The sequence below is a fragment of the Rhodoglobus sp. GW821-FHT12B09 genome (assembly GCF_058809925.1).
In genome coordinates this window covers 1-224,784 of the sequence record NZ_JBXATB010000005.1, presented here as the reverse complement: position 1 = coordinate 224,784, position 224,784 = coordinate 1, and the positions used below count along the sequence as shown (strand labels likewise).

Genomic DNA, 224,784 nt, shown 5'->3' with positions numbered 1-224,784 from the left:
GCCATCGGGCGCCCGAGCAGGAAGCCCTGGGCGCGGTCGCACTCGAGCTCTCGCATCAGGTTGAGCTGCTCCTCGGTCTCGACGCCTTCGGCGACGACTCGCAGGCCTCGCCAGTGCGCGAGCTGCACCACGGCCGTCATGAGAGCGAGGGATTCCACGGACGCATCCTGCACGAGGCTCTGGTCGATCTTGAGCTCAGTGGCGGGCATCCGGTCGAGCTGCTTGAGCGAGGAGTGGCCGATGCCGTAGTCGTCGATCGAGATGCCGAGCCCGCGCCGGCGCAGCTCGTCGAGGCGGAGTGCGATCGAGGGGGTCTCGAGCACCGGCTGGCTCTCGGTGATCTCGATGGTGAGGGCGTTCGGCTCGAACTCGAGGGCGCCCAGGTCAGCGTCGAGGCGGTCGAAGAACTCAAGGGTGGTGAGCTGCGTGGCTGAGACGTTGACCGAGACCTCGAGGTCGATGCCGGCCGAGCGCCAGCCCGAGATGGTCTCGAGCACCTTGTCGATCATGAAGCGGCCGAGGGAGTGGATGAGCGCGGTCTCCTCCGCGATGGGGATGAAGATCGCCGGTGAGATGAGCCCGAGCTCGGGGTGGCGCCACCGCGCCAGGGCCTCGACGGCCACGATCCTGCCGCTCGCGAGATCGACCTGGGGTTGGTAGTGGGCGACGATCTCGCCGCGGGCCACCGCTCCGTGCAGGTCACTTGCCAGGCGCTCTTCACCGACCACCGGCGATCACCTGTCCTGTCTCGTGCATACGCATGTACCAATTTGACGTGCTTGGCAACCCCGAAATCTACCGCAACATTTTTCGGCCCCAGACACTTATACTCCGGCTAGGAGTTCGCGGCCCCCTTCGACTCCCCTTGTTCTGCAGCACAATTTCGAGACCCAGGAGACGCGCGTGACGACCACCCCTGCCGTGATCGACGTGCGGGTGAAGAACAACGTCAACGAGCTCGGAAACCCGGCGGGCAGGCCCATCGTGTTCGCCCACGGGTTCGGCTGCAGCCAGGTGGTGTGGCGCCGCGTCGTGGGCCCCTTCCTCGACGACTACCGCGTCATCCTGTTCGACCACGTGGGCGCGGGCGGCTCAGACCTCTCCGCCTACGACCGCGGCAGGTACGACTCGCTGCACGGCTACGCCGACGACATCCTCGAGCTGTTCGAAGCCCTCGACCTGCGCGACGCCGTGTACGTCGGGCACTCGGTCAGCACGATGATGGGCGTGCTCGCCGCCGGGAAGGACCCGTCCCGGTTCGGGCGGCTCGTGCTCGTCGGCCCCTCGCCGCGGTACGTGAACGAGGGCGACTACGTGGGCGGATTCAGCCAGGCCGACATCGACGCGCTCCTCGACTCGCTCGACACGAACTACCTGGGCTGGTCGGCGGCGACAGCCCCGGTCATCGCGGGCAACCCGGACCGGCCCGAGGTCGGCGAGGAGCTCACCGGCCTGTTCTGCGCGACCGACCCCGCGATCGGGCGGCACTTCGCGCGGGTCACCTTCCTCTCCGACAACCGCGCGGATCTCGGCGACGTCACGGTGCCGACGGTCGTGCTCCAGTGCAGCGACGACGCCATCGCCCCGGCGGTGGTCGGCGAGTACGTGCGCGCGAGCATCCCGGGCAGCACTCTCGTGCATCTCGGCGCGAGCGGGCACCTGCCGAACCTGTCGGCTCCGGATGAGCTCGCCGCGGTCATCCTGGCGAACCTGCAATGACGCTCCTCGCGCCGTTCGAGGACCTCTACCGCTCGGCGCCGTGCGGACTCATCGTCAGCACGGCGGACGGCGTCATCTCCGAGGCCAACGACACGATCCTCGCCTGGCTCGGGACCGACCGCGGCACCTTCGTCGGGTCGAAGCTCGCCGACCACCTCGACACCGGCAGCCGCCTGTTCTACGAGACGCGGCACGTCCCGGTGCTCGCGCTGCAGGGGGAGGTGCGCGAGGTCTCCCTCACGATGGTCCGCGCCGACGGCACGACCCTGGCGGCGCTGCTGAACTCCACGGTCCGCGGCGACGCGGGCGACGTGCACACGGCGATCTTCGACGCGAGCGAGCGCGCCGAGTACGAGAAGGAGCTGCTGGGCGCCCGCCGTATCGCCGAGGCGTCGGAGATCAGGGTGCGCGTGCTCCAGGCCTCCTCGAGCGCATTCGTCAGCAGCACCACGGAGGAGCAGATCTGCGGTGCCCTCCTCGCGAGCGCGACCGAGGCGTTCTCGGCGACGGCGACCGGTGTCTTCCTGCTCGACGACGAGGGCGAGTACATCCTCATGGCCGGAGCGCACCCGCTCGAGGGGCTCCTCCCGCGGAGCGCTCCGCGGGCCTCGGACGCTGCGCTGATCGAGGAGAAGACCATCACGGTCTCCGTGCGCGACGTCGATAGCCCGTACACGGCCCTGGTCGAGGGGCTGAAGCGCCGCCGGCTGGACTCCGTGAGCATCATCCCGCTGCTGCGCTCCGGCGAGCCCATCGGGGTGCTGGCGTGCTTCTTCGCGCGCGCCCAGGACTTCGGCAGCCAGTTCGCCGACCTGCAGGCCGCGCTCTCGCGCCAGGCCGCCCAGGCGATCGTCCGGGTGCGGCTGCAGCGCGAGCTCGAGCGTCTCGCTCTGCACGACCAGCTCACCGGCCTCGCCAACCGCAAGCTCCTGCTGGAGACGGTGGAGGTGGCCATCGAGCGCGCCGTGCTCACGCGGCGGCCGCTCTCGGTGGTGTTCCTGGACCTTGACGGGTTCAAGGGGATCAACGACCAGCTCGGCCACGCCGTCGGCGACGCGGTGCTCGAGCAGGTTGCCGCGCGGCTGCGCAGCGGGGTCCGCGCGGAGGACTCGGTGGGGCGGTACGGCGGCGACGAGTTCGTGGCCGTGTGCGAGGACGCGGACCGGGCCGCCGCGGCATCCGTCGCCGACCGCATTCGGGAGCTCGTGGCGGCGCCCCTCGACGGGATCCCGCCGGGGTACTCGGTGACCGCGAGCGTGGGCGTCGCCGTCTACGAGCCCTCGGAGGGCGAGCAGCCCACCAACGACGAGCTGCTGAGCCTCGCGGACAGCGCGATGTACCTCGCGAAGAGCGCAGGCAAAGACCGGGTGTCGTTCCTCGGGCGCTAGCCGTCCTATGCTCGACACGCACCACTACGAAGGGACGACACGGTGGGAACGCTGACCTACGACTCGAAGCTCACGGCCACCTTCGACGACCGTGTCCTCGCGCACCTGCAGATCGTGATCTGGGCGAAGATCCGCCGCGGCGAGCCATTCTCCTTCACCTGGACGGAGCCCTCGCGCAACGGCTACGGCCGTACGTCGATCTGGATCAGCCCGAACATCTCGCTCACCTTCGAGTACTTCGGCGGCAAGACGCCGCTCATCAACAAGAACTGGGTCAACGCGCTGAGCAAGTCCGCCAACTCGCCCGGGGGGCTGCAGCTCATCCCCGAGCCCGAGGACGTCGCTTCCTAGCTGTCACGTTCGGGCGGCCTGTGCCGTCCTAGCTGGCATGAACCTGACACTGCGCCGCGCCTTCCTCATCGTCACCTCCGCCATCGGCACCGTCGTGGGTGTCTGGGCGGCCTTCCTGCCCGCCGAGTTCTACGAGTCCTTCCCGGGGCTCGGCCTCGGACCCTGGGTGGCCGTCGACGGGCCGTTCAACGAGCATCTCGTTCGCGACGTCGGGGCCCTCTACCTCGGCCTTGCGATCGCGGGGGTCTACGCGGCGTGCACCTCCACGGTGCAGGCGGGGCGGGCGGTCGCCCTCGCGTGGATCGTGTTCTCGATCCCCCACCTCGCTTACCACCTGGGCCACCTCGAGGGCCTCGACGCCCTCAATGCCGCGGTCGAGATCGTGAGCCTGTCGAGCACCATCGTGCTCGCGGCGCCGCTGCTCCTGCCGGTGCGCGAGAGGCGGGAGTCGCGCAGGGAGCGCTGATTCTGTCAAACTCAGCCAACGAGACAGGAGCATCGATGGGCACACTGTTCTACGGGGCATCCCGGTTCGCGATCTTCTTCGACGAGCGGGTGCTCATGCACCTGCAGATCGTCATGAACGCCAAGCTGCGCCGCGGGGAGTCGTTCTCCCTCTCGTGGACCGATGCGCCGAAGCTGGGCGGCGGTCGCTCGATCGTCTGGATCTCGCCGAGCACCGACCTCCACTACAAGTTCAGCGGCAGCCGTCCCGCGCTCGTGAACCGCAAGTGGATCGACGAGCTCGCAATCCTCGCGAACACTCCGCAGGGCCTGCACGTCACGGAGGAGGGCGAGGTCACTCCGCTGCCGGCGCCGCTCGACTGATGGCCGCCGTTCGCCGATGATCCTCCGCTGGGCGCGCACCCTCGACGACCGGGCGGAGGCGCTGGCGGTGCTCTCGCCCGCGGAGCGCGCCCGCTACGACGGCGCCCCGAGTGACTCCTTCCTCCTGGGGCGGCTCCTCCTGCGCCGCCTCGCCGCCGAGCTCATCGGGGTCGGGCCGGCCGAGGTCGACCTCGTCGCGGTGTGCCCGGACTGCGGCGGCCCGCACGGCAAGCCGCAGCTCATCGGCTCGTCGCTGCACCTGAGCCTGTCGCACAGCGCAGTGGCGGTTGTCGCCGCAGCCTCGTGGGATGGGCCGGTGGGTGTCGACGTCGAGGCGCTCGACCCGTCCGCTGCCGCCCTCGCCGCGATCGGGACGGTGGCCGGGGAGGAGTCCCTCGAGCGCTGGACGCGGGTGGAGGCGGTGCTGAAGGCGGACGGGCGGGGCCTTCGCGTGGACCCGGCCAGCGTGTCGTTCGACGGCGGCACGGCCTCCATCGCGGGCTCGGGCGCGCGCTACAGCGTCTCCGAGGTGCAGCTCGCCCCCGATGTGCGCGTGAGCGTCGCGGTGGCGCTCTAGCTGAGGCGCGGCACTGCGGCGCCGAACAGCCACGCCTCGAAGAGCGCGTCGAGGGGGCGCGCCGTGAACGTCGCGGCGAGCGCGCGGAAGTCCTCCGTGCTCACTGTGCCGAACCTGTGCAGCGAGGTCCAGGCGCGCAGGAGGTCGAAGAAGCCCTCGTCGCCGAGCACGAGGCGCAGCGCGTGGAGGGTGAGCGCGCCCCGCTTGTAGACGCGGTCGTCGAACATGAGTGCGGGCCCGGGATCCCCCAGCACGAGGTCTGTCGGCTGCGAGACCAGGCTGCGGCGGAACTGGCGGGCGCAGGTGTCGGCGCTCGGCCCGCCCTTGCTCTCCGACCACAGCCACTCGGCGTAGCAGGCGAAGCCCTCGTTGAGCCAGATGTCCTTCCAGGACGCGAGGCCGACGCTGTTGCCGAACCACTGGTGGGCGAGCTCGTGGGCGACGAGCCGCTCGGAGCCGCCGTGGCCGTCCGCGTGGTTGGCGCCGAAGGTGGCGAGTGCCTGCGACTCGAGCGGTATCTCGAGGTCGTCGTGGGTGACGACGACCGTGTAGCCGCCGAACGGGTACGGCCCGAACATCCGCTCGAACGCCGTCATCATCGCGCCCACCGCGGCGAAGTCGGCGGTCACGCGCGCATCGAGAGCGGGAGGGAAGGCGAGCACCCCCGGCACGGTCCCGAACGTCGTCGCCCTGAGCGCGTAGCGGCCGATCTGGAGGGTGGCGAGGTAGGTCGCCGTCGGCTCCTCCTGCACGTAGTGCCAGTGCCCGCGCCCGGCGGCGACGCGGTGCTCGGCCAGCACGCCGTTGCAGACCACCGTGTACGCCTGCTCGGCGGCGACCCGGATGCTGTAGCTCGCCTTGTCCGCGACGTCGTCATTGCACGGGAACCAGGAGGGGGCGCCCGTGGGCTGGGCGGCGACGAGCACCCCGTCCTCCAGCTCCTCCCAGCCGACCGGTCCCCACGGGCTCGGCCGGGGAACGGGCGCGCCGGAGTACTCGACGGTCAGCACGAAGGTCGTGCCCGCCGCGATAGGGGAGGCCGGGATGACCGTGAGCTTGTTCGCCGTCTGCGAGAAGCGCACCGACCGCGCGCCCTGCAGCCTGACCTTCCCGACCTGCAGGCGGGAGAGGTCGAGCGTCAGCTTCGGCAGCGCGCGGGTGCTCGTCGCGGTGATGACCGCCGTGCCGTCCAGGCGGTTGGTGGCCACGCGGTAGCGCAGGTCGAGATCGTAGGCGTCGACCCCGTAGCCGGCATTGCCGCTTCCGGAGACGTACTTCGCCGGCATCAGGAGTTCTTCGCGTGGTAGTCCGCGAAGGTGACCTCGCGCCACGGGCCGATCGGGTTGCCGCTCCAGCGGCTGCCGACGGGCACGATCTCGCCGCGCATCACGAGTGAGGCGGGGCCGACGGTGCCGTGCTCTCCGATGCGCGCGGCGGGGAGGATGACGCTGTGCGGGCCGAGCGTCGCGCCCGCGTCGAGCGTCACCGTGTCCATGCTCATGATTCGATCATGGAACAGGTGGGTTTGCACAACGCAGCCGCGGTTCACAGTCGACCCGTCGCCGAGGTGGGCGAGGTCCGCCTCGGGCAGCCAGTACGTCTCGCACCACACTCCCTTGCCGATGGTCGCCCCGAGGCTCCGCAGCCAGATCACGAGCGCGGGCGTCCCGGCCGCGGCCTGGGCGAACCACGGCGCGGCGACCATCTCGACGAAGGTGTCCGCCACCTCGGTCCGCCACACGAACGACGACCACAGGGGATGGTCGCCGATCCGGATGCGGCCCGAGATCGCCCACTTCGCGGCCGTGCTCACTGCGGCCGCGACCGCACCGGCCGCCAGCATGACGACGCCGCTCAGAAGTGCGGCGGCGACCACGCCGAACTCGGCAACCAGTACTGCCAGCGCGAACAGCACTCCGAGCCCGATGCCGCAGGTGACGATGACCGGGATGACCCGGCCGAGCTCCCACAGGATCCGCGCCGCCCGCAGCCCGGGGTGCGGGCGGAAGGTCCGTCCCTCGTCGGCGGCCGCGACCGTGCGGCGCAGGCGCACCGCGGGGGAGCCGAGCCACGACGACCCCGCCTTCGACTTCGCGGGGGCGGCGGAGAGCACGGCCACGAGCCCGTCCTTCGGCACGGTGTGCCCGGCCGCCGCCATGCCCGAGTTGCCGAGGAATGCGCGCTTGCCGATGTCCGACCGGCCGAGCCTGAGCCAGCCGCCGCCGAGCTCGTAGGAGCCGATCATGGTGTCGTCGGCGAGGAACGCCCCGTCGCGGATCGTCGTCATCGAGGGTACGAGCAGCACGGTGGAGGCTTCGACGTCGCGGCCGACCTTCGCCCCGAGCATCCGGAGCCACACCGGGGTGAAGAGGCTCGCGTAGAGCGGGAAGAGCACGGTGCGGGCGAGGTCGAGCACGCGCTCGGTGCTCCACACCTGCCACCCGATGCGGCTGCGCACGGGGAACGTGCCCTCGCGCAGCCCGAGGCCCAGGAGGCGCACGGCGATCACGACGAGCCCGGCGAGCACGACTCCCGCCACGAGGGTCGCCGGGGCGAGGGCACCGAGGGCGCGCCACGCCACGTCCCACCCCGTCGCCGAGCCGCGCACGGCGATCGCGACGACGACTCCGCCGCTCACGAGCGCGACGACGGGCAGCAGTGAGAGGGCCACCGAGGAGGCGCCGAACGCCGCGAGCCAGCGCCGCGCCCGGGGAGGCCGCTGCTCGGGCCACCACGCCGTGCTGCGCCCGACCCGCTGCGCGGGGGACCCCGCCCACAGCTGGCCGGCCGGCACTCGGCCGAACACCGCGGAGCCCGCCGCGATCTCGGCGTGCTTGCCCACGCGCGTGCCCGGCAGGAGCGTGCTGCGCGCGCCGATCGAGCTGTGCGCGCCGATCCGGATCGCGCCGACCCGCAGGATGTCGCCGTCGATCCAGTAGCCCGACAGGTCGACCTCGGGCTCGATCGACGCTCCGAACCCGACAGTGAGCATGCCCGTGATCGGCGGGAGGGTGTGCAGGTCGACCTCGTGGTCGATCTTCGCGCCGAGCGCCCGGGCGTAGTACGTGATCCACGGCGCACCGGCGAGGCTCACTGCCCCGACCAGGTGGGCCGCCTGTTCCGCGAGCCACAGCCGCAGGTGCACGCTGCCGCCGCGCGGGTAGTCGCCAGCCCGGAGGCCCGCCAGCAGGAGCCGCGCGCACACCACCGCGATCGCCATCCGGCCCACGGGGGTCGCGAACACCACGATCGCCGGGACGAGCACCGCCGGCACCACGACAGGGATGAAGCCGAACCCGCCCAGCGGCACGAGGATCGCCCCCGCCACGAGCAGGTACACGAGCCAGCGGGCGCCGCTCAGCGCGTACAGCGGAATGCCGAGCAGCGTCTGCAGCCACTGCATGCGCCGCGGGGTCGGAGCGACCCGGTGGTACTCGCGCGGCTCGGCGGGGGACTCCGGCACGCGGGCGGCCAGGGCATCCGCCATCGCACCCAGCCGCGGGTGGGTGTAGATCTCGGCGACGGTGAACTCGGGGTCGTGCTCGCGGATGCGCGCGACGAGCTGAGCCGCCGCCAGCGAGCCGCCCCCGAGGTCGAAGAAGTTGGCGGAGAGGTCGCTGACCGGGATGCCCAGCACTGCCTGCCACTGCTGCGCGAGCCGCTCGGCCGCGGGGTCGAGCCCCGAGGAGCTGTCGAGCAGCCCCGGCAGCGGCCAGGGCAGCGCGGCGCGGTCGATCTTGCCGGAGGTGCGCACGGGCAGCTCGTCGACGAGGGCGAGCAGCGGGACGAGTGCGGCCGGCAGCTGCTCGCGCAGCTCCGCGATCGCGGCCGCCCTGTCGAAGTCATCCGGATGCGCCACCGCGAGGTAGCCGACGAGCACCTGGTTGCCGGCCTCCGTCTCGCGCACGGCGGCCGCGGCGCCGGAGACGCCCGGCAGCTCCTGCAGCGCGGCCTCGATCTCGCCCAGCTCGATGCGGCGCCCGCCGACCTTCACCTGGTCGTCCGCGCGCCCCTGGAACACGAGGCCCGCGGTCTCGAACCGCACGAGGTCGCCGCTGCGGTAGGCGCGGCTCCAGCCGAGCTGCTCGTGCGGCGCGTACTTCTCGGCGTCCTTGGCGGGGTCGAGGTAGCGCGCGAGTCCGACGCCGCCGATGATCAGCTCGCCGACCTCGCCCTCGGCCACGGGCATCCCGGCCGCATCGACGACCGCGAGGTCCCAGCCGTCGAGCGGCAGGCCGATGCGCACCGGGTCGGAGCCGTCGAGCAGTGCGGCGCACGCGACGACCGTCGCCTCGGTGGGGCCGTACGTGTTCCACACCTCGCGCCCGTCGACGGCCAGCCTCGCGGCGAGCTCTGGCGGGCAGGCCTCGCCGCCGAAGATGAGCAGGCGGACGTTCTCGAGCGACTCCGCGGGCCACAGCGAGGCCAGAGTCGGCACCGTCGAGACCACGGTGATGCCCCGGGCGGTGAGCCACGGGCCCAGGTCCATGCCGCTGCGCACGAGCGACCGCGGCGCGGGGACGAGGCACGCGCCGTGGCGCCACGCGAGCCACATCTCCTCGCACGAGGCGTCGAACGCCACCGAGAGCCCGGCGAGCACTCGGTCGTCGGGCCCGAGGGGCTCGGAGGCGAGGAACAGCCTCGCCTCCGCATCGACGAACGCCGCCGCCGACCGGTGGCTCACCGCGACGCCCTTCGGCGTGCCGGTCGAGCCCGAGGTGAAGATGACCCATGCGTCGTCGGCGGGGGCGGGCGGTTGCACGATCGAGAGAGACGAGGTGCTGGGATGCGGCGGGGCGCCGTCGAACAGCGCGTCGCTGAATACCACGCTGAGGTCCGGCGCGGAGAGCGCGAACACCCCGTCCGCTCCGATCACCCCGCGAACGCCGGCCTCGGCGAAGACCAGCTCGGCACGCTCATCCGGATCGTCGGCGTCGACCGGTACGTACGCAGCACCCGCCGCCATGATCCCGAGGATCGAGATGTAGAGCTCGCGCGAGCCGGAGGGCATCCGGATGCCGACGCGGTCGCCGCGCCGCACGCCCGCGGCGCCCAGGCGGGCGGCCGTGCGGATGACGCGCGCCGTGAGCTCGCGGTAGCTGAGTGCGCCGAACCCGTCGTCCAGGGCAGAGGCCTCGGGATGCCGCGCCGTCGTCTCGCGGAGGATGTCCAGCAGCGTGCGGGAGTCCGCCGCCCGGTCGAGCGCGCTCAGGACTCCGGCGATAGGCATCCGGCCATCCTGTCCCCTGCGGTGAAACGCGAGGTGAACAGATCAGGCCTTCGCGAGCTTCTTGAGCCGCTTCTTGGCCGCGCGCTCAGTGAGCACCGACAGGTAGTCGCGCACCGGACGCCCGGCGATCGCGAGGTACTCCTCGCGCACCATGTCGTCGATCACGGTCCGGGGCACGTCCGGGTTCTTCTCCGCGAGCTTCTCGGCGACCTGCGCCATGACCTCGTCGTCGCTCAGGTCCGTGGTCATGAGCGCAGAGCCTCCAGCAGCTCGGCCTTCGTCATGCGCGAGTAGCCGCTGACGCCGGCCTCCTTCGCGCGAGCGCGGAGGGCGGTGACGGTCTCGGCGGGGCCGGGGGCGGGGGCCTTGGCGGGCGCCTTGGCGGCGGCGGGCGCTTTGGTGGCCTGGGCTTTGGCGGGCGCCGCGGTCTTCGCGGCCGGGGCGGCGGTCTTCGGGCGCGCGGCCTCGGCGGGTGCCATGGCGGCGGCGGGTGCGGCCTCGGCGGGCGCGGCGGTCTTCGCGGCCGGGGCGGCGGCGGGCGCTGCGGGTGCGGCCTCTGTTACGGCGGCCGCGGCATCCCTCGCCTTCTCCTTGGTCTTCTTCGCGTCCTTCTTGGCGCGCTCCTTGGCCTTGCGGGCGGCCTTCTCGGCCTCCTCGCGAGCCTTCTTGGCCTGCTTCTTCGCCTTCTTGCGAGCCTTCTCGGCCTCAGCCTTGGCCTTCTCCTTGGCCTTCTTGGCGAGCTTCGCGGCCTTCTCTGCCGCCTTCTGCTCCGCCTTCTCGGCCTTCTTCGACTTCTTGGATGCCATGGTCCTGATCCCTGTTCGTCTCGCGAAGCCTCACGGCTCCGGTGAGCGCGATCCTAATCTCCCGAGGTGAACGGACCGCGAACTGCCGCCCGCCGAGGTCGCGGGCCAGCGATCCGCACCCTCCTCGCGTCGAGAGTGCAGTTTGACGGGGTCGCTCGCGCTTCGGACCCCGTCAAACTGCACTCTCAGCGGCCGGCTTCGGCCGGCGGGGCTTCGGCCGGGGGCCGGGGCCGGGGGCCGCGGGCCGCGGGCGGCGGGCCGCGGGCGGGCGGGGCAGGGGGCAGGCCGGCGACGCCCTAGCATGGTCTGACGATGCCCGACGCCCCCGTCTCCACTCTCACCGGGTGGAGCCGCGGGCCCTTCACGGGCGCGGGCCTCACCTACGACTGCTTCGAGAAGGGCAGCGGGCCGGGCGTGGTGCTCATCCCCGAGCTGCCGGGCATCACGCCCGAGGTGCTGGGGCTTGCCGACCACCTTGTCGACGAGGGCTTCACCGTGGTCGTCCCGTCGCCGTTCGGCGAGCCAGGGCGGCCCATGACAGCGGGATACACCGTCCGCACGCTCGCGCGCATCTGCGTCTCGGCGGAGTTCCGTGCGTTCGCCACCGACGCCCACCGCCCCATCACGGACTACCTCCGCGCCGTCGCCGTCGACGTCGCCGCCCGTACCCCCGGCAGCGGTGTCGGGGTCATCGGCATGTGCTTCACGGGAGGGTTCGCGCTCGCCGTGGCCGTGGAGGAGTCGGTGCTCGCGGCGGTCGCGAGCCAGCCCGCTGTGCCCTTCCCGCTCGGCGGTGCCCGGCGGCTCGACCCCGGCCTCTCCTCCGCCGAGCTCGACCGGGTTGCCGACCGCGCATCCGCCGGCGACGTGTGCGCGATCGGGCTCCGCTTCAGCGAGGACCGCAACTCCCCGCGGGAGCGGTTCGGCACCCTCAAGGCCCGGCTGGGCGACGCGTTCGAGGTCATCGAGCTCGACTCGTCCCCGGGGAATCCGGGCGGGTTCTCCTCCGGCGCGCACTCGGTGCTCACGAGCGAGGTGCGGGAGGTGCCGGGACACCCCGCGCTCGCCGCTCGCGAGCGGGTCGTGGGATTCCTGCGCGAGCGGCTGACCTAGGGCCGCGCCGCCTCGGCGGCACGCTCGTTCCCGCCACCGGCCGTCGAACACCTGCCGCTTCCGGGTGCTCCGTGCCCAAGGCCGGTGGCGAGGACCACAATGTGTAGGTGACTCGACGCGGAATACTGCTCTTCGCCGCCCTCGGCATCGCCTGGGGCATCCCGTACCTCTTCATCAAGATCGCCGTGGGCGAGCTGGAGCCGGGCATGGTGGTGCTGGCGCGGTCGGGCCTCGCCGCGATCCTGCTGCTGCCGCTCGCCTTCTTCCGCAAGGAGGTCGGGCCGGTGCTCCGCCGCTGGAAGCCGATGCTCGCGTACACCATCGTCGAGATCGTCATCCCCTGGTACTTCCTGAGCTCCGCCGAGCAGCACCTACCCAGCTCGACCGCCGGGCTGCTGCTCGCCGCGGTCCCGCTGGCGGGCGTGGGCGTGGCGTTCCTGCTCGGGCGCCCGGCGCGGCTGTCGGGAATCAACTGGCTGGGAATCGCGATCGGGATGCTCGGGGTCGCCGCCCTCGTCGGCCTCGACGTGGGCGGCTCCGACCTGTTCAGCGTCGCCGAGATGGCCGTGGTGGTGGTGGGCTACGCGCTCGGCCCCGCGATCCTCTCGCGGTGGATGCCGGACCTCCCCGGCGTCGGTGTCGTGGCCGTCTCCCTTGCCGGGGCCGCGATCGCGTACATCCCCGTCGTCATCGTCACGGGCAGCTGGCCGACGGCCTGGCCCTCCGCCTCGGTCACGATCGCGATCATCGTGCTGGCGGTCGTGTGCAGCGGGCTCGCCTTCCTCCTCATGATCGGCCTCGTCGCCGAGATCGGGCCGGTGAAGGCCACGACCATCACCTACGTCAACCCCGCGGTCGCGATCCTGGCCGGCGTCCTCGTGCTCGGCGAGCGCGTCACGGTGTGGACGATCGTCGGGTTCGCCGCGGTTCTGGCAGGTTCCTGGCTGGTCACGCGCCGCGGGAACGTTCCACACGACATCCCTGTTGTACCCACTGAGGGCCGCAGCCAGCTGCCCACAGAGGAGCACATCCCATGAGCACCACCGAGTACCGCAAGACGTCCACCGCGATCGACCAGCTCACGCCAGAGCAGTTCGCGGTCACCCAGGAGAGCGCCACCGAGCCGCCGTTCCGCAACGAGTTCTGGAACAACCACGATGACGGGATCTACGTCGACATCGTCTCGGGCGAGCCCCTCTTCTCCTCCACCGACAAGTTCGACAGCGGGTCGGGCTGGCCCAGTTTCACCCGGCCGATCGAGCCCGCGAACGTCGTCAAGAAGGACGACCGGACCCTGTGGATGAAGCGCACCGAGGTCCGCTCCGCGAACGGCGACAGCCACCTCGGGCACCTGTTCGACGACGGCCCCGTTGCCGACAGCGGTATGCGCTACCGCATCAACTCTGCGGCCCTGCGGTTCATCCCGGTGGATGACCTGGAGAGCCAGGGCTACGGTGACTACCGCAGCCTGTTCACCACGAAGGAGGCCTGACCATGGCAACTGAGACCGCGATCCTCGCCGGTGGATGCTTCTGGGGAGCGCAGCAGCTGCTGCGCCGCCGCCCCGGAGTCATCTCGACCCGCGTCGGCTACTCGGGCGGAGACACCCCGAACGCCACCTACCGCAACCACGGCGACCACGCCGAGGCCGTCGAGATCGTCTTCGACCCCTCGCTGATCTCGTACCGCGACCTGCTGGAGTTCTTCTTCCAGATCCACGACCCGTCGACCGTCGACCGCCAGGGCAACGACATCGGTCGCAGCTACCGCTCGGCGATCTTCTACACGAGCGAGTCGCAGCATCAAGTCGCCGTGGACACCATCGCGGATGTCGACGCCTCGGGCATCTGGCCCGGGAAGGTCGTCACCGAGGTCGAGCCCGCTGGCGCGTTCTGGGAGGCCGAGGAGGAGCACCAGGACTACCTGGAGAAGTACCCGGCCGGCTACACCTGCCACTACGTGCGGCCCGACTGGAAGCTCCCGCACCGCGAGGAGCAGCTCACCAACTAGTAAGTGGAGCGCCCCGGCCGGAAGGCCGGGGCGCTCTCTGCTTAGAATGGTCGATGAAGGGGAGTAGTTCCCAAAAGGCACGTCGACATACTGGTGGGCAATCCCACCCGGCGTGCCACCCACCAGCTGGGCGAACGAGACCTTCGGCAGTCATTGCCGAAGTCTCGTGATTTCGGTGCTCACCGAAAGGTCCGCCACCGTGGCCCTCTGGTCCGTCTTCCTCATCGCCCTCGGAGTCTCCGCCGACGCCTTCGCCGTCGCGCTCGGCAAAGGCCTCCACATGCGCCGGCTCGACTACCGGCAGGCGGTCATCATCGCCCTCACCTTCGGCCTCTTCCAGGCGCTCATGCCGCTCATCGGCTGGCTCCTGGGCACGCAGCTCGAGCAGTTCATCACCGAGATCGACCACTGGATCGCGTTCGGCCTCCTCGCCCTCATCGGCGGCAAGATGCTGTTCGACGCCTTCAGGAAGGACGACGACGGCGACGAGGATGACGGCCGCCTCCGTGTCCGACAGCTCCTGCTGCTCGGCCTCGCGACGAGCGTCGACGCCCTCGCCGTGGGCATCTCGTTCGCGTTCCTCTCCGTCTCGATCGTGGAGGCTGTCATCGTGATCGGCGTGACCACCGCGGTCCTGACCTTCGCGGGGGTGCTCGTCGGCCACCGCGCCGGGGTGCGGTTCCGGGGGCCGGCGGAGATCGTCGGCGGGGCCATCCTGATCCTGATCGGCACGAAGATCCTGCTCGACCACCTCGGGGTGTTCGGGTAGCTCGGGCAGTCAGCCCTTCCGGCGCAGCTTCAGGACTCCGTCGACCGCCGTGCCGAGCCGCGCGTCGGGGCGCTCGACGAGCTCGCTGGTGAGCACCTCCCAGTCGCCCTCGGCCAGCTGAAGGCCCGCGAGCACCTGCTCCGGAGTCGGAAGCTCCTCGGGAGCGTGGTGGTGGTGCCCCTCGGGGGCGTCCCAGTGCGGGGCGCCCGAGTGCCCGACGATGAGCAGCAGGCCGCCGGGGGCGACGGCGGCGGCGGCCCGGCGGTGGATCTCCTCGCGCGGCAGGTCGACTGTCGAGTGCAGGAAGCAGGAGGAGACGAGGTCGTAGCGGCCCGGCGGCGTCCACTCCGAGAGGTCAGCGGCGACCCAGGTGATGTCGTCGCCAGGCTGCTGCTCGGCGGCGCCGATCGCGAGTGCCGAGGGCGCGATATCCACGGCCGTCACCGACCAGCCCTGGTGTGCGAGCCAGAGGGCGTCGCCGCCTTCGCCGCAGCCGAGGTCAAGGGCGGTGCCCGGTGAAGTGCCCCCGACCTCCCGGATGAGCGCGGCGTTCGCGTTGCCGCTCCACGACTTGCCGTTCTCGCGGTAGCGGTTCTCCCAGTACTCGGCTGCGCTCTGCGTCTCGGTCATGGTCCGATCTTGGCTCGCGGGCTACGCTGATGGCAATTTCGCATGCCGAATCAGCAAGGAGCGTCCATGGCGGAGCATCGGCTGCAGCACATCGGCCCTCGGCTGAGGGCGTGGCGGCAGAAGCGCGGCCTGACGCTGGACGAGCTCTCGGCGGCGACCGGCATCTCGGCGAGCACGATCTCGCGGCTCGAGGCCGGCAAGCGCGCGCCGAACCTCGAGCTGGTCGTGCCCATCGCGAGGGCGCTGCGCCTGGAGCTCGACGACCTCGTCCCGCGCACGGTGCCCGATCCCCGGGTGCCGCGGGTCACCACGCGCATCGACGAGGTCAGCTTCGAGCAGCTGTCCCCGGACGACTCGCCCGCCCAGGCCACGCGCGTGACGTTCCCGGCGCCCCGTGGCGATGCGCCGCCGGACCCGCGGGTGCACGACGGGTACGAGTGGTTCTACGTGCTGTCCGGCCGGGTGCGGCTCGTGCTGGGGGAGCACGACATCGTGATGGGCCCGGGCGAGGCGGCGGAGTTCGACACCCGCACCCCGCACTGGCTGCGGTCTGCCGGGCCGGGCCAGGCGGAGATCCTCGCGATCTTCAGCAAGCAGGGCAAGCGGATCCATCTGCGGGCGCGCCCACTTAGTTGACCAATGTCATCTATCTGCATATAGTTGACCTACATCAACTTTTGTTAGGGACTCACTCTTGTCTACTTCACTTCCTCTGCCGGATCAGAAGCGCTCGCAGCGCGAGATCCTCATCGCCCTCTCCGGGCTCATCATGGGCATGTTCGTCGCGATCCTCTCGGGCACCGTCGTGTCGACGTCGCTGCCCCGCATCATCGCCGACCTGGGCGGCGACCAGGCCTCCTACACGTGGGTTATCACCGCGAGCCTGCTCGCGACCGCGGTCTCGACCCCGATCTGGGGCAAGCTGAGCGACCTGCTCGACCGGAAGCTGCTCCTGCAGCTCTCGCTCGGCCTCTTCGTGCTCGGCACGGTCATCGCCGGTTTCTCGACCAGCACCGCGATGCTCATCGCCCTCCGCGTGGTGCAGGGCATCGGCGCGGGCGGCCTCACGTCCCTGGTCTTCGTCGCCGTGGCGCTCATCATCAGCCCGCGCGAGCGCGGAAAGTACATGGGCATCGTCGGCGGCGTCATGGCGGTTGCGACGATCGGCGGCCCGCTCCTCGGCGGCATCATCACCGACGCCCTGGGCTGGCGCGCCAACTTCTTCATCGGCGTTCCCATCGCGGTCGCCGCGATCATCATCATCCAGCGCACGCTGCACCTGCCGCGCGCGAACCGCAAGGTGCGCATCGACTTCGTCGGCGCCGCGCTGCTCGCCCTCGGCGTCTCGCTCCTGCTCATCTGGGTCTCCATGGGCGGCAACCAGTTCGAGTGGAACTCGATGGCCAGCTACCTTCTGATCGGGGTATCCGTGCTCTCGCTCATCGGCTTCGTCGTCACCGAGTTCCGGGTAGCCGAGCCGATCGTGCCGATGACCCTGTTCACGAACCGCACGTTCACCCTCTCCGTCGTCGCGAGCATCGCCGTGGGTGTGGCGATGTTCTCCACGAGCGTGTTCCTCGCGCAGTACTTCCAGCTGGCGCGCGGCGCGAACCCGACCCAGTCGGGCCTCATGACGATCCCGCTCGTGCTGGGCCAGATGCTCGCCTCGATCGTCATCGGCCAGTTCATCAGCCGCTTCGGAAAGTGGAAGCGGTGGATGGTCGGCGGCTCCGTGCTGGTGCTGGTCGGCGTGACCCTCATGTCCACGCTGCGCTACAACACCGACTTCCTGTGGGTCTCGGTCTACATGGTGATCCTCGGCGCCGGCCTCGGCATGGTCATGCAGAACCTCAGCCTCGTCGTCCAGAACGACACCCCCGTCGCCCAGCTGGGCGCGGCGACCTCCAACATCGCGTTCTTCCGCTCGGTCGCCGGCGCCATCGGCGTCACGATCATGGGGTCGATCCTCGCGAGCCAGGTCACCAGCCACATCACCGCGTCGCTCGACGGCTTCGTACCGAGCTCGGCTGACGAGGTCGACGCCCTCAAGGCGCTCGGCACCGGCAACCTGCCGGACGTGAGCTCGCTCCCGCACGCGATCCGCGTGATCGTGGAGTCGGCCTACGGCAACGGCATCGCCGACGCGTTCATCGTCGCCATCCCGCTCGCCTTCCTGAGCCTGCTCGCGATCATCTTCCTGCCTAACAAGTCCCTGTCGACCAAGACTGCGGCCCAGACCCTGAGCGAGCAGGCCGAGGAGTCGGCCATCGACCTGGCGGAGGCCGAGATCGGTGCGACCCCCACCGGCTCGATCGCGGTCGTCACCGTGGGCGCGGCCCCGTCCACCCGCGAGGACGGCGGGAGGTAGCAGTGTCTGACATCGTGGCGCAGGGCGGCGTCGATGAGGCGATCGCCCAGGTCGAGCAGCAGCTGGCAGTGCTGTTCGGCCGCGCCCGACTGCTCTGGAAGGATGCGGCGGCGCAGGTGCATCCCGAGCTGAAGCCCGTCGGCTACAAGATCCTCAGTATGATCGTGCGACTCGAGGAGACCAACGCCTATGTGCTCGCCGAGTCCCTCGAGACGGACAAGAGCGTGGTCAGCCGCCAGGTGCGGATGCTCGAGGACGCCCTGCTCGTCGTGAGCCGCGCCGACGACAAGGACGGCCGGGCCCGGGTGCTCTCGGCCACGCCGTCGGCGGTCGCGCTGGTGCGGGCCGCGCAGGCCCGCCAGCAGGATCGCCTGCGCGACCTCCTCCGCAGCAAGCCCGCCGACGAGGTCCGCGCGTTCGCCGGGATGCTCGAGCTGATCAGCGCAGGCTGAGCGCTCGTCCGAGGTGCTCGGCGTCGAATGCCGCCGACATCGCCGAGACCTGCTCCTCGGCGATGCCCAGCCCGAGCGCAATAGCTGGCCACTCGGCGATCCTCGAGGCCACGGCACCGATGATCGCTGCGGCCTCGTCGGGCTTCAGCGTGTACGAGCCGGCGGTCAGCAACAGGTTCTCGATCGCACGGTGCGCGGGGTCGTCCTGGTCGCTGATGGCGCGCGACATTGTCGTCCCGCGCCGCGGACTCGGGTTCACATCGAAGGCGGGCGCCAGCCGCCAGCCGCGGTCCGATCGGAGGAACCCGTGGTTTCGCCAGTGGTCGTCGACGTTGTTGATCAGCACGGTGAGAGCGATTCGCCGGAACATCTCGTGCAAATCGTGGACAGGATCGGCGCTGAGCTCGGCGATCGTGTCCGCGAACTCCTCGTAGGTGACCCTGCGGTCGTCGTGCGCGCCAATGCCCAAGGCGGTCGCTGCCGAGATGTACCCGCGTCGCGCGCCGTTCTCGTCCCGGTCGAAGCGCTCGGAGATGAGGATCGACCTGTCGCTGGAGACCCGCCGCGCGGCGAAGTGCGCAGTGCGGATGCCCGCGCGCTGCGCCAGCGTGAGAGCGACTGCCTCCCACCCCTCAGTATCGAGGTTGCCGTCCTTCGAGTGCGGCAGCTTGGCGATGGCCAGTCTCCCGGAGGCCGTCATGACGTTCGCCTTCGGCCGCGCGCCGCCGGGAGAGGTCGCAATGCCGGAGAGGTACGCGACGTCCTCGTCAGTAGCGCGGTGCTCTTCGTAGCGGGATGTCACGGCGAGGACTTCGTCGAGGTCGTGCAGGCCGGCCACCGCAGTATCGCTCGTCAGCCACTCGCCGTCCGGCGCGCGCATCCTGAGGGCGCCCATCCGCGCGAAGTCCGAGACTCCGAGAAGGTAGTCGAACGCTCCGATGCGACGAGGCAGTGAAGGGTCGCTCTTCAGCCGGACAGCGTGGTTGGCCTCGATGATCTTCTGGCCCCACTCGTCGGGCGAGGCGTCGGCGAACGCGCCGAAGATCGTCGTGTTCTCCTGCGTGAACGTGCGTCCGGGGGCGAGCGGCAGGTCGGGCGAGACCGCGTAGGCCCTCGCGCTGTCGAGGTAGGCGCGCGAGTACTGGAACGATGCCGAGGCGAGGCTGCGGCCCCCCGTGTACGAGGGCCGCAGGTTCCCGACGAGCTCGGGCCCGCCCGGACCATCGAGATACACGTCCACTTCGTCGGGGAGAGTCACAGTGAGCCGCCGGACCTGAGGATGTCGTCGATCCGAGCGCGCGCCGCCACGGTGTTGTAGGGATTGGTGGCCTCGACTACCGCATCCGCGATGCCCAGGGCGGCGAGGATCGCGATCAGCGAGTCGACTCGGGGCGCGCTGCTGCCCTCCTCCAGGCCCCGCAGGGTCTCGCGGGTGACGAACGCCCGCGCGGCGAGCTCTGACGCTGACAGGCCGTTGACCTTGCGCCATCTGCGCACGTTGGCACCCAGCTCCCGCATCAGCCGTTCCTGGCGCACTGATCGCCGCTGCACCACGTATCTCACCCCCGTGCTAGCTAAACCTTCCAAAATAGTATCCTATGGAAGGTATTGCTGCCAGATCAGCCGTTCAGAGCAGTCCCGTGAGCACTCCGCCGTCCGCCCGCATCGCTGCGCCGTTCGTCGCCGACGACACCGGGCTCGCCAGGTAGACCGCGAGGGTCGCGATCTCCTCCGGCTCGATGAACCGCTCGATGAGACTCGTCGGGTTCCCGCCGATGATCGCGGCCTTGAGGGCGTCGGCAGCCAGACCCTGGGCCTGCGCGATCTGCGCCACGGCGTCGGCCACCCCGTCGGAGAAGGTGGGCCCGCCGAGGATTGAGTTCACTGTCACGCCGGTGCCGCGGGTGAGTTTGGCGAGGCCGTTGCCGAGGGCGAGCATCCCGGCCTTCGTCGTTCCGTAGTGCACCATGTCGGCCGGGACGTTCACGCCCGACTCGCTGCTGATGAAGATGACGCGGCCCCAGCCGCGCTCGATCATGCCGGGGAGCAGGCCGCGCGAGAGCCGCACGCCGCTCATGAGGTTGACGTCGAAGTAGCGCTGCCAGTCGTCGTCGGTGACGGCGTCGAACGGGGCCACCTCGAAGAGGCCCACGTTGTTGACGAGGATGTCGACGTCCCCGAGCCCGCTGAGAAGGCTCGCCACCTGCTCGGGGTCGCCGAAGTCCGCGGCGATCCCGGTCGCGCCCTCTCCCAGGCGCCGGACCGCCTCCCGCACCCTGCCCTCGTCGCGGCCGTTGATCGTCACGGCGACCCCCTCGGCGAGCAGGGCGCGTGCGATCGCGAAGCCGATCCCCTGCGTCGATCCGCTCACGAATGCGCTCTTGCCCGCCAGGTGTAACTCCATGCGATGCCTCCATTGCTTGCTCAGTCAAGTGAACTGTGCCATCAATGACTTTACCAAGCAAGTCAGCTACGCTTGAGGGATGCCCGATCCGACGGCCCTCAGCGGCGACGATCTCGACACCTGGGCGGCGCTGGCCACCGTTCTCGAGTGGCTGCCGCCCGCACTCGACGCCCAGCTGCTGCGCGACGCCGAACTCACCCACTTCGAGTACGGCATCCTCTTCGCCCTCGCGGACGCCGACGAGCACACCCTCCGCATGAGCGTGCTCGCCGGCTTCGCCAACAGCTCGCTCACGCGACTCTCGCGCGCCGTGACCCGGCTCGAGGGCAGAGGCTGGGTCCTGAGGAGGCCCGACCCCGCCGACGGGAGGTACACGCTCGCGGCGCTGACCGCCGACGGCGTCGAGAGGTTCCGCCTGGCTACCCCCGGCCATGTCGGGACCGTGCGCAGGCTCGTGCTCGATGCGCTCACGCAGGCCCAGACCCGGCAGCTGGCGGAGATCAGCCGTCGCATCGCGGGGGCGATCCGCGCCGAGGAGGGGTGGCGGCGCAGCTGACTACGCGGCCAGCACGCCCTCCAGCCGCGCGTAACTCGTCTCCATGCCGTCGGCCATGCCGGTCGCGAGGATCATCTCGCGCTGCTCGGGGCTCTCGTAGGTAGTCACGAGGGTGAGGAGGGTGCCGCCCTCGACGGCGGTCAGGGTCAGCTCGTTGACCGTGCCGCCCTCCATACCGATCATCGACTCGGTGGTGACGGCACGGTTCGGCGCCCGGAGCTCCAGGAGCTCGCCGGTGAATCCGAAGCGATCGGCGCCGCCCTCGCGCTCCCACTCGTACCGGTAGACGTCGCCGACCTTGGCGGCGACCTCGCAGACCGGCATGGTCCAGCCCTCCGGACCCAACTGCCACTTCCTCAGGAGCTCGGCCTCGTTGTGCGCGCGCCAGACCTGGTCCACGGTTCCGCGGATGACGCGCGTGAAGCGCGCCCGGGTGTCGCCCAGCAGCTGCGTCTCGACCGAGCGGCCGGCGGCGAAGGCGGCGAGGTCGGCGAGCACGGCGTCGATCTGGGACATCGCCTCCCTGGTGCCCTCGAGCACGTGCATGTCGAGCAGCTCCTGCATCTGCTCGAGCGAGTCGAAGCGCGTGGTCGTCGTGAGCCGCGAGCCGGTGTCCGTCGCCTCGAACACGAAGTCCACGCGGGTCGCGGGCAGGCTGGGGTTGGGGGCGCCGGTCTCGTCGGCGAACCAGTCGACCACCTCGAAGGAGTTCGGAGCCTCCGCGGCCGTCCAGTCCCAGCATCCGAAGTGCTCGTCGCCCTCGGGGCCGGTCATCTTGTAGATGCTGCGCCCGCCCACGGCCGCGTCGTGCCTGAGGAAGGTCGCGGGATAGGTCGGCGGACCCCAGAAGCGCTCGATCTGGCGCGGGTCGGCGTACGCGTCCCAGAGCCGGCGCAGGGGAGCGGTGAAGTCGGCGACGATCGTGATGGTGAGCTGGTCGAGGTCCTTCTCGACAGAGGTGATGGGCATGGTGCGCCTTTCGGTCAGTGTTCGGACGGGTCTTCGGCGAGCAGGGCTTCGAGGCGGTCGATCCGCGACCGCCAGAGGTGCTCGAACTGGTCGAGCAGGCGCTGCGCCTGGCGGATACGGTCGGCGCTGGCCCGCACCATCCGCTCGCGACCGCGTGGTTCCTTTGTCACGAGCCTCGCCTCCTCCAGCACCGCGACGTGCTTCTGGACGGCGGCGAACGACATGTCGTAGGCCTCCGCCAACTGGGACACGGAGATGTCGGCGGCGAGGGTCCGCCGCACAATGTCACGCCGCGTCGCGTCGGCGAGGGCCCGGAACATGCGGTCCACGTCGTCGTCAGTGAGTTCTAATACAACCATTTGGTTGTAGGTTACCTCGGGTTCAGAGGGAGCGCAAGAACCTTCGCGCGCACGGCCTGCGGTGCCGCGCCCGCCCCGCCGCCCGCCGCGACAGCCCCGCCGCCCCCGCACCGCAGCGCCGCCCCAACCGCAGCGCGCGAAATGCAGGATGCCCGAGCATCTCGGCCAGCAAATCCGGGTGCCCTGCCCCGCTGGGAGCGCTCACCTCCTGCATTTCGCACCGGGCGGTGCGCGACGGGCGGGGGCGACGGGCAGCGATGGGCGGGCGCGGCGGCGGGCGGTGGGGCGGGCGCGGCGGCGCGGTGCCTCAGGCTCCGCCACTGCGGCTGTCGCCCGCGTCGAGCGAGATCTCCTCCGAGTCGAGGGCGGCGCGGAGCACGTCGATCGCCTCGGTCGAGAACGCGCCCACCTCGTAGGCCTCGCGGAGCTCGGCGCGCTCCGCCTCCAGCTGCACCCGCCGCAGGCGCTGGAACTGCGCGACCGAGTTGTCCGGGTCGCTCAGGTCGGCCTGCGACCAGATCTCCAGGCGGCCGAGCCAGGTCTCGCCCTGCGCCTTCACCTCGTCGAGCACCTCCGGCTGCACCGGCGACCCGGATGCCTCGGCCGCTCCGACCGCGGCGAGTACCGCCGCGTCGCCCGCCTCCTTCATCAGCTTGCGGAGCTCGTACACCTCGCGCCGCTCATCGCCGGGGGTGTCCGCCGCCGGGCGCAGCCGTCGCACTACCGGGGGCAGCAGCAGTCCCTGCACGACGAGGGTGACGATCGCCACCGCGAACGCCACGAGCACGAGGGACTCGCGCATCGGCTGGCCCTCGGGGATGGTCTGCACCGCCGCGACCGTGACGACCCCGCGCATCCCCGAGAGTCCGAGGATCACGCCGTCGCGCCACCCGAGCGCCTGGTCGCGCTCGGCGGTGAGGTCGTTGCTCTGCTGGTCGAGCCGCTTCCGGAAGTTCCGGAACGCCTCGGAGAAGCGCCGCCGTGTTCTCTCGTCGGTCTCGATCGGGGCCGGCGGATTCTTCTCGAGCTCGGCGAGCTGCGCCACGATCCGGTCGCGCGCCTCCTTGTCGCGCTTCGTGACGATGCCGAGCCTGGCCCTGACGCCGCGGGTGAAGCTCCTGATCGGCGACTGCTTGATGCCCAGCTGCCGGAAGTTCGCGGCGCGCTGCTGGAAGTCCTCCTCGGTCACGTTCTCGAACCGGCTCATCGTCCGGTCCGCCCGGGCGGCGCGCCTGCGGTAGCGGCGGCGGATCGACCACAACAGGGGCGGCATCGCAGCGAACCGGATGCCGACGAGCAGGACGATCACGAGGCCGGCGACGCCGAGCGTGCCCACCAGCTCGCCGCCCTCGGCCACCTCGCCGACGATGGGCCAGAGCTGGAACCCCATGAACAGGAACACGGCGTTCTCCACCAGCAGCGTCACGATGCGCCAGGTGCCCGACTCGGCGAGGCGGAAGGTCGCGCGGATGCGGTACGCGCCCTGGTTGCCGACGAGGATGCCCGCGACGACGACGGCCACGACGCCGGAGGCGTGCACCGCCTCGCCCGCGAGATAGGCGACGAACGGCACGGCGAGGGAGAGTGCGGCGTCCAGCACCGGGTCGGTGAGCCGGCGGCGAAGGGCGACGGATGCCGCGCCCAGGACGGCCCCGACGAGCACCGCCCCGACTACCGCCCAGAGGAACGTGAGCCCGATCATCCACCCGTTGACGCCCTCGGTGGACGTGGTCACGATCCCGAGCACGGTGGAGAGGAGCACGAGCGCGGTGGCGTCGTTGACGAGGCCCTCGCCCTCGAGGATCGTGACGATGCGGGGAGGCAGCCCGAGCCGCTTGCCGAGGCTGGTCGCCGCGACGGCGTCGGGCGGCGCGACCACCGCGCCGAGCGCGATCGCGAGCGCGATCGGCACGGTGACCCAGATGAGGTGGACGGCGATGCCGACGAGCACGGCGGAGACCACCACGAGGACGATCGCGAGGAAGCCGATCACCCGGAGGTTGCGGCGGAAGTCGACCAGGGGGACCTGCCGCGCCGCCGCGTAGAGCAGCGGGGGGAGGATCACGGTCAGCACCAGCTCCGGCTCCACGTCGAAGTGGGGCACCGCCGGGATCGCGCCGACCGCGACACCGACGACGGTGAGCGCCAGCGGGGCCGCAACGCCGATGCGCCCGGCGAAGAAGGAGACGAGCCCGATGACGAGCACGACACCGACGACCACGAGCGTGAGGAGTTGAGTGCTGCCCATACCGCGAGGCTACCCGGAGCGTCAGCCCGGGGTGGGGAACTCGAAACTCGCGGGGTCCTGCAGCAGGCGCCCGAAGGCCAGCTCAGCGGGCCCGATGAGCATCAGCCGCGACCGCAGCCGGGCCCGCTCCAGCCGGATGCTCCGCGCCTCGCCGCCGAGGGGCCGCACCCGCACGGCCTCGGTGAGGCGCTCTCGGCTCACCGAGAGCAGCGCCCCGAGGTATCCGCCGAGGATCACCACCTCGGGGTTGAAGAGGTTCACGAAGTTGGTGAGTGCCTCCGAGAGGAGCTCCACCTGGCGCGCGACCTCCGCGAGCAGCCGCGGGTCGCGGGCGACGCCCAGCTCGATGTCGAGCTCGTCCTCGTCGATAGTCCCGGAGCGCAGGAACGGCATCAGGTTGGTGAGGCTGACCTCGGCCTCGAGGCATCCGGAGCGCCCGCAGTAGCAGCGCTTGCCGTTGGTGCGGACGAGCGTGTGCCCCATCTCGCCGGCGTACCCCTCGGTGCCGCTCAGGAGGGAGCCGCCGATGACGACCCCGCCGCCGATGCCGCTGGTGGTGCCGTTGACGAAGAGCAGGTCCCGCGCGCCCTCGCCGGCCCCGAACCGGTACTCCGCCAGCGCGCCGAGACTGGCGTCGTTCCCCGCGATGACGGGCAGCCCGAGCGCTCGGGCGAGGTCGTGGGCGACGTCCTCGTTCTTCCACTTCAGGTGGGGTGCGAGCAGGACCCGCCCGTCGGTCTCGCGCACGAGGCCCGGGACGCCGAGCCCGACGCCCACCAGGCGGTAGTGCCGGTCGATGTCGGCCCGCATGGTCTCGACCAGGGTGTCCACGGTCCTCACCATGCGCTTCGCGTCGAGGATCGAGGACGTGTTGTGGCGCAGACGCGCGAGCACCTCGCCGCCCAGCCCCACGAGCGCCACCGTCACGGCATCGGTGTCGGGGTGCACCGACAGCGCGGCGACCTCCGAGTTGGCCTCGATGTTGGAACTGGGACGCCCGGCCCGCCCCGTGGCGGACGGCGCTTCACCCTCGCGCACGAGGCCCAGGTCGGCGAGTTCCGCGACGATGCCCGTGATGGTCGAGCGCGTGAGCCCGGTGCCGCGCGAGACCTCAGCGCGCGACGCGGGGCCGCCGTGGTGCAGCAGCGTGAGTACCGCGGACAGGTTGCGCCGGCGGATGAACTCGTTGCTAGAGAGTGCTTCCCCGGAAAGGAGGACCGGCGATGCAGCAGTGTTCGTCACGCCTCGTCACCGCCGCCCTCCTCCGGTTCACGTCGTCGAATTCTACCGTCCCCCGGCGCGGCGCTTGTTGAAGATGTCGAAGGCGACGGCGAGCAGCAGCACGAGTCCCTTGATCGCCATCTGCCACGCGGCATCCACCGACAGGATCGACAACCCCATGTTCAGCACGCCCATGACGAGGCCGCCGATGACCGCGCCGCCGACCGTGCCGATGCCGCCCTGGACGGCGGCACCGCCGATGAAGACCGCCGCGATGGCGTCCAGCTCGTAGTTCTGGCCCGCGGATGCCACGGCGCTTCCCGCCCGTGCAGTGCTGACGACGCCGGCGAGCCCGGCGAGGGCGCCCATATTCACGAAGATGAAGAAGTTCACCCACTTGGTCTTGACGCCGCTCATGATCGCGGCGAACAGGTTGCCGCCCATGGCGTACACGTGGCGGCCGAAGACCGTCTGGCCCAGCACGAACGTGTACACGAGGATGAGCACCGCGAGGATGACGAGGATGATCGGCGTGCCGCTGTAGCCGCCGAGGGTCCACGCCACGGCCATGATCGCCGCCACCATGAGCAGCGTCTTCGCCCAGAAGGAGACCGCGGCCTCCATGGGCAGCTCGAGGCGGCGCAGGGTCGAGCGCGTGCGCAGCTGCGACGCGACGAGCGCGATCGAGGAGACCAGGCCGATGAGCACCGTCAGGAGGTCGCGGCCGGCGATCTCGCCGAGCGCGGGCGGCAGCCATCCGGCGCCGATCGCAGTGAACTCCGCGGGGAGCCCGCTGATCGTCCCGCCCGTGAGGAGGACGAGGGTGAGGCCTCGGAAGAGGAGCATGCCCGCGAGCGTCACGATGAACGCGGGTATGCCGACGAACGCCACCCAGAAGCCCTGCCACGCGCCGACGAGCGCGCCGACCACGATCGACAGGATGACCGCGAGCCACCATGGCAGCCCCCAGTTGTTCATGGAGATCGCGGCGACAGCCCCGACCATGGCGACCACCGAGCCGACGGAGAGGTCGATATGCCCGGCGATGATGACGATCACCATGCCCATCGCGAGGATCAGCACGTAGGCGTTCTGCTGGATCAGGTTGTTGACGTTGCCCGGCATGAGGAGCCGGCCCTTGGTGAGCACCTCGAACAGGATGATGATGATGACCAGCGCGGCGAGGATGCCGTACTGCCGCAGGTTGACCGAGAGCTTCGGGATGCCCGCCTTGCGAGTGGGGGTGTGTGCAGCGGTCATGAGACCTGGTTCCTTCCGGCAGTCATGTAGTGCATGAGAGTTTCTTGGTCCGCGTCCTTGCGGCTGACTTCTCCGCTGATGCGGCCGTCAGAGATGGTGTAGATGCGGTCGGACAGTCCGATCACCTCGGGGAGCTCTGAGGAGATGACGATCACGGCTTTGCCCTGGGCGGCGAGCTCGTTGATGATCCCGTAGATCTCGTACTTCGCGCCGACGTCGATTCCGCGGGTGGGCTCGTCGAGGATCAGGACGTCGGGGCCCGAGAAGATCCACTTGCTGAGCACGACCTTCTGCTGGTTGCCGCCCGAGAGCTTCCCGGTGATCGCCGTGACGCTGGGCGCCTTGATATTCATCTTGTAGCGGTAGGAGTCGGCGACCTTGTACTCGCGGAACCGGTCGACGACGCCGATCCTTGCCAGCCGCGCGAGGGCCGCCGCCGACACGTTGACGGTGATGTCGCCGATGAGGTTCAGGCCGTAGCGCTTGCGGTCCTCCGTGGCGTACGCGAGCCCGTTCCTAATGGCCTCGTCGACCGTGCGGAGCTGGATCTCCTCGCCGCGCTTGAACGCCCTGCCCGAGATCCTGGAGCCCCAGCTGCGGCCGAAGATGCTCATCGCGAGCTCGGTGCGCCCGGCGCCCATGAGCCCCGCGAACCCGACGATCTCGCCCGCGTTCACGTGGAAGCTCGCGTTCTCCACGATGGGCCGGTTGGTGTCGACGGGATGGAACACGCTCCAGTCCTCCACCCGGAAGAGCTCCGCGCCGATCTGCGGGTCGCGCGGGGGGAACATGCTGTTGAGGTCCCGCCCGACCATCGCGCGGATGATCGCGCTCTCGGTGGTCTCCGGGGACTTGGCGTCCATCGTGGCGATCGTCTTGCCGTCACGGATGACCGTCACGGTGTCGGCGATGCGCCGGACCTCGCGGAGCTTGTGGCTGATGATGATGCACGTGATGCCCTGCCCGCGGAGGTGGTCGATGAGGTCGAGCAGGTGGCTGGAGTCCTCGTCGTTGAGGGCCGCCGTCGGCTCGTCCAGGATCAGGAGCTTCACCCGCTTGGAGAGCGCCTTCGCGATCTCGACAAGCTGCTGCTTCCCCACGCCGAGCTCGAGCACCTTGGTCGCCGGGTTCTCGTCGAGGCCCACTCGGGCCAGGAGCTTCTGGGCCTCGAGGTTGGTCCGGTTCCAGTCGATGACGCCCCGCGACTGGATCTCGTTGCCGAGGAAGATGTTCTCGGCCACCGAGAGGTAGGGGCTCAGCGCGAGCTCCTGGTGGATGATGACGATGCCCTTCGCCTCGCTGTCGTTGATGTCCTTGAAGTGCACGGGCTCGCCGTCGAACGTGATCGTGCCCTCGTAGCTCCCGGTCGGGTAGACGCCGCTGAGCACCTTCATCAGCGTCGACTTGCCCGCGCCGTTCTCGCCGCAGATGGCGTGCACCTCGCCGCGCGCGACGTCGACGGTCACATTCTCGAGGGCCTTGATCCCGTTGAAGTCCTTGGAGATGTTCTCCATCCGGAGAATCGGTTGGTTCACGTCAGTCCTTCACTTGCTGTCGAGGAGTGTCCGCAGGAACAGGAGGAGCAGACACAGGAAAAGGGGTGGCTCCCCCGGTGGAGGAGCCACCCCGTTGTCGGTTAGAGCCCGACGTCCGACGCCTTGAGGAAGCCGGAGTCGATGAGCTTCGTCTGCACATCGTCCTTGACGACGACCTCAGGGTCCAGCAGGAACGACGGAACCACCTTCTTGCCGTTGTCGTACGTCTTGGTGTCGTTCACCTCGACGTCTTCTCCGGCATTGATGGACGTGATCATCTGGAACACGCGGTCACCCAGCGCGCGGGTGTCCTTCCAGACGGTCATCGCCTGCGTGCCGTCGAGCAGCGCCTTGACGTTGGCCTTGTCGGCATCCTGGCCCGTGATGATCGGGTAGCCGTCGCCCGGCGTGTAGCCGGCCGTCTTCAGGGATGCCTCGATGCCGATGGCCAGGCTGTCGTTCGGCGAGAGCACCACGTCGACCTTCTGGTCGCCCGTGTAGAACGACGAGAGGCGGTTGTCCATCTCGGCCTGGGCCTTGTCGGACGCCCAGCCCTGGATGCCGATACTCGCCCAGTCGTCGTCAGATCCGGGGGACTTGCCGCTGGGAACGACCAGCTGGCCCTTCTCGACATAGGGGAGCAGCACGTCCCACGCGCCGGCGAAGAAGAACTTCGCGTTGTTGTCGTCGGGGCTGCCCGCGAACGGCTCCAGGTTGAACGGCCCGGCGCCGTCGGCGAGGCCCAGCTTCTCCTCGATGAACTTGCCCTGGAGCGTGCCCACCTTGTAGTTGTCGAAGGTCGCGTAGTAGTCGACGTTCTCGCTGCCGTTGATGAGGCGGTCGTACGCGATGATCGTGGCGTCCTGCTTCTTGGCCTCATCGAGGACCGGGCCGAGCGCCGAGCCGTCGATCGCCGCGATGACGAGGATCTTCGCCCCGCCGGCGATCTGGTTCTGAATCTGGCTGATCTGCTGGTCGGTCTTGTTGTCGGCGTACTGGAGGTCGACCGTGCAGCCAGCCTCCTCGAGCTTCGCCTGCAGGCCCTCGCCGTCGTTGATCCAGCGCTCGAGGCTGCGCGTGGGCATCGAGATGCCGACGTTGCAGTCGCCTCCGGCGGCGGAGTCCGTGCCTCCGCCGTTACTCGAACAAGCGGCCATGCTCAGTGCGATTGTCGCTGCTGCGGCAAGTGCGATGACTTTCTTTACAGACATTGATTGCTTTCCTCTCTGAATGCTGCATCAATTTCGACCACGACGTCTCGCAGTCCAGAGGAGGGACAACCCGCGCGGCCGGCTAGGGCTCGCGCAGAGCACTTCGTCACTCCTATGTAACGGTGCACCGCTCGTCGGCAATTATGTCGACTCCCAGAACTTATCCGGTCCGGGTAATAGTTGTCTAGCCCAACGAAAAGAAGCACCTGTCTCGGGATGCCCGTGGGGGCGGGTAGCTAGCATGGGCGAATGGCCACCGAACCGATGCATCCCGAGAGCCGCACCGCCCAGGGACTCGGCTGGGTCGATGATGCGACCCGTGCCATCAGCCCTCCTGTCCACATGTCGAGCACGTACCTCCGCGACCCCGACAACGGCTACCGCTCGGGGCGCGTGTACATGCGCGACCAGAACCCGGCGTTCGACCAGCCCGAGGCTCTCATCACCGAGCTCGAGCACGGGCACAGCACGATGCTGTTCGCGAGCGGCATGGCGGCGGCGACCGCCGTGTTCCAGGGTCTGCGACCGGGCGACCACGTGCTCGCGCCGGAGGTCATGTACTGGAGCCTGCGCAACTGGCTGCTGGGCTTCGCGACCTCGTGGGGGCTCGACGTCGAGCTGATCGACATGACCGACCCGTCGGCCGTCGCGGCCGCCGTCCGTCCCGGGTTGACGAAGCTGGTCTGGATCGAGACGCCCGCCAACCCCCTCTGGACCATCACTGACATCGCCGCGACCGCCGAGATCGCGCACTCGGCGGGAGCGCTCCTGGCTGTCGACTCGACCACCGCGAGCCCGGTCCTGACGCAGCCGCTCGACCTGGGCGCCGACCTCGTCATGCACTCGGCGACCAAGTACCTGAACGGCCACTCGGACCTCACTGCCGGCAGCGTCACGACGCGGGCCGACAACGAGCACTGGCAGCGGGTCCGCGCCGTGCGCGCGCAGGGCGGCGGCACGCTGGGCTCAATGGAGTCGTGGCTGCTGCTGCGCGGGATGCGCACGCTCTTCCTCCGGGTCCGCGCGGCGAGCGCCTCGGCCCAGCGGATCGCGGAGCACTTCCACGGGCACGAGCTGATCGCGGAGGTGCTCTACCCGGGGCTTCCGAGCAGTGCCGGCCACGAGACGGCCGCGAGGCAGATGACCGGCGGTTTCGGCGGGATGCTCTCCCTGCGCGTCGCCGGCGGCGAGCAGTCCGCGATCGCCGTCGCGGCGAGCACGAGGCTGTGGAAGCGCGCCACCTCGCTCGGCGGCGTCGAGAGCCTCATCGAGCACCGCGCGAGCATCGAGGGGGCCGGCTCCCCGGTGCCCTCCGACATGCTGCGCCTCTCCGTCGGTATCGAGAACGCCGACGACCTGATCGCCGACCTCGAGCAGGCGCTGCTGGCCTAGAGCCGGGGCTCACACCGTCGAGGGCTCCGCCAGGGCGTGCCGGAAGCCGGGGGTGGCGACGAGCGCCCCCTCGCGGTCGACGGCGAGAACGTCGATGTCCCAGCGGTCGGTGAGATCGTCCAGCGCGGTGGGCCCGCCCGCGACGATCGCGGTCGCCAGCACGTCGGCAGTCACGATGTCGTCGGCGATCACGGTCACCTGCACGAAGCGGGCGGGTGCGCGACTGCCGCCGAGCCAGATGTGGTCGCCGCGCTCGGCGCTGCCCGAGGTGGCAAGAGCGCGGCGGCCGTCGCGCAGCACCACGGAGCACAGCAGGGATCTGGGGCGGTGCGGGTCGACGATCCCGATGGGCTCCGCGCTGCGGGCGAGGATGTCGCCGCCGACGTTGACCGTCCACTCCGGGCATCCCGACTCGTCAAGCAGCACGCCTGCCCGCTCGATGGCCTCAGCCTTGACGATGCCGTTGAGGTCGAGGACGCCGTCCGGCCGGTGCGGCGTGAAGGCCCCGTCGGTGCGCCCGCGCCAGGCGAGCGCCCGGGTGTACGTGGCGATCAGCTCGTCGCTCGCGTCGGGCAGCTTGACCGTGCCGCGCGCGATCGAGCTCAGTTCCGACTCCGGGCGGTAGAGGCTGTAGCGCGATTCGTAGCGCTCGAGGATGTCCTGGATGGACGGGATCAGCTCGTCGGGCCCGTCGATCGAGGCGACCGTGCCCATGGTCTCGAACACGTGCCGCATCAGAAGCCCGCCTGGTCGAGCGCCGACTGCACCGACGTGAGGTACCCCTCGGACGTGTAGGTCGCGCCGCCCACCATGGACACATTCGCCGACTGGGAGGCGATTACCTCGTCGTGGAGTATCGGGGCGGCGCGGTTGCTGATCTGCACGGAACGGCCGTCGGCGTCCGTGAGGTGCAGCGCCGTGACGTCGATGATGGCGCCGCCCGCGATCGTCACCGAGACCTGCACGCTGCCGAAGCGAGTGCCCACGCTCGAGCCCGTGTACGTGCCGTCGGCCGGACCGGTCGCGACGGGCGCCGCCGTGGCGGGTGCCGCGGTGGCGGTCTTGGCCGGTGTCGAGGCCTGGGGCGCCGCGGGTGCCGCGCCCGTCGTCGTGCCGGTCGTGGCGCCGCTCACGGCGGGCTGAGAGGTGCTCGTCGCGTGCGACGCGATCACCGCTCCACCGGCCTGCCAGCCGACGACGAGCACCGCGGTCGAGGCGAAGATGCTTCCGAGTACTGCGCGTGTTCTCACCAGTCGAACCTCTCTGCGTGGATCTGATGGGCGGGCACGCCCGCGGCACGGGCATCCGCCTCGATGGAGTCGAGCCAGGGGGTCGGCCCGCACAGGTACAGGTCGGAGCGGAGCAGGTCGGGGAACGTCGCGCGGAGGGTGACGCCGCGCCGGGCATCCGTCTCCGACATCCAGCTCGGGCCGGTGCGCGCGCGGTGGCCGACCATCACGAAGCACTGGGCGCCCTTCGCGGCGGCAAGGTCGCGGATCTCGTCCCACAGGTACGTCTCGTCCTGGCTTCCGGCTCGCAGCAGCACCGTCGCCTCTCCCGGGGCGAACTGCGCGTGCTCCAGCAGGGCGCGGATCGGCGTCACCCCGACCCCGGCCGCGACGATCGCGAGCTTGGGCGAGGTGCGGGCGGCGTCGGTGAACAGGCCGTAGGGCCCCTCGAAGCTCACGCGGGTTCCCACGGGAACAGCGCTGATGCGGGAGCTGCCCTTTCCGAGGTCGCGCACCGTGATCCGGGCCGAGGACCCGGTCGGCATCGACGAGAGGGAGATCGGGTGCGAGTGCCACCAGGTGCGGCCGGTCCAGAACCGCCAGATGAAGAACTGGCCGCCGGAGGTGCCCAGGGCGCGGAGGTTGCGCCCCTTGAGGTGGATCGAGGTCACGCCGGGCGCGATGGTGCTGACGCCCGAGACGGTGATGCGGTGCCGGATGCTCGACACCACCGGCTCGATGAACCGGAAGGTGAGGATGGCGCCGAACGCGATCACGTAGAGCGCGATCCAGTAGACCCGCTGCGCCGTGCCGTCCGCGAGGACCCCGCCCACGCTCAGCTGGTGGGGGAGCGCGAACGCGACGGAGACGTAGCTGAGCAGGTGCACGAGGTGCCAGCCCTCGTAGCTGAACTTGCGGCGCACGGCCACGAGCGATGTGACGACCACCGCGATCAGGAGCGCGGTGCCGATGAAGGCGATGGGCATGTCGGGCAGGGCGAGCATCGGGCCGATCTCCGCGATCGGGTTGTAGCCCTGGCTCATCCCGTAGCCGATGAGCAGCAGGGCGCCGTGGCCGAGGATGAGGTAGAGCGCCGGCTTGCCGAGCGACCGGTGCACAGCGATGGCGCGGTCGTGGCCGATGGTGCGGTCGATGAGCGGGATGCGGGCCGCGAGCACGAGCATGACGAGGATGAAGTCGGTGCCGATCAGGCCGGCGATGATGCCGAGGCTCGTGACGATCGCGGCGGGCGAGCCGAACTGCGCGGCGCCCCCCGATGCGAGGAACAGCGCGGCAGCGGCGGCCCCGGACGCCCACAGGGCCATGACGAGCAGGTCGGCGCGGCGCGCACGGCGGGCGTACGTGCGGCGGTGGTCCACGCGCGGGAGCGGCGGGAAGCCCTGCGGCAGTGCCGGTCGAACGGGCGTCTGGGTTGTCATGTGACCACCCTCCGGCCGCAACCTATGGAGGAGCTATACGGCCGGGGGTGTGGCCGTGTGAGTCCTCACATCTTCGGCAGGGCCACCGTCACCCGAAGGCCCGGGCGGGTGTTCTCGACCGAGGCCGTTCCGCCCGCCTCGTGGGCCAGAGCCTGCACGAGGGCGAGGCCGAGGCCGCTGCCGCCCGTGGATGTCGTGCGCGAGGCATCCGGCCGCGTGAATCGCTCGAAGGCGACGGGCAGGAAGTCGTCGGGCATGCCGGGCCCGTTGTCGCTCACGGTGAGCACCAGCGCCCCGGCCGACTGGGAGAGCGCCGCGGTCACCGCGCCGTCGCGCGGCACGGCGTTGAGCGCGTTGGAGAGGAGGTTGTCTGCGAGCCGCCCGAAGGCCTGGGCGTCGATCGCGTAGCGCGCCGACTCGTCCTCCACGCTCACGTCGAACTCCACCGCTACGCTGCTCGCGATGGCGAGCGTGCGCGCCCGGTCCACGCTGCCGGTGAACTCGTCTATCAGCGCGGCCGCCGCGGACTCCGCCGACGACTCGTGGGACTCCAGGCGGCTCAGCTCGAGCAGGTTGGCCGCGAGCGACGCGAGGCGGTCGACGGATGCCTCGGCGGCGCGCAACTGGCCGGCCAGAGCCGCGGCATCCCCTTCGTCCCGGTGCGCGAGTTCGAGCTGGGTCTTGAGCGCGGCCAGAGGGGTGCGCAGCTCGTGGGCGGCGTCGGAGACCATCTGCTTCTCGCGCAGGCTCGCGGCCTGCACCTGGCCGAGGAACCCGTTGAGGGTGGTCGCGAGGTCGGAGAGCTCGTCGTGCGTGCCGGGCACGGGCAGCTGGCCGTCAGTCTCGAGCAGCTCCGCCTGCCGGCGCATCACACCGACCGGGCGGAGGGCCGCCGTCGCGAGCAGCCACGACGCCACCGCGAAGCCGACCAGCAGCACGATGCCGCCCACGATGAGCACGCGGTCGAGGCCGTCGAGCGCGAGCTCGCTCGACGAGGTGCTGCGCGCGGACCACAGCACCCAGGTGCCCTCGGAGGTGTCCACGATCCTGCCCACCACGAGGAAGTCGCGCCCCTCGTCATCGGTGAAGGCGAACTGCTCGTCGGCGCCCTGGCGGCCCCCCACTGCCTCGACGAGGTCGTGGGGGAGTGTGTTCACCTCGACTGCGCCGCCCGGGCTCCTGACATAGACGAGCACCCCGGTGCCGGGGTCGTCGACGCTCTCGTCGGGGTTCGCGCGGATGTCCTGCTGGAAGGAGGCGAGGTCGCTCTGCGCGAGGCTCGAGTCGGCCGCGGTGAGGATCGACGCGAACTGGGCGCGGACGAGGATGAGGGCCGCGAGCAGGAGGACGGCGGCCACGGCGATGCTGCCGAGCGTGATGCGCGCCCGGATCGACAGGCGGCTCACGGCTGCACCTCGACGCGGTACCCCACCCCGCGGACGGTCACGATCGACACCCCCGCGTCGAGCGGCTCGAGCTTGCGCCGGAGGTAGCTCACGTACTGGTCCACGACCTGCGAGTCGATGAACTGGGTGGTGCCCCACACCTCCTGCAGGATCTCGGTGCGGCTCATCGGCTCGCCGGCCCGGGCGCCGAGCGTCCAGAGCAGCGCGAACTCCTTGGAGCTCAGGGGGAAGGTCCTGCCGTTCGCTGTCGCCCGCACCGACGCCGCGTCGAGCACGACCCCTCCGATGTGCAGCGTGGACCGGCTCGCGGCGGTGTCGCGCCGGACCAGTGCCCGGATGCGCGCACTGAACTCCGCGAAGGCGAAGGGCTTCGTGAGGTAGTCATCAGCGCCGGAGTCGAGGCCGAGCACGCGGTCCTCGACGGCATCGCGCGCGGTGAGCAGCAGGACCGGCAGCCCGTTGCCCTGCTTGCGCAGGTGGCGGCAGATCTCGAACCCGCTCATCTCCGGCAGCATCACGTCGATGGCCGCCGCGGAGAAGTCGTCCTGGGCGACCGCGATGAGGGCATCGATGCCGTTCGTCACCATCGTCACCTCATAGCCGTCCTCCTCGAGGCCGTGCTTGACGAGGGCGCCCATCGCCGGGTCGTCCTCGACCACGAGGATCTTGACCACTACACGATCCCGGTGGTGCCGAGCAGGGTGCCGATGAGGAAGGTCGCCGCGAGCGCGATGGCGCCCCCGACGACGACGCGCACGGTCGGCCGGATCCACGGGCTGCCGCCGATGCGCGCGCTGAGGGCCCCGGTGAGGGCGAGCGCGATCAGCACCGCCGCGAAGGTGACCGGCACTCGCACCGGGGCGGGAGGGAGAAGGATCGCCAGCATGGGCAGCAGTGCGCCGATGAAGAAGGCGAGGGCGGATGCCCCGGCCGCCTGCCACGGGCTGACCACGTCCTCCTCGTTGATGCCGAGCTCCGCCTCCAGGTGCGCGCTGAGCGCGTCGTGCGCGGTGAGCTCCTCGGCGACCTGTGCCGCCGTCGCGGCGGTCAGGCCCTTCGACTCGTACAGGGCCGTGAGCTCGAGCAGCTCCTCCTCCGGCATGGTCGCCAGCTCGTGGCGCTCCTTCGCGATGAGGGCGCGCTGGCTGTCCCGCTGGCTGCTCACAGACACGTACTCGCCGAGGGCCATGGAGATCGCACCGCCCACGAGCCCGGCAGCTCCGGCGGTCAGGATGGGCGCGAGCGAGGACGTGGCGCCGGCCACGCCGACGACGATGGCGGCGACCGAGACGATCCCGTCATTGGCGCCCAGCACCCCGGCGCGCAGCCAGTTGAGCCGGCCGGTGATCCCGGCGCCGTGGGGCTCGTTCGAGTGGGTATCTGGCGTGCTCATGGCCACAGCCAAGCACGAGCGCCCGCACTTCGCCACGTAGGGAAGGCTCGGCTTGGCGATTTATCTGAGAACCCTCATGGCGATCAGCCGATAGGCGATCCCCGCCGCGAGGACGATGAGGCCGCCGAGGATGGCGACGAGGGGCAGGGTGGCCACCAGGAGGAGGCACGCGGCGCCGCCGATGACGAACAGCGCGCGGGGGAGCATCCGGGCCTCGCGCTTCTGGCTGAAGGCCGACACGTTCGCCACGAAGTAGTAGAGCAGCACTCCGAACGACGAGAAGCCGATCGCGCCGCGCAGGTCGACAGTGAGCACGAGGGCCACCACGATGACGGCGAGCACGACCTCGGCGCGGTGCGGCACATGGAAGCGGGGATGCACGGCGGAGAGCCAGCGCGGCAGGTCGCCCTCGCGGGCCATGGCGAGGCTGGTGCGCCCGATCCCGGCGATGAGGGCGAGCAGCGCGCCGAGGGAGGCGAGGGCGGCGGCCACCGTGACGACCGGGCCGGTCCACGGCCACGCCGCCGCCGCAGCGCGAAGGGGGGCCGTTGTCTGGGCGAGGCCGCCCGCCCCGAGCGCTCCGAGGAGGCTCACCGCGACCGCCGCGTAGACGACGATCGTGATCGCAAGGGCGATGATGATCGCGCGCGGGATGGTGCGGGAGGGGTCGCGCACCTCCTCGCCCATCGTGGCGATGCGCGCGTAGCCGGCGAACGCGAAGAACAGGAGGCCGGCGGACTGCAGGATGCCGTACGGCCCGTGGGCGAGAATGCCCGACGTGTCCAGCTCGGCGAGGCGGGGCAGGCCCGTGCTCGCGCTCGCCGCCACCGCGATCGAGAGGCCCACGAGCACGAGCACCACGATGATGCGCGCGAGCTGGGCGGTGCGGGTGACCCCGCGGTAGTTGACGGCGGCGAGGGCCACCACGGCCAGGGCGGCGACCGGTCGCTCCCAGCCGGCCGGGGCCGCGTAGCTCGCGAAGGTCAGCGCCATCGCCGCGCAGCTCGCCGTCTTGCCGACGACGAAGCTCCAGCCGGCGAGGTAGCCCCACCACGGGCCCAGCTGTTCACGCCCGTAGACGTACGTGCCGCCCGAGGTCGGGTACGCCGCCGCGAGCTGCGCGGACGCCAGGGCGTTGCACGCCGCGACCAGCGCGGCGACGACCAGCCCCACGAGCAGGCCGGCCCCCGCGGCCTGGGCGGCGGGGGTGAACGCCGCGAAGACTCCCGCGCCGATCATGGAGCCGAGACCGATGAACACGGCGCTCGAGGTGCCGAGCCGTCGTTGGAGTGCGGGGGTGTTGGACACGAGGGCAGGATACGGCCACTCGGTGAACGGCGAGGGGGTAGTGTCAGCTTCTGCGCACCCGGCGCCCCACGAGAACAAGGGTCTGATGGCACAGCGAAAGCCCGCCCCGGTCATACCTGACCACATCACGCTCCACCAGCCGAGAGGACCCCGAGAGGGCCGTCTTGCCACCTGGCTGCTGGCGAACCGCGTAGCACCCGAGGGGCCCGAGGCGGGAGAGTCCACGGCGAGAACGCACTCCTGGTGGAAGGTCATGACGCTCACCGGCGTCGACTACTTCTCGTCGCTCTCCTACCTGCCGGGCATCGCCGCGCTCGCGGCCGGCGCGCTCTCTCCGCTGGCCACCCTGCTCATCGTGGCGCTCACCCTCCTGGGCATGCTCCCGATGTACCGGCGGGTGGCCAAGGAGAGCCCCCACGGCCAGGGCTCGGTGGCCATGCTCGAGCGCCTACTCCCGTTCTGGCGGGGAAAGATCTTCGTCCTCGTGCTCATCGGCTTCGTCGCCACCTCCTGGATCATCACGATCACGCTCTCCGCCGCCGACGCGTCCGTGCACCTGCTGGAGAACCCCTACGCGCCCCCGTTCCTCTCCGGGCAGGCCGTCGCGGTGACCATCGTGCTGCTGCTCATCCTCGGGTTCGTGTTCCTCCTCGGCTTCAGCGAGGCCGTGGTGGTCGCCATCCCCCTCGTCGCGCTGTTCCTGCTGGTCAACGCCGTCGTCGTGGTCGCCGGGATCGTGCAGGTCGTCAACGACCCCTCCGTCCTCACCGACTGGACGGCGCGCCTCGGCGAGTCGCACGGCACGGTGCTGGATGCGGTCCGCACCGCCGCGATCGCGTTCCCCCTGCTCGTGCTGGGGCTCTCCGGGTTCGAGACGGGCGTGAGCATGATGCCGCTCGTGGCCAGCAAGGGGACGACCCCGGCCGAGCTGCTGGCCTCGCGCATCCGGAACACGAAGCGGCTCCTCACCACGGCAGCACTGATCATGAGCGTGTACCTCATCGGTACGAGCTTCATCACGACCGTCCTCATCCCGCCCGCCCAGTTCCAGGCGGGCGGAGCGGCGAGCGGCCGGGCCCTCGCCTACCTCGCCCACGAGCTGCTGGGCAACGGCTTCGGCACCGTGTACGACGTCAGCAGCATCCTCATCCTGTGGTTCGCCGGCGCCTCGGCCATGGCCGGCCTCATCAACATCGTGCCCCGGTACCTCCCCGCCTACGGGATGGCGCCGGACTGGAGCCGCGCCGTCCGCCCGGTGGTGCTCGTCTACACGGCCGTGAGCATCATCATCACTATCGCGTTCCGCGCGGACGTCAACGCCCAGGCCGGCGCGTACGCGACGGGAATCCTCGCGATGATGGTCTCGGGGTCGGTCGCGGTGACGATCTCGGCCTTCGGCAAGAGACAGCGCGCCGCAGGGGCCGGATTCACGGTGCTCTCGCTGGTGCTCGCCTACGCCCTGGTCTCGAACGTGATCGCCAAGCCGGACGGCATCGCCATCTCCGGCCTGTTCATCGGCGGCATCATCGTGATCTCGCTCATCTCCCGCATCTCGCGCACCACCGAGCTGCGTGTCGACCGGATCGAGTTCGACGCGGAGGCGAAAGCACTCATCGACGATGTTCTCGACAACGGCCGGGGCCTCAACGTCATCGCCAACCAGCGCCAGGCCGGTGACGAGGCGGAGTACGAGGAGAAGGAGGCTGCCCAGCGCGGGATGAACCCCGTGCCGGGGGCGGCGAACGTGCTCTTCCTGGAGATCGACGTCGTCGACCCCTCGCAGTTCAACCGCGTGCTCGTCGTGCGCGGGACCACGATCGGCGGGTACAGCGTCCTCCGCGTCGAGAGCCCGGCGGTGCCCAACGCGATCGCCGCCGTGCTGATCGCCCTGAGGGACGCGACCGGCATCCGGCCCCACTGCTACTTCGAGTGGGCAGAGGGCAACCCCATCGGACACCTGTTCCGCTACCTCATCCTGGGCCGGGGCGACACCGCCCCCGTCGTTCGGGAGATCCTGCGAGAGGTCGAGAAGGATGTCTCGCGGCGCCCGGCCATCCACGTCGGCGGCTAGCCCGTAGGACTTAAGGCCCTCGACTGACGACCGCTCACCCGATTGGCTTCGGGTGGAGGCAGCCAGTGGATGAACGGAACGCAGTCGCGACGGGACCGCGCGAGGTGGCACTCGCCGTCACGCTCATCGTGACCGGCGTCATCGGCTGGTTCGCCGCGTTCCGGCTGACCCTCGACAAGCTCGAGATCCTCGTGCATCCGGCCGCCGACCTCGACTGCAACTTCACGGTGCTCGTGCAGTGCGGGCGCAACCTCGAGTCGTGGCAGGGCTCGCTGCTCGGGTTCCCCAACCCGATCCTCGGCCTGGCCGGCTTCGTCGCACCGATCGCCGTGGGCGTCGCCCTGCTCGCCGGCGCGCAGTTCGCGCGCTGGTTCTGGATCGCCTTCTCCGCGGGGGTGGCCGGCGCCATGGCGTTCGTCGTCTGGCTCATGGCGCAGAGCATTTTCGCGCTCGGCACCCTCTGCCCCTACTGCATGCTCACCTGGTCGGTCGTGATCCCGATGTTCCTCGTCCTCACCGGCAGGAACGCCGAGCGCGGCGTCTTCGGCCCCGCGCTCCGTCGCGCCGGGGCTGCGCTCTCCCGCTGGCTGGTCCTCGTCGACGTGCTCGTCTACCTGGCGGTCGCCCTCGTCGCGCAGTGGCGCCTCGAGTGGGTGCAGGCACTCATCCTCAGCTGAAGCCCACCACAGAATGAAAGGCACACCGTGACCGAACGCACACCCATCGCTCCGCTTGCGCCCCTTGCGCGGGCGTTCGCCCCGCTGGCGGGCGCCACCTCGCTGGCGATCCTCTGCCAGGCCGTCACCGCCGGCGAGTTCGTCTCGCAGGAGGGGCGGGACGGCTGGATCGAGGTCCACGACATGGTCGGGTACGTCACGCTCCTGCTCGCGGTTGCCACGGCCGTGGTCGGTCTCGTCGCCTACCGGCGGGCCTCCCGAGCGCTGGTGGGGGGGTCGGTGGCCCTGGCCGTGCTCGTCGCGGTGCAGACCGTGATCGGGCACCTCATCACCGACGCGGAGCAGGACGGCTGGATCGGCGTGCACGTGCCGCTGGCGCTCCTGGTCTTCGGTCTGACCATCTGGCTCACGGTGCGGTCGACGGCTGCTCGCCGATCGTCCGTACCCGCCCCATGACGACCGGTCGCTGCCCTTTGATCCGCCGAGGACAGCGACCGGTCAGCTCCCGCCGGACCCGCGGAGCGCGGGGCGCAGCGGTGCTCGCGGGAGCCAGCGGACCGCGCCCAGGAGCGCCAGCACGAGCACCAGCTGTGCTGCTCCGGTGGTGAAGTAGAGCACCTGCAGCCAGGAGCCGCCGCGGATCACGATGGTCTCGACGAAGATCCAGACGAGCATCCCGAAGCCCGCGACGGCCGTCCAGACCAGCGCAGCCTCCCTCCGCGCGAGGAGGAGCGCCGCGGCGAGGGCCTGCGTGCCGCCGACGACGACGATGAGGACGAGGGCGGGAACCGTGAACGAGTCGAAGGGGCTGCCCGCGAGCGCCTCGCGCGGCATTCCGAGACCGTCGGTGGCGAGCATCCCGATGCCGCCGCCGACGGCCGAGACGGTGTTGAACACGGTGATGACGAGCGCGCCCCAGAAGGCGGCGCTCCGCAGCCTCGCGGCAGGTGCCATCAGATCGCTGCCCAGCCGCCGTCGCTCGGCAGCACCGCGCCCGACACGTTCGTCGCGTCGTCGCTGAGCAGCCACGTGATGGCGGCCGCGAGCTCTTCGGCGCTGGCGATCGGCGGCACGTTCACCTGCATGTACGGTCCGAGGCGCTCGCCGGCGAACTGGGAGTTGAATGGGGCCTCGATGTTCGTGGCGACCCCGCCGGGCGCTACTGCGTTGCAGCGGATCCCGTTCGGAGTGTAGAAGAAGGCGGTGCTCCTGGTGAAGCCGATCACCGCATGCTTCGACGTCGTGTAGGCGGTGCCCGCTGCCGAGCCCCGCAGGCCCGCCTCAGACGCGACGTTCACGATCGAGCCGTGCCCGACGTTGATCATGGACGGCAGGACGGCCCGGGTCAGTCGCATGACCGCGGTGACGTTGACGTCCATGACCCGCTGCCAGGTGTCGTCGTCGATCTCGGCGGGCGGGAGGAAGCCGTCCATGATGCCGGCGACGTTCGCGAGGGCGTCCACGTGCCCCTCCGCGGCCTCGAGCACCGCGTCGACAGTCGGCTGCGCGCTCACGTCGCCGACGACGGTGGTGATGTCCAGGCCCTCCGCGTGGTCCATCAGGTCTTTCAGCCGCTCGGCGCTGATGTCGGTGGCGATGACGCGCGCGCCCTCCTTGGCGAGGCGCAGCGCGGTAGCCCGCCCGATGCCCGAGCCCGCGCCGGTGACGACGGCGGTCTTGTCGATGAAGCGCCCGGGGGTGGGTTCCATGGCCATGCGGTTCTCCTAGTGCTTGCGGTTGAAAAGACGACCGGTGACCTCGGTCGGCCTGATGCGGATGAAGACGTCCTTGGGCTCGGGCGCCCACGTCCACAGCGGGGCGTGGCGGGCGGCCTCCACGGCCGCGTCGTCCATCCGGGCGGCGGTGCCCTTCACGACGACGCTCCAGGCGCGCTCCGCCGTGACGTCGTCGGCTTCGAAGGCGACGTGGGAGTTCTCGTCGATCCGCTCGAGCTTGGTGCCCTCCTCGGTGCGGAAGATGATCGTCGTGCCGTCGGCGAGGAAGTTCACCGGGAAGATGTCAGGCTGGCCGTCGTGGCTCACGGCGAGCCGTCCGAAGCTCCTGCTGCGCAGCTGGCTCCAGGCCTCGCCCGGATCCAGGGGCATCGTGTACTCGGGCATGTCCGTCCTCCTAGAGGTCGAGCTCGTCGCGGACGGCGCGGTCCGGCAGGTCGGGGACGCTCCGGCTGCGGAGGAACTGCCAGCCCGTGACATCCGGGCTGTCCTCGCCGTTCTCGTAGGCGTAGGCGCGCAGGCGGGTGCGCTCGTCGGCGAGGTGCTCGACGAGGCCCCCGTGGCGCTGCTCGAGACCCGGCACGCGCCGGATGACGTCCATCGCGATGCGGTACCGGTCGAGGTCGTTCAGCATGAGCATGTCGAACGGGGTCGTCGTGGTGCCCTTCTCGCGGAAGCCGAGCACGTGGAAGTTCGCGTGGTTCGTGCGCCGGTAGGCGAGCTGGTGGATGAGCGCGGGGTAGCCGTGGAAGGCGAACACCACCGGCTTGTCCGTGGTGAACACCGCGTCGAAGTCGGCGTCCGGCAGTCCGTGGGGGTGCTGGTCGGCGGCCTGGAGGCGCATGAGGTCGACGACGTTCACGAAGCGGATCCGCAGGTCCGGGATGCTTGTGCGGAGCAGGTCCACGGCGGCGAGCGCCTCGAGCGTCGGCACGTCGCCCGCGCAGGCCACGACCACGTCGGGCTCCCAGCCCGCGCGCTCGGTGCCCGCCCAGTCCCAGATCCCGATTCCCCTCGCGCCGTGGCTCCGCGCCTCGTCGAGGCTGAGGAGCACCGGCGCCGGCTGCTTGCCCGCCACGATCACGTTGATGTAGTCGCGGCTGGCGAGGCAGTGCTCCGCGGTCACCAGGAGGCTGTTCGCGTCGACCGGCAGGTACACCCGGACGATGCCGGGGCTCTTCGTGACGACGTGGTTGAGGAAGCCCGGATCCTGGTGGGAGAACCCGTTGTGGTCCTGCCGCCACACGTGCGAGCTGAGTAGATAGGTGAGGGATGCCACGGGCCGCCGCCACGGGATCTCCGCCGATGCCTCCAACCACTTCGCGTGCTGGTTGAACATCGAGTCGACGACGTGGATGAACGCCTCGTAGGAGTTCATGAGCCCGTGGCGACCGGTGAGCAGGTAGCCCTCGAGGAGGCCCTCGACGAGGTTCTCACTCAGGATCTCGATCACGCGGCCCTCGCGGGCGAGGTGCTCGTCGGTCGGCTCGACCGTGCCGTACCACTGCTTGGCGGTGACCTCGTAGACGGCGTCGAGCCGGTTGGACGCGGTCTCGTCGGGGCCGAAGATGCGGAAGGTCTTGGGGTTGAGGCTGATGACATCGGCGAGCCAGCGGCCGAGCACCCTCGTCGCCTCCGCGGTGTTCCCGCGACTCCCGGCGCGGTCGATGGCGTGGAGCGCGAGGTCGGGGGTCACGAGGTTGACGAGGCTCTCCCCGCCGTTCGCCGCGGGCTGCGCGCTCATCCGGTGAGAGCCGCGGGGTCGGATCAGGGAGAGCTCGGCCCTGGGGCTGCCGTCCTCGTCGAACAGCTCCTCCGGACGGTAGCTGCGCAGCCACGCCTCGAGCTGCCGCAGGTGGTCGGGATTCTCGCGGACCTCGGCGAGCGGCACCTGGTGCGCGCGCCAGGTGCCCTCAACGGGAACGCCGTCCACTTCGCGCGGGCCGGTCCAGCCCTTCGGGGTGCGGAGGATGATCATGGGCCAGGCCGGTCGTGCGGCGGGCTCAGGGCTGCGTGCCGCGCGCCTGATGGCGGCGATCCGGTCGACCGCGCGCTCCAGGGCGGAGGCGAGCTGGGCGTGGACGACCATCGGGTCCTCCCCGTCGAACCCGCCCGACACGATGATCGGCGCGTACCCGTATCCCCGGAACAGGTCGAGCAGCTCGGCCTCGGGGATGCGCGCGAGCACCGACGGATTGGCGATCTTGTACCCGTTGAGGTTCAGGATCGGCAGCACCGCTCCGTCCGTGTCGGGGTTGATGAACTTGTTGAGGTGCCAGCTCGCGGCGAGTGTTCCGGTCTCGGCCTCGCCGTCGCCGATGACGCAGGCAACGAGGAGCTGCGGGTTGTCGAGGGCCGCGCCGTAGGCGTGCACGAGCGAGTAGCCGAGCTCGCCGCCCTCGTGGATGGACCCCGGAGTGTCGGGGGAGGCGTGCGACGGGATGCCGCCGGGCGCCGAGAACTGGCGGAAGAGTGCGCGCATCCCCGCCTCGTCCTGGCCCACACGGGGGTACAGCTCGGAGTAGGTGTGGTCGAGCCAGGCGTTGGCGACCATGGCGGGGCCGCCGTGCCCCGGGCCCGCGATGTAGAGGACCTCGCACCCGCGATGCACGATGAGCCGGTTCAGGTGGGCGTAGATGAGGTTGAGCGCCGGCGAGGTGCCCCAGTGCCCGAGGAGCCGTGGCTTGATGTCGGAGGCCTGCAGCGGTCGCCGCAGCAGCGCGTTCTCCCTCAAGTAGATCTCGCCCGCCGTGAGGTAGTTCGCGGCGCGCCACCAGGCGTCGACTGCGTGCAGGGGGAAGTCCTGGCGGAGGGCCACGTCGTGCTCGGCGATATCGGTCATGAGGCGACGGTAGGCGCGGCCGCTCGCGCACTACAGGGCCGAAGGTCCCGGGACGTTCGGCCCTGCCCCGCAGCGCCCGCGGGCCCGAAAGTTGCAGCATGACAACCTCACCGCGCGTTATCGTCGCCGTCGGCGGACCCAAGGCCGACTACCCCGCCATCGACTGGGCGCTCGAGTACGCGCCCGCAGTGCCCGCCGAGATCGAGCTCGTCCACGTGGTGGACCTCAGCTGGCGGACCAATCCCGAACCGTTCGCGGAGGCCGCGCTCCTGGCGGCCGAGGAGCAGGTCCGCGACGTCGCGGCGCGCGCCTCAGACCGCAGCGGCCTGGTCGTGCGCTCCAGCGTCGCCCTGGGCCGCGCGGTCGACCTTCTCGTGGAGCGCGGCGAGGGTGCGCACCTGATCGTGCTCGGCACCCATCACGCGAAGCACCCCGACCGTCCGCGGCCGAACACTCTGGCCGCTCGCATCGCGGGCCGCAGCTCGGTGTCGGCAGTGGTCGTGCCGCACCGCACAGCGCCCGGCCAGGGCATCGTCGTCGGCGTCGACGACTCCATCACCTCGGCGGCGCCGCTGGCGTTCGCCGCGAGCGAGGCCGACCGCCTCGGCGAGGATCTCACGGTGGTCCACTCCTGGAACGCGCCCCGGCCGTGGACGGACCAGGACATCCCGGCCTGGCCCGCCCAGGAGGAGGACGAGGAGCGGCGCATGCTGGCGGAGTGCGTCGCGGGCCTGGCGGGGAGCTATCCCGACCTGCAGGTCCACTCCGAGGTGGTGTTCGGCCGGGCGTCCGAGGTCCTCTACGACCTCGCCTTGGGCGCGCGGATGCTGGTGGTCGGCAGTCACGGCCGCCACGGCTTCGAGAAGGCCTGGCTCGGGTCGACCAGCGAGGACCTCGTGCTCTCCGCGCCGACCACGATCGCCGTCATCCGATGACGACCGGCGCCTGCGTCAGCGTGCGACCATCACGGCCGAGGTCAGGTTGAGCAGCACCTCGTGCGTGACGGAGCCGATGGATCCGGGCCGGTCAGTGCCGCCGCGGGAGGCGCCGAGCACGAGGAGGGCGGCGGACCGGCTCGCGTCGAGCAGCGTGTCAGAGCACGCGCGGTGAGACATCCGGCGCCTGACCACGATGCCGGGCGCTGTGGTGAGCGCGAGCTCGACCGCCGCCGCCAGGAGGGTCTTGCCCGCCTCGACGGCCTCGGGCCGGTCAGGCGCGCAGTGGATGAGGGTCAGCTCCTGGTGGAGGGCCTGAGCCTCGGACGCCCCGGCGACGATCGCCGCATGGCAGTCCGCGCCCGGGACCACGCCGACGACCACGCCCTGGCGGTGGGCGAGGTTGTCCTCGGGTATGACCACCACGCTCGAGCGTGACAGGGATGCCACCACCACGCTCCGCGTGCCCAGCACGCGGCCCCGGACGTAGCCGGTCTTGTGCGAGCCGATCACCAGGAGGTCACCGGGGCGCGCCGCGTCGGCCAGCTTCGAGGCCGGCGAGCCCAGCTCCAGCGCGACGCGGACGGAGGCCCCCGAGGCCTCTGCCGTTCCGTGCGCCTCCGCCAGAAGGGCGCGCCCGGCCCGCTCCAGCTCCGCCGTGTGCTCAGGGCCGAGCTCTCCCCACTCATCGTCGACGACGTGCACTAGGACGAGCTCGGGATGCGTGGTGCGGGAGCGCTTCACGGCCCAGACAAGTGCCGCGGCACTCGGGCCCGAGCCGTCGATGCCCACGACGATCCGCTCGACCATCTCGTCCCCTCTCGTCTCGTGTGTGCAAGACTCTCAACGACTCGGCGATCCCAGCAGGGTCGAAAGTCCCGCTGGTGCCAGACCACCGCCGAGGCGTGGAGACCGTAATGACCGAACAGCACACTCCTCTTGCCTTTCCGGATGCCCCGAGAGGCCGTCTTGACCGCGTCATCAACGACCTCGTGGCGTCGGCCCAGGAGGTGCTGGCCACTCAGGGCCGCCTCCGGAGCCTCCTCGAGGCAAGCCGCTCCGTCTCCAGCGAGCTCGAGCTCCCTGCCGTCCTGCGCACCATCGTCGCCGCCGCGGTGGAGCTCGTGGGCGCCCGGTACGGCGCGATCGGAGTGATCGCACCGGACGGCTCGCTCGCGCAGTTCATCCATGTCGGGGTCAGCGAGGAGCTCGCCCACGAGATCGGGCACCTGCCGGAGGGGCACGGGCTGCTCGGCGCCCTCATCCAGGACCAGGAGCCGATCCGCCTCGAGCACTTGCGGGACGATCCCCGCTCGAGCGGCTTCCCCGCGCACCATCCGCCGATGGAGAGCTTCCTGGGGGTTCCCGTGCGCGTCCGCGGGGAGGTGTTCGGCAACCTCTACCTGACCGAGCGGGCAGACGGCCCCTTCAGCGCCGAGGACCAGGAACTGCTCAGCGCCCTCGCCGCGAGTGCGGGAGCCGCCATCGACCACGCCCGCCTCTTCGACGAGAGCCAGCGGCGGCAGCGCTGGTCCGCCGCCTCGGCAGAGGTCACGGCCGCGCTGCTGTCGGAGGAGACGGACGACTCCCTCGGCATCCTCGCCGACCGGGTCGCCCAGCTCGCCGACGCCGAGCTGGTGTGCATCGCCCTCCCCGCCACGGGCACGGAGATGTCGGTCGTGGTGGCCCGGGGCGCGCTCGCCGAGCGCTACGCCGGTGTGGTGTTCGACACAGCGGGCACCCTCGCGGGCCAGGCGCACGAGAGCGGGCAGCCGACGATGTCCGACGCGGGGTCGCTGAGCAGCGTCGATCCGACGCTGCGACTGGGTCCCTCCCTGGCGATTCCGTTCGCCTCCGCCGGCGCTCCCCCCGGAGTGCTGACGGTGTCGCGCTCGAGCGGGCGAGCAGCGTTCACCCCGGCGGATCTCGAGATGGCCGCGGACTTCGCCGGGCAGGCCAGCGTCGCCCTGACCCTCGCGGCGGGTCGCGCCGACCGGGCGCGCCTCGCGATCCTCGAGGACCGCGGCCGCATTGCCCGCGACCTGCACGACCACGTCATCCAGCGCCTGTTCGGAGCGGGCCTCAGTCTTCAGGCCGTTGCCGGCTCCATCAGCGACCCGGCCCTCAGGGCGCGGGTCGGCCAGCAGGTCGACGCTCTGGATGCCGCCATCGCCGAGATCCGCACGGCGATCTTCACCCTCAACGTCGTCGACGACACGGATGCGCCCAAGCTCCGCCACCGGGTGCTCGACGTCATCACCGAGACGGCGGACCTCTTCGCGGAATCCCCCCACGTGACGTTCGGCGGCGCCGTCGACCTCATGATCGACGCGGGGCTCGCCGACGACGTCATCGCAGTCGTCCGCGAGGGGCTGACCAACATCGCCCGACACGCGGGCGCGACCCGCACGGAGGTCTCGGTAGTGGTCAGCGGCGACCTCGTCGTGGTGGAGATCGCGGACGACGGCCGGGGCGTCGGCGAGGGCTCGAGACGGTCGAGCGGCACGGCGAACCTCGAGCAGCGGGCCGTGGCGCGCGGCGGAGCGTTCGAGCTCGCCCGCCGGGAGTCGGGCGGCACAGTCCTAAGGTGGAGTGCCCCGGCAGCAGGAAAGGCTGAGCAGTGATCCGAGTGTTCCTCGTCGACGACCACGAGATCGTGCGCCGCGGCGTCGCCGATGTCATCAATGCCGAGAGCGACCTGGAGGTCGTGGGGGAGGCCGGCACCGCGCGGCAGGGGCTTGCGAGGATCGCGGCCACCCTGCCGGACGTGGCCGTGCTCGACGTGCGCCTTCCGGACGGGAGCGGCATTGACCTGTGCCGGGACATCCGGTCGGCGCATCCCGAGGTCCACTGCCTCATGCTCACCGCCTACGACGACGACGAGGCCAGCTACACCGCAGTCCTCGCCGGTGCCTCGGGCTACGTGCTCAAGGACATCAAGGGCCAGAGCCTGCTGGAGAGCATCCGGCAGGTGAGTGCGGGCCGCAGCCTCATCGACCGGACGGTGTCGCGGCGGGTCGTCGAGTCGGTGGCGACGCGAACGCCCGAGGTTGAGCTCAGCCTCCGCGAGCGGCAGGTGCTCGACCTCATTGCCGAGGGATGCACGAACCGCCAGATCGGGGAGCAGCTGGAGCTCGCCGAGAAGACGGTCAAGAACTACGTGTCCGGGCTGCTGGCGAAACTCGGCATGGAGCGCCGGACCCAGGCCGCGGTCTACGGCGCGCAGCACCGGGTGGAGAAGCCGCGGGACCAAAGACCCTGATAGTCGGGGCCCTTCGCGGGGGACCATTCGGTGGTGATCGAAGAGTTCGCGCGCAGCGCGCGCACCGTCCCCGAGCTGACCTGGCACGAGGACACGGTCGAGCACCTGACGCGCGGGGAGCGTGCGGCGGACCGGATGCGCAACGTGATGGGCAGCTGGCCCTTCGTCGGCGGGTTCGTGCTCTTCATGATCCTGTGGGCGGTGGTCAACACCGTGCTCCAGGGGTGGGACGTCTACCCGTTCATCCTGCTCAACCTGTTCCTCAGCATGCTGGCGGGCCTGCAGGGCGCGATCCTGCTGATCGCCGCGAAGCGCCAGGACTCGATCGCCGCAGCGCTGGCACGGCACGACTACGAGACCAACATCGCGGCCAAGACCGATATCGAGACGCTGCTCGAGATCAACCGCTCGCAGCTCGAGCTCATCCGGGAGCTCCACCTGCTCATCCGGAGCCGATGACCTAGGGCTTCGCGGGCTCCTCGGTGAGCACGAGCCCGGACACCGTGGAGGCCGAGGCGGCGAGCTCCTCCAGCCACTGGCGGTTCATCTCGTGCGGCTCGGAGCTGTCGAACTCGAAGGTCAACGGGATCTCCTTGGAGACCCAGATGCTGGCGCGGCCTCCGCCCTCGGATTCGGGCTTGTCCCAGGAGAAGGTGAAGGGCTCGCCCCTGCGGAGCTTGTTGACGACGACGAACTTGATGTGCGCGAGCTGTCGATCGGTCATGGTCACCGAGACATTGTCGGCATCCGCGTAGTTGAGCGTGCCCATGGGTCTCCTGAGGTGGGGGTGGTTCAGAAACTGGTCTGCCTTATGAGAGCACTCCCGAAGGGCTATCGCAAGTGCGGTCAGTGCGCGAGGTCGTGGAGGAGGGAGGAGAGGAGCGCGGCGAGGTCGCGCTTGTTGTCCTGGCTGGCGAACTTGTCCAGCGGGAGGCGGAGCGTGGCGTTGCGGTAGTGGCCGATCAGATTCAGCTCGCCGGGCCACTTCTGGTCGTCGTCCGACACCGGCGAGACGTCGAGAAGCTCGAGGCTCTCCAAGGACCTCCGCGGGAAGGCCGTCGACTCCAGGTGGGAGACGCCGGTGGAGGTCCGGACGAGGGTGATGGACACGACGGTGCTGTCGGTGAAGGCGACGATATCCCAGTCCCCGCTCTCCGGGGTCGCGACCGAGAGGTACTCGATCGACTGGTTGTAGGTGAGAGCCATGAGGCGCGCGACCGCGTCGTTGCGCCAGTCGGGCATCCCGGTCTCGTCCACCGATTCGAGCCAGGCGCGGCTCTGGGTGGACCGGGAGATGAGGGCGCCCAGTTGCTCCGCCGCTGCACGCTGATCCGCTGTGCTCATCCCCCATTGAAACCCGCCGGAGGGCCCGAGCCCAACGGCTAGACAACCGGCCGGAGTCGGTGTAGCCGTTGGGAACGGGCGTCGCCTACTTCTTGAAGACGTCCTTGACGGTGTCCTTGACCTCGGCCTTCGCCTGGTCGGCCTTCGCGGGCGAGCGCCGATTCCGGTGATCGGCGCGCAGGCGCTGCGCTAGGCGCCCGGAGGCCCCCAGAGCTCCTGCTGCACGCGGCGCGCGAGCGATCCGAGCAGGGAGTCGTCCTCGGCGGTGAACGTCCGTGGCCGGCTGTCGCTGATGCACAGAGCGCCGATCCGCTCGCCGTTGGCGGCCTCGATCGGGAACCCGGCGAAGAAGCGGATCGCCGAGCCTCCGACGACCCACGGGTGGCCGGCGAAACGCTGATCCGCGCTGACGTCCTCCACGACGAAGAGCTTGCCGTTCTGCACCGTCGCGTCCCCCAGCGCGCTCTGGCGAGGGGAGTCTGCCGCGCTCATCCCGATGGCGGACTTCGACCACTGCCGGTCGCGGTCGATGAAGGTGATCGAGGCGCCCCGCACGCCGAAGAGGTCTCGTGCGTCAGCGACGATCTGGTCGAATCGCGGTTCGGGATCGGTGTCGAGTACGTGCAGGTCGTCGAGGGCCGACTGCCGTCGGAGTTCCTGGATCGTCGCAGGGTCGCGGGGGTCAGCGATCTGGGCGTCGAGGACGCGGGCGATCGTCGGCGTCATGAGGGCCGCCCACGCGGCGTAGAAGTGCCGGTCGCCGTCACGCTCGAGATCCACCGGAGCGGGCGTGAACGGCAGGTACGTGACTCGGGCGTGCTCGCCGCTGATCCGCTTGAGCTCGGCGTCGAGCAGGACGCACGAGCGCTGGACCAGCCCCTCCCACGGGCGCGGGATCTTCATGATCGAGGTCACGTCCGGAATGCCGACGACCACAACCCCGAGCCGGGCGGGCGCGGCAGTATCGAGCCAGTCGAGGAACCGGGTCAGGTCCGACCGGAACGCCCGGGCCGTGAGCAGGTGCAGAGCCTCGTCCGTTCCCAGGGTCAGAACTACCGTGTCGTATCCCCCGAGGGCGGACCGGGCAAGAACATCCTCGCAGTCGCGGACCCGCAGGCCCATTCGCGCGACCGTGTCCACCGCAGTCCCGCGGCGGGTGACCGAGGTGAGCCCGCGTGCGAGGTAGCCGCCCAGGGCCAAGTCGCCGGTTGTCACCCCGTAGCCCATCGCGACCCCCGAGCCCACGAGGAGCACACGGTCGGCATTCGGCCCGGCAGCGTGGGCGCGGGGTCTTGCCTCGGGCGTCGGGAGGAGGCGCCACGAGTGCGTTGACGTGCGCAGCCAGGAGCTGACGAGCGGGGCGAACAGGATATGGCGTGCCGTGCGGAACATCCGGGCCTCATGTCCCATAGCGCTCGCGGGAAGCGGTACACGACTGTACGCCCGGGGTGCGGGGGTAAAGCGAGCCGTTGTCAAATGGGCGGTGAGGCTGTAGGGCGGTGCCCCGCCGGCTAGTTGCGCCGTGGCGTCGTGGACTCGCGAGTCACAAGCGTCGCGCGGGTCACCGGCGACGCGGCAGGAGCCGGGGTCCCCTCGACTGCGTTCAGAGCGAGCGCGGCAAAATATCGCCCGAGCCCCGCTGCATCGACATGGATGCTTGAGAGCGACGGCACGAGCCGCATTGCCAGCGGAGTGTCGTCGTGGCCGATGACGGCCAACTGTGCAGGCACCTCGAGACCCGCGCGCAGTGCGGTACTCACGACGAGGGCGGCGACGTCGTCGTTGTACGCCGCAACGGCGGACACCCCCGATGCCACCCACTCGTCCACGACGTGGCGCGCGTTGTCCTCGTCGACGTCGCCCCAGCGGAAGTCGAGCCCGAGCCGATCGGCCGTCGCGCGGGCGAGGTGGAGGCGCTCGGCCGCGAGGTAGGCCAAGCGCGGGTCGCCCGTCGCCGCGAAGGCGATCTGCCGGTGCCCTCGCGAGGCCAGGTGCTCGATCTGGAGCTCCGGCCCCAGCTGGAACTCCAGGTCGTCCCCCGTTCCCGCGGGAGCCTGGTCCGGAGAGATGACCCGAGTGCCTGAGGCTCGGATGCGCGCCGCTTCGTCCGCCGTGAACGGGATCATGCCCATCACGATGTCGGGCTGCAGGGTCTCCCACAGCGGTCGGGCACGCCCGCCGGAGTGCGGCGTCATGGTCACGAGCGAGTATCCGGCCTCATCCAGCGCGAGGGATGCCTCGTCCAGGTGAGCGCGCAGGGCGTAGTCCATCGGCCAGTCGGGGAGGACGAGCAGCACGATCTTGGTCTGGCCGCTCGCCAAGGCGCGTGCAGCAAGGTGCGGGCGATACCCCAGCCGAGCCGCTTCAGCGAGCACTCGCTCGCGGGTGGTGGGAGAGATGGTCTGGCCTTGCGTCTCGTTGAGCACGAAGCCGACGGTGGCTCGGGAGATGCCCAGAGAGCGCGCGATATCGGCAGCGGTGACCCGCTTCCTCACCTGCTGATCCGTCATCGTACCCTCCCAACTTGCGCGCGCTAGTTCCCTCACGCTAGCATCTCGGACAATCACTAGCACGCGCTAGTTCACGTCCTCACCCCCACGACAATGGAGTCATCATGCCCACACCCGACGCCGCGCCCGTCGATCCCGAGATCGCGCCCTCGCCCTCGCCCTTGCCCTCCCCGCCGGCCTCGGTCGTGATCGCGGAGCCCGGCGACGACCTTCCGAAGGTCAGCTCGCGCTACATCTGGTTCATGGTGCTGGCGCAGTTCGGCGTCTTCGTGGCGTTCATCACCCCCATCGCCATCTCGCTCGCCGTGCGCGTGGGCCAGCTCGCCCCGGGCCACGAGGAGTACCTCGGCTACATCACCGGTGCCGGTGCTCTTGTCGTCATGCTGACCTCGCCGTTGTTCGGGACCTTGAGCGACCGCACCCGCACTCGCCTCGGTCGTCGTCGTCCCTGGATGATCGGGGGAATGGTCCTCGGCGTCATCTCGCTGCTCGTCATGGCGCAGGCACCCAACGTGCTCCTTCTCGGAGCCGGCTGGATACTCGCGCAGCTCGGTTGGGGACAGGTCCTCAGCAACCTGCAGATCTCCACCGCTGACCGGCTTCCGGAAACGCAGCGAGGCAAGGTTGCCGGACTCACGGGATTCTCGACCCAGATCGCCCCCGTCTTCGGCGTCATCATCGCGAGCTCCTTCACCCGGGACAATCTGCTGCTGTTCCTCATCCCCGGTGCCGTCGGCGTGGTGCTCGTCACCCTGTTCGTCACGCTCGTCCACGAGGCGGACAGCCGCGACCGCGAATTCGAGGTGAGGCTCTCGGTCGCAACCCTCTTCAAGAAGTACGTCTACAACCCCAGGCAGTTCCCCGACTTCTCGTGGAACTGGCTCGGCCGCTTCCTCTTCTACTTCGGCCTCACCCTCAATACGACCTTCACCGCATTCTTCTTCGCCGCCCGCCTCGGCGTGGACATCGCGGACGTGGGCGGGATCATCGCCGCCCTCGGCGGTGTCGGCGTGCTCGCGACCACCGCGGGAGCGCTGGGCGGCGGGTTCCTGTCCGACCGCTTCCGCCGCCGCCGCGTGTTCGTCCTCATCGGCGCGGTGTTCTTCGGGGCGGGTGCTATCACCATGGCGCTCGCACCGTCCCTGCCGCTCATCATCACCGGCTCGCTGCTCGTCTCACTCGGCATCGGCACCTTCGCGGCCGTCGACCAGGCTCTGCTGCTCGACGTCCTCCCCGAGAAGGAGACGGATGCCGGGCGCTTCATGGGCATCACGGGCTTCGCCACGTCGATCCCGCAGGCCTTCGCCCCGTTGATCGCACCGGTGTTCCTCGCGGTGGGTGTGCTCGCCGATGGCGCGAAGAACTACACGCTGCTCTACATCGTCGCGGCGGCGTGCACCCTTGCGGGCGGACTCGTCGTCCTGAAGATCCGATCGGTGCGATAGCCCTCATGTCGACTCCCGGCTCCATCACCGCCGCCGACCTCGCGATCGAGGAGCAGGTGCTCCTCGTCGAGGGCGTCAACGCCTGGGAGACGAATGCCCTGCCCGAACGGGGTGTGCGCGGCCTGTTCCTGACCGACGGACCCCATGGCGTACGAAAAGTTCGGGCGGCGGCGGGAGGTTTCGCCATCGGTGAGAACGAGGAGTCGACCGCGTTCCCCCCGGCCGTGACCGTCGCGTCGAGCTGGAACCTCGGCAACGCGTTCGCGATGGGAGAGGCGATCGCCAAGGAGGCGCGGGCGGCGGGAGTCGACGTCATCCTGGGACCCGGCATCAACATCAAGCGCAGCCCGCTGTGCGGACGCAATTTCGAGTACTTCTCGGAGGACCCGCTCGTGTCCGGTGCCCTGGGGAGCGCCCTGGTCCGAGGGCTGCAGTCGCAGGGGGTCGGTGCGTCGGTGAAGCACTTCGCGGCGAACTCCAATGAGGACTTCCGTTTCGTCGGAGACAGCATCGTTGACGAGCGCGCCCTGCGCGAGATCTACCTGAGAGCGTTCGAGCGGGTCATCACCGAGGCCGAGCCCGAGACGGTGATGTGCTCGTACAACCGGCTGAACGGCACGTTCGCGTCGGAGAGCCACGCGCTGCTGACCGGCATCCTCCGCGATGAGTGGGGCTTCGACGGGCTCGTCATGACTGACTGGGGTGCGACGGATGACCGCGTGGCGGGCATCCTCGCCGGGTGCGACCTCGACATGCCGGGACAGGTTCCGCACAACCGTGGGGCTCTGGCCGAGGCTGCCCAAGGGGACCCGGCGGTGGCCGCTGCGCTGGAAGCCTCGGCTGCTCGCGTGCTGTCACTGGTGGCGAAGCATCCCGACGCCCCGTCTCTGCAGTTCGACGCCGCGGACCATGCACGGCTCTCCGGCCAGATCGCTCGAGAGGGTGCGGTACTGCTCGAGAACGACGGGATACTCCCGCTCGACCCGGCCGCCACCGGTCTCGTGGTCGTGGGCGAGCTGTTCGAGCACATGCGCTACCAGGGCGCCGGATCGTCGCTCATCACGCCGCCGGAGGTGGTCTCGCCCCGCCTCGGCTTCGACCGTCGCGGGGTTCAGTACACCTACGCCCCGGGCTATTCGGCCTTCGACGGGTCGTCGACGAGGGGGATGCACGACCGCGCGATCGCCGCAGCCCAGGGCGCCGCGGCAATCCTCTTCTTCGGCGGCCTTACCGACTTCGAGGAGAGCGAAGGGTTCGACCGCTCGCACATGCGCCTCGGCGATGCCCAGCTCGCGCTGCTCGACGACCTCATCGCCACGGGTGTGCCCGTGGTGCTCGTACTGTTTGCGGGATCGCCCGTCGAACTGCCGATGGCCGATCGGCTTGCGGCCGTGCTCACGATGAACCTTCCGGGCATGCACGGCGGGGACGCCACCGCCGCGCTGCTCTTCGGCGAGGCGAACCCGTCGGGCAAGCTCGCCGAGACCTGGGTGCGCCGCGTCGAGGACTCGAGCCCCTACGCCGACTACAACCGCGGCGCCATGGCGAAGTACTACGAGTCGGTCTACGTCGGCTACCGCTTCCACGACAAGGCGCGCACCGACGTCGCCTACCCCTTCGGGCACGGCCTCTCCTACACCTCCTACGAGTACGGGGGCCTGACAGTCGAGGTCGGCGAGGCGGTGACCGCGCGGCTGGCGGTGACCAACACGGGGGCGCTCGACGGCGACGAGGTCGTGCAGTTCTACGTGACCGCGCCCAGCGCTGCCGTCTTCATGCCCGACAAGGAGCTGCGAGGATTCGTCCGCGTGCACGTCCCGGCGGGGCAGACCCGCGAGATCGACGTCACCATCCCGCTCGGAGACCTCGCGTACTGGGACGTGCTTCGCCATGACTGGGTACTGCAGAACGGCGAGTACCAGCTGGTCGCGGCGGCGTCCGCTCTCGATATCCGCCAGCGCGCGGCCTTCACTCTGGCCGGTCACAGCGATCCGACACCGCCCTACCCGGTGGAGGTTGAGGCCGCGTACGCGATGCCGCCCCGCTCCGTGCCGCAGGCGTTCGCCGCGCTGGTGGGCCGCCCCCTTGTCGACCGGTACGAGCCGCGCCGGCTCACCATGAACACGCGACTGGTGGATGCTCGGCGCACCCTGCTCGGACGCCTTGTGGCCAACGCCATCACGGGCGCTGTCGAGAAGGACTACCGCGCGGCACTGGCCGAGGAGCCTTCGTTGAACCGGGAGTCGAAGGTGAAGAACTCCTACTTCGTGTTCCGCATGATGCCGAACTCGTCCCTGCGATCCCTTGCCATGTCCTCCGGCGGCACCTTCCCCTACGAGCTGGGCGCCGCTCTCGAACTCCTCGCGACGGGCCACCCGATCCGCGGCATCCGGGCACTGATCGCCTGGCGGAAAGGCAACCGATGAAGATCACCTCCCTCACCCTCGACGGCCTGGCGGCCGGGCTGGTCACCGACGCGGCACCCCGCATCGGCTTCGCCCTCTCCTCAGACATTCCGGGAGAGTCCCTCGCCACCGCAACGATCTCCGGCGCGGGCTGGTCTGTCGAGACCGCCGACCAGATCGGCACGATCTACGGCGGCGCGCTCGAGCCGTGGACCGAGTACGGCGTCACGGTAGCCGCCCGAGGCTCCAGCGGCGAATCCGCGGAAGCACAGGCTGCATTCCGCACCGGCCGTCTTGCCCAGCCCTGGGCCGCCCGCTGGATCACCGACTCGCGGATCACCGTCCCGGACAAGACCTCCCCCGTCCCCATGGTCTTCCGGCGCTCCTTCTCACTCCGCGACGACGTCACCCGCGCGTGGATCGAGGCGACTGCACTCGGCGTGTACGAGCTCGCCCTCAACGGTGAGAAGGTCGGAGACCGGTACTTCGCCCCCGGTCTCACGTCGTACGAGCACCACATCCAGTACCAGACCTATGACGTGACCGCCATGCTCCGCTCCGAGAACCAGATCGCCGCGGTAGTCGCGGGCGGGTGGGCCGTCGGCGCCTTCAACTACAAGCGCAAGAGCAAGATCAGCGCCGACCGGCAGGCGTTCCTCTGCGAGGTGCACGTGGAGTACGCCGACGGCAGCACAGAGGTCATCGGCACCGGCGAGGACTGGATGGTTGCCACCGGCGGCCGGTACCAGCTGGCGGAGTGGTACGACGGCGAGACCTACGACTCGCGGATCGACGAGGAGTCGCTGGCGTGGAAGAGCGCCGATCTCACGCGGCCCCGCAAGTCCCCAGCTCTGATCGCGGAGTACGGCGCCCCCGTGCGCGCCCAGCAGGTCATGACCCCGGTGTCGCGCTCGGTCGCCCCGAGCGGCGAAATCGTCTACGACTTCGGCCAGAATTTCGCCGGCGTCATCCGGGCGCGCATCCGGGGGAAGGATGGCGCCACCGTCGTGTTCCGGCATGCGGAGGTGCTGGTCGACGACGAGCTCTTCGTGACGTCGTTGCGCACGGCCAAGGCCACCGCCACGTACATCTGCCACGACGGCGACCAGGCGTACTCGCCCCGGCTCACCTACATGGGGTTCCGCTACGTCGGCATGACCGGAATCGACCCCGATGACCTCGAGCTGGAAGCGCTCGTGCTGCACTCCGACCTGCGCGAGACCGGTCAGTTCAGCTGCTCCGAGCCGTTGCTCAACCAGCTCAACGAGGCCATCCGCTGGGGCGCCCGCTCCAACTTCGTCGACATTCCCACCGACTGCCCGCAGCGCGACGAGCGGCAGGGGTGGACCGGCGACCTCGCGGTGTTCGCGTCGACAGCGTCGTACAACTTCGACACGAGCCGGTTCTACGACAAGTGGCTCAGGGATGTCACGGCCGAACAGGGGAGGGGCGGCGGCATCCCGATGGTCGTGCCTCAAGCCGGCGACAGCTGGCCCGTACTGGCCACCGCGTGCTGGGGAGACTCCGCGGTGCTCGTGCCGTGGGCGGAGTACCTGGCCCGCGGCGACCTCAACCTGCTGCGCCGCCAGTACGGCACGATGAAGCGGTTCCTCAAGGCCGCCACGTGGTGGGCCGGACTCTTCTCCGTACGCCCCGACCGGCGACTGATCTGGCGCTTCCCGTTCCAGTTCGGGGACTGGACCGCCCCCGGCCTCAACGTGCGGGAGTGGATGGGCCGGGGCAAGTGGATCGCCACCGCCTACTTCGCGAACTCCAGCGGAATCCTCGCGGCGATCGCCGACCTGCTGGGCGAGACTGCTGACGCGGAGAAGTACCGGGCATTGCGGAAACGGATCGTGACGGCCTACCGCAACGTGCTCACCGACGGCCAGGGCACCCTGAAGAAGGAGTTCCAGACCGCCTACGTGCTCCCCCTCCACTTCGGCATGACAGAGGGCCGGGAGACGGAGACGATGGCGTCGAACCTGTCGCGGCTCATCGACGAGGCTGGCGGGCACCTGGCCACGGGATTCCCGGGAACCCCCTACCTGCTCTTCGCGCTGTCCGACAACGGCAGGGTCGACGACGCCTACAGGTTGCTGATGAAGACCGACGCGCCCTCGTGGCTCTACATGGTCGTCGCGGGAGGGACCACCATCTGGGAGCGATGGGATGCCCTTCGGCCCGACGGTACCGTCAACACCGCCGACCTGACCGACGAGGCGAAGGAGTCGAACGGTGGCATGGTGTCGTTCAACCACTACGCAGCAGGTGCCGTGGGGGACTGGTTCTACCGGCGTATCGCGGGCCTTGAGGCCATCGAGGGCGGGTACCGGACGTTCCGCGTCGCGCCCGTCGTCGGCGGTGGGCTCACCTCCGCTCGGGGCAGTGTCGAGACGCCGTACGGGCGCGCCTCCTCGGAGTGGACCGTCTCCGGTGAGCGGATGACCATGAGGGTCGAGGTCCCGGTGTCGACGAGCTGTGAGGTCACGTTGCCGGACGGCGCGCATCACGTGGTCGGCAGCGGCACGCACGAGTTCAGCGCCGTAGGAGTTGTGGCCGGCTAAGCGCCGGAGGGCGGGGGCGCCGAACTCTCACGGATGATGAGGGTCGTCGGCACGTCGAGGTGCGGCGGCACCGGGCGCCCGTCGATCTCGGCCAGGAGTGCAGCCACCGTGTGCTCGCCCACGCGCGTGAAGTCCTGGTGCACGGTTGTCAGCGGCGGCCAGAAGCTCGCGGCCTCATCCATGTCGTCGAACCCGACGACGCTCACATCGCCGGGCACAGCTCGGCCGGATTCGTGGAGCGCTCTCAGCACCCCGAGCGCCATCTGGTCGTTCGCGGCGAAGATGGCCGTGACCTCAGGGTTCGCGGCGAGCATCCGACCCAGCGTGTAGCCCGACTCGGCAGACCAATCGCCGACCAGGTGGTCCGGCACGGGCGCCCCGTGCGCCTCCAGGGTCGCGCGCCAGGAGTCGAGACGCCGTCCTGCGGAGTACGAGTCCATCGGACCGGCGAGGTGCCAGACGGTCTTGTGGCCGAGGTCGAGGAGGTGCTGGGTGGCGAACCGCGCGCCCTCGGCCTGGGCAGTGTCGACGACGGGGAAGGGGTAGTCGGCGCTCGAGTCGATCACTACCGCGGGAACCCCCGGCGGAAGAACGATGTCGATCCGGTCGAGCATGTGGGCCTCGATGAGGATGACCACCCCGTCGACGGCCTGCTCGCTCAGCCGGCTCAGTGCGCCGGTGATGTCGCCCTGCGTCGGATGGGCCACCGGCAGGAGGGTGATGGCGTAGTCGGCCTCGGTGGCGGCCATGGCGATCGCGTCGAGAGTGCGCATGTTCCCGAACGACGACAGCGTGAACATGATGACGCCGATGGTCCGGAACCGGCCGGATCGCAATGCCCTGGCGGCGCGATTGGGGCGGTATCCCACCGCATCCATGGCGGCGAGCACTCGTCGTCTCGTCGCATCATCGACGTTGGTATGGCCGTTGACCACACGGGACACGGTCTGCCCTGACACGCCCGCGACTTTGGCCACGTCCCCCATCGACGCGCTCCGGTGCGCGGTTCGTGCGGTGCGATCGGTCGCGGTCATCGTTGAGCCCCTTGCGTGTTGACGTGAACATGCTACTCTGTCCGGCGGAGATGTTTACGTAAACATTTCGCCCACTGCACAGAGGAGCGCAGCGATGACGACGACGTCGGAGCCTATTGCGCGGCTACGATCCCGCCGCGATTGGAAGGGATGGACCTTCGTCGCACCCTTCATGATCGTGTTCCTCCTGGTCTTCATCACCCCGGTGGCGTACTCGATCTACCTCAGCCTCTTCCGCCAGCAGCTGGTGGGCGGCAACGCCTTCGTCGGTCTGGAGAACTACGCGGCGGTCTTCACTGACGGTCAGTTCTGGGAGGCATTCGGGCGGGTCGCCCTGTTCCTCATAGTGCAGGTGCCCGTCATGCTGGCCATCGCTCTCGTCGCGGCCCTCGCCATCGACAGTGCGCGACTCGTGGCATCCGGCTTCTTCCGGATCGTCCTGTTCCTGCCGTACGCGGTGCCCGCCGTGGTGGCGGTGCTCATGTGGGGCTTCATGTACGGCGACAACTTCGGGCTGGCCGCCAACCTGAACGACTTCGTCGGAGCCAAGGTCATCACGCCGTTCGCCCGCGACTGGATTCTCGCCTCGATCGGCAACATCGTCACCTGGGAGTTCGTCGGCTACAACATGCTGATCTTCTACTCCGCGCTGCGAACGATCCCGGCTGATCTCTACGAGGCGGCGGAGCTCGACGGCGCCGGTCCGATGCGGGTCGTCACGAGCATCAAGATCCCCGCCCTCCGCGGGGCCATCGTCATCGCGACGATCTTCTCGATCATCGGCAGCTTCCAGCTGTTCAACGAGCCGAACATCCTCAAGCCGCTGGCACCCAACATCATCACTACCTACTTCACACCGAACATGTACGCCTACAACCTCTCCTTCGCGGGGCAGCAGTACAACTACTCGGCGACGGTGGCCATCGTCATGGGCGTCATCACCGCGGTGATCGCCTACGTTGTGCAACTCCGCGGGTCACGGAAGGACGAGCTGTGAGCGCCGCACGCGAGAGCCGCCGTACCGGGCTCACCTCGATGAGGCCGCGGAAGTCGGTGCTGCTCACGCTCCTCATGGCGGTGCTCGCCGTCTACAGCCTCGTTCCCCTGGTCTGGCTCGTGATCAACGCGAGCAAGACGCAGGCGGGACTCTTCTCCAGCTTCGGCCTCTGGTTCGACAACGACTTCGTCCTGTTCCAGAACATCTACGAGACCTTCACCTACCGCGACGGGATCTTCCTGAGGTGGTTCGGGAACACCCTCCTCTACGTCGTCGTCGGCGCCGGGGGCGCGACGCTCCTGGCGACCCTCGCTGGATACGGGCTCGCGAAGTTCCGCTTCCCCGGCCGGCGGGCGGTCTTCGCCGTCGTCCTCGGGGCGATAGCCGTCCCGGGCACCGCGCTCGCCGTGCCGACCTTCCTGCTGTTCAGCCAGTTGGGGCTGACGAACACGGTCTGGGCGATCATCATCCCCTCGCTCATCAGCCCGTTCGGCCTCTACCTGATCTGGGTCTACGCGGTCGACTCCGTTCCGACAGAGCTCCTCGAGGCGGCGCGCATCGACGGGGCGGGCGAGCTGCGCACCTTCTTCACCATCTCCATCCGCCTGCTCTCACCGGGCATCGTGACGGTACTGCTGTTCACGGTCGTGGCGACCTGGAACAACTACTTCCTCCCGCTCATCATGCTCAGCGATCCGACCCTCTATCCGCTGACCGTAGGGCTCAACCAGTGGAACGCCCAGGCCATCGGCGTCGGTGCTCAGCCGATCTACAACCTCGTTCTCACCGGATCGCTCATCACGATCGTCCCCATCGTCGTCGCCTTCCTCGTCCTGCAGCGGTTCTGGCAGTCGGGACTGAGCGCCGGAAGCGTCAAGCAATGACGAGAGGCATTGCCCGACGGACCACCTCCCTCTCAACCGGGGCGTCCTGCACCGGAAACACCACAACGAAGTGAAAGGAAGCAGCATGAAATTCCTGCCAAAGAAGGCCGGCCTGCGCCGTGCCGCGACAACGGCCCTCGCGGCTGTGGCCCTAGGGGTCACCCTCGTGGCGTGCTCGACCACGGGCGGCACCTCCACGACCGGCAGCGCCGACGACCTGGATGCCGCGCTCAAGGCCGGCGGCTCGCTCACGTACTGGAGCTGGACCCCTTCGGCCGAGGCGCAGGTCGCCGCGTTCGAGAAGGCCTACCCGAATGTCGACGTGAACTACGTCAACGCGGGAACCAACACCGAGGAGTACACCAAGCTCCAGAACTCGATCAAGGCGGGCTCCGGCGCACCGGACGTCGTGCAGATCGAGTACTACGCCTTCCCGCAGTTCGCCCTGTCCGACTCGCTCGTCGACCTCTCGACGTACGGGCTCGACTCCCTCGAGTCCGACTACAGCGCCTCCACGTGGGGCTCGGTCAGCGTCGGCGGCACCCTCTACGGGCTGCCCCAGGACTCGGGCCCCATGGCCCTCTTCTACAACAAGACGGTGTTCGACCAGTACGGCATCGCCGTGCCCACGACCTGGGACGAGTACATTGCCGCAGCGAAGCAGCTCCACGCTGCCGACCCGACGAAGTACATCACCGCTGACACCGGCGACTCCGGATTCACCACCAGCATGATCTGGCAGGCGGGCGGGCATCCGTTCACCGTCGACGGCACCGATGTCTCGATCGACTTCACCGACAAGGGAACCGAGAAGTTCACCGGCGTATGGAACCAGCTCATCGACGGCGGCCTGCTGTCGTCGACTCCGAGCTGGAGCGACGAGTGGTTCAAGGGCCTCGGCGACGGCTCGATCGCCTCGCTGATCATCGGTGCGTGGATGCCCGGAGTGCTCGAGTCGTCGGTGCCCGACGCGTCCGGCGACTGGGCCGTCGCGCCCATGCCGAGCTACGACGGGACCCCGGTCACCGCGGAGAACGGCGGCGGCGGCCAGGCTGTCGTGAAGCAGTCGAAGAACCCCGCTCTCGCGGCGGCGTTCCTGCGCTGGCTCAACAACGACCCCGAAAGCCTGAAGATCTTCGCCGAGTCGGGCGGATTCCCGTCGACGACGGCGCAGCTCACCGACCCGGCGTTCGTCGACCAGGCGTCGGACTACTTCGGCGGCCAGAAGATCAACCAGGTGCTCACGCAGGCGTCGAAGGACGTCGTGCCCGGATGGTCGTACCTGCCGTTCCAGGTCTACGCGAACAGCATCTACGGCGACACCGTCGGCCAGTCGTACGCGAACAGCGGCGACCTCAACGAGGGCCTCGCCGACTGGCAGAAGAAGCTGGTCGACTACGGAAACCAGCAGGGCTTCACGGTCAAGTAGCACCACTCAGGTGCGGTGGGCCGGCCTCGCGTCGGCCCACCGCACCTCGGCATTGAAAGATCATCATGGCTAGTGCACGCATCCAACTGAACCTCGGCACACCCCATGCCGAGGTCCCGTCGCGCCTGTTCGGAACGTTCGTCGAGCACATGGGGCGCTGCGTGTACGAGGGCATCTTCGAGCCCGGGCATCCGAGCGCCGACGCCGACGGCTTCCGCGGCGATGTCCTCGAGCTCGTGCAAGAGCTCGGCGCCACCGTCGTGCGCTACCCGGGCGGGAACTTCGTCTCCGGATACGCGTGGGAGGACGGCATCGGGCCGGTCGGCGACCGGCCTGTCCGGCTCGACGCGGCGTGGCACAGCGTGGAGACGAACCGGGTCGGGCTCGACGAGTTCGCGGCGTGGGCCGAGCGCGCGGGGCTCGCTGTCATGGAGGCCGTGAACCTCGGAACCCGCGGTCCCGCCGAGGCGGCGCAGCTCCTCGAGTACGCCAATCATCCGTCGGGAACGGCGCTCAGCGACCTGCGGCGACGCAACGGCCGCGAGGAGCCATGGGGGATCGGGCTTTGGTGCCTGGGCAACGAGATGGACGGGCCGTGGCAGATCGGCCACAAGACCGCCGATGAGTACGGTCGGCTCGCGGCGGAGACCGCGCGGCTCATGAAGTTCATCGACCCGACCATCGAGCTCGTCGTCGCCGGAAGCTCGAACATGGACATGCCGACCTTCGGCGAGTGGGAGCGGACGGTGCTCGCCCACACGGCAGGACTCGTCGACCACATCTCCGTGCACGCCTACTACGAGGAGGTCGACGGCGACGTGCGCAGCTTCCTCGCCTCCGCCGTCGGTCTTGATCGGTACCTGGACGTGGTCGCGGGCATCATCGACGAGGTTCGAGCCGACGCCGGCCTGGAGAAGCAGATCGGGATCAGCGTCGACGAGTGGAACGTCTGGTACCAGAGCCGCTGGAACGACACCGTCAAAGACGACGTGATGTCCGGCGAGTGGTCGGTCGCACCGCGCCTCATCGAGGACGAGTACAGCGTGACCGACGCGGTGGTCGTCGGATCGCTGCTGATCTCGCTCCTGAGGCACAGCGACCGCGTCACCATGGCCAACCTCGCGCAGCTCGTGAACGTCATCGCCCCCATTCGGTGCGAACCGGGCGGCGCGGCCTGGCGGCAGACCACGTTCTTCCCCTTCCAGCTCACCGCGTCGCTTGCGCGGGGCCACGTGGTCGTTCCGACGATCTCGAGCTACGGCATCCCGACTGAGAAGTACGGTCTCGTCGATGCGGTTGACGCGGTCGCGACGGTCGACGCCGAGGGAACGGTGACGGTCTTCGTCGTCAACCGCGACACGGAGTCGGCCGTGGACCTCGAGCTCGACCTCGCGGACGGCGAGCTCGCACTGCGGGAGGCGCTGACCCTCACCGTGCCGCCGGGCGGAGATCGGTTCTCGACGAACACCGTGTCCGGCCAGCCGGTCGCGCCCGTCGCACTCGCGACGGAGGGCTCGACGGTCACCCTGCCCGCGCTGTCCTGGAGCGTGCTCACCCTCGGTAGGAACGGCACAGCATGAGCGAGCTCACCATCGGCAACGACGACTTCCTCCTCGACGGAGCGCCGCACCAGATCCTCTCCGGCGCGCTGCACTACTTCCGCGTGCATCCCGACCAGTGGGCCGATCGGATTCACAAGGCGCGTCTCATGGGGCTCAACACCATCGAGACCTATGTCGCATGGAATGCGCACGCGCCCACCCGCGGTGAGTGGCGGACCGACGGCGGCCTCGACCTTGCGCACTTTCTGGATCTCATCGCGGCCGAGGGCATGCACGCGATCGTCCGCCCCGGGCCGTACATCTGTGCGGAGTGGGACAATGGCGGGCTGCCGGCGTGGCTCTTCCAGGACACCGCGGTCGGCATTCGGCGGTACGAGCCGAGCTACCTCGCGTCGATGACCGAGTTCCTCGAGCGCGTCTACGAGATCGTCGCTCCGCGTCAGCTCCCGCTGGGCGGGCCCGTCATCCTCGTCCAGATCGAGAACGAGTACGGCGCATACGGGGCGGACAAGCAGTACCTGGAAGAGCTCGTGCGTATTACCCGGGCGAGCGGCATCACCGTTCCGCTGACCACCATCGACCAGCCCCAGCCCGAGATGCTCGCCAACGGCAGCCTGCCGGGCCTGCACATGACCGGGTCGTTCGGCTCGCGGGTGACGGAGCGCCTCGCGACCCTCCGCGAGTTCCAGCCCACCGGGCCCCTCATGTGCATGGAGTTCTGGGACGGCTGGTTCGACAGTTGGGGCGAGCACCACCACACGACCTCGGCTGCCGATGCCGCCGCCGAGCTCGACACCCTCTTGGCGGCGGGCGGCTCGGTCAACATCTACATGTTCCACGGCGGCACCAACTTCGGCCTCACCAACGGCGCGAACGACAAGGGGCGGTATCTCCCGATCGTCACGAGCTACGACTACGACGCCCCTCTCGATGAAGCCGGCAACCCCACGGAGAAGTTCTTCGCCTTCCGAGACGTCATAGCGAAGTACGCCGCGGTGCCGACGGACGTGCCTCCCATCACGACCCCGGCCCAGGTGCTCGAGTCCACGTTCACCACGGTGGCGCCGTTGCTCACCTCCCACGGGGCATTCACCCCCGGCAGCGAGCATGTGCAGCCGCCGACGTTCGACGAGCTCGGCCTCTATCGGGGCATCCTTCTCTACGAGACGGTCCTGAACGGAAGCGGCACCGGTGTGCTGTCGTTCACCGAGATCAGGGACCGTGCCTCGGTCTACCTCGATGGCGATCCCGTCGGCGTGCTGTCCCGTGAGAACCACGAGACCTCCATCTCCCTGCCCAGCTGCAGCGGGCGCCTGATGGTGCTCGTCGAGGATCAGGGGCGGGTCAACTACGGAGCTCGACTCGGAGAGCACAAGGGGATCATCGGCCCGGCACTCCTCGACGGAGAACCAGTGGAGGGATGGACCGTGCGCGCGCTCGATATCGACGCAGTCCCCACCCTCCCGCTGCAGCCGTCAGACCCGACGGCCGGACCGCACATCGCTCGCGGCGCGTTCGACCTCGAGGTGCAGAGCGACCTGTTCCTCGACACCTCGCGATGGGGCAAGGGCCTCGCGTGGGTGAACGGCTTCCTCCTGGGCCGCTACTGGCGACGAGGGCCGCAGCAGACCCTGTTCGTCCCCGCTCCGGTGACCCGCCCGGGACGCAACGACCTGGTGGTGCTGGAGCTTGAGGTGCTCGGCTCGTCGCTCGTCAGCTTCCGGGATGCCGCGTCCCTGGGCCCCACGGAGCTGTAGGCGTTCGGCCGCGCGCGGACTCAGTGCCCGCTGTCATCCCGGCTCTCAACAGCGTGGGTTCGCCCAGACAGCGCTTTCAGGCCTGCCGCGGCGCCGACGATGCCCGCGATGAAGATCAGCTTGGGTATCGAGACCGGCTCGTCTCCGACGGCCATCGCGTACACGACAGTCAGGGCGGCTCCCACCCCCACCCACACGGTGTAGGCGGTCCCGATGGGTATCGACTTCGCTGCCCACCCCAGGCCGAGCACGCTGGCGAGGAAGGCGACAGCAAAGACGATCGACGGCAAGGGCTCGCTGAATCCGTGGGAGTATCCCAGCGCAGTTGCCCACACCGCTTCGAGCAGTGCGCTGACGATCAGGACTATCCAGGCCATTAGCTGACCACCTTGAGACCGATGACGCACGCGATGAGGAGAACGAGAAGCCCCACCTTGGCGACGCTGACCGGCTCCTTGCGCCGGACCATTGCCCACACCACGGTGAGAGTTGCACCGATCGCCACCCACACCGCGTAGGCGGTGCTCGTGGCGATGGACGTCATTGCGTAGGCGAGCCCGCCGAGGCTCGCGACGATGGTGACCGCGAAGAGGATTGTCGGCTTGGGGCGGGCGAAGCCCTTGGAGGCGGCCAGCGCCGAGGCCCACACCGCCTCTGTAATGCCAGAGAGGACGAGGATCAACCATGCCATGACAGACTCAATCTGAGTCAGTCTTGTCAGGTGCGGGTACTGCTCCCTCGTCCGCAGATCCGTGTCGGACCTCTTCTACGATCTTACCTCTCCGGGTGATCGCCGGCGGAAGTTCGCGGATCCCGGACTCGATCCGGGCCCACATGATCACGGTGGTTCTGGTCGTTCGTGGGCAAGAAGTGGGCAGATGTCAACCCGCCCGGGTGACTGCACTCGAGGTGGCTCGAGCTCACTCAGGAGTTCCTCACGGGAGGCACTCGCAACCCCACGCTCCCGCCCAATGTTCATCAGGGTTGATCCAACGGATGCCCAGCCCGCTGTTGAGCGCATCGCCGGGAGCCGTCATCGGCTCGAGAGCGACAGCGGCGGCCTCCCCGTCGGGTGTGGGGAAGCTGTCGGTCGTGAAGAACTGCCAGTACCGGAAGGCCGGATCCGCCCAGACCCTCACCCCGGTGCCGGATGCGTCGGTGAGTGCACATCCCACGACTCCGTCCTCCGTGACGAAGTCGGTGTAGCACTGCGCCATCCGCAACTCGCCGAGGGACCGACGGACGCGGAGGTCGAGCTCTGGGTAGTCATCGACCGAGACATCCGCCGAGGGGATTCCCTGTGCGTCGTTCAGGAGGACCCTGCGGGCAGAGGCCGTCAACCACAGCTCGGTGGCCGGCACGGAACCGACGGTGAAGAACGGGTGGGCTCCGATCGCGAACGGGGCTGGCCTCGACCCGAGGTTGTGCGCTCCGTAGTCGACGCGGATCCCCGTTGCTGAGAGCGTGTAGTCGACAGTGAGTGCGATCTCGAACGGCCAGCCGCGGCTTGGCCGGATCGTCGTGGTGAGCCTCACGGAGTCCTCGCGCACTCGTTCAGCAGCGAACGGCGCCGAGTGCACGAGCCCGTGGATCGCATTGGGCAGGGCGACCTCGTTCTTGTCGAGCTGCCCGCCCGCTCCGGCAAGAGCCCAGCGGCCGTCTCGCACCCGGTTGGGCCACGGAGCCAGGGTCAGCCCCGCGTAGAAGGGCGGCTCGTCTCCGGCGAACTGCTGGATGTACTGGGTGCCGTCGACGATCAGCGAGCGGAGGCCCGCGCCGCGGGGGTGGATCGTGGCCGTTACCGCGCCGGACGGACCCGTTAGCTTGATCTGGCCGTCCACGGAGCTCAGTGGTCCGCGCGGAGGGAGCGCCAGTCGGGGGGCTCGACGGGGTCGAGCGGCTGCGCGTCCCGCGTCCGCACGGGCGGCGGGGGAAGCCGTACCGTCTCGATCGGGTCGTGGGTTGCGGTCAGGTATTCGTGGAGGAGGAGCGCGTAGCGATCGCGGATCGCCTGGTAGCTCTCGTCGCCGGCGACGTTGCGGAGTTCGTTGGGATCCACACGGCGGTCGTAGAACTCGACCTGGTCGCGGGCCTGCAGATGCTCGTCACCCATGCCCTGCCGTGTCAGGCTCTTCTCGAGGTCGATCGCGAGTTGCAGGCGCGGGCCCGGTTCGTAGTTCCGGATGTAGGCGAAGTCCACCGACCGGACCGCCCGCTTCGGGTCGTAGGTGTCGTGGTAGCTCTTGGCGGTGAAGACCACGCGCTCCGCGTCACCTTCGCCGCCGTCGATCAGCGGGAGCAGCGACACGCCTTCGAGCTCGTCGGGGATCGTGCCGCCCGCCGTTTCGAGCAGGGTGGGGACTATGTCGAGGTGAGAGCTGATCGCGCGAACCCGGCTCGGTTGCACGTTCCACCTGCGAGGGGGGCGGACGATGAGCGTCACGCCTGTGCCCGCGTCGTAGAGGGTGCTCTTGCTTCGCGGGAACGCGGCGCCATGGTCGGTCGTGAAGATCACCATGGTGTTCTCGGTGTCGAGGTACTTCTCAACCGAGGCGAGGATGTCGCCGAAGCCGCTGTCGAACTGCCGGATCGATCCATAGAAGTCGGCGATATCGCGACGGGTTAGCTCGTTGTCCGGGAGGAACCCCGGAACGTCGACGTGCTCCGGATTGCCCGGGACGTAGTCCTCGTCCGGCCAAGGGCGGTGTACCTCCCAGGTGCCGATCGTCAGGAAGACGGGGTCGCGTTCGGCGCGGGGGGCGAGCGAACTCAGCCAGTCCTCGGTGGCCTCGGCAACCTGGTATACGCGGGGGAGGAAGCCGAGGCCCGGGCACTCGTCGAAACCTAGTACGGTCGGATCGACGTCCTCATGCTGCAGGCCGATGAGCGCCGAGTGGTATCCATAGGGCCGAAGCTGCTCCGGGGCCGTGAGCACATCTCTCCGGTAGCGCCAAGCGCTGTGGGTAAGACCCTGCACGCCGTTCTGGTGCGGCGATCGTCCCGTGAAAAGTGCAGCTCGGGCGGGCGAGCACAGCGGTGCCGCGGAATGGGCGTTCTCGAACACCACCGACTCGTCGGCGAAGCCGTTGATGTTCGGGCTCGGCACCTGGGGCATTCCGTAGGTGCCCAGCCAACGACCGAGATCGTGGCAGTGGATAAGGACGATGTCCGGTCTCGTGGCCTCTGTGCGCACGGTCATTCACCCCTGTGTGTAGATCGGCGCACGTGGAATGGCTCCGATGACAATGTGCTAGATCGATCTAGCGAGTCGACGCTATTACGGATGGGCATTAGACCGCAACTCCGAATCCGCGGTAGCGGTAGCCTGCTCTCATGCGACGAGTCACCCTGCAGGACGTGGCGGCTCACGCGGGGGTCTCCCGGGCCGCGGCGTCGATGGTGGTGCGCAATACCGGCAGGCTCAGCGATCAGACCCGCGAGCGGGTCCGGGAATCCATGGACGCGCTTGGGTACGTGTACCACCGGGGAGCGGCGAACCTACGGACGCAGCGGAGCGGGCTGATCGGCCTGCTCATCACGGATGTCTCGAACCCCTTCTTCTCGGCCATGACCCTCGGATTCGAGGAGGCCGCGGCAGAGGGGGGCTATCTGACCATGGTGTCGGACACGTTCGACGACGCCGGTCGCCAAGAGCGCCTGGCACAGTCGATGCTCGAATACCCCATCGACGCGCTCGCCTACACCCCCGTCGTCTCGAGCGACCTGGCCGCCAAGCTGACGAGCTACCCTGTGCCCCTTCTCGCCGTAACCCGCCAGTCCGAAGGTGGCGCTCCTTACCTCGGCCCCGACGACTACGGCGGCGGTGTGCTAGCAGGAGAACACCTGGTCAATCACCACTCCTACCGCAGACTTGTCTATCTGGGTGGCCCGCAGGGCGCCGGCCCGCGCGAGGAGCGCATGCGGGGCGTCAGGGATGCCGCGGCCCGTCAGCCAGGCGCGGAGCTCGTTGCCGAACTGAGCGGTATCACCAGCGTTGCCGGCGGCATGCGGCTCGCCCAGGAGCTCATCGAGTCCCGGATCCAGTTCGACGCAGTGGTCTGCCACAGCGACGTCGTTGCCTACGCCCTCCTCCATGCGCTGCGGCAGATCGGTCGCGAGTCGATCGGTGTCATCGGGTTTGACGGGCTTCCCGAGTCGGAGCTGTTCTGGCCCTCCGTGACCTCCGTTGCCGTAGGTCCCCAGTTGCTGGGTACGCGCGCGGCCCAGTGGCTCCTCGGAGCGCTGGCCGGACATCCGGGTGATGCCTTCACTGCGATGCCCGCCCACCTCGAGATCCGCCAATCCTGCGGCTGCACGAACTAGGCACTTGATCTTCTCGGACTGCACGGCTATCGTTCTGACTTACCCCGCTAGATCGATCTACCTGCTAGATCGATCTAGCATCGCCAACGTCGTCGAAAGTGTTTCCATGAGATACCCACGCAAGCCCGAGGACCTCGTCCTCCCGACTGGACAGGTGCCTCAGTGACCACGACTCACTCAAGTCCTAGGAGGCGGAGGAAGCGGAGCCTCTTCGCCACGATCGGCCTGCTGCCCTTTCTGGTCTTCTCGCTCGTTCTCGCCGCGTATCCGCTCTCGCAGGTCGTGCGAATGGCGTTCTCCGAGATCGACCTCGGCGCCACCGGCTTCTCTTACTCGTGGAGCGGATTCGACAATCTCGCCCGCGTTCTCTCCGACGCGAGTGCCTGGCAGGCCATCGGCAACACCGTCTTCTTCGTGGTGATGACCGTGGTCGGCAGCCTGCTCATGGGCCTCGTCGCCGCGCTACTGGTGAATCGGGCTGTGCTCCTTCTTCCGCTCGCCCGGAATGTGATGATCTGGCCGGCGGTGATCGCCCCCGTTGTCGTCAGCCTCATGTGGCTGCTCATCTTCAGCCCAACGGTGGGCGGCATCAACAAGGTGGCGCTGAGTCTCGGTCTGCCCGCCCAGGAATGGCTGAACTCGGGGCCGGGCGCCATGTTCGTTGTCATCGTCGTTGATGTCTGGCACTGGACGCCCGTGGTGTTCCTCTTCCTCTACACGGCGCTCCAGTCCATCAATGAGGAGGTGCTCGAGGCCGGCCGGATGGACGGCGCCAACGAGGTGGGCCTCCTGCGCCACATCGTGCTTCCGCTTCTCGTACCGGCCATCGCGGCCGTCGGAGTCGTCCGGATCGTCATGGGCATCAAGGTCTTCGACGAGATGTACCTGCTCACGTCGGGCGGGCCCAACGGTGCGACAACGCTGGTCTCACAGCGCATCCAGCTCTGGTTCTTCCAAGACCTTCGGTTCGGGGATGCCTCGGCATTCAGCCTCGCTGTGGTTCTCATGACCGCGATCGTTCTCGCCGCGTTCCTGTTCGCCCGTCGACAGTTGGGAAAGAGAGCATGACCAGCACCGCATCTGCCCCCCGCAAGCGCAGCATTCTGGTGGAGATCGGGCTCGTCGTGGCCATCATCCTCGTCATACTCCCCGTGGCGTGGATGGTCCTGCTCGCCTTCCTCCCGAACGTCGCGATCGTGAGCACGAAGTGGATCTTCCCCTTCTGGCTAGGTAATTTCGCCCAGGTATTCGAAGGCGGCGTGTTCGGCGTCCAGATACTCAACAGCGTGGGAATCGTCGTTGGCACGGTAGTCCTGTGCCTGGTCATCGGCTCGATCAGCGGCTACTCGCTCGCAAAGCTCAACCCGCCTCGCTGGCTTGCGATTCCCGCCCTTGCTCTCGCGGGAATCATCCCATTGATCCCGCCGGCGACTCTGGTGCCGGGCCTGTACGTCATGCTCAACAGCTTCGGACTGCTCGGGACGGTTTGGGGGCTGATCCTGGTCAACACGGTGTTCAACCTCCCGTTCGCGACGCTGCTCATGAGCTCCTACTTCTCGGGCATCCCGGAGGAACTGCGAGAAGCAGCCCTCATGGACGGGGCCAGCGAGCCGAAGGTGTTCGCCTCGGTGATGCTGCCGCTGGTCCGTCCCGGACTCGCCGCGACGGGGGTTTTTGTCGGGATCATGGCGTGGAACGAGTTCCTCATGGGGCTGACCATGACCTCGGGTGGTCCGACCGCCCCCGTCACAGTCGGGATCGCGGGCTTCCTCCAGCAGTACTCCGTCACATGGGGGCAACTCTCAGCGGCCGGCACGGTCGCGGCGATCCCCATGATCGTCCTCGCGATCTTCGCGAACCGCCACATCGTCGCGGGACTCACGGCCGGCTCCGTCAAGGGCTAGAGCATCCCGCGCGGGGCCGCTCGATCGAGCTGCCCAGCTTGTAATCACATCCGAACAAAAGGAGAAAGACGATGATGAACCGAACTCGAGGTCGAGTCGCGACACGCGCTGCTTCGCTGGTCGGCGCGCTGGCCATTGGTGCCCTCGCGCTATCCGCATGCGCGAGCGGTGGCGGGAGCATCAAGCCTACGAGCGAGGCCAGCGACGACGCTGCCCCCGTTACGCTGGTCGTGCCCACCAGCCAGGCTCCGTGGAACCCGGCCTACGCCAAGCTCGTCGATGAGTACGAGAAGGAGACGGGCAACACCGTCGATCTCCGGCCGTTCCCCAACCCCGACGTCAAGACCCAGGAGGTCAACGACGTCCAGAGCCAGCAGCACACCTTCGATGTGTACCAGATCAACGAGGGCGACCTCGTTCAGTTCAACGAGAACGAGTGGATCCAGCCCCTCACTGATATCGACCCCGACTACGCGCCCGACAAGGAGACCTTCAGCTACTCCAACATCGCGCGCTGGGACGCGGACAACGACATCTTCTCAAGCGACGGCGCACTCACCAGCGCGCCCCTCCTGGGCAATGTCGATATCTTCATGTACCGCACCGACATCTACAAGGAGCTCGGCCTGAAGGTCCCCACCACCTGGGACCAAGTCATCTCCAACGGCAAGAAGATTCAGGAGTCGGGACTCGCCACGTACGGCGGCGCGTTCCGCACCCAGGGTGTCGCCGGTACCTACGCCATGACCTACGAGTTCCAGGCGCTGCTCAACGGTGCCGGAGCCTCTTGGTTCACCGAGCCCGGAACCGACTACACGCCCCAGGCTGATGACAAGAGCGCGGTGAAGGCCGCGCAGTGGCTTCGCGACCTCGCGATGCTGGGCCCGTCGGCAACGACCACGATGGGCCAGGCCCAGGTGATCGCAGCCATGCAGTCGGGCGATGCGGCCCAGACCTACGCGGTCGCGGCGGCAGCTCCGCAGCTCGAGGACCCGTCGAACTCCGCAGTCGCGGGCAAGATCGGCTACGCCCCGCTCCCGACCAGCCCTGATGGCACTTCATCGTCCGCGACCGGTCTCTGGGTTCTCGGGGTCCCCGCGGGCCTGCCGGACGACCGCGCCAAGGCCGCACTGTCGTACATCAAGTGGATGACCTCCGCCAAGGCGATGAAGATGTTCGCCGAGTTCGGCGGCATTCCGACGCGTTCTGACGCCTATGACAACGTGAGCGGGCTCTCGGACGCGGCATCCGCGACGCTCGACGCTGTGGCCGAGACTGCGGCAAACCTGCCGGAGAACCCGACGTCGCTGCGCTACTCCTTCTCGACCGACATGCTCAACCTCACCGAGCCCGCCCTGCAGGAGATCGCTGCCGGCAACGTCAGCGCCGCCGACGGCATGGGCAAGCTGCAGGACGACCTGTCGGCGCTCGTGAAGAAGCTCAAGCTGCCCCAGGGCTAGCACATCAGGGGCGGCGCCCTCGTCCATTGGCGCCGCCCCACCCTCCCCTCCCAAAGGCCGACTCAGATGAACGACAAACTCCCCGATTCCCGGCGCCCACATTGGGTGTACCGCGTCGGCAGCGAGCCCGACCCCCGCTTCAGTCTGGCCAACGAGCGGACCTTCCTCGCGTGGGTGCGGACTTCTTTGGCCCTCTTCGCGGGAGGCATAGCCCTCGAGGCCCTCAAGATTCCCGCCCATTCCGGGTTCCGGCTCAGCGCCGGTCTCGTCCTTATCGCCCTCGGTGTCCTCGCGATAGTCCAGGGCTGGGTGAGCTGGGCCCGCACCGAGCGCTCGCTCCGGCGAGGTGTCGCCCTGCCCGGCCTCACCGTGGGAACAACGATCGTGGGCGGTATCGCGGTCGCGGCGGTGCTGGTTCTGATCGGACTCCTCTGGTGACCGACGCGCCGTTCGACGCCGGGCTTCAACCGGAAAGGACGCTGCTGGCCTGGCGCCGAACCTGCCTCTCACTCGCGGTCGCGGCGCTGCTGGTGATCAAACTGGGCGCGGCGATCCTGGGCTTTGTTGCCGGCGTCGTGGGTATCGCGGTGCTCGCGCTCGCGGCGGTCGCCTACACCGTCTCGGCGGCGAGGTACCGCAGAGTGCACCGAGAGGTCTCGGCCGAGCGCGCCCTGCCCAGTGCCTCAGGGGCGGTAACGGCCATCGCCGCGTCCGTGCTCGCGATCGCCGTTGCCCTCGCCGCGTGGATGATCGGCAGCCTGGCATGACCGAGGGAATGGCCAGACTTCCCGGCGGCGCCTTCCGCATGGGGTCGACGGACTTCTACCGTGAGGAGGGCCCAGTCCATGAGGCCTGGGTGGCGCCGTTCGAGATCGATACCCACGCGGTGACCAACCGGCGGTTCCGCAGGTTCGTCGAGGCGACCGGATACGTCACCACGGCCGAGCGTCCCCTTCGTGGCGCTGAATACGAGCACCTGAGCGATGATGGGCGTCAGCCCGGATCGCTCGTGTTTCGGCCGACGAACGGTCCCGTCGACCTGGGGGACTGGCGCCAGTGGTGGCACTGGGTGCCGGGGGCACGGTGGGATCGGCCGTACGGACCCGACAGCGACGTGGCGGATCTGGACGATCATCCGGTGGTCCAAGTGAGCTTCGAAGACGCCCGGGCTTTCGCCAGCTGGGAGGGTAAGCGCCTGCCAACCGAGGCGGAGTGGGAGTATGCAGCCCGGGGCGGCCTCGAGTCGGCGACCTACGCGTGGGGCGAGGAGCCCAACACGGACGCCGTCCACGCCAATACTTGGCAAGGGCGCTTCCCGTACGACAACCGGGGAGCTCGAGGATGGCGAGGCACAGCGCCGGTCGAAACCTTCGCCCCCAACGGTTTCGGGCTGTACGAGATGACCGGGAACACCTGGGAATGGACAAGCACGGCCTGGACTGCCCACCACGTGGACCCGGCGACCACCTGCTCCTGCGGTCCTGCGAGCGACCCGGGCACCGCTCAGCGGGTGCTCAAGGGCGGCTCGCACTTGTGCGCCCCCGAATACTGCCTCCGCTACCGACCGGCGGCACGGAGTGCACAGACCGAGGACTCGGCGACGACGCACATCGGTTTCAGGTGCGTCGCCGACGCTTAGGAGGCCGCCCAGCAGGGCTCACGCACACGTGGACTCCGTGGGAAGAGTGAGCAAACCGTAGATCCATAGTGTTTTCCGCAGTGCAGGACGGGGCAAATGAGCCGCTGACCAGCACTAAAGATGGTGGCTCCGACGGGCGTCGATCCCGTGACCTCACGATTTTCAGTGACAATCGAGCGCCTATGGAGGCCAGCAAACAGGCTGGAGTTCCGCGGAACTTCGCGGATTTCCGAATCAAACTAGCACGACGTGATCAGGGTGATTCTGCTCATTCGTGGGCAAAATGTGGGCAGGACCCGAGACCGCTTTACACGCCTCTAGCGAGGTGCGGGAACCGGCTCGCTCGCCCTAGAGACGGTCCTTCGAGCGCTGGTCAGATGTTCGGTATCGAGCAGCTCGACCGCACGATCAGGTAACATGTGCGCATGAACGCAGATAAGCAAATATGCGGATGCGAGCCCGACAGCCAATACGTGGAACTCGCGGTCGAGGTGTTCGCGATGCTTGCCGACGCTACTCGAGTGCGGATGATTCTTGCGTTGCGTGATGGGGAACTGTCGGTCAACCACCTCGCGGACATCGTCGACAAGACCCCGGCAGCGGCGTCGCAGCACCTCGCGAAGCTTCGTTTGGCTCGCATTGTTGCCGCGCGGCAGGAGGGCCAGCGAGTGTTCTACCGGCTTGAAAATGAGCACGCTTCCCAGTTGGTGGCTGACGCGATCTTCCAGGCCGAACACTCCCTCGGTGGCACACCCCGGCACCACCACGAGCGGAGCGGGGAAGAATCATGAGTGGTCCACGCACTCACCAGCACCTGCACCATGAGGAACCGATCGGTGAGCACGCTCTCCACGACAGCTCGCACCAGCATCCTCACGCGGACGACGCGGAATCAGATCACGGCCATGATCACGCGGACGGAGACCATGGCCATGAGCACGGGCCGGGAGCGCACAGCCACCCGGTCGGGATCAAGGGGTTCTTCATCGGGCTGTTCGTGCCGCACTCCCACGACGCTTCAGACTCGATCGATGACGCACTCGAGGCCAGCAACGAGGGCGTCCGGGCACTGAAGATCAGCCTGTTCATCCTCTTGGGCACAACCATCCTCCAGCTCGTGGTGGTTGTAATCAGTGGCTCGGTCGCCCTATTAGCCGACACGATCCACAACTTTTCCGACGCCCTGACCGCGGTCCCGTTGTGGATCGCATTCATTCTCGGCCGTCGCGCCGCGACTCGCCGCTACACCTTCGGCTACGGCCGCGCCGAGGACCTGGCCGGTCTGTTCATCGTCGCGGTCGTCGCTCTCTCCGCTATCATCGCAGCCTGGCAGTCCATTGGCCGGATCATCGACCCGCAGCCGCTGCACAACCTGTGGTGGGTGCTGGCCGCCGGCGTTATCGGCTTCATCGGAAATGAGGCAGTGGCCATCTACCGGATCCGGGTAGGACAGCGAATTGGCTCTGCCGCTCTCGTCGCCGATGGCGTGCACGCTCGAACGGATGGCTTCACGTCGCTCGCGGTGGTTGTCGGCGCGATCGGTGTCATGCTCGGTTTCCCCCTGGCCGACCCGATTGTCGGGCTGATCATCTCTGCTGCGATCATCGTCCTGCTCTGCGGAACGGTCCGCTCCATCGGCCGACGGCTCATGGATGGCATTGAACCCGAGCTCGTCGACAAAGCGGAGAAAGCTCTGGAACGCACACCTGGAGTGCTGGCTGTATCCCGTGTGCAACTGCGCTGGGTCGGCCACCGACTTCAAGGAGCGGCCGTCATTCAGGTCGCTGCGAGCAATACTCTCGCTGGGGCCGAGGGAATCGTCCACGAAGCTGAGCACGAACTGGGCCACGCCCTGCCTAACCTCGATGACATGCTGATCAGTGCGGTCACGAAGGCAGAGGGCGCAACTGTCCCGCATGCTCACTAGCCGGTCATTGCGGAAACCTGCAACGCCACGAAATGGGGGAGGCCGCCATCACCGGAATGCGGGAGCCGCAGGGCTCGAGCTGACACTGGCCCGGGCGGCCCGAGTAAATCGATGACCTGCACCTTGCGGGCTAGGCCGGTGGGTCTGGGGTGCGATGGTTACACATCAAGGACGCGCATTCGACGGCGAACCTCTACTGCGCTGGCAACGATGAGAGCGCCGCGCCGAGGCCGAGCAGAAGTCCTCCGACAATCAGCTGAGCGGGCTGCACTGAGGCGACCCCGGCTGGTTCGTACACGTTGCGGCGCTCGATCAGGGCCGCGTTAAGGCGCTGGTCGACAGGCAACCATAGTTCCAGGGCGCGTCCGTGGCTGTCGAATTGTGCGTACACGAACCACAGCCCGTCACTGGGTAGGACTAGCGATCCGCTGAATTCTGCGACAGGGCCGATTCCCGAGGTGAGCGTTTCGATAAGGGTTTGGCCGGCCCGACGAGCCGACAGTTGGATCGGTGCCAGCTGTCCCCCATCGCTCACCTCAAGATCGGTGACGGTGACATCGATCCGACCGGAGCCGTCGCCGGTCACCGACATAGTGGCTGTTCCGAACGACGGTCCTTGCCCGGGATCGTGGGCTTGCGCCGCCGAGGGGGCGAATGCGACGACCAGGGATAGGGCGAGCGCGATGCCGAGCGCACCGATCCGCCACAGATGTTGTCGACGTGCGACTACGACGATGACGACTATAGCCACTGTCGATATGACGATCGCGGCTGACTGCGCAACAGGGATCAGGCCAACGCTACTGATCCCGGTAGCGGACGCGACCAATTGCAGTCCGGTGACAGCGGCCACTGCGAGTGGCCACCGCCACGCACCGATCCGACGGGCATCCAAGACCATGAGGCCGAGAAGGGCGAGCGGCATGTCGGGTGCGATCCACCCGGCGAGGCTGAGCGCTGCGAGCACGGCAAGACGGAAGACCGTGTAGCCGACGATAGTGACCGTGATTGCTAGCGGGCCCCGGGTTAGGGCCGAAATGACCCAGACGCTGCCCAGGCCGGTCAGCACCAGTAGAGGCAAGTACAGGGCTTCGGGAAATTGGGGCACGTTCGTGTCGTACTCCATCACGACGATTTGCGACGCGCCCAACAGTGCGACTCCTAGTGTGAGCCGCACAATCTGGGAGGAGCGCGGGTTCACGCCGATCAGCATCGCCACCAGTAGGACCAAGGTGGCGATGACTGACAGAAGGTGCGGAGGTGACCAGAGGACCGCGTCGCGACCGAACGCGGAATGCCAGAAGGCATCGGCCGGGGCCGCAAGCACGGTCGCCGCCGCGGACGCGACAGCCAACACGAACCCCGGGGCACGAACTGCCAGACGGAGTGAGCGTGTCCGCACCAGGCGCCAGCCCCAGACCGCGAGGATCAGGCCTACCAACAATATCGACGAGTACAGCAACAAGTGCGGCGGGATGAGTGCGCTGTCACGCCCCAGGGTGGTGTGCCATGAATCATCCCAATACGCGGACGCCAGCCCTGCTAGAGAAGCAACGGCGACGGCCGCTGCTTCGACTCCGCGGAGGTGATCTTCACCGTCATCGTTGTGTGCTTTCATGACCGCTCCTCCCTATCGATCTGTAGCCGGTTTCGCCAACGGTTCCTTTAGCTTCCGGTTCTTCCTCTAGGAACGATCGGCGAGCAGCCGGGAGGTGCTGACGTCGGGGCGCAGATCAAGACGTCGGAGCAGCTGAGCGTTCAGCGCCACGACCACGGTCGAGGCAGACATCAGCAGGGCCCCTACTTCCATCGGGAGCACAAAGCCGATGGGGGCGAGGACTCCTGCGGCGAGTGGAACGGAGATGAGGTTGTAGCCTGCTGCCCACCACAGGTTTTGCTTCATCTTTCTGTAGCTCTTGCGAGACAGCTCGATGACAGAAAGCACGGACCGCGGGTCGTCACTGGCGAGGATCACGCCGGCCGATGCGATCGCGACATCCGTTCCGGCGCCAATCGCAATACCTACGTTCGCCTGTGCGAGAGCGGGGGCATCGTTCACGCCGTCGCCGACCATCGCGACCTTTCGACCCTCGTGCTGCAACTCGGCGACCTTCGCCGCCTTGTCTTCTGGGTGGACTCCGGCGAACACCCTGTCGATGCCGAGCTCTGCGGCGACCGACTGTGCGACTGCCTCCGCATCGCCGGTGATCATTACCACCTGGATTCCAAGAGCGTGCAGAGCATCAACGGCCTGGCGCGACTCCTCGCGCACCTCGTCAGCGAGGCCGATCGCGCCAATCACCTTGCCGTCGGCGAGGACGTGAAGGATAATCGCGCCGTCGTTCTTCCACGACTCGGTAACGGGAATCGCGGTCGCGCCGCTGCTCGCCAGCATCGCTGGCCCGCCCACTGAGATGGCTCGTCCTTCGACGGTGGCGGTGACACCTACTGCTGTTGAGGCCTGGAAGTCGGATGCCTTCAGCATTGTGAGATCTCGGTCCTTCGCCGCCTGAACTATGGCTTTGGCGAGAGGATGCTCACTGTCGCCCTCCGCCGCAGCGGCCCATGACAGCACGTTTGCCTCATCCAGGCCATCGGTTACGGCGACGTGGGAAACGGTGGGCTCGCCCTTGGTCAGGGTGCCGGTCTTGTCGAACAGCACCGAGTCGACGGTTCGCATGCTTTCAAGCGCAAGCCTGTCTTTGATGAGAACCCCGCCCTTTGCGGCTCGCTCGGTAGAGATTGACACGACGAGGGGAATTGCAAGGCCCAGAGCATGCGGGCAAGCAATGACAAGCACGGTGATCGTGCGGATGATCGCGTCATTCGGATTTCCTGCCAGCGTCCACACCACGGCAGTGATAACTCCTGCACCGAGAGCGAACCAGAACAGCCACCCTGCCGCCTTGTCAGCGAGCCGCTGAGCGGGTGAACTCGAGTTCTGCGCCTCAGTGACGAGTCTCTGGATGCCGGCCAAGGCCGTGTCAGACCCAATAGCAGTCACCTCGACACGGATGGCCGTATCTGTCGCGACGGTTCCGGCGACGACATGGGCGCCAGGGCCTCGGCTCACAGGCCGTGACTCACCCGTGATCATCGACTCGTCGACGTCAGCTGTACCTTCTATCACCGTGCCGTCGGCGGGTACTCGCCCGCCCGGACGGACGATCACGATATTTCCGACTTGAAGGTCGGAGGGCGCCACGATCGTGATGTTCTCCCCATCGACTCGCTCTGCCTCATCCGGCAAGAGGGCCGCGAGAGACTCAAGGGCAGTGCTGGTCTGCGCGAGAGAACGCATTTCGATCCAGTGCCCGAGCAGCATGATCACGATGAGCAGGGCAAGCTCCCACCAGAAGTCGAGTTCAGTGGCGAGGATCCCAAGAGTGGCACCCCATGACGCTAGAAACGCAACCGTGATCGCCAATGCGATCAACAGCATCATGCCCGGCTTCCGCGCCCGCAGCTCCGAGACCGCGCCCGTAAGGAATGGGCGTCCGCCCCAGAAGTACATGACCGTCCCCAGTGCAGGCGAAATCCACGCCACGAAGGCGAGGTCGGGGAGCGAGTAGCCAAGGATCATCGCGAACATGTGGCTGAAACCCACGACCGGGACGGCCAGCACCAGCATGATCCAAAACAGTCGACGGAACTGCCCGACATGGTCGCCATGGCCACCATGCCCGTTCATGGCGCCATGATCCGTGGTCGCGTGCTCCATCGCGTTGTGGCTCATGGTCGCATGCCCCATCGAGCCGTGGTCCATTGACTCATGGGCGGAACCGTGCGCCTCGGTGGAAGTGGGGGTGGAATCGCCGTGATCGGAATGTGATTCGCTCATGCGTCGAAGTTATACCCCGGGGGGGTATATGTCAACGGGTGCCACTTCTCTGGGCTCGTTTGGTTGCCGGGCCAACGCGGCATCGAGGCGTCCGTCCGAATGGGCACGGCATGGGCTACCCCCGGTGGGTATGCCGTGAGAACGCGCGCCATCTTGACAGGAGGGGTTGGGGTGTGCCTAGAATGCATACCCTACCGGGGTATACGAGAGGACCGTCATGATCGGGTACGTCGACAACAAGGAAGACATTCTCAAGCGTCTTCGCCGGGCGGAAGGTCAAGTCCGGGGGATCGCTCGAATGGTCGAAGAAGACACTTACTGCATTGATGTGCTCACCCAGGTTTCCGCTGCCACCAAGGCCCTCGAGTCGGTGGCGCTGTCCCTGCTCGACGATCACTTGAGTCACTGCGTGGCCGAAGCCACGGCGCAAGGCGGCGAGGTAGCGCAAGACAAAATTCGTGAGGCCTCGGCGGCTATCGCACGCCTCGTTCGCTCCTAAGCCCCACTAACCCCGCCTGAAAGAAGGAAGCGCCCTATGTGCAATACCGAGAACGTCGGCAATGAGCTCGGACTCACCGACAAGAACCACGCATGCTCATGCGGGACGAGCGGTCACTCCGCCGAAGCCGCCAGTATCAGCGAAGACGCCATTCGTGAGCACTACCTGGTTGAGGGAATGACCTGCAGCCATTGTGTCTCCAGCGTCACCGAGGAAGTCACCGCCCTCGACGGCGTCGAAAGTGTCAGCGTCGACCTCAACGCCGGCGGCGCGTCCCGCATCATGGTGGTCAGCTCCAAGCCCGTCGCAGTGGAGGCAATCCGCACCGCGGTCACCGAAGCCGGATACTCGCTGGTCTCGGCCTAGAGATGACGATGGTCGATGTCAACCTCGAGATCGGGGGTATGACATGTGCGTCGTGCGCCACGCGCATTGAGCGAAAGCTCAACCGCATCGAGGGTGTCACGGCCACTGTCAACTACGCGACTGAGAAGGCACGAGTCCAAGCCGACGGGGTTGATACCGCCGCGCTGATCGCCGCAGTCGAATCCGCGGGATACACCGCGGCACTACCAGCGCCGCCTGCTGCGTCAAACGTCGATGCCGTCGCCAACGATCTTGACCCGGAACTGGCGGCTCTGCGGCGCCGACTCTTCGTCTCCGCAGCGTTGACGGTGCCGGTTGCTGTGCTGTCCATGATCCCGGCGCTCCAGTTCACAAACTGGCAATGGCTCGCCCTAGCTCTAGCCGCCCCCGTTGCGGTGTGGGGCGCGTGGCCGTTCCATCGCGCGGCAGCTATCAACGCCCGCCACGGTGCCGCCACAATGGACACCCTGATCAGTGTGGGCGTGATTGCTGCGTTCGGTTGGTCGCTGTATGCGCTGTTCTTCGGCATGGCCGGGATGCCGGGCATGCACATGACTTTCAGCCTCATTGGAAACCCCCAGGGCGGCGCGGGCGAAATCTACCTCGAAGTGTCCTCCGCAGTTACCGTCTTCATTCTCGCCGGGAGGTACGTGGAGGCACGAGCAAAGAAGGAATCCGGCGCCGCACTTCGAGCACTTCTGGAGATCGGCGCAAAGGAAGCAACTCTGATCCAGAACGGGGCCGAGACCCTCGTCGCGGTCGGATCTCTCGTGCCCGGGGATCACGTTGTCGTGCGACCCGGTCAGAAGATCCCATCCGACGGATTGATCGTCGAGGGTACGTCGGCGGTCGACGCGAGCATGCTCACGGGCGAAGCCATCCCCGTCGAGGTGTCCATTGGATCGCGCGTTGCAGGAGCCACGCTGAACGTCGGCGGTCGAATAGTCGTAGAGATCACTCGAGTTGGTGCGGACACCGAGATTGCACGTCTCGGCAGACTCGTTGAGGAAGCTCAGACGGGAAAAGCTCAGGTCCAGCGACTGGCGGATCGCGTTTCGGCCATCTTCGTGCCGATCGTCATCGGGTTGTCGATCATCGCGTTCGTGGCGTGGCTACTGACGGGGGCATCCCTCGAGTTCGCGTTCACCGCAGCGGTGGCGACCTTGATCATCGCGTGCCCGTGCGCGCTGGGGCTGGCAACCCCCACTGCCCTGATGGTGGGAACAGGGCGCGGCTCGCAAATGGGCATCCTCATCCGCGGACCTCAAGTACTCGAACAGACCCGCAAGATCGATACTGTCGTTCTCGACAAGACCGGTACTGTGACCACCGGCCACATGGCAGTCGGTACAGTGCAACTCTTTGCCGGGACAACTGAATCGGAACTGCTGAGCATGGCTGCCGCAGTAGAGCACGGTTCGGAGCATCCCATCGCTCGGGCGGTTGTCGCCGCGGCTCCAAGCGCGGTTCGAGCTGCGGATGACTTCCTCGCGCATGCGGGCTACGGAGTACAAGCACTCGTCGACGGGCACCTCGTCGTGGCAGGCAAAGCTTCCTGGCTGGAGCAGTTCTGGTCGATCCCGATCACGCCGCCTGTCCAGACAACCGTGACCGCCGCGGAGAGCCGAGGTGAGACTGCAATCCTCATTGCCTGGGACGGAGAGGCCAAAGGGCTGCTCTGCGTCTCTGACACGGTCAAGCTCACAAGCCCTGAAGCAATTCGACGTCTGCGCGACTTGGGGCTCACCCCCGTCCTCCTGACAGGCGACAACGAGGGTGCAGCACGCGCCGTTGCTACCGCAGTCGGAATCGATGACGTGCGGTCGGGGGCGACGCCAGCCAGCAAGCTTGCCGCGATCCGACAACTGCAGGCCGACGGGCATGTGGTTGCCATGGTGGGCGACGGCGTCAACGACGCCGCCGCGCTTGCCGCGGCCGACTTGGGCATCGCGATGGGTGGCGGCACAGACGCCGCTATTGCAGCCAGCGACATCACCGTGGTCAGCGACGACTTAGTGGTGGTCAGCGACGCGATCCGCCTCGCCCGCAAGACGCTGGGTACGATCAAGGGCAATCTCTTCTGGGCGTTCGCGTACAACGTTGCGGCTCTTCCCATAGCGATGCTCGGCTTGCTGAACCCCCTACTCGCCGGGGCCGCAATGGCGTTCTCTTCCGTGTTCGTCGTTACCAATAGCCTCAGGTTGCGACGCTTTCGCCCGGGGTCAGCGGCTGCTTCGGCGCAGCCCGCTCTTTCCCGTTTGTCGCAAACAGCCGAACTCACGGTGCAGTAGCCACGATCATGAACAGGCGCCCAGATATGGCCTCGCCCGTGCAGCGCACCACGCTGCTGCGGCTTTGTCTCCTGGTCACGATCATTGCGACGGTGCTCGTTGGCTTGATTGCCATGCATTCTTTGCGCTCAGACGTGTTCGAGCTCTCAGCGCCGGTCGGGGCCGCGACAACCGCACTCCACGCAGCGGACTGCGATCTGTGCGACTCATCTCACAGTGAAACCAGCTGTGTCGACGCACTTATGCCGCAGCCGGTAGCCGCCGCTCCCGATACGGCACCATTCTGGCCGACCTTCCCATCGATCCCGAAGCCGTTGCCGCAAACTCGTACTACTCCGGCGTCTTCGCCGCCATCCCTTACGGAACTTTCGATCAGTAGAACCTGATTGCTTCACGGTTCGCTGCGGCGACCGCGACCAGCGAGTTTCCTGTCGAGCCCAGCATCCCCAAGTCCGGGACCTGTGGCCGTCAACACCGACGCCCGCCTGCGCCTTGGGCAAGGAGCCTTCATCGGCATCTCATGACTACACACTCAGAAAGGGCAGCAATGTCCAAGATCGTCGACCGAGACACCCCCGGAGAGCAAGAACAGCCCTCGAGTATCGATCCATTGCGCAACAGGCGCGTGCATGTACTAGGGACGGGCCAAGTCGCAGCAGCAGTGGCCATCGCACTCAGACGCGCTGGCCTCATTGAACTGCAGGACTTCGTGGTCCTCGATCCTGGCGGATGCGAAAGCACCGAAGACACCGGTCACACCAGCCAGGCAGCAACGCCTCGTCTGCTGTCGATCAGCTACGGACCAGAGGGTGCGAACCTGATACTTGTCACGTCGGCCGGCACGATCGCTGCGCACAACATCGTCATCGCAAACGACGCGATCTGGCACGCCAGTGGGATTCCCTCCGAGCCGCGCGTACTGGGGGGAGCCAACGCCTCCACGCGAGCTGACCTGCCCATCACCGGTCGGCCAGTGCCGGGCTTGTTTACCGTTGGCTACCCGGAAACGGCACGGAGATCCGAGCAGTTCACTCTCGATGCGGCGGTGGCACGCATTGCCACACTCATCCGGCAACGCGGGTGAGCCCCCACACTGGCGCGTCTGCTCTGGTCGGCTGATTGACAGGTACGAACAACACGGGATCAAGTACCCTAAGTACATCGTGGAGCGGAAGGCGGGCGAGATGCATGCAATGCTGACGCTTTCGTCGCGTCCACGTTCCAGTTGGCGACGTGTGGTGATTGCCCTGCTCGCAGTGCCCGCGATCCTCATCGGACTTCTCGCCATGCACTTCCTCGCCTCGGAGTCCCTGGCACCCGAATCCCATTCCATGACTGCGTCGGCTGCGGACTCACCGATGGTCGCGGTCGCTCACAACGAGGCGCCCGCGCCTGTGGGCTGCGACGAAATGTGCGCCCCCACACACGACATGCTGGGGATGGCATGCGTGTTGGCACTTCTTGTCTCAGCCGTCCTCATCATTTTCCATGTCTTCCTTTTCCGGTTCCGCACCCTTGGTGCTGCGCTTCGGCAGATAGTCGCACGTCTATCAGCACTGGCGCCGCCAGCACCCCCTTCTCTTCACGTCCTCTCTATTAGTCGAACCTGATTCGCTGCCGTCCGGTCAAGCCGGGCGAACGCCGCACGCGGCGAAGCGTCTCAAACCATTCGACCAATAGAGAGAATCACAATGAAAATCCGCACAATCGCGCTCCTTTCTGGTGCGCTCGCAACGACCCTGGCCCTCGCCGGATGCTCGATGGAGGGCATGGACATGGGAGGCGGCTCCTCGCCTTCGACCTCCAGCTCATCCGAATCGTCCAGCGCGAACAACGCCGACATCACCTTCGCCATGCAAATGGTTGCCCATCACGAGCAGGCAGTTGAGATGGCCCAGATGGTGCTTGACAAGGATGGTGTAGACCCCCGCGTCACCGAGCTGGCACAGAACATCAAGGACGCCCAGGGCCCCGAGATTGACACGATGAATGGCTGGTTGGATAGCTGGGGAGCCAGCGGTTCGATGGACGGCATGGACATGGGTGGAACCATGTCCGACGCGGACATGGCTGCTTTGAAGGCTGCCTCCGGTTCGGAAGCGAACAAGCTGTTCCTCGAGCAGATGACCGTGCACCACGAGGGCGCCATCGACATGGCCAAGACCGAACTGCAGACCGGCCAGAACGCCGATGCGCTCGCTCTCGCGCAGAAGATCGTCGATGACCAGACGGCTGAGATCGCCCGCATGAAGGACCTCCTCGACACGCTGTAACAGCTGTCAGGACCTCGTCCGGGCCGCGGCGGCCTGTGCCCCGCCGCGGCCCTCTACCCGCTCTTCCTTCGGCCGCCCTCTGGCGCCCAGTTTGGACACCCATGACTTACCGCTACCCGGACACCCCGGCAGCTCTCACCCGTCGCGAGATCCTCAGCCTCGAAAGGACAGCACGACGCTCGCGGCACCAGCCGCCCGGGGTCGTGTCAATCCGCAGAAGTCGGGAACGCTCCAAGCCAACACGCCCCAAGGCAGCGCGCACTCTTCGAAGTAGTGCCAAGGGGGGCGGCGCGATCGTGTTGGTGGCGCTGTTGATGGGCACCTACCTCCTGCCCGCATACGCAGCGCCGGAGGGCGCGGCTACTGCGGTAGTTCCCGGCGAGCCCGCACAGCTTCAGTCCCTGCGCGTCTCCAGCACCAGCACGATGGATGCGAACACTTCTGCCGACCGCGACACCTTCACTGTGACCAAAACCGTTCCCTACGGCGCTCCATATTCACGTACCGACGACACCTTCACCAACAACCCGAACTCCCCGATTCAGTGGCCATTCCTCGTCGGTGCTCCGATCAGCAGCTGGTTCGGATACCGCGATTGTGATGGTTGCCCGACCTTCCACAAGGGCATCGACATTAACCCAGGGATGGGTACCCCGATCCAGGCCATTGCCGACGGCGTGGTCACCGAGGTGGGCGCTAACGACTGGGACTACGGAACCTACGTCATCATCACCCACCAGATAGATGGGCAAGTCATCGGCAGCCGCTATGCGCACATGATCGAAGGTTCTTCCCCCTTGGTGGTGGGAGACGTCGTAACTGTCGGCACGCTTGTCGGCCAGGTCGGCAGCACGGGCATCAGCACCGGTGCGCACCTCCACTTCGAGATCCTCCTGGACGGGGTTACTCCGACTGATCCGTATGCCTGGATGAAAGCGAAGATCGGCTCATGATCAGGCCCCGGCAGTCCGCTAGATCGAAAACGATCCTGCTTACTGCAGCAGCATTCGCCGCAGTCCTGCTCGGCTTAAGCGCCTGCGTGGAGAGCACGCCGCTAGCGAACGCCGGCGGCGGGTACTCCTCCGTTGGCCCGGTGACGGAGATCGACGCGGCCGACCGTGGTGACCCCATTGCCTTCTCGGGGACCTTTGACACAGGCCCCAGCGGGTCGTCCGAAGACTGGCTCGGCAGCGTTGTCGTAGTCAACTTCTGGTACGCCGGATGCGCCCCCTGTCGCGCTGAGGCGCCTGATCTTGAGGCGCTCAACATCAAGTACCAGCCTGACGGCGTGCAGTTTGTCGGGGTAAACGTGAGGGACCAAGCCGGAACCGCCCAGTCATTCGCTGACGCGTTCGGGGTCACGTACCCGTCCTTCCTGGACGCTGACGGCGGAGAAATCCAGCTGGCCTTCGCTGGCGAAATTGCTCCCGATGCGGTGCCGACCACTCTCGTGCTCGACCGGCAGGGACGAATCGCGGCGCGCATCGTCGGAAGGCTCGACAAATCGATTCTGAACACGCTGATCAGCGATGCGGTCGCCGAGCAATGACACCCGCACACGAACGACGCACTGCACCCATCCGAAAGGCGAGAACCATTCCATGCTCCCCATAGCCATCCCCAGCCCCGACATCAGCTTCATCGACATCGGGCCGCTACGAATTCACTTCTACGCGTTATTCATGCTTGCCGCCATCGCTGCGGCAACTGCCATCACCGGACGGCGAATGCGCCGACTCGATTTCCCCAGCGGTGCTGCCCTAGACATCGCGATCTGGGCCGTGCCGATCGGAATACTTGGCGGACGTCTGTACCACGTGTTCACGCACCCGACCGACTACTTCTACGCAGGCGCGGACCTCTGGAGGGTGCTCTACGTGTGGGAGGGTGGGCTAGCCATCTTCGGCTCGATCACCTTTGGCGCGTTGGGGGCATGGATTGGCGCGCGGCGCCGCGGGGTGCCGTTCGTCGTCTTCGCCGATGCTCTCGCGCCCGGTCTTCTCTTGGCTCAGGCCATCGGACGTATCGGCAACTACTTCAACCAAGAGTTGTTCGGGACCCCAACAACCCTCCCGTGGGGACTCGAGATCTCCACGAGCAGTCCCGCGTTCCCAGACGGCCTTTCGCCGGGCACCCTCTTTCACCCGCTGTTTCTCTACGAGATGCTGTGGAACCTCGCGGGCATCATCGTGATCCTCGGGATAGAACGGCTCACGCGACGTCGGCCTGGGTTTGCTATTGGCACCTATTTCATTTGGTACGGCATTGGCAGGGCCTGGTTCGAATCTTTCCGCCTGGATCCCACAGAGCTCGAGATCCTGGGAGTGAAGATCAACATCCTCACTGCAGGCGCGGCCGCCGTAGTCGGCGCCTGCATCCTTGCCGTCTACATGAATCGCCGCAACAACCTGTCCGATGCGGTCAAGGACCAGACCCTTGACGAACCCTCCAAGGTCATCCAACAATGACGCTCCGAACGGGCAGGGTCGAGGAGGAAGCGGGCGAGACCAGTGGTCGACCCGAGGACCATTTTGATCGCGGCGCAGCTTCGACGGTCGTATCCCCGCCGCTTGGCGTCACTGGGTGGGCTCGCTGGTCGTGGCGCCAACTCACGAGTATGCGGACCGCGCTGCTGCTGCTTTTGCTTCTGGCATTGGCGGCGGTGCCTGGGTCGCTGTTTCCCCAGCGTTCGTCAGATCCGAACGGGGTGGTTCAGTACTTCAAATCCAACCCATCTGGCGCGAAGACGATAGATGCGCTGCAACTCTTCAACGTCTACACCTCCGTGTGGTTCTCGGCGATCTACCTCCTGCTCTTCATCTCCCTGATCGGTTGTGTCATACCCCGCACTCGACACCACTGGATCGCTTTGCGGCAGTCCCCTCCACGAACCCCCCGGAATATGGCTCGGCTTCCCGCTTACGAGCGTCGAACGTTCACGCTCGCGCAGAATGAAGTCGAGCCAATCGCAACCATTCGCGCGGCTGAACGCATCCTTCGAGCCCAGCGGTACCGGACCCGTCTCTATGAAAACGATGACTCAACTGAGGGAGTCGACACAGTGTCCGTGTCAGCAGAGCGCGGGTATCTGCGGGAGACCGGAAATCTTGTCTTCCACCTGGCTCTGATCGGCATCCTGCTGACCGTCGCGATCGGGGGCGGATTCACCTATACCGGGCAGCGCGTCGTGGTCGAGGGCCAAACCTTCGTCAACACGCGATCCGCCTACGACTCCTTTACGCCGGGGCGATTCTTCAGCGACTCTCAGCTCGAGCCGTACTCCCTGACCCTGAACGCGTTCTCCGTCACCTACGTCGAAGACAACCCCTCGACCCTCGGATTCATCACCGACTACACAGCTTCCGTCAGCACACAAGAACAGAACGCAACCCAGGCCGTGCGCTCAAAAGTTCGGGTCAACGAGCCGCTCACGATCGATTCAACTCAGGTCTATCTTTTGGGCAATGGCTATGCCCCCGAAATTGTCGTCAAGAACCCGGCAGGCGACGTCGTGTTCACGGACACCATCCCCTTCCTCCCGCAGGACGCAAACCTCACGAGCCTCGGCGTCATTAAGGTGCCTGACGGCCTAGCGGAGCAGGTAGGAATGATCGGATTCTTCTACCCGACAAAGGCCACGTCGGCCAGCGGAGCGTTCGCTTCCATCTATCCCGACCTGCAAAACCCCGTTCTCACACTCAACGTGTACACGGGCGATCTTGGACTCAGTAGCGGAGACCCCAAGTCCGTCTACGCACTCGATACCTCCAAGATGACCCAGATCGCGGGGCGCGGGACCACAACTTCCGCCATCGAGATTCGGCCAGGCGAATCCGCACTGCTTCCCGATGGACTCGGCAGCGTGGAATTCCTGGACACGAAGCGGTTCGCGTCGTTCGACATCTCACACGACCCGACCAAGGGCTTCATGTTGTTCTTCGCGATCACGGTCATTGCCGGTCTCGCCGCCGCCTTCTTCGTCCCCCGACGCCGCGTCTGGGTGCGAGCCACGAAGGACCGGCACGGCCTCACGATCGAATATGGAGGGTTGTCCCGCGGAGACGACCCGGGCCTGGAAAACGTCATCGATTCTTTCGCCAACCACCATGCCAACCCCCTCGAGCAACAATCCCAACCCCTCACGAAAGGTATCTCGGCATCATGAACCCTCAAAACAAGAAGGCCCCCGCGCCATACGACGCGGAAAAGAGTTGGCGCCTACACCGGCGCTTGGTGAGAGTCGGCCAGGCCCTCATGCTGGCGGGCGTCGTCGTGGCGGCTACGCACTGGCTTGCCCACCTCGAGGCGTTTGGACCGGGACAGCCTCCCGGCTGGCTGGACCTCGCGGCAGGCTACCCCATGGGCGGCGTCCTGCTGGTCTTCGGTGCGATCCTCGCTGGACGTAAGCGCCCCACCTCGAACACCCGAACATGATCGAGGACTTCTGGCTCAACGCACTGTGGTCCTTGGCTCCCACCGTCCTCGTAGGCCTGATCTTCTGGTTCGTCATCCGGTCGATCATTCACGCCGATCGCAACGAACGGAAAGCCCAAGCGAAGGTAGAGACAGAGGAACGCGCAAAGCTCGCAGCTCGGCAGAAGGTAACCGATGGGTGACAGTGTCGTCGACACCATCGTTAACGGGCAGCTCGTGCTGGCTATCCTGCTCGCCACCCTTGCAGGCCTAATCTCCTTCGCGTCGCCTTGCGTTCTTCCCCTGATCCCCGGCTACCTCGCGTACGTCGGCGGCATGGCAACCACCGACGGACGCACATCGAGAAGACGAACCGTCATCGGAGTTGCCCTCTTCGTTCTCGGCTTCGCCTTGGTCTTCGTCGCCTACGGCGCCGCGTTCGGCTCCATCGGGCTGTGGCTCTTGCGATGGGAAGATCTGCTCACCCGCGTGATGGGCGGGTTCCTGATCTTGATGGGGGCGGTGTTCGTTGGCGCGATCCCCTGGATGCAACGCACAGCGCGAGTACCGCTGTCGCCCCGCGTGGGGTTGGCCGGCGCCCCATTGCTCGGCATTGTCTTCGGATTTGGCTGGACACCATGCCTCGGCCCCACGCTTGCCGCGATCTCTGTCCTTAGCTTGAACTCAGGCTCGCCGTGGCGTGGTGCATTACTCGCCTTCTTCTACTGCGTTGGCCTGGGCGTTCCTTTCATGCTTTCCGCGCTTGGGTTGGGCTGGGCGGCCTCGGCGATCGGATTCCTCAAACGCCACGTACGAGTCATCAACATCCTCGGCGGCGCAACTTTGGCCCTCATCGGGGTGCTGATGCTTACCGGCCTCTGGACAGCGCTGATGTCGCAGTTGCAGTACCTCATCGGCGGAACCGTTCTTCCCATCTGACCTGAGCAAAGGATCGGCTATGTTCATCCAACCCATCGACTACTTCCTTGCCGCGTGGTTTGCGTTGGCGATCGCGAGCACCGTCTACGTCGGTATCGATCAATTCCGGAACAATCCTGAACCGGCAGTGATGAAGTGGGGCTTCATCCTCGTCACCCTTTACCTGGGACCGATCGGCCTCCTGCTCTACGTGCTCGCGGACAAGGAGCCGCGACCGGGGGAGCATGAAGAGTTCACGCGCCCGCTCTGGAAGCAGGGCATCGGCTCTACGATCCACTGTGTCGCCGGAGACGCGACAGGCATCATCGCCGCCGCCGTCATCACTGCCACTCTCGGGCTGCCCATGTGGCTAGACCTGATCATCGAATACATCGCGGGCTTCGCGTTTGGACTGCTCATCTTCCAGGCACTCTTCATGAAGAACGTGATGGGGGGCAGCTACCTCTCCAACGTGCGACGGTCCTTCTTGCCAGAGTTCATCAGCATGAACTTCATGATGGCCGGGATGGCGCCCGTCATGACCTTCCTGATGATGGGAAGAGACATGCGCGCGATGGACCCCACCGAACTCGTGTTCTGGGGTGTGATGTCAGTCGGCGTTGCCGCCGGGTTCACCCTCGCATACCCGGCCAACGTGTGGTTGGTGAAGAACGGCCTGAAACACGGCCTCATGACAAGTCGCAAAGCCAAGATGCCCGTCAGCCACGGCGCCATGAGTATGCCATCGATGTCCTCGAGCGCGACTGACTCTCTCGACAACGGAAAATCCCACACCATGAACGCTGCCAGTAAGGTAACGATTCCGCAGCTGGCCGCGGTGGCCGGCGTCGCGACGATCGCGCTGGTGACCGGGATGCTCGCGCCCGCCAACTCCGTCAACATGAGCCTCAGCGCCAGAGACGTGGGAGGGCTGATCATGCCTCCCGGCATGATCATGACCCGCGACACCCCTGCGGAGGCGATGGTCGACATGGCAGCCGTAAACCCCAACGCAGTGACCGCAACCTACGCATCGAACACGCGCGGCGACCAAGTCCTGGAACCCACTATGGAGGACGGCGTCAAGGTCTTCAAGCTCACCGTCTCTCTGATCAGGTGGGAAATCTATCCGGGACAGACTGTCGACGCTTACGCGTACAACGGCCAGGTTCCCGGCCCGCGGCTCAATTTCACGCAGGGCGACCGAGTTCGCATTGACGTCACCAACGCCATGGACGAGACGACAACAGTTCATTGGCACGGACTCGACGTGCCCAACAACATGGACGGACCCGCTGGGATCACTCAAGATGCGATTGAGCCGGGCGAAATCTACAGCTACGAGTACACGGTGACCCAGTGGGGAACCTACTTCTATCACTCCCACGATCACGCCGATCGGCAACAGGCATTAGGACTGTACGGGGCGATCATCATCTCCCCGAAGAACCCCGCTGATGAGGTGGCAACCGACCACGACTACACGATCCAACTCGGGGAATGGCTCGAGCGTGAGGGCCTTACCTATCCGGCAATGCCGATGGAAGGGGGAATGGCCAACTACTTCACGATCAACGGCAAAGCGTATCCGGCAACCGAGACCATCAACATGAAGGTCGGCGAAACCGTCAAAGTGCGCTTCATCGGATCGGACTCGGTGGGGATTCACCCGATGCACATACACGGGGGACCATTCACCGTCACCGCAGTCGACGGCAACCAACTTGCGCCCGACCAGCGGTACGAGGCTGACACGGTCAACGTGGCACCCGGTCAGCGGTACGACGTGGTCTGGACAGCGCTCCAGCCGGGACAGTGGCTTATCCACTGCCACATCAACCATCACACGACCAACAACAATGTTGAGACGGATGGCGCCGGGGGATTGACGATGATCATCAACGTCCAGCCCTAATGACACACGAAATGTCCATTAACAAGTCATCCCGCCCGAACCGGAGTCTCCCTTTCCGAAGAAGCAGGGGGGCACGACACACGGCCGTCCCTCGGCAGCTCATTGCTGTGGTGGCGATAGTCGTCGTGGCCAGCCTCGCCATGCTGCCTGTCGGGGAAGCTCATGCGACGGAATACCCAACCTGGGATGATGTCGCGGCTGCCCGCAATGACGAGGCGGCCACGCAGGCTCGCATTGTCGAAATTCAAAACCTGCTCGCCGGACTGCAAGCCGAAGCAAACCGAGCGGCTGCCGAATCCGAGGCCAAAGCCGCACTCTGGGAGGCCGCCGATACAAGGTTCCAAGAAGCCGTGTCAAAGGCAAAAACACTTCAGAACCAAGCAGACCTAGCCAACACGAAGGCCGCCGCCTCTCGGCAGCGAGCCGGCCAAATGGCCGCCCAACTTATGCGCGTCGGGGCCACCGACACCACGATGCAACTTCTCCTGAACCCTAGTAACGCTGACGGCCTGCTCTACGGCTTGGGAATGTCCCAGAAGATCGCCGAACAGGCCAACGCCATCTACGAGCGGGCTCTGATGGACCAGAACACGGCCCAGGCGCTTACCGACCAGGCAAACGTCGCACAAGAGCAACTCGCCGAGATCCGCGCCGTCGCCGAGGAGGCGTTCACACAGGCGCAGGCGGCGTCGGAGGCTGCGGCGACTGCACTGAACGAGCAGACGAACAACGAGGCGACCCTTCAGCAGCAGTTAGTTGTCCTGTCCGAACGCCGAGCAGCTACTGAGACCGACTATCTCGCAGGCGTGCGGGAGAGAGTCGGATCCGGAGCGAGCCTGGATGCGGGCGAGATCAGCCTGAGCGGGTGGGCGCGGCCAGCCCCCGGCTACATTACGTCGATCTACGGCTGGAGCGAGCAGTACGGAACAAGCTTCCACAAAGGCATCGACTTGGGTTTCGCCTGCGGCCAGAACGTCTACGCAGCATCGGGCGGCACAGTCATATTCGCCGCCGAAGGATGGAACGGCGGCTATGGAAACTACATCATCCTCGAGCATGGCAACGGAGTGCGCACCGCGTACGCGCATCTGCTGGAGGGTGGAGTGCTCGTCTCAGCGGGCCAGCAGGTGGACGTCGGGCAGAACATCGCTCGCGGAGGCACCACCGGCAACTCCACGGGATGCCACCTTCATTTCGAAGTCCGAGTCAACGGTGAGACCGTCAGCCCTGCCACGTTTATGTCAGACAGAGGGATCACGTTGGGATGAAGTTCGGCATGAAGGGCATTGACCACGACCAGCGTTGCTGTCAAGCACCAACAGGGACAGCAATTTCAGCAAACTCAACGTTCAGCCGCTACGGCGGTCTGACTCTTGGAAGGGACATCCCATGAATACCCGAAAAATCGCCCAAACCTCATCGGTGTCACGATGAAGGGCACCCGAATTCTTGCTCTCACGTCCGGTGCTGCGGCCATCGTTGCTGCGACCATGCTGTTCACCGGCTGCTCCCCCGCCGCAGCACCCGCTGCGGATCCGACAGGAGTGGCAGCGACGGTATTCGAGCACATCCACGAGCTCGTGGTAGACCCAAACGACGGCACTCTACTGGTGGCCACTCATGAAGGCTTGTACCGGCTCACCATCGGCATCGACGGTGCCACCGCAGCCGTCGGGCCGATCGCCGGCCTCGATTTCGACCCGATGGGATTCACGCTCGCCGACGGGATTGCGTACGCATCAGGCCACCCTGGACCGACGACGCCGCCCAGCTTCGGCAGCCCTAGCCTGGGGCTGATCACGAGCGCCGATGTTGGGAAGACCTGGACCAATGTGTCCCTCACCGGGCAGACCGACTTCCACGGGCTGACAGTGATGACCGGTGGTGATCGTCCCCCTCGAGTGTTCGGATACGACGCGTCCGCTGGTCGAGTCGAACGCAGCCTCGACGGAGGTGTCACCTGGAGCTCCGGCGCAGTGTTGGATGCCCGCGACATACTCGCGGTCGGAGATCAGCTCTTTGCTACCACCCCAGACGGGCTCGCCACCAGTGATGATGGCGGTGCGACGTTTACTGTCGATCCCGACGCACCTGGCCTCTACGTCATCGCGGGTGATGGCTCCGGCACGCTCGCTGGCGTCGACACTACCGGCACGATTTGGACCCGCGCCGCGGGCCAGGACTGGGTTCACGGCCACACAGTAGAAGGAACCCCGCAGGCATTCGCTGTCGACGGAGCACGCCTCTATGTCGCTGACGATCGCGGCATCGCCTACACAGAAGATGCCGGTGCGACCTGGGTTGTGCTCCGGGTGCGCACATGATTCATCAAGACACTGGTCGACATGAACTCCACCGAGGAGCCCGCGAGACGCCCACGCTGGCCGCTGATCGCTGCGTTCGCCGTCCCGCCCGTCATTTTCGCCGCGCTTCTGACCACAGCCCTCGCCGGAGTAGGCAGCAACGAAAGCGATCTCTGGGTCGGCGCAACCGACTTCGGGCCAACGAGCAAGGCGCCGGCGGGCGCTGTCCAAGTCATCCACGATGCCCTGCATGACATTGGCGCGCAATGCCTCAAACCGCGTCCTGATGTTCGCGCGATCGCGTCAGACGTCGACCTCATCACTGCGTTCTCTCAGGAGTATCCGGTTGGACGGTTCCCGATCGACGACGAGACTGCCACGGCCTCGTCACTTCTGCTTGTCACAATCGAAGCAGTGAAGGGATGTGCGCCAGCGGAGCTGGATCGTCTGCAGGACTCACTCCCATAACCCCCGAGGTGACGTCACGACCTGAAATCGTGTCCATACCTCCTGCTTACTGGGCATTCGAGGGTGCTTGCCCACGAAAAAGCCGGGCAACTGTGGGTGATCCGTGGGCAAATGTGGGCAAACCATGCACTTTCATGGAATTTTGCGCAGCACATTGAAGGCCAAATAGGCCTCTGACCAGCACAAAAGACAGTGGCTCCGACGGGCGTCGATCCCGTGACCTCACGATTTTCAGTCGTGCGCTCTACCAACTGAGCTACAGAGCCGTTCCAAGCGCGACCGCTCGAGAGAAGTCGAACTTTTGCGACCCTGACCGGACTTGAACCGGCGACCTCCGCCGTGACAGGGCGGCGCGCTAACCAACTGCGCTACAGGGCCTAGCTATTTCATTGTGGAGCTGATGGAACTTCGTGTGACCCCAACGGGATTCGAACCCGTGCTGCCGCCGTGAAAGGGCGGTGTCCTAGGCCACTAAACGATGGGGCCTCGACGTCCGCAGGACTTCTTAGCTACCGAGGGTCAAGCATAAGGGGGGCAGCGGCAAATGCCAAACGCGGGCACAATCCGCGAAAGTGCGCGGATGTCCGTGGCATCCGGCCGGCTCGGAGGTAGTTTCAAGCTGCAATTGAAGGTTTTGCTGGGCATTCCCGCGACGCGTTGCTACTGTTGGCACTGTTAACAGTGTTACCAACGTGATTTCACGCGGGACAACACGATTCGGGGAGCAATGGGCACGATCACCGTGGGTGGAAACACCGGCCGCCGGGGGGCGAAGGGTTCGGCGCTGCGCATGCGCATTGCCGCACTCGCCGTGGCCATCGGCATCGGCATCGCCGGCACGACCGTCGCCACCGCTCCCGCGTGGGCCGACGACTACCCCTCGTGGGACGACGTCGCAGCGGCCCGCGACAACGAGCAGGCCACGGCCGTGCAGGTCGACCGCATTCGCGCGCTGATCGCGAGCCTGAAGGCAGAGGCCGAGCGCACCCAGAAGGACGCCGAGGCCAAGGCGACGATCTGGCAGGAAGCCGACAACAAGTACCAGGCCGCGTTCTCCAAGGCGAACACCCTCCAGGAGCAGGCGGACGAGGCCAGCGCGAAGGCCGCAGTCTCCGACCAGCGCTTCGGCCAGATGGCTGCCCAGCTGCTGCGCGGGGGCGGCGGCGGCGGCGACATGACCGCCAAGCTCCTCCTCAATGCGGGCGACGCGGACAACCTCCTCTACGGGCTCGGGATGTCGAGCAAGATCTCCGAGCAGGCCAAAGCGATCACCGACAGCGCCATCAACGCCAAGAACACGGCGCAGGCGCTCACCGACCAGGCGAACGTCGCCAAGGCCGAGCTCGAGGTGCTCAAGGCGGCCTCCGAGAAGGCGTTCAACGAGGCGAAGGCCGCGGCGGATGCCGCTGGCGCCGCCCTCGCCGCCCAGCAGCAGCACGCGGCGCAGCTCGAGGCCCAGCTGGTCGTGCTCCGCGAGAACCGGGCTGCCACGGAGGCCGACTACAAGGCGGGCATCCAGGCTCAGTTCGACGCCGACCCCAACTACGACGGCGAGATCAGCAGCACCGGATGGGCCAAGCCCGCCGGCGGCTACATCACCGCCGTCTTCGGCTGGAGCGCCGACTACGGCAGCAAGTTCCACAAGGGCACCGACCTCGGCGCGGGCTGCGGCGCGAACATCTACGCCGCGCACGCCGGCACCGTCATCTTCGCCCTGTACGGATGGAACGGCGGCTACGGCAACGAGATCATGATCGACCACGGCGACGGCATCGTGACCCGCTACGGCCACATCGTCGACGGCGGCATCCGAGTCTCCAGCGGCGAGTCCGTGGGCGTCGGCGAGAACATCGCCTATGTGGGCAGCACCGGCAACTCGACCGGCTGCCACCTGCACTACGAGGTCATCCTCGACGGCAACAACGTCGACCCGGTTCCGTTCATGGCAGGGCAGGGCATCACGCTTGGCTGACCGCGGTGAGGGCTCGAGGCGGTAGTGCGCGCGCACGTCCGCCCCTCGAGGGCACTCACCGTCGTCGTCTCCGCGAGCCTGCTGCTCGCCCTGGGGGTGGCGAGCCCCGCGTTCGCGGACGACTACCCCACCTGGGACGACGTGCAGAACGCCCGTGCGAACGAGGCCGCGACGGCCGCCGAGATCGACAAGATCCAGGGCTACCTCGTCTCCCTCGAGTCCAGGGCGGCCGAGCTCGGCCGCGCCGCGCAGGCCAAGGGCGAGGCCTACAACGTCGCGCGCGAGCTTCTCGACGCGGCATCCAGCAAGGCCGACCGGCTCCAGGACCAGGCTCGGGATGCCTCGGCGCAGGCCCGCGAGTCCTCCCGCCGCGCCGGCCAGCTCGTCGCGCAGTTCGCCCGCGCGGGCGGATCGGATCTCGGCATCAGCCTGATGCTCAGCGACAACTCCGAGAACCTGCTCGAGAACCTCGGCACGATGTCGAAGCTCACCGAGCAGTCCACGCAGATCTACGAGCGCGCGCAGCACGACCAGAACGTGGCCGCCGCGCTGTCGGACCAGGCGGAGACGGCGGAGTCCGCGCGGCAGGCGCTCGCGGCATCCGCCCAGCAGGCTCTGGATGCGGCGAACCGTGCGTCCACGGACATGCTCGCGCAAGTGGCGGCTCAGCAGGCCGCTGCAGACCAGCTCTACGACAAGCTCGCGACGCTCAAGGGCACCACGGCGGAGGTCGAGCGCCAGTACCTGATCGGCATTACCGACCCGCCGGACCCGCCCACGACTCCGCCGACCGGGCCGGGCACCCCGGGGAATCCGAGCAACCCCGGCAGCCCCGGCACTCCGCCCACGACCCCGAACCCGCCCGCCTCGTCGGCGGTCGAGACCGCGATCTCGTACGCGCGGGCGCAGCTCGGCGACGCCTACGAGTACGGCGGCTCCGGCCCCGACAGCTGGGACTGCTCAGGCCTCACCAAGGCGGCCTACGCCGCGGCGGGCGTGTACATCGGGGCGCACGGGTCCACCAGCCAGTACCGGTACCTCGCGGGCCTGGGGAAGCTCGTGCCGGTGAGCCAGCTGCAGCGCGGCGACCTCGTGTTCTACTCCGACGACGGCGGCGCCTCGACGTACCACACGGCCCTCTACATCGGCGGAGGCCAGATGATCGAGGCGCAGTACGAGGGCGTGCCCGTGAAGGTGTCGAACCTGCGCTACTACGACCTCATGTTCTACGGGGCGCGCCCGACGGGCTAGTGCGGGTTGAGTAGTGCGCTCTGGCGCGCGTATCGCGGGTTGAGTAGTGCGCTCTGGCGCGCGTATCGAAACCGGTCAAACGGGTTTCGATACGGCCGCGGGCGGCCTACTCAACCCACCGACGCCTAGTGGCCGGCCGGCGGCACGTACGCCGCGATGCCCGCCTGGATGACGGCCTCGGCCTCTGCCGCGTCGCCCCAGCCGTCGATCTTGACCCACTTGCCGGGCTCGAGGTCCTTGTAGTGCTCGAAGAAGTGCTCGATCTCCTTCTTCGTGAACTCCGGGATATCCGCGAGGTCCTGGATGTGGCTCCAGCGCGGGTCCTTCGCCTGCACGCAGATGACCTTCGCGTCGCTGCCGCCGTCGTCGGTCATGTTGAAGACGCCTACCGGGCGCACCTTGATGCCGACACCGGGGAAGGTGGGCGCGTCGAGCAGGATGAGCGCGTCCACCGGGTCGCCGTCGAGGCCGAGCGTGTGCTCGAAGAAGCCGTAGTCGGTCGGGTAGGCGAACGAGGTGAAGAGGTAGCGGTCGAGGAACACCCGGCCGGTCTCGTGGTCGACCTCGTACTTGTTGCGGCTCCCCTGGGGGATCTCGACGATGACGTCGTAGGCGGCCATGACACTGCTCCTAAAGTCTTGGGGTTGCTGCGGATAACGTTAGCGGATGCCTTCCGATCGCCCACGGCTGACCCCGGCAGTTGCCGACCTGCGCCGTGCCGTGCGCGTGTCGCTGGCTGAGCCTGCCACAAACCAGGGCCTCGTGCTCGTCGCCCTCAGCGGCGGCCCCGACTCCCTCGCGCTCGCCGCGGCCACCGCGTTCGAGGCGCCTCGCGCCGGGGTCCGCGCGGGTGCGGTGGTCGTCGACCACGGGCTGCAGGCCGGTTCGGCGGATGCCGCGGCGCGCGCCGCCCGGCAGGCCGTCGACCTCGGCCTCGACCCGGTCCTGGTGAAGACCGTCACCGTCGGCACGGAGGGCGGCCCCGAGGCCGCCGCCCGCGCGGCCCGCTACGCGGCGCTCGAGGCCGCGGCCACCGAGACCGGGGCCGCCGCCGTGCTGCTCGGCCACACGCTCGACGACCAGGCCGAGACTGTGCTGCTCGGACTCGCCCGCGGCAGCGGCGCCGCGAGCCTGCAGGGCATGGCCGCCGTGAGCGGGCTCTACCTGCGGCCGCTACTGGGCATCCGGCGCGCGACCACGGTGCAGGCCTGCGCGGATGCCGGGCTGGAGCCCTGGCTCGATCCGCAGAACGACGACGCGGCGTACGCGCGCGTCCGCGTCCGGCGGCGGGTGCTGCCCGTGCTCGAAGAGGAGCTCGGCCCGGGCATCCCGGAGGCACTTGCCCGCACCGCCGAGCAGCTGCGCGAGGACGCGGAGGCGCTCGACCACTTCGCCGAGGAGATCGCGGAGGACCTCGCCGAGCACTCGGAGGCCGGCATCTCGCTGCCGGTGCGGGCGCTCGAGGTGCAGCCCGCGGCGCTGCGGCAGCGGCTCATCCGGCTGGTGGTGGCGAGCGAGTTCCACGTGTCGTTGAGCCGCGCCCAGACGCTCGAGGTCGCGCGGCTCGTCACCGACTGGCACGGCCAGGGCCCGATCGACCTGCCGGGTCTCACGGCGGCGCGCGCGGGCGGCACGATTCGTTTCACGGCGGGTTGAGCGGGCCGTCCATGGCCGTATCGAAACCATGGGGTTTCGATACGCGCGCCAGGGCGCGCTACTCAACCCGCCGTAAGTTTCGATACGCGCGCCAGAGCGCGCTACTCAACCCGCCATAAGCTGGACGGCATGGAACTGAGCGACGTTGCCGACGACATCACGGAGGTGCTGATCACCGAGCAGCAGATCCACGACAAGATCGCGGAGCTCGCCCGGCGCATCGAGCACGACTACGCGGGGGAGCGCGTGCTGCTGGTCGCCGTGCTCAAGGGCGCGGTCATGGTGATGGCGGATGTCGCGCGCGAGCTCAAGATGCACGTCGACCTCGACTTCATGGCCGTCTCGTCGTACGGCGCGAGCACCGAGTCGAGCGGTGTCGTGCGCATCCTGAAGGATCTGGACGCCGACCTCGCCGGCCGCCACGTGATCATCGTCGAGGACATCATCGACTCCGGCCTCACTCTCGCCTGGCTGCGCGCGAACCTCGAGAGCCGCGGTCCCGAGAGCCTCGAGATCCTGGCACTGCTGCGCAAGCCGGAGGCCGCGAAGGTCGAGGTCGACGTGAAGTACTTCGGCTTCGACATCCCGAACGCCTTCGTGGTCGGCTACGGCCTGGACTACGCGGAGAAGTACCGCAACCTGCGCGGTGTCGCGGTGCTCGCGCCGCACGTGTACGCCTGAGTCGCGCCACAGATTTACCGTCGCGCGCCAGGTATTTCCGTAGCGGCACGTGAAACCTGTGGCGCGAGGCCGACCACACCGCTACTGGGGGTGCGCCTGCGGCGAACATCCAGATGGCTCGCAGCGCCGTACCGGTAGCCTTACAGGACGTTTTCCCAGCAGGAAGGTCGGGGGCCTGACGGCCCCGAAACATCATGGACTTCAAGCGCATCTTTCGTGGCCCGATCATCTACATCGTGCTCGCCATCGCGGCCGTCTGGATCGGCACGACCCTCCTGACCGGCAGCGGCTTCAAGGAGGTCTCCACCCAGGAGGGCCTCGACCTGCTCAAGGGATCGACCGTGGAGTCGGCGAAGATCGTCGACGGGGAGCAGCGGGTAGACCTCACGCTCACCAAGGCCGACGGCGACAACGGCAAGCAGGTGCAGTTCTACTACGTCGCCCCGCGCGGCACCGAGGTCGTCGCCGCGATCAACGACGCAAACCTCAAGGACTTCGACGACGAGGTTCCCCAGACCAACTTCTTCACGCAGCTCATCGGCATCCTGCTGCCGTTCCTGATCATCGGCGTGATCTTCTACTTCCTTCTCTCCCGGATGCAGGGCGGCGGCAACCGCGTCATGCAGTTCGGCAAGTCGAAGGCGAAGCTCGTGGGCAAGGAGGCGCCGAAGGTCACGTTCGCTGACGTCGCCGGTGCCGACGAGGCCATCGAGGAGCTCGAGGAGATCAAGGACTTCCTCAAGGAGCCCGCGAAGTTCCTCGCGGTGGGCGCCCGCATCCCGAAGGGCGTGCTGCTGTACGGCCCTCCCGGAACCGGCAAGACCCTCCTCGCCCGCGCGACCGCCGGTGAGGCCGGCGTGCCGTTCTACACGATCTCCGGCTCCGACTTCGTCGAGATGTTCGTGGGTGTCGGCGCGAGCCGCGTGCGCGACCTGTTCGACCAGGCCAAGCAGAACTCCCCGGCCATCATCTTCATCGACGAGATCGACGCCGTCGGGCGCCACCGCGGCGCCGGCATCGGCGGCGGCAACGACGAGCGCGAGCAGACCCTCAACCAGCTGCTCGTGGAGATGGACGGCTTCGACGTCAAGACCAACGTCATCCTGATCGCGGCGACGAACCGCCCCGACGTGCTCGACCCCGCGCTGCTGCGCCCGGGCCGCTTCGACCGCCAGATCGGCGTCGACTCGCCCGACCTGCAGGGCCGCAAGCAGATCCTCGAGGTGCACGCCAAGGGCAAGCCGATGGCCGACGGCGTCGACCTCGAGGTGCTCGCCCGCAAGACGCCGGGCTTCACGGGCGCCGACCTCGCGAACGTGCTCAACGAGGCAGCGCTGCTCACCGCGCGCTCCAACGCCCAGCTCATCGACAACCGCGCGCTGGATGAGGCGGTCGACCGCGTCATGGCCGGCCCGCAGCGCCGCACGCGCCTGATGAACGACAAGGAGAAGCTCATCACGGCGTACCACGAGGGCGGCCACGCCCTCGCGGCGGCGAGCATGCGCAACACCGACCCCGTGACGAAGGTGACCATCCTGCCGCGCGGCCGTGCCCTCGGCTACACGATGGTGCTGCCCCTCGAGGACAAGTACTCCGTCACGCGCAACGAGCTGCTCGACCAGCTCACCTACGCGATGGGCGGCCGCGTCGCGGAGGAGATCGTGTTCCACGACCCGACGACCGGCGCCTCCAACGACATCGAGAAGGCGACGGCGATCGCCCGCAAGATGGTCACCGAGTACGGCATGAGCACCAAGGTCGGCTCCGTGAAGCTCGGTCTGACCGCGGGCGAGCCGTTCCTCGGCCGCGACATGGGCGCCAGCCGCGACTACTCCGACAACATCGCCGAGACGATCGACGAGGAGGTGCGCGCGCTCATCGAGCAGGCGCACGACGAGGCGTGGCAGGTGCTCAACACCAACCGCGACACCCTCGACAAGCTGGCGGCCGAGCTCCTCCAGAAGGAGACCCTGGACCACACGCAGCTCGCGGCGATCTTCGAGGGCATCGAGAAGCTGCCCGAGCGCCCGCAGTGGCTCTCGAGCGACACCCGGCCCCTGTCCGACCGCCCGCCCGTGAAGGTTCCGTCGAAGATCCCCGTCGACTCCGGCCTCGTGGACGGCGGCGTCCAGTCGGACACGCCCTCGAAGCCGACCCGGGCACCCCGTCCCCGCAAGACACCCGGCATCGCGACCGCCTGAGGCCGCCCATGGCCATCGACCCCGGACGCATTGAGGCGGCCGTAGCCGAACTGCTCTCCGCTATCGGGGAGGATCCGGCCCGGCCGGGGCTCGTCGACACCCCCCGCCGCGTGGCGGAGGCCTACGGCGAGTTCTTCCAGGGGCTCGGCACGGACCCCGTCGAGCACCTGCGCGAGACCGTCCCGACCGAGGGCACGGGCGAGCTCGTGCTCGTGCGCGACATCGAGTTCCGGTCGATCTGCGAGCACCACCTGCTGCCGTTCCGCGGCGTCGCGCACGTAGCGTACGTCCCGGGCGATCGCATCGTCGGCCTCGGCCGACTGCCCCGCGTGGTCGACACGCTCGCCTCCCGCCCGCAACTGCAGGAGCGCCTGGGGGAGGAGATCGCGGATGCCCTCACCGAGGGCCTCAACCCCCGCGGCGTGCTCGTGGTCCTCGACGCGGTGCACGGGTGCGTCTGGGCCCGCGGCACCCGCCAGGCTCACAGCTCGACCGTGACCGTGGCGAGCCGCGGCATCCTCTCCGACCCGGTGCAGCGCGCCGAGGCGATGGCCCTGATCGGGAGCGCGGAATGAGCCCCCGGGTCTTCGGCATCCTCAACGTCACCCCCGACTCCTTCAGCGACGGCGGCCAGTTCGCCGATGCGGCCGAGGCCGTGGCCCGCGGCGTGCAGCTGCGCGACCAGGGCGCCGACATCGTCGACGTGGGCGGCGAGTCCACGCGGCCCGGCGCCGAGCGGGTGGACCCCGCGGAGGAGCAGGAGCGCGTCATCCCCGTGGTCCGCGGGCTGGTGGCCGCCGGCGTGCCGGTGAGTGTGGACACGATGAACTCGTCCACGGCGCTCGCCGCGGCGGAGGCGGGGGCATCAGTCATCAACGACGTCTCCGGCGGCCTCGCCGACCCGGAGATGTACCGCGCGATCGCGCAGTCGAAGCTCCTCTACATCGCGATGCACTGGCGCGGGCACAGCACCGACATGGACAGCCTCGCCACCTACGACGACGTGGTCGTCGACGTGCGCAACGAGCTGAAGGCCCGCCTCGCCGAGATGTTCGTCTGGGGCATCGCGAAGGACCAGGTCGTGCTCGACCCCGGGCTCGGGTTCGCCAAGAACGCGCAGCACAACTGGCAGCTGCTGGGGCGGCTCGACGAGCTCGCGACGCTCGGGCATCCGCTGCTCATCGGCGCCTCGCGCAAGCGGTTCCTCGGGGAGGTGCTGCCGGAGGGCGCGACAACCGCCGACCGCGACCTGCCGACCGCGGTGGTGAGCGCGCTCGCGGCCCAGGCCGGGGTGTGGGCGGTGCGGGTGCACGACATCCCGTCGACGCGCGCCGCGCTCGGAGTCGTCGAGGCGTGGAAGAACGGACGGGCGCAGTGAACCCCAGCGACAACATCACCCTGACAGGCCTTCGCGCCACCGCCCACCACGGCGTGTTCGAGCATGAGCGCGTCGACGGGCAGGTCTTCGTGATCGACGCCGTCGTCTACCTCGACCTCGCGGCGGCGGCGGCCTCGGACGACCTGGACCGCACAGTCCACTACGGCGTCCTCGCCGAGGAGATCGTGGCCGCCGTCGAGAGCGACCCGGTCGACTTGATAGAGACGGTCGCCGAGCGCGTTGCCCGCGTGGTGCTCGCGCACCGTGCCGCGACCGCGACGACGGTCACCGTGCACAAGCCGGCTGCGCCGATCACCGTTCCGTTCGAGGATGTCTCTGTGACGATCACGCGGGTCAGCACGGCGCCGCAGCGCCAGACGGGCTTCAGCCTCTGATGTCGGAACTCCACTACAGCTCGGCCGTGGTCGCGCTCGGCAGCAACCTCGGCGATCGCGAGGCGATTCTCCGTGCGGCAGTCCGCGACATCGCGGCACTGCCCGGGGTCGAGGTCACCGCCGTCTCCGGCCTGGTCGAGACCCCGGCGCTCAAGCCCGAGGGCGTCGACACGGATGCCCCGGCCTACCTCAACGCGGTGGCAGCCGTCCGCACCACCCTCGACGCCCACTACCTGCTGCGCGCCCTCAACGGGATCGAGGCCGCCCACGGCCGCGTGCGCGCCGCCCGGTGGGGCGACCGCACGCTCGACCTCGACATCATCGAGTTCGGCGGCCTCCTCATCGCCAGCGAGGACCTGACCGTGCCGCACCCGCGCGCCGCCGAGCGCGCCTTCGTGCTCGCGCCCTGGCTCCAGATCGATCCGGATGCCGCGCTGCCGGGCCTCGGCCGCGTCGACAAGCTGCTCGCCGCGACCGGCGAGAGCCCGGTCCCGTACGCCGCGGAGCCACTGCTGTGACGCGCACGAAGCCGCTGCACCTGCTCATGCTCGCCGTGTTCGGCGGAGCAGCGCTGTGGTTCGTGGAGGTGGCGCTCGCGGCATCCGGGCGCCCTGTTCTCATTCCGCCGTTCACCCTCGCGGTCGCGCTCGTGCTCATCGGGGCGATCATCGTCGCGATGGCCTGGCCGGTGCGCCGGGTCGCGCGCGGCGACCGGACCGCCCGGGTCGACCCGTTCTACGCCGCGCGGGTGGTGCTGCTCGCGAAGGCGTCGAGCCTCGGCGGCGCGCTGCTCGCCGGCGCGGGGCTCGGGATCGCGGGCTACCTCCTGAGCCGCTCCGTCATACCGGCGGTAGGCTCGGTCACGATGGGGATCGCCACCGCGGTCGGTGCGATCGTCCTCCTCGTCGCGGGGCTGATCGCCGAGCACTGGTGCACGATCCCGCCCGACGACGAGGATAAGAAGAAGCGCCCCGGTACCCCCGACCCGCAAGGACTCTCGTGAGACTCGAACTGCAGCAGGCCGAGTGGAAGCGCGTCTCGCCGAAGTACGTGGTGGTCGACCTGGTCGGCAACCTGATCTTCGGCGTCATCGTGGTCGCCGCGTCCACGATCCCGGCGTTCGTGACCCACAACATCTTCTGGTGGACACTGCCGGCCTCCCTCGCGGTGGTGTTCATCATCGCCCTCGCGCTCATCCCGCGCCGGGTGCGGGCCATGGGCTACCAGCTGCGCGAGGACGACCTCGTGTTCCGCAGGGGGCTCATGTTCCAGCGCTTCGTCGCCGTACCGTACGGCCGGATGCAGCTCGTGGACATCAACCGCGGTCCGCTGGACCGCGCCGTCGGCCTGAGCGAGCTCAAGTTCGTCACCGCCGCCGCAAGCTCGGGCGTCACCATCCCGGGCCTGCCCGAGGCTGACGCCGAGGAGTTGAGGGACAGGCTCGTCGCGCTCGCGGAGAGCCGCAGGGCTGGGCTGTGACGGCCACTGAGTCTCTGCCGACCGGCCGCCTCGCCGACGGGGAGTGGCACCGCCTCCACCCCGCCACCCCGCTGCTCAAGGGCGGCATCGCGCTCATCGCCATCCTCGGCGTGATCGTCGTGAACCTCCGGGACGTGCTCATCAACATCGTGATCGGCGGCGGCCCGGGCGATGAGTACGACCCGTTCGTCTGGATCATCGAGCACGACTACGCGGGCCTCATCATCCTCGCGATCATCGTCGGCCTGCTGCTGTTCATCGGGGGCTTCTACGTCTCGTGGCGGATGCACACCTTCCGCATCACCGACGAGCAGGTGGAGGTGCGCAGCGGCATCCTCTTCCGCACCAACCGCCGCGGTCGGCTCGACCGAATCCAGGGCATCAACATCGTGCGGCCGTTCCTCGCGCGGCTGGTCGGCGCCGCGCGGCTGGAGATCAGCGTCGCGGGGCAGGACGCCAACGTGCAGCTCGCCTACCTCGGGTCGGCGGCGGCGGACGAGCTGCGGCGGGAGATCCTGCTGCTCGCGTCGGGCACGGCGCCCGAGTCAACAGAGTCCATACGGCCCGAGGGCGCCTACTCGACCCGCCTGGTCAACGACCTCCTCGCCCCCGAGCTCCCCGCGGATGCCGCCCCGCCGGAGTCGGTGGTGCAGATGCACCTCGGCCGGCTCATCGGATCGCTCGTGCTGAGCGGGTTCACCGTCTTCCTGCTCGCCGCGATCGCTGGCTTCATCGTGGTCACGACGCTGACGGGCGAGCTGTTCTTCCTGTTCGCCTTCGTGCCGGGCATCATCGGCATGGGCAGCTACTACATCTCCAAGTTCACCAAGTCGCTGCGGTACAGCATCGCCTCGACCCCGGACGGCATCCGCGTCGGCTTCGGCCTGCTCTCGACGAGCAACGAGACGCTCCCGCCCGGCCGCATCCACGCCGTCGAGGTCACGCAGCCGCTTCTGTGGCGCCCCGCCGGCTGGTGGGAGATCAAGATCAACCGCGCCTCGCACTCCTCCGCGCAGGGGGCGGCGGGCCAGGCGAACACCACGATCCTTCCCGTGGGCAACCTCGCGGACGTGCGCAAGGTGCTCGAGCTCGTGCTCCCGGGCCTCATCGACCCGGAGTCCATCGCCCTGCTCGAGCGCGGACTCACGTCGAAGGGCGGGGACGACGGCTTCATCAACTCGCCGCCCCGGGCCCGTGTCATCCGCTGGTTCTCCGTGCGCCGCAACGGCTTCGCGATCGTGCCCGGCGCCGTCCTGCTGCGCCGCGGCGCGGTCTGGCGCACCCTCGTGGTCGTGCCCGCCGCGCGGATGCAGAGCGTCGCGCTGCACCAGGGGCCGATCCTGCGCCGCCTCCGCCTCGCGGGCCTGCGCCTGCACACCGTCGCCGGGCCCGTGATCCCGTACCTCGGTGCCATCGACGCCGAGGCCGCCGTGGCGGCGTTCGGAGACATCTCCGCCACCGCCGTCGCGTCCGCGGGCGCGGACACGAGCCACCGCTGGCGCACGGCGTGACCCAGTCCGGGCGTCTCGGCGTCGGCGTTATCGGCGCCGGCCATGTCGGGCCCGTCCTGGCCGCCGCGCTCGCGGGCGCCGGCCACGCCATCGTGGGCATCGCCGCCGTCAGCGAGCGCAACCGCGACCGGGCGCGCGCGATGCTGCCCGAGGTGCCGATCCTCGAGATCCCCGACCTCATCGAGCGCAGTGAGCTCGTCATCCTCGCGATCCCGGAAGACGAGATCGAGGCGCTCGTGGCCGGCCTCGCCGCCACCGGGACCTGGCAGCCCGGGCAGCTCGTGCTGCACACCGCGCCGGGGCTGGGCTGTGCGGTTCTGGCGCCCGCCGTCGCGGCCGGCGCGATACCGCTCGCCGTGCATCCCGCCATGGTCTTCACCGGCACGTCCCTCGACCTCGTGCGCCTGCGCGAGAGCTACTGCGCGGTCACGGCGCCGACACCGGTGCTGCCGATCGGGCAGGCGCTCGTGGTCGAGATGGGCGGCGAGCCCGTCATCGTGGCCGAGGCCGACCGCGGGACGTACGCCGAGGCGATCGCGACCGCGACGAGCTTCTCGGGGGAGATCGTGCGGCAGTCCACGGCGCTGCTCGAGGGCCTCGGGATCGAGTCGCCCGCGGGCGTGCTCGGCCCCCTACTGCGCTCGTCGGTCGAGACGGCGCTCACCGCCGCGGGCGAGGAGCCGCGCTACCTTGTCTGACCTGCTGCCGGGCATCGCCAGCCGCAAGGTCGGGGCGTCGAACGTGCTCGTGAAAGCGGGGCAGGATGCCGCGGCGCCCGCGATCGTCTTCCTGCACGGCAACGTCTCGTCGTCGCTGTTCTGGCAGGACACGATGCTGGCGGTCCCCGCCGAGTACTCGGTGTGGGCGATCGACCTGCGCGGCTACGGCGACAGCGACGCTCGCCCGGTGGATGCGACGCGCGGGCTGCGCGACTTCACCGACGACGTGGCCGGGGTGATCGAGGAGCTCGGGCTCGGGGCCGTGCACCTCGTCGGGTGGAGCATGGGCGGTGGCATCGCGCTGGACTACGCGCTCGGGCATCCCGTGCGCTCGATCACGCTGCAGTCGCCGGTCTCGCCCTACGGATTCGGGGGAACGCGCCTCGACGGCTCGCGCCTGACGGACGACGACGCGGGCACCGGCGGCGGCAGCGCCAACACCGAGTTCGTGGCCAACCTGGCGTCGGGCGACACGGGGGAGGGCGAGCTGACCGCGCGCGGCGTCTTCCGCAGCGCCTACGTGGCGGCCGGCTACGAGTCGGCCAGGGAGGACATCTGGGTCGCGTCGATGCTCAGCACGGCCACGGGCATCGACAATCATCCGGGGGATGCCACGGCCTCCGCCCACTGGCCCGGATTCGCTGCGGGCACCCGCGGCGTGCTGAACGCCATGGCGCCGAAGCACCTCGACCTCACCGGGATCCTCGGCCTCGCCGTCAAGCCGCCCGTGCTCTGGGTGCGCGGCGACCGGGACGCGATAGTCTCCGACACCTCCTTCTTCGACATCAACTACCTCGGGCAGCTCGGGGTGATCCCGGGCTGGCCGGGCGCGCAGGTCGCCCCCGCGCAGGCAATGGTGTCGCAGACGCGGGCCGTGCTGGACCGCTATGCGGCGAACGGCGGCAGCTACCGCGAGGTGGTGTTCGAGGGCGCCGGGCACTCGCCGCACCTCGAGGACCCGGACCGCTTCACCGCCGAGCTGCTCCGGCACGTCTCCGCGGCGGGGTAGCCTCGTCTTCGTGAGTACGCCTGTCGTGATCGAGACGATCCGGGGGATGCGGGAGGCGATCGCCGCCGAGCGCGCCAACGGCAAGTCCATCGCCCTGACCCCGACGCTCGGGGCGCTGCACGAGGGGCACCTCGCCCATGTCGTACGAGCGGCCGAGGTCGCTGACGTGCGGGTCGTGTCGATCTTCGTCAACCCGACCCAGTTCACGGTCGCAGCGGACCTCGATCGCTACCCCCGCACGCTCGAGGCCGACGTGGAGAAGCTCGAGGGCGTCGACTACGTGTTCGCGCCGTCAGTCGAGGAGATGTACCCGGACGGCCCCACCGAGACCATCATCACCGCGGGCAAGGTCGGCACCCTGTTCGAGGGCGCGTCGCGCCCCGGCCACTTCGACGGCGTGCTGACCGTCGTCGCCAAGCTGCTCGACATCGTCACGCCCGACATCGCGACATTCGGCCAGAAGGACGCCCAGCAGCTCTTCCTCGTTCGCCGCATGGTCGTCGACCTGAACCTGCCGGTGCGCATCGAGCCCATCGAGACGGTGCGGGAGGACGACGGCCTCGCCCTCTCCAGCCGCAACCGGTTCCTCGACGCGCGTGAGCGCCGCGCGGCCCGCACACTCTCCGCCGCGCTCGACGCTGCTGCCTCCGCGGCCGACAGCGGTCTCGACGCCGCACTCGCCGCGGCGCAGGGCGCTCTTATGGGCGAGTCGCTCGTCGCCCTCGACTACCTGAAGTTCGTGCATCCCAAGACCTTCCTGCCCGTCGATGACGGCTACCGGGGGCCGGCGATCGCCATCGTGGCCGCCAAACTCGGCGAAACCCGCCTGATCGACAACGAGACGGTGTACCTGGGCTGAGCGCTGCCGTGGCGGGTTGAGTAGCGCGCTCTGGCGCGCGTATCGAAACCGCGAGTTCGGGGTTGGGGTTTCGATACGGCCGCGGGCGGCCTACTCAACCCACCCGCGGGCGGCCCACTCAACCCACCCGCGGGCGGCCCACTCAACCCGCCCGTAGGATTGACGGGTTATGAGCGACGAGACCGAGACCCCAGCCGAGCCCACTCCCGAGGACATCTTCGAGCAGAAGGCCGTGCGGCTGGGCAAGCGCGAGCGGCTCATCGAGTCGGGGCGCGAGGCGTACCCGGTGTCCGTGCCGATCACGACGACGATCCCGGCGCTCCGCGAGCGCTTCGACGAGCTGCAGGCCGACGACACCACCGGCGAGACCGTGGGCATCGCCGGCCGCGTGGTGTTCCAGCGCAACACCGGCAAGCTGTGCTTCGCGACACTGCAGTCGGGCGACGGCAGCCGCATCCAGGCGATGGTGAGCCTCGCCGAGGTGGGCGAGGAGTCGCTCGACGAGTTCAAGGAGTTCGTCGACCTGGGCGACCACCTGTTCGTCAGGGGCGAGGTCATCTCGAGCCGCCGCGGCGAGCTGAGCGTGCTCGTGAAGGAGTGGAGGATCGCCGCCAAGGCCGTCATGCCACTGCCGAACATGTACTCCGAGCTGAGCGACGAGGCGCGCGTGCGCAGCCGCTTCCTCGACCTGATCGTGCGCGAGCAGGCGCGGTTCACCGTGCGGGCCCGCGCGAAGGTCAACGCGAGCCTCAGGAGCACGTTCGCCAGCCAGCACTACCTCGAGGTCGAGACCCCGATGCTTCAGACGATGCACGGCGGTGCATCCGCCCGCCCGTTCGTCACGCACAGCAACGCGTTCGACACCGAGCTGTTCCTGCGCATCGCGCCCGAGCTGTTCCTCAAGAGGGCCGTCGTGGGCGGCATCGACCGCGTCTTCGAGATCAACCGCAACTTCCGCAACGAGGGCGCGGATTCCACGCACTCGCCCGAGTTCGCGATGCTGGAGGCGTACGAGGCCTACGGCGACTACAACCGGATGGCCGATCTCACGCAGGAGCTCGTGCAGAACGCCGCGCTTGCCGTGGCCGGCCAGCTCACGGTCACGTGGGCCGACGGCACCGAGTACGACCTGGGCGGCGAGTGGGACCGGGTGAGCATGTACGAGTCGGCGAGTGCGGCATCCGGGCTGGAGATCACGCCGGAGAGCGACTACGCCTACCTCAAGGAGCACGCCGACAAGATCGGCATCGAGGTGGACCACCCCACCCACGGCAAGCTCGTGGAGGAGCTGTGGGAGCACTACGTGAAGGTCGACCTCGTGCGCCCCACGTTCGTCATGGACTTCCCCGTCGACACGAGCCCCCTCGTCCGCGACCACCGCAGCATCAAGGGCGTCGTGGAGAAGTGGGACCTCTACATCCGCGGCTTCGAGCTCGCGACCGGCTACTCGGAGCTCGTCGATCCCGTGATCCAGCGCGAGCGCTTCGTCGAGCAGGCGAAGCTCGCGAGCAAGGGCGACGTCGAGGCCATGCGGCTCGACGAGGAGTTCCTGCGCGCCCTTGAGCACGGGATGCCCCCCACCGGCGGCATCGGACTCGGGATCGACCGCCTGCTCATGGCGATCACCGGCCTGGGCATCCGCGAGACGATCCTCTTCCCGCTCGTCAAGTAGCGGTACCGGAAGCGCTTCGGCAACCCGTCCTAGACTGGGGGCATGAGCGACCCGAAGGTTCCCGCGGAGGGGAAGAAGAAGCAGCCCATTTCGTTCACCCGGATTGCGATCTGGGTGATCGTGGGCGGCATCGGCCTCTACCTCGTGATCACCGGACTCGTCGGAGTCATCACCAAGGGCTCGTAGTGGATCGCCGAACGTCGCGACTCATTACGGGCCTCGGTCTTGCGCTGATCCTGGTGGTCGTCGCCATCGTGTTCTTCATCAAGAGTTACGCTGGGTAGATGCCACAGGACTTCTGGTCGAACGCGATCTTCTCGGTGATCCCGACGATCCTCGTGGGCCTCATCTTCTGGTTCGTGATGCGCGCGATCATCCGCTCCGACCGCACCGAGCGCAAGGCCTACGCGCGCATCGAGGCGGAGGAGCGCGCGAAGCTCGGCCTCCCGGCCAAGGCCGACGCTACCCGCGAGGGCTGAGCCGCACGTTCACCGGCAGCTCCGGCGCGGGCAGCGGGCTGCCGTCGTAGTCGACGGTGCCGAACCGGCCGAGCGGGTTGCCGCCCGCGATCACGTCGCGCTGCCACGCGTCGCGGTACTCGACGATCTCCTCGTGCGTGCGGCCGATGAAGTTCCACCACATCACGATGCGCTCGCCCAGCGGCTCCCCGCCCAGCAGCAGCACCCGCGCCGCCTCGGCGCCGGTCTCGATGGTGAGCGTGCTCCGGCCCTGCGGCACGTAGCCGAGGTGCGAGACCGGCACGGCGACGCCCTCCACGACGACATCCCCCGCGTCGACCAGGATGCCGTGCTCGAAGCCCGCATCCACGTCGAACGTCACGCTCGCGCCGGCGGGCAGGTCGACTTGCGCCCCGAGCAGGCGGCTGAAGACGGTGGCCGAGGATGCCGCGCCCGCCAGCTCCCCGATGAACACCCGCACGGTGGCCGCCCCGACGGCGAAGGGCTGCGGCACGTACGACTCGAACGCCGGGCTGCCGTTGCGCGCGGACTCCGGCAGCGCCACCCACAGCTGCGCCCCGTGCAGCACAGTGGTGGCGGCCGTCGAGACCTCCGAGTGCGCGATGCCCGCGCCCGCGGTCATGAGGTTGAGCTCGCCCGGCCGCACCGGGGCGTGGCTGCCGACGCTGTCGCGGTGGTCGATCTCGCCCGCGAACAACCAGCTCACGGTCTGCAGCCCGGTGTGCGGGTGCGGGGGCACGAGCATCCCGCCCCGCTCTGACACCAGGTCGGGGCCGTAGTGGTCGATGAAGCACCACGCGCCGATCAGGGATCGCGAGCGCTGGGGGAGGGTGCGGCGCACGGTCATCGCGCGAGGGCCGCCGAGCGGCACGTCGCGGGGGTCGAGCACGGTGACGGCGCCGCTCGAGCCGGTCGACACCTCGTCGATCTCCACCGGGTCCTTCTCGAGGTTGCTCACAGAAGAAGCGTACGACGCATCCCTGTCCTGCCCCATGCGGACCTTTCGACACCATGCGCCCGCCACGAGCGCCGCATGATGTCGAAACCTCCGCACGGGCTCCAGCTACCGCAGCACGGCCGCGAGCCTCCCGCCTAACGCCGCGAACCTCACGAACGCCGGTTTCGATACGCGCGCTAGAGCGCCCTACTCAACCCGCCTACCGCAGCACGGCCGCGAGCTCCGTGAGCAGCCGGTCGGCGTCGCCCCGCGAGAACGGCAGCGGCGGCCGGATCTTGAGGGTGTCGTTCGCGGCCCCGGACGCGGAGAGCAGCACCCGGCGCTCGCGCAGGTCGTTCACGGCCTTCACGGCGCGGTCGGCGCTCTCGAGCTGGGCGCCGATGAACAGGCCCGCCCCGCGGACCTCGAGGAAGGGCATCCGGCGCAGTTCCGTCAGCAGGTACCCGCCCACGTCACGGGCGTTCTCGATGAGGTTCTCGTCGCGCAGCACGTCGAGCGTGGCCTGCGCCGCCGCGATCGAGACGGAGCTACCGCCGAAGGTGTTGAAGTACCGCGAGCTCTCGTTGAAGCGGTCGATGAGCCCGTGCGGCGCCATGACCGCGGCGATCGGCTGCCCGTTGCCCATGGGCTTGCCCACCGTGACCAGGTCGGGCACGATGCCGTACCGCTCGAAGCCCCACATGCCGCGGCCGAGGCGGCCGAAGCCCGGCTGCACCTCGTCCGCGATGAACAGCCCGCCCGCCTTCCGCACGGCGGTGATCGCGCGCGCGAGTCCGGGCACGTCGGGGTAGACGCCGTCGGAGGCGAAGACCGTGTCCACGATCAGGGCGGCCGGCCGGATGCCGAACACCTCCAACTCGGAGAGAGTGGCCTCGACCGCCTCCGCGAAGTCGACGCCCGTCCCCGGCGCCCGCACGACGCGCGCCCATTCCGCGACGGACTCGATGCCGCCCAGCGACGGCGAGATCGCCGCGATCTCGGTGGTGACCCCGTGGTACGCGTTGAGGCTCACGATCACGCCGGAGCCACCGGTCACGAGCTTCGCCATGCGCAGTGCGAGGTCGTTCGCCTCGGAGCCGGTGCACGTGAACATGATGTTGTCGATCGACTCGGGCAGAGTCGAGAGCAGGTCCTCCGCGTACGACACGATGCCCTCGGAGAGGTACCGCGTGTGCGTGGTCAGCAGCCCCGCCTGCTTCGCCATGGCCGCCGTGACGCGGGGATGCGCGTGGCCGACCGACGGCACGTTGTTGTACGCGTCGAGGTACTCGACCCCGTTGGCGTCGAAGACCTTGGTCCCCTCCCCGCGCACGAGCTGCACCGGGTCGTCGTAGAACAGGCGGTAGGCGGAGCCCAGCACGCGCGAGCGGCGCTCGACGAGGTCTCGCGTCGCGGCATCCAGTCGGCCAGCGCTGGCGGGGTCGAAGTAGGTGGCGGGTCCGGCCATGTCAGAGCCTTTCGAGGGTGCGGAGGAGCGACGGCGAGGGGATGAGGCCCGGCTCGAGAAGGGGCGGGAGGATGATGCGCTGCGCCAGTCGCGCGGCGATGAGCACCGGCAGCGCCTCGAGCTCCGCGGGCAGGAGCCGGGTCACGCCCTCGTAGCCCGCGACGAAGGCCGCGATGGTGGCTGACGGGTCCGCGCCGTCGGGCAGGAGGTACGCGAGCGCGACGGCGAGATCCTGCACCCGCGGAGCGTGCACGGTGTCGCCGAAGTCGAGGATTCCCGTGATCCAGGCGGGGTCGTCGGCATCCACGAGCAGGTTGCCCGGGTGGAAGTCGTTGTGGATCACCTGGTGCGGCAGCGCGGCCAGGTCGAGCGCAGCGAACCGGTCGAAGACCGCGTCGAGGGCGTCGGGATGCCCGAGCCCTCGCAGCGCGTCGAAGCTCTGCAGGTCCCAGGCGAAGGTGCGGTGCGCGCCGGCGTGCTCGAAGCCCGCGAGGGCCGCGGCCGCGCGGGCGAGGCTCGCGCCGGTGGCGGCCACCTCGTCGAGCCCGTAGGGGGTGTCGCGCATGAGGGCCCCGGGAAGCCAAGTGAGCAGCCGCGCGATGCGCCCGTCGACGGTGACGGTGCCGAGGACGGACTGCACGGGCAGCCCGACGGCCCCGACCCTCGCCATGGCCTCGGTCTGCAGCGCGACGTACTCCGCATCGTCGAGGGGGTGCGCGATCTTGAGCAGGCGGTCGACAGCGCCGCGCACCCGGAACGAGTCGTCCCGCTCGGTGTCCAGCCGGTCGAGCGCCACCGCCGCAATGCCCCAGTGCTCGTCGAGCAGGGCGGATGCCCGGTCGGCCGTGATCCGCGCGAACGGCTCCGTCAGCTCCCGCAGCAGATCTTCCACGGCTCCAGCGTAGGTGGACGGCCCAGTCCGCCAAATCCCCCTGTTGGGCTCCCGCCGCGGCCCCCTATCCTGAGCGCATGTCACTGCCAGTCCGCGTTGCCGCCGCCCTTGCCGTCGCGCTCCTCCTCGCGGGTTGCACCCCCGAGGCCCCCGAGCCCACCGCCGCTCCCGGGTCGCAGGGCGCGACGTCGGCGCCCTCGACCCCCACCCCCACGGAGGAGGCCCCCGAGACGGTCGACCCCGCCGACTTCCTCCTCGACGGCACTCCCGGCGTCGTCGACGCCGATGGATTCTGGAAGGGCCACTACGGCTTCTACACGGACGACTCGAAGGCCGTGCGGTGCGACGTGTGGGTGTTCAGCGGAGACAGCGGCGGCGTCATCTGCGCGGTCACACCGGGCAGCGAGAGCCTCGTCACCTACGCCCGTCCCGCCGCGGACTGCGACGGATCGGACGGCTACCTCGCCGACGGCTACTCGGCAGGCATCAACTACAAGGTCTTCATGACGGGAACGACGGGCTTCGAGGGCTGCGGCAGCGGCGCCTCCGACTTCGCCGGCGCGACCAAGGTGCTGAAGGACAACCAGACTCTCGTGGTCAGCCACGACCCCGAGAGCTTCACCTGCACGGTCGCCGCGGGCGCCGCCACCTGCACGGATGCCGCGGGCGCGTCGATCACGTTCGGCCTGGCGGTCGCGACCTTCCAGGGGTGACGGCTGCTCCTAGAGCGCTTCAACCTCGCAGAATGCACTTGCTGCGGCCGCCAGTCGACGATCGCCGGTGAGGAGGGGCAGGCCCAGGTGCATTGCCAGGGCCACGTACGCGGCGTCGTACGGGGTGATGCTATGGCGCAACTCCCAGACGGTGGCCGCGTGCCCGCGGTGCGACACTCGGCGAACGTCGTTGGAGAGCCAAGCGAGGAAGGCCTTGGTGGCCTCGTGGGACGTGCGCTGCTGTCGCAGCACGGTCTTCCTGAGGACGTTCGCTATCTCCAGGTCAATGAGGTCGGGAGCGTAAACGCGCTGGGCCGCGCGTGCGAGATCCGAGCCGGTCTCGAAGCATGACGCATCGATCACGAATGAGGTCACTCGCCACGGCCCTCGCGGATCACGGCCACGAGCTCGTCCGGACTGAGGCCGGAGAACCCGATCGGAATACCGAACCGGTTCACGTTCTCGGGGTTCTCCAGCGCGTCGGCTCGGGCTTCCACCTCAAGGCCGCGCGCCATGCGGGTCAACTCCCGCCGGAGGTATGCCGAGAGCGAGATGCCCTCGCGGGCAGCGGTGTCCCGCAGGATCAGCTGTACCTGCTCATCCAGGTCGCGCACTTGCACAGTAACTCCCATCCCACAATTGTATTGCATGCAGATAGCCCAGTGTGCATGCACTTCGAGCAGATTGACGGCCGGCCATCAAGAACTGTGGAGAACGGGAAACACGGTCACGCCGAGGGCGAACACCGGACTATTGCGGGCCCCCGCTGGTTACTCTCTCTATATCGGCACCGAAATCCTGCCCGGCGCCTAAGGAGTAGAGATGTTCGAAAGATTCACCGACCGAGCTCGTCGCGTCGTCGTCCTGGCCCAGGAAGAGGCCAAGATGCTCAACCACAACTACATCGGCACCGAGCACATCCTGCTCGGCCTCATCCACGAGGGTGAGGGCGTAGCCGCCAAGGCGCTCGAGTCGCTCAACATCTCCCTCGACGCGGTTCGCGAGCAGGTCCAGGACATCATCGGCCAGGGCCAGCAGCAGCCGACGGGCCACATCCCGTTCACGCCGCGCGCCAAGAAGGTCCTCGAGCTGTCCCTGCGCGAGGCGCTGCAGCTCGGCCACAACTACATCGGCACCGAGCACATCCTGCTCGGCCTCATCCGCGAGGGCGAGGGCGTCGCAGCCCAGGTTCTCGTGAAGCTGGGCGCCGACCTCAACCGCGTGCGCCAGCAGGTCATCCAGCTGCTCTCGGGCTACCAGGGCAAGGAGGCCGTCGCCGTCGGCGGCAACGACGCTGCGCCCGACAAGGGCTCGCAGATCCTCGACCAGTTCGGCCGCAACCTCACGCAGGCAGCACGTGACGGCAAGCTCGACCCCGTCATCGGCCGCGAGAAGGAGATGGAGCGGGTCATGCAGATCCTCTCCCGCCGCTCCAAGAACAACCCCGTGCTGATCGGCGAGCCCGGCGTCGGCAAGACCGCCGTCGTCGAGGGCCTCGCCATCGCGATCGTGCGCGGCGACGTCCCCGAGACGCTCAAGGACAAGCAGCTGTACACGCTCGACCTGGGCTCGCTCATCGCCGGCAGCCGCTACCGCGGTGACTTCGAGGAGCGCCTCAAGAAGGTCACCAAGGAGATCCGCACCCGCGGCGACATCATTACGTTCATCGACGAGATCCACACCCTCGTCGGCGCGGGTGCCGCAGAGGGCGCGATCGACGCCGCGAGCATCCTCAAGCCGCTGCTGGCCCGTGGCGAGCTGCAGACGATCGGTGCGACGACCCTCGACGAGTACCGCAAGCACTTCGAGAAGGATGCCGCGCTCGAGCGCCGCTTCCAGCCCGTGCAGGTGCACGAGCCGTCGCTGCCGCACACGATCAACATCCTCAAGGGACTCCGCGACAAGTACGAGTCGTTCCACAAGGTCTCCATCACCGACGGCGCGATAGTCGCGGCCGCGAACCTCGCCGACCGCTACGTGGCCGACCGGTTCCTGCCCGACAAGGCGATCGACCTGATCGACGAGGCCGGCGCCCGTCTGCGCCTGTCGATCCTCTCCGCGCCGCCGGAGCTCCGCGAGTTCGACGAGAAGATCGCCGCCGTTCGCGGGCAGAAGGAAGGCGCGATCGAGGACCAGGACTTCGAGAAGGCCGCGAGCCTGCGCGACGAGGAGAAGAAGCTCCTCGGCGAGCGGCTGCGCCTCGAGAAGCAGTGGAAGGCGGGCGACGTCTCCACCACCGCACAGGTGGACGAGGGCCTGATCGCCGAGGTGCTGGCTGCGGCCACGGGCATCCCGGTCTTCAAGCTCACCGAGGAGGAGTCGAGCCGGCTCATCTTCATGGAGAAGGCGCTGCACATGCGCGTCATCGGCCAGGAGGAGGCCATCTCGGTTCTCTCCAAGACGATCCGCCGCACCCGCGCCGGCCTCAAGGACCCGAAGCGCCCCTCGGGCTCGTTCATCTTCGCCGGCCCCACGGGCGTCGGCAAGACCGAGCTCGCCAAGGCGCTCGCCGAGTTCCTGTTCGACGACGAGGACGCGCTGATCTCCCTCGACATGTCGGAGTACGGCGAGAAGCACACAGTCTCGCGGCTGTTCGGTGCTCCTCCCGGATTCGTCGGCTTCGAAGAGGGCGGCCAGCTCACCGAGAAGGTGCGCCGCAAGCCGTTCTCCGTGGTGCTGTTCGACGAGATCGAGAAGGCGCACCCCGACATCTTCAACTCGCTCCTCCAGATCCTGGAAGAGGGACGCCTGACGGATGGCCAGGGCCGCGTGGTCGACTTCAAGAACACCGTGATCATCATGACCACGAACCTCGGTACGAAGGACATCACGGGAACGCCCATCGGCTTCACGTCGGCATCCGACACCGCCACCGGCTACGACCGGATGCGCGGCAAGGTCGTCGAGGAGCTCAAGAAGCACTTCAAGCCCGAGTTCCTGAACCGCGTCGACGAGACCATCGTCTTCCCGCAGCTGAGCAAGGACGAGCTGCTGCAGATCGTGGACCTCTTCATCAAGCGGCTCAGCGAGCGCCTGATGGACCGGGACCTCACGGTGGAGCTGACAGTTCCCGCCAAGGAGCGCCTGATCGAGGTCGGTTTCGACCCGTCCCTCGGTGCGCGACCGCTGCGCCGCGCGGTGCAGCACGAGGTCGAGGACGCCCTGAGCGAGAAGATCCTGCACGGCGAGCTGAACGCCGGCGACCACGTGCACGTCGACTTCGCCAACGGCGAGTTCGTCTTCACGACGGGCCGCCAGGCGGGCCTCCCCGAGAAGGAGCCCGAGGCAGTCGAGGCGTAGGCAGAAAGGCCGGTTGAGTAGTCCGTCCACGGCCGTATCGAAACCCAGTTTCGATACGCCACGGGCGGCTGCTCAACCGGCCTTACTCTTTAACCCGTGACCTTCACAGTCCGCAGCGCCCGCACGAGCGACGTCCCCTTCATCCAGGGCCTCGTGGAGCCGTACGTGCAGGAGCGCATCCTGCTCGGCAAGGACCGCGTCGTGTTCTACGAGGCGGTGCAGGAGTTCCGCGTCGCCGAGACCGACGACGGCACCATCGTCGGCTGCGGCGCCCTCCACGTCATGTGGGAGGACCTCGCCGAGGTGCGCACCCTCGCCGTCGACAGGGCCTCGCGCGGAACCGGCGTCGGCCACGCCCTCCTCGAGCGCATCGAGGCGGATGCCCGCGCCCTGGGCCTCTCGCGCCTGTTCTGCCTCACCTTCGAGACGGAGTTCTTCGGCCGTCACGGCTTCGAGGCGATCGGCGAGAGCATCGTCGCCCCGGACGTGTTCGTGCAGCTCACCCTGTCTCCCGACGAGGGCGTCGCCGAGTTCCTCGACCTCTCGCGCGTGAAGCAGAACACCCTCGGCAACACCCGCATGCTGAAGCACCTCTGATGGATCTCTCCCGCGTCTCGATCGGCCTGCCCGGGGCGACGCCCCACGACGTGCTCGAGGCGCTCGCGCCGCAGATCGAGGCGGCGGGATTCCGCGGACTCTGGCTCAACGACACTCCGGGCGGTGACTCCCTCGCCGGGCTGGCTGCGGTTGCGCGGGCGACGTCGGCGCTCCACCTCGGCACGGGGGTGATCGCGCTCGACCGGCGGCCGGCGGTGAGCATCCTCTCCGCCCTCGGCGACCTGCCCCTCGACCGGCTGTCGCTCGGCGTCGGGACCGGTGCCGCCCGCCACGGGCTCGCCCTCGTGGAGGAGTCGGTGGCGGAGCTGCGTGCCGGAACCACCGCCTCGATCGTGGTCGGCGCCCTCGGCCCGAAGATGCGCGCCCTCGCCGCCCGCGTCGCCGACGGCGTGCTGCTCAACTGGATCACGCCGGAGGCGGCGGCCGTTCAGGCGGTCGAGCTTGCCGAGACCCGCACCATCCTCTACGCGCGCACCGCCCTGAGCCCGGATGCCCTCCCCGCCCTCCGCGAGGAGGCCGCCCGCTACGGCGGCTACCCCGCCTACGCGGCCAACTTCGCGCGCGTCGGCGCCAACCCGATGGACACCACCATCCAGGACCTCGCCCGCATGGACGAGTACCTCGCCGTCGTCGACGAGCTCGTGCTGCGCGCGATCACCCGCGAGCCGACCCTCGCCGAGTACGAGCGGTTCCTCGCGGCGGTGCAGTAGCCGTATCCCCGCGTGCCCTCCCGAGCCTCGGCGGGAGCGCGCTTACCCTGTGGTCATGTCGACGTTCCGCACCCCGGTCGGTCCACAGCCCAGCCGTGTCTACTGGCGGCGACGGCTGGTCGTGGCCCTGGGCCTCATCGCGGTCGTGGTCATCATCATCCTCATCATCGTGAAGCCCGGCTCGGGCGCCCCGGCCCCGACGCCGAAGGCGACCAACTCGAACTCCGCCGCCGCGAACCCCGGCTCGACCAACCCCGCGGACGCCGTCGCCTGCGACCCCAAGAAGGTCACCATCGAGGCGACCACGGACTCCAACAGCTACGACGCCGGTGTGAACCCGATCCTGTCCTTCACCCTGAAGAGCCTCATGACCGAGCCGTGCTCGATCGGCGCGGGATCCGACCTGCAGGAGTACAAAGTCACGAGCGGCGACGAGCTCATCTGGACGTCGAAGGACTGCCAGACGGATCCGGTCGCGGCAACCACCGTCCTCATGCCCGGAGTGCCCAAGGCCGGCCCGCCCGTCACCTGGGACCGCACCCGCTCCTCCACCGACACGTGCACCACCACCCGCGAGCAGGTCATCGCGGGCGGCGCGAGCTACCACCTGACGGTCACGCTCGGTGACCTCGCGTCGACCAACGACCGGCAGTTCCTGCTGTACTGATGACCGACCTCGCCGAAGCCCTCGAGGCCCAGGACGCGGTGCGCGTCGCCCTCGCCCTGCGCAACGGGATGGTGACCGTGCCGCTGCTGCCCGTGGACGGTCCGCCGCAAGTGCGCGTATTCCGCCGAGGGGACGCGGACAAGTACATGCTGCTGCTCTTCTCGTCGCCCGAGACCTATGTCGCCATGGTGCCGGAGGAGCCGGAGCATCCCGTCGCCTCCTATGACGGTGCCGCGCTCAAAGACTTCCTGGCGACGAACCTCGGCGTGCTTGAGTCGGTCTGGTTCGACGTGGCCGGCCCGCACGCGATGCAGGCCACCCCGCAGGACGTGCTCGACGCACTCGAGCTCGGCGCCTAGGTCGGCGCGCTACAGGTTCCCCGTCGCGCTACAGCGACTTCTGTAGCGCGACGCGAAACCTGTAGCGCGGGCGGCTCGGGGAGGCCTGGACCGGCAAACGCCCGGGGGTAGAGTCGGACGAGTGGTTATAGCGGACGACGGCGACGAGCGGGGCTCCCTCACACCGCGGCAGCGCAAGCGCCTCACCCGGGTGCGCAGCGACAACGCGATGATCGCGACGCTCGCCGCGACGGGCCTCATCGCGGCGTTCATGCAGACGGTCGTCACCCCGATCATCCCGGAGCTTCCGACCCTGCTGGACACGACGCGGGCGGATGCCTCATGGGTGCTCACCGCCACTCTGCTCGCGGCCGCCATCTCCACGCCGATCAGCGGCCGCCTCGGCGACATGTACGGCAAGCGGCGCGTCATGCTCACACTGCTCGTGATCATGGCGGTCGGCTGCATCATCGCCGCGCTCTCCAACTCGCTCATCCCGATGGTCGTGGGCCGTGTGCTTCAGGGCATCGGGCTGGGCGTGATCGCGCTCGGCATCAGCATCCTGCGCGACGTGATCCACCCCAAGAACCTGGGCGGCGCGGTCGCCCTCGTGAGCGCGACCCTCGGCGTCGGCGGCGCGCTCGGTCTCCCGCTCGCCGCGACCATCGCGCAGTACCTCGACTGGCACTTCCTGTTCTGGCTCGCGACCGCGCTGAGCGGGGTAGCGATCATCGCGGTCGCCACGGTGATCCCGGTCAGCACGCTCCGCACCGGCGGGCACTTCGACCTCGTCGGCGCGATCGGGCTGGCGGTCGGCCTAGTCGGAATACTGCTCGGCGTTTCGAAGGGCAACGAGTGGGGCTGGACCAGCCCGCTCACGCTCTCCCTGCTCATCGGCGGGCTGGCGGTGCTCGTGGGCTGGGGCTTCTTCGAGCTGCGATCGCCCAATCCGCTCGTCGACCTGCGGGTGGCCGTGCGGCGGACCGTGCTGCTCACCAACCTCGCGTCGATCGCGGTGGGCTTCGCGTTCTTCGTGTGCACCGCGTCGCTGCCGATCGTGCTCGAGTCGCCCGTGGACAGCGGGGTCGGCCTCGGCCTCCCGCTCATCCTTGCGAGTCTCTGTCTGATGCCGCTCGGCCTCGTGATGTTCTTCCTGTCGCCCGTGGCCGCCCGGCTCTCCGCCGCGCGCGGCCCGCGCACGAGCCTGATCCTCGGCAGCATCATCATCACTGTCGGCTTCACGCTCGCGGTGTTCTTCCTCGACGAGGTGTGGCACGTCATCCTGGTCTCGACCATCACCGGCATCGGCGTGGGCTTCGCCTACGCGGCGATGCCGACGCTCATCATGCGCGCCGTGCCGCCGAGCGAGACCGCGGCGGCGAACGGACTGAACTCCGTGATGCGCACGCTCGGCTCGACGATCTCGGCGACGCTGGTCGGCATCATCCTGGCCACCCACGTCGTGGTCACCGACGACGTCGGCACCCCGAGCCGCGAGGCCTTCGCCTACGTCTTCATCATGGGCGCTGGGGTGGTGCTCGCCGGTGTGGTGCTCGCGCTGTTCATCCCGCGGAGGTTCGCGGACTACGACACCTCGAGCATCCCGGTGCAGGGCGGTTAGCGGGAGAATGTGACGATGCCAGTCCTCGCGATCCTCAACCGCCCGTCTCGGGATGCCCCGGCGCACGCCCCCGGAGCCCCCGCGTTCCACTTCGCCGACCCCACCGCGCCCCAGCTGAGCGTCCAGGACCTGGGTGCGACCCGCGGCGACGGGATCTTCGAAACCATCAGTGTGGGTTACGGCAAGCCGCAGGCCCTCGAGCACCACCTGCGCCGATTCGCCGCCTCCGCGCGCACGCTTGCCCTGCCCGAGCCGGACCTCGACGCGTGGCGCTCGGCCATTCTCGCGGTGGTCGACGCCCTCGAGCCCGTCGACGAGGCGTACGTGAAGACGGTCATGACCCGCGGCGTCGAGGGCGATGACAAGCCGACCGGCTGGGTCTACGGGTCGGCGTCGGCGGACTTCTCGAGGGTCCGCAAGGAGGGCATCCGCGTCGTGCTGCTCGACCGTGGATACCGCCACGACATCGAGGCGACCGCGCCGTGGCTCCTCGCCGGCGCGAAGACCCTCAGCTACGCGGTCAACCGGGCGGTAGCCCGCGAGGCCGCTCGCCGCGAGGCGGACGACGTCGTGTTCGTGTCGAGCGACGGGATACTGCTCGAGGGCCCGACCTCGACGCTCGTGTTCCGCCGGGGAAACAGGCTGCTGACGCCGGGCACCGGCCTGGGCATCCTTGACGGAACCACCCAGGCCAACGTGTTCCACTACGCGGAGGCGCAGGGCCTGGATACCGGGTACGAACTCGCCGGCCCCGAGGCGCTGCTGGGGGCGGATGCCGCGTGGCTGGTGTCGAGCGTGCGCCTCGCCGCCCCGATCCGGGCCGTGGACGGGGTCGAGCTCGCGATCGACCACGAGTTCACGGCGGCGCTCAACGCGCACCTGAAAGGGCTGGTTGAGTAGGCCGTGCACGGCCGTATCGAAACCAGATCGCACTGGGTTTCGATACGCGCCCCAGAGGGCGCTACTCAACCGGCGGAAGCGGGTAGCCGGGAGGTTGCCGTAACGATGGCGTGTCAATGGGTAGAACCGACTTTCTATCGGGTAGGGCTGCGGTTAGTCTTGGCTGGTGGACGACGAGAAATTCGGTGTGCCCGCGGGCTGGTATCCAGACCCGCTCGGGCTGCCCCAGCTGCGCTGGTGGGACGCGCAGGCCTGGACCGAGCACACCTCTGAAGCCCGCGCGCCCATCGTGCTGCAGCCGGCCGCCCGCACCGCGTACGAGGACGAAGCCCTTCCCTCGCGCCGCGACGTGCGCGAGCGCGAGCGCCGCGAGAACGGCGAGCCCGCAACCGGCACCATCGACATCCCCGCCGCAGAGCTCGCCGGCCACGACCTCATCGAGGCCGAGCTGGGCACGGACACCGACGCCGAGCAGGGCGAGCTGAGTGCCCAGCCCCTCCTCGCCATGACCCTTCGCGAACTCGAGCCCCCGCTCGAGGACACGCTGGACCAGGTCACCCCCGGTCCGCGCCGCGCGAGCTCGCACGCGAACGCCGTGCCCGCGGCATCCGCGCTCAGCGCTCTCGCCGAGGAGGCCGCGCCCGAGCGCGCCATCAAGACCATGCAGACCTACACGGGCGCCGCGTGGGCAATCGCGCTCATGCCGCTGTTCCAGCTCGCCGTGCTGGTCGTACTGATCCTCACCGGTCTCGGCAGCAACCTGCCCCTCGTGCTGACCATCGTGTTCGCGCCGTACCTGCTGGTGCTCGGCTTCGCCGCCTACGACAAGCTGCTGCTGCAGGTGTGGGGCCACGAGAGGCCGGCGCGTGCGCGGTGGGCGCTGCTGGCGGAGCCGGGATACCTCGTCGCTCGCGGCATCCGGACCGTGAAGGAGACCGGCCGCGGCTTCGCGCCACTGGCCGTGTTCGGGTCGTCCGTGGTCGCCGTTCTGGCGGGCATCCTGATCCTCCCCGGCATTCTGATCTCGCTGTTCCCGGCCAGCTTCGCGCACGAGGTCGAGCAGTCGGTCCGCGCGGATGCCGCGGCGCTCGGTGCCGAGCTGACCGTCGAGTGCCCCGCCCCGCCGCTGCTCATCGGCGACACGTTCAGCTGTGTAGCGACGAAGCCCTCGGGGGAGACGGACTCGATAGCGGTCAGCCTCCAGCGCCAGAACGGCTGGATCTCCTGGCAGGTCGAGGACTGGGGCCTCTGGGTCCTGACCGCTCCGTAACCACCAGGCTGGTTGAGTAGCGCGCTCTGGCGCGCGTATCGAAACCGGGGCGCGTTGGGGGTTTCGATACGGGCGCCAGAGCGCCCACTCAACCCGCTAGCGTGGACGGCCCACTCAACCCGCTAGAACTCGGGGATGTCTACCCGATCGGCGGTCGAGCCCGCGAACGCGAGCCGCACCGCCTCGCGCAGGTGGATCGCGTCAGAGTCGATCACGGTCGCGAAGCCCAGCCGCTTCGCCTCCGCCACGCGCTGCTTCGCGTTCGACGCCGGGCGGATCTCGCCCGCGAGGCTGATCTCCCCGATCACCGCCTGCGTCACCGGGAACGCCTTGTCCTTGTAGGCGCTGGCGATCGCGAGGGCGATCGCGAGGTCGGCACCGGGCTCGGTGATGCGGATGCCCCCGACCGTCGACACGTACACGTCGTACCCGCTCAGCGGCAGGCCGGCGCGGCGCTCGAGCACCGCGAGCAGCATCGCCACCCGCGAGCTGTCGACGCCGTTGACCACGCGCCGCGGCTGCGGAGCCTGCGACTTCACGATGAGCGCCTGCACCTCGACCGGTAGCGCGCGCCGGCCCTCGACCGCGATCGTGACGCACGTGCCGCTCGTGGGCGTGCGGGCGCGGGAGAGGAACAGCCCGCTCGGGTCGGCGACCTCGGCGATGCCGTCGCCGGTCATCTCGAAGCAGCCGACCTCGTCGGTCGGGCCGAAGCGGTTCTTGTGCGCGCGGACGAACCGCAGCGACGTCTGCCGGTCGCCCTCGAACTGCAGCACCACGTCCACGAGGTGCTCGAGCAGCCGGGGCCCCGCGATCGTGCCGTCTTTCGTGACGTGGCCGACGAGCAGCACCGGGAGGTTGCGGTCCTTGCTGATGCGGATGAGCGTCGACGCGACCTCCCGCACCTGCGAGGGCCCGCCCGCGAGGCCGTCGGTGAGGCCGGATGCCACGGTCTGCACCGAGTCGACGATGACGAGCTGCGGCGACACCTGGTCGATCTGCCCCAGGATGGTCGCGAGGTCGGTCTCGGCCGCAAGGTAGAGCGACGGCTGGAGAGCTCCCGTCCGCTCCGCGCGCAGGCGCACCTGGCTCACGGACTCCTCCGCGCTCACGTACAGCACCCGCTGCCCGGACGCGGCGGCCCGCGACGCGACTTCGAGCAGCAGCGTTGACTTGCCGACGCCCGGCTCGCCGCTCAGCAGTATCGCGGCGCCGGGGACGATGCCGCCGCCGAGCACCCGGTCGAACTCCGCGATGCCGCTCGGCCAGTGCGCGACCGACTCCGCGCCGATCTCCGTGATCGACATGGCCCCGCGGACGGGCGCGACCGCGGTCACCCGCGCGGCGGGGGCCGTGGCATCCACCACCGTGTTCCACTGCTGGCACTCGCCGCAGCGGCCCACCCACTTGACGCTCGTCCAGCCGCACTCGGTGCAGCGGAACTGGGTTGTCGGGCGAGCCATGCGGCAAGCTTAGGCTTGGGCAACGACAACGCAGTCGAGGAGGCCAGCGTGGTGGATTCACGGTACGACCCGGCGTTCCAGCGGGGTTTCGAGCCCGCCGAGCCGCCCCCGGAGGACGTCGAAGTGCCGCGCCGCAACCCCTGGCTCGTGGTCCTCTGGACGCTCGCCGTCGTCTTCACGGCCGGCGGCGCCGCGGCCCTCTACTACTCGACGCTCGCGCTCAGCTCCCCGAACCTCGACAACACGGTCACCTTCTACGTGATACCGCAGCTGCTGCAGGCTATCGCGCCGTGGCTTGTCGGGGTGGGCCTGGCCACGCTCTCCGGCGTCGTCTTCGTGCACGCTGTGCAGTGGCGACGGTGAGGCCGGTACTCGCCCTCCTCGCCGCCGGGCTGATCGCCATTGCCGCGGGATGCCTCGCCCTCTGGCGCACGACGGCTGACTACCTCGACCACCCCATGGCCCCGTCGAGCACCTCGGGCAACCGCGTGTACGTGCTGCCGGACGGCTCACTCGGAGCATACGCGCCGTTCACCGTGGGGCTCGAGCCGGTGCTGATCGGCTGCGGGATCGTCGTCGTCGCCCTAGCCTGCTTCCTGGGCGCCGTCCTCCACCGCGGCCACCCGCGCGTCGACGGCTGACTCGAACGCGGAGGCCCACACCCGGTAGCCGCGGTCGTTCGGGTGGAACAGGTCTCCCGCGAACTGCGTGCTCACGCCCCACAGCCCCTGCCGCCGGGTTCGGGCGTGCAGCGGCGCGACGACGAGGCTGCGGGCCGCCGCGGCATCCCGGACTATGCGGTTCGCCACCGCCACCCGCCTCTCCGCCGGCAGGAAGTGGAAGCTCGGCAGGTCGGCGACGATCGAGTGCGGGGGCAGGGCGTCGAAGAGCTCCCGGATGCCGCGGGCGAACCGCTCCTCGTCGAACCCGGCGATATCGTTCGCGCCGATGCTGACGGTCACGAGGTCGGGCTGGAGCCCGGCGAGCGCGGGCAGCTCCCGCTCGATCGCCATGCCCACCGTCGCCCCGGAGATGCCGAGGTTCACGACCCGCCACCGCGGCCCGAGCCGCTTCGCGAGCACCCCCACGTAGCTGTGCGCGGGGCGGCTGGCCCCGATGCCCTGCGCCGCGGAGTCCCCGATCGCCACGTACAGCAGCTCGCCCGGCGCCTTCCGGCGCTCCCGCCAGAACGAGGAGTGCACCGGGATGGCCTCGGCCAGCCGCCCCCGCCACACGCGCTGGCGGCGCACCAGGTAGACCACCCACAGCGCGATGGCGAGCCCCAGGACGACGAACTCCATCCCTCGACACTAGGCGCGCCCGCCGTGTACTAAACTCTCTCCCGGAACCGTGTCCGAGCGGCCGAAGGTGCAACTCTCGAAAAGTTGTGTGGGTGAGAGCCCACCGTGGGTTCAAATCCCACCGGTTCCGCCAGCGACAGGAAGCCCCAGCAACTCTGATTGATCAGAGCCCGCTGGGGCTTCCTGCTGTGGCGCAACCGGTTTGGACGCGAAGCCACTCGCGGGACTAGGGGTTCAGATGCCACCGATCGAGGATGAGCCCCTCGGGGCGCCGGGCGCCATCCTGATCCCTAGGCGACGGGTCGCGGCGGCACCACGCGCTGGGTTTGCGTGCCCAGGCGCGTCATGCTCAGCGTCATGGTCTCGCCGCCCTTGAGATAGGTGGGAGGGTTCTGGCCCATTCCGACGCCGGGAGGTGTTCCGGTGTTGATGAGGTCGCCGGGCTCCAGGGCCATGAACTGGCTGAGGTAGTGGACGATGAAGTTCGGGCTGAAGATCATCGTCGAGGTCGAACCGTCCTGGCGGCGTTCTCCGTCGATGTCCAGAGTCATACGGAGGTCGAGGACGTTGCCGATCTCGTCGGGAGTGACGAGGTAGGGCCCGGCGGGGTTGAACGTCGGCGCGGACTTGCCTTTCGACCACTGGCCACCGCGCTCGATCTGCCACTCGCGCTCGCTCACGTCGTTGACGAGGACGTAACCGGCGATGGAGCGCGCAGCCGCGGCCTCGTCTTCGAGGTACGAGCTGCGACGGCCGATGACGATGCCGAGCTCCACCTCCCAGTCGGTCTTGGCAGATCCGCGGGGGATGAGCACGTCGTCATCCGGTCCGATGAGAGTGTTCGGCGACTTGGTGAACAGGATCGGCTCTGCCGGCACGGCCTGGCCGGTCTCGGCGGCGTGGTCGCGGTAGTTGAGACCGATGCACAGGATCTGGTGCGGGCGGGCGATAGGGGCGCCGAAGCGGCGGCCGTGGAGCGGCTCGACCCGCCCAGCGGCGACCCGTTGGGCGACAACTGACTCAAGGGTCGTGAGTGCGCCCGAGGCGAAGAACCGTCCGTCGAAGTCGCCGACCACGTCCGACAGGTCGACGAACAGGTCATCTCCCAGGACGACGCCCGGCACCTCGGCCCCGGCCGGCCCGATCCTCACAAGTCTCATGCGCTGCTCTCCTCTGTGTCTGGCCGCTGCCAGTAGGGTTTGATGGTGCTCCCGGCCCAGCAATGGGCGGGGAGCCCGGTGACGCCGGCGCAGGCAAGGAAGATCGCGCCGGAGCCGTCCGTGATCGTGGCCAGGCCCTCCTGGGCCGTCGTGATTGCAAGGGTGCCGAGGTCCGCCCCCACGAAGCTCGCACTGGTCGCCTGCTCGGCATCGACGTGCACGACGTCGAGAAGCTCGCCCGAGGGAGAGTGCCTGCGCACACTGCCGCCTCCGTACTGCGCGACCCAGAGCATCCCCGCCGCGTCGACGGTCAGACCGTCCGGGTGCGCGGGCAGATCGCCCTCGTCCAGCACCGTGACCCACTGCTCGCGCCGATCGAAGGGCCCCGGCCCGTATGAGTGGCGGGACACCGTCCGGGCGAGAGTGTCCACGTGGTAGATCGTGCGGCCGTCCGGCGCGAAGGCGACGCCGTTCGACAGCCGCACTCCCTCGCGCAGCGTCTCGATCCGGCCGTTCGGATACACCCGCAGAAGCTCATCATCGCCTGTCTCCCCGTCCAAGGAGAGGCTGCCGACGACGAAAGCTCCGAACCGATCCGCGCTTCCGTCGTTGAGCCGAGCGCCCGCGCGGTCGCCCAGGAGGTCGGGCCCGAACGAGAGCACGCCCTCGACCGAGACCGTCGCGAGGCCGCGAGCTGCCGCCACCAACAGTCCGCCGTCCTCGGCGAGCGCCACGGCTCCGGCGGTCTGGCCGATGCTGAGTTCGTGCACGTCCTCGATACGGCCGTTCTGCAACGCGCCGGACAGGACCCGGCCCTTGCCGATATCCACCCACCGCACGCGCTCGGCGCGGTCGTCCCAGATGACGCCCTCGCCCAGTTCGTAGACAGCGGCGGTCGCTGGCGAACCAGTGTGGAGTGCCATCGTCAACTCCGCCCTACCGAGGCGGCGTCGAGCACTTCGAGCACGTGCTGGTAGCGGTGACCGGTGGCTCGGGTCATCCCGATCTCGCAGGTGCGGTTGCAAGAGGCATAGGCGTCGAACTCGGCCGAGCCGACCTCTGCCGATTCGCGCGATGTGGCGCTGGCGGTGAGCTCCGGATGAAGCATCCCGCGGTCGCCCGCGAACGCGCAGCAGCCCCAGTCCACCGGCACGCTGACCTCTGCCGCGACCGCGCCGGCGAGCACCGCGAGGTTCGGGTTGGAGCCCGCGCGGGTGCTCGAGCAGGTGGGGTGCAGCGCCAGGCTGGTCAGCCGCTGCTCCACGTCGAGCCGTGGCAGGATGTGCTCGGTGGCGAAGTCGACTGCGTCGACAACCCGCAGCTCGGGGTGCGCCTTCTCGAGCGCGAGCGCCAGTCCCTCGGAGCACGACGAGTTGTCGCACACCACCGGCAGACGACCCTGATCGGATGCCTCCCACAGGGCGGCCGCCGTGCGCTCGACCATGTCGTGGTATCCGTCGAGCATCCCCTTCGACTTCCACGGCGTGCCGCAGCACAGACTGCCGATGCCGTCCGGACGCACCAGGCCGATGCCCGCCTTCTCGGCCAGCGACTGGAACGCCACAGCGACACCCTCGCCGCCCTCGGCGGGTCCGAACATGGTGCCGACGCACGCCTGGAAGTACACGGCCTCGGCTGTACCCGTAGTACCGGGCTTGCGCGCACCTCCGCCGCGCGGCAGGTCCTTCGACCACAGCGGCAGAGTGTCCGCGCCCACCAGAGCGCGCCCGGCCCTGTTGGGGCCGGTGATGAGCGGGGCAGGGACGACGGATGCCACGCTCAGGGCGAGGGACGCGACCTTCGTCGTGGCGCCCCACGCCTTCCCCGCCGCGCTCCACACCGCGCTCTCGACGGCGCCGACAGTCTCGGACCGCAGCCGCCGAACGAGATCACCGGTGTTGATGAGCACGGGGCAGGCGGTTTGGCACATCCCGTCGACGGCGCAGGTATCGACCACCTCGTACTCCTGCGCCGCCCGCAGCTCTCTAGCGAGGGCGGTGTCGCCGCGCAGGTCGGCCTCGGCTATCGCGCGCTGGACGACGATGCGCTGCCGGGGCGTCGTGGTCAGGTCTTTGCTGGGGCACACCGGCTCGCAGTAGCCGCACTCGACGCAGCGGTCGACCTCGACCTCGACGGTCGGGGTGGACTTGAGGTTGCGCAGGTGCAGGTCTGCGTCGATGGTGAGGATCGCATCCGGATTCAGGATGCCCGCCGGGTCGAACGCGCGCTTGATGTCGAGCATGATGCGGTACAGCACGGGCCCGTACTGCCGCTCGACGAACGGCGCCATGATGCGGCCGGTGCCGTGCTCGGCCTTCAGGGTGCCGCCCGCGCCGAGGACGAGTTCTACCATGTCCTCGGTGAAGGCGCGGTAGCGGGCGAGGTTGCCCTCGTTCGTGAAGTCCTCGTTGATCAGGAAGTGCACGTTGCCGTCCTTCGCGTGGCCGAAGACCACTGCGTCGCCGTATCCGTGCACCTCGAACAGCCGCGTCAGCCCCGTGCAGGTCTCCGACAGTCGGGCGACGGGGACGGCGATGTCCTCAAGCAGGGCGGTGGTGCCCGACGGGCGGGCGCCGGCCACAGTCGCGTAGAGGCCTTTCCGGATGTGCCACAGGGATTCCCGGTGTTTCGCGTCGTCGGTGAGCTCGGGCTCTGCGGCAAGAGTCAAGGAGCCGAACAGCCGCTCGGCGTGGTGAGTCAGGGCCGCGAGCTCCTGAGGCGTCGCCGCCTGGTACTCGACGAGCAGCGCGCAGTGGTCCACGATGTCGAACGCGGGCAGGGCGTTGCGCGACTCCGGGTCGACGAGCGCGGCGCGCAGGGACGCCGCATCCATCAGCTCGACGGTGGCAGGGCCCGTGGCGATGATGTCGACGAGGGCGTCGGTCGCGGCCCGCAGGGTGGGGAACACCAGCAGCGTCGTGGCGGCGTGCTTGTGCAGCGGCACCGTGTTGAACGTGGCCTCGGCGACGAAGCCCAGGGTGCCCTCGCTGCCGACGATGAGGTGCGCGAGGATCTGCGTCGGAGTCTCGTGGTCGACGAGGGCGTTGATGCCGTAGCCCATGGTGTTCTTGATCTGGTACTGCCGCACGATCTCCGCTGTCAGTGCCGGGTCGGCGAGCACCTGCGCCCGCAGGTCGGCGAGCGCCCGCCAGAGCCGAGGCTCAGCCTCGGCGAGCACCGAGTCGGGCTGGGACGTGTCGACGACGGTGCCGCTGGGTAGCACGACTACTGCGGAGCGCAGCGTGCGGTAGGTGTTCTGCTCGGTGCCGCAGGCCATGCCGCTGGAGTTGTTGGCGACGACGCCGCCGATGGTGCAGGCGATCTCGCTCGCCGGGTCGGGCCCGAGCTTGCGGCCGTGGCGCAGCAGGCGCGCGTTGACCTGGCGCACGGTCACCCCGGGGCCCACTCGCGCGATGCGCCCGTCGGCCTCGATGGAGATCGACCTGAAGAACTTGCGGGTGTCGACGAGGATGCTGCCCGTCGACGCCTGCCCCGACAGCGACGTGCCGCCCGAGCGGAACGTGAGCGGCTCGCCCCCGTCCGCCGCGTACGCGAACAGCGCGGCGACCTCGGCCGCGTCTCGCGGTGTCACGACTGCGCGCGGCGTAAGGAGGTAGTGCGAGGCATCCACCGCGGCGATCACCCGGTCGAACGCACTCGTCGACACCGCGCCGACGCGGGGGAGCGAAGCCTCGATGGCGGCAGCCAGGGGCTCCTCGTCGACAGCCAGAGCTGCACGGGACGAGGGCGCGAGAAGATCCACGGTCGAGCCGCCTCCGTCCTGCGTTGGTTTGTCTAGCAACCTTACAACACACTAGATAAACTATTGGCGAGCGCGGGCGCAGCAGGATCACACATATTCTCAGCACGATATCGCCGGGTGCGGGCGCATCCTGCTCTTTAGCGTTGGGCTGACCATTCCCCCGAAGAGAAGGAGACACCATGGAAGGCCCCCAGACAGTCACGGCAGAGCAGCTCGCGAGTCTGGACGCGAACGGCTTCTACATCACCGACGTGCTGTTCGACGAGGAGCAGCTCCGAGCGGTCCGCGACGAGCTCCTCGGGCTGGCCGAGTCCCAGCCCTCCAACAAGTCCGGCGGCACGTTCGCGTACTCGCTGCACCTCAAGAGCGAGGCGTGCCGGCAGTTCCTGCGTCATCCGGTATTCGCGAGCCTGTGCACCCAGCTGCTCGGCCCGACGATCTACCAGACCTGGAACCAGATGATCGTCAAGATGCCCGGTACCGGCGGCAACTTCGCCTGGCACCAGGACGGCTACTACGGCGCCTACCAGCCCGACGGCACCCCCACGGGCGACTCGTCGGCGATGAGCGCAGCCGAGACCCTGACCTTCTGGGTCGCCCTCAACGACTCGACAGTGGAGAACGGATGCCTCTGGGCCCTGCCCGGCAAGCACAACCGAGGCCTGCTCCCGCACCGGTGGAACGAAGCGGGCCAGGAGTGGATCGGCACTTACGCCACTGATGAGGAGATCCCCGTGGAGCTGAAGGCCGGCCAGGTCCTGGTGTTCACGCGCCTGACCCCTCATCGCAGCGGCGCGAACGTCACTGACGGCCCGCGCATCGGCTATCAGATCGGCTACGCGATCGAGCCCGGCCACTACGACAGGGTGCCGTTCCTCGTGGACGGCGAGCTCGTGTGATCGTCGGCTCGGGGCTGGTCTCCCACGATCCGTCGACGGTGTTCCGGCGCGCGCCGGGGTTCTCGCTGTGGACGGCGGGAGTGCTGCTCCGAGGCTCGGCCACGTACAGCATCGGCGGTCGTGAGCGGCGGCTGGCGGCACCGTCGTTCCAGCTCATCGCTCCGGGCACGTCGTACACCCTGTCACCGGGGGCTCGGACCGGGCCGTGGGTCGAGGCGTGGGCAGTGTTCGAGCCCAGGGCGGCGTGGGCTCGGATGCTGCGCCTGCCCGAGGTCCTGCCCGGCTTGCACTCCGTGCCCTTGGGCGACTCCCGCGCTGGGCGCCGGGTCCTGCGGGCGGCCGTTGAGGGCATCCGCCTCGCGGTCCAGGTCCCGCAGTGGCGGAAAGAGATCTCCGAGTGTGCGCTCGAACAACTGCTGATCGGCTCCCAGCTCCTGCTCGAGCAGTCGCCTGCAGGCGCCGGCCGCGGGGTGGACGAGCGGGTGAGAGTGGTGGAGGCCGCCGTCCGGATGGACCTGGGCCGCGCCTGGTCCGTTTCGCAGATGGCGGAGCTCGTGCACCTCTCGCCCTCGCGATTTGCGCACCTCTTCGCGAGCCAGCTGGGTGAGCCCCCGTGGGCGTTCCTCGAGACCGTTCGCATGGAGCGCGCCCTCGAGCTCCTGCTCTCGACCAACGACGCGGTGCAGCTCATCTCTCACGCCGTGGGCTTCAAGGACCCGCTCCACTTCTCCACGCGCTTCCGCATCAGGTTCCGGATGTCTCCCAGTGAGTACCGCCTGCACCCGAGCATCCCGGAGATGGGCGCAGCCGGAACTGCCCCCGGACGCTGAGCGCCGGGGGCAGTCGCATTCCTAGTAGGAGACTGCGGGGTTCCAGTAGGTCTTGTCGTTCGCAGAATCCCCGTTCGCCTCGACCGCGAAGTAGAGGACATCGCCGGCCGTCACGCTGGTGGTGAAGCTGTACGCAGACCCGGTGAGCGTAGTGACGCTCGTGTCGCCCCAGATCTTCGTACCGTTCTTCCAGATGCTGGCGATGATGCCGTTGCCCGCTGTGGAGTCGAACTTCTTCACGGTGCCCGCGAGGGTGACTGTGCCGGTCGTCGGCGCCGTCCACTTGCGCACGGCCTGGGTGCCCACTGCCGGGTGCATCCAGTCGGAGGCGATGTAGAGGGTGCCCGCCGAGCCCGCCCAGATCTTGTTCGTGGCATCCCAGTTCATGGCGGCGTAGGTGGAGCCCGTCTTCTCGAGGTAGTTCCAGCCGTACATCCCCTGCTGGCCCATGAAATCGCCGACGCCGGTGAAGGCCGTCTGCGTGATCTGCTCGACAACCGGGTCCCAGTACGTCTTGTCGTTCGACGAGTCGCCGTTGGCATTGATAGTGAAGGCGATCTGGTCGCCGGCCGCCACAGTCAGGCCGATGTCATGGCTCTGGCCCGTGAGGTCCGTGATCGACGGCGGGCTCCAGACGAGCGTCCCGTTCTGGTAGATCGAGGCGACTACGCCGTTGCCTGCGGTCGAGTCGAACTTCCGGACAGTTCCCGTGACGCGGATTGTCCCCGCGGCGGGCGCGGTCCAGACCCGCTCGGTGAAGTAGCCGACCGTAGGGTGCATCCACTCGTTGCCGACGTAGAGAAGACCGGACGTTCCCTTCCAGACCTTGAGGGTCGAGTCCCAGGTGAGGTTGGAGAGCGTTGAGCCGTCGTACTGCTTGTAGCTCCAGTTGTTCTGACCCTGCGTGGCCGTGAACCCGGTGCTCGCGTAGTTCAGCACGTTTCCGTTGGGCAGCTTCACGACGTTGCCCGAGAGCGTGTAGTTGCTGTCTGGCCAGGTCTCGGTCCGCACCGGCGAGTGCTCTTCCACGTAGTTCAACGGCTGCGAGCGGGAGGTCTTCGTTATCGTGTTGCCGGAGATCGTCCCGCCGTTGGTGCTGTTGAACTGCGACACGAGGAACGCGGCGTGCACGTTGTTCGTCAGCAGCCCGTTGTTGCTGAACACGTTGTTGATCAGGCTGGTGTTGACGTTCTCGACGCCGCCGCTCCACTGCGGGTTGCGGTAGACCATCACCGCTTCATCCGCGTTGTCGTGGATGTAGCTGTTCTGCACAGTCACATTGGTGTCGAGGCCCTCGAAGTCCACGCCCACCCCGTCGACGAGGTTCGGCGCGTAAGTGAACCCGATGTCCACGTTGTCGGCGACGAAGTTCTTCACTCCGTTGAAGGCGAGGCCGGCGGTGCCCCAGCTCATGCCGTCCGCGCCCGAGCGCTGGACGGTGCTGTTGCGGAAGCTGCCGATGGGGGTGCCCACGATCGTGCCTTGGTTGATGCCGGTGAACACGACGCCGACCCGGGGTGAATCGGTGGCGGTGACCCCGCTAACGTCAACATTGTCGGCGTGGCGGATCTCCAGCGGTCCGTCCGCGCGCTCGATGGTGACGTCCTTGACAGTGACGTTGGTGAGGCGCTGGTAGGTCGTGCCGCCCTGATCCTCCTTGTAGGTGAAGATGCCCATCGAGAACGTCGCTGCCTTCAGCGGAGCGAGCCGGTTGTCGGCGGTCGGGTAAGGGTCGAGCGGCCACTTGGTGATGTCGTGCACGTAGACGTTCTCTATCCACAGGCCGTCCCGGGTGCCCGTCGCCTCGTTGCGGTAGAAAATCCCGGACTTCACGAAACCGACCTCGAGGTTGGAGATCTTCCAACCCGCGACATTGTGGAGGTAGACGCCGTAGAGGATGCCGTTGGCCGCGAGGTTCGTCGGATTGGGCGCGGGAATCGCCGCCACCGAGGCGTACGGGAAGATCTTCGGCCGATCGCCTGTGCCGTAGGACGACAGCGTGATCCAGTTCGAGGAAGACCCGTTGCCGTTCAGTGTCAGACCCTCGCCCGACCAGGTGTCGCCGCTCTTGAGGAGCACGGTGTCGCCGGGGGAGAACGTCTGCGCCGACACCTTCGTCAGCGACTTCCAGGGGGCGGCGGTGCTCGTGCCGGCGTTGCTGTCGCTGCCGGTCGAGAAACTGACGTAGTAGGTGGTGCCGACGGCATTCGCGGGCGTTGCCGCCAGGAACCCGAGTATCAAGGACAGCGCGGAGGCGAGGGCGATGTTGCGCGCCCATCTTCTCGCGCGCGACGCTTCTTTCTGCATTTCACAACTCCCAAATAGTTGAGGCCAGTGGTGGGCACACGCTAACAGCCCAGTTTGCAATGCGCAACGAGGGTTTGCTATGTAGCAGGAATCCACATACGGGGCTCGCGATGTGTGTCGAGAAAAGAAGAATCATCAAGCTTGCTTGACAAACCTGTGGTTTATGATTGCCCTGCTTCCCGACAGCGTCGCTATCCATCGAAGAGGTCATATGTCAACGCGCGATTCGCTCTCCCAGCCCAAGGGCAGCAGGCAGACGGTCAATGTCCTGCAGAAGGCGCTCGACGTCATCGAGCAGGTCGTCTGGTCGCGGCCGATGACCCTCGGCGAGCTCGCGGAGGCCTCCAGCGTCGAGAAGGCCGCGGTGTACCGCATCGTCAACACCCTGATCGAGCGCGACTACGTCGCGCAGGACAAGGAGACGCGGCGCTTTGTGCCCGGCGCGAAACTGCGGGCGCTGAGTGCGATGGTCGAGCCGGATATCGATCCCGTCGCCATCGTGAGCCCCTACCTCGCCGAGCTCGAGGACGAGTTCGGCGAGACCGTCAACTTCGGCATGATCGTAGGCCCGGAGGTGCATTACCTCAAGATCCTCGAGAGCGAGCACTCCCTGCGCATGACGACCTCGATGGAGGACCGGGACCCGGCCTACGCGACGGCGCTCGGTAAGGCGGTGCTCTCCAAACTCGATGAGACCGTGGTCAGGAACATCTTCGAGGGGGTGGTCTTCCACCAGCAGACGCCGCGGACAGTCGACTCCCTCGACCGGCTAGTCCAAGAGCTCGACGTGTGCCGCGACCGCGGCTTCGCGCTGGACGACGAGGAGAACGCGACCGGTGCGCTCTGCGTCGCGGCGGCCATCGACGCTGGCGAGGACACCCGCTACGCGATCAGCATCTCCGCGCCACTGGTGCGGGTCAACGAGGAACTCGTCTCCCGGCTCGGCGCGCGGCTCAGGGAGGTCGCCACCCAGGTCGCCCCCCGGCTTGCGAACCGCTCGGATTCGGCCATCGCTTCGCAGTAGCCCGAAGACGCGAAACCGCCCGGGCTGCGCGCGACTCCTGGAGATCGCGGGCGGCCCGGGCGGCCGGTAATGGGACTACTTGACGGTGAAGCCCTGCTGCTTTGCGTAGTCGACAAGGCCGGACTGGAGCGCCTTGAGCGCGTCGGCGCTACTGGCGCCGCCGCTGGCGATCTTCTGCTCGGTGTCTGCGACCTGGCGTGCGGTCTCCGTCGCGAACGGCGACCACTGCCAGTTCGTCGGGATGGCCTGAAGCTGCTCGGCGAACACCTGGTTCACGGCCTGCCCGCCGAAGTAGTCGTTGGGCGTCGACAGCAGATCAGCGTCGTTCGCGCTGCTCTTGAGGGTGGGGAACCCGCCCGATTCGAACAGGTAGGCCGCGGCATCCGGGTCGTGGTTGACCCAGATGGCGAAGGTAGCCGCAGCGAGCTTGTTCTTGCTCTGGTCGGTGACCGTGTAGGCGCTTCCGCCCTTCTGGGCGGACGAAGCCTCGCCCTCCTTCCAGGTGGGCATCGGCGCAACGCGCCAGTCGCCGGCGTTGTCGGGTGCGACGCTCGCGACGACACCCGTGAACCACGCGGGAGCGAGCAGGGTCGCGATCTTGCCCTCGGCGACGGCCTGGATCCACTCGGGTGCTCCGATCGGCAGGTTGCCGGCGAATCCCTTATCGGCGAGGTCGGACCAGTACTCGGCCACTTTCACGGCGTCCTTGCTGTCGTAGCCGATGGTGATGTTCTCCCCGTCGGTCTGGACGGGCGAGACGCCCGCCTGCCAGAGCATGACGTTGAGGGCCTGGTCACTCAGCGCCGAGTTGACCAGGTAGCCGTCGGGGTTCGCCGCGCGGTACGTCTCGGCGTCCTTCGCGAATTCGTCCCAGGTGGTGGGCGGGGTGATGCCTGCCGCATCGAGCAGGTCCGCGCGGTACATAAGGCCCATCGGCGCCGCGTCGAGCGGGATTCCGTAGAACTTGTCACCGACGGTCACCTGGCTGATGAGCGCGTCGATGTAGTCGTCGCGCACCGCGCTGCCGCCGAGGTCGTCGAGGGGCGCGAGGTAGCCTGCCTGGGCGTACTGCGCGACGAGGCTGTAGTCGACCATCGCGACGTCGGGAGCGCCGGAGCCAGCCTGGAACGCGGTCTCGAGCTGGGCCGGGTCGGCAGCGCCGTTGAGGGTGACGTCGATGTCAGGGTGCGACTTCTCAAAGAGGTCGACGAGGTGCTCGGCGGTCGGGGACGTGCTCCAGACGGTGATGGACCCGGACGCCTCTTCGGGAGCCGGCTCGTTTCCACCGCCCGCGGTGCAGGCTGTCAATAGCATGGCCCCAGTGGCCACCACGGCCAGAGGGTAGAAGTGCTTCTTGTGCAAGAGGTGCTCCTTTGCAGTAGGGGGTTAGGTCATATAATAAACCACGGACTTGCACTATAAATCTAGGCCGATTTGGCACGATTCATTGTCGAGTTGAGATTGTTATAAAAACTGGTAGCTTGTAATGCGAACCGAGGAGGGTGCACATGCTGACCAGAAGATGGTGGATTCGCCGCCAATGGGTCCCGTATCTGCTGACCCTGCCCTTCATTGCGCTGTTCGCCACATTCTTCGTGGCTCCGCTCGTCGTCGCCCTCATCAACAGCCTCTTCACAAAGAAGCTCATCGGTGGGATCTCGTTCGTGGGTCTCGAGAACTACGCGCGGGTGCTGACCGACGAGTCGTTCATCGGCTCCTTCGGGCGCATCCTGCTCTACGTGGCCCTCGGCATCCCGATCGCCATCCTCCTTCCCCTCATCCTGGCTCTCGTCGCCGACTCAGGAGTGGTGAAGCGGCACGGGCTGTTCCAGACCCTCTACTTCCTGCCCTACGCGATCCCGTCGGTGATCGCGACCCTCATGTGGGGGTTCATCTACGGCCCGTCGATTAGCCCCTTCACCGATATCGCAGGGTTCTTCGGGATCTCGCTCAACCTGGTGAGCAAGGAGTGGATCATCCCCTCGCTCGCCAACATCGGGATCTGGGCGGTCGCCGGCTACAACATGATCGTCTTCTACTCGGCCCTCAAGAGCGTGCCGCCCGAGGTCGTCGAGGCCGCGCGCATCGACGGCGCCAGCAACGTGCGGATCGCGTTCAGCATCAAGGCCCGGATGATCTTCCCGGTGGTGTCCACGATCGTGATCTTCTCCATCATCGGCACGCTGCAGCTGTTCGCAGAGCCTCAGGTGCTGCAGACCATCGCGCCGTCGGTGATCACCTCCGACTTCACCCCCAATCTGTACGCGTACTCGCTCGCCGCATCCGGGCAGCAGACGAACTACGTGTCGGCGATGACCTTCGTCATCGGCGCGGTGGTCATCGCATTCTCGGTGGTCTACCTGCGCGTCACTCGTCGATTCCGGGAGGTGTCATGACCACGGCCATTCAGGTGCGGCGCCGCAAGCGCGCCGCAAGCGGGTGGGTGGGGAAGACATCCGGCCTGATCCTCTTCCTCGGCATGGCGATCTACGTGCTGATTCCGCTCGAGTGGGTGATCGTCAACTCGACCAAGTCGAACGGCGACATCTTCAACACCTTCGGCTTCTGGTTCTCGCCGCACCCGCAGTTCTTCGAGAACGTCATGGGAGTGCTCACGCAGGACGACGGCATCTTCCTGAGATGGATGGCGAACTCGATCGGGTACGCCACTGTGGGCGCGCTCGGTGCGACGCTCACCTCGTACCTCGGCGCGTATGCGTTCTCCGTCTGGCGGTTCAAGGGCCGCGACGTCATGTTCTGGGCGATCATCGGGGCGATGATGATCCCCGGTACCGCGCTCGCGGTGCCGATCTTCCAGCTCATCGGAGGGCTCGGCCTCATCAACAGCCCGCTCGCCGTGGTGCTTCCGACCATGGTCAGCCCGTTCGGCCTCTACCTGCTGCGCACCTACCTCGACTCATCGGTGCCGGGCGAGATGATCGACGCCGCCCGGGTCGACGGCGCGGGCGAAGCCCGCATCATCGCATCGATGATCCCGCCGGTCGCCCGAACAGGGCTTGCGACAGTATTCCTGCTGATGTTCGTGGGCGCGTGGAACAGTTACCTCATCCCTCTGCTCGTGCTCACCGACCCCAACCTGTTCCCCGTCACCATCGGGCTCAACGACTGGAACAAGCAGTCGATATCGCCGCTGGCCGGCGGAGAGATCCTCTTCCCGATCATCGTGACGGCGAGCCTGCTGGCAGCCCTGCCGATCATGGCGCTGTTCATCGTCATGCACCGCCAGCTGCGCAGCGGCCTCGCGCTGGGAGCAGTGCGATGACCGGCTCGCGTCCCGTCGCCCTCATCACCGGTGCCTCGCGCGGAATCGGCGCTGCCGCCTGCAGGCGCCTTGCGGCCGCGGGGTGGGATGTCGCCGCGGCGCACGAGCCGACGGAGGAGATGGGCACCATGGCGACGGCGCTCGCCGACGAGCTCTCGTCTGACGGAGCCGCCGTGCGGGCCTATGCCGCCGACCTCCGTGATCCCGAGGCCGTCGACGCGCTCGTCGCCCGCGTGCTCGGGGACTTCGGGCGCCTCGACGCGCTCGTGCCGAACGCCGCGGTCGACAGGATCACGCCGTGGCTCGACATACCCCTCGCCGAGTGGGACCTCACCATGGACGTCAACGTGCGCGCGGCCTGGTTGCTGGCCCGCGCCGGGCACGACGCGCTCGCCGCGAGCCCGCTGGGCTCAATCGTGCTCGTGAGCTCGACTATGGCGCGCACGGGCCAGCCCGGGCGTCTGCACTACAGCGTCTCGAAGGCTGCCCTGCTGGGAATGGCCCGCACCCTCGCCCGCGAGGTCGGCGGTGAGGGCATCCGGGTCAATGCGGTGATGCCGGGCGCGATCCGCACCGAGTCGGAGACCGAGCGGTTCGGCACCGGCATCGACGACGACGTGATCGCCACCCAGGCCCTGGCCCGTCGCGGTCTCGCCGAGGACGTGGCGAACGCAATCAACTTCCTCGTCAGTGCGGACTCGTCGTTCGTCACGGGCCAGGTTCTCTCGGTCGACGGCGGCGCGACGTTCGCCAACTGATGCAGACAAGGAAAGAGGCACAATGACCATCGAGCGCGTCGAGACGCTTCACGACCCCAACGCGGGCGCCAGCACACTGACCTTCGTGCAGATCTACGACTCCTCGGGCGCGATCGGGCTCGGCGAGACCTACTACACGCCGAAGACCGTCGCCGCCTACATCCACGAGGTCATCGCGCCCGCGCTCATCGGCACTGACCCGCTGGCCGACGGCACCTATTGGGACCGCGAGTACGTGGCCTCCGCGCGCCGCGGTGCCGGCGGGACCGACCTGCGCGCGCTCTCGGCGATCGACCTTGCGATGTGGGACCTCAAGGGGAAGTTGCTCGGCGCGCCGGTCTACCAGCTGCTCGGCGGCGCGGGGGAAGTGCCAACCCGCGTCTACAACACCTGCGCCGGCTCCACCTACGCGACCGGCAGCGTGGTCGGCCGTGGCCCCTACTCCGACAGGGACGATCTCTGGCGCGCGCTCAACGCCCCCGGCGACCTGGCCGTCGAGCTGCTCGAACAGGGCTTCACCGGAATGAAGCTCTGGCCGTTCGACCAGTTCGCCGACACTGACGCCGGCCGCTCGATCACCGGGGCCGACCTCGCCAAGGGGCGCGGCGTGATCGAGGAGATCCGCAGCGCGGTGGGCAGCGAGATCGAGATCATGCTCGAGGGCCACGGCAAGTGGCAGCTCGCCCCGGCGATCCAGATCCTCCGTTCCCTCGAGGACCTCGATGTGCGCTGGGCCGAGGACATGGTGCTCGCGAACGACCCGAGCGTCCTCGCGCGCCTCCAGCGCGCGACGACCGTGCCGGTCGCGGCGAGCGAGTACCTCATGGGCAGGTGGGAGTTCAAGCGGCTCTTCGAAGCGGACGGCGTCGGCTATGTGCACGTCGACCCGTCATGGTGCGGCGGGATCAGCGAGGCCCGGAACATCCTCTCCCTCGCCAGCTCGTACGGAGTCGTCGCGTCGATGCACGACTGCACCGGCCCCATCAACCTGCTCGCGGGGCTGCACCTCGCCGCGTCGAACCCGATAGTCGGCTACCAGGAGGTACTGCGCGCGTTCCTGAGCGATGTGTACCCGAGGATGGTCGACCTGGCTTTCGAAGTGGTAGACGGCCGGATGTCTCCTCCCGAGGCCCCCGGGCTCGGAGGCACCCTGACCGCCGAGTTCCTGGCGGGCCCGACGGTGACTCGAGAGTCGACTCGATGACGGGCGCCGTCCTCCACCTGGGCGCGGCCACGGGCACCGACATCCGGCCACTCCACGGGGTCAACAACGGACCCGTCACCTACGGCGGCCTCGTCGATGTGACGGAGCTCTACCGCAGGGCGGCGATCCCGTTCGTGCGGCTGCACGACCCGAACTGGCCGCACGCCTGGGAGGTCGACATCCACACGATCTTCCCCGACTTCACTCGCGATCCCCGCGACCCGGCGAGCTACGACTTCGACCGCACCGACGACTACCTGGCGACAGTGGTCGCGACGGGTGCACGGGTGGTCTATCGCCTCGGCGAGAGTATCGAGCACACGCCCCGCAAGTACTTCGTCCATCCGCCGGTCGACCCGGGGGTATGGGCCGAGGTCTGCCTCGGAATCATCCGGCACTACAACGAGGGCTGGGCCGACGGGTTCGAGTACGGAATCGAGCACTGGGAGATCTGGAACGAGCCGGACAACCCCGACCAGGGCGTGATGTGGAGCGGTTCGGACGACGAGTACTTCGAGCTGTACGCCGTGAGCGCACGTGCGATCAAGGGAGCCTTCCCCCAGTTGAAAGTCGGTGGCCCGGCGTGCACCATGATCAACGAGCCGCATACCCGCGAGTTCCTCCGCCGCTGCCGCGATGAGGCGCTGCCGCTCGACTTCTTCTCGTGGCACACCTACGCCGACGGGGTGGGCTCGATAGTGGACAACGCCGCAGTCGTCGAGGGATGGCTCGACGAGTACGGCTTCGCCGACGTGGAGATCCACCTCAACGAGTGGAATCACATGGCCGCCGTCGACCTCGCGGGCGACCCCGTCGAGACGCGCCGTTACCTCTTCGAGCGCCTCAAAGGCGCACCGGGGGCGGCCTTCGCGGCCGGGGTGCTGTGCGCCCTGCAGGACAGCCGGGTCGCGATCGCGAACTACTACGACGGCCAGCCGCGAGGCTGGTACTGCGGCCTGTTCGACGACTACGGCGCACCGCTACCCACCTACCGGGTGTTCGAGGAGTTCTCCCGGCTCGCCGGCCTGCCCCGCGCGGATGCCGCGTTCCAGGGCGAGACCCGCGGGTTGTACGCGCTCGCCGCTCGGCGCGACGGCGCGCTCGAGGTGCTCCTCGTCAACCCGACGGACAAGCCCGTCACCTGCTCGGTGTCGGGCCTCGATGCCGAGGCTGACTACGTCGCCCTTGAGGTCGGCAGCCCGATCGCACCCGAGCCCCGCCCCGTCGATGACCGCGCGGCAATCTCCGCCCCTGCTCACTCCGTGACACTCCTAAGGACCCAGCCATGACCCAGGCAGAATCAACAATCATCGCGTCGTGGCCGAAGTCGTCGGCCGCGTACGACCGCGCCCGAGTCAGCCTCGGGGGTGGCGTCTCCACCGGCCTGCGGGCCAGTGCGAAGCCCCACCCGATCTTCTTCGACCACGGGGAGGGCGCGCTGCTCGTCGACATCGACGGCAACGAGTACATCGACTTCGTCCTGGGCTGGGGCCCGAACATCCTCGGCCATGGCAACACCGCGCTTGTGGGTGCGGTCTCCGGTCAGATCGTCAAGGGCGCGACGTTCGGCTCCGGCCACGAGCTGGAGTACCTCGCCGCCGAGGCGATCCTCTCCGCCTACCCCACCCTCGACCGGGTGCTGTGGTCGAACACCGGCACCGAGGCCGACCTCAGCGCACTGCGACTGGCCCGCGCGGCAACCGGCAAGCAGGGCATCGCGCGCTTTGCCGGGCACTACCACGGCTGGTCGGACCAGATGCTCGTCGGCTACCGCCCGCGGGGCGAGGCGGGCACCGATACGCGCGGCCAGCAGAGCGATGTCGACGACTACGTCCACGTGGTCCCCTGGGGCGACGCCGCTGCGCTCGCCGCACTGCTCTCTGCGGAGCCTGACATCGCCGCGGTGATACTGGAGCCGGTGCTCATCAACTCCGGCGTGATCCTTCCGCCGCCCGGGTTCCTCGAGCAGGTGCGCGAGCTGTGCGACGAGCACGGCGTGGTGCTGATCTTCGACGAGGTGATCACCGGATTCCGCATCGCCCTCGGCGGCGCAGTGGAGATGTTCGGCGTGGTGCCCGACCTCGTCGTGCTCGCCAAGGCGATCGCGGGCGGCATCACCCTCGCGGCGATCGTGGGCAAGGCCGCGCTCATCGACCAGGTGACGAGCGGTACGACGCACGCGGGAACGTACAACGGCAACCCCATCGCGCTCGCGGCTGCGGTCGCCACGGTCGGCGAGCTCGGCAAGCCGGAGACGTTCCAGAAGCTCGAGCGGGCCGGTGCCCGGCTTGCGACGGGGCTGCGGGATGCTCTCGCCAAGGCCGGGATCACCGGCACCGTGAACCAGCTCGGCCCGGTCGTGCAGTGCTCGCTAGGGGTCGTGCGGCTCGAGACCTTCGACGACTTCCTCTCCTCCGACCAGGCGCGCTACGGCGAGTTGCTCGTGGAGCTGCTTCGACGCGGGGTCTTCGCAGTCCCCGGCGGCCGCTGGTACCTGTCGACCGCGCACACGGACGCGCAGATCGACCGTGCGATCCATGCCTTCGAACGCAGCCTCGAAGCCCTCGGCTGATGGCGGGAGCCATCCGGATCGGGCTTCTCGGTCTCTATCACGAGGCGAACAGCTTCGCGCTTACCCTGGTGGACGAGGCCTATATCGAGGCGGCGGGCATCTACCGCGGCGAGGGACTGCTGCGCGAGTACCGCGGTAGCGAGTCGACAGCGGGCGGGTTCATCGCCGCAGCCGAGGCCGACGACGGCGTCGAGCTCGTGCCGCTCGTGCTGTCGACCCTGGTGCCCGCCGGGCCGATCACCGCGGCCGCGCTGGCCGCCCGGTCGGCCGATATGCTCGCGGAGCTCGACGCGCACGGCCCGTTTGACGGACTCCTCGTGGTTCTGCACGGCGCCGCGGTCTCGGAGGAGGTCGACGACGTCGACGGCCACCTTCTCGACCTGATCAGGGGGGCCGTCGGCCCGGACGTCGTGATCGGCACCTCGCTCGATCTGCATGCCAACATCAGCGCGCTCATGTGCAGCCGCGCAGACCTCCTCAACACCTATCGCACGAACCCGCATGTCGACGCCCGGCCGATGGCCGAGGAGATAGCCCGGCTGGTCTTCGCGGCGGCCCGCGGCGAGATCAGGCCCGCGACGGCGTTCTCGCCGATCCCCGCCTTCATCAACATTCTCCAGCAGAACACCGGCGCGGAGCCCATGGCCGCGATCCTCAACCAGGTGCGTACTGCGGCCAGCCTGCCGGGCGTGCTCACGGCGTCGGTCGCCGAGGGCTACCCATACGCGGACGTGCCCGAAATGGGGATGTCGGCTGTGGTCATCACCGACGGCGACGCCGAGCTGGCCCACCGCCTGGCCGCCGAGCTCGCGCGCGGCGCGTGGTCGCGGCGCGACCTGTTCGAGGCTGCAGTTCCGGGAGCGGACGAGGCCATCGCGCTGGCCGCGGCCGCGTCATCCGTCCCGGTCCTCCTGCTCGACGTGGGCGACAACATCGGCGGGGGCTCGCCGGGCAATTCGGTGGTGCTCCTACAGGCCGCGATCCGTGCCGGATTCCGCGAGCTCGTGACCATCGTCGTCGATCCCGCGTCGGCGTCCGCCTGCCACAGGGCCGGGGTCGGCGCGGAGGTGCAGCTGGTTGTCGGCGCGACCCCAGGGCAGCCGGCGAGCGGCCCGGTCGAGGGTGCGGGAGTTGTGACGGGCCTCAGCTCCGGATCCTTCGAGGCCAGCGGTACGCTGCACGCCGGCTTCCGCAAGTTCGAGGCGGGGCCGAGCGCGGCCGTACTCCTCGACACCGGGCAGACCGTGGTCGTGACCAGCCGCGCCACCCTCCCGTTGACCCCGGTGCAGCTTGAGGACGTCGGCCTCTCGATCGACGACTACCGGGCCGTGGTGTCGAAGGGCGTGCACTCGCCGCTCGCCGGCTACGGACCCCGGGTCGCGAGCATCATCCAGGTCGACACCCCCGGGGTGACGAGCGCGGACTGCTCGCACTTCGAGTACCGGAAGCGGCGCCTCCCGCTGTTTCCCTTCGAGCGCGATGCGGAGCTCGCATGAGCGCGCGGATCGCCGTGATCGGCGGCGGCATCATGGGCCGCGGCATCGCCCAGGCGCTTGCTGGCGAAGGGGCTGTCGTCTCCGTGGTTGAGTCATCGAAGCGGGTTGCGGACGAGCTGCGGGCGCTGGACATCCCTGGCATCACCGTTGACGATCTCGAGGGCGCGCTCGCCCGCTGCGAACTCGTCATAGAGGCGGCGCCCGAGAACCTCGAGCTCAAGCTCGACATCTGGCGGCGTATAGACGAGCTTGCCCCCACGGATGCGATCCTCGCCACGAACACCTCGTCGTTCGACATCGACGAGCTCGCCACGGCCATTGCCGAGCCGGCGCGCTTCCTCGGTCTGCACTGGTTCCACCCGGCCACGGTCATCCCCTGCGTCGAAGTGGTCAGCGGTACTGCTACGAGCGCGGCGACCGTCGAATCCGCTGTCGCCCTCATGTCGGATTTGGGCAAGTGGCCCCTGCGGGTCCGGACGTCGCCTGGCTTCATAGCCAACCGTCTCCAGTTCGCCCTGTTTCGGGAGGCCGTGCTGTGCTGGGAAGAGGGGTTGGCCTCGGCGGAGGAGATCGACGACATCGTGCGCGCGTCGTTCGGACCGCGGCTCGGCATGCTGGGCCCCCTGATGAGCGCCGACCTCGGCGGCCTCGACACCTACCTGTCGATCCTCGGCTACCTCGAGACCCACCTCGGCGAGCGGTTCAGGCCGCCCGCGGCTCTCACGGCGATGGTCGCGGAGGGCCGGCTCGGTGCCAAGTCTGGTGACGGCATCCTCGGGCTCGCGCCCGACGAGTACGCGGCCGCGGCGGCGGGGCTCGCACTGTCCCTTCCGGCGGCGTACTCCCGCCCGAGGCCCCGAGAGTGAGCGTGCGCGTCGAGGGGCTCGCCGTCGAGCAGGCCGAGGAGGGCTCGCCCATCGGCACCGCCCGGCCGAGGCTGTCCTGGCGCATCGAGGGCGGCCCGGATGACGGGCTCGAGCTGTCGATGGTAGAGGTCGAGCTGGCCGCCGCGGGAGTCACGGAGGTGCGGGAATCCGGTCTCGACGGCCCCGTGCTGCGGGAGTGGCCGTTCCGCGACCTGGCATCGCGCGAGACGGGATCAGTGCGCGTGCGTGCCGGCGACGGCGAGCAGTGGACCGAGTGGTCGGCCCCCCGCAGCTTCGTTGTCGGGCTTCTGGACGGGAGCGATTGGTCGGCCTCCTTCATCTCACCCCTGTCCGCGGGCGGGCTGGATACCCCGGCGCCTATTTTGTCGAAGGAGTTCGAGCTCGGCGCAGCACCCGCGTCCGCCCGGGTGTGGGCGACGGCGCTCGGCGTCTACGAGCTGCGCATCAACGGAATCCGGGTCGGCACCGACGAGCTGGCACCCGGCTGGACGGCATATGAGCACCGGCTGCGCTACCAGTCCTACGATGTGGGGCCGCTGCTGCGGTCCGGCCGCAACGTGATCGAGGCAACCCTTGGCAACGGCTGGTATCGCGGCTACCTCACCTGGGACATGGACCGTACGAACTATGGGGATCGGCTGGCGCTGCTCGCGCAGCTCGAGGTCGACTTGGAGGACGGGTCGGCGGTGCGGGTCGACACCGACGCATCCTGGAACGCCAGTTCGAGCGTGATCGTGTCCGACGACCTCTACAACGGCGAGCGGCACGAGCCCGCCGCGGTGGCCGAGACGGAGGGCGTCGAGGTCGTGGACTTCGACAGGGCCCGCCTCGTCGCCCGCCGCGGCCCCGCTGTCCGGATAACTCAGAGTGTGCGGCCTGTGCGGTCCTTTTCCTCGCCGAGCGGCAGACTGATCGTCGATTTCGGGCAGAACCTGGTGGGGCGTGTCCGGCTCATCGCGCGCGGCGCCGCGCCCAGCACCGAGGTGACGGTGCGACACGCCGAGGTCCTCGAGCACGGCGAGCTCGCCCTGCGCCCGCTGGGCAGCGCGAAGGCGACGTGCTCCTACGTGCTGGCGGGCGGTGCCGAGGAGGTGCTGGCTCCGGTCTTCACCTTCAGCGGCTTCCGCTACATCCAGATCGACGGTCTAGTGCCAGACCTAGACGACATAGTCGCGGAGGTGATGGGTACGGATCTCGCACGCACCGGGCGTTTCGAATGTGCCGACACCCAGCTGAACCAGCTGCACAGCAACATCGTATGGGGCGCGCGGGGCAACTTCCTGGACCTGCCCACGGACTGCCCGCAGCGCGCAGAGCGGCTGGGGTGGACTGGCGACATCCAGGTGTTCGCCCCGACGGCCAACTTCCTGTTCGACACGTCTGGATTCCTCGCCGGCTGGCTCGAGGACCTCGCCGCCGAGCAACTCGACGACGGCTCGGTGCCCTGGATCATCCCGAATGTCTACCCGGGAGACTGGGTGCCCTCGGCGGGCTGGGGCGATGCCGCGACCCTCGTTCCGCTCGCCCTCCACGACGCGTTCGCCGATGACGCGATGCTCAGTCGGCAGTTCCCCTCCATGCGCGGGTGGGTCGACAAGATCGAGTCCCTCGCCGACAGCCGCGGGGTGTGGCTCGCGACCGGCCAGATCGGCGACTGGCTCGACCCGGATGCTCCGCCCGAGGATCCGGCGGCAGCCAAGGCAGACCCCGCGGTCATCGCTACGGCGTACTTGTTCCACTCGGCCCGGGCGGTGGCCGAGGCCGCGCGCCGATTGGGACTACCGGTCGAGGAGCTGCGCTACACCGCTCTCGCCGACCGGGTGGCGGCGGGATTCGACGACGAGTTCGTGGACCAGAGCGGGCGCATCCGGAGCGACTGCCAGACCGTCTACGCGCTCGCGCTCGTATTCGGGCTGCTCCGCGAGGAGCGGCGCAGCGGCGCGGGACGCCGACTCGCCGAGCTCGTCGAGCTCGCCGGTGCGACCGTATCGACTGGGTTCCTTGGAACCCCGCACATCCTGGACGCGCTCTGCATCGCGGGACGGCCCGATCTCGCGCACCGGATGCTCCGGCAGACCGCGCTCCCATCGTGGCTGTACTCCGTTGAGATGGGGGCGACGACGGTGTGGGAGCGGTGGGACTCGCTGCTGCCAGACGGCCGCGTCAACCCCGGCAGTATGACCTCTTTCAACCACTACGCATATGGCGCGGTGGGCGACTTCCTGCACCGCCGTGTGGGCGGGCTCCGGATGCTCGAGCCGGGGTATCGGCGGTTCGCGGTCGAGCCCGTTCCGGGTGAGCTGGCCTCGGCGTCGGTGTCTCTCGACTCCGCCTCCGGGCGGATCGACGTGAGCTGGAGGCGCGACTCGGCGGAGTTCGTCCTCGACCTTTCGGTGCCGTTCGGCGCGGAGGCCGAGGTTATGCTTCCAGGGGCCGCGGCGCCGGTGGCCTGCGGATGGGGAGAGCACAGGTTGAGGTCGGCATCATGAGATCGGTTCTTGAGCAGGCGCTGGCCTTCGTGCGGGGTGCGCTGGAGACCGAGTCGACGGCGGGTGGGACGGTGTTCCAGCGGGCGCCGCGTGCCGGGCGGGCGCTATTCCCGGGCAGCAGCCTCGACTACGTCAGCGGGACGCCGTCGGGCGTGCGCCTCGAGGTCGTCACCGATGCCTCGGCGATCGAGCTCGACCTGGAGATCACCCGCGCGCTCTACCCCGGCACGACCTCCGACGGCAGCACTTTCGACGTCGTCGTCAACGGGGTGGCGCGGGATCCGATCGTCGTCACCGCGGAGCGGATCGTCTACTTCGACCTCGTGACCGGGGGAGCGGAGATCGGGCGCGGCGCTCCTTCGACACTGCGCATCGAGCTGGGCCCGGCGAGGCAGCAGCGCGCGGTCGAGATCTGGTTCCCGGTCGTCTCCGTCGTCTCCTTAGCCGACGTGCGGGTGCCGGAGGGCTCGACCTGGGCCGCGGGACGAGAAGCGCCGGTGTGGGTGCATCACGGCAGTTCGATCAGCCAGGGGTCGGACGCAGGCCATGCGCTGGCGACCTGGCCGGTGATGGTCTCGCGGTCGACCGGGCACTCGGTGGTGAACCTCGGGCTCGCTGGACAGTGCCAGCTCGACCCGTTCATGGCGCGCGCCATCCGAGACACTCCGGCGACCGTTGTCACCTTGGAGCTCGGCATCAACGTGGTGAACCTCGACACCTTGCGCGAGCGGACGTTCGTGCCAGCCGTCCACGGCTTCCTCGACACGATCCGCGAGGGGCAGCCGAGCACGCCGATGATCATCATCTCGCCTCTGATCTGCCCAGTGCACGAGGACCACCCCGGGCCCACCCAGTGGGGTGAGGGCGGCGTGATCTCAGCGCCGGCGCGTCCGCCCGAACTCGCGCTGGGAGCACTGACCCTTCGCGCGGTGCGGCGGCTTCTTGCCGAGATCGTCTCGGCCCGCCGGGCGGTGGGCGACGAGCATCTCCACTACGTCGACGGGCTCGAGTTGCTCGGCCACGCCGATTCGCACCTGCTCTCCGACGGTCTGCACCCGAATCACGAGGGCCAATCCGTGATCGCCCAGCGCTTCGCGCCGCGCCTACTTGGCGGAACGCAAACGCACGTAGACGAGTAGCCCGCCCCCTACCCCACCGAAGCGATCGACGCGCGCTTCACCACCGGCATCGGCACCAGGACCTCGCCGACGTTCTCCCCCGCGAGCAGCAGCTCGACGGCTCGCCGGCCCATCGCCTCGTGGGGGAGGCCGACGGTGGTGAGGCCCGGGCGCAGGTAGGCGGCGAGCTCGTCGTTGTCGAAGGAGACGATGGAGACGTCGCCGGGCACCGAGAGGCCGGCCTCGGTGAGGGCCTGGTACGCGCCGAAGGCGATGCGGTCGTTCATGCAGAGGAGGGCCTTGATGCCGCTCCGCCGTTCGAGGAGGGCGCGGGTGGCCCGGTAGCCCTCGTCCGGCTCCCAGAGCCAGATGGACTCCTCGGCGACGAAGGAGAGGCCGGCATCGGCCATGCCCTTCCGGATGCCCGCAACCCGGCGCGCCACGGTGGCCGACCGGAAGGCATCCCGCTCGACCTCGTCGTTCTGGCCGAGGAGGGCGATGCCGTCGCGATGGCCGCCCTCGAGCAGGAGCCGCACGGCCTGCTCCCCGCCGGCGAACTCGTCCGGCAGCACCGACGTGGAGTACCTCGGGTTCGTGGCGTTGAGCATGACGACCGCGGTGTTTGTGGGGATCTCCGGGACGAACAGCTCGCGGGCGCGCATCGTGGCGAAGATGATGCCGTCGACCTGGCGGTCGAGGACGGCGGCGATCGCCTCCGCCTCCCTGGCGGGGTCGCCGCCGGTCTCGAGAACCAGCACGACGTGGCCAGCGGCCTCCGCCGCCTCGAGCGCGCCCTTGATCAGGCCGCTCGCGAAACGGGTCGTGGCCACCACGTCGGAGATGAATCCGATGGTGAGGGTCTTGTCGGTCCGCAGCCCGCGCGCGGCGACGTTCGGGCGGTAGCCGAGGGCCTGGGCAGCCGCGTTGACGCGGTCGTGGGCGTCCTGCGACAGGCGGGTGTCGGGCCGTCCGTTCAGGATCATGGACGCGGCGGTGGACGACAGCCCGGCCAGGCGCGCGACATCGGCGAGCGTTGCGCGCTTGCTCACCATCGAGCCGTCCTTTCCCATCCCCGCATCGTAATCATCGCGGGGCGCGTCCAAAATCAAACTTGACATCGCTATCGCTTGCGCTCACTATAAGTCATGCTAAAAGCATTTAGCACGCACCAGCCGACATAAATCCTCGGCACCGGCCCGAATCCCAGGCCCGGATGCACCCACCTCGGGTGTTGATGGAAGGCCGACGGTCTGCATCAATCACAGAAGACAAAGGAGTCAAACGAGATGGCATTCTCTCGACCTCGCGCCCGTTTCGGGCGCGGACCTGTGGCAGTCGTGGCGATCGCCGCAACGGCCGCACTCGCCCTCGCCGGATGCGCGCCCGGCGGTTCCGGCCCCGCCCCGACCAACTCGGTGTCGGTGAGCACGGAGCTCACGACCGAGGATGTCGTGCTCACCATCGCCGATGAGACGGGCTTCCCGCTCACCGACGACCTGGCAGCCGAGTTCACCAAGCAGTACCCGAACGTCACGTTCAACGTCACCCGCGACACGTTCGCCAACCTCACGGCCAACGCGCCGAAGCTGCTCGCCAGTGACACCCCGCCCGACCTCATCCGCCTCCCCACGATCGGTGACACGGTCAAGGACGGCCTGCTCGCGAACCTGGATCCGTGGTTCGACGCGTACGGGTGGGACAAGTGGTCTGAGGCCCAGCTCGCCCCGCTGCGCATGGGCGAGGACGGCGTCCGCGGCGCGGGCTCGCTGTACCAGCTCGGCCTCGGCTACAGCATCACCGGCATCTACATGAACACCAAGCTCGCCGACCAGCTCGGCATCAAGGACACGCCCACGACGCTCGCCGAGCTCGAGGAGGACTTCGCCATCGCGAAGGCCGGCGGCGTGCTGCCGATGATGGAGGGCGACAAGGACGGTGTCGTGAACTTCGTCGTGCAGGCCGCGATCAACCAGTACGCGGACCCGAAGGAGCTGATGGACTGGATCCTCAACGTCAAGGGCGCGACCTACGACACGCCCGGCAACGTCAAGGGCGCCGAGCTCATCAAGAAGTGGGCGGACGCCGGCTACTTCCCGAGCGACATCAACTCGATCGACTACGCGACCTTCGTGAGCCGGTTCCAGGGCGGCGAGGGCCTCTTCACCTTCAACGGCAACTGGGCTGCTGCTGACACGCAGGCGAAGATGGGCGACGACGTCGCCTTCTTCCTCGTGCCGCCGGCAGAGAAGGGCGGCAACCACGTCGCCATGGGCGCGGCCAACTCGTTCTCGGTGGCGGCGGGCTCCAAGCACCTCAACGAGATCGTGTTCTTCCTCAACTGGATCCACACGAACGACAAGGCACGCCAGATCGTCACCGACGTGACCGGCGCAGCGCCCGGCGGCGACCCCTCGCAGGAGCAGCCCAAGGTCGCCGCGGGCTCGCTCATCGAGGACGCCCTCGCGATGTCGGCCCAGATCGCGGCGGAGAACGGCCAGGTCGACTTCATGGCCAACGCCACCGCCGGGATCTACGCCGGCGCGATCATCCCCGAGTCACAGCTCCTGGTGACCGGCAAGATCAGCGGACAGGACTTCGTCACAGCCGTGCAGAAGTTCTATGCGGACGAACTCGCAGGCTGATCGATGAAAGACCGTAATCGGACTCGAGGCGCCAGCCGCACGGACTCACGTGCCTGGCGTGGTGAAGGACTGCCGGCGTGACGACTTCGATTGCGCCCCGTCGGGCTGCTGCTCGCGCAGCGGCCCGACGGGGGACCCTCATCGGGTGGGCCTTCGCCCTCCCCGCCCTGATCGCGTACTGCGCGTTCGTGATCTACCCGCTGGCCCTGGGCATCCAGTACTCGTTCTACAAGTGGAACGGCGTCGGCCCCTCGGAGTGGGTCGGCTTCGCGAACTACCTGCGCGTGTTCACGGATGCCACGCTCCTCGGCTCGATCGGGAACGCCTTCGTGCTCATCGCCTTCTTCACGATCATCCCCGTGGCTGCGGGACTGGTGCTGGCAACGCTCATCCGGTCGATGAAGCCCGGGCCGCTGTCGAGCGTGTCGCAGACCATTCTTTTCCTGCCGCAGATCATCCCGCTCGCGGCGGCCGGTATCGCGTGGTCGTGGATGTACGCGCAGACCGGTGCCGTCAACCAGGTGCTGAACGCGGTCGGCCTCGGATTCCTCGCCCGCCCGTGGCTCGGTGACTTCCAGACCGCCCTGCCGGCCGTGGGGCTCATCGGCTCGTGGGTGCTCACGGGCCTCTGCACCGTGCTGTTCCTCACCGGCATCGGGAAGATCGACCGGTCGCTGTACGAGGCGGTGCGCCTCGACGGCGCGAGCTGGTGGCGCGAGTTCATCACCATCACCATCCCGGGCCTGCGCCAGGAGATCGCGGTGCTCGTGACGATCACGATCATCGCCGCGCTCAGCAGCTTCGACATCATCTACACCACCACCCTAGGAGGCCCCGGGCGCGCGACCCTCGTCCCCGGCATCTCGATCTACCGGATCGGGTTCACCCAGAGCGAGGTGGGGCTGGCCTCCGCCTTCGGCATCGTCCTCATGGCGCTGGTGCTCGCCTGCGTCCTGCCCATCCAGCGACTGGCGAGAGCGAGCGACCGATGATCGTCAACAAGTCAGAGGTCGTCATCGGCCGCATCGTGCTCGTCGTCGTGCTGGTCCTCACGATCATCCCGCTCGTGAACATGCTGTCGGCGGCGCTCCAGCCCGCGGACACGAACCCCACCGGGCTGACGTTCCCGACCGACCCGCAGTGGATCAACTTCGTCACGGCCTTCAACACCGGCAATGTGTGGCGGCTCATGGGATCGAGCCTGTTCATCGTCGTCTTCGTCGTGCCCGTGAGCCTAGTGTTCGCGACGCTCGCCGGCTACGCGCTGGGCAACCTGCGCATCCGCGGCGGGCGCTTCGTGTTCCTCTTCCTCATCCTGGGGCTCACGATCCCGTTCGAGGCGCTCATCATCCCGCTGTACTACGAGATCCAGGCGCTCGGCATCCTGAACACCCAGTGGGCGGTCATCCTCCCGCTGATCGGGCTGTACATGCCCTTCAGTGTGGTGTGGATGCGCGCGCACTTCCTGGGCGTGCCGCAGGAGCTCTCGGAGGCCGCGCGAGTGGACGGCGCGACGACGCTGCAGGAGTTCCGGCGCATCCAGCTCCCGCTCGCCCGCCCGGCGCTCTCGGCGCTCGCGATCCTGCTGTTCCTCTGGACCTGGAACCAGTTCCTGCTGCCGGTGGTGCTCATCTCCGACCCGCTGAACCGCACGGTGGCCGGCGCCCTGACCTTCTTCCAGGGCCAGTACTACTCGAGCATCCCGCTGCTGAATGCCGGGGCGCTCATCATCATCGTGCCCACGATCCTCGTCTTCGTGGTCTTCCAGAGGCAGTTCATCGCCGCGCTGCTCCAGGGCGCCGTCAAGGGCTGAGCCACCACCACCGGGCCGTCGCGGCTGGCGCCGCCCTGCCCTCGTACCGAAATGACATGCAATGACCTTCTCGCTCGACACCCACTGGGTGTGGGACTTCTGGTTGGCCGATGACGGCGACCTCTTCCACATGTACTACCTGCACGCCCCGAAGTCCCTCGGCGACCAGCAGCTGCGCCACCGCAACGCGAAGGTCGGCCACGCCACCTCGGCGGACCTGACCACCTGGACCGACCTGGGCCTGGTGCTCGGGCCCGGCGGTCGCGGCGACTTCGACGAGACCGCGACCTGGACCGGCAGCGTGCTGCGCGGCCCCGACGGCCTCTGGCGCATGTTCTACACGGGCTCGCGATTCCTCTCGCCCGATTCGAACGCGAATCTGGAGACGGTGGGAGTCGCCACCTCGACCGACCTCCACCACTGGACGAAGTCGCCGGGCCCTATCGCCGCGGCCGACGGGCGCTGGTACGAGAAGCTCGGCGACTCGAGCTGGCCCGAGGAGGCGTGGCGCGACCCGTGGGTCTACGCGGACCCGGACGGCGACGGATGGCACATGCTCGTGACCGCGCGCGCGAAGACCGGTGACGACGCCGACCGCGGGGTCATCGGCCACGCCACCTCGCCCGACCTGGCCGAGTGGACCGTGCGGCCTCCGCTGAGCGCCGCGGGCGCCGGCTTCAAGCACCTCGAGGTGCCGCAGGTCGTCACGGTCGGCGAGCGCACGCTGCTCCTCTTCTCCTGCGACGCGCCCGCGCTGGCGGGGACGCGGTCCGGGGAGATCGGCGGCATCTGGGCCGTCGAGGCGCCGTCGCCGACCGGGCCCTTCGCCGTTGACCTGGCCGAGCGACTCGTCGACGAGCGCCTCTACAGCGGCCGCCTCATCCGGAACCGCCGGGGTGAGCTCGTACTGCTGGCCTTCGAGAACTCGACAACCGACGGCGAGTTCGTCGGGTCGCTCTCCGACCCGATCCCGGTCGACTGGCCGGCCGGGGCCACCACTATCGCCCTCCTCGACCACTCGAAGGACCTCGCATGAGCACTGACATCCACGGATCCGTCGCCCCCGGGTTCGAGCCCGTCCGGGCCGCCTTCGAAGCGGCGTTCGCCGACAAGCCCGACATGGGCGCGGCGCTCGCGATCCGCCATCGGGGTGCCGCCGTCGTCGACCTCTGGGGCGGTACGGCTGACGAGCGCACCCGCGAGCCGTGGTCGGACGACACTCTCGGCGTCATCTTCTCCTGCACCAAGGGGCTCGTGTCGATCCTCGCGGCCCGGCTCGTGCAGGAGGGGCGGCTCGACTACGGGGCACTCGTCACCGACTACTGGCCCGAGTTCGGCGCGGCCGGCAAGGCGGGAACCCGGGTCAAGGACCTCCTGTCGCACCGGTCAGGGGTGTCCGCGCCCCGCGCCGTCCTGTCGACCGAGGACGTGCTCGACTGGGATCGCGTCGTTGCCGAGCTCGCGGCCCAGGAGCCGCTCTGGGAGCCGGGCACCGGATACGCGTACCACGCGATCACCCACGGCTGGCTGGTCGGCGAGGTCATCCGCCGCGTCACTGGCCTTAGTGTCGGGCAGTACTTCGCCCGCCTCATCGCCGAGCCCCTCCACGTCGACGCGTGGATCGGCCTGCCCGCCGCGCTTCACGACCGGGTCGCGCACCTGCAGGTGGGCTCGACTCTGGCGCAGCTCACCGCGCAGCAGGCCGCGGCCCGGACGCCCGGCGAGGTGGACTGGTCGGAGCGTGCCATGACCCTGGGCGGAGCGTTCGCGCCCGAGCTCGTCACTCCGACCGGCGGGTTCAACAGTGCGGCTGTGCAGGCGGCCGAGATCCCGGGGGCGGGCGGTATCGCGACGGCGCGGGGACTCGCGGCGATCTGGTCGGCGACGGTCGTCCCGACGGACGGCGTGCTCCTGCTCGACGAGGGCGTCGTCTCGCGCGCGACGGCGGTGCAGACCGAGGGCGCTCCCGTCTGGAACATTCCCGGCCCGTGGCCGCGGTGGGGCATGGGCTTCCAGCTCGACAGCGAGGCCCGGAGGTACCTGGGCCCGCAGGGCTTCGGGCACGACGGGGCCGGCGGCCAGTGCGCGTTCGCCGACCCGCAGTTCGGCGTCGGGTTCGCCTTCGTCACCAATCAGATGGAGGCCATCGACGACGTCCGCGCCACGCGGATCGTGGACGCCCTCCGGGGTGTCCTCGCGGAGTAGCCCTTGAGCCGCCTGTGCCGCCCGCTGCCAGGGCGGGCGGCACAGGCACCCCGCCTACTCGACGAGCTTGCCCGCGACCGACACCTCGTCGCGCATGAGCGCCGCGATCTCCTCGGGAATGGCCGGGATGGGCTCCCGCTCCACCCCGGCGGGCGACCACACCAGGTTCACCTGCAGGGCGGGGTCGGTGTCGGGGTAGTCGCTGCGGTTGTGGCATCCCCGGGTCTCGCGCCGTTCGAGCGCCGCCTCGAGGGTGGCTCTCGCGGCCAGGGCGGCCGACTTCAGGTCGAAGGCGTGCGCGAGGTCCTGGTAGCCGGCGATATCGGGGTGCACGCCCACGTCGGGGATGCGCGCCTCGATGGCGTCGAGCTCCGCGAGACCGGCGAGAAGGCCGGCCTCGTCGCGCACGACCCCGGCGTGCTCGGTCATGGTGTTCCGGATGGCCCGCTGCAGGGCGCGGACGTTCTCGGTGCCGTCGCTGGCGAGCAGGTCGTCGATCTCGGCCCGGGCGACCTGGACCGCGGCCGCGGAGCGGGTCTGCGCGGGCAGCCCGGCCGAGTAGGCGGCGGCGGCCTGGCCGACGATCCGGCCGAAGACCAGGAGCTCGATGAGCGAGTTGCCGCCCAGCCGGTTCGCGCCGTGCAGGCCGGAGGAGGCCTCCCCGATGGCGTACAGCCCGGGAACGTCGGTGCCGTGGTCCTCGGGGCGCACCCAGACTCCGCCCATCGAGTAGTGCGCGGTGGGCGCGATCTCCATGGGGGAGGTGGTGATGTCGAGCATCTGCAGCTCGAGCATGGTCTGGTAGACGCGAGGCAGGCGGGTCATGATCGTCTCGCGGGGCAGGTGCGAGACATCCAGCCAGACGCCGTTCGGGGTGCCGCGGCCCTCCTTGATCTCGGTGTAGCAGGCAAGGGCGACGCGGTCGCGGGTCGAGAGCTCCATGCGCTCCGGGTCGTAGCGCGCCATGAAGCGCTCGCCGAGGGCGTTGGTCAGGATGCCCCCCTCGCCCCGCGCGGCCTCGGAGATGAGGGTTCCGGCGGCGCTCTCCGGCTCGATGATCCCGCTCGGGTGGAACTGCACGAGCTCGGGGTCGCGCAGTCGCCCGCCCGCCTCGACGGCCAGGCGGAACGAGTCGCCCGTGTTCTCGTCGCGGCGCGACGAGGTGCGCCGCCAGATGCGGTTGTGCCCGCCCGCGGCGAGGATCACCGCGTCCGCGTGGATCAGGTAGCGGGTGCCGGTCTCCTGGTCGAACCCGTAGGCGCCGAACACGGCGCCGCCGTCGTTGACGAGGATGCGCGTGACGTAGACGGTGTCGAGGATCGGCACCTCCAGCTGAGCCGCCCGGTTGATGAGCGTGCGCTGGATCTCCAGTCCCGTGTAGTCGCCCGCGAACGCGGTGCGGCGGTAGGTGTGCGCCCCGAAGAAGCGCTGCGAGATGCGGCCGTCCTCCTCCCGGGCGAACGGCATTCCGTAGCGCTCGAGGTCGTCGATGCCCCGGGCCGCCCCCGAGGTCACGATCTCGACGGTGTGCGGGTTGGCGAGCAGGTAACTCTCTTTGAGGGTGTCAGCGGCGTGCTGCTGCCAGCTGTCCTCCTCGTCCATCGTGGCGAGCGCGGCGTTGATGCCGCCCGCCGCGAGGGAGGTGTGGGCATCCGACTTCGGGCGCTTGCCGAGTGCGAGCACGTCGACGCCCGCCTCGGCGAGTTCGATGGCGGCGCGGAGGCCCGAGCCTCCGGTGCCGATGACGAGGACTGTGGTGGAGATCTGGCGCTCTGCGGTGGTCATCCCTCAACGGTAGGCACGAGCATCCGATATCTCCAATGCATATAAGTAGTCACTTGGATACGCTTTGTGCATGAACCTTGAACAGCTCGGCAGCTTCGTGGAGGTCGCGCGACTGGGCAACTTCACCCGCGCTGCCGAGCAGCTGCACCTGGCGCAGCCCTCCCTGAGCCGACAGATCGCGGCACTCGAGGCCGACCTCGGCGCGGAGCTGTTCCTCCGTGCCCGCGGAGGCAGCCGCCTCACCGCGGCGGGCGAGTCACTCCTGCCCCTGGCGCGGCGGATGCTCGCCGACGCAGAGTCCGCCCGGCGGGAGCTCGCCGAACTGGCGGGGCTGCAGCGCGGCGCGGTGCGGCTCGGCGCGACGCCCACACTGTGCATCAGCCTCGTCGCCGAGGTGCTGGCCGTGTTCCATGCCGCCCACCCCAACGTCGAGCTTCACCTCTCGGAGCAGGGGTCGCGGCAGCTCCTCGACGAGCTCGAGGCTGGCGAGCTCGACATCGCCCTGATCACGACCTCCGACTCCGCGTCGACGCAGCGCCACACCGTCACGCCGCTGCTGGTCGAGGAGCTCGTGGTGGTGTCCTCCGCCGCGGCGCCGCCGATCACGACCCGGGAGGCCGTCCGGCTCGACGACGTCGCGGCCCTTCCCCAGATCGTGTTCGCCGAGAGCTACGACCTGCGCAGCACGACGGATGCCGCGTTCCGCACTGCTGCCCTTGCCCCTCACGTCGTGCTCGAGGGTGCCCAGATGGACGCCGTGCTCCGATTCGTGGAACTCGGGCTGGGCGTGGCGATCGTGCCCGCCATGGTCCTGATCGACCGGCCGCAGCTGCGGTCCGTGCGGCTCGAGGACCCCTCGCTCACGCGCACGATCAGCGTCGCGCATCCCGCAGGCGTCACGCTCGCGGCGGCGGTCGGCGCGCTGCAGCGGACCATCGAGGGGACCGCCGCGGGGTTCGCCGCCCGCGCCGGGGAGAGCATGCGGGCGGTCTGAGGACGCGCCCCCTCAACGCATGCGGACCTTTTGACACCATGCGCGTGCCGCGGGGGCCGCATGGTGCCGGAAGGTCCGCATGGGCGCGGTTGCGGGCGGGACGCGCCCCTCGCTCGGGAGCGGGCGTAGCACGTTCGCGAACTCCTATTGCAACGTGTGCAAATCTGCGGCAGAGTGGGGCTGCGTTGGCGCGCTCGACTGAGGAGAAAGTTGATAATGACGTCAATCGCACGCCTTCGCCATCGAACGAAGGTCACTCTCATCGCCCTCGCGGCGGTAGTCGGCGGACTGCTCATCGGCCTTGCGCCGACGGCAGTCCCGCCCGCGGCAGCGGTGCAGGCCGGGCAGGTCCTGTACTCGCCGAACCTCACCACCTATCCCAACGGCACGGCCGGGTACCCCCGCGCGATCCGGGTCGACTACGACGGGTCGTCCGCGCAGACCATGCTGGCGACCTTCGCCAAGGCCGGGCACGGCGCTCCCGGCTCCCTCCCCGTGTACCGCAGCACCGACGGCGGCGCGAGTTGGAGCCTGCTCTCGACGATCACCTCGAACACCGCCGGCTGGGACATTGAGGCGCCGACCCTGTTCGAGGTTCCCCGCACCATCACCGGTCTCAACCAGGGCGACCTGCTCGCCGCGGGCACGGCCTGGAGCGTGGGCAACTACACGACCCAGAAGGTCGAGGTCTTCAAGAGCACGGACCACGGGGCCACCTGGACCTACCTCTCGAACTGCACCTCCACGTCGGGCTTGCCGAACTCGTGGGGCCACGGGATCTGGGAGCCCTCGTTCCTCGTCGCCGACGACAACACCCTCGCGTGCTTCATCTCCGACGAGCGCCCGGCGGGCAGTGCCACCAACAACCAGGTGATCGGCCACTACACCTCGACCAACGGCGGCGCGTCGTGGAGCGGATCGCTGACGCAGGACGTGGCGTTCCCGAGTGACAACCTCGCCCGGCCCGGGATGCAGACCTTCGCGGAGCTGCCGAACGGCACTTTCGTGATGTCGTACGAGCTGTGCCGCGACGGAACCAACGCCGACCACGCCTGCGAGGTGTACATCAAGTTCAGCAACGACGGCCTGAACTGGGGCACGCTCGGCTCCGCGGGGACACTCGTGCAGACGAGCGACTCGCGGGAGCTGCTGCACACCCCGTTCGTCTCGTGGATGCCCGGGGGCGGCCCCAATGGCACCATCCTGCTCTCGGGCCAGCGGGTGGTCTCCGGTCCCACGGGGAGCAAGACGGTGCTCGGTGAATCCGGGTCCGTGCTGTTCGCCAACACCAACCTCGGCGTCGGCGCGTGGACCGAGCTCGAGGCGCCGGTGACCGTCAACCCGACGGGCGGCTACGGAAGCGGCGTTCCGTCGTGCCCCGGATACTCGACGCCCGCCATTCCCCGGGAGGACGGCACGAGCTTCGTCTACTTCGCGGCGACCTGGCGCGGCACGGGCAACCTGTGCGAGCTGAAGTTCGGCACCGGGACCCTCCCCGGACCGACCGGGCAGATCACGGGGCCGGCGAGCAAGTGCGTCGATGTCGATACGAACACCTCGGTGAGCGGTCGCGCGGTGCAGCTCTACACCTGCGGAATCGCCACCGGGCAGCGCTGGTCGGTCGCGTCGGACGGCACGATCCGGTCATTCGGGAAGTGCCTCGACATCACCGCGAACGGCACGGCAAACTTCAGCCCGGTGCAGCTCTGGGACTGCCTGCCCAACGCGGGCGCCCAGCAGTGGCGTCCACAGGCCAACGGCAGCCTCCTCAATCCGCAGTCTGGGCGGTGCCTCGACCTGCCGAGCGGCGTGACCACCGACGGGACCGACCTGCAGATCTACGACTGCAACGGCTCCGCGGCGCAGGTGTGGAACCTGCCCGGGCAGCCGACGGGCCTGATCGTCGGTCCGGGCACGAACAGCCTGTGCGTCGACGTGGACACCAACACGGGCGTCAACGGCAGGGCCATCCAGATCTGGACGTGCTCGGGCGTACCGGGCCAGCAGTGGTCGCGCACGGCGGACGGTACGCTCCGGGCGTTCGGGAAGTGCATGGACCTCGACGGTACGGGCACCGGCACGGCCAACTCCACGAAGGTCGAGCTGTGGACCTGCGACGGCAGCGCGGGCCAGCAGTGGATACCGCAGGCGAACGGGTCCATCCTCAACCCCGGTTCCGGCCGTTGCCTAGACCTGCCGGCTGGGGTGCTCACTCCGGGCACCGATCTGAAGATCTGGGACTGCAACGGCCTGTGGCCGCAGCAGTGGAAGGTGCCGGTGTGATCGGCGCCTAGTTCACGAGAGGCGTTCCCGATCCGGGGGCGCCTCTCCGCGTCGGCGCTGGGCCCTCAACGCATGCGGACCTTTCGACGCCATGCGCGTGCCGCGGGGGCCGCATGGTGCCGGAAGGTCCGCATGGGCGCGGTTGCGCGGGCGGCCGGCGGGCGTGCGGCCGGTGGGGCGTAGCGCGCTAGCGGCCCGTGCTCTCGCGCACGAGCACCTGGTGCGGCGCGATCACTTCCTCCGCCGCGACGTCGGGGTCGTCGATGCGCGCGACGATGCGCGCGACCGCGTGGTGGGCGATGAACGGGGTGTCGAGCGACACGGTCGTGAGGGTGGGGCGCGAGTAGCGGCCCTCCTCGATGTCGTCGATGCCGATGATGGCGACATCCTCGGGCACGCTCAGGCCGGCGTCGAACACCGCGCGCATGGCGCCCATCGCGAGCAGGTCGGAGTAGCAGAAGATCGCGTCCGGGCGCGGGTCGAGGGCGAGCAGGGCGCGCGCGGCCTCGTAGCCGTCCGCGCGGCGGTAGTGGGGTGCGGGGCGCTGGTAGTCGGCGACGATCGGGATGCCCGCCTCGCGCAGTGCGGACTCATACCCCTCGGTGCGCTGCTGCGGCGTCGAGTAGCTCTCCTGGGGCTGCGCGCCGATCGCGGCGATGCGGGTGCGGCCCAGGTCGACGAGGTGGCGCGTGGCGTCGTGCGCGGCGCGGACGTTGTCGATGGCGACGTGGTCGTAGCGGCCGTCGAACTCGTGCTCGCCCAGCAGCACGAGCGGCATGCTCGTGCGGCTGTTCATGTCGAGCAGCTCGGCCTTGGTGACGAGCGGGCTGAACAGGATGCCGTCGAACAGCATGGTTCGGTCGCCGCCGGTGAGCAGCTCGCGCTCGCGCTCGTGGTCGTGCCCGGTCTGGTCGATCATGACCCGGTAGCCGAAGCCGGCGGCGGCGGTGATGACGTCCCGTGCGAGCTCGCTGAAGTAGGGGACGTCGATCTCCGGGACGACGAGGGCGAGCATGCCCGTGCGGCCCGTGCGGAGGGTGCGCGCCACCGGGTTGGGGCGGTAGTCGAGCTGCTCGATGGCGTGGAGGACGCGCTCGCGCATCCGCTCGCTCACATGCTCGTAGCCGCTCACGACGTTGGACACCGTGCGGATGGACACTTGCGCAAGGTCGGCGACATCGCGCAGTGTGGCGGGCATGCGCGGCTCCTTCCGGTCGAGAAGAGCATAGCGTTTGCAACGTCGGCAAAGGTGCAGTATGGTTTTGCACACGTTGGCAAACGCACATCACAAAGGAGTGTTCATGCACCAGCACAGCCCGCGGCAGAAGGCGATGCGCCGCGTTACCCGGCTCGGGTCCCTCGGGATCGCGACAGTCGTCGCCCTGGGCCTCACGGCCTGCGGCCCCTCCATCGGCGGCACCGAGGAGCCGGACAGCTCCGCACTGCAGGCCCCCACCGACCCGAAGGGCGAGATCACGATCTGGGACCGCTCGGGCGACCTGTTCGAGGTCTTCGACGCCGTGATCGCGAAGTTCAACGAGAAGTACCCCGACATCAAGGTCAACCACCAGGCCGTCGACATCGGCGCCAAGCTGCAGAACACGCTCATCACCGGCACCGACGTGCCCGACGGCGTCTTCCTCGACGACCAGCTCGTGCCCGGGTACGCCGACTACCTGTGGGACCTGAGCGACGTGCTCGGCCCCTACCTTCCCGACATCGCGCAGCAGAAGGTGGACGTCAACTCGCTCGACGGCGGCATCTACGGCGTGCCGTGGGACCTCGACCCCGGCCTGCTGTTCTACAACGCCACGGCCCTCGAGGCGGCGGGCATCGACGCCGAGTCGATCACGACCTACGACGACCTGCTCCAGGCGGCGCGCGACTACAAGGCGTTCAAGCCGGATGCCGGCCCCATCCACCTCGAGCAGAGCCCGTTCCTCGGCCAGCTGCAGCTGGAGATGTACGCGAGCCAGCTCGGCACGAGCATCAGCGACGACAAGGGCGAGCTGCGCATCGACTCGCCCGAGTACAAGCAGATCCTGACGTTCCTCGACACCGTGCAGAAGGAGGGGCTCGGCACGCGCGCCGAGTACCTCGACCCGACGGACATCGCCACCATGGACGCCAGCCAGCAGGTCTTCTACCCGTGGGCGCAGTGGTTCGCCTTCGCCCCGCAGCAGCTGCTGCCCGAGACCACGGGGGACTGGCGCGCCATGCCGCTGCCCGCCTGGTCCGACGGCGGCCCGCGCTCGGGTGCGATGGGCGGATCGTCGTTCATCATCCCGAAGGATGCCGCCGAGCCCGGTCTCGCCTGGCTGTTCTACGAGTTCCTGGTGTTCGACAAGGACGGCTACTCCGCCGTCTACGGCCCGAACTCGGTGTACCCGGACGGGCTGAACACCTCCATCCCGAGCTACGGCCCCGCGGCGGATGCCGACAAGCCGCTGTTCGGCACGGTCGACGCGCTCGGCGGCCAGGACCTGTGGAAGGTCGCCGTCGAGGCGGGCGCGCAGATCCCCGGCGGAACGCCGACGCCCACGTGGTGGGCGGGCGCCGTCGACTACCTCGGCAACAACGTCCAGAAGATGCTCGACGGAGCCATGACGCCCGAGGAGGTGATCTCGGTGTCCACCAAGGACATCCAGACCAACCTCGTCGACCGGCAGTAGGAGTAGCCCGCCATGACAGCGCTGCAGGGAGGGCCCCGCAGGTTCTCCCTGCGGCGCCGTGGGGCGCCCTACCTCTTCATCGCCCCGTTCATCCTCATCTTCGCGCTCTTCAGCGTCTACCCGCTGGCGTTCGCGCTCCGCCTGAGCTTCACCGACTGGCGGGGCACCGGCTCCGCGACGTGGGTGGGCCTCGACAACTACGCGTACCTGCTCACCAACCCGGCCTTCTGGTCGTCGCTGGCGAACTCCGGCGTGCTGTGGCTGCTCATCATCCCGGCCCAGGTCGTGATCGGGCTGCTCGCGGCCGTGCTCCTCAACAGCGCGAAGCTCAAGCTCCGCGGCTTCTACCGCACGGCGTTCATCGTGCCGTTCGTCACCCCGCTCGTCGCGATCGCGCAGATCTGGATCGTGGCGTTCGACCAGAACTACGGCCCGGTCAACGACGTGCTGAACCTCGTGGGCCTCCCCGACATCGGGTGGCTCACCACGAGTGAGTGGGCGAAGCCGACGGTCGCGCTGCTGTTCCTGTGGAAGACGACGGGATTCGCGATCATCATCCTGCTCTCCGGGCTCCAGTCGATCGACGCCACGGTCTACGAGGCCGCGGCCCTCGACGGGGCCACGCGCATCCGGCAGCTCTGGAGCATCACCGTGCCGCTCATCCGCCGCACGCTCATGTTCCTCGTCGTGCTGCAGACCCTCGCGGTGTTCCAGATGTTCACGGAGCCCTTCGTCGTCACCAAGGGCGGACCCTACAACTCGACGACGACGGCCGGGCTCTACCTCTATACCCACATCACGCGCGCCGACCTCGGCACGGGGGCGGCCAACTCGTTCCTGCTCGTGATCGTCGTGATGCTGCTGTCGCTCGTCTTCGTGCGGCTGCTGAGAGCGAAGGACTGAGATGACCGTCACCTACGAGAGCCACGGCTCGCGCATCCGGAACGTCCTCGGGTCGCAGGCGTTCATGGTCGTGCTCACACTGCTGTTCCTGAGCCCGGTGGTGTGGGCAGTGGTGTCGTCGTTCAAGCCGGCGATCGACATCATCCGCGACCCCCTCGGCTTCGACCCGACGGCGTTCAACCTCGACAATTTCACGGCGATGTTCGGGGATGTCCCGCTCGCCACGGGCTTCCTGAACACCGGCATCGTGCTGGTGCTCAAGGGGTCGATGATCCTGTTCCTCGCGCCGCTGGCGGGCTACGCCTTCGCGAAGTACGAGTTCCCGCTCAAGAACGTGCTGTTCGGCACGGTGCTCGTGACCCTCACGCTGCCGATCGTCGTGCTCATCATCCCGCTACTGCTGGAGATGAAGGAGTTCAACTGGATCAACACGTACCAGGCGCTGGTGCTGCCCGACTCGTTCAACCTCGCGTTCGCGATCTTCTGGATGCGGCAGGTGATCTCCTCCGTGCCCGACGAGCTGCTCGACGCGGCGCGCGTCGACGGGGCCGGTGAGTTCGGGATCTTCTGGCGCATCGTGCTGCCGGTCATCCGGCCGGGCCTCGCGGGCCTCGCGGTGCTCACGGTCATGAACATCTACAACGACTTCGTGTGGCCCGTGGTCGTGACCACGAGCGACAGCATGCAGACCCTGCAGGTGATGCTCTCGACGCTCGCGCAGAACATCGCCGGCAACACCGTCGGCACCGACTACGCCACGATCACGGGCGAGCTGCTGGCCGCCTCGTCGATCGCCCTCATCCCGCTGCTCGTCATCTTCATCGTGCTGCAGAAGCACTTCATCAACGGCATCCTCGCCGGAAGCGTCAAGGGCTGAGCCCTCTTTCCACCACTCGAAAGGCACCACACGCATGTCCACTGTCGTCCCCAAGGCCGAGTACCCCCGACCGGACCGTGACCGCTCGTCGCGCTGGCTGACCCTCAACGGGCAGTGGCAGCTCGAGAGCACCGCGGGCACGCAGCCCGTCACGGTGCCCTTCGCCTGGGAGACCGAGGCCTCCGGCGTCGGGCGCACCTGGCTTGAGCACGCGGCCTACCGCCGCACGGTCGAGGTGCCCGACTGGGGCGGCGCGCGCGTGTTCCTGTGCTTCGGCGCCGTGCACCACCGGGCGACGGTGTCGATCGACGGCGCGGTCGTCGGCACCCACGAGGGCGGCTACACGTCGTTCGAGTTCGACGTCACGGAGTTCCTCACCGGCCGCCCGGTCGAGCTCGTGGTCGAGGTCGAGGCCCCCGCCGACAAGCGGGAGCTGGCGCACGGCAAGCAGCGCTCCATCCCGCGCGACGACTACGACGGCGTCTCGTTCACCCCCACCTCCGGCATCTGGCAGAGCGTGTGGCTCGAGGCGCGCGGCCGCACCTGGGTGTCGGCGCTCGAACTGCGCGGCGACTCGCTGACGGCGTTCGAGGTGCGCGGGATGCTCGCCGGCGACGCCCCCGCGGGTGCGGCCGTGACGCTCGCCGCGGGCGGCGACTCCGTCACCCTCGTGGCGGACGGCGACGGCGCCTTCGCCGGGGCGCTCGTGCCGGCATCCCCCCGCCTCTGGTCTCCCGCCGACCCGCACCTCTACGAGCTCGACGTGACGGCCGCCGACGACCGGCTGACCGCGACGGCCGGCCTGCGCTCGATCGAGGCCCGCGGCGAGGAGCTCTACCTGAACGGCGAGCGGCTCTACCTGCGCGGCGTGCTCGACCAGGGCTACTGGCCGGACTCCGGCCCGACCGCGCCCACCGACGCCGCGCTCCTGAAGGACCTCGAGCTCGCCCGCGACGCCGGCTACAATCTCGTGCGCAAGCACCTCAAGTTCGAGGAGGCGCGCTTCTTCGACCACGCCGACCGGATGGGCATGCTCGTCTGGGCGGAGCCCGCGAGCACGAGCCGGTTCAGCGAGGCGTCGGCGGCCGCGTTCGAGGAGCAGATCGGCCCCATGGTCGAGCGTGACGGCAACCACCCGAGCGTCGTCATCTGGGGGCTGTACAACGAGGAGTGGGGCCTCGACTGGGACATCCCGGGCAGCGCGTCGCGGGCGGCCGCGGCCTCGCGCGCCTACGACCTGCTGCGCGCGATCGACGGGACCCGCCCGATCGTGGAGAACTCCGGCTGGTCGCACGTGCGCAGCGACCTCGTCGACTGGCACTACTACGACGAGGACCCCGCCTCCTGGGCGGCGAACCTGCAGGGCCTCGCCGACGGCTCCCGGCACGACTGGCCGGTCAAGCTCGGGCCCGACTTCGTCGTGGACAAGTCCCTCTACGGCTCCGCCGACTTCCCCCGCACCGGCGTGCCGATCGTCAACAGCGAGTACGGCGCGGGCTTCACGAGCCTCGAGCGCGCGTGGAGCATGCGCTGGCAGACGCAGGAGCTGCGGCGCCACGACCGGTTCGCGGGCTACGTCTACACCGAGCTCGCCGACGTCGAGCACGAGGCCGCCGGACTGTTCGACGCCGCCCGCCGCCGCAAGGACTGGGGCGGCCTCGACCCCGCCGACGCCAACGCCGAGACGGTCATCGTCGTCGACCTGGTGCCGCGGCACGCGGGCGCCGATCTCCGGATGCCCGACGCCGCCCTCGAGCTCGACGTGCACGTCTCCCACCACGGGGCCGCTGCGCTCGCCGCACGGGTCCACGCGGCCTGGGCCCCGGCGGGGGAGCGCTTCGGCGAGCGGGACCTGCTCGCGACCACGGTCACGGAGGCCGTCGTCGCACAGCCCTTCGCCCTCAGCCCGGCCGTGACGGTGCGGGTCGCGGCGCCGTCGGGCGGGGCATCCGGCCGCCTGATGCTCTGGCTCGTGGACGAGGGCGGCGCGGTCCGTGCTCGCACCTTCGTCGACGCCGGCCCGATCGAGGAGCCGAACCGCCGGGGCGCGCGCGTCCCGTCCTGAGCTGTGGCGCGCGTCTACCGCCAACGTGGCGCGCGCCACTTCGGGCCTCGGCTCACACGGTAGTCGGCGGCGCGCTGTCGATGGTGATGACCGTCCACGACACGGCGGGCAGCTCGATGCGGCACCGGTGGCCCTCGACCACCAGTGACTCATTCGGGCGGACTGCCACTCTCTCGGGATCGGCGAGCGTGTTCATCGCGTAGATGTCAGTATCGCTGAGGGTCTGCGCGCTGGCACCCGAGACCGGGCCGAGCGCGTCGAGATCGAACTCCAGCCGGCTCGACTCGGACTGTGACCGGTTCACGACGAAGATGCTCGTGCGCCCGGTCGCCTCGTCGTAGGTGGTCACGGCGTCGAGCGTCGGAACCTCCCCGTACTGCCGGGTCTCGTAGGTACCGCACTCGAGGCGTGTGGTGACGACCTCGCCCGAGGCGAGTGCCGACGTGAGGGCGAAGGGGAAGAACGTCGTCTGGCGCCAGGCGATGCCGCCGGGCTCGGTCATGATCGGGGCGATGACGTTGACGAGCTGCGCGAGCGACGCGCTGGTGACGCGGTCGGCGCGCTTGAGCAGCGAGATGAGCAGGCTGCCCACGACGACGGCATCGGCCACCGAGTAGGCGTCTTCGAGCAGGCGCGGAGCGGTCGGCCAGTTGTCGACGCCCTGGATCTTGTCGACGCTCTCGAAGCGCTGGTTGTACCAGACGTTCCACTCGTCGAACGAGATGTTCACGACGCGGTCGCTGCCCTTGGCCGCCTTCACGTGGTCGATGGTCGCGACCACCGACTCGATGAAGGCATCCATATCAACAGCCGACGCGAGGAAGCTCCCGATGTCGCCGTCCTTCTCCTCGTAGTACGCGTGGCAGGAGATGTAGTCGACGTCGTCGTAGGTGTGCGTCAGGACCACTCGCTCCCACTCCCCGAAGGTCGGCATGTGGCGGCTCGACGAGCCGCAGACGACCAGTTCGAGCGTCGGGTCGAACATCCGCATCGCCTTCGCGGTCTGCGACGCGAGCTTGCCGTAGTCGTCCGCCGAGCGATGGCCGAGCTGCCACGGGCCGTCCATCTCGTTGCCCAGGCACCACATTCTCACGCCGAAGGGGGAGGGGCGGCCGTTGTCGGCCCGCTGCTGGGCGAGGGCGGTGCCCGAGGCCAGGTTGCTGTACTCCAGGAGGTCGAGCGCCTCGGCGGTGCCCCTGGTCCCGAGGTTCACCGCGAGCATCAGCTCGTTGCCGGTCGTGTCCAGCCAGTCCGCGAACTCGTGCAGGCCGATCTGGTTCGACTCGGTCGAGTGCCACGCGAGATCAAGGCGCGACGGCCGATCCGCACGCGGGCCCACGCTGTCCTCCCAGCGGAACCCCGAAACGAAGTTGCCGCCCGGATATCGGATCGCACTCACGCCCAGTTCTGTGACCAGCGCCTTCACATCCTCCCGGAATCCCTGCGCGTCGGCGGTGGGGTGGGCGGGCTCGTAGATGCCGTCGTACACCGCGCGCCCCAGGTGCTCGACGAACGAGCCGAAGACGCGCCGGTTCACCCGGCCTACGGGCAGTCGTGTGTCGAAGATCAGTCGTGCAGTGGCCATGTCAGGTCTCTCTGGGTAGCGCGTGTGCGGTGGGAAGGTTCGATTACTTCAGCCCGGTGCTGGCGACGCTCTCGATGAAGCGCCGCTGCACGAACAGGAACATGACGGCGAGGGGGATGAGGGCGATGAGCGAGCCCGCCATCATCACGCCGTAGGGGATGATCCCGTTGGGCCCGGTGAGCAGGGTGAGGCCGGAGGTGATCGTGCCCATCTGCTGCTCGGTGGTGAACACGAGCGGCCAGAGGAGGTCGTTCCAGTTGTTCACGAAGATGTAGATGCCGAGCGTGAGCAGCGCCGGCACGGCATTGGGCAGCACGATGCTGCGGAAGATGCGGAACTCGGACGCCCCGTCGATGCGCGCCGCGTTGTCGAGGTCGCGGGGCAGGGAGAGGAAGAACTGTCGGAGGAAGAAGATGCCGAAGGCGTCCGCTGCGCGCGGGACGATGAGCCCCCAGAACGTGTTCACCCAGCCGAGGTCGGAGATCAGCTGGTAGATGGGGATGAGCGTCGCCTGGAAGGGAATCATCAGGCTCGCCACGATGATCAGCAGCAGCACACGGCTGCCACGGAAGTCGACGCGGGCGAGCACGTACGCCGCGAGCGAGTCGAACACCAGCGCGCAGAGCGTCACTCCGCCCGCGAAGACGAAGCTGTTGGCGATCAGTCGCAGGAAGGGCAGCTCGGTGAAGATGCGCACGAAGTTGTCGAGGGTCCAGGTCGCCGGGATCAGCGACGGCGGGAAGGCGTTGACCTCAGCGACGGGCTTGAACGCCGTGAACACGATGATGATGATCGGCAGCAGCACGAGAAGTGCGACCACGAGCATCCCGGTGAACAACAGCCAGCGGCCGACGCGACGGCTCGAGGACGGGCGTCGCAGGGCGAGTGCGTCAGCCATCAGCCGACCTCCTTCTCACCGCGGGCCGTGATGGCGAACTGCACGAGGCTGAGAACGAGGGTCGCGATCAGCAGGACGTAGGAGAGCGCCGACGCGAACCCAAGCTCCAGATCCTTGAACCCGGACTGGTAGATCTGCATGACCACGGTCTGCGTGCTGCGGTAGGGCCCGCCGCCGGTCAGCACGTAGATCTGGTCGAAGGCCTGCAGGGCCGCGATGGTCGCGATGATAAGGACGAACCCGGTCGTGTTGTTGAGCAACGGCAGCGTCACGTTCCTGAAGCGCGACCAGGGGCCGGCGCCGTCAATGCTCGCGGCCTCGTAGAGACTTCCGGGAATCTCTTGAAGTCCCGCCAGGAACACGATCATGTAGAACGCGAAGTTCTTCCAGACGGCGACCAGCACCACGGTGGGCATCGCGAGCACCGGATCCTGCAGGACGTTGCCGATGCGGATGCCGAAGGTCTGCAGCCAGTAGTTGATGAGCCCGACCTGGGGGTCGAGAAGGTATTGCCACGCGAATGCCGCGACGGCGAGGGAGACGATGAAGGGCAGGAACAGCCAGGTGCGGAAGGCCCCGCGCAGCGGAAGGCTCGGAGAGTTGAGGGCCATCGCGAGGGAGAGGGCGACCACCACGGCGATCGGCGTGAAGAGCACCGTGTACAGGACCGTGTTGCCCATCGCCCCCAGGATCTGGGGATCGGTGAACACCCGGAGGTAGTTGTCGAAGCCGACGTACTCCTCGCGGCCGAAGCCGCTCGCGTCTGTGAACGACAGGCGGAGGGCGGACAGCATCGGCCAGAAGACGAAGAGCCCGAGGATCGTCAGCGCGGGTATCAGGAAGCCGATGATGGTGAGCCTGCGCTTGGCCTGGCCGCGGAGCGGGCCGCGGCCGCCGAGCTGGCCCGCGGGGCGGTACCGGCGCTGCCCACCGGAAGTAGTTGCTGTCATTGCTGTGCCTATCGCGTGTTACATCGTTGTAGAGGCCGTGATCGCCGTATTGACATTGGCTGGCTTGTCGAGAACTATATACAACTACAACGTTTACTTACAACGTTGTACTTGAAACGCTGACGAGGACGCCACCGTTCTCCGTGCCGACAATGCAGTCGAAAAATGGAGGTTTGCACAGCAATGAAGAAAGCACTTATCGCCGCCGCGATCCTGAGCGCCGCAACGCTCACGATCGCAGGATGCGCCCCTGCAGCTCCCGCTGCGGGCGGCAAGATCGAGCTCGCGTTCTGGCACGGGTACACCGAGGCAGACGGAGACGTGCTGAACGAGCTCGTGAGCGAGTTCAACGCTTCTCAGGACGGCATTGAGATCACGCCGTCGGTCAAGCCCTGGGCCACCCTGCTCGACTCCGCCCTGCCAGCCCTCACGTCCAAGACCGGGCCGGAGATCATGGCGCTGCCCGTGGAGAACATCCCGGTGTTTGCCTCCAAGGGCGCCCTCAAGCCGCTCGACGACTGGTACGGCGCGGCGGACAGCGGCGCCTCCGTCCTCAACGAGCAGGCCGTCGCGACCGGCGTGGTCAAGGGTGAGAAGTACGCCGTACCGCTGAGCTTCACCCCGCTCACCATGTTCTACAACAAGACGATGTTCGACACGGCGGGCGTATCCGTGCCCACCACGTGGGACGAGTGGGTTGCCGCGGCGACCGCGCTGACCGTCGACGAGAACGGCGACGGCACGCCCGACCAGTACGGCCTCGCGCTGCAGGACCACGGCACCGTCGGCAACGGGGTGTGGCCCTCGCTCTTCAAGAGCGGCGGCGGCGACGTCGTCACGGCGGACGGCACGTCGGTCATCGACTCCAAGGAGAACGTGGCGACGCTGACCTACTGGGCGGATGCCCTGAAGAAGGGCTCGTTCTCCCCGGTCGGGCTGGCCGGTGCGGACGCCGACGGGCTGTTCAGCGCCGGCAAGGTCGCCATGACCCTCGGCGGGCCGTGGATGGCATCCGTGTCGGAGGCTGCGGGGATCGACTACGGCATCGCGTCGCTCCCGGCCGGCCCGGCGGGCATCAAGGCGTCCGCGCTGGCGGTCGACATGAGCGTCACGTCACAGGCCACGGACGAGGAAGCGGCAGCGGCGCAGACCTTCTTCACGTGGTTCTACCAGCATGCGAACATGGTCAAGTGGTCGCTCGCGTCAGGCTGGCCGCCGCTGACCACGGATGTCACGGCGGACGAGGTCGCCGAGAACCCCGTTGTCTCGGCGCTCACCGACCAGTCGCAGTACGGCGCGGCTCTTCTGCCGGGCGTCATCAAGTCCACCGACGTCCTGACGGCGATGGACACGGCGACCCAGAAGGCGCTGAGCGGCGGAGACCCCGCCGATCTTCTCGCCACCGCGCAGAAGGAGATCTCGGCGGCACTCGGGCAGTAGTCCGCCAAGACCTGTGGTCCGCATCCGCCGACCATGCGGATGCGGACCACTCTGCACACACCGACCGACGAGCAAGAAGAGAGACAGCGCGTGAAGTGGTTCGATGACGGCCGGCTCCGTTTCGCAGTGGGGGTGGAGGACACCTTCATCCCGCAGACCCGTCCCGGCGAGCGGGCCCTCGACGAGTACGAACTCATGCAGCACTACCGCTTCTGGAAAGAGGATCTGGAGTTCTGCGCCGAGGCGGGCAGCGAGATGGTCCGCTGGGGCATCCCGTGGTACCGGGTCAACCCCGAGCCGGGCGTGTGGGACTGGAACTGGCTCGACCGCGTCATCGACGTCTTCGAGGAGAACCAGCTCGATCTCGTCACCGACCTCGTGCACTACGGCACTCCGCTGTGGCTCGAGAAAGAGTTCCTGAACCCCGACTACCCGGCGCGGGTCGCCGAGTACGCGGCGGCCGTGGCGGAGCGCTACGCGGGGCGGGTCAAGCACTACACCCCACTGAACGAGCCGCTGCTCAACATCATGTACTGCGGCGAGTTCGGGCAGTGGCCGCCGTACGGCACCGGTGACCGCGGTTTCGTCGACGTGCTCCGCGGCATCACCCGCGGCATCGTCACGACCCAGAGCGCGATAGCGGACGTGGACCCCGCAGCGGACTTCGTGCACGTCGAGGCGTCGTTCCGCTTCGCCGGAGACACAGGGGCGCACCGCGAGATGCACGAGCACCTCCGGCACCGCGCCTACCTGGTTCAAGACCTCGTCATGGGCCGCGTGCATCCGGACCACGCTCTTGTGCCCTACCTCGAGCGCAACGGCTTCACCGACCAGGACTTCGAGTGGGCCAGCACCAACGTCGCGGAGCCGGACGTGGTCGGGGTGAACTACTACCCGCAGCACTCGACAGAGGTCTTCCAAGCGGGCGTCACGCAGGGCGGCGGCCCGGGTGACCTGCGACCCCGACTGGATGCCGGCACCGACGGGCTCAAGGACGTGCTCACGTCGTTCGCCGAGCGCTACGGCAAGCCCGTCTTCCTCACCGAGACGAGCTACACGGGCACCGAGGCCGAGCGGACGGCCTGGATGGACGACTCGGTCGCGGCCGTGCACGAGCTCAGGGCCGACGGGGTGAACGTGGTCGGCTACACCTGGTGGTGCATCACCGACATGATGGAGTGGTCGTACCGGCCCGGCACGGGCAAGCCGATGGACTACCTGCTGACGATGGGCCTCTGGGCGCTCGAGGAGGACTCCGAGGGCACGCTACTGCGCCGCAAGACTCCGGTCGCCGACAACTTCCGCCGTCACGCCCTGGCCGCCCGTTGACTCCCTCACCACGACGCTGAAGTCCACGAGCACCTCCTCGGGGTCGGTAGGGCTGCCGCCGTGCTGGCGGATGCGGTGGGCCAGGAGTTCCACGGCGCGCTCCGCGATCTGCGCCCGGCCGGGGTCGATGGTCGTGAGGCTGGGCACCGCGTACTGCGACTCCTCGATGTTGTCGAAGCCGATGACGTGGATGTCGGCGGGCACGCGCAGGTTCGACTCTTGCAGGGCGCGCATCGCACCGAGGGTCAGGGCGTCGTTCAGGCCGAATACCGCGTCGAAGCTGACGCCGCTCTCGATGATCTCCCGCATGGAATCGGCTCCGTTCGACCGGTGCCAGAGCGTCGTGTAACTGACCAGCGCGGGGTCGAACGGGATGCCCGCCGCATCGAGTGCCTCGCGGTAGCCGCGCATGCGCAGGGCCGCCGAGCCGACGAGCTCGTTGACGTGCGCTCCCAGCACGGCGATGCGGCGCCGGCCCGAGTTGATGAGCAGCTCGGTGGCGGCACGGGCGGCCTCCACGTTCCGCATCGTCACGTGGTCGACGGGACTGCCGAAGATCCGCTCCCCGAGGAGCACCAGCGGATAGTCGACGGCCAGTAGCGCCGAGTCCTCCTGACTCATGCCCAGCGGGCTGAAGATCAGGCCGTCGGTCAGCCGCATCCGGGGGCTCGAGAGCACCGCGAGCTCGCGCTCGCGATCGCCGCCCGTCTTCTCGACGAGCACCACGAGATTGTGGCTCTCGGCGTTGGCGATCACCGCATCGGCGAGCTCGGCGAAGTAGCTCAGGCTGAACTCGGGGAGCACTAGGCCGATGACGCCACTGCGCCCCGAGCGGAGATTGCGGGCGGAGATGTTGGGCTGGTAGTTCAGCGCCTCGATGGCGAGCTGCACCTTGGCGCGAGTCTCCGGGCGGACCTGCTCGAAGTTGTTCACGACGTTCGAGACGGTCTTGATCGAAACGCCGGCCAGGCGCGCGACATCGTGCAGAGTTGCGGCCACCGTGCTCACCTCCCGGGTCTGAGTCCCCACAATACAACGTTGTATGTTTTGCGTGAGGGCGGCTCGGGGTTTCGCGTCGCCGGTTCAGCGACAGTGGTACGGGCGGGCGCCACTTGACATCCCCGCAGACGCGACGTTGACTCGACTTCGTGCGGGAACCGGGTCGTGAGGAGGAGCTGCTCGCCGACCCTGCGGCGCTCGCGGACGTCCGCAGCAGGTACCGCGGCAGCGCCGACCTCGCCGACGTGCTGCGGTGGCGGATCGACCCTGCGGCACTCGGTGCGGAGGGCTCCCGCAGCCCGATCGCCCGCGCCGGCGACCTCGCGCCAGTGATCTACGGTCGGGTCGACAGCACCGACGCCGCGCAGCGGCGGGACGCGGCCGCTGCAGAGGCCGAGGCGCTCCTCGCGGGGTGGGCGGCCGATGTAGCGGCCCTCGACGCCGCGCTCAGTGCGGCGGGAGAACCGCCTCCAGGTGCCGCGCCTCCCGCGCTGCGCCCTCGGCGCACGGTCGACCGACGTCGCCCCGCGCTGCTCATCGGCGCCGGGGCGGTGGCCGTCGCGGTGCTCGTCGGAACGGTGGCACTCCTGCAGCCGAGTGCGTCGGAGGAGGTCGCCGCCCCGCCGAGCAGCACGCCGCTGCCGACGCCGGCCCCGAGCACGCCGAAGCCCACGAGGACCGTGGTGCCGGCATCCCCGCCCCCGCCGCCCGTGGTGGTGACGCCGCCGCCCGAAGAGGTCGACCTGCGGCCCGACTACTACGACAACGACATCATGAGCGTGCTCCAGGTGCCGGTCAACGGCGGGCCGATCGACAACGCGAACGGTGTCGCTGATGTCGACGACTACGGCGTTCCGCTGTCGTACGTGGTGGCCAGCGGCGACGTTTTCGAGCTGATCGCGAAGCGCTTCGACCTCGGCACCACCTACCTCGCGTCGATCAACGCGGTGCGGCGCGAGAACCCGACGGAGCTCTTCGTCGGCGATACGATCAACCTCGGGGCGACGACGATCCTCCGTATCGGCGACCAGAACGGGGTTGTGTACAACTTCACCGACCGCCTGCCCGAGCCGCACCTGCCGCAGGACTAGGTCGCCGCGCCGTAGCGGGCCGCCAGCTCCACGAACGCCTCGGCGAGCTCCGGCGGGCCGACTACCTCCATGGCGGCGTCGAACCGCCCGAAGGATGCCGCGAGAGCACCCCACGACCATGACCCCGTCTCGAGGCTGCACCGGTCGGGGCCGAGGTCCTCCACGGTGCCGTCGCCCGCGAAGGGCAGCACCGCGCTCGCCGGGAGGTGCAGGACCACCGTCCCGCGGCACGGCCACGCGTCCACGGCGTCCGATCCCTTGAAGCGCGCGGCGACGAACCCGCGCACGTCGCCTCCCGGCACCTCCCGCGGGGCGAAGCGCGGACCGGTCGGGATGCGCGGGGTGATGCGGTCCGCCCGGAAGATCCGCCAGTCGTCGCGCTCGAGGTCCCACGCGACGAGGTACCAGCGACCGGACGAGGTCACCAGATGGTGCGGCTCGACCCTCCGGAGGTCGTCGCCGTAGTCGAAACGCAGCACCTCACGGGCCCGGGCGGCCGTCGCCAGTGCGACGAGAACCTCCGGAGCCACCGAGTAGCGCGCCGGCTCGAGCGAGGTGAAGCGGAGGGCGTCGAGGCGGTGGCGGAGGCGCGACGGCATCACCTGCCGCACGGTGGTGAGGGCGCGGACGGCCGCCTCCTCGATCCCGGCGCCCGACACGGCGGCGCCCTGGAGCGCGACGGCGAGAGCCAGCACTTGCTCGTCGTCGAAGAGGAGGGGCGGCAGCTCGCTCCCGGCATCGAGGCGGTAGCCGCCATCCGGGCCCATGGTCGCGTGGATGCGGTAGCCGAGCTCGCGCAGCCGGTCGACATCGCGGCGGACCGTTCGCGGACTGATCTCGAGCCGGTCGGCGAGCAGGGTGCCCGGCCAGTCGCGCCGAGTTTGCAGCAGCGACAGCAGTCGCAGGAGCCGGCCGGTGGTCATGTCTCGAGACTAGTTCGAGAGTAGGACAGAAACTGACCTATATGGCTGGAACTGTGGATGCACGGCCCGGGAGACGCCCGGGCCCAACCACAGGAGCAGACATGACTGTCGTCACCACACCCCACCTCAACTTCCGCGGCACCGCGCGCGCGGCGCTGGAGTTCTACCACTCGGTCTTCGGAGGGCAGCTCATCGCCGTGACCAACGAGGACATGCACAGCGTCGAGCGGCCCGAGGAGGCCCAGCAGATCAAGTTCGGCCAGGTCGTCGGCGACAACGGCTTCCAGATCATGGCCTACGACGTGCCCTCGGGCACCGCGTACGACCAGGGCGAGAAGGCGCTCTACGTCTCCGTGCGCAGCGACTCCGCCGACGAGATCACCGAGCTCTGGGGCCGCCTCGCCGAGGGCTCGGAGATCCTCTCCGACCTCGCGCCGTCCGCGTTCTCACCCGCCTACGGCATGCTCAAGGACGCCTTCGGGGTCACCTGGGTGCTCGACGTCGCGGTCGCCTACACCCCGGCCTGACGCACGCCGGGGGCCGCTCGATGGGGTGGCCCCCGACCGTCGGGGGCGTGCGCGCAGCGCTCGGCGGCGGTCGTGCCGAGTGGTGGTCCTCTCGACCGCGAACAGGATCACAAGGCCGGCCGCGACAGACGCGAGCGCGAGCAGCGGAGGCGCGACCGCCATGGCGGGCACCAGGGCGACGAGCACTGCTGCGGCGACGAAGCGCGACAGGTAGCGACCGCTGAGCAATCGTCGCGCGACGAGCGCGGTGCCGGCGAGGTAGCACGCCACCCCGCCGCCGAGCGCGGCGGCGCCGAACAGGCCGAAGGGGTCCTGGCTCTCGATGTGGGCCATGGCGACCTCGATCCCCAGGGCGGCGAGTACGATCCCGCCGACCAGGGCGAGGTGGAGGTAGGTGTATGCGTCGCTCGCCGCGCGTGCGCGGGTGCTCGTGGGCAGCGAGACGAGGGCGTGCTCCGCGGAGCGGGCCAACCGCGTGAAGTAGGCCCACCAGAGGGCGACGCAGATCAGCATCGACACGATCGCGCCGATGAGGATCGAAACGCTGACGGGCTCGGTCGCGACGCCGGCCCCGATGCCGAGGATGGATTCGCCCAGCGCGAGGATCACGATCAGCCCGTGCCGCTCGGTGAAATGGGCGGTGGAGCGCACGGGCCAGTCGACGCCCACACTGCTGCGGTAGGAGACGATCGGCTCGATGGCCACTGCGGCGATCGCGAACCACAGCTGCCACGGCGCGCCGAGGAGCGCGCCCGCAACGAGCAGCGCACCGGACGGCGCGACCGAGAGGGCCATCGAGATCACCGTCCGCCGGCGCAGCCGAGGCTCGGAGAGCCACACGAACACGACGGCGTGGGCTATCCGGGCGACGAGGTAGGCCGTGACGAACACGATCGGCGCGAACAGCCCGCCCGGCAGGTCGTCGTACGCCTCGATCACCACGAGGCCCGCGACGAACATGGCCGTCATGCCGATGACCATCGCGATTCGCAGCACGCCCTGATCGGCGTGAGCGAGGTTCGTGAGCCAGCCATAGGCGGTCCACGACCACCAGAGGAGAGCCAGGATGACGACGGCCTGCACCACGCCGAGCGCGTCGTGCTCGTGCGCCATGAGCCGGCTGAGCTGCGTGAAGGCGAAGACGAACGCGAGGTCGAAGAACAGTTCGAGCGTCGTGACGCGATCGCCCTCGCGGCTGGCGACAGCCCGAGCCGCTCTCACAGCGCGTACCCGCCGGAGACCTGGATGTCCTCGCCCGTGATCCATGCCGCGTCGTCGGAGATGAGGAAGGCGATGACCTTGCCGATGTCCGCGGGCTCCCCGATCCGGCCCAGGGCCGTCTTCGCGGCGAGACCGTCGATGATCTCCGGGTACTTCTCGAAAGCGTCGCCCCCGAGCCGGGTGCGGGTCGGTCCCGGGGAGATCGAGGTGACCCGGATGCCGCGTGCCGCCAGCTCCTTCGCGAGGTACCGCGTGGCGGTCGTGAGTCCCGCCTTCATCGCCGCGTAGCCCGAGTAGCCCTCGGTGGTGTCCCCGGGGCGGACCGAGCTGCTCGACACAGTGACGACGGACCCTCCGTCGGACAGGAGGGGAAGAAGCGACTGCGTGAGGAAGTACGGCCCGCGCAGAAGCACCCGGTAGTACCGATCGAAGGCCTCCTCCGTCATGTCCGGGAAGGCGAGACCGCCGCCGAAGCCGGCATTGTTCACCAGCCCTTGGATCCGATCGGTCTGCCACTCGCGCGCGAGGGAGTCCGTCAGCTGCTCCCTGAACGCGGCGAAGGTCTCGCTGCTGCCGATGTCGAGGGGCAGGGCGACCGCGGTACCGCCGGCGGCACGGATGATCGAGACGGTCTCGTCCGCTCCCTCCGGGTGCGAGTGGTAGGTGGCGACAACGCCCGCGCCCCGAGACGCGATCTCGATCGCGGCGCCCTGCCCGATCCCCGCGCTCGCTCCGGTAACGACGACTACTGCCTGGTCTGTGAAGTTCTTGTCCATGCCTCAAGACAAGCGCCGGGCGGGCGCGGAGCGTTATGGCAATGCTCTCGACTTCTTGCCTGATCCTGCTCATTGCGCCAGAACCGGGTGTACGAACTGGGCGTGCACTGGTTGACTCGGGGCATGTCGTTGCAAGAGTTGCGCGAGCTCGTCGACCGCCACGCGCAGTCGGGCATCTCGCCGTCGGCCATCCCCGGCGTCGTCGTATCGCGGATGTCCGGCACGGGCTCCCCCGACGAGTCGACGACCGGCACCATCCTCGCCGTAGTGGCCCAGGGCACGAAGCGGCTCTCGGTCGGAGGCAGGATCCACGACTACGGCCCCGGGCAGTACCTGGTCGCCTCGGTCGACCTGCCGGTGTCGGGCCAGTTCACGGATGCGACGCCCGAGCTGCCCGCACTGGGCTTCGGCCTCGAGCTGCGCCCCGAGGTCGTGGCCGAGCTGATGCTGAGCCCGGCCGCGGCCGGCTTCCTCCGCCCGGCCCGGGGGGAGGCATCCCCGCCCGCGATCGCCGTGGGGCATGCGTCGGACCGGCTGCTCGATGCCGTCATCCGGATGCTGCGCCTTCTCGAGACCCCGGGGGACATCCCGGTGCTCGCCCCGCTCATCGAGCGCGAGATCCTGTGGCTCGTGATGTCGGGTGAGCAGGGCGCGACCGTGCGCCAGCTCGGCCTCGCGGACAGCAGCCTGAGCCGCGTCCGGCACGTGGTGCGCTGGATGCGCGACCACTTCGCCGAGTCGCTACGGGTCGACGAGCTCGCCCAGCTCGCGAGGATGAGCCCTTCGGCGTTCCACCGCGCGTTCCACTCGGTGACGGCGATGAGCCCCATCCAGTACCAGAAGAGCATCCGCCTGCAGGAAGCGCGGCTCCGCCTGATCTCTCGGCTGGGCGACGTCGCGGCAACCGCGTACGCGGTCGGGTACGAGAGCCCGTCGCAGTTCAGCCGCGAGTACCGGCGGGAGTTCGGTGTGCCGCCGAGCAAGGACAGTGCGGGATTCCGGGCGGAGCTCTAGGTCGACGTCCTCACGACGAGCGAGGGCGCGAACGGCGGCTCGGTCGAGGCCGGGTAGTTCTCCGAGAGGGCCAGCTCGGCCGCCCGGTGCCCGAGGTCGTAGCGCGGCTGGTAGACGGTGGTGAGCGGGATCGGCGCGATGGCGGCGCCCTCGATGTCGTCGTACCCGACGATGGCGAGGTCCTCGGGTATCCGCAGCCCGGCCCGGATCGCCTCGGCCTCGAGCGCGAGCGCGATGACGTCGTTGGCGCAGACCACCGCGGTGGGGCGCGGCTCCAGAGCGAGAATGGCCCGGGATGCCGCGGACCGGGCGGTGGGCGAGTTGAGGTCGGCGTCCACCCGGAGCAGCTCCGCAGGGTCGAGTCCGGCGTCGCTGTAGGCCGCGACGCATCCCGCGAACCGCTCTCGGATCTGGGACTCGGCGTCCGGCGCGCCCAGGAAGGCGACGCGGCGGTGGCCGCGCTCGAGCACGTGGCTCATAGCGATGAAGCCCCCGCGCAGGTCGTCAACGGCGATAGTGGGGAAGAGGCCGCCGGGCAGCTGCCGGCCGAGGGTGACGACTCGCACGCCGGACTTCTGCAGGGTGCTGAGGAGCGGCTCGTTGGAGGTCGACGCGACGGCGATCACGGCGCCCACCCGCATCTCGGAGAGCGCCTTCGCGTAGTGCCGCTCGCGCTCGAGGTCGCCCTCGGTGTTGCACGTGACGACGACGTGGCCGTTGTCGATGGCGAAGTCCTCGATGCCGCGCGCGACTTCGAGGAAGAACGGGTTGCCGCTGTCGGGCACGATGAACGCGATGACGTGGCTTCGCCCGCCCTGCATGACGCGCACGGCGGCGTTGGGCACGAACTGCAGCTCGGCGATCGCGGCCTCGATGCGCGCGCGCATGGCGTCGGAGATCGGCTTCTTGCCGCTCAGGTAGTTCGAGACGGTCCCGAGGGAGACGTCGGCGGAGCGGGCGACATCGCGGATGGTGCTGTGCGTCGCCATGTGGTCCCTCCGTCGTGAAGCAGTTCACTCTACTGCGAGAGTGGTGGTCGCGGAACACTTCCGCATGATTCCGGCGATCCTGCGCCGAGTAAACTCCTATCTATTGACAGAGCCGCGCAAGCCGGTCTAGATTTCCCCCGACAAGAAGTGAACCATTTCATTTCACAGCAAAGGAGCTTGACAATGACGTTTCGCAATCGACCGAGGGCCCTAGCCTCCCTCGTCGCCGTCGCGGCCTCCGCCGCTCTGCTGGCCGGATGCTCCGGCGCAACACCGGCTCCCGCGGAGGGCGAGGCCCAGACCGTCACGTGGTGGACCTGGAACGCGTTCAACCCCGACAAGACGATCGCCGACTTCGAGGCCGCCAACCCGAACATCACCATCGACTACAAGCTCTACAGCTACAACGACTACGTCACCGCCATCCGCACCGGGCTGACATCGAACGACGGCCCCGACGTGTTCCAGGTGCAGCCGGGCGAGCTCGTCACCAACTTCGGCCCGCTCGCGCTGCCCCTCGACGACTTCCTCGCCGAGAACGGCGGCGACCGCATCAACCCGGAGGGCCTCAGCCAGCTGCAGCTCGACGGCTCACAGGTCGCCCTGCCCTCCTACATGAGCGCGGCGGGCCTGATCTACTACAACGCGTCGATCCTCGACGAGCTCGGGGTCGCCGTCCCCACCGACTTCGACGAGTGGAAGACCGCCTGCGCCACGATCGAGGCCGCCGGCTACGACTGCCTCGCGCACGGTGCGAAGGACGCCTGGGTCAACACCGACGTCTACCTCTCGCTCATCAACAGCATCGCACCCGGTGAGGTGTACGACGCGATCGAGGGCAAGGCCGACTGGACCGACCCCGCGTTCGTCGACGCCATGCAGGCCTGGAGCGACCTGTTCACGAGCGGCATCATCCCCGCGGGTGCGACGGCAGCGGCCGAGTACCCCGACGCCTTCGGCGCGTTCCTCGAGAAGAAGGCGGCATTCATCGCCCTCGGCACCTGGAACACCCCCGGCACGATGACCTCGGTCGGCATCGCCGTCTCGCAGGAGACGGTCACCGCGAAGATCGACAGCACCTACCTGTCGGCGCCGTTCCCGGCTCCCGTCGCGGGCGATGCCCCGACCGGCCTGTTCGGCGGTCCCGACAACGGCTGGGCCGTGTCGGCCAAGACCGATGCCCAGGATGCCGCGCTGACGTTCCTCGACTTCCTGAGCCTCGGCGGAGGCCAGGAGATCCAGGCCGCCGGCGGCAACATCCCCGCCGTCACCGACGTCTCGGTCGCGACGGACGACGTGGTCGACCCCCGCCAGGTGGCGGACATCGAGCGCCAGCAGACGGACCTCGGCAAGCTCATCGGCGCCCGCCAGATCCCGTACGGCGACCTCGCCACCGCGCTCGGCGAGGCACTCTCGGCGGTTGCCGCCGGGACCCTCTCGCCGGCCGACGCCATGGCCCAGGTGCAGGCGGTCTCCGCCTCGCTCAGCCGCTAGGCGACAATCTGGAGGGGCGGCCTTGGTGGCCGCCCCTCCACCCTCCACGGAAAGCACCCCATGTCAACGATGTCGATACCAGTCGGGCCCCGCCGCCGGGTCGCACTGAGCTCGTACCTCTACCTCGTTCCGGCCCTCATCCTCGTGGTGGGCGTCGTTCACGTGGGAATCGTCGCGAACATCACCTACTCGACGCTCGACTGGAACGGCATCTCCCCGAACGGCAAGCCCGTCGGCGGCGACAACTACCTCAAACTTCTGAACGACCCGATCTTCTGGACCTCGCTGCGCAACACCCTCGTCTTCGCGGCGGCCACGATCGTCCTGCAGATGGTCTTCGGCTTCGCGCTCGCCGTACTCGTCCGCACCCGCGCCTTCCTCCGCGGCCTGCTGCGGACCCTCGCCTTCGTGCCGGTGGTGCTCGCCCCGGCCGTCGTGGCGACCTCGTTCCGGTTCCTGCTCACGCCGGACGGCAGCATCAACGGCCTGCTCTCCGCGGTGACCGGGCAGACCGTCGAGCAGCCGTGGCTGGCGGATCCCTCGACAGCCCTTCTCATGATCGTTCTCATCAACGTCTGGCAGTACACGGGCTACAGCTTCCTGATCTACGACGCCGCGATGGGGCAGATCGACAACTCGGTGATCGAGGCGACCCGCATCGACGGCGCCTCGACCTGGCAGCTGCTGCGTCTCGTCGTGGCGCCGCTGCTCTCCGGTTCCCACCTCGTGCTCATCGTGCTCGGGGTGATCAGCGCCCTCAAGACCTTCGACCTCGTGTTCCTCACGACCGCCGGCGGGCCCGGCACGACCACGCAGGTGCTCACCGGGTACATCTACAAGCAGGTCATCGACCAGTTCCACGCCGGGTACGGGGCGGCGCTGTCGGTCGCACTGGTCGCCATCGCGCTGGTGTTCAGCGTGCTGCAAGTGCGGCTCTCGAGCAGGGAGGCGAGGTAGTCATGTTCCAGCACCAACGACTGTTCGGCCGGGCCATCAGCCAGGTGTTCGTGGTCATCGCGCTCGCCCTGCTGATCGCGCCGCTCGCGATGATCGTGCAGACCTCGCTGCAGGGGCAGGGGCCCGAGAACTACGCCATCGTGATCTCGACGACCCCGTTCCTGAGGTTCTTCGTCAACAGCCTCGTGATCTCCGGGGCCACCGTGCTGCTCGTGCTCATCTGCTCGATCTCGTCGGCGTACGCCATCGCGACACTGCGGCCCCGGGGATCCCGGCTGTTCATGGTGCTCATCCTCGCGGGCATGGCCCTTCCCGGCATCGCGCTGATCGTGCCGCTGTTCTACGTGATCCAGGCGCTCGGCCTGCTCAACACCTACTGGGCGGTGATCGTGCCGCTCACCGCGATCTCCATCCCGTTCGGCGCGCTCGTGGCCACCAACTACATCCGCGCGCTCCCGGTGGAGCTCTACGAGGCCGCGCGCATCGACGGCGCCAGCAACTGGACGTACTTCGTGCGAATCCTGCTGCCGGTCGCCCGCCCGATCATCGCGGTGATCACGATCTTCACGTTCCTCGCGGCGTGGAACGAGTACACCCTGCCGCTCATCTTCATCCAGAACACCGACCTGCAGGTGCTCACGCAGGTGCCGACCTACTTCCAGAGCCAGCGCCTCGTCGACACCCCGAAGATCTTCGCCGCCGGCGTGCTCATCAGCCTTCCGATCGTGCTCGCCTACGTGCTCATGCAGCGACTGTTCCGCGAGGGCATGTCGGCCGGCGCGGTCAAGTAAACGTCCCACCAGGAGAGATATGCCCCGCCCCACGATCCTTGCCTACTACTTCCCGGACTGGCACAGCGACCCCCGCAACACCGCCTGGTTCGGCGACGGCTGGGACGAGTGGAAGCTGCTGGATGCCGCGCGCCCCCGTTTCGACGGTCATCGGCAGCCGCGCGTGCCGCTGGCGGGCCACGTCGACGAGTCCGATCCCGCTGTCGCCGCTGCCGAGATCGAGCTGGCCGCGAGCCACGGGGTGGACGGCTTCCTCGTCGACTACTACTGGTACGACGACGGCCCCTACCTCTCGGGCGCCCTCGACAAGGGGCTGCTCAAGGCGCCGAACCGCGAGGAGGTCTCCTTCGCGCTCATGTGGGCGAACCACGAGCTCGTCGACATCTTCCCGTACACGGACCCGAACGCCGCCGACGCCCGTCGGCTGAAGGACGGCGCGATCGGGCGGGCGGAGTTCGAGCAGATGGTGGAGCACATCATCGAGGCCTACTTCCGCGAGCCGAACTACCTCACGGTCGACGGCAGGCCGTGGTTCTCGCTGTACGAGATCGGCAACTTCATCCTCGGGATGGGCGGGGTGGACGAGGCCCGGGACGCCCTCGCCTGGTTCCGGCAGCGGGTGGTCGACGCGGGCTTCCCCGGGCTGCACCTGGACGCGGTGGTCTGGGGCTTCGGCGTGCTTCCCACGGCCATCACCGTCGACGACCCCGCGACGCTGCTCACCACCCTCGGCTTCGACAACGCGACCTCGTACGTGTGGATCCACCACGCCGACCTCGCCGCGTTCGACTTCCCGGCCGGCGACCCGGCGCGACTGCGGGAGGAGGCCTTCGCCGACTACGAGCGCCTCGCCGCGACGCTGCCGGTGCCGTTCCACCCGAACGTGACAGTCGGGTGGGACTCGACGCCGCGCATCTCGGCTGAGGTCCCGTTCGTGCCCGGCCGCTACCCGTTCCTGCCGGTGTTCGACCAGACCCCGGAGGACTTCGAGCTGGCGCTGCACCGCGCCGAGCGGTTCCTGCGCGAGCACCCGGCCGAGCATCCCGTCATCACCATCAACGCCTGGAACGAGTGGACAGAGGGCTCGGCGCTGCTGCCGGACACGACCAACGGGCTCGCCTTCCTCGAGGCGCTCAGGAACGTGTTCGGCGTGCGCCCCGTGCTGAGGAAGGCCCTCTGATGCGCACGGTCGAGCAGTGGCGGCGGGTCGAGGTCGAGCTGAGGAGCGCCGTGCAGCACGCGCATCCGGATACCGACGTGCGCGTCAGCGCCGTCTTCACCGGGCCGAGCGGGGCAACCGTCTCCCTGCCCGGGTTCTGGGACGGCGGGGACGCGTGGAAGGTGCGGTTCGCCCCCACCGAGGTCGGCCCGTGGCGCTACGCGATCACCTCGAACACCGACCTCCACGAGACAGGGGAGATCAGGGCTGTGCCGTACACGGGCGAGCTCGACATCTACCGGCACGGGTTCGTCGGGGTCACCGAGCGGGGATTCCAGTACGCGGACGGCACACCCTTCTTCTGGCTCGGCAACACCCACTGGCAGGCGCCGAACTACGAGCGGCTCGACGCGAGCAACCACCCGCGCATCCCGGGCGAGAGCCAGTTCCGCATCACCGCCGACCACGACCGCGCCCTCGGCTTCACGGTGTACCAGACGTACCCGGATGCCGCGCTCAACGACGGCGGCGGCAACGTGTCGCGCGTGAACTGGTGGACCGAGGACTACACGCACCTCAACCCGCGGGCCTTCACCGACCAGTTCGACGTGATGATGGACTACCTCGCCGACCACGGCACGGTCATCGCGCTGGGACTCGGCGTGCACACCGAGACCGGGCGGATCGGAGCCGAGGCCCTCAGCCACTTCGCGCAGTACGTGACCGCGCGGTACGCGGCGCACCCGATCGTCTGGATCACCGGGCAGGAGGTCGACATCGAGAACGAGTACGCCTCGATGGACACCTGGCGGGCTGCGGCACGGACCATCGCCGAGAACGACGGGTACCACCACCCGCTCGGCGCGCACATGTACGCGGTGGGGGAGCCGAAGACGTTCGGCGAGGAGCCGTGGCACGACTGGTTCCCCACGCAGGGCGGACACGAGGATGTGCGCTCGCAGGCGCACTACAAGTCGTACTGGGACTTCGAGCCGCGCAAGCCGTTCCTCGAGACCGAGGCCAACTACGAGGGCATCTGGAGCGTTCCGCCGGATGCCCCGCGGCAGTCCGCGTGGAAGGCGCTGCTGTGCGGCAGCTACGGCTACACCTACGGCGTCGCGGGCGTCTGGGCGATCAAGTGGGACTACGACGTGCCCGGGTGGGACGACTTCCAGAACGGCACGCCCTGGTTCGACGGGCTCGACCGGCCGGGCGGGCTCCAGATGGGCATCCTCAAGAGGTTCTTCCTGGGGCTGGGCGACTGGCAGCGGCTCGTGCCGCGCTTCGGCGACCCGGCCTACGGGTCGTTCGCCGCGCCCGAGGAGTCGGTGCTGGCGACCGACGGCAGCGCCCTGTACGTCGCGTACTTCTACGGCACCGGGCTCGAGACCGGGGTGCTCGCCGGGATGGATTCAGCTCGCACCTACACGGCGAGCTGGTTCACTCCGCGCGCGGAGGAGTACGTCGCGATCGGCTCGGTCGAGCCCGTCGGCGGGACATGGACTATCCCGCCCAAGCCGGACGGCCAGGACTGGGTCCTTCTGGTCGCGAGCTGACCGAGTTCGCCGAAAACGACAGTGCGCTTCGCGCGCGACGGCGACACCGTAGGCTCGAGCCATGTCATTCCAGGCGTACCTCGACAACATCGAGGAGAAGACCGGCAAGACTCCGCGCGAGTTCGTCGCGCTGGCGGAGGCCAAGGGGTTCGGCCCGGGCGCGAAGGCGACACCGATCGTCGAGTGGCTCGCCGCCGACTTCGGCCTCGGCCGGGGGCACGCGATGGCGCTCGTGCACGTGATCACGAAGGGGCCGGCGATCAGCACCAAGCACGTGGGCACGGACGGCGTGCACCGCGACGAGTCGGAGACGCTCTGGCTCGATGGGAAGGCCACCAAGCCGACGCAGTAGCCTGAGCCGAATGGACCACTCCCTGCTCAAGCAGTTCGTCGCCGCTGCCCGCTACCTGCACTTCGCGCACGCGGCGCGGGCGCTGGGCATCCCGCGGTCGACTCTTCTCGCGGGCATCCGGTCCATCGAGGCGCAGCTGGGCTACCCGCTGTTCGACACCGCCGCGAGCTCGACCCGGCTGACCGCGGAGGGCGAGGCGTTCCTCGTGGAGGCCGAGCGCCAGCTCGCGACCTCGGCGAAGGCCGCGGCCGCGTCGGTCGCCCCGCCGGGCGGCAAGGCGAAAGCCTCCAAGGGCAAGGGACGCGCGCCCGCGGTCAAGGGCGAGCGCAAGCCGGGCCGGCCGCGGCAGGGGCGCTAGCCCGCGCGCACCTCGAGCTCGCCGTCGGCCCCGCCGAAGACGAGGTAGCGGTTCGCGATCTTGTCGGTGAAGAACCGGTCGTGGCTCACCACGATCACCGCGCCCGGGAAGTGCGCGAGCGCGCGCTCCATCACCTGCGTGCTCGACAGGTCGAGGTGGTTGGTGGGCTCGTCGAGCACCAGCACCGACGCCCCGGAGAGCAGGCACTGGGCCATCGCAACCCTCGCGCGCTGGCCGCCGGACAGGTTGCCGATGCGCTGCTTGAGGTCGGCCTCCGAGAACTGGAACATCGAGAGGAACCGCCCCACCGACTTCCGCGTGGCCGTGAGAGCGAGTGAGTCGGGCAGCGCGTTCACCGCGTGGGTGACGGTGTCGTTGTCATCGAGCTGCTCGAGCATCCGGTTGTAGGAGACGACGGATGCCCCGGCCGCCCAGTTGACCTCCCCCGAGTCCGCCTTCTCCTCCCCGAGCAGCACGCGCAGCAGCGTGCTCTTGCCGCTGCCGTTCGCGCCGAGCACCGCCACGCGGTTGCCGCGGCGGAGCTCGAACTGCAGCCCGCGGAACAGCACCTTGTCGCCGTAGGACTTGTCGAGCGACTCGACCCGCGCGAGCACGTCCTTGACGTGCAGTCCGCCGTAGATCTCGGTGATGATCTGGTCGACGGGCCGGGGCGCGCGGGACTTCTTGATGCCGGAGAGCTGCTTGTCGAGGCTGCGGCTCGCGGCCTTTGCCGCCTCGCGCCGGTCGGCGATGCCCTCGGCCTCGAAGGCCAGCAGCTCCGACTCGTGGACGAACTGCGCCTCGAGGGTCTTCAGCCTGAACTGCTTCTGCACCACGTACTCGCCGAAGTTGCCCGGGTACTCGTGCAGGTGGAAGTTCTCCACCTCGATGATGCGGGTGACGACGGTGTCGAGGAACCGCCGGTCGTGCGACACGATGATCGCGGCACCGGTGAACGCCCGGAACCAGGCCTCGAGCCACTCGACGCCCGCGACGTCGAGGTAGTTGGTCGGCTCGTCGAGCAGCAGCACCTGCGGGTCTTCGAGCACGATCTTCGCGAGCGCGGCGCGGTTGCGCCAGCCGCCCGAGAGGTCGTCGATCGGGCAGGTGCGGTGGGCCTCGGTGAACCCGAGCGTCGTAAGGGCGGTGTCGATGCGTCGGCGGTAGTCCCAGCCGTCGAGCCGGTCCATCTCGGCGAACAGGTCGGACTGCCGGTGGATGAGCGGGTCGAGGTCATCCGGCCCGGCGCCGATCGCGGCGTCGATGGAGGCGAGCTCGTCCTCGATGCCGCGGATCTCGGTGAACACCTCCTCGAGAACCTCGGTGATGGTCTGGGTGCCGTTGAGCTCGGAGAACTGGGAGAAGTAGCCGATCTTGAGGTCGGCCTCGACGGTGACGGCGCCCTCATCCGGAGTCACCTGGCCGAGCGCGAGCTTGAGCAGTGTCGACTTGCCAGAGCCGTTGCGGCCGATGAGGCCGACCCGGTCGCCGGCCTCGAGCCGGAAGAAGGCCTCGCGCAGCACCTGGTTGCCCTCGAAGCGCACGGCGACGTCGTTGAATCTGATGAGGCTCATGCCACTCTTCCTGCCGGGTGGTTGGAACCCGGTACCACCGTAGCTGCCCCGTGGGCCCGCCCGGGCGAGCAGGCTTCAGCGAGGGCGGTCCGCGGCGATGGCGGCGCCGATCAGGGGCGCGCCGTCGAGGGCGGCCGCCCTGCGGATGCTGACGGGGCGCCGTGACGACCCCCTGAGCACCGCGGCCTCGAGGGTGGGGCCGATGATGTCCCACGAGGCCGCGATCGAGCCGCCGACGACGATCTCGTCGGCGGCGAAGGCATCGAGCGCCGGTCCGATCACGGTGCCGAGCGCGTCGAACGCCTCCGCCACCGTGGTTGCCGCCGGCACGTCGCCGGCGCGCGCGAGTTCGCAGATCTCCCGGACATCGGCGTCACGTCCTGAGCGCGCTCGGTAGGCCTCCCGGAGAGCTGCTCTCGAGACCGTCTCCTCCAGGGGGCGGCCGCGCCACTCCAGCAGATGCGCACGACCGCCCTCGGGAATGCCCGGCCAGCTGGTCACCCCGACGCCTCCCTCGAGGAAGCTGGAGCCCACGCCCGTTCCCAGGGTCACGTGGATCGCCCGGTGCGCGGGTCTTCCCGATGCGTGCCACTCGCCGACGGCGAACGCCTCCGCGTCGTTCACGAAGACGCAGGTGTCGGCGTTCAGGCAGCGGATCAGGCCCGCGCGCACGTCCACGCCGTCGAGCGCCCCGAACTTGCCGATGCCGCCGAACCTCCCCACTCCGCGCTCGTAGTCGAACGGGCCCGGGATGGCCACTGCCCACTGGCGGGTGCCGATGGCGACGAGCGCGGCGGCGGCGGCGAAGGACTCGAAGAGCTGCTCTGCCGGGGCGGCGGCGTCGAGGGGGTGCCGCACGTCGCGGATCACTGTCCAGGAGTCGACGTCGACGAGCCCGGCCGTCACATGGGTCCCGCCGATCTCCAGCACGGGCCGGAGTCTCATGCGGCCCGCTGGGTTCCGCGCACCGAGGCCGTGACGGTGGCATGCTCCAGCCCGACCCCCTCCCCGTGCGGCCGGATGCGGTACGGCCCCACCGCCGCGGGCACGATGAAGGTCTCGGCGTAGTGCACGACGAAGGGCGGGAACGCCCCCGACGGCGACTCGACGATCACCTCGCGGCCCGCAACGAGGTTGAGCATGTTGACGGTTCCCTCGGTGTGGTGCTCGACCGTGCCGGTGAACCAGTGGCGGCGCACCTCGAGGAACTCGAACTCGTGCAGACCGGTGCGCTCGGCCCGCCAGCCCTCGCCGCCGCCCAAGGGCACGGGCGGCACGACGAGGTTGCGCTCGACCCACTCCGTGTCCCGATCCCACTGGATGTTCGCCAGAGCGTGGTCGAGGTGGATCGGCCGTGGCATCCCGTCGAGTCCCACGCGGTCCCAGTCCCACATCTTGAAGGTGAAGATGTACGGCGTCGCCGAGATCTCGAGCACCATGGAGTTCGCGCCGGAGCAGTGCACGGTTCCCGCGGGAATCGAGAAGTGGTCGTGCCGCCGGGCCGGGAAGGAGTTGATGTAGCTCTCGGCGGGGAACGGGACGTCGCCGCGCTCCGCGGCCCTCAGGTCGCGGGCCATGGCGTCGGGGTCTGCTCCGGTCTTGAGCCCGAGGTACACCACCGCGTCGTCGCCGGCGTCGAGGATGTAGTAGCTCTCGTCCTGGGTGTAGGCCATCCCGAATCGATCCCGGATGTACTCCGTCACGGGATGGACCTGCAACGACAGGTTGCCCCCTCCCATGGTGTCCAGGAAGTCGAAGCGGATCGGGAACTCGGCGCCGAACCGGGCATAGGTCAGCTCGCCGAGCAGCTCCCTCGGGTGCAGCATCGTGAGATCCATCGCGGGGAGCTGGAAGAGCGAGTCGCCGTCGCTCAGCAGAAGGCTGTTCTCCTCGGGCACCCCGTCGAAGGACCAGGCGAGATTCGCCTCCGGCCGGTTCAGGGCGAGGGTGCGGTTCATCCACTGCCCGCCCCAGACACCGGGGTCGAAGTAGGGGACGAGGCGGAACGGGCGGCGCGCGATGTCCGCGAGCGCGTCGCGCACCGCAGCTCCGGGCAGCATCGCGACGTGGGAGGGATCATTGAGATCCATCACGAAGTCGGCTCGCGGCAGCAGCGCGGCCTTGTGGCGGTCGGCCGCGCGCCACTCCAGGAAGTACCCGCGCTTGACCTTGCGGAGGGGGTCCTCGGCGGCGTTGTCGGCCTTCCAGTTCGGCATCCCTCGGCGGTACCGCTGCTGGATCTCCCATCGAGCGAGGTCCCCGACGACCAGGACGTCGGGGTCGTCCCAGACCTCGGCGGCGCCCCATCCGATCAGCACGAGCGCCCCGGAGCGGTTGCTGACCGTGTCCCGCAGCTCGCGCACGCGATCGGGATCGTAGAAGTCGGCAACCCGCGCGCGGGACATGACGCCGAAGACCCGATCGTCCGTGAGCGTGTCCGTGAACCGGGATGCACGGCTCTCGGCCGGGAGAGCAGCGCCCTCCACGTCCACAACCTCCGCGGCCAACGCGGAGCGCGCGGCCTCGCAGAGGGCGTCCACGTCGGCCCCGGGATACGTGTCGATGACGATCACCGGGGCGGCCAGGCCCGCCGAGGCCTTCCTGAGCAGGTGCCACGCGGCACCGTCGAGGGCGATCGTCACGCCCTCCCGCAGGGGCGTCGACGGAGTGGGGTCGTACACAGGGATGCTCTTCCTATCGATTGACGATTATCGACAAGATATTCGACATCCCGATCGGGGGCAAGCCGCTCAGGGCAGGTCGGGCCCCTGCTCGTCACCGTCGAGGTGCCACACGAGCGGCAGAACTGCCGCGGACTCCGCCGCATCGTCGACCATCGTCGCGATCAGCTCGTCCCAGTGCCGATCGATCGGGCCCAGGGATGCCATTGCCTCGCTCATCGCGTCGAGGCCGTCGGTGGTGCGGATCGTGTGGAAGAGGGTCTCGCCGTCGCTCCAGATGTTCCACTCGATCACCGCCGCGGCCCGCAGCGCGCGGGCGATCGGCTCCGGGATGCGAGCATGCGCAGCCGTATAGCGGGCGAGTTGGCCGGGCCTGAGCCGGGTGCGGTAGCCGATGAGGTGCATGGGCCCAGTGAAGCGGGTGCCGTCGCATCCGTCAATCGAGTATCGACTACTTTAGTTGAACACTCAACGAAGGGACGCGACTGCGATGTCGGAGATGGAAATCGGCCGGGAGCTGCTCTCGGACAAGGTGTACGACATGATCCTCGGGTCGATACTGGACGGGACGCGGGCGCCGGGTGACAGGATCGTGGAGTCGGAGATCGCGCGGCGGCTGGGAGTGAGCCAGGCGCCGGTCCGCGAGGCCGTGAAGCGCCTCGTCCACGCCGGTCTCGTGACGTCGGAGCCCCGCAGGGGCAGCTACGTCACCGAGATCTCGCCCCAGGAGTTCGCGATCGCCCGGGAGCTGCGTGCCGACCTGGAGAGCGCGGGAGCCCGGGCGGCCGCCGGCACGATCTCCGACGCCGAGGTGAGCGCGCTGCGGGCGATCGTCGAGCGCATGGACGCGGCGGTAGCGGCGGGGGACTGGGCACTGTTCCGACAGCACGACATGGCGTTCCACCGCAGCGCGCTCGCCGTGGGCGGGCATGCCATCCTCACGCGGGTGTGGGACGCGCTCGAGCCGATCCTCGTGAGCCAGCGCGCGATCGGCGATCCCTCCTTCGCGGGAAACCGGTCGGTGGTCGTGGGCTGGCACTCGGACCTGATCGAGGCGCTCATCGTCGGCGATGCCCAGTCGGCGGGCGAGGCCTTCTACGCCCACGCCTCGGGGGCGCTCGAGGCCACCCAGTAGCTGCGGCTCTTTGACAGGCGAGGAGCCTGGCGTTAGCATTCAGTCAATCGCCTATCGATAGGCGATCACTAATCAAGGAGGATTAATGAGACACAGCAAGTTTGCGAAGGTCGGTGCGGTCGCCGTGGCCGCCGCCGTGGCCTTCGCTTTCGCGGGCTGCGCCACCCCGCCGGACTCCGGCGACGGCGCGCTCACCGGCGACATCAGGATCCTGGCGAACATCACGCCCGTCCTGACCAAGGAGTACTACGAGGACCTTCTGGCCCCGTACCTCGAGTCGCACCCCGGCGTGACGGTCACCATCGAGACGCCCTCGGGTGAGGACGTCCAGGCCACGCTCCAGCAGGAGCTCGCCTCCGGATCGATTCCCGACATCGTCGCGAGCAACCTCGACCCCGTCGTCATCCCGCAGCTGACCGCCTTCCCCGAGGAGGACTGGGTGAACGCCACCCCGCTCGCCCAGGAGAACAAGGTCGACGGCAAGATCTGGCAGGTCGCCACCGGCGCCCAGATCCAGTCGCTCGTGTTCTACAACAAGGACGCCTTTGCCGCAGCGGGCATCACCGAGACCCCGGCCTCCCTGGAGGACTTCACAGCGGACCTGCGCAAGCTCAAGGACGCGGGCTACGTTCCGCTGCAGACCGCCGGGGAGTGGGTGACCGGCGCGCAGTTCGCGATGATGGCGAACCCCGCCCTGCTCGCCGACGGGCCGCAGTACTGGGCCGACGAGACCGCGGGCACCGCGTCGTTCGCCGACAGCCCCTACGCGACCTACTTCGACACCTACGCCGGCTGGGTCAAGGACGGCCTGGTCCAGAAGGACGCGCTCGGCCTCAAGTACCAGGACTCGATCGACGGTTTCACCTCGGGCAAGGCCGCGACCTACATCATCGGCAACTGGATCGTGCCCTCGATCGACGACGCCGACGTGCCGTTCGAGGTCGGCGTGTTCGCCACCCCGACCATCGACGGCGCGCTGCCCAAGCAGTTCAGCGGTCCGGCGCAGCCCTACTCGATCCTCAAGGACTCGAAGAACCAGGCGCTCGCACTCGACATCGTGAAGTACCTGGTGTCGGACAAGGACGCGATCGCGAAGTCACTGGCTTCCGAGGGCAACTTCCGCGCCGGAGTCAGCTACGACGGCAGCCCGCTCAACGCGGCAGTCGCGGCGATCCTCGACGCGGCCCCCGGCTCGGTCCCGGGAACGACGGGACCCGGCATCCCCGCGGGCTTCGCCGACGAGCTCAACCTCCAGGTGCAGAGCCTGTACACCGGCGGGTCGCCGGCAGATGCAGCCAAGGCGCTCGACGCATGGTGGAAGACGAATGCCGCCAACTGATACGGCGATTCGGCCCGAGGGGGCGGCAGCCGCCGTCCCCTCGGGGCACCCCGCCACGCGTTCGCGTCTCGCTCGGCGGGACTCCCTTACCGACCTCCTCATGGCCGGTCCCGCGCTGACCCTGGTCGTCGGGTTCGTCCTCATCCCGATCCTCATCGCTATCTACCTCAGCCTCACCAACTGGGACGGCTTCACCTTCCCGCCCAAGTTCATCGGACTGCGCAACTACATCCAGCTCGGCCAGGACCCGACGGTCGCCCGGGCCGCCGGACTCACCCTTCTGATCACCGTCGTGGGCACCGTCGCCTGCAATGTGCTCGGGCTCGGGGTCGCCCTGCTCCTCAACGCCAACACCCGCGTCAACGCGCTCCTGCGCGTGCTCGCCTTCTACCCCTATGTGATCGGACCGGTGATCCTCGGCTTCCTCTGGTCCTCGATCCTGGGCACGAACGGCGCCATCAACTCGCTCCTGGACTCCGCGGGCCAGGAGAAGGCCCCCTTCCTCTCCGATCCGACCTGGGCCACCGCTTCCGTCATCGCCGTCATCGTCTGGTCGAGCTTCGGCGTCAACGTGGTGCTCTACCTGGCCGGCCTGCAGACGATCCCCGAGAGCCTCATCGAGGCCGCGCGAATCGACGGCGCCTCGCGGTGGCAGACGTTCTGGCGCGTGAAGCTCCCGATGCTGGCGCCCACGGTCACGGTCAACATCGTGCTCGTCGTGGTGGGCCTGCTGCGGGCCTACGAGCTCATCCTCGCGCTCACCGCCGGCGGTCCGGCGGGCAGTACGCAGAGCGTCGTCTACAACATCCTCTCGACCTCCTTCACCAAGTCCCAGCTCGGCTACGGCGCCGCGCAGTCCGTCGTGCTGCTCGTCGCCATCGTCATCGTGACGGTCATCATCACCGGCGCCCGCCGCCGCAGCGAGCAGGCGGTCGCCGCATGATCAAGTCAGCCATCCCGCGCGCTCTCGCGCTCGGGGCCCTCGCCCTCATCATGATCGTTCCGATCTACCTGCTCGTGACGAACGCCTTCAAGTCGCAGCGCGACATCGTCGCGTCGCCCTTCGGATTCCCGAGCGAGGGGTTCTCGCTCGAGTACCTCCAGCGCGCGATCACGGCGCCCAGCTTCAACGTCGTGGGCGCCTACGCGATCAGCGCGTTCTTCGTCGTCGCGGTGAACCTGGCATCCGTCGTCGTGGCCGGCCCGGCGGCGTACGCCATTGCCAGGGGCACGCGCCGCTACCACCGCGTCGTGTTCCTCGTGCTCCTGACGGGACTGTTCATCCCGAGCCAGACGCTCGTGATCCCGGTGATCTACGTGCTCAAGACGATCGGGCTCATGGGCACGGTGCCCGGCTTCCTGCTCTTCGAGACCGCGGGCACCATCCCGACCTCGCTGTTCCTCTACGTCGCCTTCATCCAGAGCCTGCCGCGCGAGCTGGACGAGGCGGCGAAGATCGACGGCGCCGGCCGCATCCGCACCTTCTGGCAGGTGATCTTCCCGCTCATGACGCCGGTTGTCGCGACCGCCGTCATCCTCAACGCCGTGGGCGTGTGGTCTGACTTCGTGAACCCGCAGATCATCCTCGGCCCGGGGTCCGGCATCTACACGGTCACCACCGGCGTCTACGCCGCGGTGAGCAAGTACTCGACCGACTTCACCCTGGTGTACCCGAACATGCTGCTGGCGGCGGCCCCGGTCATCGTGTTCTACGTGCTCCTGCAGCGCCGCATCATCGGCGGTCTGACCTCGGGGGCGATCAAAGGATGAACAACCTCAGACCCTCGCTCGACGTTGTCGCGAGCATCCCGCTCATCGAGGCGCCCGTCTGGGCGGTGCTTCAGCGGAGGCTGTTCGCCCTGCTCGACGACGCCTGGCGCGAGTTCGAGGCCACCTACTGCGCGCCGGACGGCAGCCTCGTGTACGCCGGCCCGATGCACGACCGCGACGGCGTCGACGACTTCTACGAGCCCTTCTTCAACTGGCCGGTGCTGTACCGCCTGGGCGGATCGAGCGACCTGCTCGCCGCGGCGAAGCACCACTGGGAGGGGGTGACCCGCCAGATGACGGCCTTCGGCTTCGTCAAGGACGAGTACGAGCTCGGCTACGACTGGTTCCACCAGGGCGAGTCGATGATCTTCTTCTACGCGCTGTGCGCCGCCGACCCCGATGACGCCGCGTTCCGCGGGCGGGCGGAGCGCTTCGCCCGGCTGTACCTGCCCGGCTCCGCGAACTACGACGAGGCGGCCCGGATGATCGTGGCGCCGCACACCGGATCGGGCGGGCCGCGCTGGGGCCTCGGCGAGGACTGGCGCGAGTACCGCGCGACCATGGACGGGATGCGCCCGTACGGCCTTCCCCTTCAGGACCTGCCGGGCATCCGAACCTGGGACGACCTCGCCGAGGGCGACAACGCCGCGCGCATGGGCCAGGCGATGATCGACCGCATGGGCCGCGGCGACACCGCCGTCAACCTCGCGGCGACCTCGCTCGTCACCAACGCGTGGCTCTACTCCCACGACCCCGCCCTGGCGGGCTGGGTCGTCGACTACGTGGACGCCTGGCGCGAGCGCGCGGCGGCGAACGGCGGGCTCATCCCGGACAACGTCGGCCCCTCCGGGATCGTGGGCGAGCTCCACGACGGCGCCTGGTACGGGGGCCACTACGGCTGGCAGTGGCCGCACGGCCTCCACTCCGTGGAGGCGGGCGCCGCGATAGGCGCGCTCAACCACGTGATAGTCACCGGCGGCACCGCGGCACTCGACCTGGCTCGAGAGCCGCTCGACACCGTTCTCGCCCGCGCGCGCGTCCTCGACGCCGAAACGGCTGGCCTGGACCCGCGCTGGGCGCAGAAGGTCGGGCTCGCCGAGGGAGCTGCCGTGCGCCTGATCCCGTGGCGCCACGGCCCGGAGGGCTGGTTCGACTGGGCGCCGCCGCCCCTCAACTACCCCGTCTGGCTGTGGTGGGTGTCGCGCTCCGCGGAGGACCTCGCCCGGCTCGACGAGCTCGAAGCCGGCGCGGCGTTCGACTGGACCGCCACCGTGCTCTTCCACGACAAGGAGGAGCAGGGCCACGAGGCACCGTGGTTCACCTACCTGCGCGGCCGCAACCCCTCCTACCCCGTTGACGCTCTCGAGCTCGCCCTCGCGCAGGTCGCGCGCCGCCTCGCGCTCATGCGCGCGACGCCGCACGGCCCCTCCGACGACGACATCCACTGGTGGCAGCGACTCAACCCGGTAGTGACGGAGGTGCTCACCCAGCTCACCACCGGCGCCCCGCCCGCCCTGTACAACGGCGGCCTCGGGCAGGCGAGCGTGCTCTACGGGGACGCCGACCTCGGCAGGCCCGGTCTCCCGCAGGACGTCGCGGCGCTCGTCACCACGATCGACGAGACGGGCCTCGAGCTCGAGCTTGTGAACCTCGGGAGCTCGGCGGTCCGCCGCGTCGTCGTGCAGGCCGGCGCGTTCGGCGAGGACCGGATCGACGGCGTTCACTCCACCTCGGCCGAGGGCGGCTACCCTGGGTCGCCGCTTGAGTACGGCATCCCGTCGCCCGGTACTGCCACCGTGGACGAGCCGGCGGGCTCGGCGCGGATCACCGTGACCCTCCCGCCGCTCACCCGCGTGGCGCTGCGCCTCGACATCACGCGACGGGCCTACGTCGCTCACCACGCTTCCTTCGCCCATTACCAACAGGAGAACCACCGATGACCGACTACGACGAGCCCACGCAGGTGTGGCCCCTTCCCGTGCGCGGCGAGCCGTTCCAGCGCGCCGACGCCGACATCCTGCGCCGCATGGACGCCGTGAGCGCCGCGACCGCGGCAGCGAAGCTCAACGGCATGGGCATCTCGCGCACCTCCGTGCAGGGCCCGGTCGCGCTCGAGACCGGGAGCCGCGTGATCGGCTCCGCCCTCACACTGCAGTTCATGCCGCAGCGCGAGGACGTCGCGAGCGGCCTCAGCCAGGAGTACGTCGAGCGGCACACCGCCCTGTGGGCCGTGCTCGAGACCGTCCAGGAGGGCGATGTCCTCGTCGTCCAGGCGTTCGGCAGCCCCTTCACCGGGTGCTTCGGCGACATGCTCGTGCGCTACTTCAAGCGCCGCGGCGGCGCCGGCATCGTCGTCGACGGCCGGATCCGGGATGCCGCGCGCGTGCGAGAGCTCGGCGTGCCGATCTGGTGCACGGGCACCACGCCGAACTACGCCTCGCAGGTCGACCTCTTCCCGTGGGCCTACGACGTGCCGATCGCCGCCGGGGGAGTCCTGTGCCTGCCCGGCGATGTGGTCGTGGCGGATGACGACGGCGCCGTGATCGTGCCCGCGGGCAAGGCCCTCGAACTCGTGCAGTCCGCGGAGGACCACGAGAACTGGGAGGAGTTCAGCCGTATGCGCCTCGAGCAGGGCGCCCGGCTGTCGGACTACTACCCCCTGAGCCCCGACAGCCGCGCCGAGTACGAGGCGTGGCGCGCCGAACAGCCCGTCTGACGTGAACCGCCTGGGAAGCACCGCGGTCGGCGTCACGCCGATCGGCCTCGGCACCGCGCAACTCGGCAACCTCTACGGCGTCATGACCGCGGAGGAGGCCGCGGCGATCGTGGACACCGCGTGGATGCGCGGGGTGCGGTACTTCGACACGGCCCCGCACTACGGACTCGGCCTCGCGGAGCGCAGCCTCGGTGCCGCCCTCGCCCGGTATCCGCGCGACCAGTACGTGCTGAGCACCAAGGTCGGCAGGCTCATCGTCGACGGTGAGCGGCAGTGGGACTTCAGCGCCGCTGGTGTGCGGCGCTCCCTCGAGGAGTCGCTCGACCGGCTGGGCCTCGACCGCGTGGACGTGGCGCTCGTCCACGACCCCGAGGGTCATCTGGGCGTGGCGCTCGGCGAGGCCGTGCCGGAGCTGGTCCGGATGCGCGAGGCGGGCATCCTCGGAGCCATCGGCGTCGGCTCGGGCACGCTGCAGGCGCTCGAGCCGTTCGCTGCCGGGGCCGACATCGACGCCGTCATGGTCGCCGGACGGCTCACGGTGCTCGAGCAGCCCGCGCTCGAGAGGCTGGTGCCCACGTGCCGGGAGAGGGGCATCTCGATCCTGAACGCGGGCGTGTTCAACAGCGGGCTGACCGCGCGCGCCTGGCCCTCCGACGAGTCGCACTACGAGTACGGGCGGGCGCCCGCCGACCTGATCGAGCGCGCGCGGCACATCGCGCGGCTCGCGGAGGAGCACGGCACCACCCTGCCGCAGGCGGCGCTCACGTATGCGGCCCGCGAGCGCTCCGTCGCCTCCGTGGTCATCGGGGCCGACAGCCCCGCGCAGCTGGAGGAGAGTATCGACGCCCTGGAGGAGCGGCGCGACCTCGGTCCCCTCTGGGCCGCGCTCGGGCTCTAGGCCGCCACCCTCGGGCGCTACCCCGCCGCGCTCGGGCTCTACCGCCACGCCCCCCGCGCTCCAACCCGCGCCCGGCCGCGCGGACCCATTGACCCCATGCGGAGGTTTCGGCATCCGCATGGTGTCACAACCTCCGCGCGGGCTGCCGGCGGGGTGCGGGGCGGCGCCCGACGAGATCGGGGAGCGCGGTCATCCCGCCAGCGCGTGCTCGAGCGCGACCCAGGGGAGCATCGCGCACTTCACCCGCGCCACGTACTTGGAGACGCCGTTGAGGGCGATCGCGTCGCCGAAGCGGTCCTCGTCGAGCTCGATCTGGCCGCGCGAGCGCATCGCCGCGCGGAACTCCTCGAGCAGCTCCTGCGCGGTCGCGACCGGCACCGCGTCGAGGAGCGTCGCGAGCAGGGACGCGGAGGCCTGCGAGATGCTGCAGCCGTGCCCCTCCCACCCGACGGCCTCGATCACGCCGTTCTCGACCCGGATCGACAGGGTCACCTCGTCGCCGCAGGTGGGGTTCACCTGGTGCGACTGGCCCGTGGGCGACTCCAGCGGCACCCGGCCGTGCGGGTTCTTCGCGTGGTCGAGGATCAGCTGCTGGTAGAGCCCGTCGAGGTCGCTCACGCGCTCACTCCGAAGAAGGCGCGGGAGTCGGCGACCGCCGCGAGGAAGAGGTCGATCTCCGCCTCGGTCGTGTAGACCGAGCCGCTCGCGCGCGTGGTCGACGTGAGCCCGAGACGGCGGTGCAGCGGCTGGGCGCAGTGATGGCCGACCCGCACGGCGATGCCCCGGTCGTCCAGGAACTGGCCGACATCGTGGGCGTGGATGCCCTCCACCGCGAAACTCGCGAGACCCACGCGCTCGTGGCCCTGTGCTCCGAGAACCCGTACGCCGTCGACCGCGGAGAGCCCCTCGATCAGCTGCCGGCTCATCCTGCTGCCGTGCTCGGCGACGCGCTCCATGCCGATCGCGCTCAGGTAGTCGACCGCCGCGGCGAGGGCGATCGCCTGCGACACCCGCTGGGTACCGGCCTCGAACCGCTGCGGCGCGGGGAGGAACTGCGCGGACTCCATCGTGACCGTGGTGATCATCGACCCGCCGGTGAGGAACGGCGGGAGGGCGTTGAGCAGTCGGCTGCGGCCGTAGAGCACTCCGATGCCGGTGGGGCCGAGCATCTTGTGGCCCGAGAAGACGGCGAAGTCGACGTCGAGCGCGTGCAGGTCGAGCGGGAGGTGCGGTGCGGACTGGCAGGCGTCGAGCACCACGAGCGCGCCGACAGCGTGCGCTCTTTCGACGAGATCGGCTAACGGGTTGACGACGCCGAGCACGTTCGAGACGTGCGAGAACGCCAGAATGCTCGTGCGGTCGGTGATCGGCGCGCGCTCGAGGTCGAGCGCGCCCTCGTCATCGACCGGGATGTACCGCAGCACCGCCCCCGTGCGCTGCGCGAGCTGCTGCCACGGGATGAGGTTCGCGTGGTGCTCGAGCTCGGTGACGACGATCTCGTCGCCGGGCTTCAGGGCCAGCTCACCGCCGTTCGAGAGGGTGTACGCGAGCAGATTCACGCCCTCGGTGGCATTCGACGTCCAGACGATCTCGTCGGCGTCGGCACCCACGAAGCGGGCTACAGTCTCCCGAGCCTCTTCGAACTCCTCCGTCGCGAGCGCCGCGAGAGTGTGGGCGCCGCGGTGCACGGCCGAGTTGCGCGTGACGGAGAAGTCGCGCTCGGCGTCGAGCACCGCGAGCGGTTTCTGCGAGGTGGCGCCGGAGTCGAGGTAGACGAGCGGTCGGCCGTTCACCTCCGTCGCGAGGATCGGGAAGCCCGCGCGGATCGCGGTGATCTCGGTCTCGGTGAGGGTGGGAGCGGTGGGCATTGTGTGCACACCTCAGTGAACCACCCCGGGCGCGGGGAATTCCCGCAACTCGACCAGCGAGACAGCCTAGGCTCGCAGCATGTCGCAGTTGCACGAGCTGACCGCGCTCGCCCAGGTCGCCGCGCTGCGCTCGGGCGAGCTCTCCCCGCGGGAGCTCGTCGCCCACTACCTCGAGCGGATCGAGCGCCTGAACCCCTCACTCGGCGCCCTCGTGGCGGTGACCGGGGAAGCCGCGCTGCTGCGGGCGGAGCGCCTCGAGCGGTCGGACGCCCCGCTGTGGGGCATGCCGCTCGCCGACAAGGACCTCGTCGCGCGAGCCGGTGTGGCTACCCGGTACGGCTCGCGGGCGTTCGCCGACAACGTGGCTGCGGCCTCCGACGACCTGGCCCTGCTCCTCGACGACGCCGGCGCGATCAGCCTCGGCAAGACCAACACGCCGGAATTCGGGATGACCGGCTACACCGAGACGCTGGTCGCGCCGCCGGCCCGCGACCCGTGGGACCCGTCGAAGGGAGCCGGCGGCTCGAGCGGCGGCGCCGCGGTGGCCGTCGCGGCCGGACTCTTGCCGTTCGCACCGGGGTCGGACGGCGGCGGGTCCATCCGGATCCCCTCCGCCACCGTCGGGGTAGTGGGCCTCAAGCCCTCGCGCGGCCGCCTGCCGGTCGGGTCGGGCCTCGACGGGATCGCGGGCCTCGCCGTGGCCGGCCCGATCGCGCGCACGGTCGCCGATGCCGCGCTGCTGCTCGACGCCCTCGCGACCGGGCGGCCGTACCCGTACGCGCTCCGCGCCCCCGGCACCGGCCCGTTCCTGCCCACCGCGCTGAATCCCGAGGGTGCGTACCGGATCGGCGTCACCGACGTCTCGCCGTGGGACGGCGCCATCGTGCCCGACCCCGCGGGCCGTGAGGCGGTGGAGGTGGCCATCCGCGCCCTGACCGGCCTCGGCCACGACGTCGACGCCCTCGACTGGCGGCCGCGCGGCTACGCCGAGATGTTCACCACCCTGTGGCGGGCGAGCGCAGCGCGCATCCCGGTGGAATCCGATCGGCTGCACCTACTGGAGCCGATCACCGCGTGGCTGGTGCGGGCGGGCCGGGCGCTCGGTGCGCGCGACCTCGCCGACGCGCTCGCGGCGGGCACGGTGTTCGAGCGCGAGACGATCACCGCGTTCGCCCCGTTCGACGCGATCCTGACCCCGGCTCTCGGTGAGTCCCCGAGGCCGATCGGCTGGTTCGACGACGTCGACCCGCAGGAGAACTTCGCCCAGCAGGTGCGGTACGCGCCGTACAGCAGCTTCGTGAACGTCGCCGGCCTGCCCGCGATCGTGCTTCCGGTGTCGCGGGATGCCGCGGGCCACCCCGTCGCGGTCCAGCTCGTCGGCCGCCCGGGCGGGGAGCACGCGCTGCTCGCGATCGCCGCGCAGCTCGAGAGCACGCGGGAGCTCCGGCACCCGCCGGTCTGGTAGCCCCCAGCTCTAGGCGTCGAGCCGGATCTTGAGGGCGGCCGCGATCTCTCCGGCCGCGGCGATCTGCTCGGGGGTGAGGGCGTCGACGAACAGCTCGTGCACCGCGTGCAGGTGCGAACTGCTGGCTTTGCGGAAGGCTGCGGCGCCGGCATCCGTCAGCACGATCTCGGCGCCGCGGCTGTCGGTGGCGCAGTCGTCGCGGCGGATCAGCCCCCTGCCCTCCATGCGCCCGAGGTGGTGCGAGAGCCGGCTGCGCTCCCAGCCCACGTGGGTGGCGAGGTCGGAGGAGCGCAGCTGCTTGCCGGCGGCCTCGGTGAGCGCGAGCAGCACAGAGTAGTCCGCGGAGGAGAGGCCGGACTCGCTCTGGAGCCGGCTGTTGAGCACGCTGCCGAGCTGGCTCGAGGTCTCGATGAAGAGCCGCCAGGCGCGCAGCTCGTCGGCGGTGGGGGAGCGTCGCGCGGTGTTCGCCTGCATGGAGCCTCCTAATTGACACGTCAATCTTATCGTGGATAATTGATACGTCAATTACATGGAGGACGAGATGAACGGCACATTCGAACTGGGGCTCAACTCCTTCGGGGAGGTCGCGACGGATGCCGCGGGCCGCGTGCTCACGGACGCCGAGACGGTGCGCCTGCTCGTCGAGGAGGCGAAGCTCGCCGAGTCGGCGGGGCTCGATGTCTTCAGCGTGGGCGAGCACTACCGCGCGGGCCACACCGACTCCGCCTCGCCGGTGCTGCTGGCCGCGATCGCCTCGGCGACCGAGCGCATCAAGCTCGGCACCTCGGTCACCGTGCTCAGCACGAACGACCCGGTGCGGCTGTACCACGAGTTCTCCACCCTCGACGCGGTGTCGAACGGGCGCGCGCAGCTGATCCTCGGCCGTGCATCCGCCACCGAGTCCTTCCCGCTGTTCGGCTACGACCTCGCCGACTACGAGCACCTGTTCGAGGAGAAGCTCGACCTGTTCATGCGCCTGCAGCGCGAGGAGGCGGTGACCTGGTCGGGGTCGGTGCGCGCGCCGCTGGACTCCGAGACGCTGCACCCGCGAATGCCCGAGGGGGGCATCCCGACCTGGATCGGCGTCGGCGGCAGCCCGGAGTCCGTGGTGCGCGCCGCGCGGTACGGCCTGCCGCTCATGCTCGCGATCATCGGCGGGCAGCCGCAGCGGTTCGCAGGCCACGTCGACCTGTACAAGCGCGCGCTCGCGCAGTTCGGCAAGCCCGGCCAGCCGGTCGGCCAGCACTCGCTCGGCCTCATCGCCGACACCGACGAGGAGGCTCGCGAGACCTGGTGGCGCTACTGGGAGCCGGTCGTGCGGCAGATCTCCGCAGAGCGCGGCTTCTACGCCCCCTCCCGCGAGCGGTTCGAGATGGAGCTCGACGGCGGCGCCCTGTTCGTCGGGTCTCCGGAGACGGTGGCCGCGAAGATCGCCCTCGTCGCGGGGGAGCTGCAGCTCGACCGGTTCGACCTCAAGTACGACATCCTGCACCTGCCCCGCGAGGCGCGCTCGCGCACCATCGAGCTGCTCGGCCGCGAGGTCGCACCGCGGGTGCAGGAGCTGCTCACGGCGAGGGCTGCGGCATGACCACGATCGGCATCCTCGGCGCGGGCAAGGTCGGCACCGTGCTCGCGCGGCTGGCGTTCGCGGCCGGCTACCGCGTGCTCGTGGCGGGCTCCGGCGACCCGTCGCGCATCGCGCTCATCGTGGAGGTGCTGGCTCCCGGCGCGGTCGCGACCACCGCGGAGCGGGCCGCGGCCGAAGCGGACATCGTGATCCTCGCCCTGCCGCTCGGCAAGTACCGCAGCATCCCCGTGGACGCGCTGCGCGGCAAGCTCGTCATCGACGCGATGAACTACTGGTGGGAGATCGACGGCATCCGCGACGACCTGAACGACCCGCGCACCTCCACGAGCGAGCTCGTGCAGTCGTACCTGCCGGAGTCCCGCGTCGTGAAGGCGTTCAACCACATGGGCTACCACGACCTCGACCAGGAGGCGCGGCCCGCAGGTGCGGCCGGCCGCAAGGCGCTGGCGATCGCGGGGGATGCCCCGGCCGACGTCACCGCCGCTGCAGCCCTCGTCGACGCCCTCGGCTTCGACGCCGTCCTCGCGGGCCCCCTCGCCGAGGGCGCGCGACTCGAGCCGGGCGCGGAGCTCTTCGGCGCGAATGTCGACGCAGCTGAGGTGCAGGCGATGCTCGACCGGTTCCCGGCCTCTCCGCGCGGCCTGCTCGTGCACGAGGCGCGGTCGGCGGTCGCGTAGCCGGACCCCGTGGCGGGCGGTCGTAGCCCGACCCCGGGGCACGGTCGGCGCTCGCGTGAGGGAGCGCGAGGGGCCAGTTGTTACGGGCGTCCCCGGAATTTCGGTAGAAAGTGGCCCCTCGGCGGGCCCGTCTCTCGTTCCCCCAAAACTGTAACCCGCCCGTAACGCAACGAGGTATAACATCGTACCGAGTTGATCCCCAGAGTTGCGGAGACCCCGATGAACCAGGCAGTAGACAAGAGTTCCGCCGGTGTTGGCGAGCGCCAGTACCACATCGGCGTCGCGCCCGGCGAGGTGTCGACGGTGGCGCTCCTGCCCGGCGACCCCTTCCGTGTACCGCTCGTGGCCGAGTTCCTCACGGATGTGAAGACCGTCGCCCACAAGCGCGAGCACATGACGATGACCGGCATGTACAAGGGCCGCCTCATCACGGCGACCTCCACCGGGATGGGCTGCCCGTCCACCGCGATCGCCGTCGAGGAGCTGATCCGTGTGGGCGTGACCTCGTTCATCCGCGTCGGCTCGTCAGCGGGCCTGCAGCCCGGCGTGAAGCCGGGCGACCTGCTCGTGAGCGAGGGCGCCCTGCGCAACGACGGCACCACGGCGGCCTACGCGCACCACGGGTTCCCGGCCGTGCCCGACCTCGAGATCGCGCTCGAGCTGGCCAAGGTCGCCCGGGAGCTGACGAGCGGCACCGAGACATCCGTGCACTCCGGCATCAACGCCAGCGACGACGCCTTCTATGCCGAGACCCCGGAGTGGATCGCAGAGCTCAACCGCCTCGGCGTGCTCAACGTGGAGATGGAGAGCGCCGCGCTCTACGTCGTAGCGCGCCTGCGCGGCGTGCGGTCGGGCATGATCTGCTCCACCTCGAGCAACCTGTTCGACGGCACGAGCCTCTACTCGGGCGTCGAGAAGGCGCTCAAAGACGGCTGGATGCGCAGCATCGAGGCAGCCCTCGAAGTAGCGGTGCGGCTGGAACTCTGATGCTCATCGACCTGCACAGCCACCTCGAGGGCCGGGTGCGCCCGTCCACCGCCGCGGAGCTCGCGGCGGCCGGCGGCGTCCCCGAGCCCGCGGGCGGCTGGGAGCAGGCGATCCGACTGACCGGCCCCGCGGACCTCACCGTCTACCTCGCCAAGGTCGCGTCCACCTACCCCTTCTTCCGGTCTGCGGAGTCTGCGCGACGCATTGCACGAGAGGCGGTCGAGGATGCCGCGGCCGCAGGCCTCGACTACCTCGAGCTGCGCTTCGGGCCGGCGACCCATGCCGAAGACGCTCGGGGCATCGACGCCGTCATCGCGGCGGTCGCGGAGGGGATGCGCGAGGCGTCCCGGGCGACGGGCATGCCGAGCGGTGCCGTCGTCGCAGCGCTGCGCCACCACGACCGCGACACCAACCTCGCCGTTGCGCGAGCGGCCGCCCGTTTCGCCGGCGACGGAGTTGTAGGCTTCGACCTCGCCGGCGACGAGCTGCTGTTCCCCCAGCTCGCGCCGCACCGCGACGCCTTCGACATCGCCCGCGCGGCAGGCCTCGGCATCACCTGCCACGCGGCTGAGGCGGCGCCCGGTGCCGCGGCCCGCGAGGCCGCCGAGCTCCTCGGCGCGACGCGCATCGGGCACGGCGCGCACATCGTCGACGATCCGGACGTGCTCGCGTGGGCCGCGGACTCGGGCATCGTGGTCGAGGTCTGCCCGACCTCCAACTGGTACACCGGGGCGATCGCGGCGGTGGCCGAGCATCCCGCACCCGTCTTCCGCGACGCCGGTGTGCGCCTAGTGCTCGGCGACGACAACCCGATGCAGACCGGCACCGATCTGCGGGACGAGCGCGCGGTGCTCGTCGACGTCCTCGGATTCACCCCCTCAGACCTCGCCACGCTCGACAGCGCGAGCCTGGACTCAGCCTTCCTCGAGCCCGGTACCCGCCGGGATCTGCAATCACGGCACCAGAGATAACGGAGACAGCAATGCAACGAAGCACCAAGCTCACCTCGCTCGTCGCACTGGGCGCGTTCGCCGCCCTCGTCCTGAGCGGATGCGGCGCAGCACCCGATCCCGTCGAGTCGTCGGGGGCGGCCGCGACCGACTTCCTCCCCTGCGCGGTCTCCGACCTCACCGGGTTCGACGACAAGGACTTCAACGAGCTCACCTACAACGGGGTCAAGGAGGCTGCCCAGACTCTCGGGGTCGAGCCGAAGGCCACGGAGTCCGCCTCGGAGGACCAGTACTCGGGCAACATCGACGCGCTCATCGGCGAGGGCTGCGACTTCATCGTCACGGTCGGGTTCGCGCTCGCGACAGCCACCCGCGATGCTGCCCAGGCCAACACCGACGTCAACTTCGCCCTCATCGACAGCACGGTCACCAACGACGACTTCAGCCCGCTGGTGCTCGACAACGTCAAGCCGGTGCTCTTCGACACCGCCCAGGCGGCGGTGCTCGCGGGCTACCTCGCCGCCGGTGCGTCCAAGACCGGTGTCGTGGGCACCTACGGCGGCATGCCGTTCCCGTCGGTGACCATCTTCATGGACGGCTTCGTGGACGGCGTCGCCCACTACAACGAGGTGCACGGCGCCTCCGTCAAGGTCGTGGGCTGGGACAAGGCGGCGCAGAACGGCCTCTTCGTCGGCAGCTTCGACGACCAGAACCAGGCCAAGACGGTGACCTCCGGCCTGCTCGACCAGGGCGTCGACGTGATCATGCCGGTGGCCGGCACGCTGTTCAAGGCCTCCATCGAGGCGATGAAGGACCGCGGCAGCGAGGGCGCCATCATCGGCGTGAACTCGGACGCGTACGTCAGCGCGCCCGAGTACAAGGAGTACTACCTCACCTCGGTGCTCAAGAACCTGACCACCGCCGCGAAGGAGGTCACGCTCGCCGCGGGCGCCGACTCCTTCGACAACAGCGCCTACATCGGCACCCTCGAGAACGACGGCGTCGGGATCGCGCCCGCGCACGACTGGGAGTCGAAGCTCGACCCCGCGCTCCTCGACGAGGTGGAGGCCCTCAAGGCCGACATCATCTCGGGCGCGTTCGTGGTGAGCTCGCCGTCGTCGCCGAAGCTCTGACCGGCACGCGGGGGAGCGGCGGGATGTCCCGCCCTCCCCTGCGCGCGGACCTCGCGGCCTTCGCCCGGCTCACCGGCTGGGGGTACTTCCCGGTCGCGTTCGTGGGGCGACTGCCGTTCGCGATGATGATCGTGGGCGTGCTCACGCTCGTCGCCTCCGCGCGCGGGTCCATCGCCGAGGCCGGGCTGGCCGCGGCCTGCGCGGGCATCGGGACCGCAGTCTGCGGGCCCGCGGCCGGAGCCCTCGCCGACCGCACCAGCCAGCGCGCCGTGCTGCTCCTCTCGTGCGGGCTCAGCGTGCTGGCCGTCGCCGCGCTGCTCCTGCTCGTCTCCGGCCCGATGCCCGCCGTCGCGGCGCTGGCGCTCGTGGTCGGGGGCACCACGCCGCAGGTGGCACCGTTCTCCCGCGCGCGCCTCGCGGGGTTCGCGTCGACCCCTCGATCGCCGGGGGCGCGCGCCCGGGCGACCGCCGCGGTGATGAGCTACGAGTCGGTGATGGATGAGGCGTCCTTCCTCCTCGGTCCGGTGCTCGTGGGGCTCCTCACGACCCTGATCGCACCGTGGGCCCCGCTGCTCATCGGCGCCGCGCTGAGCTGCACGATCGTGGTGGCGTTCGCGCTGCATCCCTCGGCCGCGGCCGCCCCGCCCCGGGCGCCCTCGGAGGCGCCGCACGCTCCGGTCGTGTCCGCGGCCGTAGTGCTGCTCTCGGTCGCGATGCTGCTCGTGGGCGGCGTCTTCGGCTCGGTGCTGACCGCGCTGAGCGAGTTCATGGCCGCGCGCGGCGCGGGCGGGCAGGCGGGCATCGCATACGGGGCCATGAGCGCCGGCGCGATCCTGGCGGCCGCGCTGGCCGCGGTGCTCCCGTCCGGGTTCGGCCTCGTCGCGAGGTGGGCGGCCTTCGCTGTGGTCGGGCTGGCGGGCGCGGTACTGCTGGCGTCGGCATCCTCGATCCCGTTCGCCGTCGTCGGCCTGTTCGTCGCCGGCGCGGGCATCGGCGCGGTGCTCGTCGTGCTCTTCAGCCTGGGCGCTCGCGCCGCGCCTCCGGGGAGGACGACGACCGTGCTCACCACGCTGCAGAGTACGCTGGTGGTGGGCCAGGCGCTGGCGACAGCCGGGTGCGGGATCCTCGTCCAGGCGGCAGGCCCGACTGCGGGCTACACCGTCGCCGCCGGCCTCATCGTGCTGCTCGTGCTGCTGGTCCTGGTCTACCGGGCGAGGGGCGCTAGGCCCGCTTCCACTGCGTGACCGCGAGGTGGCCGAAGGCCGGCGGTAGCGCGCACTTCGACACGTAGGCAGGGGTGCCGCCGAGCTCGGCGGTCTGGGTGAGGACGAGCAGCGGGTCGCTCGCCTTGATCCCGAGATGGGCGGCGCGCGTCGGCCCGGCGACGTTCGCCGCGATCCGGCAGACGCCCGCGGCGAACGGCTGGCCGGCGCGGCGGTTCAGAGCCTGCAAGAGGGTGGATGCCTCGTCGGCGGCCGCGCGCAGCTCCGAGCCGATCCGCTGGTCCAGGGCGCGCAGGTGCTCTTCGTCGGGCATGTACTCCTGCACGAGCGCAACGGGCTGCCCGTCCCGGCTCACAAGGCACTCGCGGAACCAGAACTCGTCGCCCACGCCCGCACCGAGGTGGTCCGAGACGAAGTCGGTGGTGGCCTGCAGGGTGAACTCGAGGCGCTGCACGTCGAGCGTCGAGCCGGGCTCCGCGAGCAGGCTCTCGAGCGACTGGAACTCCTCGAGGCCCTCGTGCGGCAGCGAGTCGGAGACGAACCGGCCGATGCCGCGCTTCGTCACGATGAGCCCGTCCTCCTCGAGGAGCATCAGCGCCTCGCGGACGACGGTGCGGCTCACTCCCAGAGCGGTGCCCAGCTCGGTCTCGCGCGGCAGGAGCGCCCCGGAGACCAGCGTGCCCGAGCGGATGCCCTGGGAGATGCGCGAGTAGACGGCTACCCGGAGCGGCTGGCCGGGAGAGGTCAGCAGCGGCTCCTCCAGGTAGCGCGTCGCCTCCGCGGTGGTCATGAGCAGAGCTTAGTCAGCCCCCGGGCGAGCTACCCCTTCAGGAGCTTGCTGAGCGGCACCTTGGCACCGTCGGCGAGCTGCTTGAGCGTCGCATCCGGGATGTTCTTGATCAGGGGCAGGTCGAGCTCGGCCGCCCACTTCGTGATGTTGTCGATGATGTCGTCGGTCGGCAGACCGGCGAGCGTGGGCCGGATGCCCTCCCAGATCGGCTCGAGCTGCTTCACATCCAGGCCCTTGCCCTGGATGAGGCCGCCCACCACGTCGCCGATGCCACCGAGGTCAAATCCCTTGTCAGCCATGAGGCCCTCCCCTGTTGGTTGTGCCTCGACGCTACTCCTGGCGGGTTCCGGGAGCCAGTGTGTGACTGGCAGCGCGGGAGCGGCCGCGCGACCGGGGCGCTACGGGCCCGCGACCGGCAGTGGCGGAGCGCCCGCGCGACCGGCGGGGCGCGGCCTACTCGCCCTCGGCCGGCAGGGACTCCTTCGGCAGGCGGCGCACTTTGCGGCGGCGGGTGCGGCGCTCGGGGACCATGCCGCGCATCTCCTCGAGCTTGCCGAAGCACAGCAGGCGGTCGCCGGCTTCGAGCATCGTGCCGCGCTTGGGGTTCGGGATGACCGTCGTGCCGCGGTGCAGCGTGAGCACCGTGATGTCGCGCTCGCGCAGCCCGGAGTCGCCGAGCGGCGTGCCCACGAGGTCCGCGTTCGCGAACACGACGATCTCCGCGACGCCGTAGCCGCTCGAGACGCTCAGCCTCTGGCGCACGTCGATGTCGGGGAACGCGACCCGATCGGCGATGTGGTCGATGATCGCTCCGGCGATATCGAGGTTCGTCGCCCTCTCGATGCCCTCCAGGCCCGGGGAGGAGTTGACCTCCATGACGAGCGGGCCGTCGTCGCCTTCGAGCATGTCGACGCCCGCGACCTTGAGCCCCATGATCTGCGCCGAGCGCACCGCGGCCTGCTCGTACTCCGGCGTGATGTCGACGGCCTCGACCGCGCCGCCCCTGTGCACGTTCGAGCGGAACTCGTCCCCGCTGGCGGTGCGGCGCATCGCCGCGACCACGCGGTCGCCCACGACGAGCGCCCGGATGTCGCGCCCGCGGCTCTCGCGGACGAAGTGCTGGATCAGCACGTTCTGGTTCGTCGACTGGAGGGTCTCGATGATCGCCTCGGCGACCTTCACCTCGGGCGCGAGGATCACCCCGATGCCCTGGGTGCCCTCGAGGAGCTTGATCACCACGGGGGCGCCGCCGACCCTGTCGATGGCCGCGCGCACGTCGGCGCGGTTGCGCACGAACGTGGTGGCGGGCATCCCGATGTTGTGGCGGGACAGGATCTGGGTGGCCCGCAGCTTGTCTCGGGAGTTCGAGATGCCGTTCGCAGTGTTGGGCGTGTAGACGTCCATCTGCTCGAACTGCCGGACCACGGCGGTGCCGAAGTAGGTGATCGAGTTACCGATGCGCGGGATGATCGCGTCGTACTCGCTGAGGGGCTTGCCCCGGTACTGCAGCTCGGGCTGGGGCTGCGAGAGGTCGATAGCGAAGCGCAGGGTGTTGAGCACCTTCACGTCATGGCCGCGCTGGGCTGCCGCCGCACGGAGGCGCGTCGTGGAGTACGAGCGCGGGGCGCGCGACAGTATGGCGAGTTTCATGGTGTTGGCCCTGACAAGATGGAGGCGTGAACGTACCCGCCCATTCAAGCACCCTCGCCGGGTGGCGCGAATGGGTGCAGCTCCCTTTGATCGGCGTGCCCTGGGTCAAGGCGAAACTCGACACCGGTGCGCAGACGTCGTCGATCCACGCGTACGACATCGAGGCTTTCGACCGCGACGGTGTCGCGTGGGTGCGGTACACGGTGCGGCCGTGGCAGCGCTCCACCGAGGACGAGGTGACCGTCGAGAGCCCCGTGCACGACGTGCGGAGGATCCGCAGCTCGTCGGGCCACGTCGAGGAGCGCTTCGTCGTGCGGCTGACTGTCGTGCTGGTGGGCCGTGAGGTGGTCGCGGAGGTGACGCTCACCAACCGGGACCAGATGGGGTTCCGGATGCTCATCGGTCGCGAAGCGCTCAGCAAGGGCTTCGACGTGACGTCGAGCCGATCGTTCCTCGGCGCGCGAGCACCCCGGGTGGCGCGCAAGCGCAACAAGGGCGAGGCCTAGACCGAGGCCACGACCGCCTTCGCCGAGCGGTCGAGGAAGAGCACGAGCTCGTCGGACGAGAGCTCGGAGTGCAGGGCGCCGTCGACGAGAGCCTGCTCCGCGAAGGCCACCCACGACCGCAGTGCGATGCGGAGGGTGTCGGAATCGGGGGTCCCGAGTTCGAGGAACGCGCGCACGAGCCATCCCGTCTGCACCGTCCTCGTCTCCTCGACGAGCTCGCGCACCTCGGGGTCGCCGCTGGCCGCACCCCGCACGAGCGAGTGGAAGGTGAGCCGGTGGTCGCGCACGAAGCGGACCAGCCGGGTGAGGGTGTCGTGCAGCCGGTCGAGCGGCTCGAGCTCCTCGTCCGGCTGGGTGGCGTGCAGCATCGCGTCGCACGCGGTGCGGACCACCTCGCGGTGCAGGCCGTCCCTCGTGTCGAAGTAGTGGATCACGAGCCCGCGCGAGACGCCCGCGGCTGCCGCGAGGCTCTCGATGGTGAGCGATTCGAGCGGGCCGGATGCCAGTGCGCCGACGCCGAGCGCGATGAGCTGGGCGCGGCGCTCGTCGGGGCTCAACCTGGTCCGCCGCGTCGCCTGCATGCCACCCACCTAAGCACGCGGAAAAAGTTAGCCAAACGGCGTCATAACGGGCCCGGATCGCAGTCCCTCCTATTGGGACCGTTGTCAATAACGGTCGTACCCGCCCGATCAAGGAGGATCAGATGAAGGTTCGAAAGTTCACAGCAAGCCACGCGGGGCGCATTGTCATCGCCGCGGTGCCCGTCGCCCTCGTCTCGACGGTTCTGCTGGGCGGAGTCGCCCAGGGTGCCGTGCCGGTCTCGTTCGCCATCTCCGGCAGCCAGTTCCAGATCAGCGCCTCACAGCTCGACGGCACCGGCTTCTCGCAGTACGCGGGAGTCGCGAACGACACCGCGGGCAACCCGCACCAGGTTGCGATCGCCAACATCGCGTCCGCGAGCCTGAGCGACCTGTGCCAGTCCGTCGTGACCGAGACGCCGATGGGCACGGTCGGGCTCATGATCACGGCCGGCGGCGGCGGAACCCCCGCGACCGCGACCGACCTGCAGATCGGCATGACCGACCTCAAGGGCGACTCGACGTTCGGCAACATCCGCATCGGGGTCGACGCCTCCACCGTGAACACGGCGGCGAAGGGCGAGGCCGGCACGTTCGCGCAGGACTCCGACACCATCGCGATCAGCGGGCTCCAGCAGACCGCGTGGAGCACCCAGGCCTCGGTGTTCACGCTCAACGGCATGCACGTCGAGCTGACCGACGGCACGAAGACGTGCTTCTGATGCGCGCCGCGTTCAGGAAGTTCTCCGCCGGCGTCCGCGAGTCGGCGTTCGGCGCGTGGGCCCGGCAGCGGCCCTTCGTGGGCGGGGTCCTCGTGGTCCTCGCCGGCATCGAGATGTTCTTCTCGGGCCAGCTCGACATCGGCAACATCCACGTGCAACTCGGCATCGAGGGGTTCCAGGCGACGGTGATCCCGATCGGGATGGTGCTGCTGGGCATCCTCGCCGTGCTCATGCCCGCCCACCGCATCTTCTACGGCGTGCTCGCGCTCGTGCTGGCGGTGTACTCGATCGTCGGCGTGAACCTCGGCGGGTTCTTCATCGGGATGCTCCTCGGCGCGGTCGGCGGCGTGCTCGTGGTCGCGTGGCTCCCGAAGAAGGAGGCCGTGGAAGCGCCGCAGGCGCCGCCGCAGATCACGGCGAAGAAGGGCGCACTCCCTTTAGTGCCGAGCCGGTCGTAGCCGGCACCCCGAAGAAGAGCAGGACGCGCAAGGGCGTCGCCGCGGTGGCGGTGCTCAGCCTGGGCCTCAGCGCCGGCTTCGTCGGCCTGGGCGCCTCGAGCGCTCAGGCGGCGGAGAGCCTGTGCATCCCGCTGCTGATGTCGTGCCCTCCCGCGACTCCTGACACCCCCGGCGATCCCGGCGGCCCGTCGGACCCGCTCACCGACCTCGGCGACACCCTCGGGAACCTCCTCGGCCAGGGCGATGAGACCGACTCGGGCCTCGGCGCCCCGCTGATCCAGCCGGTCGAGGATCCGAATGCCCCGGTCATGACCCTGCCCGCGGCGCAGCTGGGCGGCTCGTCGCTCTCGATCAACGGCCTGAAGTCGCTGTCGCTGGTGACCGTGCCGCTCGCGGACGGCTCGCGCGCGACCGTCTTCAAGATCGAGGCCGACCAGTTCGTGATCGACGACTTCGTGCTGGATGTCCGCAACTCGACGAGCCCGTCCCTCGTGTCGACCTCCACCCAGATGCGCCTGACTGGCAACGCCGTCGTCTACGTCGACTCGGTCACGGGCAGCCTGCTCGGGGGCGGGGGCATCAGCCTGCTGGCCCCGACGCCTCCGCCGGGCCCGGAGCTGCCGCCGCAGCTGCTCCGCGTGACCCTCGGGCTCGTGGGATGCACCGCCGACAGCATCGAGTTCGACGACTCGCACCAGCACCTGTACGAGTAGCGGGCCACCTGGGCCGGTGACATCCGGCAATCGTCTCCTCCGTCTCGAACCGGACAGACGATTGTCGGATCTCACCGCCCGAAGGCGACCGACCAGCGCCGCCGCGTACTACCTAGAGATACGGCTCGATACGCCCGCGGTAGCGTTCAGCGGAGGTCGCGGCGACCGTCGAGTAGTCGGCATCCCAGATCTCCTGGTTGAAGATCTCGCACTCGATGTCGCCGTGGTACCCGGCCTCGACCACGGCGCGGGTGAGCGACTCGAAGTCGATCAGGCCGTCGCCGGGGTAGCCGCGGCTGAGCAGCGGGTCGGCCGCGATCGGCATGTTCCAGTCGCACACCTGGTAGCTCGCGATGCGGCCGGCCGCGCGCGCGACGGTGGGCAGCACGGCCGGATCCCAGAACACGTGGAACGTGTCGACGACGACGCCGACAGCGCGCGCGTCGAACTGCTCGGCGATCTCGAGCGCCTGCCCGAGCGTCGACACGACGGCGCGGTCGGTCACGTACATGGGGTGCAGCGCCTCGATCGCGAGGCTCACCCCGGCGGCCAGCGCCTCGGGGGCGAGCTCGCCGATCGCGTCGCGCACCCGCTCCCTGGCCCCGACCAGGTCGCGGGAGCCCTCCGGCAGCCCGCCCGCGACGAGCACGAGGGTGGGCGCGCCGAGGGCTGCCGTCTCCTCGATCGCGCGGCGGTTGTCATCGAGGGATGCCCGCCGCGCGGGCCCCTCGGGCATGGTGAAGAAGCCCGCTCGGCACAGGCTCGACACCCGCAGCCCTGCGTCGCGGACAGTGGCGGCGCTCGCCTCGAGCCCGAACTCGGCGACCGGCTCGCGCCAGAGGCCGATGGCCGGGATGCCCGCGCCGACGGTCGCGGCGACGGCCTCCGGCACCGTCGCGTGCTTGATGGTGGCCTGGTTGAGCGAGAACCTGCTCGGCGCTGATTCAGTCACAGCCCGTTCACCTTCAGCAGGTAGTTCCAGCGCCGGGCCGCGAGGTCGGGAAGCTCGAGTGCGCCCGCCGCGTCGGCGAGCCGGACGATCTCGGCGAGGTGCGGGAGGCTTCGCGCGGAGTGCAGCCCGCCCACCATCGTGAACGACGGCTGGTGGCCGTTCAGCCAGGAGAGGAACGCCACGCCCGTCTTGTAGAACTGCGTGGGCGCCGCGAACACCTGGCGCGAGAGCGCCTCGGTGGGGGCGAGGATGGCGCGGTAGCCGTCCACGTCGCCCGCGTCGAGCCGCTGGATCGCTGCTGAGGCGTTCGGCGCCACCGCCGCGAAGGCGCCGAGGAGGGCATCCGACCCGCTCTCGATGAGTCCCACGAAGTTGAAGTCGTCGCCCGTGAACATGCGCACGCCCTCGGGCAGCCGCTCGCGCAGCGCGATCTCGGCGCCGGCGTCGAGGAGCGACATCTTGATGCCGCTGACCGTGGCGGCGTTGTCCTCGATGATGCGGAGCACGGTGTCGCCCGCGGAGGGTCCGAAGTACCCCGCAAGGTTCGCGTCGAACGCCTCGCCGAGCCAGTGCAGGACGACGGGGGATCCGGCCCGCGACAGCACCTCGCGGTAGACGCGCTCGTAGTCGGCCGCGGTGGCGGCCGCCCGCGCGAGGTGGCGGGAGGCCATGAGGACTACGCCGGCACCGGCATCCTCGGCGACCTCGAGCTGCTCGAGGTACGCGGAGACCACGGCGTCGAGCGAGATGGCCGCCTCCGCGACGTGGTCGGTGTTGACGCCCACCACGAGCGCTCCGCCGACGGATGCGGCCTCGGCGGCGCTGCGCCGGATCAGCTCCGTGCACGCCGCCCAGTCGAGCCCCATGTTGCGCTGGGCGGTGTCCATGGCGTCGGCGACGCCGAGGCCCCACGACCAGACGTGGTGCCGGAACGCGAGGGTCGCGTCCCAGTCGATGTCGGCCGGGGCGCCGGGCACGTTCTCGGCGAGGGTGCGCGGCACGACGTGGGCGGCGGCGTAGGCCACCCGGCTCGTCAGCGGCGCGGTCGGCTTGGCGAAGGCCGGGGCATCCCGGAACTCGATCATCACAGGGTCACCGGCGGCAGGTCGATCCGACGGCCCTCGGCGGAGCTGCGCAGCCCCTCCTCGCTCAGCCGCACCCCGCGGGCGCCGGCGAGAAGGTCGAACTCGTAGGGGGCGTCCTCGAGCACGTGCCGCAGGAACTGCTCCCACTGCACCTTGAAGCCGTTCTCGTGCGCCTCGTTGTCGGGCACCTCGATCCAGTCGGCGAAGTAGTCGTGGGTCTCGCGCAGGTCGGGGTTCCACACCGGCTTGGGGGTGGCATTGCGGGGCTGGATGCGCGCGCCGAAGAGCCCGACCACCGCCGAGCCGAGCGTGCCGTCCACCTGGAACTCGACGAGCTCCTTGCGGTTGACCCGGACGGCCCAGCTCGAGTTCAGCTGCACCACGACTCCGTTCTCGACCTCGAAGATGCCGTAGGCCGCGTCATCCGCCGTCGCCGTGTATGCCTTGTTGTTCTCGTCGACGCGGGTCGGGATGTGCGTGACCGCGCGCGCGTACACGCTCTCGATGCGGCCGAACAGGTTCTCGATCACGTAGTTCCAGTGCGCGAACATGTCGCTGACGATGCCGCCGCCGTCCTCCGCGCGGTAGTTCCAGCTCGGGCGCTGGGCGGGCTGCCAGTCGCCCTCGAACACCCAGTAGCCGAACTCGCCGCGCACGGAGAGGATCTTGCCGAAGAATCCGGAGTCGATCAGGCGGCGCAGCTTGAGGAACCCGGGCAGGTACAGCTTGTCGTGCACGACGCCGTTCTTGACGCCCTTGCTCTGGGCTAGCCTCGCGAGCTCGAGCGCGTCCTCGAAGCTCTCGGCCGTGGGCTTCTCGGTGTAGATGTGCTTGCCGGCCGCGATGGCCTTCGTGATCGCCGGCACGCGCGCCTGGGTCACGAGCGCGTCGAAGTAGATCGGGAAGTCGGGGTTGGCCAGCGCCTCGTCGAGGTCGTTCGTGTAGTGGGTGAGTCCGTGCTTGTCGGCGAGCTCCTTGAGCTTCGGGATGCTCCGGCCGACCAGCATCGGCTCGACCTGCACGCGCGTGCCGTCGGAGAGCAGAACGCCGCCCTGCTCGCGGATCGCGAGGATACTTCGGAGCAAGTGCTGCCGGTAGCCCATGCGCCCCGAGACGCCGTTCATGATGATGCCGATGCTGGTGGGGGCCACGGATGCTCCTTGCTCGTGTTTCGGCGCGGGAAAGCGCTTACCGCGAGTGTACGGAAAGTGCTTACCGCGCGCAACCGCGTGCGCCGCGCGGCGCCGCGCGGTCGCCCGCGCG

At 68.9% G+C, this 224,784-nt stretch carries 218 protein-coding genes, 4 tRNA genes and 1 riboswitch (1 of these 223 only partly in view); of the genes, 142 read left to right on the top strand and 80 right to left on the bottom strand.

Annotation, left to right across the window (positions count from 1 at the left end; genetic code table 11):
* Nucleotides 1-728: the 5' portion of an EAL domain-containing protein gene (locus AC1RTC_RS12100; protein ID WP_493155972.1), read on the bottom strand. Its footprint begins 31 nt before the window's first position; the window shows 728 of its 759 coding nt (coding positions 1-728); the start codon lies at nt 726-728; its stop codon lies off the left edge, out of view.
* 175 nt (nt 729-903) lie between these two features.
* Here AC1RTC_RS12100 and AC1RTC_RS12095 point away from each other — a divergent pair, with 175 nt between their 5' ends.
* From AC1RTC_RS12095 to AC1RTC_RS12070, 6 genes are read left to right on the top strand one after another with little or no spacing between them, the layout of a single operon-like run.
* Entirely contained in the window at nt 904-1,719 is an 816-nt protein-coding gene (locus tag AC1RTC_RS12095) for an alpha/beta fold hydrolase (protein ID WP_493155970.1), read from the top strand.
* Complete coding sequence (locus AC1RTC_RS12090) at nt 1,716-3,107, top strand: diguanylate cyclase (protein ID WP_493155968.1); 1,392 nt, start codon at nt 1,716-1,718, stop codon at nt 3,105-3,107. Before AC1RTC_RS12095 ends, AC1RTC_RS12090 begins: the two co-directional genes overlap by 4 nt.
* Before the next feature lie 42 nt (nt 3,108-3,149).
* Nucleotides 3,150-3,458 carry a DUF7882 family protein gene (locus AC1RTC_RS12085; protein ID WP_493155966.1) on the top strand — a complete coding sequence of 103 codons (309 nt, stop codon included), beginning with the start codon at nt 3,150-3,152 and terminating at the stop codon, nt 3,456-3,458.
* 37 nt (nt 3,459-3,495) lie between these two features.
* Nucleotides 3,496-3,924, top strand: coding sequence for a hypothetical protein (locus tag AC1RTC_RS12080; protein ID WP_493155964.1), 429 nt, complete (start codon nt 3,496-3,498; stop codon nt 3,922-3,924).
* A gap of 35 nt (nt 3,925-3,959) precedes the next feature.
* A complete protein-coding gene (locus tag AC1RTC_RS12075; protein WP_493155962.1) occupies nt 3,960-4,286 on the top strand; it encodes a DUF7882 family protein in 327 nt (108 codons plus the stop codon).
* Nucleotides 4,287-4,302: 16 nt separating this feature from the next.
* Nucleotides 4,303-4,863, top strand: a complete 561-nt coding sequence (locus tag AC1RTC_RS12070) for a 4'-phosphopantetheinyl transferase family protein (RefSeq protein WP_493155960.1) — start codon at nt 4,303-4,305, stop codon at nt 4,861-4,863.
* Here AC1RTC_RS12070 and AC1RTC_RS12065 read toward each other — a convergent pair.
* Genes AC1RTC_RS12065 through AC1RTC_RS12050 form a run of 4 tightly spaced genes read right to left on the bottom strand, consistent with a single transcriptional unit; the run spans nt 4,860 to nt 10,899 of the window.
* Complete coding sequence (locus tag AC1RTC_RS12065) at nt 4,860-6,149, bottom strand: M1 family metallopeptidase (RefSeq protein ID WP_493155958.1); 1,290 nt, start codon at nt 6,147-6,149, stop codon at nt 4,860-4,862. The two genes, AC1RTC_RS12070 and AC1RTC_RS12065, sit on opposite strands and share 4 nt — an antisense overlap.
* Nucleotides 6,149-10,093, bottom strand: coding sequence for a Pls/PosA family non-ribosomal peptide synthetase (locus AC1RTC_RS12060; protein ID WP_493155956.1), 3,945 nt, complete (start codon nt 10,091-10,093; stop codon nt 6,149-6,151). Before AC1RTC_RS12060 ends, AC1RTC_RS12065 begins: the two co-directional genes overlap by 1 nt.
* Before the next feature lie 42 nt (nt 10,094-10,135).
* On the bottom strand, nt 10,136-10,342 hold the full coding sequence (locus tag AC1RTC_RS12055) for a three-helix bundle dimerization domain-containing protein (RefSeq protein WP_493155955.1): 207 nt from the start codon (nt 10,340-10,342) through the stop codon (nt 10,136-10,138).
* The gene (locus AC1RTC_RS12050) at nt 10,339-10,899 is read right to left on the bottom strand and encodes a hypothetical protein (protein ID WP_493155953.1); all 561 of its coding nucleotides are present in this window, start codon (nt 10,897-10,899) and stop codon (nt 10,339-10,341) included. Before AC1RTC_RS12050 ends, AC1RTC_RS12055 begins: the two co-directional genes overlap by 4 nt.
* Nucleotides 10,900-11,211: 312 nt before the next feature.
* Between AC1RTC_RS12050 and AC1RTC_RS12045 the strand changes: the two genes are divergently transcribed.
* The 5 genes from AC1RTC_RS12045 (at nt 11,212) to AC1RTC_RS12025 (ending at nt 14,791) form a co-directional block, all read left to right on the top strand.
* Nucleotides 11,212-12,012 carry a dienelactone hydrolase family protein gene (locus AC1RTC_RS12045; protein ID WP_493155951.1) on the top strand — a complete coding sequence of 267 codons (801 nt, stop codon included), beginning with the start codon at nt 11,212-11,214 and terminating at the stop codon, nt 12,010-12,012.
* Between the two features lie 107 nt (nt 12,013-12,119).
* Complete coding sequence (locus tag AC1RTC_RS12040; RefSeq protein WP_493155949.1) at nt 12,120-13,049, top strand: DMT family transporter; 930 nt, start codon at nt 12,120-12,122, stop codon at nt 13,047-13,049.
* Nucleotides 13,046-13,504 carry a peptide-methionine (R)-S-oxide reductase MsrB gene (gene msrB, locus AC1RTC_RS12035; RefSeq protein ID WP_493155947.1) on the top strand — a complete coding sequence of 153 codons (459 nt, stop codon included), beginning with the start codon at nt 13,046-13,048 and terminating at the stop codon, nt 13,502-13,504. The genes AC1RTC_RS12040 and msrB overlap by 4 nt, the downstream gene beginning before the upstream one ends.
* 2 nt (nt 13,505-13,506) lie before the next feature.
* Nucleotides 13,507-14,022 carry a peptide-methionine (S)-S-oxide reductase MsrA gene (gene msrA, locus AC1RTC_RS12030; RefSeq protein ID WP_493155945.1) on the top strand — a complete coding sequence of 172 codons (516 nt, stop codon included), beginning with the start codon at nt 13,507-13,509 and terminating at the stop codon, nt 14,020-14,022.
* Nucleotides 14,023-14,221: 199 nt separating this feature from the next.
* A complete protein-coding gene (locus AC1RTC_RS12025) occupies nt 14,222-14,791 on the top strand; it encodes a manganese efflux pump MntP (protein ID WP_493155943.1) in 570 nt (189 codons plus the stop codon).
* Nucleotides 14,792-14,800: 9 nt separating this feature from the next.
* Here the strand turns inward: AC1RTC_RS12025 and AC1RTC_RS12020 are convergent, their stop codons facing one another.
* Nucleotides 14,801-15,421 (bottom strand): class I SAM-dependent methyltransferase, encoded by a 621-nt coding sequence (locus tag AC1RTC_RS12020; RefSeq protein WP_493155941.1) that lies wholly within the window; start codon nt 15,419-15,421, stop codon nt 14,801-14,803.
* A gap of 66 nt (nt 15,422-15,487) precedes the next feature.
* On the opposite strand from AC1RTC_RS12020, the gene AC1RTC_RS12015 reads away from it, so the two are divergent.
* Genes AC1RTC_RS12015 through AC1RTC_RS12005 form a run of 3 tightly spaced genes read left to right on the top strand, consistent with a single transcriptional unit; the run spans nt 15,488 to nt 18,241 of the window.
* Nucleotides 15,488-16,057 carry a helix-turn-helix domain-containing protein gene (locus AC1RTC_RS12015; RefSeq protein ID WP_493155939.1) on the top strand — a complete coding sequence of 190 codons (570 nt, stop codon included), beginning with the start codon at nt 15,488-15,490 and terminating at the stop codon, nt 16,055-16,057.
* A 58-nt stretch (nt 16,058-16,115) separates the two neighbouring features.
* Nucleotides 16,116-17,789 (top strand): DHA2 family efflux MFS transporter permease subunit, encoded by a 1,674-nt coding sequence (locus tag AC1RTC_RS12010; protein ID WP_493155937.1) that lies wholly within the window; start codon nt 16,116-16,118, stop codon nt 17,787-17,789.
* A gap of 2 nt (nt 17,790-17,791) precedes the next feature.
* Nucleotides 17,792-18,241 carry a MarR family winged helix-turn-helix transcriptional regulator gene (locus AC1RTC_RS12005; RefSeq protein ID WP_493155935.1) on the top strand — a complete coding sequence of 150 codons (450 nt, stop codon included), beginning with the start codon at nt 17,792-17,794 and terminating at the stop codon, nt 18,239-18,241.
* Here the strand turns inward: AC1RTC_RS12005 and AC1RTC_RS12000 are convergent.
* The 3 genes from AC1RTC_RS12000 to AC1RTC_RS11990 all read right to left on the bottom strand — a co-directional run bounded on the left by AC1RTC_RS12000 (nt 18,228) and on the right by AC1RTC_RS11990 (nt 20,645).
* Complete coding sequence (locus AC1RTC_RS12000; RefSeq protein ID WP_493155933.1) at nt 18,228-19,475, bottom strand: type II toxin-antitoxin system HipA family toxin; 1,248 nt, start codon at nt 19,473-19,475, stop codon at nt 18,228-18,230. The genes AC1RTC_RS12005 and AC1RTC_RS12000 overlap by 14 nt on opposite strands.
* 20 nt (nt 19,476-19,495) lie before the next feature.
* Complete coding sequence (locus AC1RTC_RS11995; protein ID WP_493155931.1) at nt 19,496-19,759, bottom strand: helix-turn-helix domain-containing protein; 264 nt, start codon at nt 19,757-19,759, stop codon at nt 19,496-19,498.
* 109 nt (nt 19,760-19,868) lie between these two features.
* Complete coding sequence (locus AC1RTC_RS11990; RefSeq protein ID WP_493155929.1) at nt 19,869-20,645, bottom strand: SDR family NAD(P)-dependent oxidoreductase; 777 nt, start codon at nt 20,643-20,645, stop codon at nt 19,869-19,871.
* A 79-nt stretch (nt 20,646-20,724) separates the two neighbouring features.
* Between AC1RTC_RS11990 and AC1RTC_RS11985 the strand changes: the two genes are divergently transcribed.
* Nucleotides 20,725-21,201, top strand: a complete 477-nt coding sequence (locus AC1RTC_RS11985) for a MarR family winged helix-turn-helix transcriptional regulator (protein ID WP_493155928.1) — start codon at nt 20,725-20,727, stop codon at nt 21,199-21,201.
* On the opposite strand, the gene AC1RTC_RS11980 is transcribed toward AC1RTC_RS11985, so the two are convergent.
* The 7 genes from AC1RTC_RS11980 to chvE form a co-directional block, all read right to left on the bottom strand.
* Nucleotides 21,202-22,170 (bottom strand): SRPBCC family protein, encoded by a 969-nt coding sequence (locus AC1RTC_RS11980; protein WP_493155926.1) that lies wholly within the window; start codon nt 22,168-22,170, stop codon nt 21,202-21,204.
* A 14-nt stretch (nt 22,171-22,184) separates the two neighbouring features.
* Nucleotides 22,185-22,529, bottom strand: coding sequence for an ArsR/SmtB family transcription factor (locus tag AC1RTC_RS11975; protein ID WP_493155924.1), 345 nt, complete (start codon nt 22,527-22,529; stop codon nt 22,185-22,187).
* 307 nt (nt 22,530-22,836) lie between these two features.
* Nucleotides 22,837-24,777, bottom strand: coding sequence for a cation:proton antiporter (locus AC1RTC_RS11970; protein WP_493155922.1), 1,941 nt, complete (start codon nt 24,775-24,777; stop codon nt 22,837-22,839).
* Between the two features lie 21 nt (nt 24,778-24,798).
* Nucleotides 24,799-26,019, bottom strand: a complete 1,221-nt coding sequence (locus tag AC1RTC_RS11965) for an ROK family protein (RefSeq protein WP_493155920.1) — start codon at nt 26,017-26,019, stop codon at nt 24,799-24,801.
* Between the two features lie 42 nt (nt 26,020-26,061).
* Complete coding sequence (mmsB, locus tag AC1RTC_RS11960; protein WP_493155919.1) at nt 26,062-27,258, bottom strand: multiple monosaccharide ABC transporter permease; 1,197 nt, start codon at nt 27,256-27,258, stop codon at nt 26,062-26,064.
* Nucleotides 27,255-28,772: a multiple monosaccharide ABC transporter ATP-binding protein gene (mmsA, locus tag AC1RTC_RS11955; RefSeq protein ID WP_493155998.1), complete on the bottom strand. Its 1,518-nt coding sequence runs from the start codon at nt 28,770-28,772 to the stop codon at nt 27,255-27,257. The genes mmsB and mmsA overlap by 4 nt, the downstream gene beginning before the upstream one ends.
* Nucleotides 28,773-28,894: 122 nt before the next feature.
* On the bottom strand, nt 28,895-30,004 hold the full coding sequence (gene chvE, locus AC1RTC_RS11950) for a multiple monosaccharide ABC transporter substrate-binding protein (RefSeq protein WP_493155917.1): 1,110 nt from the start codon (nt 30,002-30,004) through the stop codon (nt 28,895-28,897).
* Nucleotides 30,005-30,253: 249 nt separating this feature from the next.
* Here chvE and AC1RTC_RS11945 point away from each other — a divergent pair, with 249 nt between their 5' ends.
* Nucleotides 30,254-31,396 (top strand): trans-sulfuration enzyme family protein, encoded by a 1,143-nt coding sequence (locus AC1RTC_RS11945; RefSeq protein WP_493155915.1) that lies wholly within the window; start codon nt 30,254-30,256, stop codon nt 31,394-31,396.
* A gap of 9 nt (nt 31,397-31,405) precedes the next feature.
* Here the strand turns inward: AC1RTC_RS11945 and AC1RTC_RS11940 are convergent, their stop codons facing one another.
* The 7 genes from AC1RTC_RS11940 to AC1RTC_RS11910 all read right to left on the bottom strand — a co-directional run bounded on the left by AC1RTC_RS11940 (nt 31,406) and on the right by AC1RTC_RS11910 (nt 38,171).
* Entirely contained in the window at nt 31,406-32,131 is a 726-nt protein-coding gene (locus tag AC1RTC_RS11940; protein ID WP_493155913.1) for an FAD:protein FMN transferase, read from the bottom strand.
* Nucleotides 32,131-32,646 (bottom strand): FMN-binding protein, encoded by a 516-nt coding sequence (locus tag AC1RTC_RS11935; protein ID WP_493155912.1) that lies wholly within the window; start codon nt 32,644-32,646, stop codon nt 32,131-32,133. The genes AC1RTC_RS11940 and AC1RTC_RS11935 overlap by 1 nt, the downstream gene beginning before the upstream one ends.
* The gene (locus AC1RTC_RS11930) at nt 32,643-34,064 is read right to left on the bottom strand and encodes a ferredoxin reductase family protein (protein ID WP_493155910.1); all 1,422 of its coding nucleotides are present in this window, start codon (nt 34,062-34,064) and stop codon (nt 32,643-32,645) included. Before AC1RTC_RS11930 ends, AC1RTC_RS11935 begins: the two co-directional genes overlap by 4 nt.
* 65 nt (nt 34,065-34,129) lie before the next feature.
* Nucleotides 34,130-35,470 carry a sensor histidine kinase gene (locus tag AC1RTC_RS11925; protein ID WP_493155908.1) on the bottom strand — a complete coding sequence of 447 codons (1,341 nt, stop codon included), beginning with the start codon at nt 35,468-35,470 and terminating at the stop codon, nt 34,130-34,132.
* Nucleotides 35,467-36,144 carry a response regulator transcription factor gene (locus AC1RTC_RS11920; RefSeq protein WP_493155906.1) on the bottom strand — a complete coding sequence of 226 codons (678 nt, stop codon included), beginning with the start codon at nt 36,142-36,144 and terminating at the stop codon, nt 35,467-35,469. Before AC1RTC_RS11920 ends, AC1RTC_RS11925 begins: the two co-directional genes overlap by 4 nt.
* Complete coding sequence (locus AC1RTC_RS11915; RefSeq protein WP_493155904.1) at nt 36,144-36,863, bottom strand: VIT1/CCC1 transporter family protein; 720 nt, start codon at nt 36,861-36,863, stop codon at nt 36,144-36,146. The genes AC1RTC_RS11920 and AC1RTC_RS11915 overlap by 1 nt, the downstream gene beginning before the upstream one ends.
* Before the next feature lie 60 nt (nt 36,864-36,923).
* Nucleotides 36,924-38,171 carry an APC family permease gene (locus tag AC1RTC_RS11910; RefSeq protein ID WP_493155902.1) on the bottom strand — a complete coding sequence of 416 codons (1,248 nt, stop codon included), beginning with the start codon at nt 38,169-38,171 and terminating at the stop codon, nt 36,924-36,926.
* Nucleotides 38,172-38,256: 85 nt separating this feature from the next.
* Here AC1RTC_RS11910 and AC1RTC_RS11905 point away from each other — a divergent pair, with 85 nt between their 5' ends.
* The 3 genes from AC1RTC_RS11905 (at nt 38,257) to AC1RTC_RS11895 (ending at nt 41,375) form a co-directional block, all read left to right on the top strand.
* Nucleotides 38,257-40,242 carry an APC family permease gene (locus tag AC1RTC_RS11905; protein WP_493155900.1) on the top strand — a complete coding sequence of 662 codons (1,986 nt, stop codon included), beginning with the start codon at nt 38,257-38,259 and terminating at the stop codon, nt 40,240-40,242.
* Between the two features lie 65 nt (nt 40,243-40,307).
* Complete coding sequence (locus AC1RTC_RS11900) at nt 40,308-40,919, top strand: vitamin K epoxide reductase family protein (RefSeq protein WP_493155898.1); 612 nt, start codon at nt 40,308-40,310, stop codon at nt 40,917-40,919.
* Between the two features lie 27 nt (nt 40,920-40,946).
* On the top strand, nt 40,947-41,375 hold the full coding sequence (locus AC1RTC_RS11895) for a hypothetical protein (protein WP_493155896.1): 429 nt from the start codon (nt 40,947-40,949) through the stop codon (nt 41,373-41,375).
* Nucleotides 41,376-41,417: 42 nt separating this feature from the next.
* On the opposite strand, the gene AC1RTC_RS11890 is transcribed toward AC1RTC_RS11895, so the two are convergent.
* From AC1RTC_RS11890 to AC1RTC_RS11875, 4 genes are read right to left on the bottom strand one after another with little or no spacing between them, the layout of a single operon-like run.
* Nucleotides 41,418-41,873, bottom strand: a complete 456-nt coding sequence (locus AC1RTC_RS11890; RefSeq protein ID WP_493155894.1) for a hypothetical protein — start codon at nt 41,871-41,873, stop codon at nt 41,418-41,420.
* Nucleotides 41,873-42,628 carry an SDR family NAD(P)-dependent oxidoreductase gene (locus AC1RTC_RS11885; protein ID WP_493155996.1) on the bottom strand — a complete coding sequence of 252 codons (756 nt, stop codon included), beginning with the start codon at nt 42,626-42,628 and terminating at the stop codon, nt 41,873-41,875. The genes AC1RTC_RS11890 and AC1RTC_RS11885 overlap by 1 nt, the downstream gene beginning before the upstream one ends.
* Before the next feature lie 15 nt (nt 42,629-42,643).
* Nucleotides 42,644-43,039, bottom strand: a complete 396-nt coding sequence (locus tag AC1RTC_RS11880) for a pyridoxamine 5'-phosphate oxidase family protein (RefSeq protein WP_493155892.1) — start codon at nt 43,037-43,039, stop codon at nt 42,644-42,646.
* Between the two features lie 10 nt (nt 43,040-43,049).
* Nucleotides 43,050-45,494 (bottom strand): phosphoketolase family protein, encoded by a 2,445-nt coding sequence (locus tag AC1RTC_RS11875; protein WP_493155890.1) that lies wholly within the window; start codon nt 45,492-45,494, stop codon nt 43,050-43,052.
* A 98-nt stretch (nt 45,495-45,592) separates the two neighbouring features.
* Between AC1RTC_RS11875 and AC1RTC_RS11870 the strand changes: the two genes are divergently transcribed.
* Nucleotides 45,593-46,429: a universal stress protein gene (locus AC1RTC_RS11870; protein ID WP_493155889.1), complete on the top strand. Its 837-nt coding sequence runs from the start codon at nt 45,593-45,595 to the stop codon at nt 46,427-46,429.
* 15 nt (nt 46,430-46,444) lie between these two features.
* Here the strand turns inward: AC1RTC_RS11870 and AC1RTC_RS11865 are convergent, their stop codons facing one another.
* Entirely contained in the window at nt 46,445-47,239 is a 795-nt protein-coding gene (locus AC1RTC_RS11865; protein ID WP_493155887.1) for a universal stress protein, read from the bottom strand.
* Nucleotides 47,240-47,346: 107 nt separating this feature from the next.
* On the opposite strand from AC1RTC_RS11865, the gene AC1RTC_RS11860 reads away from it, so the two are divergent.
* The 3 genes from AC1RTC_RS11860 to AC1RTC_RS11850 are packed head-to-tail and all read left to right on the top strand — an operon-like array spanning nt 47,347 to nt 50,150.
* Nucleotides 47,347-49,053, top strand: a complete 1,707-nt coding sequence (locus AC1RTC_RS11860; protein ID WP_493155885.1) for a sensor histidine kinase — start codon at nt 47,347-47,349, stop codon at nt 49,051-49,053.
* Complete coding sequence (locus tag AC1RTC_RS11855) at nt 49,050-49,691, top strand: response regulator (RefSeq protein WP_493155884.1); 642 nt, start codon at nt 49,050-49,052, stop codon at nt 49,689-49,691. The genes AC1RTC_RS11860 and AC1RTC_RS11855 overlap by 4 nt, the downstream gene beginning before the upstream one ends.
* Before the next feature lie 33 nt (nt 49,692-49,724).
* Nucleotides 49,725-50,150, top strand: a complete 426-nt coding sequence (locus tag AC1RTC_RS11850) for a DUF1003 domain-containing protein (RefSeq protein WP_493155882.1) — start codon at nt 49,725-49,727, stop codon at nt 50,148-50,150.
* Nucleotide 50,151: 1 nt separating this feature from the next.
* On the opposite strand, the gene AC1RTC_RS11845 is transcribed toward AC1RTC_RS11850, so the two are convergent.
* The 4 genes from AC1RTC_RS11845 to AC1RTC_RS11830 form a co-directional block, all read right to left on the bottom strand.
* The gene (locus tag AC1RTC_RS11845; protein ID WP_493155880.1) at nt 50,152-50,460 is read right to left on the bottom strand and encodes a DUF7882 family protein; all 309 of its coding nucleotides are present in this window, start codon (nt 50,458-50,460) and stop codon (nt 50,152-50,154) included.
* Between the two features lie 77 nt (nt 50,461-50,537).
* Nucleotides 50,538-51,035: a hypothetical protein gene (locus tag AC1RTC_RS11840; protein ID WP_493155878.1), complete on the bottom strand. Its 498-nt coding sequence runs from the start codon at nt 51,033-51,035 to the stop codon at nt 50,538-50,540.
* 189 nt (nt 51,036-51,224) lie between these two features.
* Nucleotides 51,225-52,427: a GAF domain-containing protein gene (locus tag AC1RTC_RS11835; protein WP_493155876.1), complete on the bottom strand. Its 1,203-nt coding sequence runs from the start codon at nt 52,425-52,427 to the stop codon at nt 51,225-51,227.
* Between the two features lie 119 nt (nt 52,428-52,546).
* A complete protein-coding gene (locus AC1RTC_RS11830; RefSeq protein WP_493155874.1) occupies nt 52,547-53,545 on the bottom strand; it encodes a LacI family DNA-binding transcriptional regulator in 999 nt (332 codons plus the stop codon).
* A 104-nt stretch (nt 53,546-53,649) separates the two neighbouring features.
* Here AC1RTC_RS11830 and AC1RTC_RS11825 point away from each other — a divergent pair, with 104 nt between their 5' ends.
* The 3 genes from AC1RTC_RS11825 to AC1RTC_RS11815 are packed head-to-tail and all read left to right on the top strand — an operon-like array spanning nt 53,650 to nt 59,962.
* On the top strand, nt 53,650-54,990 hold the full coding sequence (locus AC1RTC_RS11825) for an MFS transporter (protein ID WP_493155872.1): 1,341 nt from the start codon (nt 53,650-53,652) through the stop codon (nt 54,988-54,990).
* A 5-nt stretch (nt 54,991-54,995) separates the two neighbouring features.
* The gene (locus tag AC1RTC_RS11820; protein ID WP_493155870.1) at nt 54,996-57,416 is read left to right on the top strand and encodes a glycoside hydrolase family 3 C-terminal domain-containing protein; all 2,421 of its coding nucleotides are present in this window, start codon (nt 54,996-54,998) and stop codon (nt 57,414-57,416) included.
* A complete protein-coding gene (locus AC1RTC_RS11815; protein ID WP_493155868.1) occupies nt 57,413-59,962 on the top strand; it encodes a family 78 glycoside hydrolase catalytic domain in 2,550 nt (849 codons plus the stop codon). Before AC1RTC_RS11820 ends, AC1RTC_RS11815 begins: the two co-directional genes overlap by 4 nt.
* Here the strand turns inward: AC1RTC_RS11815 and AC1RTC_RS11810 are convergent.
* Nucleotides 59,959-60,996, bottom strand: coding sequence for a LacI family DNA-binding transcriptional regulator (locus AC1RTC_RS11810; protein ID WP_493155865.1), 1,038 nt, complete (start codon nt 60,994-60,996; stop codon nt 59,959-59,961). The genes AC1RTC_RS11815 and AC1RTC_RS11810 overlap by 4 nt on opposite strands.
* A gap of 94 nt (nt 60,997-61,090) precedes the next feature.
* On the opposite strand from AC1RTC_RS11810, the gene AC1RTC_RS11805 reads away from it, so the two are divergent.
* The 5 genes from AC1RTC_RS11805 (at nt 61,091) to AC1RTC_RS11785 (ending at nt 67,625) form a co-directional block, all read left to right on the top strand.
* Entirely contained in the window at nt 61,091-61,993 is a 903-nt protein-coding gene (locus AC1RTC_RS11805; RefSeq protein WP_493155864.1) for a carbohydrate ABC transporter permease, read from the top strand.
* Between the two features lie 38 nt (nt 61,994-62,031).
* Nucleotides 62,032-62,877, top strand: coding sequence for a carbohydrate ABC transporter permease (locus tag AC1RTC_RS11800; RefSeq protein ID WP_493155994.1), 846 nt, complete (start codon nt 62,032-62,034; stop codon nt 62,875-62,877).
* Between the two features lie 85 nt (nt 62,878-62,962).
* Entirely contained in the window at nt 62,963-64,306 is a 1,344-nt protein-coding gene (locus AC1RTC_RS11795) for an ABC transporter substrate-binding protein (protein WP_493155862.1), read from the top strand.
* 65 nt (nt 64,307-64,371) lie between these two features.
* Nucleotides 64,372-65,886 (top strand): arabinosylfuranosidase ArfA, encoded by a 1,515-nt coding sequence (gene arfA, locus AC1RTC_RS11790; RefSeq protein WP_493155860.1) that lies wholly within the window; start codon nt 64,372-64,374, stop codon nt 65,884-65,886.
* Nucleotides 65,883-67,625, top strand: a complete 1,743-nt coding sequence (locus AC1RTC_RS11785; protein ID WP_493155859.1) for a glycoside hydrolase family 35 protein — start codon at nt 65,883-65,885, stop codon at nt 67,623-67,625. The genes arfA (AC1RTC_RS11790) and AC1RTC_RS11785 overlap by 4 nt, the downstream gene beginning before the upstream one ends.
* Before the next feature lie 20 nt (nt 67,626-67,645).
* Here the strand turns inward: AC1RTC_RS11785 and AC1RTC_RS11780 are convergent, their stop codons facing one another.
* From AC1RTC_RS11780 to AC1RTC_RS11765, 4 genes are all read right to left on the bottom strand, one after another.
* Nucleotides 67,646-68,002, bottom strand: a complete 357-nt coding sequence (locus AC1RTC_RS11780) for a DMT family transporter (RefSeq protein ID WP_493155857.1) — start codon at nt 68,000-68,002, stop codon at nt 67,646-67,648.
* Nucleotides 68,002-68,316, bottom strand: a complete 315-nt coding sequence (locus AC1RTC_RS11775) for a DMT family transporter (RefSeq protein ID WP_493155856.1) — start codon at nt 68,314-68,316, stop codon at nt 68,002-68,004. The genes AC1RTC_RS11780 and AC1RTC_RS11775 overlap by 1 nt, the downstream gene beginning before the upstream one ends.
* 11 nt (nt 68,317-68,327) lie before the next feature.
* A riboswitch (guanidine-III (ykkC-III) riboswitch) is annotated at nt 68,328-68,392 on the bottom strand.
* A 168-nt stretch (nt 68,393-68,560) separates the two neighbouring features.
* Nucleotides 68,561-69,466: an aldose epimerase family protein gene (locus tag AC1RTC_RS11770; protein ID WP_493155854.1), complete on the bottom strand. Its 906-nt coding sequence runs from the start codon at nt 69,464-69,466 to the stop codon at nt 68,561-68,563.
* Nucleotides 69,467-69,471: 5 nt separating this feature from the next.
* Nucleotides 69,472-70,824 (bottom strand): sulfatase family protein, encoded by a 1,353-nt coding sequence (locus AC1RTC_RS11765; protein ID WP_493155852.1) that lies wholly within the window; start codon nt 70,822-70,824, stop codon nt 69,472-69,474.
* A gap of 134 nt (nt 70,825-70,958) precedes the next feature.
* Here AC1RTC_RS11765 and AC1RTC_RS11760 point away from each other — a divergent pair, with 134 nt between their 5' ends.
* From AC1RTC_RS11760 to AC1RTC_RS11720, 9 genes are all read left to right on the top strand, one after another.
* Nucleotides 70,959-71,948, top strand: coding sequence for a LacI family DNA-binding transcriptional regulator (locus tag AC1RTC_RS11760; protein ID WP_493155849.1), 990 nt, complete (start codon nt 70,959-70,961; stop codon nt 71,946-71,948).
* Between the two features lie 162 nt (nt 71,949-72,110).
* Nucleotides 72,111-73,016 (top strand): carbohydrate ABC transporter permease, encoded by a 906-nt coding sequence (locus AC1RTC_RS11755; RefSeq protein WP_493155847.1) that lies wholly within the window; start codon nt 72,111-72,113, stop codon nt 73,014-73,016.
* Complete coding sequence (locus AC1RTC_RS11750; protein WP_493155845.1) at nt 73,013-73,852, top strand: carbohydrate ABC transporter permease; 840 nt, start codon at nt 73,013-73,015, stop codon at nt 73,850-73,852. The genes AC1RTC_RS11755 and AC1RTC_RS11750 overlap by 4 nt, the downstream gene beginning before the upstream one ends.
* Before the next feature lie 230 nt (nt 73,853-74,082).
* Nucleotides 74,083-75,312, top strand: coding sequence for an extracellular solute-binding protein (locus AC1RTC_RS11745; RefSeq protein ID WP_493155843.1), 1,230 nt, complete (start codon nt 74,083-74,085; stop codon nt 75,310-75,312).
* A 66-nt stretch (nt 75,313-75,378) separates the two neighbouring features.
* Entirely contained in the window at nt 75,379-75,750 is a 372-nt protein-coding gene (locus AC1RTC_RS11740; RefSeq protein ID WP_493155841.1) for a YidH family protein, read from the top strand.
* A complete protein-coding gene (locus AC1RTC_RS11735) occupies nt 75,747-76,079 on the top strand; it encodes a DUF202 domain-containing protein (protein WP_493155839.1) in 333 nt (110 codons plus the stop codon). The genes AC1RTC_RS11740 and AC1RTC_RS11735 overlap by 4 nt, the downstream gene beginning before the upstream one ends.
* Entirely contained in the window at nt 76,076-76,951 is an 876-nt protein-coding gene (locus tag AC1RTC_RS11730) for a formylglycine-generating enzyme family protein (protein WP_493155837.1), read from the top strand. Before AC1RTC_RS11735 ends, AC1RTC_RS11730 begins: the two co-directional genes overlap by 4 nt.
* Before the next feature lie 425 nt (nt 76,952-77,376).
* Nucleotides 77,377-77,742, top strand: coding sequence for an ArsR/SmtB family transcription factor (locus AC1RTC_RS11725; protein WP_493155835.1), 366 nt, complete (start codon nt 77,377-77,379; stop codon nt 77,740-77,742).
* Entirely contained in the window at nt 77,739-78,878 is a 1,140-nt protein-coding gene (locus AC1RTC_RS11720; protein WP_493155833.1) for a cation diffusion facilitator family transporter, read from the top strand. The genes AC1RTC_RS11725 and AC1RTC_RS11720 overlap by 4 nt, the downstream gene beginning before the upstream one ends.
* A gap of 193 nt (nt 78,879-79,071) precedes the next feature.
* Here AC1RTC_RS11720 and AC1RTC_RS11715 read toward each other — a convergent pair whose 3' ends face one another.
* On the bottom strand, nt 79,072-80,496 hold the full coding sequence (locus AC1RTC_RS11715; protein ID WP_493155831.1) for a hypothetical protein: 1,425 nt from the start codon (nt 80,494-80,496) through the stop codon (nt 79,072-79,074).
* Between the two features lie 66 nt (nt 80,497-80,562).
* Entirely contained in the window at nt 80,563-82,719 is a 2,157-nt protein-coding gene (locus AC1RTC_RS11710) for a heavy metal translocating P-type ATPase (protein ID WP_493155829.1), read from the bottom strand.
* A 217-nt stretch (nt 82,720-82,936) separates the two neighbouring features.
* On the opposite strand from AC1RTC_RS11710, the gene AC1RTC_RS11705 reads away from it, so the two are divergent.
* The 18 genes from AC1RTC_RS11705 to AC1RTC_RS11620 all read left to right on the top strand — a co-directional run bounded on the left by AC1RTC_RS11705 (nt 82,937) and on the right by AC1RTC_RS11620 (nt 98,165).
* The gene (locus AC1RTC_RS11705; protein WP_493155826.1) at nt 82,937-83,218 is read left to right on the top strand and encodes a metal-sensitive transcriptional regulator; all 282 of its coding nucleotides are present in this window, start codon (nt 82,937-82,939) and stop codon (nt 83,216-83,218) included.
* A 36-nt stretch (nt 83,219-83,254) separates the two neighbouring features.
* Nucleotides 83,255-83,584, top strand: coding sequence for a heavy-metal-associated domain-containing protein (locus AC1RTC_RS11700; RefSeq protein ID WP_493155824.1), 330 nt, complete (start codon nt 83,255-83,257; stop codon nt 83,582-83,584).
* A gap of 2 nt (nt 83,585-83,586) precedes the next feature.
* Nucleotides 83,587-85,875 carry a heavy metal translocating P-type ATPase gene (locus tag AC1RTC_RS11695; RefSeq protein ID WP_493155822.1) on the top strand — a complete coding sequence of 763 codons (2,289 nt, stop codon included), beginning with the start codon at nt 83,587-83,589 and terminating at the stop codon, nt 85,873-85,875.
* Nucleotides 85,876-85,883: 8 nt separating this feature from the next.
* Entirely contained in the window at nt 85,884-86,261 is a 378-nt protein-coding gene (locus AC1RTC_RS11690) for a DUF6153 family protein (protein ID WP_493155820.1), read from the top strand.
* Between the two features lie 161 nt (nt 86,262-86,422).
* On the top strand, nt 86,423-86,959 hold the full coding sequence (locus AC1RTC_RS11685; protein WP_493155818.1) for a hypothetical protein: 537 nt from the start codon (nt 86,423-86,425) through the stop codon (nt 86,957-86,959).
* Entirely contained in the window at nt 86,913-87,485 is a 573-nt protein-coding gene (locus AC1RTC_RS11680; protein ID WP_493155816.1) for a DUF6153 family protein, read from the top strand. The genes AC1RTC_RS11685 and AC1RTC_RS11680 overlap by 47 nt, the downstream gene beginning before the upstream one ends.
* An 81-nt stretch (nt 87,486-87,566) precedes the next feature.
* Nucleotides 87,567-88,148 carry a DUF305 domain-containing protein gene (locus tag AC1RTC_RS11675; protein ID WP_493155814.1) on the top strand — a complete coding sequence of 194 codons (582 nt, stop codon included), beginning with the start codon at nt 87,567-87,569 and terminating at the stop codon, nt 88,146-88,148.
* A gap of 314 nt (nt 88,149-88,462) precedes the next feature.
* Entirely contained in the window at nt 88,463-89,101 is a 639-nt protein-coding gene (locus AC1RTC_RS11670) for a M23 family metallopeptidase (RefSeq protein WP_493155993.1), read from the top strand.
* Nucleotides 89,098-89,697 carry a TlpA family protein disulfide reductase gene (locus AC1RTC_RS11665; RefSeq protein ID WP_493155812.1) on the top strand — a complete coding sequence of 200 codons (600 nt, stop codon included), beginning with the start codon at nt 89,098-89,100 and terminating at the stop codon, nt 89,695-89,697. The genes AC1RTC_RS11670 and AC1RTC_RS11665 overlap by 4 nt, the downstream gene beginning before the upstream one ends.
* A 52-nt stretch (nt 89,698-89,749) precedes the next feature.
* A complete protein-coding gene (gene lgt, locus AC1RTC_RS11660; RefSeq protein ID WP_493155810.1) occupies nt 89,750-90,616 on the top strand; it encodes a prolipoprotein diacylglyceryl transferase in 867 nt (288 codons plus the stop codon).
* Nucleotides 90,613-92,313, top strand: a complete 1,701-nt coding sequence (gene resB / locus AC1RTC_RS11655; RefSeq protein WP_493155808.1) for a cytochrome c biogenesis protein ResB — start codon at nt 90,613-90,615, stop codon at nt 92,311-92,313. The genes lgt and resB overlap by 4 nt, the downstream gene beginning before the upstream one ends.
* Before the next feature lie 68 nt (nt 92,314-92,381).
* The gene (locus tag AC1RTC_RS11650; protein ID WP_493155806.1) at nt 92,382-92,582 is read left to right on the top strand and encodes a hypothetical protein; all 201 of its coding nucleotides are present in this window, start codon (nt 92,382-92,384) and stop codon (nt 92,580-92,582) included.
* Complete coding sequence (locus AC1RTC_RS11645; RefSeq protein WP_493155804.1) at nt 92,579-92,764, top strand: hypothetical protein; 186 nt, start codon at nt 92,579-92,581, stop codon at nt 92,762-92,764. The genes AC1RTC_RS11650 and AC1RTC_RS11645 overlap by 4 nt, the downstream gene beginning before the upstream one ends.
* On the top strand, nt 92,757-93,500 hold the full coding sequence (locus AC1RTC_RS11640) for a cytochrome c biogenesis CcdA family protein (protein ID WP_493155803.1): 744 nt from the start codon (nt 92,757-92,759) through the stop codon (nt 93,498-93,500). The genes AC1RTC_RS11645 and AC1RTC_RS11640 overlap by 8 nt, the downstream gene beginning before the upstream one ends.
* Nucleotides 93,501-93,519: 19 nt before the next feature.
* A complete protein-coding gene (locus tag AC1RTC_RS11635; RefSeq protein WP_493155801.1) occupies nt 93,520-95,394 on the top strand; it encodes a multicopper oxidase domain-containing protein in 1,875 nt (624 codons plus the stop codon).
* A gap of 125 nt (nt 95,395-95,519) precedes the next feature.
* Nucleotides 95,520-96,662, top strand: coding sequence for a M23 family metallopeptidase (locus AC1RTC_RS11630; RefSeq protein WP_493155800.1), 1,143 nt, complete (start codon nt 95,520-95,522; stop codon nt 96,660-96,662).
* A 162-nt stretch (nt 96,663-96,824) separates the two neighbouring features.
* Complete coding sequence (locus AC1RTC_RS11625; protein ID WP_493155799.1) at nt 96,825-97,718, top strand: WD40/YVTN/BNR-like repeat-containing protein; 894 nt, start codon at nt 96,825-96,827, stop codon at nt 97,716-97,718.
* A gap of 21 nt (nt 97,719-97,739) precedes the next feature.
* Entirely contained in the window at nt 97,740-98,165 is a 426-nt protein-coding gene (locus AC1RTC_RS11620; RefSeq protein ID WP_493155797.1) for a hypothetical protein, read from the top strand.
* A 193-nt stretch (nt 98,166-98,358) separates the two neighbouring features.
* Here AC1RTC_RS11620 and AC1RTC_RS11615 read toward each other — a convergent pair.
* The 3 genes from AC1RTC_RS11615 to AC1RTC_RS11605 form a co-directional block, all read right to left on the bottom strand.
* Nucleotides 98,359-98,431, bottom strand: a tRNA-Phe gene (locus AC1RTC_RS11615).
* A 38-nt stretch (nt 98,432-98,469) separates the two neighbouring features.
* Nucleotides 98,470-98,543, bottom strand: a tRNA-Asp gene (locus AC1RTC_RS11610).
* Nucleotides 98,544-98,578: 35 nt separating this feature from the next.
* Nucleotides 98,579-98,651, bottom strand: a tRNA-Glu gene (locus tag AC1RTC_RS11605).
* A 241-nt stretch (nt 98,652-98,892) separates the two neighbouring features.
* On the opposite strand from AC1RTC_RS11605, the gene AC1RTC_RS11600 reads away from it, so the two are divergent.
* Entirely contained in the window at nt 98,893-100,137 is a 1,245-nt protein-coding gene (locus AC1RTC_RS11600; protein ID WP_493155795.1) for a peptidoglycan DD-metalloendopeptidase family protein, read from the top strand.
* Nucleotides 100,138-100,161: 24 nt separating this feature from the next.
* Nucleotides 100,162-101,388 carry a C40 family peptidase gene (locus tag AC1RTC_RS11595; protein WP_493155793.1) on the top strand — a complete coding sequence of 409 codons (1,227 nt, stop codon included), beginning with the start codon at nt 100,162-100,164 and terminating at the stop codon, nt 101,386-101,388.
* 125 nt (nt 101,389-101,513) lie between these two features.
* Here AC1RTC_RS11595 and AC1RTC_RS11590 read toward each other — a convergent pair whose 3' ends face one another.
* Nucleotides 101,514-102,008, bottom strand: coding sequence for an inorganic diphosphatase (locus AC1RTC_RS11590; RefSeq protein ID WP_493155791.1), 495 nt, complete (start codon nt 102,006-102,008; stop codon nt 101,514-101,516).
* Nucleotides 102,009-102,054: 46 nt separating this feature from the next.
* On the opposite strand from AC1RTC_RS11590, the gene tilS reads away from it, so the two are divergent.
* From tilS to AC1RTC_RS11510, 16 genes are all read left to right on the top strand, one after another.
* Entirely contained in the window at nt 102,055-103,044 is a 990-nt protein-coding gene (gene tilS, locus AC1RTC_RS11585; protein WP_493155789.1) for a tRNA lysidine(34) synthetase TilS, read from the top strand.
* A 129-nt stretch (nt 103,045-103,173) separates the two neighbouring features.
* Nucleotides 103,174-103,725 (top strand): hypoxanthine phosphoribosyltransferase, encoded by a 552-nt coding sequence (gene hpt, locus AC1RTC_RS11580; RefSeq protein WP_493155787.1) that lies wholly within the window; start codon nt 103,174-103,176, stop codon nt 103,723-103,725.
* Between the two features lie 194 nt (nt 103,726-103,919).
* Nucleotides 103,920-105,926 carry an ATP-dependent zinc metalloprotease FtsH gene (ftsH, locus tag AC1RTC_RS11575; protein ID WP_493155786.1) on the top strand — a complete coding sequence of 669 codons (2,007 nt, stop codon included), beginning with the start codon at nt 103,920-103,922 and terminating at the stop codon, nt 105,924-105,926.
* Between the two features lie 8 nt (nt 105,927-105,934).
* Nucleotides 105,935-106,501, top strand: a complete 567-nt coding sequence (gene folE, locus AC1RTC_RS11570; protein WP_493155784.1) for a GTP cyclohydrolase I FolE — start codon at nt 105,935-105,937, stop codon at nt 106,499-106,501.
* Nucleotides 106,498-107,304 carry a dihydropteroate synthase gene (folP, locus tag AC1RTC_RS11565; protein ID WP_493155783.1) on the top strand — a complete coding sequence of 269 codons (807 nt, stop codon included), beginning with the start codon at nt 106,498-106,500 and terminating at the stop codon, nt 107,302-107,304. Before folE ends, folP begins: the two co-directional genes overlap by 4 nt.
* The gene (gene folB / locus AC1RTC_RS11560) at nt 107,301-107,699 is read left to right on the top strand and encodes a dihydroneopterin aldolase (protein ID WP_493155781.1); all 399 of its coding nucleotides are present in this window, start codon (nt 107,301-107,303) and stop codon (nt 107,697-107,699) included. The genes folP and folB overlap by 4 nt, the downstream gene beginning before the upstream one ends.
* Nucleotides 107,699-108,217 (top strand): 2-amino-4-hydroxy-6-hydroxymethyldihydropteridine diphosphokinase, encoded by a 519-nt coding sequence (gene folK / locus AC1RTC_RS11555; RefSeq protein ID WP_493155779.1) that lies wholly within the window; start codon nt 107,699-107,701, stop codon nt 108,215-108,217. Before folB ends, folK begins: the two co-directional genes overlap by 1 nt.
* Entirely contained in the window at nt 108,214-108,702 is a 489-nt protein-coding gene (locus tag AC1RTC_RS11550; protein ID WP_493155777.1) for a DUF3180 domain-containing protein, read from the top strand. The genes folK and AC1RTC_RS11550 overlap by 4 nt, the downstream gene beginning before the upstream one ends.
* Entirely contained in the window at nt 108,699-109,178 is a 480-nt protein-coding gene (locus AC1RTC_RS11545; RefSeq protein WP_493155775.1) for a PH domain-containing protein, read from the top strand. Before AC1RTC_RS11550 ends, AC1RTC_RS11545 begins: the two co-directional genes overlap by 4 nt.
* The gene (locus tag AC1RTC_RS11540; RefSeq protein ID WP_493155773.1) at nt 109,175-110,689 is read left to right on the top strand and encodes a PH domain-containing protein; all 1,515 of its coding nucleotides are present in this window, start codon (nt 109,175-109,177) and stop codon (nt 110,687-110,689) included. Before AC1RTC_RS11545 ends, AC1RTC_RS11540 begins: the two co-directional genes overlap by 4 nt.
* Complete coding sequence (locus tag AC1RTC_RS11535; RefSeq protein WP_493155771.1) at nt 110,686-111,387, top strand: Rossmann-like and DUF2520 domain-containing protein; 702 nt, start codon at nt 110,686-110,688, stop codon at nt 111,385-111,387. The genes AC1RTC_RS11540 and AC1RTC_RS11535 overlap by 4 nt, the downstream gene beginning before the upstream one ends.
* A complete protein-coding gene (locus tag AC1RTC_RS11530) occupies nt 111,380-112,417 on the top strand; it encodes an alpha/beta fold hydrolase (protein WP_493155770.1) in 1,038 nt (345 codons plus the stop codon). The genes AC1RTC_RS11535 and AC1RTC_RS11530 overlap by 8 nt, the downstream gene beginning before the upstream one ends.
* Nucleotides 112,418-112,427: 10 nt before the next feature.
* Nucleotides 112,428-113,276 carry a pantoate--beta-alanine ligase gene (gene panC, locus AC1RTC_RS11525; protein ID WP_493155768.1) on the top strand — a complete coding sequence of 283 codons (849 nt, stop codon included), beginning with the start codon at nt 112,428-112,430 and terminating at the stop codon, nt 113,274-113,276.
* A 169-nt stretch (nt 113,277-113,445) separates the two neighbouring features.
* The gene (gene lysS / locus AC1RTC_RS11520; RefSeq protein WP_493155766.1) at nt 113,446-114,948 is read left to right on the top strand and encodes a lysine--tRNA ligase; all 1,503 of its coding nucleotides are present in this window, start codon (nt 113,446-113,448) and stop codon (nt 114,946-114,948) included.
* A 42-nt stretch (nt 114,949-114,990) separates the two neighbouring features.
* The gene (locus tag AC1RTC_RS11515; protein ID WP_493155765.1) at nt 114,991-115,134 is read left to right on the top strand and encodes a hypothetical protein; all 144 of its coding nucleotides are present in this window, start codon (nt 114,991-114,993) and stop codon (nt 115,132-115,134) included.
* 98 nt (nt 115,135-115,232) lie between these two features.
* Nucleotides 115,233-115,427: a hypothetical protein gene (locus tag AC1RTC_RS11510; protein ID WP_493155763.1), complete on the top strand. Its 195-nt coding sequence runs from the start codon at nt 115,233-115,235 to the stop codon at nt 115,425-115,427.
* Here AC1RTC_RS11510 and AC1RTC_RS11505 read toward each other — a convergent pair.
* From AC1RTC_RS11505 to AC1RTC_RS11495, 3 genes are all read right to left on the bottom strand, one after another.
* Nucleotides 115,411-116,385 carry a pirin family protein gene (locus tag AC1RTC_RS11505; RefSeq protein ID WP_493155761.1) on the bottom strand — a complete coding sequence of 325 codons (975 nt, stop codon included), beginning with the start codon at nt 116,383-116,385 and terminating at the stop codon, nt 115,411-115,413. The genes AC1RTC_RS11510 and AC1RTC_RS11505 overlap by 17 nt on opposite strands.
* A gap of 199 nt (nt 116,386-116,584) precedes the next feature.
* On the bottom strand, nt 116,585-117,832 hold the full coding sequence (locus AC1RTC_RS11500) for an aspartate aminotransferase family protein (RefSeq protein WP_493155759.1): 1,248 nt from the start codon (nt 117,830-117,832) through the stop codon (nt 116,585-116,587).
* A 1-nt stretch (nt 117,833) separates the two neighbouring features.
* Entirely contained in the window at nt 117,834-118,724 is an 891-nt protein-coding gene (locus AC1RTC_RS11495; protein ID WP_493155757.1) for a phosphotransferase, read from the bottom strand.
* A 77-nt stretch (nt 118,725-118,801) separates the two neighbouring features.
* Here AC1RTC_RS11495 and AC1RTC_RS11490 point away from each other — a divergent pair, with 77 nt between their 5' ends.
* Nucleotides 118,802-119,437 carry a hypothetical protein gene (locus AC1RTC_RS11490; protein ID WP_493155755.1) on the top strand — a complete coding sequence of 212 codons (636 nt, stop codon included), beginning with the start codon at nt 118,802-118,804 and terminating at the stop codon, nt 119,435-119,437.
* A 9-nt stretch (nt 119,438-119,446) separates the two neighbouring features.
* Here AC1RTC_RS11490 and AC1RTC_RS11485 read toward each other — a convergent pair whose 3' ends face one another.
* Complete coding sequence (locus AC1RTC_RS11485) at nt 119,447-119,812, bottom strand: type II toxin-antitoxin system VapC family toxin (protein WP_493155753.1); 366 nt, start codon at nt 119,810-119,812, stop codon at nt 119,447-119,449.
* Nucleotides 119,809-120,051 (bottom strand): hypothetical protein, encoded by a 243-nt coding sequence (locus AC1RTC_RS11480; protein WP_493155751.1) that lies wholly within the window; start codon nt 120,049-120,051, stop codon nt 119,809-119,811. The genes AC1RTC_RS11485 and AC1RTC_RS11480 overlap by 4 nt, the downstream gene beginning before the upstream one ends.
* A gap of 208 nt (nt 120,052-120,259) precedes the next feature.
* Between AC1RTC_RS11480 and AC1RTC_RS11475 the strand changes: the two genes are divergently transcribed.
* The 8 genes from AC1RTC_RS11475 (at nt 120,260) to AC1RTC_RS11440 (ending at nt 128,861) form a co-directional block, all read left to right on the top strand.
* Nucleotides 120,260-122,737 (top strand): ATP-dependent Clp protease ATP-binding subunit, encoded by a 2,478-nt coding sequence (locus AC1RTC_RS11475; protein ID WP_493155749.1) that lies wholly within the window; start codon nt 120,260-120,262, stop codon nt 122,735-122,737.
* 96 nt (nt 122,738-122,833) lie between these two features.
* Nucleotides 122,834-123,334 (top strand): amino-acid N-acetyltransferase, encoded by a 501-nt coding sequence (locus AC1RTC_RS11470; protein ID WP_493155747.1) that lies wholly within the window; start codon nt 122,834-122,836, stop codon nt 123,332-123,334.
* On the top strand, nt 123,334-124,065 hold the full coding sequence (locus AC1RTC_RS11465; protein ID WP_493155745.1) for an LLM class flavin-dependent oxidoreductase: 732 nt from the start codon (nt 123,334-123,336) through the stop codon (nt 124,063-124,065). The genes AC1RTC_RS11470 and AC1RTC_RS11465 overlap by 1 nt, the downstream gene beginning before the upstream one ends.
* Before the next feature lie 55 nt (nt 124,066-124,120).
* Nucleotides 124,121-124,732 carry a hypothetical protein gene (locus tag AC1RTC_RS11460; protein ID WP_493155743.1) on the top strand — a complete coding sequence of 204 codons (612 nt, stop codon included), beginning with the start codon at nt 124,121-124,123 and terminating at the stop codon, nt 124,730-124,732.
* Nucleotides 124,732-125,091, top strand: coding sequence for an SseB family protein (locus AC1RTC_RS11455; protein ID WP_493155741.1), 360 nt, complete (start codon nt 124,732-124,734; stop codon nt 125,089-125,091). The genes AC1RTC_RS11460 and AC1RTC_RS11455 overlap by 1 nt, the downstream gene beginning before the upstream one ends.
* A 121-nt stretch (nt 125,092-125,212) precedes the next feature.
* Nucleotides 125,213-126,691 carry an MFS transporter gene (locus AC1RTC_RS11450; protein WP_493155739.1) on the top strand — a complete coding sequence of 493 codons (1,479 nt, stop codon included), beginning with the start codon at nt 125,213-125,215 and terminating at the stop codon, nt 126,689-126,691.
* A 15-nt stretch (nt 126,692-126,706) separates the two neighbouring features.
* Nucleotides 126,707-127,591, top strand: coding sequence for an aminotransferase class IV (locus AC1RTC_RS11445; protein WP_493155737.1), 885 nt, complete (start codon nt 126,707-126,709; stop codon nt 127,589-127,591).
* Nucleotides 127,592-127,757: 166 nt separating this feature from the next.
* The gene (locus AC1RTC_RS11440; protein WP_493155735.1) at nt 127,758-128,861 is read left to right on the top strand and encodes a DUF2510 domain-containing protein; all 1,104 of its coding nucleotides are present in this window, start codon (nt 127,758-127,760) and stop codon (nt 128,859-128,861) included.
* A gap of 122 nt (nt 128,862-128,983) precedes the next feature.
* Here the strand turns inward: AC1RTC_RS11440 and radA are convergent, their stop codons facing one another.
* Entirely contained in the window at nt 128,984-130,324 is a 1,341-nt protein-coding gene (gene radA / locus AC1RTC_RS11435; protein ID WP_493155733.1) for a DNA repair protein RadA, read from the bottom strand.
* Between the two features lie 48 nt (nt 130,325-130,372).
* Here radA and AC1RTC_RS11430 point away from each other — a divergent pair, with 48 nt between their 5' ends.
* Together AC1RTC_RS11430 and AC1RTC_RS11425 are read left to right on the top strand one after the other, a co-directional pair.
* A complete protein-coding gene (locus tag AC1RTC_RS11430) occupies nt 130,373-130,687 on the top strand; it encodes a hypothetical protein (RefSeq protein WP_493155731.1) in 315 nt (104 codons plus the stop codon).
* Nucleotides 130,684-130,965: a hypothetical protein gene (locus AC1RTC_RS11425; protein WP_493155730.1), complete on the top strand. Its 282-nt coding sequence runs from the start codon at nt 130,684-130,686 to the stop codon at nt 130,963-130,965. The genes AC1RTC_RS11430 and AC1RTC_RS11425 overlap by 4 nt, the downstream gene beginning before the upstream one ends.
* On the opposite strand, the gene AC1RTC_RS11420 is transcribed toward AC1RTC_RS11425, so the two are convergent.
* The gene (locus tag AC1RTC_RS11420) at nt 130,909-131,625 is read right to left on the bottom strand and encodes an SGNH/GDSL hydrolase family protein (RefSeq protein ID WP_493155729.1); all 717 of its coding nucleotides are present in this window, start codon (nt 131,623-131,625) and stop codon (nt 130,909-130,911) included. The two genes, AC1RTC_RS11425 and AC1RTC_RS11420, sit on opposite strands and share 57 nt — an antisense overlap.
* 43 nt (nt 131,626-131,668) lie before the next feature.
* Between AC1RTC_RS11420 and AC1RTC_RS11415 the strand changes: the two genes are divergently transcribed.
* A tRNA-Ser gene (locus AC1RTC_RS11415) sits at nt 131,669-131,758 on the top strand.
* A gap of 157 nt (nt 131,759-131,915) precedes the next feature.
* Here AC1RTC_RS11415 and AC1RTC_RS11410 read toward each other — a convergent pair.
* Genes AC1RTC_RS11410 through AC1RTC_RS11400 form a run of 3 tightly spaced genes read right to left on the bottom strand, consistent with a single transcriptional unit; the run spans nt 131,916 to nt 136,548 of the window.
* Nucleotides 131,916-132,785: a fumarylacetoacetate hydrolase family protein gene (locus AC1RTC_RS11410; protein WP_493155727.1), complete on the bottom strand. Its 870-nt coding sequence runs from the start codon at nt 132,783-132,785 to the stop codon at nt 131,916-131,918.
* Nucleotides 132,782-133,708 (bottom strand): SMP-30/gluconolactonase/LRE family protein, encoded by a 927-nt coding sequence (locus AC1RTC_RS11405; protein WP_493155725.1) that lies wholly within the window; start codon nt 133,706-133,708, stop codon nt 132,782-132,784. The genes AC1RTC_RS11410 and AC1RTC_RS11405 overlap by 4 nt, the downstream gene beginning before the upstream one ends.
* Before the next feature lie 2 nt (nt 133,709-133,710).
* On the bottom strand, nt 133,711-136,548 hold the full coding sequence (locus AC1RTC_RS11400; protein ID WP_493155723.1) for an FAD-binding and (Fe-S)-binding domain-containing protein: 2,838 nt from the start codon (nt 136,546-136,548) through the stop codon (nt 133,711-133,713).
* Between the two features lie 179 nt (nt 136,549-136,727).
* On the opposite strand from AC1RTC_RS11400, the gene AC1RTC_RS11395 reads away from it, so the two are divergent.
* Together AC1RTC_RS11395 and AC1RTC_RS11390 are read left to right on the top strand one after the other, a co-directional pair.
* Nucleotides 136,728-137,447 carry a phytanoyl-CoA dioxygenase family protein gene (locus tag AC1RTC_RS11395; protein ID WP_493155721.1) on the top strand — a complete coding sequence of 240 codons (720 nt, stop codon included), beginning with the start codon at nt 136,728-136,730 and terminating at the stop codon, nt 137,445-137,447.
* Nucleotides 137,444-138,277 (top strand): helix-turn-helix domain-containing protein, encoded by an 834-nt coding sequence (locus tag AC1RTC_RS11390; RefSeq protein ID WP_493155719.1) that lies wholly within the window; start codon nt 137,444-137,446, stop codon nt 138,275-138,277. The genes AC1RTC_RS11395 and AC1RTC_RS11390 overlap by 4 nt, the downstream gene beginning before the upstream one ends.
* A gap of 21 nt (nt 138,278-138,298) precedes the next feature.
* Here AC1RTC_RS11390 and AC1RTC_RS11385 read toward each other — a convergent pair whose 3' ends face one another.
* Nucleotides 138,299-140,584, bottom strand: coding sequence for a hypothetical protein (locus AC1RTC_RS11385; protein WP_493155717.1), 2,286 nt, complete (start codon nt 140,582-140,584; stop codon nt 138,299-138,301).
* A gap of 211 nt (nt 140,585-140,795) precedes the next feature.
* Here AC1RTC_RS11385 and AC1RTC_RS11380 point away from each other — a divergent pair, with 211 nt between their 5' ends.
* A complete protein-coding gene (locus AC1RTC_RS11380; protein WP_493155715.1) occupies nt 140,796-141,608 on the top strand; it encodes an IclR family transcriptional regulator in 813 nt (270 codons plus the stop codon).
* 75 nt (nt 141,609-141,683) lie between these two features.
* Here AC1RTC_RS11380 and AC1RTC_RS11375 read toward each other — a convergent pair whose 3' ends face one another.
* Nucleotides 141,684-142,970, bottom strand: a complete 1,287-nt coding sequence (locus AC1RTC_RS11375) for an ABC transporter substrate-binding protein (RefSeq protein ID WP_493155713.1) — start codon at nt 142,968-142,970, stop codon at nt 141,684-141,686.
* Nucleotides 142,971-143,116: 146 nt separating this feature from the next.
* Here AC1RTC_RS11375 and AC1RTC_RS11370 point away from each other — a divergent pair, with 146 nt between their 5' ends.
* Genes AC1RTC_RS11370 through AC1RTC_RS11325 form a run of 10 tightly spaced genes read left to right on the top strand, consistent with a single transcriptional unit; the run spans nt 143,117 to nt 155,436 of the window.
* Entirely contained in the window at nt 143,117-144,004 is an 888-nt protein-coding gene (locus AC1RTC_RS11370; RefSeq protein ID WP_493155711.1) for a carbohydrate ABC transporter permease, read from the top strand.
* Entirely contained in the window at nt 144,001-144,891 is an 891-nt protein-coding gene (locus AC1RTC_RS11365) for a carbohydrate ABC transporter permease (RefSeq protein ID WP_493155709.1), read from the top strand. Before AC1RTC_RS11370 ends, AC1RTC_RS11365 begins: the two co-directional genes overlap by 4 nt.
* A complete protein-coding gene (locus AC1RTC_RS11360; protein WP_493155706.1) occupies nt 144,888-145,649 on the top strand; it encodes an SDR family NAD(P)-dependent oxidoreductase in 762 nt (253 codons plus the stop codon). The genes AC1RTC_RS11365 and AC1RTC_RS11360 overlap by 4 nt, the downstream gene beginning before the upstream one ends.
* A 22-nt stretch (nt 145,650-145,671) precedes the next feature.
* Nucleotides 145,672-146,853 carry a mandelate racemase/muconate lactonizing enzyme family protein gene (locus AC1RTC_RS11355; protein ID WP_493155704.1) on the top strand — a complete coding sequence of 394 codons (1,182 nt, stop codon included), beginning with the start codon at nt 145,672-145,674 and terminating at the stop codon, nt 146,851-146,853.
* Complete coding sequence (locus AC1RTC_RS11350) at nt 146,850-148,142, top strand: GH39 family glycosyl hydrolase (RefSeq protein WP_493155702.1); 1,293 nt, start codon at nt 146,850-146,852, stop codon at nt 148,140-148,142. Before AC1RTC_RS11355 ends, AC1RTC_RS11350 begins: the two co-directional genes overlap by 4 nt.
* Nucleotides 148,139-149,425, top strand: coding sequence for an aspartate aminotransferase family protein (locus AC1RTC_RS11345; protein WP_493155700.1), 1,287 nt, complete (start codon nt 148,139-148,141; stop codon nt 149,423-149,425). The genes AC1RTC_RS11350 and AC1RTC_RS11345 overlap by 4 nt, the downstream gene beginning before the upstream one ends.
* A complete protein-coding gene (locus AC1RTC_RS11340) occupies nt 149,425-150,921 on the top strand; it encodes a M81 family metallopeptidase (RefSeq protein ID WP_493155698.1) in 1,497 nt (498 codons plus the stop codon). The genes AC1RTC_RS11345 and AC1RTC_RS11340 overlap by 1 nt, the downstream gene beginning before the upstream one ends.
* Nucleotides 150,918-151,787, top strand: coding sequence for a 3-hydroxyacyl-CoA dehydrogenase family protein (locus AC1RTC_RS11335; RefSeq protein ID WP_493155696.1), 870 nt, complete (start codon nt 150,918-150,920; stop codon nt 151,785-151,787). Before AC1RTC_RS11340 ends, AC1RTC_RS11335 begins: the two co-directional genes overlap by 4 nt.
* Nucleotides 151,784-154,297 carry a family 78 glycoside hydrolase catalytic domain gene (locus AC1RTC_RS11330; RefSeq protein ID WP_493155694.1) on the top strand — a complete coding sequence of 838 codons (2,514 nt, stop codon included), beginning with the start codon at nt 151,784-151,786 and terminating at the stop codon, nt 154,295-154,297. The genes AC1RTC_RS11335 and AC1RTC_RS11330 overlap by 4 nt, the downstream gene beginning before the upstream one ends.
* Complete coding sequence (locus tag AC1RTC_RS11325; protein ID WP_493155692.1) at nt 154,294-155,436, top strand: SGNH/GDSL hydrolase family protein; 1,143 nt, start codon at nt 154,294-154,296, stop codon at nt 155,434-155,436. Before AC1RTC_RS11330 ends, AC1RTC_RS11325 begins: the two co-directional genes overlap by 4 nt.
* An 8-nt stretch (nt 155,437-155,444) precedes the next feature.
* Here AC1RTC_RS11325 and AC1RTC_RS11320 read toward each other — a convergent pair whose 3' ends face one another.
* The gene (locus AC1RTC_RS11320) at nt 155,445-156,485 is read right to left on the bottom strand and encodes a LacI family DNA-binding transcriptional regulator (RefSeq protein ID WP_493155690.1); all 1,041 of its coding nucleotides are present in this window, start codon (nt 156,483-156,485) and stop codon (nt 155,445-155,447) included.
* Nucleotides 156,486-156,752: 267 nt separating this feature from the next.
* Between AC1RTC_RS11320 and AC1RTC_RS11315 the strand changes: the two genes are divergently transcribed.
* From AC1RTC_RS11315 to AC1RTC_RS11295, 5 genes are all read left to right on the top strand, one after another.
* Nucleotides 156,753-158,057, top strand: a complete 1,305-nt coding sequence (locus AC1RTC_RS11315) for an ABC transporter substrate-binding protein (protein ID WP_493155688.1) — start codon at nt 156,753-156,755, stop codon at nt 158,055-158,057.
* A 77-nt stretch (nt 158,058-158,134) separates the two neighbouring features.
* The gene (locus AC1RTC_RS11310) at nt 158,135-159,049 is read left to right on the top strand and encodes a carbohydrate ABC transporter permease (RefSeq protein ID WP_493155686.1); all 915 of its coding nucleotides are present in this window, start codon (nt 158,135-158,137) and stop codon (nt 159,047-159,049) included.
* Nucleotides 159,046-159,870, top strand: a complete 825-nt coding sequence (locus AC1RTC_RS11305; RefSeq protein WP_493155684.1) for a carbohydrate ABC transporter permease — start codon at nt 159,046-159,048, stop codon at nt 159,868-159,870. The genes AC1RTC_RS11310 and AC1RTC_RS11305 overlap by 4 nt, the downstream gene beginning before the upstream one ends.
* A 61-nt stretch (nt 159,871-159,931) precedes the next feature.
* Complete coding sequence (locus AC1RTC_RS11300) at nt 159,932-160,906, top strand: glycosyl hydrolase family 32 (protein ID WP_493155682.1); 975 nt, start codon at nt 159,932-159,934, stop codon at nt 160,904-160,906.
* A complete protein-coding gene (locus AC1RTC_RS11295) occupies nt 160,903-162,075 on the top strand; it encodes a serine hydrolase domain-containing protein (protein WP_493155680.1) in 1,173 nt (390 codons plus the stop codon). Before AC1RTC_RS11300 ends, AC1RTC_RS11295 begins: the two co-directional genes overlap by 4 nt.
* A gap of 54 nt (nt 162,076-162,129) precedes the next feature.
* On the opposite strand, the gene AC1RTC_RS11290 is transcribed toward AC1RTC_RS11295, so the two are convergent.
* Nucleotides 162,130-163,860 (bottom strand): L-aspartate oxidase, encoded by a 1,731-nt coding sequence (locus tag AC1RTC_RS11290; protein ID WP_493155678.1) that lies wholly within the window; start codon nt 163,858-163,860, stop codon nt 162,130-162,132.
* 70 nt (nt 163,861-163,930) lie between these two features.
* Between AC1RTC_RS11290 and AC1RTC_RS11285 the strand changes: the two genes are divergently transcribed.
* Both AC1RTC_RS11285 and AC1RTC_RS11280 read left to right on the top strand, forming a co-directional pair.
* Nucleotides 163,931-164,854, top strand: coding sequence for a LysR family transcriptional regulator (locus AC1RTC_RS11285; RefSeq protein ID WP_493155676.1), 924 nt, complete (start codon nt 163,931-163,933; stop codon nt 164,852-164,854).
* 216 nt (nt 164,855-165,070) lie between these two features.
* Nucleotides 165,071-167,137 carry a ricin-type beta-trefoil lectin domain protein gene (locus tag AC1RTC_RS11280; RefSeq protein ID WP_493155673.1) on the top strand — a complete coding sequence of 689 codons (2,067 nt, stop codon included), beginning with the start codon at nt 165,071-165,073 and terminating at the stop codon, nt 167,135-167,137.
* Nucleotides 167,138-167,324: 187 nt separating this feature from the next.
* Here AC1RTC_RS11280 and AC1RTC_RS11275 read toward each other — a convergent pair whose 3' ends face one another.
* Nucleotides 167,325-168,335, bottom strand: coding sequence for a LacI family DNA-binding transcriptional regulator (locus AC1RTC_RS11275; RefSeq protein WP_493155670.1), 1,011 nt, complete (start codon nt 168,333-168,335; stop codon nt 167,325-167,327).
* A 103-nt stretch (nt 168,336-168,438) separates the two neighbouring features.
* Here AC1RTC_RS11275 and AC1RTC_RS11270 point away from each other — a divergent pair, with 103 nt between their 5' ends.
* The 4 genes from AC1RTC_RS11270 to AC1RTC_RS11255 are packed head-to-tail and all read left to right on the top strand — an operon-like array spanning nt 168,439 to nt 173,654.
* Nucleotides 168,439-169,809: an ABC transporter substrate-binding protein gene (locus tag AC1RTC_RS11270; protein WP_493155667.1), complete on the top strand. Its 1,371-nt coding sequence runs from the start codon at nt 168,439-168,441 to the stop codon at nt 169,807-169,809.
* Nucleotides 169,810-169,821: 12 nt separating this feature from the next.
* Nucleotides 169,822-170,712, top strand: coding sequence for a carbohydrate ABC transporter permease (locus AC1RTC_RS11265; RefSeq protein WP_493155665.1), 891 nt, complete (start codon nt 169,822-169,824; stop codon nt 170,710-170,712).
* A gap of 1 nt (nt 170,713) precedes the next feature.
* The gene (locus AC1RTC_RS11260; RefSeq protein ID WP_493155663.1) at nt 170,714-171,589 is read left to right on the top strand and encodes a carbohydrate ABC transporter permease; all 876 of its coding nucleotides are present in this window, start codon (nt 170,714-170,716) and stop codon (nt 171,587-171,589) included.
* Between the two features lie 34 nt (nt 171,590-171,623).
* On the top strand, nt 171,624-173,654 hold the full coding sequence (locus tag AC1RTC_RS11255) for a glycoside hydrolase family 2 protein (RefSeq protein ID WP_493155661.1): 2,031 nt from the start codon (nt 171,624-171,626) through the stop codon (nt 173,652-173,654).
* A gap of 52 nt (nt 173,655-173,706) precedes the next feature.
* Here the strand turns inward: AC1RTC_RS11255 and arfA (AC1RTC_RS11250) are convergent, their stop codons facing one another.
* The 3 genes from arfA (AC1RTC_RS11250) to AC1RTC_RS11240 are packed head-to-tail and all read right to left on the bottom strand — an operon-like array spanning nt 173,707 to nt 177,087.
* A complete protein-coding gene (arfA, locus tag AC1RTC_RS11250) occupies nt 173,707-175,239 on the bottom strand; it encodes an arabinosylfuranosidase ArfA (protein WP_493155658.1) in 1,533 nt (510 codons plus the stop codon).
* Between the two features lie 43 nt (nt 175,240-175,282).
* Nucleotides 175,283-176,137, bottom strand: coding sequence for a carbohydrate ABC transporter permease (locus AC1RTC_RS11245; RefSeq protein ID WP_493155656.1), 855 nt, complete (start codon nt 176,135-176,137; stop codon nt 175,283-175,285).
* Nucleotides 176,137-177,087 carry a carbohydrate ABC transporter permease gene (locus AC1RTC_RS11240; protein WP_493155654.1) on the bottom strand — a complete coding sequence of 317 codons (951 nt, stop codon included), beginning with the start codon at nt 177,085-177,087 and terminating at the stop codon, nt 176,137-176,139. The genes AC1RTC_RS11245 and AC1RTC_RS11240 overlap by 1 nt, the downstream gene beginning before the upstream one ends.
* Before the next feature lie 183 nt (nt 177,088-177,270).
* Between AC1RTC_RS11240 and AC1RTC_RS11235 the strand changes: the two genes are divergently transcribed.
* A complete protein-coding gene (locus tag AC1RTC_RS11235; protein ID WP_493155653.1) occupies nt 177,271-178,527 on the top strand; it encodes an ABC transporter substrate-binding protein in 1,257 nt (418 codons plus the stop codon).
* 90 nt (nt 178,528-178,617) lie between these two features.
* The gene (locus tag AC1RTC_RS11230) at nt 178,618-179,856 is read left to right on the top strand and encodes a family 1 glycosylhydrolase (protein WP_493155650.1); all 1,239 of its coding nucleotides are present in this window, start codon (nt 178,618-178,620) and stop codon (nt 179,854-179,856) included.
* On the opposite strand, the gene AC1RTC_RS11225 is transcribed toward AC1RTC_RS11230, so the two are convergent.
* Nucleotides 179,794-180,855, bottom strand: a complete 1,062-nt coding sequence (locus AC1RTC_RS11225; RefSeq protein ID WP_493155648.1) for a LacI family DNA-binding transcriptional regulator — start codon at nt 180,853-180,855, stop codon at nt 179,794-179,796. The genes AC1RTC_RS11230 and AC1RTC_RS11225 overlap by 63 nt on opposite strands.
* A gap of 149 nt (nt 180,856-181,004) precedes the next feature.
* Here AC1RTC_RS11225 and AC1RTC_RS11220 point away from each other — a divergent pair, with 149 nt between their 5' ends.
* Nucleotides 181,005-181,946, top strand: coding sequence for a LysM peptidoglycan-binding domain-containing protein (locus tag AC1RTC_RS11220; RefSeq protein ID WP_493155646.1), 942 nt, complete (start codon nt 181,005-181,007; stop codon nt 181,944-181,946).
* On the opposite strand, the gene AC1RTC_RS11215 is transcribed toward AC1RTC_RS11220, so the two are convergent.
* Nucleotides 181,943-182,869 (bottom strand): helix-turn-helix transcriptional regulator, encoded by a 927-nt coding sequence (locus AC1RTC_RS11215; protein ID WP_493155644.1) that lies wholly within the window; start codon nt 182,867-182,869, stop codon nt 181,943-181,945. The two genes, AC1RTC_RS11220 and AC1RTC_RS11215, sit on opposite strands and share 4 nt — an antisense overlap.
* A 101-nt stretch (nt 182,870-182,970) precedes the next feature.
* Between AC1RTC_RS11215 and AC1RTC_RS11210 the strand changes: the two genes are divergently transcribed.
* Nucleotides 182,971-183,396 carry a VOC family protein gene (locus AC1RTC_RS11210; protein WP_493155642.1) on the top strand — a complete coding sequence of 142 codons (426 nt, stop codon included), beginning with the start codon at nt 182,971-182,973 and terminating at the stop codon, nt 183,394-183,396.
* On the opposite strand, the gene AC1RTC_RS11205 is transcribed toward AC1RTC_RS11210, so the two are convergent.
* Nucleotides 183,316-184,617: a low temperature requirement protein A gene (locus AC1RTC_RS11205; protein WP_493155639.1), complete on the bottom strand. Its 1,302-nt coding sequence runs from the start codon at nt 184,615-184,617 to the stop codon at nt 183,316-183,318. The genes AC1RTC_RS11210 and AC1RTC_RS11205 overlap by 81 nt on opposite strands.
* Nucleotides 184,614-185,393 carry an SDR family NAD(P)-dependent oxidoreductase gene (locus tag AC1RTC_RS11200; protein ID WP_493155637.1) on the bottom strand — a complete coding sequence of 260 codons (780 nt, stop codon included), beginning with the start codon at nt 185,391-185,393 and terminating at the stop codon, nt 184,614-184,616. The genes AC1RTC_RS11205 and AC1RTC_RS11200 overlap by 4 nt, the downstream gene beginning before the upstream one ends.
* A 123-nt stretch (nt 185,394-185,516) precedes the next feature.
* On the opposite strand from AC1RTC_RS11200, the gene AC1RTC_RS11195 reads away from it, so the two are divergent.
* Nucleotides 185,517-186,407: an AraC family transcriptional regulator gene (locus tag AC1RTC_RS11195; protein ID WP_493155635.1), complete on the top strand. Its 891-nt coding sequence runs from the start codon at nt 185,517-185,519 to the stop codon at nt 186,405-186,407.
* Here AC1RTC_RS11195 and AC1RTC_RS11190 read toward each other — a convergent pair.
* Nucleotides 186,404-187,396 (bottom strand): LacI family DNA-binding transcriptional regulator, encoded by a 993-nt coding sequence (locus tag AC1RTC_RS11190; protein WP_493155634.1) that lies wholly within the window; start codon nt 187,394-187,396, stop codon nt 186,404-186,406. The two genes, AC1RTC_RS11195 and AC1RTC_RS11190, sit on opposite strands and share 4 nt — an antisense overlap.
* A gap of 183 nt (nt 187,397-187,579) precedes the next feature.
* On the opposite strand from AC1RTC_RS11190, the gene AC1RTC_RS11185 reads away from it, so the two are divergent.
* From AC1RTC_RS11185 to AC1RTC_RS11155, 7 genes are all read left to right on the top strand, one after another.
* A complete protein-coding gene (locus AC1RTC_RS11185; RefSeq protein ID WP_493155632.1) occupies nt 187,580-188,890 on the top strand; it encodes an ABC transporter substrate-binding protein in 1,311 nt (436 codons plus the stop codon).
* Nucleotides 188,891-188,950: 60 nt separating this feature from the next.
* Complete coding sequence (locus AC1RTC_RS11180; RefSeq protein ID WP_493155630.1) at nt 188,951-189,847, top strand: carbohydrate ABC transporter permease; 897 nt, start codon at nt 188,951-188,953, stop codon at nt 189,845-189,847.
* A 2-nt stretch (nt 189,848-189,849) separates the two neighbouring features.
* Nucleotides 189,850-190,638, top strand: a complete 789-nt coding sequence (locus AC1RTC_RS11175; RefSeq protein ID WP_493155628.1) for a carbohydrate ABC transporter permease — start codon at nt 189,850-189,852, stop codon at nt 190,636-190,638.
* Between the two features lie 19 nt (nt 190,639-190,657).
* Nucleotides 190,658-191,818: a glycoside hydrolase family 99-like domain-containing protein gene (locus AC1RTC_RS11170; protein ID WP_493155626.1), complete on the top strand. Its 1,161-nt coding sequence runs from the start codon at nt 190,658-190,660 to the stop codon at nt 191,816-191,818.
* Nucleotides 191,818-193,353 carry a glycoside hydrolase family 140 protein gene (locus AC1RTC_RS11165; protein ID WP_493155624.1) on the top strand — a complete coding sequence of 512 codons (1,536 nt, stop codon included), beginning with the start codon at nt 191,818-191,820 and terminating at the stop codon, nt 193,351-193,353. Before AC1RTC_RS11170 ends, AC1RTC_RS11165 begins: the two co-directional genes overlap by 1 nt.
* Nucleotides 193,354-193,414: 61 nt before the next feature.
* Nucleotides 193,415-193,705, top strand: a complete 291-nt coding sequence (locus tag AC1RTC_RS11160) for a DUF4287 domain-containing protein (protein WP_493155623.1) — start codon at nt 193,415-193,417, stop codon at nt 193,703-193,705.
* Nucleotides 193,706-193,715: 10 nt separating this feature from the next.
* On the top strand, nt 193,716-194,063 hold the full coding sequence (locus tag AC1RTC_RS11155; RefSeq protein WP_493155621.1) for a LysR family transcriptional regulator: 348 nt from the start codon (nt 193,716-193,718) through the stop codon (nt 194,061-194,063).
* On the opposite strand, the gene AC1RTC_RS11150 is transcribed toward AC1RTC_RS11155, so the two are convergent.
* The 4 genes from AC1RTC_RS11150 to AC1RTC_RS11135 form a co-directional block, all read right to left on the bottom strand.
* Complete coding sequence (locus AC1RTC_RS11150; RefSeq protein ID WP_493155619.1) at nt 194,060-195,637, bottom strand: ABC-F family ATP-binding cassette domain-containing protein; 1,578 nt, start codon at nt 195,635-195,637, stop codon at nt 194,060-194,062. The genes AC1RTC_RS11155 and AC1RTC_RS11150 overlap by 4 nt on opposite strands.
* Nucleotides 195,638-195,712: 75 nt before the next feature.
* A complete protein-coding gene (locus tag AC1RTC_RS11145) occupies nt 195,713-196,582 on the bottom strand; it encodes an ROK family protein (RefSeq protein WP_493155617.1) in 870 nt (289 codons plus the stop codon).
* A complete protein-coding gene (locus AC1RTC_RS11140) occupies nt 196,579-198,318 on the bottom strand; it encodes a class I mannose-6-phosphate isomerase (RefSeq protein ID WP_493155615.1) in 1,740 nt (579 codons plus the stop codon). Before AC1RTC_RS11140 ends, AC1RTC_RS11145 begins: the two co-directional genes overlap by 4 nt.
* 69 nt (nt 198,319-198,387) lie before the next feature.
* Entirely contained in the window at nt 198,388-198,723 is a 336-nt protein-coding gene (locus AC1RTC_RS11135) for an L-rhamnose mutarotase (RefSeq protein WP_493155613.1), read from the bottom strand.
* A gap of 85 nt (nt 198,724-198,808) precedes the next feature.
* Here AC1RTC_RS11135 and AC1RTC_RS11130 point away from each other — a divergent pair, with 85 nt between their 5' ends.
* The 7 genes from AC1RTC_RS11130 to AC1RTC_RS11100 all read left to right on the top strand — a co-directional run bounded on the left by AC1RTC_RS11130 (nt 198,809) and on the right by AC1RTC_RS11100 (nt 206,176).
* Nucleotides 198,809-199,453: a GntR family transcriptional regulator gene (locus tag AC1RTC_RS11130; RefSeq protein ID WP_493155611.1), complete on the top strand. Its 645-nt coding sequence runs from the start codon at nt 198,809-198,811 to the stop codon at nt 199,451-199,453.
* An 85-nt stretch (nt 199,454-199,538) separates the two neighbouring features.
* Entirely contained in the window at nt 199,539-200,792 is a 1,254-nt protein-coding gene (locus AC1RTC_RS11125) for an ABC transporter substrate-binding protein (RefSeq protein WP_493155609.1), read from the top strand.
* A 100-nt stretch (nt 200,793-200,892) separates the two neighbouring features.
* A complete protein-coding gene (locus AC1RTC_RS11120; protein WP_493155607.1) occupies nt 200,893-201,735 on the top strand; it encodes a carbohydrate ABC transporter permease in 843 nt (280 codons plus the stop codon).
* Complete coding sequence (locus AC1RTC_RS11115) at nt 201,732-202,562, top strand: carbohydrate ABC transporter permease (RefSeq protein ID WP_493155605.1); 831 nt, start codon at nt 201,732-201,734, stop codon at nt 202,560-202,562. Before AC1RTC_RS11120 ends, AC1RTC_RS11115 begins: the two co-directional genes overlap by 4 nt.
* Nucleotides 202,559-204,502 (top strand): DUF8034 domain-containing protein, encoded by a 1,944-nt coding sequence (locus AC1RTC_RS11110; protein ID WP_493155603.1) that lies wholly within the window; start codon nt 202,559-202,561, stop codon nt 204,500-204,502. Before AC1RTC_RS11115 ends, AC1RTC_RS11110 begins: the two co-directional genes overlap by 4 nt.
* Nucleotides 204,499-205,278, top strand: a complete 780-nt coding sequence (locus tag AC1RTC_RS11105) for an RraA family protein (protein WP_493155602.1) — start codon at nt 204,499-204,501, stop codon at nt 205,276-205,278. Before AC1RTC_RS11110 ends, AC1RTC_RS11105 begins: the two co-directional genes overlap by 4 nt.
* 1 nt (nt 205,279) lies before the next feature.
* Nucleotides 205,280-206,176: an aldo/keto reductase gene (locus tag AC1RTC_RS11100; RefSeq protein WP_493155601.1), complete on the top strand. Its 897-nt coding sequence runs from the start codon at nt 205,280-205,282 to the stop codon at nt 206,174-206,176.
* Between the two features lie 189 nt (nt 206,177-206,365).
* Here AC1RTC_RS11100 and sufU read toward each other — a convergent pair whose 3' ends face one another.
* Nucleotides 206,366-206,794, bottom strand: a complete 429-nt coding sequence (gene sufU, locus AC1RTC_RS11095; RefSeq protein ID WP_493155600.1) for a Fe-S cluster assembly sulfur transfer protein SufU — start codon at nt 206,792-206,794, stop codon at nt 206,366-206,368.
* Nucleotides 206,791-208,044 carry a SufS family cysteine desulfurase gene (locus AC1RTC_RS11090; RefSeq protein ID WP_493155599.1) on the bottom strand — a complete coding sequence of 418 codons (1,254 nt, stop codon included), beginning with the start codon at nt 208,042-208,044 and terminating at the stop codon, nt 206,791-206,793. The genes sufU and AC1RTC_RS11090 overlap by 4 nt, the downstream gene beginning before the upstream one ends.
* Nucleotides 208,045-208,123: 79 nt before the next feature.
* Between AC1RTC_RS11090 and AC1RTC_RS11085 the strand changes: the two genes are divergently transcribed.
* Nucleotides 208,124-209,509 carry an amidase gene (locus AC1RTC_RS11085; RefSeq protein ID WP_493155598.1) on the top strand — a complete coding sequence of 462 codons (1,386 nt, stop codon included), beginning with the start codon at nt 208,124-208,126 and terminating at the stop codon, nt 209,507-209,509.
* Nucleotides 209,510-209,518: 9 nt separating this feature from the next.
* On the opposite strand, the gene AC1RTC_RS11080 is transcribed toward AC1RTC_RS11085, so the two are convergent.
* On the bottom strand, nt 209,519-209,983 hold the full coding sequence (locus AC1RTC_RS11080; RefSeq protein ID WP_493155597.1) for a MarR family winged helix-turn-helix transcriptional regulator: 465 nt from the start codon (nt 209,981-209,983) through the stop codon (nt 209,519-209,521).
* Between the two features lie 55 nt (nt 209,984-210,038).
* On the opposite strand from AC1RTC_RS11080, the gene AC1RTC_RS11075 reads away from it, so the two are divergent.
* From AC1RTC_RS11075 to AC1RTC_RS11050, 6 genes are all read left to right on the top strand, one after another.
* The gene (locus AC1RTC_RS11075) at nt 210,039-211,097 is read left to right on the top strand and encodes an LLM class flavin-dependent oxidoreductase (RefSeq protein ID WP_493155596.1); all 1,059 of its coding nucleotides are present in this window, start codon (nt 210,039-210,041) and stop codon (nt 211,095-211,097) included.
* Entirely contained in the window at nt 211,094-211,774 is a 681-nt protein-coding gene (locus tag AC1RTC_RS11070; protein ID WP_493155595.1) for an NADPH-dependent F420 reductase, read from the top strand. Before AC1RTC_RS11075 ends, AC1RTC_RS11070 begins: the two co-directional genes overlap by 4 nt.
* 219 nt (nt 211,775-211,993) lie before the next feature.
* On the top strand, nt 211,994-212,761 hold the full coding sequence (locus tag AC1RTC_RS11065; RefSeq protein ID WP_493155594.1) for a nucleoside phosphorylase: 768 nt from the start codon (nt 211,994-211,996) through the stop codon (nt 212,759-212,761).
* Nucleotides 212,761-213,732 (top strand): adenosine deaminase, encoded by a 972-nt coding sequence (gene add, locus AC1RTC_RS11060; RefSeq protein ID WP_493155593.1) that lies wholly within the window; start codon nt 212,761-212,763, stop codon nt 213,730-213,732. The genes AC1RTC_RS11065 and add overlap by 1 nt, the downstream gene beginning before the upstream one ends.
* A gap of 11 nt (nt 213,733-213,743) precedes the next feature.
* Nucleotides 213,744-214,844, top strand: a complete 1,101-nt coding sequence (locus AC1RTC_RS11055) for a BMP family lipoprotein (protein WP_493155592.1) — start codon at nt 213,744-213,746, stop codon at nt 214,842-214,844.
* 23 nt (nt 214,845-214,867) lie between these two features.
* The gene (locus AC1RTC_RS11050; protein WP_493155591.1) at nt 214,868-216,088 is read left to right on the top strand and encodes an MFS transporter; all 1,221 of its coding nucleotides are present in this window, start codon (nt 214,868-214,870) and stop codon (nt 216,086-216,088) included.
* Here the strand turns inward: AC1RTC_RS11050 and AC1RTC_RS11045 are convergent.
* The 3 genes from AC1RTC_RS11045 to AC1RTC_RS11035 all read right to left on the bottom strand — a co-directional run bounded on the left by AC1RTC_RS11045 (nt 216,066) and on the right by AC1RTC_RS11035 (nt 218,507).
* Nucleotides 216,066-216,857: a GntR family transcriptional regulator gene (locus AC1RTC_RS11045; RefSeq protein ID WP_493155590.1), complete on the bottom strand. Its 792-nt coding sequence runs from the start codon at nt 216,855-216,857 to the stop codon at nt 216,066-216,068. The genes AC1RTC_RS11050 and AC1RTC_RS11045 overlap by 23 nt on opposite strands.
* A gap of 29 nt (nt 216,858-216,886) precedes the next feature.
* On the bottom strand, nt 216,887-217,156 hold the full coding sequence (locus tag AC1RTC_RS11040; protein ID WP_493155589.1) for a hypothetical protein: 270 nt from the start codon (nt 217,154-217,156) through the stop codon (nt 216,887-216,889).
* 154 nt (nt 217,157-217,310) lie between these two features.
* The gene (locus tag AC1RTC_RS11035; RefSeq protein ID WP_493155588.1) at nt 217,311-218,507 is read right to left on the bottom strand and encodes a RimK family alpha-L-glutamate ligase; all 1,197 of its coding nucleotides are present in this window, start codon (nt 218,505-218,507) and stop codon (nt 217,311-217,313) included.
* A 26-nt stretch (nt 218,508-218,533) separates the two neighbouring features.
* Between AC1RTC_RS11035 and AC1RTC_RS11030 the strand changes: the two genes are divergently transcribed.
* Nucleotides 218,534-219,013, top strand: a complete 480-nt coding sequence (locus tag AC1RTC_RS11030; protein WP_493155587.1) for an ATP-dependent zinc protease family protein — start codon at nt 218,534-218,536, stop codon at nt 219,011-219,013.
* Here AC1RTC_RS11030 and AC1RTC_RS11025 read toward each other — a convergent pair.
* Complete coding sequence (locus tag AC1RTC_RS11025; protein ID WP_493155586.1) at nt 219,010-219,594, bottom strand: TetR/AcrR family transcriptional regulator; 585 nt, start codon at nt 219,592-219,594, stop codon at nt 219,010-219,012. The two genes, AC1RTC_RS11030 and AC1RTC_RS11025, sit on opposite strands and share 4 nt — an antisense overlap.
* Before the next feature lie 122 nt (nt 219,595-219,716).
* On the opposite strand from AC1RTC_RS11025, the gene AC1RTC_RS11020 reads away from it, so the two are divergent.
* From AC1RTC_RS11020 to AC1RTC_RS11010, 3 genes are read left to right on the top strand one after another with little or no spacing between them, the layout of a single operon-like run.
* Nucleotides 219,717-220,313 (top strand): DUF6230 family protein, encoded by a 597-nt coding sequence (locus tag AC1RTC_RS11020; RefSeq protein ID WP_493155585.1) that lies wholly within the window; start codon nt 219,717-219,719, stop codon nt 220,311-220,313.
* The gene (locus AC1RTC_RS11015) at nt 220,313-220,771 is read left to right on the top strand and encodes a DUF6114 domain-containing protein (protein WP_493155584.1); all 459 of its coding nucleotides are present in this window, start codon (nt 220,313-220,315) and stop codon (nt 220,769-220,771) included. The genes AC1RTC_RS11020 and AC1RTC_RS11015 overlap by 1 nt, the downstream gene beginning before the upstream one ends.
* A gap of 44 nt (nt 220,772-220,815) precedes the next feature.
* A complete protein-coding gene (locus AC1RTC_RS11010) occupies nt 220,816-221,484 on the top strand; it encodes a hypothetical protein (RefSeq protein WP_493155583.1) in 669 nt (222 codons plus the stop codon).
* Nucleotides 221,485-221,596: 112 nt separating this feature from the next.
* Here AC1RTC_RS11010 and AC1RTC_RS11005 read toward each other — a convergent pair whose 3' ends face one another.
* From AC1RTC_RS11005 to AC1RTC_RS10995, 3 genes are read right to left on the bottom strand one after another with little or no spacing between them, the layout of a single operon-like run.
* Nucleotides 221,597-222,436, bottom strand: a complete 840-nt coding sequence (locus AC1RTC_RS11005; protein ID WP_493155582.1) for a sugar phosphate isomerase/epimerase family protein — start codon at nt 222,434-222,436, stop codon at nt 221,597-221,599.
* On the bottom strand, nt 222,433-223,521 hold the full coding sequence (locus AC1RTC_RS11000) for a dihydrodipicolinate synthase family protein (protein WP_493155991.1): 1,089 nt from the start codon (nt 223,519-223,521) through the stop codon (nt 222,433-222,435). Before AC1RTC_RS11000 ends, AC1RTC_RS11005 begins: the two co-directional genes overlap by 4 nt.
* The gene (locus AC1RTC_RS10995; RefSeq protein WP_493155989.1) at nt 223,521-224,645 is read right to left on the bottom strand and encodes a Gfo/Idh/MocA family protein; all 1,125 of its coding nucleotides are present in this window, start codon (nt 224,643-224,645) and stop codon (nt 223,521-223,523) included. Before AC1RTC_RS10995 ends, AC1RTC_RS11000 begins: the two co-directional genes overlap by 1 nt.
* Between the last annotated feature and the right edge of the window lie 139 nt (nt 224,646-224,784).

Coding starts and splice junctions, on each gene's coding strand:
- AC1RTC_RS11300 (WP_493155682.1), top strand. CDS start 159,932: ATGACCTTCTCGCTCGACACCCACTGGGTGTGGGACTTCTGGTTGGCC.
- AC1RTC_RS11075 (WP_493155596.1), top strand. CDS start 210,039: ATGGAGGACGAGATGAACGGCACATTCGAACTGGGGCTCAACTCCTTC.
- folK (WP_493155779.1), top strand. CDS start 107,699: ATGTCGGAACTCCACTACAGCTCGGCCGTGGTCGCGCTCGGCAGCAAC.
- AC1RTC_RS11050 (WP_493155591.1), top strand. CDS start 214,868: ATGTCCCGCCCTCCCCTGCGCGCGGACCTCGCGGCCTTCGCCCGGCTC.
- msrA (WP_493155945.1), top strand. CDS start 13,507: ATGGCAACTGAGACCGCGATCCTCGCCGGTGGATGCTTCTGGGGAGCG.
- AC1RTC_RS11270 (WP_493155667.1), top strand. CDS start 168,439: ATGCACCAGCACAGCCCGCGGCAGAAGGCGATGCGCCGCGTTACCCGG.
- AC1RTC_RS11500 (WP_493155759.1), bottom strand. CDS start 117,832: ATGGCCGGACCCGCCACCTACTTCGACCCCGCCAGCGCTGGCCGACTG.
- AC1RTC_RS11795 (WP_493155862.1), top strand. CDS start 62,963: ATGAAATTCCTGCCAAAGAAGGCCGGCCTGCGCCGTGCCGCGACAACG.
- AC1RTC_RS12090 (WP_493155968.1), top strand. CDS start 1,716: ATGACGCTCCTCGCGCCGTTCGAGGACCTCTACCGCTCGGCGCCGTGC.
- AC1RTC_RS11490 (WP_493155755.1), top strand. CDS start 118,802: ATGTCACTGCCAGTCCGCGTTGCCGCCGCCCTTGCCGTCGCGCTCCTC.
- AC1RTC_RS12045 (WP_493155951.1), top strand. CDS start 11,212: ATGCCCGACGCCCCCGTCTCCACTCTCACCGGGTGGAGCCGCGGGCCC.
- AC1RTC_RS11340 (WP_493155698.1), top strand. CDS start 149,425: ATGGCGGGAGCCATCCGGATCGGGCTTCTCGGTCTCTATCACGAGGCG.
- add (WP_493155593.1), top strand. CDS start 212,761: ATGCTCATCGACCTGCACAGCCACCTCGAGGGCCGGGTGCGCCCGTCC.
- AC1RTC_RS11260 (WP_493155663.1), top strand. CDS start 170,714: ATGACCGTCACCTACGAGAGCCACGGCTCGCGCATCCGGAACGTCCTC.
- AC1RTC_RS11865 (WP_493155887.1), bottom strand. CDS start 47,239: ATGGTCGAGCGGATCGTCGTGGGCATCGACGGCTCGGGCCCGAGTGCC.
- AC1RTC_RS11835 (WP_493155876.1), bottom strand. CDS start 52,427: ATGTTCCGCACGGCACGCCATATCCTGTTCGCCCCGCTCGTCAGCTCC.
- AC1RTC_RS11155 (WP_493155621.1), top strand. CDS start 193,716: ATGGACCACTCCCTGCTCAAGCAGTTCGTCGCCGCTGCCCGCTACCTG.
- AC1RTC_RS11765 (WP_493155852.1), bottom strand. CDS start 70,824: ATGACCGTGCGCACAGAGGCCACGAGACCGGACATCGTCCTTATCCAC.
- AC1RTC_RS11235 (WP_493155653.1), top strand. CDS start 177,271: ATGAAGAAAGCACTTATCGCCGCCGCGATCCTGAGCGCCGCAACGCTC.
- AC1RTC_RS11685 (WP_493155818.1), top strand. CDS start 86,423: ATGTCCAAGATCGTCGACCGAGACACCCCCGGAGAGCAAGAACAGCCC.
- AC1RTC_RS11325 (WP_493155692.1), top strand. CDS start 154,294: ATGAGATCGGTTCTTGAGCAGGCGCTGGCCTTCGTGCGGGGTGCGCTG.
- AC1RTC_RS11725 (WP_493155835.1), top strand. CDS start 77,377: ATGAACGCAGATAAGCAAATATGCGGATGCGAGCCCGACAGCCAATAC.
- AC1RTC_RS11775 (WP_493155856.1), bottom strand. CDS start 68,316: ATGGCATGGTTGATCCTCGTCCTCTCTGGCATTACAGAGGCGGTGTGG.
- AC1RTC_RS11820 (WP_493155870.1), top strand. CDS start 54,996: ATGTCGACTCCCGGCTCCATCACCGCCGCCGACCTCGCGATCGAGGAG.
- AC1RTC_RS11695 (WP_493155822.1), top strand. CDS start 83,587: ATGACGATGGTCGATGTCAACCTCGAGATCGGGGGTATGACATGTGCG.
- AC1RTC_RS11110 (WP_493155603.1), top strand. CDS start 202,559: ATGAACAACCTCAGACCCTCGCTCGACGTTGTCGCGAGCATCCCGCTC.
- AC1RTC_RS11280 (WP_493155673.1), top strand. CDS start 165,071: ATGACGTCAATCGCACGCCTTCGCCATCGAACGAAGGTCACTCTCATC.
- AC1RTC_RS11945 (WP_493155915.1), top strand. CDS start 30,254: ATGGCCACCGAACCGATGCATCCCGAGAGCCGCACCGCCCAGGGACTC.
- AC1RTC_RS11705 (WP_493155826.1), top strand. CDS start 82,937: ATGATCGGGTACGTCGACAACAAGGAAGACATTCTCAAGCGTCTTCGC.
- AC1RTC_RS11035 (WP_493155588.1), bottom strand. CDS start 218,507: ATGAAACTCGCCATACTGTCGCGCGCCCCGCGCTCGTACTCCACGACG.
- AC1RTC_RS11180 (WP_493155630.1), top strand. CDS start 188,951: ATGTCAACGATGTCGATACCAGTCGGGCCCCGCCGCCGGGTCGCACTG.
- AC1RTC_RS11190 (WP_493155634.1), bottom strand. CDS start 187,396: ATGGCGACGCACAGCACCATCCGCGATGTCGCCCGCTCCGCCGACGTC.
- mmsA (WP_493155998.1), bottom strand. CDS start 28,772: ATGGAGAACATCTCCAAGGACTTCAACGGGATCAAGGCCCTCGAGAAT.
- AC1RTC_RS11345 (WP_493155700.1), top strand. CDS start 148,139: ATGACCCAGGCAGAATCAACAATCATCGCGTCGTGGCCGAAGTCGTCG.
- AC1RTC_RS11715 (WP_493155831.1), bottom strand. CDS start 80,496: ATGAAAGCACACAACGATGACGGTGAAGATCACCTCCGCGGAGTCGAA.
- AC1RTC_RS11445 (WP_493155737.1), top strand. CDS start 126,707: ATGCCAGTCCTCGCGATCCTCAACCGCCCGTCTCGGGATGCCCCGGCG.
- AC1RTC_RS12060 (WP_493155956.1), bottom strand. CDS start 10,093: ATGCCTATCGCCGGAGTCCTGAGCGCGCTCGACCGGGCGGCGGACTCC.
- AC1RTC_RS11360 (WP_493155706.1), top strand. CDS start 144,888: ATGACCGGCTCGCGTCCCGTCGCCCTCATCACCGGTGCCTCGCGCGGA.
- AC1RTC_RS11170 (WP_493155626.1), top strand. CDS start 190,658: ATGCCCCGCCCCACGATCCTTGCCTACTACTTCCCGGACTGGCACAGC.
- AC1RTC_RS11195 (WP_493155635.1), top strand. CDS start 185,517: ATGTCGTTGCAAGAGTTGCGCGAGCTCGTCGACCGCCACGCGCAGTCG.
- resB (WP_493155808.1), top strand. CDS start 90,613: ATGACGCTCCGAACGGGCAGGGTCGAGGAGGAAGCGGGCGAGACCAGT.
- AC1RTC_RS12055 (WP_493155955.1), bottom strand. CDS start 10,342: ATGACCACGGACCTGAGCGACGACGAGGTCATGGCGCAGGTCGCCGAG.
- AC1RTC_RS11275 (WP_493155670.1), bottom strand. CDS start 168,335: ATGCCCGCCACACTGCGCGATGTCGCCGACCTTGCGCAAGTGTCCATC.
- arfA (WP_493155658.1), bottom strand. CDS start 175,239: ATGGCCACTGCACGACTGATCTTCGACACACGACTGCCCGTAGGCCGG.
- AC1RTC_RS12080 (WP_493155964.1), top strand. CDS start 3,496: ATGAACCTGACACTGCGCCGCGCCTTCCTCATCGTCACCTCCGCCATC.
- AC1RTC_RS11975 (WP_493155924.1), bottom strand. CDS start 22,529: ATGGTTGTATTAGAACTCACTGACGACGACGTGGACCGCATGTTCCGG.
- AC1RTC_RS11000 (WP_493155991.1), bottom strand. CDS start 223,521: ATGATCGAGTTCCGGGATGCCCCGGCCTTCGCCAAGCCGACCGCGCCG.
- AC1RTC_RS11690 (WP_493155820.1), top strand. CDS start 85,884: ATGAACAGGCGCCCAGATATGGCCTCGCCCGTGCAGCGCACCACGCTG.
- AC1RTC_RS11460 (WP_493155743.1), top strand. CDS start 124,121: ATGTCGACGTTCCGCACCCCGGTCGGTCCACAGCCCAGCCGTGTCTAC.
- AC1RTC_RS11665 (WP_493155812.1), top strand. CDS start 89,098: ATGATCAGGCCCCGGCAGTCCGCTAGATCGAAAACGATCCTGCTTACT.
- AC1RTC_RS11625 (WP_493155799.1), top strand. CDS start 96,825: ATGAAGGGCACCCGAATTCTTGCTCTCACGTCCGGTGCTGCGGCCATC.
- AC1RTC_RS11875 (WP_493155890.1), bottom strand. CDS start 45,494: ATGACCGATATCGCCGAGCACGACGTGGCCCTCCGCCAGGACTTCCCC.
- AC1RTC_RS11045 (WP_493155590.1), bottom strand. CDS start 216,857: ATGACCACCGCGGAGGCGACGCGCTACCTGGAGGAGCCGCTGCTGACC.
- AC1RTC_RS11455 (WP_493155741.1), top strand. CDS start 124,732: ATGACCGACCTCGCCGAAGCCCTCGAGGCCCAGGACGCGGTGCGCGTC.
- AC1RTC_RS11200 (WP_493155637.1), bottom strand. CDS start 185,393: ATGGACAAGAACTTCACAGACCAGGCAGTAGTCGTCGTTACCGGAGCG.
- AC1RTC_RS11590 (WP_493155791.1), bottom strand. CDS start 102,008: ATGGCCGCCTACGACGTCATCGTCGAGATCCCCCAGGGGAGCCGCAAC.
- msrB (WP_493155947.1), top strand. CDS start 13,046: ATGAGCACCACCGAGTACCGCAAGACGTCCACCGCGATCGACCAGCTC.
- AC1RTC_RS11980 (WP_493155926.1), bottom strand. CDS start 22,170: ATGCCCATCACCTCTGTCGAGAAGGACCTCGACCAGCTCACCATCACG.
- AC1RTC_RS11350 (WP_493155702.1), top strand. CDS start 146,850: ATGACGGGCGCCGTCCTCCACCTGGGCGCGGCCACGGGCACCGACATC.
- AC1RTC_RS11510 (WP_493155763.1), top strand. CDS start 115,233: ATGCCACAGGACTTCTGGTCGAACGCGATCTTCTCGGTGATCCCGACG.
- AC1RTC_RS12075 (WP_493155962.1), top strand. CDS start 3,960: ATGGGCACACTGTTCTACGGGGCATCCCGGTTCGCGATCTTCTTCGAC.
- AC1RTC_RS11840 (WP_493155878.1), bottom strand. CDS start 51,035: ATGAGCACAGCGGATCAGCGTGCAGCGGCGGAGCAACTGGGCGCCCTC.
- AC1RTC_RS11970 (WP_493155922.1), bottom strand. CDS start 24,777: ATGGGCAGCACTCAACTCCTCACGCTCGTGGTCGTCGGTGTCGTGCTC.
- AC1RTC_RS11640 (WP_493155803.1), top strand. CDS start 92,757: ATGGGTGACAGTGTCGTCGACACCATCGTTAACGGGCAGCTCGTGCTG.
- hpt (WP_493155787.1), top strand. CDS start 103,174: ATGGAACTGAGCGACGTTGCCGACGACATCACGGAGGTGCTGATCACC.
- AC1RTC_RS11125 (WP_493155609.1), top strand. CDS start 199,539: ATGAGACACAGCAAGTTTGCGAAGGTCGGTGCGGTCGCCGTGGCCGCC.
- AC1RTC_RS11290 (WP_493155678.1), bottom strand. CDS start 163,860: ATGACCACCGCAGAGCGCCAGATCTCCACCACAGTCCTCGTCATCGGC.
- AC1RTC_RS11930 (WP_493155910.1), bottom strand. CDS start 34,064: ATGACAACCCAGACGCCCGTTCGACCGGCACTGCCGCAGGGCTTCCCG.
- tilS (WP_493155789.1), top strand. CDS start 102,055: ATGCCTTCCGATCGCCCACGGCTGACCCCGGCAGTTGCCGACCTGCGC.
- AC1RTC_RS11015 (WP_493155584.1), top strand. CDS start 220,313: ATGCGCGCCGCGTTCAGGAAGTTCTCCGCCGGCGTCCGCGAGTCGGCG.
- AC1RTC_RS11065 (WP_493155594.1), top strand. CDS start 211,994: ATGAACCAGGCAGTAGACAAGAGTTCCGCCGGTGTTGGCGAGCGCCAG.
- AC1RTC_RS11255 (WP_493155661.1), top strand. CDS start 171,624: ATGTCCACTGTCGTCCCCAAGGCCGAGTACCCCCGACCGGACCGTGAC.
- AC1RTC_RS11145 (WP_493155617.1), bottom strand. CDS start 196,582: ATGAGACTCCGGCCCGTGCTGGAGATCGGCGGGACCCATGTGACGGCC.
- AC1RTC_RS12015 (WP_493155939.1), top strand. CDS start 15,488: ATGGCGGAGCATCGGCTGCAGCACATCGGCCCTCGGCTGAGGGCGTGG.
- AC1RTC_RS11675 (WP_493155814.1), top strand. CDS start 87,567: ATGAAAATCCGCACAATCGCGCTCCTTTCTGGTGCGCTCGCAACGACC.
- AC1RTC_RS11995 (WP_493155931.1), bottom strand. CDS start 19,759: ATGCGGGAGCTGGGTGCCAACGTGCGCAGATGGCGCAAGGTCAACGGC.
- AC1RTC_RS11165 (WP_493155624.1), top strand. CDS start 191,818: ATGCGCACGGTCGAGCAGTGGCGGCGGGTCGAGGTCGAGCTGAGGAGC.
- AC1RTC_RS11305 (WP_493155684.1), top strand. CDS start 159,046: ATGATCGTCAACAAGTCAGAGGTCGTCATCGGCCGCATCGTGCTCGTC.
- AC1RTC_RS12050 (WP_493155953.1), bottom strand. CDS start 10,899: ATGGCATCCAAGAAGTCGAAGAAGGCCGAGAAGGCGGAGCAGAAGGCG.
- AC1RTC_RS11380 (WP_493155715.1), top strand. CDS start 140,796: ATGTCAACGCGCGATTCGCTCTCCCAGCCCAAGGGCAGCAGGCAGACG.
- AC1RTC_RS11760 (WP_493155849.1), top strand. CDS start 70,959: ATGCGACGAGTCACCCTGCAGGACGTGGCGGCTCACGCGGGGGTCTCC.
- mmsB (WP_493155919.1), bottom strand. CDS start 27,258: ATGACCGCTGCACACACCCCCACTCGCAAGGCGGGCATCCCGAAGCTC.
- AC1RTC_RS12070 (WP_493155960.1), top strand. CDS start 4,303: ATGATCCTCCGCTGGGCGCGCACCCTCGACGACCGGGCGGAGGCGCTG.
- AC1RTC_RS11055 (WP_493155592.1), top strand. CDS start 213,744: ATGCAACGAAGCACCAAGCTCACCTCGCTCGTCGCACTGGGCGCGTTC.
- lysS (WP_493155766.1), top strand. CDS start 113,446: ATGAGCGACGAGACCGAGACCCCAGCCGAGCCCACTCCCGAGGACATC.
- AC1RTC_RS11120 (WP_493155607.1), top strand. CDS start 200,893: ATGGCCGGTCCCGCGCTGACCCTGGTCGTCGGGTTCGTCCTCATCCCG.
- AC1RTC_RS11780 (WP_493155857.1), bottom strand. CDS start 68,002: ATGGCCTGGATAGTCCTGATCGTCAGCGCACTGCTCGAAGCGGTGTGG.
- AC1RTC_RS11385 (WP_493155717.1), bottom strand. CDS start 140,584: ATGCAGAAAGAAGCGTCGCGCGCGAGAAGATGGGCGCGCAACATCGCC.
- AC1RTC_RS11635 (WP_493155801.1), top strand. CDS start 93,520: ATGTTCATCCAACCCATCGACTACTTCCTTGCCGCGTGGTTTGCGTTG.
- AC1RTC_RS11320 (WP_493155690.1), bottom strand. CDS start 156,485: ATGGGAAAGGACGGCTCGATGGTGAGCAAGCGCGCAACGCTCGCCGAT.
- ftsH (WP_493155786.1), top strand. CDS start 103,920: ATGGACTTCAAGCGCATCTTTCGTGGCCCGATCATCTACATCGTGCTC.
- AC1RTC_RS11025 (WP_493155586.1), bottom strand. CDS start 219,594: ATGCAGGCGACGCGGCGGACCAGGTTGAGCCCCGACGAGCGCCGCGCC.
- AC1RTC_RS11135 (WP_493155613.1), bottom strand. CDS start 198,723: ATGCACCTCATCGGCTACCGCACCCGGCTCAGGCCCGGCCAACTCGCC.
- AC1RTC_RS11600 (WP_493155795.1), top strand. CDS start 98,893: ATGGGCACGATCACCGTGGGTGGAAACACCGGCCGCCGGGGGGCGAAG.
- AC1RTC_RS11295 (WP_493155680.1), top strand. CDS start 160,903: ATGAGCACTGACATCCACGGATCCGTCGCCCCCGGGTTCGAGCCCGTC.
- chvE (WP_493155917.1), bottom strand. CDS start 30,004: ATGTCTGTAAAGAAAGTCATCGCACTTGCCGCAGCAGCGACAATCGCA.
- AC1RTC_RS11150 (WP_493155619.1), bottom strand. CDS start 195,637: ATGAGCCTCATCAGATTCAACGACGTCGCCGTGCGCTTCGAGGGCAAC.
- AC1RTC_RS11710 (WP_493155829.1), bottom strand. CDS start 82,719: ATGAGCGAATCACATTCCGATCACGGCGATTCCACCCCCACTTCCACC.
- AC1RTC_RS11285 (WP_493155676.1), top strand. CDS start 163,931: ATGAACCTTGAACAGCTCGGCAGCTTCGTGGAGGTCGCGCGACTGGGC.
- AC1RTC_RS11405 (WP_493155725.1), bottom strand. CDS start 133,708: ATGGCACTCCACACTGGTTCGCCAGCGACCGCCGCTGTCTACGAACTG.
- AC1RTC_RS11085 (WP_493155598.1), top strand. CDS start 208,124: ATGTCGCAGTTGCACGAGCTGACCGCGCTCGCCCAGGTCGCCGCGCTG.
- AC1RTC_RS11825 (WP_493155872.1), top strand. CDS start 53,650: ATGCCCACACCCGACGCCGCGCCCGTCGATCCCGAGATCGCGCCCTCG.
- AC1RTC_RS11720 (WP_493155833.1), top strand. CDS start 77,739: ATGAGTGGTCCACGCACTCACCAGCACCTGCACCATGAGGAACCGATC.
- AC1RTC_RS11115 (WP_493155605.1), top strand. CDS start 201,732: ATGATCAAGTCAGCCATCCCGCGCGCTCTCGCGCTCGGGGCCCTCGCC.
- AC1RTC_RS11175 (WP_493155628.1), top strand. CDS start 189,850: ATGTTCCAGCACCAACGACTGTTCGGCCGGGCCATCAGCCAGGTGTTC.
- AC1RTC_RS11740 (WP_493155841.1), top strand. CDS start 75,379: ATGAACGACAAACTCCCCGATTCCCGGCGCCCACATTGGGTGTACCGC.
- AC1RTC_RS11990 (WP_493155929.1), bottom strand. CDS start 20,645: ATGGAGTTACACCTGGCGGGCAAGAGCGCATTCGTGAGCGGATCGACG.
- AC1RTC_RS11880 (WP_493155892.1), bottom strand. CDS start 43,039: ATGCCCGAGTACACGATGCCCCTGGATCCGGGCGAGGCCTGGAGCCAG.
- AC1RTC_RS11090 (WP_493155599.1), bottom strand. CDS start 208,044: ATGCCCACCGCTCCCACCCTCACCGAGACCGAGATCACCGCGATCCGC.
- AC1RTC_RS11620 (WP_493155797.1), top strand. CDS start 97,740: ATGAACTCCACCGAGGAGCCCGCGAGACGCCCACGCTGGCCGCTGATC.
- AC1RTC_RS11750 (WP_493155845.1), top strand. CDS start 73,013: ATGACCAGCACCGCATCTGCCCCCCGCAAGCGCAGCATTCTGGTGGAG.
- folP (WP_493155783.1), top strand. CDS start 106,498: ATGAGCCCCCGGGTCTTCGGCATCCTCAACGTCACCCCCGACTCCTTC.
- AC1RTC_RS11160 (WP_493155623.1), top strand. CDS start 193,415: ATGTCATTCCAGGCGTACCTCGACAACATCGAGGAGAAGACCGGCAAG.
- AC1RTC_RS11905 (WP_493155900.1), top strand. CDS start 38,257: ATGGCACAGCGAAAGCCCGCCCCGGTCATACCTGACCACATCACGCTC.
- AC1RTC_RS11700 (WP_493155824.1), top strand. CDS start 83,255: ATGTGCAATACCGAGAACGTCGGCAATGAGCTCGGACTCACCGACAAG.
- AC1RTC_RS11805 (WP_493155864.1), top strand. CDS start 61,091: ATGACGACGACGTCGGAGCCTATTGCGCGGCTACGATCCCGCCGCGAT.
- AC1RTC_RS11645 (WP_493155804.1), top strand. CDS start 92,579: ATGATCGAGGACTTCTGGCTCAACGCACTGTGGTCCTTGGCTCCCACC.
- folE (WP_493155784.1), top strand. CDS start 105,935: ATGGCCATCGACCCCGGACGCATTGAGGCGGCCGTAGCCGAACTGCTC.
- AC1RTC_RS11870 (WP_493155889.1), top strand. CDS start 45,593: ATGACAACCTCACCGCGCGTTATCGTCGCCGTCGGCGGACCCAAGGCC.
- AC1RTC_RS11210 (WP_493155642.1), top strand. CDS start 182,971: ATGACTGTCGTCACCACACCCCACCTCAACTTCCGCGGCACCGCGCGC.
- AC1RTC_RS10995 (WP_493155989.1), bottom strand. CDS start 224,645: ATGAACGGCGTCTCGGGGCGCATGGGCTACCGGCAGCACTTGCTCCGA.
- AC1RTC_RS11395 (WP_493155721.1), top strand. CDS start 136,728: ATGGAAGGCCCCCAGACAGTCACGGCAGAGCAGCTCGCGAGTCTGGAC.
- AC1RTC_RS11245 (WP_493155656.1), bottom strand. CDS start 176,137: ATGGCTGACGCACTCGCCCTGCGACGCCCGTCCTCGAGCCGTCGCGTC.
- AC1RTC_RS11215 (WP_493155644.1), bottom strand. CDS start 182,869: ATGACCACCGGCCGGCTCCTGCGACTGCTGTCGCTGCTGCAAACTCGG.
- AC1RTC_RS11130 (WP_493155611.1), top strand. CDS start 198,809: ATGTCGGAGATGGAAATCGGCCGGGAGCTGCTCTCGGACAAGGTGTAC.
- radA (WP_493155733.1), bottom strand. CDS start 130,324: ATGGCTCGCCCGACAACCCAGTTCCGCTGCACCGAGTGCGGCTGGACG.
- AC1RTC_RS11845 (WP_493155880.1), bottom strand. CDS start 50,460: ATGGGCACGCTCAACTACGCGGATGCCGACAATGTCTCGGTGACCATG.
- AC1RTC_RS11785 (WP_493155859.1), top strand. CDS start 65,883: ATGAGCGAGCTCACCATCGGCAACGACGACTTCCTCCTCGACGGAGCG.
- AC1RTC_RS11940 (WP_493155913.1), bottom strand. CDS start 32,131: ATGCGGCACGTGTTCGAGACCATGGGCACGGTCGCCTCGATCGACGGG.
- AC1RTC_RS11335 (WP_493155696.1), top strand. CDS start 150,918: ATGAGCGCGCGGATCGCCGTGATCGGCGGCGGCATCATGGGCCGCGGC.
- AC1RTC_RS11515 (WP_493155765.1), top strand. CDS start 114,991: ATGAGCGACCCGAAGGTTCCCGCGGAGGGGAAGAAGAAGCAGCCCATT.
- AC1RTC_RS11020 (WP_493155585.1), top strand. CDS start 219,717: ATGAAGGTTCGAAAGTTCACAGCAAGCCACGCGGGGCGCATTGTCATC.
- AC1RTC_RS11800 (WP_493155994.1), top strand. CDS start 62,032: ATGAGGCCGCGGAAGTCGGTGCTGCTCACGCTCCTCATGGCGGTGCTC.
- AC1RTC_RS11730 (WP_493155837.1), top strand. CDS start 76,076: ATGACCGAGGGAATGGCCAGACTTCCCGGCGGCGCCTTCCGCATGGGG.
- AC1RTC_RS11890 (WP_493155894.1), bottom strand. CDS start 41,873: ATGGCACCTGCCGCGAGGCTGCGGAGCGCCGCCTTCTGGGGCGCGCTC.
- AC1RTC_RS11915 (WP_493155904.1), bottom strand. CDS start 36,863: ATGAGCACGCCAGATACCCACTCGAACGAGCCCCACGGCGCCGGGATC.
- AC1RTC_RS11365 (WP_493155709.1), top strand. CDS start 144,001: ATGACCACGGCCATTCAGGTGCGGCGCCGCAAGCGCGCCGCAAGCGGG.
- AC1RTC_RS11265 (WP_493155665.1), top strand. CDS start 169,822: ATGACAGCGCTGCAGGGAGGGCCCCGCAGGTTCTCCCTGCGGCGCCGT.
- AC1RTC_RS11070 (WP_493155595.1), top strand. CDS start 211,094: ATGACCACGATCGGCATCCTCGGCGCGGGCAAGGTCGGCACCGTGCTC.
- AC1RTC_RS11815 (WP_493155868.1), top strand. CDS start 57,413: ATGAAGATCACCTCCCTCACCCTCGACGGCCTGGCGGCCGGGCTGGTC.
- AC1RTC_RS11680 (WP_493155816.1), top strand. CDS start 86,913: ATGCGGCGGTGGCACGCATTGCCACACTCATCCGGCAACGCGGGTGAG.
- lgt (WP_493155810.1), top strand. CDS start 89,750: ATGCTCCCCATAGCCATCCCCAGCCCCGACATCAGCTTCATCGACATC.
- arfA (WP_493155860.1), top strand. CDS start 64,372: ATGGCTAGTGCACGCATCCAACTGAACCTCGGCACACCCCATGCCGAG.
- AC1RTC_RS11885 (WP_493155996.1), bottom strand. CDS start 42,628: ATGGAACCCACCCCCGGGCGCTTCATCGACAAGACCGCCGTCGTCACC.
- AC1RTC_RS11410 (WP_493155727.1), bottom strand. CDS start 132,785: ATGAGACTTGTGAGGATCGGGCCGGCCGGGGCCGAGGTGCCGGGCGTC.
- AC1RTC_RS11475 (WP_493155749.1), top strand. CDS start 120,260: ATGTTCGAAAGATTCACCGACCGAGCTCGTCGCGTCGTCGTCCTGGCC.
- AC1RTC_RS11370 (WP_493155711.1), top strand. CDS start 143,117: ATGCTGACCAGAAGATGGTGGATTCGCCGCCAATGGGTCCCGTATCTG.
- AC1RTC_RS12020 (WP_493155941.1), bottom strand. CDS start 15,421: ATGACCGAGACGCAGAGCGCAGCCGAGTACTGGGAGAACCGCTACCGC.
- AC1RTC_RS11860 (WP_493155885.1), top strand. CDS start 47,347: ATGACCGAACAGCACACTCCTCTTGCCTTTCCGGATGCCCCGAGAGGC.
- AC1RTC_RS12065 (WP_493155958.1), bottom strand. CDS start 6,149: ATGCCGGCGAAGTACGTCTCCGGAAGCGGCAATGCCGGCTACGGGGTC.
- AC1RTC_RS11355 (WP_493155704.1), top strand. CDS start 145,672: ATGACCATCGAGCGCGTCGAGACGCTTCACGACCCCAACGCGGGCGCC.
- AC1RTC_RS11040 (WP_493155589.1), bottom strand. CDS start 217,156: ATGGCTGACAAGGGATTTGACCTCGGTGGCATCGGCGACGTGGTGGGC.
- AC1RTC_RS11185 (WP_493155632.1), top strand. CDS start 187,580: ATGACGTTTCGCAATCGACCGAGGGCCCTAGCCTCCCTCGTCGCCGTC.
- AC1RTC_RS11830 (WP_493155874.1), bottom strand. CDS start 53,545: ATGACGGATCAGCAGGTGAGGAAGCGGGTCACCGCTGCCGATATCGCG.
- AC1RTC_RS11240 (WP_493155654.1), bottom strand. CDS start 177,087: ATGACAGCAACTACTTCCGGTGGGCAGCGCCGGTACCGCCCCGCGGGC.
- AC1RTC_RS11985 (WP_493155928.1), top strand. CDS start 20,725: ATGCCCGATCCGACGGCCCTCAGCGGCGACGATCTCGACACCTGGGCG.
- AC1RTC_RS11465 (WP_493155745.1), top strand. CDS start 123,334: ATGGATCTCTCCCGCGTCTCGATCGGCCTGCCCGGGGCGACGCCCCAC.
- AC1RTC_RS11080 (WP_493155597.1), bottom strand. CDS start 209,983: ATGCAGGCGAACACCGCGCGACGCTCCCCCACCGCCGACGAGCTGCGC.
- AC1RTC_RS11670 (WP_493155993.1), top strand. CDS start 88,463: ATGGGCACCTACCTCCTGCCCGCATACGCAGCGCCGGAGGGCGCGGCT.
- AC1RTC_RS11810 (WP_493155865.1), bottom strand. CDS start 60,996: ATGACCGCGACCGATCGCACCGCACGAACCGCGCACCGGAGCGCGTCG.
- AC1RTC_RS11105 (WP_493155602.1), top strand. CDS start 204,499: ATGACCGACTACGACGAGCCCACGCAGGTGTGGCCCCTTCCCGTGCGC.
- AC1RTC_RS11420 (WP_493155729.1), bottom strand. CDS start 131,625: ATGGAGTTCGTCGTCCTGGGGCTCGCCATCGCGCTGTGGGTGGTCTAC.